General features: G+C 31.2%; 208 protein-coding genes, 2 tRNA genes and 1 other annotated feature (1 of these 211 cut by a window edge). Of the genes, 172 read left to right on the top strand and 38 right to left on the bottom strand.

Annotated features, from left to right (window positions below):
• Window positions 1-68 precede the first annotated feature (68 nt).
• From KQI88_RS00005 to KQI88_RS00140, 28 genes are all read left to right on the top strand, one after another.
• Window positions 69-143 (top strand) — tRNA-Glu (locus KQI88_RS00005).
• Between the two features lie 82 nt (window positions 144-225).
• Window positions 226-314, top strand: a tRNA-Ser gene (locus KQI88_RS00010).
• A gap of 117 nt (window positions 315-431) precedes the next feature.
• The gene (locus KQI88_RS00015) at window positions 432-1,850 is read left to right on the top strand and encodes an aspartate aminotransferase family protein (protein WP_216414321.1); all 1,419 of its coding nucleotides are present in this window, start codon (window positions 432-434) and stop codon (window positions 1,848-1,850) included.
• A 4-nt stretch (window positions 1,851-1,854) separates the two neighbouring features.
• Window positions 1,855-2,937, top strand: a complete 1,083-nt coding sequence (locus tag KQI88_RS00020; protein ID WP_216414322.1) for a polysaccharide biosynthesis protein — start codon at window positions 1,855-1,857, stop codon at window positions 2,935-2,937.
• A 66-nt stretch (window positions 2,938-3,003) separates the two neighbouring features.
• On the top strand, window positions 3,004-3,165 hold the full coding sequence (locus KQI88_RS00025; RefSeq protein WP_216414323.1) for a hypothetical protein: 162 nt from the start codon (window positions 3,004-3,006) through the stop codon (window positions 3,163-3,165).
• Between the two features lie 529 nt (window positions 3,166-3,694).
• Window positions 3,695-3,841 (top strand): hypothetical protein, encoded by a 147-nt coding sequence (locus KQI88_RS00030; RefSeq protein WP_216414324.1) that lies wholly within the window; start codon window positions 3,695-3,697, stop codon window positions 3,839-3,841.
• A gap of 189 nt (window positions 3,842-4,030) precedes the next feature.
• The gene (cdaA, locus tag KQI88_RS00035) at window positions 4,031-4,858 is read left to right on the top strand and encodes a diadenylate cyclase CdaA (RefSeq protein WP_216414325.1); all 828 of its coding nucleotides are present in this window, start codon (window positions 4,031-4,033) and stop codon (window positions 4,856-4,858) included.
• The gene (locus tag KQI88_RS00040) at window positions 4,851-6,074 is read left to right on the top strand and encodes a CdaR family protein (RefSeq protein ID WP_216414326.1); all 1,224 of its coding nucleotides are present in this window, start codon (window positions 4,851-4,853) and stop codon (window positions 6,072-6,074) included. The genes cdaA and KQI88_RS00040 overlap by 8 nt, the downstream gene beginning before the upstream one ends.
• Before the next feature lie 119 nt (window positions 6,075-6,193).
• Window positions 6,194-7,918 (top strand): sigma-54 interaction domain-containing protein, encoded by a 1,725-nt coding sequence (locus KQI88_RS00045; RefSeq protein WP_216414327.1) that lies wholly within the window; start codon window positions 6,194-6,196, stop codon window positions 7,916-7,918.
• A gap of 387 nt (window positions 7,919-8,305) precedes the next feature.
• Window positions 8,306-9,214, top strand: coding sequence for a phosphate butyryltransferase (ptb, locus tag KQI88_RS00050; protein WP_216414328.1), 909 nt, complete (start codon window positions 8,306-8,308; stop codon window positions 9,212-9,214).
• Between the two features lie 21 nt (window positions 9,215-9,235).
• On the top strand, window positions 9,236-10,312 hold the full coding sequence (gene buk, locus KQI88_RS00055; protein ID WP_216414329.1) for a butyrate kinase: 1,077 nt from the start codon (window positions 9,236-9,238) through the stop codon (window positions 10,310-10,312).
• A gap of 11 nt (window positions 10,313-10,323) precedes the next feature.
• Window positions 10,324-10,995, top strand: coding sequence for a nucleotide-binding protein (locus tag KQI88_RS00060; protein WP_216414330.1), 672 nt, complete (start codon window positions 10,324-10,326; stop codon window positions 10,993-10,995).
• Window positions 10,996-11,092: 97 nt separating this feature from the next.
• Window positions 11,093-11,317, top strand: coding sequence for a 4Fe-4S dicluster domain-containing protein (locus KQI88_RS00065; protein ID WP_212380537.1), 225 nt, complete (start codon window positions 11,093-11,095; stop codon window positions 11,315-11,317).
• A 27-nt stretch (window positions 11,318-11,344) separates the two neighbouring features.
• The gene (locus KQI88_RS00070) at window positions 11,345-12,406 is read left to right on the top strand and encodes a 3-methyl-2-oxobutanoate dehydrogenase subunit VorB (protein WP_216414331.1); all 1,062 of its coding nucleotides are present in this window, start codon (window positions 11,345-11,347) and stop codon (window positions 12,404-12,406) included.
• Window positions 12,406-13,152 (top strand): thiamine pyrophosphate-dependent enzyme, encoded by a 747-nt coding sequence (locus tag KQI88_RS00075; RefSeq protein ID WP_216414332.1) that lies wholly within the window; start codon window positions 12,406-12,408, stop codon window positions 13,150-13,152. Before KQI88_RS00070 ends, KQI88_RS00075 begins: the two co-directional genes overlap by 1 nt.
• 1 nt (window position 13,153) lies before the next feature.
• A complete protein-coding gene (locus KQI88_RS00080; protein WP_212380531.1) occupies window positions 13,154-13,696 on the top strand; it encodes a 2-oxoacid:acceptor oxidoreductase family protein in 543 nt (180 codons plus the stop codon).
• Window positions 13,697-14,128: 432 nt separating this feature from the next.
• A complete protein-coding gene (glmM, locus tag KQI88_RS00085) occupies window positions 14,129-15,478 on the top strand; it encodes a phosphoglucosamine mutase (RefSeq protein WP_216414333.1) in 1,350 nt (449 codons plus the stop codon).
• 231 nt (window positions 15,479-15,709) lie between these two features.
• Window positions 15,710-15,928, top strand: coding sequence for a DUF1653 domain-containing protein (locus KQI88_RS00090; RefSeq protein ID WP_216414334.1), 219 nt, complete (start codon window positions 15,710-15,712; stop codon window positions 15,926-15,928).
• Between the two features lie 294 nt (window positions 15,929-16,222).
• Complete coding sequence (locus KQI88_RS00095; RefSeq protein ID WP_216414335.1) at window positions 16,223-16,888, top strand: Crp/Fnr family transcriptional regulator; 666 nt, start codon at window positions 16,223-16,225, stop codon at window positions 16,886-16,888.
• 50 nt (window positions 16,889-16,938) lie between these two features.
• Window positions 16,939-17,982, top strand: coding sequence for a BMP family lipoprotein (locus tag KQI88_RS00100; RefSeq protein ID WP_216414336.1), 1,044 nt, complete (start codon window positions 16,939-16,941; stop codon window positions 17,980-17,982).
• A 69-nt stretch (window positions 17,983-18,051) separates the two neighbouring features.
• A complete protein-coding gene (locus KQI88_RS00105) occupies window positions 18,052-19,587 on the top strand; it encodes an ABC transporter ATP-binding protein (protein ID WP_216414337.1) in 1,536 nt (511 codons plus the stop codon).
• Window positions 19,587-20,639, top strand: a complete 1,053-nt coding sequence (locus tag KQI88_RS00110) for an ABC transporter permease (RefSeq protein WP_216414338.1) — start codon at window positions 19,587-19,589, stop codon at window positions 20,637-20,639. Before KQI88_RS00105 ends, KQI88_RS00110 begins: the two co-directional genes overlap by 1 nt.
• A 5-nt stretch (window positions 20,640-20,644) precedes the next feature.
• Window positions 20,645-21,556 (top strand): ABC transporter permease, encoded by a 912-nt coding sequence (locus KQI88_RS00115; protein ID WP_216414339.1) that lies wholly within the window; start codon window positions 20,645-20,647, stop codon window positions 21,554-21,556.
• Window positions 21,546-22,862, top strand: coding sequence for an FAD-dependent oxidoreductase (locus tag KQI88_RS18395; RefSeq protein WP_216414340.1), 1,317 nt, complete (start codon window positions 21,546-21,548; stop codon window positions 22,860-22,862). The genes KQI88_RS00115 and KQI88_RS18395 overlap by 11 nt, the downstream gene beginning before the upstream one ends.
• A 1-nt stretch (window position 22,863) precedes the next feature.
• Complete coding sequence (locus KQI88_RS00125; RefSeq protein ID WP_216414341.1) at window positions 22,864-23,598, top strand: nucleoside phosphorylase; 735 nt, start codon at window positions 22,864-22,866, stop codon at window positions 23,596-23,598.
• Window positions 23,599-23,695: 97 nt separating this feature from the next.
• Window positions 23,696-23,803: a helix-turn-helix domain-containing protein gene (locus tag KQI88_RS00130; RefSeq protein ID WP_216414342.1), complete on the top strand. Its 108-nt coding sequence runs from the start codon at window positions 23,696-23,698 to the stop codon at window positions 23,801-23,803.
• A 283-nt stretch (window positions 23,804-24,086) separates the two neighbouring features.
• A complete protein-coding gene (gene nagZ, locus KQI88_RS00135) occupies window positions 24,087-25,373 on the top strand; it encodes a beta-N-acetylhexosaminidase (RefSeq protein ID WP_246579063.1) in 1,287 nt (428 codons plus the stop codon).
• A 414-nt stretch (window positions 25,374-25,787) separates the two neighbouring features.
• Entirely contained in the window at window positions 25,788-27,101 is a 1,314-nt protein-coding gene (locus tag KQI88_RS00140) for a Na+/H+ antiporter family protein (protein ID WP_216414343.1), read from the top strand.
• Between the two features lie 169 nt (window positions 27,102-27,270).
• Here KQI88_RS00140 and KQI88_RS00145 read toward each other — a convergent pair whose 3' ends face one another.
• Entirely contained in the window at window positions 27,271-28,908 is a 1,638-nt protein-coding gene (locus KQI88_RS00145) for an MBL fold metallo-hydrolase RNA specificity domain-containing protein (RefSeq protein WP_216414344.1), read from the bottom strand.
• A gap of 196 nt (window positions 28,909-29,104) precedes the next feature.
• Here KQI88_RS00145 and KQI88_RS00150 point away from each other — a divergent pair, with 196 nt between their 5' ends.
• The 7 genes from KQI88_RS00150 to KQI88_RS00180 all read left to right on the top strand — a co-directional run bounded on the left by KQI88_RS00150 (window position 29,105) and on the right by KQI88_RS00180 (window position 37,711).
• Window positions 29,105-31,144, top strand: a complete 2,040-nt coding sequence (locus KQI88_RS00150; protein WP_216414345.1) for a methyl-accepting chemotaxis protein — start codon at window positions 29,105-29,107, stop codon at window positions 31,142-31,144.
• A 184-nt stretch (window positions 31,145-31,328) separates the two neighbouring features.
• A complete protein-coding gene (locus tag KQI88_RS00155; RefSeq protein WP_216414346.1) occupies window positions 31,329-32,492 on the top strand; it encodes a DUF418 domain-containing protein in 1,164 nt (387 codons plus the stop codon).
• A 31-nt stretch (window positions 32,493-32,523) separates the two neighbouring features.
• Window positions 32,524-33,021 (top strand): prolyl-tRNA synthetase associated domain-containing protein, encoded by a 498-nt coding sequence (locus KQI88_RS00160; protein WP_216414347.1) that lies wholly within the window; start codon window positions 32,524-32,526, stop codon window positions 33,019-33,021.
• A gap of 37 nt (window positions 33,022-33,058) precedes the next feature.
• Entirely contained in the window at window positions 33,059-33,754 is a 696-nt protein-coding gene (locus KQI88_RS00165) for a response regulator transcription factor (protein ID WP_216414348.1), read from the top strand.
• Window positions 33,755-33,782: 28 nt separating this feature from the next.
• Window positions 33,783-34,835: a sensor histidine kinase gene (locus tag KQI88_RS00170; RefSeq protein ID WP_216414349.1), complete on the top strand. Its 1,053-nt coding sequence runs from the start codon at window positions 33,783-33,785 to the stop codon at window positions 34,833-34,835.
• A 181-nt stretch (window positions 34,836-35,016) separates the two neighbouring features.
• Window positions 35,017-35,784, top strand: coding sequence for an ABC transporter ATP-binding protein (locus tag KQI88_RS00175; RefSeq protein WP_216414350.1), 768 nt, complete (start codon window positions 35,017-35,019; stop codon window positions 35,782-35,784).
• Window positions 35,771-37,711 carry an ABC transporter permease gene (locus tag KQI88_RS00180; RefSeq protein ID WP_216414351.1) on the top strand — a complete coding sequence of 647 codons (1,941 nt, stop codon included), beginning with the start codon at window positions 35,771-35,773 and terminating at the stop codon, window positions 37,709-37,711. Before KQI88_RS00175 ends, KQI88_RS00180 begins: the two co-directional genes overlap by 14 nt.
• A 192-nt stretch (window positions 37,712-37,903) precedes the next feature.
• Here KQI88_RS00180 and ccsB read toward each other — a convergent pair whose 3' ends face one another.
• The 3 genes from ccsB to KQI88_RS00195 form a co-directional block, all read right to left on the bottom strand.
• Window positions 37,904-38,743, bottom strand: a complete 840-nt coding sequence (ccsB, locus tag KQI88_RS00185) for a c-type cytochrome biogenesis protein CcsB (RefSeq protein ID WP_216414352.1) — start codon at window positions 38,741-38,743, stop codon at window positions 37,904-37,906.
• Between the two features lie 22 nt (window positions 38,744-38,765).
• Complete coding sequence (locus tag KQI88_RS00190) at window positions 38,766-40,049, bottom strand: cytochrome c biogenesis protein ResB (protein ID WP_216414353.1); 1,284 nt, start codon at window positions 40,047-40,049, stop codon at window positions 38,766-38,768.
• A gap of 157 nt (window positions 40,050-40,206) precedes the next feature.
• Window positions 40,207-41,484 carry an ammonia-forming cytochrome c nitrite reductase subunit c552 gene (locus KQI88_RS00195; protein ID WP_216414354.1) on the bottom strand — a complete coding sequence of 426 codons (1,278 nt, stop codon included), beginning with the start codon at window positions 41,482-41,484 and terminating at the stop codon, window positions 40,207-40,209.
• Between the two features lie 146 nt (window positions 41,485-41,630).
• Between KQI88_RS00195 and KQI88_RS00200 the strand changes: the two genes are divergently transcribed.
• The 6 genes from KQI88_RS00200 to KQI88_RS00225 all read left to right on the top strand — a co-directional run bounded on the left by KQI88_RS00200 (window position 41,631) and on the right by KQI88_RS00225 (window position 46,566).
• Window positions 41,631-43,028 carry a sigma-54 interaction domain-containing protein gene (locus tag KQI88_RS00200; RefSeq protein WP_216414355.1) on the top strand — a complete coding sequence of 466 codons (1,398 nt, stop codon included), beginning with the start codon at window positions 41,631-41,633 and terminating at the stop codon, window positions 43,026-43,028.
• Between the two features lie 261 nt (window positions 43,029-43,289).
• Complete coding sequence (locus KQI88_RS00205; protein WP_216414356.1) at window positions 43,290-43,943, top strand: CoA transferase subunit A; 654 nt, start codon at window positions 43,290-43,292, stop codon at window positions 43,941-43,943.
• Window positions 43,943-44,599, top strand: a complete 657-nt coding sequence (locus tag KQI88_RS00210; RefSeq protein WP_216414357.1) for a 3-oxoacid CoA-transferase subunit B — start codon at window positions 43,943-43,945, stop codon at window positions 44,597-44,599. The genes KQI88_RS00205 and KQI88_RS00210 overlap by 1 nt, the downstream gene beginning before the upstream one ends.
• An 80-nt stretch (window positions 44,600-44,679) precedes the next feature.
• Window positions 44,680-44,979: an MTH1187 family thiamine-binding protein gene (locus tag KQI88_RS00215; protein WP_216414358.1), complete on the top strand. Its 300-nt coding sequence runs from the start codon at window positions 44,680-44,682 to the stop codon at window positions 44,977-44,979.
• Window positions 44,980-45,110: 131 nt separating this feature from the next.
• Window positions 45,111-45,635: a sigma-70 family RNA polymerase sigma factor gene (locus tag KQI88_RS00220; protein WP_216414359.1), complete on the top strand. Its 525-nt coding sequence runs from the start codon at window positions 45,111-45,113 to the stop codon at window positions 45,633-45,635.
• Entirely contained in the window at window positions 45,625-46,566 is a 942-nt protein-coding gene (locus KQI88_RS00225; protein WP_216414360.1) for a hypothetical protein, read from the top strand. The genes KQI88_RS00220 and KQI88_RS00225 overlap by 11 nt, the downstream gene beginning before the upstream one ends.
• Window positions 46,567-46,651: 85 nt before the next feature.
• On the opposite strand, the gene KQI88_RS00230 is transcribed toward KQI88_RS00225, so the two are convergent.
• Window positions 46,652-47,449, bottom strand: a complete 798-nt coding sequence (locus tag KQI88_RS00230) for a TPM domain-containing protein (protein ID WP_216414361.1) — start codon at window positions 47,447-47,449, stop codon at window positions 46,652-46,654.
• A 50-nt stretch (window positions 47,450-47,499) separates the two neighbouring features.
• Window positions 47,500-48,066, bottom strand: coding sequence for a LemA family protein (locus KQI88_RS00235; protein ID WP_216414362.1), 567 nt, complete (start codon window positions 48,064-48,066; stop codon window positions 47,500-47,502).
• A gap of 255 nt (window positions 48,067-48,321) precedes the next feature.
• Here KQI88_RS00235 and KQI88_RS00240 point away from each other — a divergent pair, with 255 nt between their 5' ends.
• The 11 genes from KQI88_RS00240 to KQI88_RS00290 all read left to right on the top strand — a co-directional run bounded on the left by KQI88_RS00240 (window position 48,322) and on the right by KQI88_RS00290 (window position 60,285).
• The gene (locus KQI88_RS00240; RefSeq protein ID WP_246579064.1) at window positions 48,322-50,685 is read left to right on the top strand and encodes an ATP-dependent DNA helicase; all 2,364 of its coding nucleotides are present in this window, start codon (window positions 48,322-48,324) and stop codon (window positions 50,683-50,685) included.
• A gap of 3 nt (window positions 50,686-50,688) precedes the next feature.
• The gene (locus tag KQI88_RS00245) at window positions 50,689-51,057 is read left to right on the top strand and encodes a VOC family protein (RefSeq protein WP_216414363.1); all 369 of its coding nucleotides are present in this window, start codon (window positions 50,689-50,691) and stop codon (window positions 51,055-51,057) included.
• Between the two features lie 34 nt (window positions 51,058-51,091).
• On the top strand, window positions 51,092-52,342 hold the full coding sequence (locus KQI88_RS00250) for a MerR family transcriptional regulator (RefSeq protein WP_216414364.1): 1,251 nt from the start codon (window positions 51,092-51,094) through the stop codon (window positions 52,340-52,342).
• A 215-nt stretch (window positions 52,343-52,557) separates the two neighbouring features.
• Window positions 52,558-53,835 (top strand): MFS transporter, encoded by a 1,278-nt coding sequence (locus tag KQI88_RS00255; RefSeq protein ID WP_216414365.1) that lies wholly within the window; start codon window positions 52,558-52,560, stop codon window positions 53,833-53,835.
• A gap of 212 nt (window positions 53,836-54,047) precedes the next feature.
• Complete coding sequence (locus KQI88_RS00260) at window positions 54,048-54,605, top strand: hypothetical protein (RefSeq protein WP_216414366.1); 558 nt, start codon at window positions 54,048-54,050, stop codon at window positions 54,603-54,605.
• Window positions 54,593-54,814 carry a hypothetical protein gene (locus KQI88_RS00265; RefSeq protein ID WP_216414367.1) on the top strand — a complete coding sequence of 74 codons (222 nt, stop codon included), beginning with the start codon at window positions 54,593-54,595 and terminating at the stop codon, window positions 54,812-54,814. Before KQI88_RS00260 ends, KQI88_RS00265 begins: the two co-directional genes overlap by 13 nt.
• Window positions 54,815-55,356: 542 nt before the next feature.
• Window positions 55,357-56,613: a GTPase HflX gene (gene hflX, locus KQI88_RS00270; protein ID WP_216414368.1), complete on the top strand. Its 1,257-nt coding sequence runs from the start codon at window positions 55,357-55,359 to the stop codon at window positions 56,611-56,613.
• A 52-nt stretch (window positions 56,614-56,665) separates the two neighbouring features.
• Window positions 56,666-57,559, top strand: coding sequence for a macrolide 2'-phosphotransferase (locus tag KQI88_RS00275; RefSeq protein WP_216414369.1), 894 nt, complete (start codon window positions 56,666-56,668; stop codon window positions 57,557-57,559).
• A gap of 167 nt (window positions 57,560-57,726) precedes the next feature.
• Window positions 57,727-58,458 (top strand): class I SAM-dependent methyltransferase, encoded by a 732-nt coding sequence (locus KQI88_RS00280; protein ID WP_216414370.1) that lies wholly within the window; start codon window positions 57,727-57,729, stop codon window positions 58,456-58,458.
• Window positions 58,459-58,586: 128 nt separating this feature from the next.
• A complete protein-coding gene (locus KQI88_RS00285) occupies window positions 58,587-58,925 on the top strand; it encodes a PadR family transcriptional regulator (RefSeq protein ID WP_216414371.1) in 339 nt (112 codons plus the stop codon).
• The gene (locus KQI88_RS00290; RefSeq protein WP_216414372.1) at window positions 58,909-60,285 is read left to right on the top strand and encodes an FtsW/RodA/SpoVE family cell cycle protein; all 1,377 of its coding nucleotides are present in this window, start codon (window positions 58,909-58,911) and stop codon (window positions 60,283-60,285) included. Before KQI88_RS00285 ends, KQI88_RS00290 begins: the two co-directional genes overlap by 17 nt.
• A 209-nt stretch (window positions 60,286-60,494) precedes the next feature.
• Here the strand turns inward: KQI88_RS00290 and KQI88_RS00295 are convergent, their stop codons facing one another.
• Complete coding sequence (locus tag KQI88_RS00295) at window positions 60,495-61,895, bottom strand: MATE family efflux transporter (RefSeq protein ID WP_216414373.1); 1,401 nt, start codon at window positions 61,893-61,895, stop codon at window positions 60,495-60,497.
• Between the two features lie 480 nt (window positions 61,896-62,375).
• Between KQI88_RS00295 and KQI88_RS00300 the strand changes: the two genes are divergently transcribed.
• Window positions 62,376-62,720 (top strand): hypothetical protein, encoded by a 345-nt coding sequence (locus tag KQI88_RS00300; protein WP_216414374.1) that lies wholly within the window; start codon window positions 62,376-62,378, stop codon window positions 62,718-62,720.
• 169 nt (window positions 62,721-62,889) lie between these two features.
• Here the strand turns inward: KQI88_RS00300 and KQI88_RS00305 are convergent, their stop codons facing one another.
• A complete protein-coding gene (locus KQI88_RS00305) occupies window positions 62,890-63,759 on the bottom strand; it encodes an alpha/beta hydrolase (protein ID WP_216414375.1) in 870 nt (289 codons plus the stop codon).
• A 189-nt stretch (window positions 63,760-63,948) separates the two neighbouring features.
• Here KQI88_RS00305 and allC point away from each other — a divergent pair, with 189 nt between their 5' ends.
• From allC to KQI88_RS00360, 12 genes are all read left to right on the top strand, one after another.
• Window positions 63,949-65,175 carry an allantoate deiminase gene (allC, locus tag KQI88_RS00310; protein WP_216414376.1) on the top strand — a complete coding sequence of 409 codons (1,227 nt, stop codon included), beginning with the start codon at window positions 63,949-63,951 and terminating at the stop codon, window positions 65,173-65,175.
• A 17-nt stretch (window positions 65,176-65,192) separates the two neighbouring features.
• A complete protein-coding gene (locus KQI88_RS00315; protein WP_216414377.1) occupies window positions 65,193-66,434 on the top strand; it encodes an MFS transporter in 1,242 nt (413 codons plus the stop codon).
• Between the two features lie 34 nt (window positions 66,435-66,468).
• On the top strand, window positions 66,469-67,260 hold the full coding sequence (gene allE, locus KQI88_RS00320; protein ID WP_216414378.1) for a (S)-ureidoglycine aminohydrolase: 792 nt from the start codon (window positions 66,469-66,471) through the stop codon (window positions 67,258-67,260).
• Window positions 67,261-67,293: 33 nt separating this feature from the next.
• Window positions 67,294-68,346 carry an ureidoglycolate dehydrogenase gene (gene allD, locus KQI88_RS00325; RefSeq protein ID WP_216414379.1) on the top strand — a complete coding sequence of 351 codons (1,053 nt, stop codon included), beginning with the start codon at window positions 67,294-67,296 and terminating at the stop codon, window positions 68,344-68,346.
• 14 nt (window positions 68,347-68,360) lie between these two features.
• Entirely contained in the window at window positions 68,361-70,112 is a 1,752-nt protein-coding gene (gene fdrA / locus KQI88_RS17920; RefSeq protein ID WP_246579066.1) for an acyl-CoA synthetase FdrA, read from the top strand.
• A gap of 16 nt (window positions 70,113-70,128) precedes the next feature.
• Window positions 70,129-71,394, top strand: a complete 1,266-nt coding sequence (locus KQI88_RS17925) for a YlbE family protein (RefSeq protein WP_246579067.1) — start codon at window positions 70,129-70,131, stop codon at window positions 71,392-71,394.
• A gap of 21 nt (window positions 71,395-71,415) precedes the next feature.
• The gene (locus KQI88_RS00335) at window positions 71,416-72,258 is read left to right on the top strand and encodes a DUF2877 domain-containing protein (protein WP_216414380.1); all 843 of its coding nucleotides are present in this window, start codon (window positions 71,416-71,418) and stop codon (window positions 72,256-72,258) included.
• Window positions 72,259-72,304: 46 nt separating this feature from the next.
• Complete coding sequence (locus KQI88_RS00340) at window positions 72,305-73,522, top strand: dicarboxylate/amino acid:cation symporter (RefSeq protein WP_216414381.1); 1,218 nt, start codon at window positions 72,305-72,307, stop codon at window positions 73,520-73,522.
• Window positions 73,523-73,539: 17 nt separating this feature from the next.
• Window positions 73,540-74,466: a carbamate kinase gene (arcC, locus tag KQI88_RS00345; RefSeq protein WP_216414382.1), complete on the top strand. Its 927-nt coding sequence runs from the start codon at window positions 73,540-73,542 to the stop codon at window positions 74,464-74,466.
• Window positions 74,467-74,751: 285 nt separating this feature from the next.
• The gene (locus KQI88_RS00350) at window positions 74,752-76,374 is read left to right on the top strand and encodes a PucR family transcriptional regulator (RefSeq protein WP_216414383.1); all 1,623 of its coding nucleotides are present in this window, start codon (window positions 74,752-74,754) and stop codon (window positions 76,372-76,374) included.
• Between the two features lie 128 nt (window positions 76,375-76,502).
• Window positions 76,503-76,703, top strand: coding sequence for a helix-turn-helix transcriptional regulator (locus KQI88_RS00355; protein WP_216414384.1), 201 nt, complete (start codon window positions 76,503-76,505; stop codon window positions 76,701-76,703).
• Complete coding sequence (locus KQI88_RS00360; RefSeq protein WP_216414385.1) at window positions 76,703-77,140, top strand: hypothetical protein; 438 nt, start codon at window positions 76,703-76,705, stop codon at window positions 77,138-77,140. Before KQI88_RS00355 ends, KQI88_RS00360 begins: the two co-directional genes overlap by 1 nt.
• A gap of 112 nt (window positions 77,141-77,252) precedes the next feature.
• Here KQI88_RS00360 and KQI88_RS00365 read toward each other — a convergent pair whose 3' ends face one another.
• A complete protein-coding gene (locus KQI88_RS00365) occupies window positions 77,253-77,903 on the bottom strand; it encodes a polysaccharide deacetylase family protein (protein WP_216414386.1) in 651 nt (216 codons plus the stop codon).
• Window positions 77,903-78,202 (bottom strand): hypothetical protein, encoded by a 300-nt coding sequence (locus tag KQI88_RS00370; protein ID WP_212380423.1) that lies wholly within the window; start codon window positions 78,200-78,202, stop codon window positions 77,903-77,905. The genes KQI88_RS00365 and KQI88_RS00370 overlap by 1 nt, the downstream gene beginning before the upstream one ends.
• Before the next feature lie 215 nt (window positions 78,203-78,417).
• Window positions 78,418-78,663, top strand: a binding site (T-box leader).
• A gap of 212 nt (window positions 78,664-78,875) precedes the next feature.
• Between KQI88_RS00370 and asnS the strand changes: the two genes are divergently transcribed.
• From asnS to nagB, 21 genes are all read left to right on the top strand, one after another.
• Window positions 78,876-80,267: an asparagine--tRNA ligase gene (asnS, locus tag KQI88_RS00375; protein WP_216414387.1), complete on the top strand. Its 1,392-nt coding sequence runs from the start codon at window positions 78,876-78,878 to the stop codon at window positions 80,265-80,267.
• 167 nt (window positions 80,268-80,434) lie between these two features.
• Complete coding sequence (locus tag KQI88_RS00380) at window positions 80,435-82,156, top strand: FAD-binding protein (protein ID WP_216414388.1); 1,722 nt, start codon at window positions 80,435-80,437, stop codon at window positions 82,154-82,156.
• 411 nt (window positions 82,157-82,567) lie between these two features.
• The gene (locus KQI88_RS00385; RefSeq protein ID WP_216414389.1) at window positions 82,568-83,998 is read left to right on the top strand and encodes a DEAD/DEAH box helicase; all 1,431 of its coding nucleotides are present in this window, start codon (window positions 82,568-82,570) and stop codon (window positions 83,996-83,998) included.
• Window positions 83,999-84,028: 30 nt separating this feature from the next.
• The gene (ltaE, locus tag KQI88_RS00390) at window positions 84,029-85,057 is read left to right on the top strand and encodes a low-specificity L-threonine aldolase (protein WP_216414390.1); all 1,029 of its coding nucleotides are present in this window, start codon (window positions 84,029-84,031) and stop codon (window positions 85,055-85,057) included.
• A 28-nt stretch (window positions 85,058-85,085) separates the two neighbouring features.
• Complete coding sequence (locus KQI88_RS00395) at window positions 85,086-86,162, top strand: NAD(P)H-dependent flavin oxidoreductase (protein ID WP_216414391.1); 1,077 nt, start codon at window positions 85,086-85,088, stop codon at window positions 86,160-86,162.
• A 33-nt stretch (window positions 86,163-86,195) separates the two neighbouring features.
• On the top strand, window positions 86,196-86,960 hold the full coding sequence (gene aroD, locus KQI88_RS00400; protein WP_216414392.1) for a type I 3-dehydroquinate dehydratase: 765 nt from the start codon (window positions 86,196-86,198) through the stop codon (window positions 86,958-86,960).
• An 83-nt stretch (window positions 86,961-87,043) separates the two neighbouring features.
• Window positions 87,044-87,892 (top strand): metallophosphoesterase, encoded by an 849-nt coding sequence (locus tag KQI88_RS00405; protein WP_216414393.1) that lies wholly within the window; start codon window positions 87,044-87,046, stop codon window positions 87,890-87,892.
• Window positions 87,893-87,991: 99 nt separating this feature from the next.
• A complete protein-coding gene (locus KQI88_RS00410) occupies window positions 87,992-88,162 on the top strand; it encodes a hypothetical protein (protein ID WP_216414394.1) in 171 nt (56 codons plus the stop codon).
• A gap of 61 nt (window positions 88,163-88,223) precedes the next feature.
• Window positions 88,224-89,513, top strand: a complete 1,290-nt coding sequence (locus KQI88_RS00415; RefSeq protein ID WP_216414395.1) for a dihydroorotase — start codon at window positions 88,224-88,226, stop codon at window positions 89,511-89,513.
• A gap of 45 nt (window positions 89,514-89,558) precedes the next feature.
• A complete protein-coding gene (gene pyrF, locus KQI88_RS00420) occupies window positions 89,559-90,485 on the top strand; it encodes an orotidine-5'-phosphate decarboxylase (RefSeq protein ID WP_216414396.1) in 927 nt (308 codons plus the stop codon).
• Between the two features lie 16 nt (window positions 90,486-90,501).
• Window positions 90,502-91,275: a dihydroorotate dehydrogenase electron transfer subunit gene (locus tag KQI88_RS00425; RefSeq protein ID WP_216414397.1), complete on the top strand. Its 774-nt coding sequence runs from the start codon at window positions 90,502-90,504 to the stop codon at window positions 91,273-91,275.
• Window positions 91,268-92,182 (top strand): dihydroorotate dehydrogenase, encoded by a 915-nt coding sequence (locus KQI88_RS00430; protein ID WP_216414398.1) that lies wholly within the window; start codon window positions 91,268-91,270, stop codon window positions 92,180-92,182. Before KQI88_RS00425 ends, KQI88_RS00430 begins: the two co-directional genes overlap by 8 nt.
• 52 nt (window positions 92,183-92,234) lie before the next feature.
• Window positions 92,235-92,822, top strand: a complete 588-nt coding sequence (gene pyrE / locus KQI88_RS00435) for an orotate phosphoribosyltransferase (RefSeq protein WP_216414399.1) — start codon at window positions 92,235-92,237, stop codon at window positions 92,820-92,822.
• Window positions 92,823-92,923: 101 nt separating this feature from the next.
• The gene (locus KQI88_RS00440) at window positions 92,924-93,367 is read left to right on the top strand and encodes a hypothetical protein (protein ID WP_216414400.1); all 444 of its coding nucleotides are present in this window, start codon (window positions 92,924-92,926) and stop codon (window positions 93,365-93,367) included.
• A 65-nt stretch (window positions 93,368-93,432) separates the two neighbouring features.
• Entirely contained in the window at window positions 93,433-94,332 is a 900-nt protein-coding gene (locus KQI88_RS00445) for a phosphatidylserine decarboxylase (RefSeq protein ID WP_216414401.1), read from the top strand.
• A gap of 196 nt (window positions 94,333-94,528) precedes the next feature.
• Window positions 94,529-95,431: an N-acetylmuramic acid 6-phosphate etherase gene (gene murQ / locus KQI88_RS00450; protein ID WP_216414402.1), complete on the top strand. Its 903-nt coding sequence runs from the start codon at window positions 94,529-94,531 to the stop codon at window positions 95,429-95,431.
• 16 nt (window positions 95,432-95,447) lie between these two features.
• Window positions 95,448-96,806, top strand: a complete 1,359-nt coding sequence (locus KQI88_RS00455; RefSeq protein WP_216414403.1) for a PTS transporter subunit EIIC — start codon at window positions 95,448-95,450, stop codon at window positions 96,804-96,806.
• Between the two features lie 114 nt (window positions 96,807-96,920).
• Window positions 96,921-97,961 (top strand): DUF871 domain-containing protein, encoded by a 1,041-nt coding sequence (locus KQI88_RS00460; RefSeq protein ID WP_216414404.1) that lies wholly within the window; start codon window positions 96,921-96,923, stop codon window positions 97,959-97,961.
• Window positions 97,962-97,982: 21 nt separating this feature from the next.
• The gene (locus KQI88_RS00465) at window positions 97,983-98,834 is read left to right on the top strand and encodes a MurR/RpiR family transcriptional regulator (RefSeq protein WP_216414405.1); all 852 of its coding nucleotides are present in this window, start codon (window positions 97,983-97,985) and stop codon (window positions 98,832-98,834) included.
• Between the two features lie 53 nt (window positions 98,835-98,887).
• Complete coding sequence (gene nagA / locus KQI88_RS00470) at window positions 98,888-100,030, top strand: N-acetylglucosamine-6-phosphate deacetylase (protein ID WP_216414406.1); 1,143 nt, start codon at window positions 98,888-98,890, stop codon at window positions 100,028-100,030.
• 106 nt (window positions 100,031-100,136) lie between these two features.
• A complete protein-coding gene (nagB, locus tag KQI88_RS00475; RefSeq protein WP_216414407.1) occupies window positions 100,137-100,865 on the top strand; it encodes a glucosamine-6-phosphate deaminase in 729 nt (242 codons plus the stop codon).
• Window positions 100,866-100,935: 70 nt separating this feature from the next.
• Here the strand turns inward: nagB and KQI88_RS00480 are convergent, their stop codons facing one another.
• Entirely contained in the window at window positions 100,936-101,508 is a 573-nt protein-coding gene (locus KQI88_RS00480; protein WP_216414408.1) for a rubrerythrin family protein, read from the bottom strand.
• Between the two features lie 215 nt (window positions 101,509-101,723).
• Here KQI88_RS00480 and KQI88_RS00485 point away from each other — a divergent pair, with 215 nt between their 5' ends.
• The 16 genes from KQI88_RS00485 to KQI88_RS00565 all read left to right on the top strand — a co-directional run bounded on the left by KQI88_RS00485 (window position 101,724) and on the right by KQI88_RS00565 (window position 120,071).
• Complete coding sequence (locus tag KQI88_RS00485; protein ID WP_216414409.1) at window positions 101,724-102,095, top strand: hypothetical protein; 372 nt, start codon at window positions 101,724-101,726, stop codon at window positions 102,093-102,095.
• 9 nt (window positions 102,096-102,104) lie between these two features.
• On the top strand, window positions 102,105-103,079 hold the full coding sequence (locus tag KQI88_RS00490) for a 3'-5' exoribonuclease YhaM family protein (RefSeq protein WP_216414410.1): 975 nt from the start codon (window positions 102,105-102,107) through the stop codon (window positions 103,077-103,079).
• 70 nt (window positions 103,080-103,149) lie between these two features.
• Window positions 103,150-103,383 carry a hypothetical protein gene (locus KQI88_RS00495; RefSeq protein WP_216414411.1) on the top strand — a complete coding sequence of 78 codons (234 nt, stop codon included), beginning with the start codon at window positions 103,150-103,152 and terminating at the stop codon, window positions 103,381-103,383.
• A 170-nt stretch (window positions 103,384-103,553) separates the two neighbouring features.
• Complete coding sequence (locus tag KQI88_RS00500) at window positions 103,554-104,426, top strand: helix-turn-helix domain-containing protein (protein WP_216414412.1); 873 nt, start codon at window positions 103,554-103,556, stop codon at window positions 104,424-104,426.
• Between the two features lie 41 nt (window positions 104,427-104,467).
• Window positions 104,468-105,166, top strand: a complete 699-nt coding sequence (locus tag KQI88_RS00505; RefSeq protein ID WP_216414413.1) for a transglutaminase-like domain-containing protein — start codon at window positions 104,468-104,470, stop codon at window positions 105,164-105,166.
• 994 nt (window positions 105,167-106,160) lie between these two features.
• Entirely contained in the window at window positions 106,161-107,327 is a 1,167-nt protein-coding gene (locus tag KQI88_RS00510; RefSeq protein ID WP_216414414.1) for a bis-aminopropyl spermidine synthase family protein, read from the top strand.
• Between the two features lie 190 nt (window positions 107,328-107,517).
• The gene (locus tag KQI88_RS00515; RefSeq protein WP_216414415.1) at window positions 107,518-108,306 is read left to right on the top strand and encodes a hypothetical protein; all 789 of its coding nucleotides are present in this window, start codon (window positions 107,518-107,520) and stop codon (window positions 108,304-108,306) included.
• Between the two features lie 82 nt (window positions 108,307-108,388).
• Window positions 108,389-109,069, top strand: coding sequence for a response regulator transcription factor (locus tag KQI88_RS00520; protein ID WP_216414416.1), 681 nt, complete (start codon window positions 108,389-108,391; stop codon window positions 109,067-109,069).
• The gene (locus tag KQI88_RS00525) at window positions 109,066-111,009 is read left to right on the top strand and encodes a HAMP domain-containing sensor histidine kinase (RefSeq protein ID WP_216414417.1); all 1,944 of its coding nucleotides are present in this window, start codon (window positions 109,066-109,068) and stop codon (window positions 111,007-111,009) included. Before KQI88_RS00520 ends, KQI88_RS00525 begins: the two co-directional genes overlap by 4 nt.
• Window positions 111,010-111,089: 80 nt before the next feature.
• Complete coding sequence (locus tag KQI88_RS00530) at window positions 111,090-112,823, top strand: sigma-54 interaction domain-containing protein (RefSeq protein ID WP_216414418.1); 1,734 nt, start codon at window positions 111,090-111,092, stop codon at window positions 112,821-112,823.
• 246 nt (window positions 112,824-113,069) lie between these two features.
• Window positions 113,070-114,251 carry an amino acid racemase gene (locus tag KQI88_RS18400; protein WP_330655983.1) on the top strand — a complete coding sequence of 394 codons (1,182 nt, stop codon included), beginning with the start codon at window positions 113,070-113,072 and terminating at the stop codon, window positions 114,249-114,251.
• 286 nt (window positions 114,252-114,537) lie between these two features.
• Window positions 114,538-115,155: a hypothetical protein gene (locus KQI88_RS00545; RefSeq protein WP_216414419.1), complete on the top strand. Its 618-nt coding sequence runs from the start codon at window positions 114,538-114,540 to the stop codon at window positions 115,153-115,155.
• 221 nt (window positions 115,156-115,376) lie between these two features.
• Window positions 115,377-116,045 carry a response regulator transcription factor gene (locus KQI88_RS00550; protein WP_216414420.1) on the top strand — a complete coding sequence of 223 codons (669 nt, stop codon included), beginning with the start codon at window positions 115,377-115,379 and terminating at the stop codon, window positions 116,043-116,045.
• A gap of 74 nt (window positions 116,046-116,119) precedes the next feature.
• Window positions 116,120-117,055 (top strand): sensor histidine kinase, encoded by a 936-nt coding sequence (locus tag KQI88_RS00555; RefSeq protein WP_330656067.1) that lies wholly within the window; start codon window positions 116,120-116,122, stop codon window positions 117,053-117,055.
• A 228-nt stretch (window positions 117,056-117,283) separates the two neighbouring features.
• Window positions 117,284-118,051 carry an ABC transporter ATP-binding protein gene (locus KQI88_RS00560; RefSeq protein ID WP_216414422.1) on the top strand — a complete coding sequence of 256 codons (768 nt, stop codon included), beginning with the start codon at window positions 117,284-117,286 and terminating at the stop codon, window positions 118,049-118,051.
• Complete coding sequence (locus KQI88_RS00565) at window positions 118,041-120,071, top strand: FtsX-like permease family protein (protein ID WP_216414423.1); 2,031 nt, start codon at window positions 118,041-118,043, stop codon at window positions 120,069-120,071. Before KQI88_RS00560 ends, KQI88_RS00565 begins: the two co-directional genes overlap by 11 nt.
• Before the next feature lie 106 nt (window positions 120,072-120,177).
• Here the strand turns inward: KQI88_RS00565 and KQI88_RS00570 are convergent, their stop codons facing one another.
• Window positions 120,178-121,179 carry a YhdH/YhfP family quinone oxidoreductase gene (locus tag KQI88_RS00570; protein WP_246579068.1) on the bottom strand — a complete coding sequence of 334 codons (1,002 nt, stop codon included), beginning with the start codon at window positions 121,177-121,179 and terminating at the stop codon, window positions 120,178-120,180.
• 157 nt (window positions 121,180-121,336) lie between these two features.
• On the opposite strand from KQI88_RS00570, the gene KQI88_RS00575 reads away from it, so the two are divergent.
• The gene (locus tag KQI88_RS00575; RefSeq protein ID WP_216414424.1) at window positions 121,337-121,774 is read left to right on the top strand and encodes a MarR family winged helix-turn-helix transcriptional regulator; all 438 of its coding nucleotides are present in this window, start codon (window positions 121,337-121,339) and stop codon (window positions 121,772-121,774) included.
• A 37-nt stretch (window positions 121,775-121,811) separates the two neighbouring features.
• Here KQI88_RS00575 and KQI88_RS00580 read toward each other — a convergent pair whose 3' ends face one another.
• Both KQI88_RS00580 and KQI88_RS00585 read right to left on the bottom strand, forming a co-directional pair.
• On the bottom strand, window positions 121,812-122,852 hold the full coding sequence (locus KQI88_RS00580) for a DUF4179 domain-containing protein (RefSeq protein WP_216414425.1): 1,041 nt from the start codon (window positions 122,850-122,852) through the stop codon (window positions 121,812-121,814).
• A gap of 3 nt (window positions 122,853-122,855) precedes the next feature.
• Window positions 122,856-123,410, bottom strand: a complete 555-nt coding sequence (locus KQI88_RS00585; RefSeq protein WP_216414426.1) for a sigma-70 family RNA polymerase sigma factor — start codon at window positions 123,408-123,410, stop codon at window positions 122,856-122,858.
• Window positions 123,411-123,786: 376 nt separating this feature from the next.
• Between KQI88_RS00585 and KQI88_RS00590 the strand changes: the two genes are divergently transcribed.
• Genes KQI88_RS00590 through KQI88_RS00600 form a run of 3 tightly spaced genes read left to right on the top strand, consistent with a single transcriptional unit; the run spans window position 123,787 to window position 126,702 of the window.
• Window positions 123,787-125,073, top strand: coding sequence for an SPFH domain-containing protein (locus KQI88_RS00590; protein WP_216414427.1), 1,287 nt, complete (start codon window positions 123,787-123,789; stop codon window positions 125,071-125,073).
• A gap of 24 nt (window positions 125,074-125,097) precedes the next feature.
• Window positions 125,098-125,805 carry a hypothetical protein gene (locus KQI88_RS00595; RefSeq protein WP_216414428.1) on the top strand — a complete coding sequence of 236 codons (708 nt, stop codon included), beginning with the start codon at window positions 125,098-125,100 and terminating at the stop codon, window positions 125,803-125,805.
• Window positions 125,806-125,844: 39 nt separating this feature from the next.
• The gene (locus tag KQI88_RS00600; protein ID WP_216414429.1) at window positions 125,845-126,702 is read left to right on the top strand and encodes a hypothetical protein; all 858 of its coding nucleotides are present in this window, start codon (window positions 125,845-125,847) and stop codon (window positions 126,700-126,702) included.
• Window positions 126,703-126,830: 128 nt separating this feature from the next.
• Here KQI88_RS00600 and KQI88_RS00605 read toward each other — a convergent pair whose 3' ends face one another.
• The gene (locus KQI88_RS00605) at window positions 126,831-127,691 is read right to left on the bottom strand and encodes a DMT family transporter (protein ID WP_216414430.1); all 861 of its coding nucleotides are present in this window, start codon (window positions 127,689-127,691) and stop codon (window positions 126,831-126,833) included.
• Window positions 127,692-127,817: 126 nt separating this feature from the next.
• Between KQI88_RS00605 and KQI88_RS00610 the strand changes: the two genes are divergently transcribed.
• Entirely contained in the window at window positions 127,818-128,741 is a 924-nt protein-coding gene (locus tag KQI88_RS00610; RefSeq protein WP_216414431.1) for a LysR family transcriptional regulator, read from the top strand.
• Window positions 128,742-128,817: 76 nt separating this feature from the next.
• Here KQI88_RS00610 and KQI88_RS00615 read toward each other — a convergent pair whose 3' ends face one another.
• A complete protein-coding gene (locus KQI88_RS00615) occupies window positions 128,818-129,573 on the bottom strand; it encodes a class I SAM-dependent methyltransferase (protein ID WP_216414432.1) in 756 nt (251 codons plus the stop codon).
• 98 nt (window positions 129,574-129,671) lie between these two features.
• A complete protein-coding gene (locus KQI88_RS00620) occupies window positions 129,672-130,565 on the bottom strand; it encodes an AraC family transcriptional regulator (RefSeq protein ID WP_216414433.1) in 894 nt (297 codons plus the stop codon).
• A 353-nt stretch (window positions 130,566-130,918) separates the two neighbouring features.
• On the opposite strand from KQI88_RS00620, the gene splB reads away from it, so the two are divergent.
• From splB to KQI88_RS00640, 4 genes are all read left to right on the top strand, one after another.
• Window positions 130,919-131,941, top strand: coding sequence for a spore photoproduct lyase (splB, locus tag KQI88_RS00625; RefSeq protein ID WP_216414434.1), 1,023 nt, complete (start codon window positions 130,919-130,921; stop codon window positions 131,939-131,941).
• A gap of 147 nt (window positions 131,942-132,088) precedes the next feature.
• Complete coding sequence (locus KQI88_RS00630; protein ID WP_216414435.1) at window positions 132,089-132,847, top strand: exodeoxyribonuclease III; 759 nt, start codon at window positions 132,089-132,091, stop codon at window positions 132,845-132,847.
• 678 nt (window positions 132,848-133,525) lie between these two features.
• Window positions 133,526-134,065: a DUF5698 domain-containing protein gene (locus tag KQI88_RS00635; protein WP_216414436.1), complete on the top strand. Its 540-nt coding sequence runs from the start codon at window positions 133,526-133,528 to the stop codon at window positions 134,063-134,065.
• Window positions 134,066-134,333: 268 nt separating this feature from the next.
• Complete coding sequence (locus KQI88_RS00640) at window positions 134,334-135,371, top strand: M42 family metallopeptidase (RefSeq protein ID WP_216414437.1); 1,038 nt, start codon at window positions 134,334-134,336, stop codon at window positions 135,369-135,371.
• A 136-nt stretch (window positions 135,372-135,507) separates the two neighbouring features.
• Here KQI88_RS00640 and KQI88_RS00645 read toward each other — a convergent pair whose 3' ends face one another.
• Window positions 135,508-136,614 (bottom strand): Ger(x)C family spore germination protein, encoded by a 1,107-nt coding sequence (locus KQI88_RS00645; protein ID WP_216414438.1) that lies wholly within the window; start codon window positions 136,612-136,614, stop codon window positions 135,508-135,510.
• Window positions 136,611-138,035 (bottom strand): spore germination protein, encoded by a 1,425-nt coding sequence (locus tag KQI88_RS00650; RefSeq protein ID WP_216414439.1) that lies wholly within the window; start codon window positions 138,033-138,035, stop codon window positions 136,611-136,613. The genes KQI88_RS00645 and KQI88_RS00650 overlap by 4 nt, the downstream gene beginning before the upstream one ends.
• 133 nt (window positions 138,036-138,168) lie before the next feature.
• On the opposite strand from KQI88_RS00650, the gene KQI88_RS17930 reads away from it, so the two are divergent.
• Together KQI88_RS17930 and KQI88_RS00665 are read left to right on the top strand one after the other, a co-directional pair.
• Window positions 138,169-138,387, top strand: coding sequence for an N-acetylmuramoyl-L-alanine amidase family protein (locus tag KQI88_RS17930; protein WP_330655984.1), 219 nt, complete (start codon window positions 138,169-138,171; stop codon window positions 138,385-138,387).
• Window positions 138,388-138,552: 165 nt separating this feature from the next.
• The gene (locus KQI88_RS00665) at window positions 138,553-138,678 is read left to right on the top strand and encodes a phage holin family protein (RefSeq protein ID WP_281417535.1); all 126 of its coding nucleotides are present in this window, start codon (window positions 138,553-138,555) and stop codon (window positions 138,676-138,678) included.
• Between the two features lie 242 nt (window positions 138,679-138,920).
• On the opposite strand, the gene KQI88_RS00670 is transcribed toward KQI88_RS00665, so the two are convergent.
• From KQI88_RS00670 to KQI88_RS00680, 3 genes are all read right to left on the bottom strand, one after another.
• Window positions 138,921-139,376, bottom strand: coding sequence for a DUF1259 domain-containing protein (locus KQI88_RS00670; protein ID WP_216414443.1), 456 nt, complete (start codon window positions 139,374-139,376; stop codon window positions 138,921-138,923).
• Between the two features lie 158 nt (window positions 139,377-139,534).
• Window positions 139,535-139,825, bottom strand: coding sequence for a hypothetical protein (locus KQI88_RS00675; RefSeq protein ID WP_216414444.1), 291 nt, complete (start codon window positions 139,823-139,825; stop codon window positions 139,535-139,537).
• Between the two features lie 24 nt (window positions 139,826-139,849).
• On the bottom strand, window positions 139,850-140,173 hold the full coding sequence (locus KQI88_RS00680; RefSeq protein ID WP_216414445.1) for a hypothetical protein: 324 nt from the start codon (window positions 140,171-140,173) through the stop codon (window positions 139,850-139,852).
• A gap of 384 nt (window positions 140,174-140,557) precedes the next feature.
• Between KQI88_RS00680 and KQI88_RS00685 the strand changes: the two genes are divergently transcribed.
• The 4 genes from KQI88_RS00685 to KQI88_RS00700 all read left to right on the top strand — a co-directional run bounded on the left by KQI88_RS00685 (window position 140,558) and on the right by KQI88_RS00700 (window position 145,944).
• Window positions 140,558-141,712: an amidohydrolase gene (locus tag KQI88_RS00685; RefSeq protein ID WP_216414446.1), complete on the top strand. Its 1,155-nt coding sequence runs from the start codon at window positions 140,558-140,560 to the stop codon at window positions 141,710-141,712.
• A gap of 400 nt (window positions 141,713-142,112) precedes the next feature.
• Window positions 142,113-143,210 carry a GerAB/ArcD/ProY family transporter gene (locus KQI88_RS00690; protein ID WP_216414447.1) on the top strand — a complete coding sequence of 366 codons (1,098 nt, stop codon included), beginning with the start codon at window positions 142,113-142,115 and terminating at the stop codon, window positions 143,208-143,210.
• A gap of 221 nt (window positions 143,211-143,431) precedes the next feature.
• Window positions 143,432-145,303 (top strand): ATP-dependent zinc metalloprotease FtsH, encoded by a 1,872-nt coding sequence (ftsH, locus tag KQI88_RS00695; RefSeq protein ID WP_281417514.1) that lies wholly within the window; start codon window positions 143,432-143,434, stop codon window positions 145,301-145,303.
• Entirely contained in the window at window positions 145,300-145,944 is a 645-nt protein-coding gene (locus KQI88_RS00700; protein WP_216414448.1) for a site-2 protease family protein, read from the top strand. Before ftsH ends, KQI88_RS00700 begins: the two co-directional genes overlap by 4 nt.
• 70 nt (window positions 145,945-146,014) lie before the next feature.
• Here KQI88_RS00700 and KQI88_RS00705 read toward each other — a convergent pair whose 3' ends face one another.
• On the bottom strand, window positions 146,015-147,058 hold the full coding sequence (locus KQI88_RS00705; protein WP_216414449.1) for a YeiH family protein: 1,044 nt from the start codon (window positions 147,056-147,058) through the stop codon (window positions 146,015-146,017).
• A 256-nt stretch (window positions 147,059-147,314) separates the two neighbouring features.
• Between KQI88_RS00705 and KQI88_RS00710 the strand changes: the two genes are divergently transcribed.
• From KQI88_RS00710 to KQI88_RS00735, 6 genes are all read left to right on the top strand, one after another.
• Complete coding sequence (locus KQI88_RS00710; RefSeq protein ID WP_216414450.1) at window positions 147,315-148,823, top strand: DUF1846 domain-containing protein; 1,509 nt, start codon at window positions 147,315-147,317, stop codon at window positions 148,821-148,823.
• Window positions 148,824-148,980: 157 nt separating this feature from the next.
• Window positions 148,981-149,349: a BlaI/MecI/CopY family transcriptional regulator gene (locus KQI88_RS00715; protein ID WP_216414451.1), complete on the top strand. Its 369-nt coding sequence runs from the start codon at window positions 148,981-148,983 to the stop codon at window positions 149,347-149,349.
• The gene (locus tag KQI88_RS00720) at window positions 149,349-151,250 is read left to right on the top strand and encodes a M56 family metallopeptidase (protein ID WP_216414452.1); all 1,902 of its coding nucleotides are present in this window, start codon (window positions 149,349-149,351) and stop codon (window positions 151,248-151,250) included. The genes KQI88_RS00715 and KQI88_RS00720 overlap by 1 nt, the downstream gene beginning before the upstream one ends.
• A gap of 299 nt (window positions 151,251-151,549) precedes the next feature.
• Entirely contained in the window at window positions 151,550-152,872 is a 1,323-nt protein-coding gene (locus KQI88_RS00725; RefSeq protein ID WP_216414453.1) for a hypothetical protein, read from the top strand.
• Between the two features lie 29 nt (window positions 152,873-152,901).
• Window positions 152,902-153,588: a response regulator transcription factor gene (locus KQI88_RS00730; RefSeq protein WP_216414454.1), complete on the top strand. Its 687-nt coding sequence runs from the start codon at window positions 152,902-152,904 to the stop codon at window positions 153,586-153,588.
• Window positions 153,581-155,014 carry a HAMP domain-containing sensor histidine kinase gene (locus KQI88_RS00735; protein ID WP_216414455.1) on the top strand — a complete coding sequence of 478 codons (1,434 nt, stop codon included), beginning with the start codon at window positions 153,581-153,583 and terminating at the stop codon, window positions 155,012-155,014. The genes KQI88_RS00730 and KQI88_RS00735 overlap by 8 nt, the downstream gene beginning before the upstream one ends.
• A gap of 245 nt (window positions 155,015-155,259) precedes the next feature.
• Here the strand turns inward: KQI88_RS00735 and KQI88_RS00740 are convergent, their stop codons facing one another.
• The gene (locus KQI88_RS00740) at window positions 155,260-156,111 is read right to left on the bottom strand and encodes a helix-turn-helix transcriptional regulator (RefSeq protein ID WP_216414456.1); all 852 of its coding nucleotides are present in this window, start codon (window positions 156,109-156,111) and stop codon (window positions 155,260-155,262) included.
• Window positions 156,112-156,572: 461 nt separating this feature from the next.
• On the opposite strand from KQI88_RS00740, the gene KQI88_RS00745 reads away from it, so the two are divergent.
• From KQI88_RS00745 to KQI88_RS00765, 5 genes are all read left to right on the top strand, one after another.
• Window positions 156,573-157,730 (top strand): iron-containing alcohol dehydrogenase, encoded by a 1,158-nt coding sequence (locus tag KQI88_RS00745; RefSeq protein WP_216414457.1) that lies wholly within the window; start codon window positions 156,573-156,575, stop codon window positions 157,728-157,730.
• A 270-nt stretch (window positions 157,731-158,000) separates the two neighbouring features.
• A complete protein-coding gene (addB, locus tag KQI88_RS00750) occupies window positions 158,001-161,399 on the top strand; it encodes a helicase-exonuclease AddAB subunit AddB (protein WP_216414458.1) in 3,399 nt (1,132 codons plus the stop codon).
• On the top strand, window positions 161,383-164,976 hold the full coding sequence (gene addA / locus KQI88_RS00755; protein WP_216414459.1) for a helicase-exonuclease AddAB subunit AddA: 3,594 nt from the start codon (window positions 161,383-161,385) through the stop codon (window positions 164,974-164,976). Before addB ends, addA begins: the two co-directional genes overlap by 17 nt.
• Entirely contained in the window at window positions 164,973-166,193 is a 1,221-nt protein-coding gene (locus tag KQI88_RS00760) for an exonuclease SbcCD subunit D (RefSeq protein WP_216414460.1), read from the top strand. Before addA ends, KQI88_RS00760 begins: the two co-directional genes overlap by 4 nt.
• Entirely contained in the window at window positions 166,183-169,710 is a 3,528-nt protein-coding gene (locus KQI88_RS00765; protein ID WP_216414461.1) for an AAA family ATPase, read from the top strand. The genes KQI88_RS00760 and KQI88_RS00765 overlap by 11 nt, the downstream gene beginning before the upstream one ends.
• A gap of 401 nt (window positions 169,711-170,111) precedes the next feature.
• Here KQI88_RS00765 and KQI88_RS00770 read toward each other — a convergent pair whose 3' ends face one another.
• Window positions 170,112-170,939 (bottom strand): polysaccharide deacetylase family protein, encoded by an 828-nt coding sequence (locus KQI88_RS00770; RefSeq protein WP_216414462.1) that lies wholly within the window; start codon window positions 170,937-170,939, stop codon window positions 170,112-170,114.
• 327 nt (window positions 170,940-171,266) lie between these two features.
• Between KQI88_RS00770 and KQI88_RS00775 the strand changes: the two genes are divergently transcribed.
• Both KQI88_RS00775 and KQI88_RS00780 read left to right on the top strand, forming a co-directional pair.
• Window positions 171,267-171,647, top strand: a complete 381-nt coding sequence (locus KQI88_RS00775; RefSeq protein ID WP_216414463.1) for a BlaI/MecI/CopY family transcriptional regulator — start codon at window positions 171,267-171,269, stop codon at window positions 171,645-171,647.
• Window positions 171,648-171,681: 34 nt separating this feature from the next.
• On the top strand, window positions 171,682-173,916 hold the full coding sequence (locus tag KQI88_RS00780) for a M56 family metallopeptidase (protein WP_216414464.1): 2,235 nt from the start codon (window positions 171,682-171,684) through the stop codon (window positions 173,914-173,916).
• A gap of 50 nt (window positions 173,917-173,966) precedes the next feature.
• Here the strand turns inward: KQI88_RS00780 and KQI88_RS00785 are convergent, their stop codons facing one another.
• Complete coding sequence (locus KQI88_RS00785; RefSeq protein WP_216414465.1) at window positions 173,967-174,740, bottom strand: YfjL-like protein; 774 nt, start codon at window positions 174,738-174,740, stop codon at window positions 173,967-173,969.
• Between the two features lie 225 nt (window positions 174,741-174,965).
• On the opposite strand from KQI88_RS00785, the gene KQI88_RS00790 reads away from it, so the two are divergent.
• The 3 genes from KQI88_RS00790 (at window position 174,966) to KQI88_RS00800 (ending at window position 178,511) form a co-directional block, all read left to right on the top strand.
• A complete protein-coding gene (locus KQI88_RS00790; RefSeq protein ID WP_216414466.1) occupies window positions 174,966-175,856 on the top strand; it encodes a PhzF family phenazine biosynthesis protein in 891 nt (296 codons plus the stop codon).
• A gap of 137 nt (window positions 175,857-175,993) precedes the next feature.
• Window positions 175,994-177,571 carry a glutathione ABC transporter substrate-binding protein gene (locus tag KQI88_RS00795; protein WP_246579069.1) on the top strand — a complete coding sequence of 526 codons (1,578 nt, stop codon included), beginning with the start codon at window positions 175,994-175,996 and terminating at the stop codon, window positions 177,569-177,571.
• Window positions 177,572-178,184: 613 nt separating this feature from the next.
• Window positions 178,185-178,511: a YlbF family regulator gene (locus KQI88_RS00800; protein WP_216414467.1), complete on the top strand. Its 327-nt coding sequence runs from the start codon at window positions 178,185-178,187 to the stop codon at window positions 178,509-178,511.
• Between the two features lie 239 nt (window positions 178,512-178,750).
• Here the strand turns inward: KQI88_RS00800 and KQI88_RS00805 are convergent, their stop codons facing one another.
• The 6 genes from KQI88_RS00805 to KQI88_RS00830 all read right to left on the bottom strand — a co-directional run bounded on the left by KQI88_RS00805 (window position 178,751) and on the right by KQI88_RS00830 (window position 184,558).
• Window positions 178,751-179,011, bottom strand: a complete 261-nt coding sequence (locus KQI88_RS00805) for a hypothetical protein (protein ID WP_216414468.1) — start codon at window positions 179,009-179,011, stop codon at window positions 178,751-178,753.
• A gap of 948 nt (window positions 179,012-179,959) precedes the next feature.
• Window positions 179,960-181,354, bottom strand: coding sequence for a sensor histidine kinase (locus KQI88_RS00810; RefSeq protein WP_216414469.1), 1,395 nt, complete (start codon window positions 181,352-181,354; stop codon window positions 179,960-179,962).
• A gap of 1 nt (window position 181,355) precedes the next feature.
• Complete coding sequence (locus KQI88_RS00815; protein WP_330655987.1) at window positions 181,356-182,090, bottom strand: response regulator transcription factor; 735 nt, start codon at window positions 182,088-182,090, stop codon at window positions 181,356-181,358.
• Between the two features lie 73 nt (window positions 182,091-182,163).
• Window positions 182,164-182,898, bottom strand: coding sequence for an ABC transporter permease (locus KQI88_RS00820; RefSeq protein ID WP_216414470.1), 735 nt, complete (start codon window positions 182,896-182,898; stop codon window positions 182,164-182,166).
• Between the two features lie 11 nt (window positions 182,899-182,909).
• Complete coding sequence (locus KQI88_RS00825) at window positions 182,910-183,653, bottom strand: ABC transporter permease (protein WP_216414471.1); 744 nt, start codon at window positions 183,651-183,653, stop codon at window positions 182,910-182,912.
• The gene (locus tag KQI88_RS00830; protein ID WP_216414472.1) at window positions 183,653-184,558 is read right to left on the bottom strand and encodes an ABC transporter ATP-binding protein; all 906 of its coding nucleotides are present in this window, start codon (window positions 184,556-184,558) and stop codon (window positions 183,653-183,655) included. Before KQI88_RS00830 ends, KQI88_RS00825 begins: the two co-directional genes overlap by 1 nt.
• A 267-nt stretch (window positions 184,559-184,825) precedes the next feature.
• Between KQI88_RS00830 and KQI88_RS00835 the strand changes: the two genes are divergently transcribed.
• Window positions 184,826-185,089 (top strand): YkuS family protein, encoded by a 264-nt coding sequence (locus tag KQI88_RS00835; protein WP_216414473.1) that lies wholly within the window; start codon window positions 184,826-184,828, stop codon window positions 185,087-185,089.
• 258 nt (window positions 185,090-185,347) lie between these two features.
• Here the strand turns inward: KQI88_RS00835 and KQI88_RS00840 are convergent, their stop codons facing one another.
• Window positions 185,348-185,527 (bottom strand): asparagine synthase, encoded by a 180-nt coding sequence (locus tag KQI88_RS00840; RefSeq protein ID WP_216414474.1) that lies wholly within the window; start codon window positions 185,525-185,527, stop codon window positions 185,348-185,350.
• 308 nt (window positions 185,528-185,835) lie between these two features.
• On the opposite strand from KQI88_RS00840, the gene KQI88_RS00845 reads away from it, so the two are divergent.
• From KQI88_RS00845 to KQI88_RS00860, 4 genes are all read left to right on the top strand, one after another.
• The gene (locus tag KQI88_RS00845) at window positions 185,836-186,012 is read left to right on the top strand and encodes a hypothetical protein (RefSeq protein WP_216414475.1); all 177 of its coding nucleotides are present in this window, start codon (window positions 185,836-185,838) and stop codon (window positions 186,010-186,012) included.
• Between the two features lie 2 nt (window positions 186,013-186,014).
• Window positions 186,015-186,377: a hypothetical protein gene (locus KQI88_RS00850; RefSeq protein WP_216414476.1), complete on the top strand. Its 363-nt coding sequence runs from the start codon at window positions 186,015-186,017 to the stop codon at window positions 186,375-186,377.
• A 15-nt stretch (window positions 186,378-186,392) separates the two neighbouring features.
• The gene (locus KQI88_RS00855; RefSeq protein WP_216414477.1) at window positions 186,393-186,779 is read left to right on the top strand and encodes a hypothetical protein; all 387 of its coding nucleotides are present in this window, start codon (window positions 186,393-186,395) and stop codon (window positions 186,777-186,779) included.
• A gap of 96 nt (window positions 186,780-186,875) precedes the next feature.
• A complete protein-coding gene (locus KQI88_RS00860; RefSeq protein WP_246579071.1) occupies window positions 186,876-187,733 on the top strand; it encodes a deoxyribonuclease IV in 858 nt (285 codons plus the stop codon).
• Between the two features lie 135 nt (window positions 187,734-187,868).
• Here KQI88_RS00860 and KQI88_RS00865 read toward each other — a convergent pair whose 3' ends face one another.
• Complete coding sequence (locus tag KQI88_RS00865) at window positions 187,869-188,240, bottom strand: DUF3899 domain-containing protein (RefSeq protein WP_216414478.1); 372 nt, start codon at window positions 188,238-188,240, stop codon at window positions 187,869-187,871.
• Window positions 188,241-188,601: 361 nt separating this feature from the next.
• Between KQI88_RS00865 and KQI88_RS00870 the strand changes: the two genes are divergently transcribed.
• The 5 genes from KQI88_RS00870 (at window position 188,602) to KQI88_RS00890 (ending at window position 194,591) form a co-directional block, all read left to right on the top strand.
• Complete coding sequence (locus KQI88_RS00870; RefSeq protein WP_216414479.1) at window positions 188,602-190,353, top strand: peptide ABC transporter substrate-binding protein; 1,752 nt, start codon at window positions 188,602-188,604, stop codon at window positions 190,351-190,353.
• Window positions 190,354-190,494: 141 nt separating this feature from the next.
• Window positions 190,495-191,442 carry an ABC transporter permease gene (locus KQI88_RS00875; RefSeq protein WP_216414480.1) on the top strand — a complete coding sequence of 316 codons (948 nt, stop codon included), beginning with the start codon at window positions 190,495-190,497 and terminating at the stop codon, window positions 191,440-191,442.
• Window positions 191,442-192,575, top strand: a complete 1,134-nt coding sequence (locus tag KQI88_RS00880; RefSeq protein WP_216414481.1) for an ABC transporter permease — start codon at window positions 191,442-191,444, stop codon at window positions 192,573-192,575. The genes KQI88_RS00875 and KQI88_RS00880 overlap by 1 nt, the downstream gene beginning before the upstream one ends.
• Window positions 192,576-192,592: 17 nt before the next feature.
• Window positions 192,593-193,657, top strand: coding sequence for an ABC transporter ATP-binding protein (locus tag KQI88_RS00885; protein WP_216414482.1), 1,065 nt, complete (start codon window positions 192,593-192,595; stop codon window positions 193,655-193,657).
• A complete protein-coding gene (locus KQI88_RS00890) occupies window positions 193,644-194,591 on the top strand; it encodes an ABC transporter ATP-binding protein (RefSeq protein WP_216414483.1) in 948 nt (315 codons plus the stop codon). Before KQI88_RS00885 ends, KQI88_RS00890 begins: the two co-directional genes overlap by 14 nt.
• Window positions 194,592-194,684: 93 nt before the next feature.
• Here KQI88_RS00890 and KQI88_RS18215 read toward each other — a convergent pair whose 3' ends face one another.
• Window positions 194,685-194,810, bottom strand: coding sequence for a hypothetical protein (locus tag KQI88_RS18215; protein WP_281417515.1), 126 nt, complete (start codon window positions 194,808-194,810; stop codon window positions 194,685-194,687).
• Window positions 194,788-195,798, bottom strand: a complete 1,011-nt coding sequence (locus tag KQI88_RS00895) for a hypothetical protein (RefSeq protein ID WP_216414484.1) — start codon at window positions 195,796-195,798, stop codon at window positions 194,788-194,790. Before KQI88_RS00895 ends, KQI88_RS18215 begins: the two co-directional genes overlap by 23 nt.
• 170 nt (window positions 195,799-195,968) lie before the next feature.
• On the opposite strand from KQI88_RS00895, the gene KQI88_RS00900 reads away from it, so the two are divergent.
• The 23 genes from KQI88_RS00900 to KQI88_RS01010 all read left to right on the top strand — a co-directional run bounded on the left by KQI88_RS00900 (window position 195,969) and on the right by KQI88_RS01010 (window position 221,842).
• A complete protein-coding gene (locus KQI88_RS00900; RefSeq protein ID WP_216414485.1) occupies window positions 195,969-196,583 on the top strand; it encodes a coiled-coil domain-containing protein in 615 nt (204 codons plus the stop codon).
• Between the two features lie 164 nt (window positions 196,584-196,747).
• Window positions 196,748-197,116: a holo-ACP synthase gene (acpS, locus tag KQI88_RS00905; protein ID WP_216414486.1), complete on the top strand. Its 369-nt coding sequence runs from the start codon at window positions 196,748-196,750 to the stop codon at window positions 197,114-197,116.
• Window positions 197,117-197,143: 27 nt separating this feature from the next.
• The gene (locus KQI88_RS00910; protein WP_216414487.1) at window positions 197,144-197,767 is read left to right on the top strand and encodes a LolA family protein; all 624 of its coding nucleotides are present in this window, start codon (window positions 197,144-197,146) and stop codon (window positions 197,765-197,767) included.
• Between the two features lie 36 nt (window positions 197,768-197,803).
• Complete coding sequence (gene alr, locus KQI88_RS00915) at window positions 197,804-198,976, top strand: alanine racemase (protein WP_216414488.1); 1,173 nt, start codon at window positions 197,804-197,806, stop codon at window positions 198,974-198,976.
• Between the two features lie 96 nt (window positions 198,977-199,072).
• A complete protein-coding gene (locus KQI88_RS00920) occupies window positions 199,073-199,348 on the top strand; it encodes a CopG family ribbon-helix-helix protein (protein ID WP_212380206.1) in 276 nt (91 codons plus the stop codon).
• 1 nt (window position 199,349) lies between these two features.
• Entirely contained in the window at window positions 199,350-199,700 is a 351-nt protein-coding gene (locus KQI88_RS00925) for a type II toxin-antitoxin system PemK/MazF family toxin (RefSeq protein WP_216414489.1), read from the top strand.
• A 136-nt stretch (window positions 199,701-199,836) separates the two neighbouring features.
• A complete protein-coding gene (locus KQI88_RS00930; RefSeq protein ID WP_216414490.1) occupies window positions 199,837-200,325 on the top strand; it encodes a hypothetical protein in 489 nt (162 codons plus the stop codon).
• 105 nt (window positions 200,326-200,430) lie between these two features.
• On the top strand, window positions 200,431-202,617 hold the full coding sequence (locus tag KQI88_RS00935) for a DUF5693 family protein (RefSeq protein WP_216414491.1): 2,187 nt from the start codon (window positions 200,431-200,433) through the stop codon (window positions 202,615-202,617).
• Window positions 202,617-203,714 (top strand): polysaccharide pyruvyl transferase CsaB, encoded by a 1,098-nt coding sequence (gene csaB, locus KQI88_RS00940; RefSeq protein WP_216414492.1) that lies wholly within the window; start codon window positions 202,617-202,619, stop codon window positions 203,712-203,714. Before KQI88_RS00935 ends, csaB begins: the two co-directional genes overlap by 1 nt.
• A complete protein-coding gene (locus tag KQI88_RS00945) occupies window positions 203,711-204,436 on the top strand; it encodes a WecB/TagA/CpsF family glycosyltransferase (protein ID WP_216414493.1) in 726 nt (241 codons plus the stop codon). The genes csaB and KQI88_RS00945 overlap by 4 nt, the downstream gene beginning before the upstream one ends.
• An 88-nt stretch (window positions 204,437-204,524) precedes the next feature.
• Window positions 204,525-205,391: a YitT family protein gene (locus KQI88_RS00950; RefSeq protein WP_216414494.1), complete on the top strand. Its 867-nt coding sequence runs from the start codon at window positions 204,525-204,527 to the stop codon at window positions 205,389-205,391.
• 107 nt (window positions 205,392-205,498) lie between these two features.
• Window positions 205,499-206,323, top strand: coding sequence for a transketolase (locus tag KQI88_RS00955; RefSeq protein WP_216414495.1), 825 nt, complete (start codon window positions 205,499-205,501; stop codon window positions 206,321-206,323).
• Window positions 206,323-207,267 (top strand): transketolase family protein, encoded by a 945-nt coding sequence (locus KQI88_RS00960; protein WP_216414496.1) that lies wholly within the window; start codon window positions 206,323-206,325, stop codon window positions 207,265-207,267. Before KQI88_RS00955 ends, KQI88_RS00960 begins: the two co-directional genes overlap by 1 nt.
• A gap of 198 nt (window positions 207,268-207,465) precedes the next feature.
• Window positions 207,466-207,945, top strand: a complete 480-nt coding sequence (locus KQI88_RS00965; RefSeq protein ID WP_330655990.1) for a protease complex subunit PrcB family protein — start codon at window positions 207,466-207,468, stop codon at window positions 207,943-207,945.
• 141 nt (window positions 207,946-208,086) lie between these two features.
• Window positions 208,087-210,909 (top strand): phosphodiester glycosidase family protein, encoded by a 2,823-nt coding sequence (locus KQI88_RS00970; protein ID WP_216414497.1) that lies wholly within the window; start codon window positions 208,087-208,089, stop codon window positions 210,907-210,909.
• A gap of 263 nt (window positions 210,910-211,172) precedes the next feature.
• On the top strand, window positions 211,173-213,893 hold the full coding sequence (locus KQI88_RS00975; RefSeq protein WP_216414498.1) for a sigma 54-interacting transcriptional regulator: 2,721 nt from the start codon (window positions 211,173-211,175) through the stop codon (window positions 213,891-213,893).
• Between the two features lie 395 nt (window positions 213,894-214,288).
• Window positions 214,289-214,603, top strand: coding sequence for a PTS sugar transporter subunit IIB (locus KQI88_RS00980; protein WP_216414499.1), 315 nt, complete (start codon window positions 214,289-214,291; stop codon window positions 214,601-214,603).
• A gap of 65 nt (window positions 214,604-214,668) precedes the next feature.
• The gene (locus tag KQI88_RS00985) at window positions 214,669-215,946 is read left to right on the top strand and encodes a PTS sugar transporter subunit IIC (protein ID WP_216414500.1); all 1,278 of its coding nucleotides are present in this window, start codon (window positions 214,669-214,671) and stop codon (window positions 215,944-215,946) included.
• Window positions 215,947-216,045: 99 nt separating this feature from the next.
• Window positions 216,046-216,351 carry a PTS lactose/cellobiose transporter subunit IIA gene (locus tag KQI88_RS00990; RefSeq protein ID WP_216414501.1) on the top strand — a complete coding sequence of 102 codons (306 nt, stop codon included), beginning with the start codon at window positions 216,046-216,048 and terminating at the stop codon, window positions 216,349-216,351.
• A 100-nt stretch (window positions 216,352-216,451) separates the two neighbouring features.
• The gene (locus KQI88_RS00995) at window positions 216,452-216,889 is read left to right on the top strand and encodes a DUF3284 domain-containing protein (protein ID WP_216414502.1); all 438 of its coding nucleotides are present in this window, start codon (window positions 216,452-216,454) and stop codon (window positions 216,887-216,889) included.
• Window positions 216,890-216,929: 40 nt separating this feature from the next.
• On the top strand, window positions 216,930-218,282 hold the full coding sequence (locus tag KQI88_RS01000; protein ID WP_246579072.1) for a 6-phospho-beta-glucosidase: 1,353 nt from the start codon (window positions 216,930-216,932) through the stop codon (window positions 218,280-218,282).
• Between the two features lie 46 nt (window positions 218,283-218,328).
• The gene (locus tag KQI88_RS01005; RefSeq protein ID WP_216414503.1) at window positions 218,329-219,078 is read left to right on the top strand and encodes a carbohydrate deacetylase; all 750 of its coding nucleotides are present in this window, start codon (window positions 218,329-218,331) and stop codon (window positions 219,076-219,078) included.
• A 364-nt stretch (window positions 219,079-219,442) separates the two neighbouring features.
• Window positions 219,443-221,842: a Lon protease family protein gene (locus KQI88_RS01010; RefSeq protein ID WP_216414504.1), complete on the top strand. Its 2,400-nt coding sequence runs from the start codon at window positions 219,443-219,445 to the stop codon at window positions 221,840-221,842.
• A 36-nt stretch (window positions 221,843-221,878) separates the two neighbouring features.
• Here the strand turns inward: KQI88_RS01010 and KQI88_RS01015 are convergent, their stop codons facing one another.
• Window positions 221,879-222,460 carry a 5-formyltetrahydrofolate cyclo-ligase gene (locus tag KQI88_RS01015; protein WP_216414505.1) on the bottom strand — a complete coding sequence of 194 codons (582 nt, stop codon included), beginning with the start codon at window positions 222,458-222,460 and terminating at the stop codon, window positions 221,879-221,881.
• A gap of 253 nt (window positions 222,461-222,713) precedes the next feature.
• On the opposite strand from KQI88_RS01015, the gene ftsE reads away from it, so the two are divergent.
• The 4 genes from ftsE to KQI88_RS01035 all read left to right on the top strand — a co-directional run bounded on the left by ftsE (window position 222,714) and on the right by KQI88_RS01035 (window position 226,806).
• Window positions 222,714-223,400 carry a cell division ATP-binding protein FtsE gene (gene ftsE, locus KQI88_RS01020; protein ID WP_216414506.1) on the top strand — a complete coding sequence of 229 codons (687 nt, stop codon included), beginning with the start codon at window positions 222,714-222,716 and terminating at the stop codon, window positions 223,398-223,400.
• Complete coding sequence (ftsX, locus tag KQI88_RS01025) at window positions 223,390-224,286, top strand: permease-like cell division protein FtsX (RefSeq protein WP_216414507.1); 897 nt, start codon at window positions 223,390-223,392, stop codon at window positions 224,284-224,286. The genes ftsE and ftsX overlap by 11 nt, the downstream gene beginning before the upstream one ends.
• Before the next feature lie 29 nt (window positions 224,287-224,315).
• Window positions 224,316-225,446: a murein hydrolase activator EnvC family protein gene (locus KQI88_RS01030; protein ID WP_216414508.1), complete on the top strand. Its 1,131-nt coding sequence runs from the start codon at window positions 224,316-224,318 to the stop codon at window positions 225,444-225,446.
• Window positions 225,447-225,606: 160 nt separating this feature from the next.
• Window positions 225,607-226,806, top strand: coding sequence for a S41 family peptidase (locus KQI88_RS01035; protein ID WP_216414509.1), 1,200 nt, complete (start codon window positions 225,607-225,609; stop codon window positions 226,804-226,806).
• A 39-nt stretch (window positions 226,807-226,845) separates the two neighbouring features.
• On the opposite strand, the gene KQI88_RS01040 is transcribed toward KQI88_RS01035, so the two are convergent.
• Entirely contained in the window at window positions 226,846-227,115 is a 270-nt protein-coding gene (locus KQI88_RS01040; protein ID WP_216414510.1) for a hypothetical protein, read from the bottom strand.
• Between the two features lie 265 nt (window positions 227,116-227,380).
• Here KQI88_RS01040 and uvrB point away from each other — a divergent pair, with 265 nt between their 5' ends.
• Window positions 227,381-229,360, top strand: a complete 1,980-nt coding sequence (gene uvrB / locus KQI88_RS01045; protein ID WP_216414511.1) for an excinuclease ABC subunit UvrB — start codon at window positions 227,381-227,383, stop codon at window positions 229,358-229,360.
• Window positions 229,361-229,375: 15 nt separating this feature from the next.
• Window positions 229,376-230,686, top strand: the 5' end (the start) of a protein-coding gene (gene uvrA / locus KQI88_RS01050; RefSeq protein WP_216414512.1) for an excinuclease ABC subunit UvrA. 1,536 nt of this gene lie beyond the right edge of the window; the window shows 1,311 of its 2,847 coding nt (coding positions 1-1,311); it begins with the start codon at window positions 229,376-229,378; the stop codon falls past the right edge of the window.

Below are 230,686 nucleotides of genomic sequence, written 5' to 3' on the forward strand. Positions count from 1 at the left end.
CAGTTGGTAGCTCGTCGGGCTCATAACCCGAAGGTCGCAGGTTCAAGTCCTGCCCCCGCAACCAATTTGGCCCCTTGGTCAAGCGGTCAAGACACCGCCCTTTCACGGCGGTAACAGGGGTTCGATTCCCCTAGGGGTCACCAAAATAATATATAGATAAAGCTGGAGTAGAGTCTACCTTACAATAAGGAAAGTCTTGCTACCAGCTTTATTAAGTTTAATAATGGAAAGGTGTCCGAGTGGTCGAAGGAGCTGATCTCGAAAATCAGTGACTCCAAAAGGGGCCGTGGGTTCGAATCCCACCCTTTCCGCCAAAACTATTAACAAGAGATAATATTATCTCTTGTTTTTTTATTATATGGAATAAAAAAACCATAAGCTGGAAAAACTCATTAGATATACAAATAAATATATTATAAGGGGTGTAGCTTATGGTACAAGAAGTCATGAGTAAAGAAAAGGAGCTTATTTCTTTAGATCAAGCTTTAAATCTGGAACAGAAAGATATTGAAGAAAATTATCGACAACATATTAATTTGCATTTAACTAGACTTTTAAAAATGTTAGGTTTTAATAAAACTTTTGTAAGGGCAAAAGATATGATAGTTTGGGACAAAAATGGAGAAGAGTATTTAGATTTTCTTGGTGCCTACGGTGCTTTAAATATTGGTCATAACAACGATACAGTAATTAATGCTTTGAATAGTATAAGTCATCTACCCAATTTATTACAATCTGGAATGCATAGCTTACCAAGTGTTTTAGCACGAAATCTAGCTAAGATAACACCTGGAGATTTAAAGTATACTTTTTTCTGTAATAGTGGTGCAGAGGCTGTAGAAGGAGCATTAAAATTAGCTAAGATTGCAACTGAAAAATCTAGAATTATTTATTGTAAAGGGGCATTTCATGGTAAATCAATGGGAGCTTTATCTGTTACTGGAAGAAATAAATATAAAAAATACTTTGGTCCGATGGTTCCATTGGCAGTAGAGGTGCCTTATGGCGATATTAATGAACTTAAACTTGTATTAGAAAAATATGATGATATAGCAGCATTTATTGTTGAGCCTATACAAGGAGAGGGTGGAATTATTGTTCCACCAATTGGATACTTAAGAAAGGCAAAAGATATTTGCTCACAATATGGCGTGCTCTTAATTGCAGATGAAATACAAACGGGCTTTGGAAGAACAGGATATTGGTTTGCATGTGAGGCCGAAGGGGTGGTACCAGATATTATGTGTATGGCTAAGTCTTTAGGAGGAGGTATTATCCCAATAGGAGCCTATATTGCAAATGAGGATGTATGGAAAAGAGGATACGGAACTATGGATAGATGTTTGCTTCATACTTCCACATTTGGTGGCAATACATGGGCATCGGCAGCAGGTATTTCTACTATAGAATTTATTGCGGAGAATAACTTAGAAAACGAAGCTTTGGAAAAAGGAAATTATATAATTGGTAAGTTACTAAGATTAAAGGATAAGTATCCTTTACTAAAGGAAGTAAGAGGAAGAGGTCTAATGATTGGATTGGAGTTTGACACTATGAATATACCTCTAATAGATCGAGTAATTACTAACAATACAAGAGAATTAGTTGATGAATATACTGGAGGCATAGTAGCTAGCGAGTTAATTAATAATTATAATATTATCACTGCTTATACTTTGAATAATCCGAATGTAATTAGAATTGAACCACCTTTAACGGTTACATATGAGCAATTAGATAAGTTTGCTAGTTCATTAGAAGAAATATTGATGAAAAACAGAAGTATTGGAACCATAGCACTAAATAATACTAAAAATCTAATTAAATCTGTTTTTAATGGAAGGAGATAATAATATGAACAGATTCGCATTTTTAATCCATCCTATAGAAATAGATGATATTTATAGAAAATATAAATATCTAAAGATACTACCAAAAATGATGGTTGAAAAAATAGTTAGTAATGTATCGCCTTCAGTTACCTCAAAGATCACAGATATAAAAAGTGAATCTCAAGAAGCTGAAGGGTGGTTTATTGGTATACCATTAACTTCTAATATGATGGTGAATATGCAATATCAGTATGTCCTTAAAAAGATAATTGACTCAGGAAGAATAGCTGAAAAATTAGGTGCAAGAATACTAGGGTTAGGAGCATATACATCCGTTGTAGGAGATGCGGGAGTTACAGTTGCTAAAAACTTAAACATTGCTGTAACTACTGGGAATACTTATACAGTGGCCGCTGCTTTTGAAGCTACTAGGAAGGCATGTAATTTATTAGGGAAAAATTTACAAGAGAGTGAAGTTGCTATTGTAGGCGCTACAGGTTCTATAGGAAAGGTTTGTGCTGAACTAGCATGTAGAGAAGCGAAAAAGGTTATTTTAGTAGGTAGAAATATACAGAGACTTATTGAGATTAAGCTGGAACTTAATCAAAAGTATGGCTATAGGGTAGAAGTAGAGTGCTGCACTAATGTAAGTAATGGTATTGAGAATGCAGATGTAGTTATTACTGTAACCAGTAGTGTTGATGATGTTATTAAGGCAGAATATATTAAAAGTGGTGCTGTTGTTTGCGATGTAGCTAGACCAAGAGATGTTTCGAAGTTAGTACAAGAAAAGCGTAAAGATGTGCTAGTTATAGAAGGTGGAGTAATTGAAGTTCCTAAAGAAGTAAATTTTAATTTTAATTTTGGATTTCCTGAAGGACTATGTTATGCATGTATGGCTGAAACAATGATTTTAGCTTTAGAAGGTAAATATGAAAATTTTAGTTTAGGCAGAGAAATGCAAATTGAAAAGGTAGATGAAATAAATAAGTTAGCGAAAAAACATGGTTTTAAGGTTGCTGGGCTTAGAAGTTTTGAAAAAGTAATAGACGAAAAACATATCGAAAGTGTTATTAAGAACATGAAAAAAGCACATAGTATATAGTTAAGAACTTTTCTTCTCCCATTGAATAATATAGATAATAACATAAGTGTTTTGGGAGGAGAAATTATGATTATTAAAAATAAAAAAACTAAAAGTAGCTTATTATTTTTCTTTTTACTCTTGGCTGTAGTATTTATGAAAAGTGGTTTGTTTGACAAAGATGATACTAGCTTATTATTTTTCTATTTATTATTAGTTGTTCTATTTTGTGGATTCTATTCTAGATAAATCAGGTTAGAACACCTGATTTTTTTGTAAAATAACTTGTTTACCATAAATATTTGATATAATAGTAATTGTTAATAGGGAATAACTATAAAACAAAGATAGTTTGATTTTAACATGGGCAATTACATGAATGTATTTGAGAAAAATAGTAATAAAGTTAATTTTAAGGATATAGTCTTAATTTATAAGGGGCACCTGGTAAAATGGCATTCCTGCTATCCTATGATTTAACTGATGGAAGCCATGCACAGTTTGTAAGTATTAAAAACAAAAAAACTAAGTGTTATTTGTTAGGTGAAGGACTAAATGTTTGACTTTATTAGAACTTAACAACAGTTTTAGGAATTTTTATTTGATTTCTAATCATATTTTATGCTGACATATCATATTATATTAAGGCCATGAAATTATAATATTATAGGACTGTAGAATGACTTGCTTACAATACTATATTATTTACTTGCATTTTTTGGTATTTGTTATATTATTTAAGTATGTTTAGATACTGGAAATTAGGAGGAAGTATCATATGAATATGTTAAGAGAAGATATTATAGAGATATGTAAGGATTTTATTGAGATTGTAAACATATTATATAAGAATGGGCAAATAACCTATGAGCAATATGTTGAGATGACTAAACTAAAATTTGATTATATAAATAATGTAGAATAAACTTATAATTTTCTTTAAAATGATTATAACTAGAAAGTAGGATTCTTAAGAATCCTACTTTCTAGTTTGTATTTTATTAATTACCATTTCTTTTTTTATAAAATTAGGATAATATAATATTATGAGTAAAATATAAAAATAAGGATTTATATCTTAATATATAAAATTCAAGACAAGAGGGTGTTTTGAGTGGAACAAGTTATAGAGTTATTTAGAAATATAAGTATAAGAGATGTAGCAGATATGGTTATAGTTGCCTTTGTTTTTTATAAACTGTATATGCTTATTCGAGAAACAAGAGCAGAACAGCTTATAAAAGGAATATTAGTATTATTAATTGCCACGCCATTAAGTGGATGGCTTCAACTACATGTAATTAATTGGATTTTAAAAAACACAATGACTGTAGGATTTATTGCTCTACTTATTGTATTTCAACCGGAATTAAGAAGAGCTCTTGAATATATAGGTAGGACAAAATTTTTAACAAAATCCATAGTTGATATAGAAGAGGAAGAAATAAAAAATACGGTAGGGGAATTGGTAGATGCTGTAGGATCCCTTTCGAGACAAAAAATTGGTGCTCTTATTGTTATTGAAAGAGAAACAGGGCTAAGTGAAGTGGTTGAAACTGGAACACAAATTGGTGGTAGAATTTCCAGTGGATTACTCATAAATATTTTTATTCCAAATACTCCTTTACATGATGGAGCTGTGGTTATTAGAAAGAGTCAAATATTAGCTGCAGGTTGTTTACTTCCCTTAACCGACAATCCGAATATCAGTAAAGCTTTAGGCACAAGACATAGGGCTGCTATAGGTATTACCGAAAGATCGGATTCCATGGTAGTTATTGTTTCAGAAGAAACTGGAGTTATTTCAGTTGCAGAAAACGGGAAGCTTAAAAGATTTCTTGATACTAAAAAATTGTCTGACATATTACTTCAAAGCTATAAGGCGGAAGAAAATCGTCAGTGGCAATTTTTAAAGATGAAATGGAGGCATAAGGATGAATAAAACAGGTATTAGAAATTTGGCACCTAAGATTATTTCTATTCTTTTTGCTCTTGTTTTATGGGTTTATGTAATGAGTGTAATTAATCCAAGGGTTAGTCGTGATTTAGTAAACGTACCGGTAAAACTTGTAAATTTAGAAGAACTTAAAGCACAAGGCCTTGTACTTGTTGGCAGTGAGGATTTTAGAGTGAGGGTAAGATTAACTGGACGGAGAGATGAGGTATTTAAAATATCTCCAGAGCAAATTCAAATAAAAGCAGATTTAAGGGGCTATAAGTTAGGAGTAAACAATGTTCCTTTAGAGATTTCTGCTCCAAATAATATAGGGATAGATGTGAGCCCAAGATTTATTCGTGTAGAATTAGAAGAGATTACAAAGAAACAAAGAGATGTAAAGGTTTTAATTACTGGTAGTCCTAAGAAAAACTATGTTGTAGGAAATCTAGACTATAAACCTACAGCAATATGGATTGAAGGGCCTGAAAGCTACGTTAATTCTGTGGAAAATGTAGTTGCAAAGTTAGATGTTACTGGAGAAACAAAAAATCTTTTATTAAGTTTACCATTAAAGCCGGTTAACAGTAGAGGAGAAGAAGTGCCAGGTGTGGAGGTTAAAACTGCCTATGTAGATGTATCTTTATCCATTGACTTATTAAAATCTGTACCGATTAAACCAGATTTGCAAGTTACTACAGGAGATGGACATGTAATTAGTAATGTAGAAATTAATCCAAAGGAAGTTATACTAAAGGGACAAGAAGAAATTCTTAAAGGAATTACTGAAATTACAACCGATATAGTTCAAGTTGAAAACTTGACTACCGATCAAGTAATAGAAACAAAACTAAAGCTACCTCAAGGAGTAACTTTGCAAGAGGAAGTACCTATTACTGTTAGTATATCTTTACAAAAAGTAGAGGAAGAGACCTATAAGATTCCTAAAGATAAAATAATATTTAATAATTTGAATGAAAAACTTAAAGTTGATAAAAATAATATTCCTGAAAGTGTAGATGTAAAAGTCGTAGCTTTAAGAAGTGTATTAGATAGTATTAAAGAAAGTGATATTAGTATAGAAGTGGACTTAAAGGAATTGACTGCAAATGAATATACAATTGAACCGGTGGTACAACTTCCTTTTACTATTGAAAAGGATGTGAAGGAACTGCAGTTAAACCCAGAAACTATTAATATAAAACTCGTTGAAAAAAAATAATAAAAAAGCTAGTATATGAAGACCGGATAACTAAAGAGTATCCGGTTTCCTCACAGTATAGGAAGGTATAGTCAATAGGGTATTATCAGACGACTTTTAGGAAAGAAGAAGGTGATAGTATGTTAAAGGAGATAGATGTTATTTTAAATAGCACCCACGATGCCACTATTGCTGTAGATATGAATGGTAACATTACATTATTTAATAAAGCAGCAGAGAAAATTCTAGGTTTTAATGAAAAAGATGTATTAGGTAAACATATAGAAGAAATCCTTCCAAGCACAAGACTTCCTTATATATTAGAAACAGGCGAATCAGAGCTTAATCGTAGACAAATTGTTTCAGATATATCAATAATTACTAGCAGAATGCCTGTAAAGGATGAACAAGGCAATACTATTGGAGCTGTGGCAGTATTTAGGGATATTAGTGAAATAATGGATTTAAATGATGAAATTTATAAGTTGAAAGAGATGCAAAGCTTATTAGAGGGAATTTTTCATTCTACTCAAGATGCCATTTCAGTTTGTGATGAGAATGGAATAGGAGTTTTAATTAATCCTGCCTACACTCAACTAATTGGACTTTCAGAAAAGGATATTATAGGAAAGCCTGCAACTACGGATATTGTCAAAGGTGAAAGTGTCCATATGAAGGTCCTTAGAACAAAAAAACCCGTAAAGGATGTTAGGTTAAAGGTAGGTCCACGTAACAAAGAAGTAGTGGCAGGTGCAGCTCCTATTATTGTAGACGGCGTGCTAAAAGGTAGTGTCGGTGTACTCCATGATCTAACTGAAATCAAAAGGTTGAATAGCGAGTTAATGCAGGCAAAACAAATTATACGCAACCTAGAAGCAAAGTATACATTTGATGATATTATTGGTAATGATGAACTTATGATTACTGCTATGCAAAAGGCAAAGCAGGCAGCATTAACGCCAGCTACAGTATTATTAAGAGGTGAGAGTGGAACTGGGAAAGAACTTTTTGCCCATGCAATTCATAATCTATCCTATAGAAAGTACAATCAGTTTGTTAGAGTAAACTGCGCAGCTATTAGTGAGAACCTATTGGAGAGTGAGCTTTTTGGTTATGAGGAGGGGGCATTTACTGGAGCTCTTAAGGGAGGAAAAATTGGACTTTTTGAACAGGCTCATGGTGGAACTATTTTCTTAGATGAAATTGGCGAAATTCCACTGAGTACTCAAGTTAAGCTATTACGAGTATTACAGGAGAAAGAAATAGTTAGGGTAGGTGGCACCAATCATATCAATATAGATGTCCGTGTAATTACCGCTACTAATGCTCCTTTAGAAAGGGCAATAGAGGAAGGTAGATTTAGAGAGGATCTTTATTATAGATTAAATGTATTACCAATTCATATTCCACCTCTAAGAAAACGGAAAAATGATTTTTATCACTTGATATTACATTTAATAAAAAAGTTTAATCAGGAGTATGGTAGAAGTGTAGAAGAAATAGATATAGAAGCTTTAAATAAGCTTAAAACTTATGATTGGCCAGGTAATGTAAGGGAGTTACAAAATATTATTGGACGATCTATGATAAATATGAAATATAGTGAAACTATAATCAAAGAAGAACATCTTCCAAAACTTTTTTATAATGATAGGTTACAATTTAATAAAGATAGTAGAATTAGTAGCCGTATAAAATATGAGAATAATGAAGGACTAAAGGAAATAATGGATCGTTTAGAAAGAGAAGTAATTATAAGTGCGTTAAAGAGGAATAATGGTAATCGTACTGTTACCGCTAGGGAATTACAAGTTTCAGTACGAAATTTATATTATAAAATTGAGAAATATGCTATAGAAATATAAAAGTGAAATATATTGCATGGTATCGTGCAATATATTTCATGCAATTAATTGCATGATTGTATAAAATTTAAAAAAAATTCTAGATTTAAATATATAACACACTATCCTATGCTTCAAATTTCGACAAAGGATAATTATTATTTTTTAACAGTGGATTTGGCATAAGTTTTGCACGTTAAAATATATGGAGAAAATAGTCGTATAATGATACAATTATAATATTGACTTCTATAGTATTTAAAATTTATGCTAACTTTTAAGTGCTTAGAATCTAGCAATGGAAATTTAATTAGATAATATATTAGCCATAATTATGGCTTAATTAATATGCAACTTATTATTTGTATATTAAAATATAAAAACATGTGAATAAGAGGTGAAGCTGTTATGATTAAAAACTTTCAAGAAGTAATGGAAATAGCTAAACAAAGAGGACCTAAAACAATTTCTGTAGCCTGTGCCCAGGATGCTGATGTCTTATCAGCTGTTAATCAAGCTAAACAAGCAGGTATTGCTGATGTTATTTTAGTAGGAGATAAGGAAAAGATTGAAGAAATTGCAGCTGAAAAGAATATTGATTTAGCTCAATTTGAAATTATCGATATTAAAGATTTAACTGAAGCTTCTAGAAAGGCAGTTGAACTAGTTTCTACAGGAAAGGCTCACATGGTAATGAAGGGGCTAGTAGATACTTCTATTATTTTAAAGGCTGTATTAGATGCAGAAATTGGACTTAGAACAGGTAATGTGCTAAGTCACGTAGCTGTATTTGACGTACAAGGATATGATCATTTATTCCTAGTAACTGATGCAGCTATGAATATTGCTCCAGATTTAAATACTAAAAAACAAATTGTTCAAAATGCTGTAGAAGTTGCTCATGCATTAGATATAGACCAGCCAAAGGTTGCTGTAATTTGTGCAAAAGAAAAAGCAAATCCAAAGATGCCTGATACAATGGATGCAGTAGCTTTGGAAGAAATGAATAAAAATGGTGAAATTACAGGATGCATTGTAGGTGGACCATTTGCTTTAGATAATGCAGTTTCTGTTGAAGCTGCAAAGCATAAAGGGATAGACCACCCAGTAGCTGGACAAGCTGACATATTATTGGCACCAGATATTGAAGCTGGTAACATTTTATATAAATCTATGGTATACTTTGCTAATGCTAAAAATGCTGGACTTATTGTGGGAGCAAAAGCCCCAGTTGTTTTAACTTCTAGAGCTGATAGCGATGAGGCAAAATTATATTCAATTGCACTAGGCGTACTATGTGCAGCTAAATTATTCTAGTTTAGAGAGGCGGAAATATTAATGAGTGAAATTTATAGAATATTAACGATTAACCCAGGATCTACATCAACGAAAATTGCTATTTTTGATAATGAGAAGAATGTATTTGAAGAAGTATTAAGACATTCATCTGAAGAAATTGGAAAATATGAAACTATATTTGATCAATATGAATTTAGAAAAAATGTTATTCTTGAAACATTAAATGAAAAGGGAATTAACTTAACTAAGCTAGCTGCTGTAGTAGGTAGAGGTGGATTATTAAAGCCAATTACTGGAGGAACATATTCAGTAGATGAAGCAATGCTTGAAGATTTAAAAGTAGGAGTACTTGGAGAGCATGCTTCTAATCTTGGAGGAATAATCGCCCATGAAATAGCTGGACAATTAAATATTCCATCATTTATTGTTGACCCAGTTGTTGTTGATGAACTAGATGACATTGCTAGGATTTCTGGTATACCACAATTAGATAGAAAAAGTATTTTCCATGCACTAAATCAAAAAGCTGTTGCAAGAAGAGCAGCAAAAGATATGGGTAAAGCATACGAAGATGTAAATGTAATAGTTGCTCACCTTGGTGGTGGAGTTTCAGTAGGTGCTCATGAAGCTGGAAGAGTTGTAGATGTAAATAATGCTTTAGATGGAGACGGACCATTCTCACCAGAAAGATCAGGTGGTCTACCAGTAGGACAATTAGCTAAACTTTGTTTCTCAGGAGAATATAGCCACAACGATATTAAAAAGTTAATCAAAGGTAATGGTGGACTTGTTGCATATCTTGGAACAAACGATGGTAGAGAAGTTGTAAAGATGATCGAGCAAGGTGATAAAAAAGCTGAACTTGTTTACAAGGCAATGGCATATCAAGTGGCTAAGGAAGTTGGTGCTTGTGCAGCTGTCTTAAAAGGTAAGGTAGATGCTATAATTCTAACTGGTGGAATCGCATACGATAAAGAGTTTACAGCATGGATTAAAGAAAATGTTGAATTTATATCTCAAGTTTTAATTTACCCAGGAGAAGATGAAATGATAGCTTTAGCTGAGGGTGGATTAAGAGTATTACGTGGAGAAGAACAAGCAAAAAAATACCAATAAAGGTGATGAAAATGCTTAATGATAATAGAGTCCGTATAATAATAGGACATTATGGAAGTGGTAAAACTGAATTTTCCGTAAACTATGCTATTAATTTAGCAGAGAAAGGTAAAAAAGTGGCATTAGCTGACTTAGATGTTGTTAACCCATATTTTAGAAGTAGAGAAAAATTTAAACTTTTACAAAGCTATGGAATTGAAGTAGAATCAAGTTATGTAGAGGGGTCTGGAACTGACCTGCCTTCTATATCCGCTGGTATTTTAGGACCAATGCAAAATGAAAGCTATGATTTTGTAATGGATGTTGGTGGTGACTCAATGGGTGCAAGGACCTTAGGTAGATACCATGAATATTTAGTAGAAGGTAAATATGATATGTTTTGTGTAGTAAATGCTAATAGACCTGAAACACAAACAGTAGAAGGTGTGATCCATCATATCCAATCTATTGAAAGAACTTCAAGAGCTAAGGTAACAGGACTTATTAATAACACCCACCTGTTAAGACATACTACAGTGGAGGATGTTTTAAAGGGTCAAGAACTTTGTAGACAGGTTTCTAAGGAGTTAAATATACCTATTAAGTATGTGAGTGCTATCGAAAGTGTTGCAAAAGATCTACCAAAGGATTTGGAAGGCCAGATAATGCCTATTAAAATGATTATGCGTGAAGATTGGATGTAAAGAACAAGTTCTTATTGCTGGAGACAGTGGTCGATGAAGGCATTAGATATATTTATTACCTCAAGTTTATTGGATAATTATAAAAGGAGGGTTAAAAATGGCAAAGATAAAAGGTAAAGTTACATTCGATGAAAATCGATGCAAAGGGTGTACTCTATGTACAACTGTTTGTCCAGTTAAAATAATTAAGATGGATACAAGCAGAATTAATATTAAAGGATATCATCCAGCTACAGTGGAAGAAATGGATAAGTGTATTGCATGTGCAAGCTGCGCAACTATTTGTCCAGACGTTGTTATTACTGTAGAAAAAGAAGATTAATATAAAATTGTAAGGAGGGACATACCCATGGCTAAAGTATTAATGAAGGGAAACGAAGCTCTTGGTGCTGCTGCTATTAAGGCAGGATGTAAATATTTCTTCGGTTACCCAATTACACCACAAAGTGAATTACCTGAATTTATGTCTAGAGAATTACCAAAAGTTGGCGGAGCGTTTGTTCAAGCTGAATCAGAAGTAGCTGCTATCAATATGATATATGGTGCTGCTGGTACAGGAACAAGAGTATTAACATCTTCATCTTCTGTAGGAGTTGCTCTAAAGCAAGAAGGAATAAGCTATATCGCTGGTGCTGAACTACCATGTGTTATTATAAATATTTCTAGAGGTGGTCCAGGACTAGGTGGTATTCAACCTTCTCAAGCGGATTACTTTATGTCTACAAGAGGTGGAGGAAACGGAGACTATAGACACCCAGTATATGCTCCAGCTACAGTTCAAGAAGCTGTTGATTTAACAATGGAAGCTTTCAACGTAGCTGATTATTATAGAACTCCAGTAATCGTACTAGGAGACGGTATGATTGGTCAAATGATGGAGCCTGTTGAGTTTAATGAGCCTAAGAAAAGAGAATTACCTGCAAAAGATTGGGCAACAACAGGAACAGAAGGTAAGAGAAAGCCAAATATCATTAACTCTTTATTCTTAGATCCACAAGCACTTGAAGACCATAACTGGAAATTAGATAGAAAATACAAAGAAATAGAAAAAAATGAAACAATGTATGAAATGTACAAAATGGACGATGCAGAAATTGTATTCGTAGCTTATGGTACAACTTCAAGAATTGTTAAAAACTCAGTTGAAGCATTAAGAGCAGAAGGAATTAAAGCAGGACTTATTAGACCAATTACTTTATGGCCATATCCTACAAAAGCATTCGATGAAATTCCAGCAAGTGCAAAAGCTTTAATATCTGTAGAAATGAGTACAGGTCAAATGATCGATGACGTAAAAATTGCAAACGAAGGAAGACTTCCAGTACACTTCTACGGAAGAACAGGTGGTATGGTTCCTACACCAGATGCAATCATCGCAAAAGCTAAGGAAGTCTTAGGGGGTGTAAAATAATGTCTGTAGTATTTAAGAAAACAGAAGGTTTAGCAGAAAAACAAACTCACTATTGTCCAGGATGTACCCATGGTATTATTCATAGATTAGTAGGAGAAGTATTAGAAGAACTAGGAGTACTAGGAAAAACTGTCGGTGTAGCTCCAGTAGGTTGTTCAGTACTTGCTTATGATTATTTTAACTGTGATATGCACGAAGCAGCTCATGGTAGAGCACCAGCCGTAGCAACTGGTATTAAAAGAGTTCTTCCAGAAAATGTTGTATTCACATACCAAGGAGACGGAGACTTAGCTTCCATTGGTACAGCAGAAATTGTTCATGCTGCACATAGAGGAGAAAAGTTTACTACAATCTTTGTTAACAATTGTATCTACGGTATGACTGGTGGACAAATGTCTCCAACAACTTTAGTTGGACAAAAAGCTACAACAGCTCCACAAGGAAGACAAGTAGAATTATCAGGAAGACCTATAAGAATGGCTGAAATGTTAGCTACAATTGATGGAGCAGCTTTTGTAGAAAGAGTATCCGTTCATAACGTTGCAAATATTAGAAAAGCTAAAAAAGCTATTAAAAAAGCTTTTGAAGTACAATTAGAAGGTAAGGGATTTGGTATTGTAGAAGTACTTTCTACATGTCCAACAAACTGGGGATTAACAGCTCCAGAAGCAATGAAATGGTTAGAAGATAATATGATTCCTTACTATCCACTAGGAAATTTCCGTACACCAGAGGAGGGGAAATAATATGGCAACAGAAAGAATAGTATTAGCAGGATTCGGTGGTCAAGGTGTTATGTCCGCAGGCCAATTATTAACCTATGCAGGAATGATCGAAAATAAACAAGTTTCTTGGTTACCTTCCTATGGTCCAGAAATGCGTGGAGGAGCTGCAAACTGTGCAGTTATGGTATCTGATACACCAGTTGGATCTCCAATTATTACAAATGATGCAACATCTGCTATTATAATGAACGCACCTTCTCTTGATAAGTTCGAAAATAGCATAGTAAAAGATGGAATCTTAGTAATTAATAGCTCTTTAATAGAAAGAAAAACATCTAGAGATGATGTTAAGGCTTACTATGTTCCAGCTAACGAAATTGCTAATGAAATGGGAAATAGCAGAGTAGTTAACATGATAATGTTAGGAGCTCACTTAGAGCTTACAAAGGCTGTAGAAGTTGATTCAGTACTTGAAGCTTTCAAAAAAGTATACGGTCCTAGCAAAGAACATTTAGTTCCATTAAACAAAGAAGCTCTTGAAAGAGGAGCAGCTGCAGTTAGATAGTTTTAAAATAATAATAGAAAAACTCTCATCAATTAACGGTGAGAGTTTTTTTATTTACCTAGGAAGTATAAATTTCCTAATTATTGAGAATATCTGAATAAGAAGTAGGTCAGAAATATTTTAAATTCTTAAACCTTTAAAGCAGAATCTTAAAATTTAAGTAGATAGCATCAGACGACTTTTTCTATTATTACTACTATGATATAATATAAAAGTGGGTATACTTTTAGTAATGTATAGGAAAATATAAAATTTCTTAATAGGATTTTACTACAGACGCGTTTCAATAAAGGCTTATTTGGTTAAAAAACTTCAATAAGAACCCTTTATTCTAATATATACTTATCAAATAGTGACATATGTAATTATTTTTGCATAGGTTTAAAGTGTAGTAAAATTGTCTAGAAACTTGGATTGAAGGGAGAGTAAGGAATGGGAAAATTATTTGGAACCGATGGTGTTAGAGGAATCGCAAATAGAGACTTAACTCCAGAATTAGCTTATAGGCTAGGACGTATAGGTGCATATATATTGAGTAAGGATAATAATAAAAGAGCAAAGGTAGTTATCGGAAAGGATACTCGAGTTTCGGGAGATTTACTGGAATCTGCAATGACTGCAGGATTTTTATCAATGGGCGTAGATGTTATTTCTCTAGGAGTTATTCCAACTCCTGCTGTAGCCTACTTAACTAGATATTTGGAAGCGGATTTTGGGGTAGTTATTTCAGCATCTCACAATCCGTCAGAATATAATGGTATTAAATTCTTTAATAGTCAGGGATATAAGTTACCTGATGCAGTTGAAGATGAAATAGAAGAATATATTTTGAATGATCGTGATGTTGATGTTAAAATTGAAGGTAAGGATGTTGGTATAATTATTCATGATAATAATAGTATAGATGAATATACTGATTTTTTAAAAACAACCTTAAACTGTGATTTTAAAGGTTTAAAGATTGCTGTAGATGCTGGTAATGGTGCGGCCTATAAATCAGCACCAAAGTTGTTGAAGGATCTTGGTGCTGAAATTACTGTTATTAATGATAATCCAGACGGTACAAATATTAATAAAGGTTGTGGATCTACAAATCCTGAAGTAATTGCACAACTTGTAAAAGAGACTGGCGCAAATATTGGTATCTCATTTGATGGGGATGCAGATCGATTAATTGCAGTAGATGAAAATGCTGAAATAGTAGATGGGGACCATATAATGGCTATATGTGGTGCTAACTTAAAAAAACATAACAGATTAAAAAAAGATACTATAGTAGGTACAGTTATGAGCAATATTGGACTTGAAATTGCTATGAAGGAGCATGGATGTAGTGTTATAAAGTCACAGGTTGGGGATAGATATGTATTAGAGGAAATGGTAAAGGGTGGTTACTCATTAGGTGGAGAACAGTCTGGACACGTAATTTTTCTTGACCATAATACTACAGGAGATGGACTTTTAACCGCTATTCAGTTAATTGCTACAATGAAGGAGGAAGGAAAAAAACTATCTGAACTAGCTAGTATTATGACCTCTTATCCACAAGTGCTGATTAATGCAAAGGTTAAAAAGGAGAACAAAGGAGCATATAAGGAAGACCCAGTAATAATGAAGGAAATTACATCTATTGAAGAAAAAATGGCTGGACAGGGAAGGGTACTAATTAGACCTTCTGGTACAGAACCACTAGTAAGGGTGATGTTAGAAGGAAAAAATCAAGAAGAATTAAATACATTGGCAACAAATCTTGCTAAGTTGATTGAAGAAAGATTAGGTTGATTTTCATCGAAAAAAGTTGCTAGAAAAGTTGAAGAAATAATAATTATTGTCGGATTATAGATTTCCCGGGTAATAATTGTTGTCGAAATATGATTGCATAGAAACCGTGAAATATTACAGATAGAATTTCTGTCATTATTCACGGTTTTTATTATAATAATAGATTGTCTAATGGTGGATATATATTAATATAGGAATAAATTTTAGATATATAATAAGGATGTGTAAAATATGAAAAGAAATATAAAGATAGGAAAGAAATATAGACATTTTAAAGGGAATGAATATTTAGTATTACATTTAGCAAAGCATTCTGAAACACTAGAAGATATTGTTGTTTACCAGCCACTTTATGGTGAGATGGGAATATGGGTAAGACCTCTAGATATGTTTCTAGAGCAGGTTGAGGTAAATGGAATATTAGTAAATAGATTTGAAGAATGTGAATAGTATTTAATATAAAATATGGAATTATAGATATAGAGTTAAATGTTCTATATTCTGTTATTGAAAAAGTTAGTAGTAAAGTTAATTTCAACAGGAAACGTTGTATTTATAAGGTTAAAAATAGTATAAAGAAAAGTTGATAAAAAAAAGGGAAATTGGATTGAATATAGAAATAATAAAGAGACAAAATTTACATGTATACATTATAATATTACATTAAAAAATTCTTTTAATTAGAGGACATATGTCCTTAATCAAAAGAATTTTTTAATGCAAAATAGAGTTAGGAGAATGATAATGAAAGAAGTCGTGAACGGTAAAGATAAAGAGATTTTAAAATATGTATCTAAATATCCTAATTTACAAGATTGGAAGGTATTACATTACCCTAAAAATGAAGTTATATGTTATCAGGGGGATATATACCCTTATTTTTATGTCATATTAAGTGGACAAACAAATATATATCATACTTCAGAAAAAGGTAAGAGTTACTCTCAAAGTGTCTATAAAGAGGGAAATTATTTTGGTGAATTAGAAATATTTGATTTAAAGCCATATGTATGTCAAATTGAAGCTTTAGAAGATACTACAGTAATGAGGCTAGAAAGGCAATTTTTCTTAAAATGGATAGAAGAGGATAAAGAAATCAATCTATATATTTTACGATCAATCTGCGAAAATTTCTATAATTTATCCGAAAAAGCCATCAATGATACCCTATATTCATTGAAATACAGAGTATGTCTATATTTATTAGAGTCTTGGGAAAAAAACTGCAAATATGAAGTTGAAATTAGCAAGAAATATTTAAGTGAAAAGTTTGTAGTTACACAACGAAGTATTAATAGAGTATTAAAAGAGCTTGCTGAAAAAAAGTTAATAGTTAATAGTGAAAACACTATTCAAATATTAGATGTTAAAGGAATTAAGCTGGAAATAGAACTTGAAAAAATGCTCTAATTTTAATTTGTGTGCTTTAAAAAATTAATATATGAAGGAGGACGTTTTAAATGAAAAATAAGATAGTTAAAGTAATAAGCCTACTTATGGTGGCTATGCTTGTATTTGCAGGATGTTCAAGCAAGCCAGCTAGCAATGAAGGTAATAACAATGAAGGTAATGCTAATGGTGGTAATGTAACTAAAGAATCAAAGGTAAAGGTAGGATTAGTAGTTTCAGGTGGATTAGGGGACAGATCTTTTTACGATTCAAGTAATGAAGGTCTAGAGTTGGCAAAAAAGGATCTAGGTGTTGAAGGCAAAGTATTAGAATGTAAAAATGATCCTGCTTTATTATCAGACCAATTAGTACAAGCTTCAAATTATGGTGATATTATAGTTGTTGTTGGTTTTGAGTTTTATGATGTAATTCAAGAAATTGCGCCACAATTCCCTACAAAAACATATGTGTATGTAGATAATGCGATTACAGGTATAGATAATATTGTATCTATACAATATAAAGAAAATGAAGGTTCTTTCTTAGCTGGAGCTTTAGCTGCAATGTTAAGTGAAACAGGACATATCGGTATGGTTGGTGGTGTAGATATTCCTGTTATTAGAAACTTCCAAGTAGGATATGAAGAAGGTGCGAAATATATTAATCCTGATATGAAGGTAGATGTTATTTTTGCAGGAGATTTTGAAGATCCAACAAAAGGAAAAGAATCTGCTATGGCTATATACAACAAAGGAGCAGATATCATATTCCATGCTGCTGGAAAAACTGGTGAAGGTGTATTTGAAGCTGGAAAAGACCTTGGTAAGTATGCTATTGGTGTTGACTCTGATCAAAGATACATTAATCCAGATGTTATTATGTATAGCATGATTAAAAATGTGGGATTATCTGTTTATGAAACAATCGAGAATATAGGAAATGGATCTGTAAAAGGTGGAGAAATACTAACCTACGGAATGAAAGAAAACGGCATAGGAATTGGATATGGTACAAGTGATATGAAACAATTTGTTACTGATGAAATGAAATCTAAATTAGAAGAAATCACAGAGAAAATAGTTAGTGGAGAAATAAAAGTAACAGAAGCTAGATAGTGTAATTTTAAACGAAGAAGTCTGTAGGCTTCTTCGTTTTTCATACATAGATTGATAAGGAGGGATCATATGGTAGAACCTGTAATAAAACTAAAAAATATTACTAAAAAATTTCCAGGGGTATTAGCAAATGATAATATATCTTTAGAAATTAATAAAGGTGAAGTATTTGCCATAGTAGGAGAAAATGGAGCTGGTAAATCAACCTTGATGAAAATTATGTATGGTCTTTATAAGCCTACTGGAGGAGAAGTATATATTAAAGGAGAAAAAATACAGAACTTTAATCCGAAAACCGCTATAGATAAGGGAGTTGGAATGGTTCATCAGCACTTTATGTTAGTTCCATCCTTTACAATAGCACAAAATGTTGTATTAGGAATGGAATTAAGAAAAAACAATATATTTGTTGATGAAAAAAAAGCTATTGAAAGTACTAAAAAAATTAGTGAAGAATATGGACTAAAAGTAGATCCTAAGCTTCCTGTAGAGATGGTATCCGTTGGTATTCAGCAAAGAGTTGAAATATTAAAAACTCTATACAGAGGTGCAGATGTGCTTATATTAGACGAGCCTACTGCCGTACTTACACCCCAGGAAACTGAAGAATTATTTGTTGTAATTAGACGATTAGTAAAGGAGATGGGTAAAACCGTAATAATAATTACCCATAAGCTAAATGAGGTTCTTGCTATATCTAATAGAGTAGCAGTTATGAGGGCAGGTAAGCTTATAGGAATTAAAAATACTAATGAAGTAGATGAAAAGATTTTATCTGAAATGATGGTAGGTAAAGAAGTTTTATTCGATAAATTACATAAGGAAAATAAACAGGGAGAAGTGCTTATACAAGTTGATAATTTAAAAGCTAAGGATAAAAGAGGGTTTATGGCTTTAAATGGAGTTTCATTTCAGGTGAAAGCTGGTGAAATTCTTGGAGTTGCAGGTATAGAAGGAAATGGACAAACGGAGCTAATAGAAGCTATAAGTGGTATGACTCCTATAGAAGGCGGAAAGATGGAAATATTAAATACAGATACTACTAAATTCAATACTAATCAAATTAGAAATATAGGGGTTTCTCATATAGCTGAAGATAGAATGTCTACTGGTTTAAATGGAAAAGGTTCTATTATGGAAAATATGCTTATGGGTAAACAGCATACTGAGCCCTTTGCAAAGAAAGGTATACATCTTAAATCTGATGTTGTAAGAAATTTTTCAAAGAAACTTATAGATAAGTTTGATGTAAGAACAGCTAGTGAGAATGTAAAAGTAGAAAATCTATCTGGTGGAAATATGCAAAAAGTAGTCATTGCTAGGGAGTTTTCTTTTGATTCTAAAGTATTATTGATATCCCAACCAACTAGGGGAGTAGACATAGGTGCTATAGAATTTATACATGAGGAAATTATAAAAAAACGAAATGAAGGCTGTGCAATACTGCTAGTATCTGCAGAGTTAGATGAAATATTTAGGTTATCAGATAGAATTATAACCATGTATGAAGGAAAGGTTACAGGAGAGTTTAATACAGATGAAATAGATAAAAGTGATATAGGCTATTATATGACTGGAAATAGAGCGAAAGAGGTGAATTTCTAATGAAGAAATTTAAGTTAGATGGTGAATATATTTTGTCCATAACAGCTTCTATATTATTAGCACTAATATTAGGGGGTGCCATTATGATTTTTAATGGTAAAAACCCTATTCAAGGTTATGGTGCACTTATTACTGGAGCCTTTGGTAGTAAATATGCATTAGCGACTACCTTTACAAAAACAGTACCTCTTATTTTAACTGGTCTTGCTACAGCTATAGCCTTCATGACAGGAATATTTAATATAGGAGGAGAAGGTCAGCTATATCTTGGTGCCTTTGCTGCTACGTATATAGGGTTTACATTTAAAGGATTACCTGTAGCCCTAGGTGTTGTTTTAGCCATAGTATGTGCAGCTATAGCTGGTGCAGCTCTAAGTTATATACCAGCTATACTTAAAGTTAAGTTTAAAATTGATGAAGTAATTGTTTGTGTTATGCTTAATAGCATAGCTTTATTGTTTACTGGTTACTTAGTTAATTATCCTTTTAAGGCAACAGATGGCAGCATGGGAGGCTCCAATCTTATTGCGGACCAATATAAATTTTCAAAGCTTATGGATGTATCAAAGCTTAACACTAGTATTATTTATACAGCTATGATTGCTATATTTATTTATTACTTAATTAAGAAAACTTCCTATGGCTATGATTTTAAAATGATTGGAGAAAATAATATATTTACTAAATATATGGGGCTTGCTACAGAAAAGTACATGATAGTAGCAATGCTAATCTCTGGTGCCCTATGTGGTATAGCAGGAGCCTTTGAAGTATATGGACTTCACTATAGATTTTTACCAAACCTTTCAAAAGGGTATGCCTTTGACGGAATGTTAATAGCTTTAATTGTAAAAAACAATCCTTTAGGAATTATTATTATGTCAATATTTTTTGCCGCTTTGAAAACAGGTTCTGTAGTAATGGAATTGGAAACTGGTATATCATCTGAACTTGTGGCAGTTATCCAAGCACTTATTATTTTATTTATGGCAGGTGAAACTGGATTTAAGGAATTTTTCAAAAGAAAAAATCTTAGTAAGAAAGGGGCATAGATTATATGAAGGATATTTTTAACTTATCTTTATTACAAAACATGATAAGAACTGCTACACCACTTATATTAGCTGCATTAGGAGGACTATTAACCATGCAGTCTGGTATTTTAAACATAGGGATGGAAGGAATGATTCTTCTTGGTGCCTTCTTTGCTGTTGTTGGGAGTTACTTCTTTGCCAGTTCTGCAATGGGAGTAGGCTTAGCGGTTATTTCAGGAATTTTGATAGGACTTCTATTTGCAATATTCGTTATAGAGCTAAAATCTGACGAGTTTGTTATAGGGGTTGCTATTAATATATTAGGTGCTGGCCTTACTGTATTTTTACTTAGAACAATTTTTGGTGTAAAGGGAGCATTTTCATCTCCAGATATTATTCCACTACCAGACATAAACATAGGTTTTTTAGCAAAGTTTCCAGTTCTAGATGCAATATTTAATAATCATTCAATTTTTGTTTATATAAGCTGGATATTAGTAATACTAGTGTACATATTTTTATTTAAAACACCTATGGGATATTGGCTTAGAGCATCTGGCGAGAGTCCAGCGGCTTTAGAGACAGCAGGAGTTAGTCCTAAGAAAATGAAATATATTAGTTCTATACTCTGCGGAATACTTTGTGGTTTTGCTGGAGCTCATTTATCTCTTGGATATTTGACCCTATTTACTGAAAATATGAGCGCCAACAAAGGCTTTATAGCACTTTCTGTTATTATATTTGGTTCTTCCCATCCAATAAAAGCTTTTTTTGCAGCCCTATTGTTTGGTTTTTTTGATGCTCTTGGTATTAGACTTCAAAGTGTTGGAATACCTTCACAATTTACTCAAATGATCCCATATATAGCGACAATTGTTGTATTGTTTATAGTATCTCAAAAAACATTCCAAAGGAGAAAAAGCAGTGAAGTATGATGCCATAGTAATAGGATCGGGAATAGCAGGAATAACCTTTGCAAGAGCTTATAACAAATATGGGAAAAAGATCGCTATAGTGGAAAAATCAAAATTAGGAGGTACAGCTATTTCTACAGGTTGTCTGCCTGTAAAGGTGCATAAAGATAATCTATTAGACTTTTTAAAGAGTAAAAAAGTTATAAAATCCTATGGGGTAGATTTAAATGTTAATTTAAATGATGTATATAAAAGAGGTCGTGAGAAAATATTAGGTCTGCAAGCCTGTATAGAGGATGAATTAGAAGGAATAGATTTATATTTTGGAGATGGTGAATTTTTAGATAGAAATACATTTAAAGTAGGAGAAGAACATTTGCTTTCTGAAATTTTTGTACTCGCCACAGGTACATCTCCGGTTGTACTTAAAGATTGTAAAAGAGCGATTAGTCATAAGGAATTGATAGATCTAGAAAATTTACCTGAAGAATTATTAATAGTAGGTGGCGGGGTAGAGGCTGTAGAAATTGCAGATATATATTCCTCCTACGGGGTAAAGATAGATATGGTCCTTCGCGAAGCAGATATTCTACAGGATTCAGATACAGATTTAAAGGATAGCTTGGTAGAAAGACTTAGAACTAAAAATGTTAATTTTTACTGTGAAGATGATATTATAGATGCTTTGGAAGATGGAGATAAGATAAAGGCTATAACTACTAAAGGGAATATTATAAAAGCAGATTATTTATTATACACTTCCATTAGAAAGCTAAATAAGATAAATGGTTTAGAGGATTTAGGGATAATCTACGATGAAAATAAAATTCATGTAGACAATAACTTAAAAACTTCTGTAGAAAACATTTATGCTATTGGTGATGCCAATGGTACGCTTGGTATGGCCCATGTTGCATATAATCAAGGGTTGTCTTTAGCCAAATATCTATGTATAGGAAAAGAAATTAATAAAAACTATAGCTCACTTCCTAGAAGTATATTTAGTCTACAGGAAATATCTGGTATAGGAAAAAGTGAAAATGATTTAAAAACGGAAAATTATAAGGTTTCAAAGGTTAATTTAAGAAATTTATATAGGGGTTATGCCAAAGAGTTAGATGGTTTTGCTAAGCTGATATACCGTGATAATGAATTGTTAGGATATTGGATTGTAAGTGATAATTCTAGTGATTTAATGGCAGATAGTGCATTATGGTTTGATGGAGGATGTACTTTAGAAAAAATATCCCAATCTCTATTTATTAATCCTAGCCTATTGGAAGTATTGCCTGAATTATATTTAAAAAGTATTAAGGGAGATGAGTGATATGTTACAACCTCATATACGATGCAGTAAAGAAGATGTCTCACCTATGGTCATTATGCCAGGAGATCCTAAAAGAGTAGACAAAATAGCCACTTTTCTAGAAGATGTAAGGGAAGTTAGCTACAATAGAGAGTTTAAAACTATAACCGGATATTATAGGGGAGTAAAAGTTACTGCCACATCAACGGGAATAGGTGGAGCTTCTGCAGCTATTGCTATAGAGGAACATTGCGCTATAGGAGCTAAATATATAATTAGAGTTGGAAGTTGTGGAGCTCTTCAAAAGAATATTAATATTGGGGATCTTATTATTCCTATATCTGCTGTTAGGGATGAAGGAGCATCTAAAATGTATGTTGAATCTACTTATCCTGCATCCTGTGACTTAGAATTAATTAGCATTATGGTGAAGAAGGCAAAGGAACTGAATTATAAGTTTCATAGTGGAATAGTTAGAAGTCATGATTCCTTTTACATAGATGATTCTGAGGAACTATCGAAATATTGGAGTAGGAAACAAGTATTAGGGTCAGATATGGAAACGGCAACCCTATTTACTCTAGGAAGTTTAAGAGGCATTAAGGTTGCAAGTATATTGAACAATGTTGTGTTATTTGAGGAAAGTACTAAGGATAGTATTAATAATTTAGTTGATGAAGGTAGTGAGGAAATGAAGGGTGAGGAAAATGAGATTATTTTAGCCCTAGAAACCTTCTATGAAATTTCAAAACTGTAGTTTAATATTTTAAAGCCCTTAGATTTATTGTCGCCCATTTTATGGATAAGGATAAATCTAAGGGCGTTTTTATTCTTAAAAACAATAAGGAAAGAACATGTATCTTTCAACTTTAGAAGCTATTTGCAGAGAGTTAGAATGTCAACCTGGTGATATACTAGAATATATGGAAGATGAAGAATATAAGAATAATAATCAACGGTAAGTACGTTGCTATAAGGTTTCATTGAGAATTAAAGTAAATTTCTTAATGAAATCTTAATTTTTCATTTGAATTTTTGGTGTATTGTAAGTATAATATAGTGTTCTGATATAATCCAATGAAAAAACTTATTTTTAGCATTTATCGTCAATATTATTAACAGCAAATTAGTTAGCTATAAACTAAGAATCAGTTCAGAGGGAGTTTTTACTCCGACAGAACGCAAAGTAATCGGATAAATATTTATGAAAGGTTACAAACGATACTTGAATTAGAGGGGATAAAAATGATTAATAAAAAAGCTGTTCTGACATCTATACTTGCGATGACAATGGTTTTATCAATTGGTTGCACCAGTATAAACACACCAAGAGAAACTGGAAATAACGATAATCCAAAGCAAGTAGAAGAAGATAATAAGGAGGAAGAGAAAATAACAGAAAGCCATAATCAAGAGAAGGAAGAGCCAACAGATGAAATAAAGCTACAATTAGATGAAATGACTCTAGACGAAAAAATTGGACAATTAGTTTTAGTAGGTATGGATGGTTATGATGTAAATGATAATGTAAAGGAACTTATAGAATCTTACCATGTAGGTGGAATAATATTATATAGGAAAAATGTGAAGGATAGCAATCAGCTATTATCTTTAATAAACTCTTTAAAAAGTAGCAATTCTTCCAATAAAGCACCCTTGTTTATTTCAGTAGATGAGGAAGGTGGAGTTGTCAGTAGAAATCCTAATGAGGTTAAAAAACTTCCTACAGCAAGAAGCATAGGTAAAACAGAGAATAGTAGTTTAGCATTTGAAGCTGGTAGATTATTAGGACAGACGGTAAAAAAGTTTGGATATAATATGAATTTTGCGCCTGTATTAGATGTAGATAGTAATCCCCTAAATCCTGTAATAGGAAATAGATCATTTGGAGATACAATAGAAACTGTTTCAACTATGGGACTTGAAATGTTTAAGGGAATTAAGGAAGAAGGGGTAATACCTGTAATTAAACATTTTCCAGGTCATGGAGATACTAGTGTTGATTCACATATTGGACTACCAGTTGTGGATCATGATTTAAAAAGAATAATGGATTTTGAGATCGTGCCATTTAAACACGCTATAGATAATGGGGCAGATGTGGTTATGGTATCTCATATTCTTATGTCACAGATAGATCCCGAGTATCCTGCTTCTATGTCTAGTATAGTTATTAACGACATATTAAGAGATAAGTTGAAATTTGAAGGTGTAGTTATTACAGATGATATGACGATGGGAGCTATAGAAAAAAATTATAACATAGGTGATGCAGCTGTTAGGTCTATTAAAGCAGGGACAGATATAATTCTAGTAGGTCATAATTACGAAAAAGCGGTAACTGTATTTAATGCAATAAAGACTGGAGTCGATACTGGTATTATTTCAATAGATAGAATCGATGAAAGTGTATATAAAATATTAAAACTAAAGGAGAAGTATGGGCTAGAGGATTTAGTAATTGAGGATCTGAATGTTGAAGAAATTAATAGAGATATTGGTAAGCTAGTAGAAAAGGTGAAGCAAAACTGAAAATATAATGTTAGCTTTAAAGCTTAAAATAGAGATCTAAACTATAAGGTGTAGATCTCTATTTTATTTTTTTATAATTTAAGTAGGCATTGTCTCTTATACTACTGCTTTTTAAAAAACAATAAGGTAGTAATTTAAAATGTTAATTGTACATAAATATAAATTATAAAAAAATTGTTTATACTAAGGTAAATCTAAAATTTGACAATTACCTTTTTATTATAGACTATTGTTAATATATATATTATAATAAACTTCAAACTATAACTAATTATGCATTAATAGTAGGGCGTAATGTTTATTTTACCATAGTTAAACATTTTAATTTAGAATATTAATGAAAGGATGTGAATAAATACACTGTAAAACTATATATTAGTAATTATATTAAAAAGTAATAAGGAGGAGGAGAAAATGTTAACGAACCCAGTTATTTTATCTGTTCTTGTCATGACAATTTTATGTTTACTAAAGTTAAACGTAATACTTTCTCTACTAATAGCAGCTTTAGTAGGTGGGTTAGCAGCAGGAATGCCTATTGCTGACACTATGAAAGTTTTAATAGGTGGTATGGGAGGTAATTCGGAAACAGCTCTGAGTTATATTCTGTTAGGAGCTTTGGCTGCTGCTATTCATACTACTGGTGTTGCAGAAATATTAGCAAAGAAAACTTCTGGCTGGGTTAAGGGAAAAGGAATTATTTTAGTAGGAATTATCGCAATAGTAAGTATATTCTCACAAAATCTTATTCCTGTACACATTGCATTTATACCAATATTAATACCTCCACTGATTATGGTAATGAATAAGCTAAAAATAGATAGAAGAGCTGTTGCATGTGCATTGACATTTGGGTTAAAGGCTCCATATGTAGCACTCCCAGTTGGTTTTGGACTTATGTTTCATAACATTATAAGAGACGAGATGATTGCAAATGGAATGCCGGTAGTTACTGGCGATATATGGAGAGTAATGTGGTTACCAGGACTTTCTATGGTAATAGGCTTATTAATAGCGATTCTATTTACCTACAGAAAGCCTAGAGAATATGTAGACATTGAAGGGGAAGTTGATAAGGATACAAGTAAGGAAACAGAAGTTATAATTAAAATGAATAAAGCTCATTGGGTTTCACTAATTGGAGCGGTATCAGCTCTAGTGATTCAAATAAAATTTGAATCGCTACCTCTAGGTGCCATTGTAAGTCTAGCGATTATGGTTATATTTGGAGCTATTAGATGGAAGGATATTGATAGCATAATTAATAGCGGCATAGGTATGATGGGATTTATTGCATTCGTTATGCTTGTTGCTTCTGGGTATGGTGCAGTAATAAGAGAAACTGGAGGAGTTCAAGCTTTAGTAGAAGGTGCCGCAGGTCTTATGGGGGGAAGTAAGCTAATAGCTGCATCCATAATGGTTTTAGTTGGACTTATTATAACAATGGGTATTGGAACCTCATTTGGTACTATTCCAATAATTGCTGCCATTTATGTTCCTTTAGCATCTATAATAGGATTTAGTATACCTGCAACTATTATATTAATTGGTACTGCTGCTGCATTAGGTGATGCAGGATCTCCAGCTTCCGATAGTACTCTAGGACCAACTGCAGGATTAAATGTGGATGGTAAGCACGATCACATTTGGGATACATGTGTGCCGACTTTTATTCACTACAATATACCATTACTAATTGCAGGTATTTTAGGAGCTATGATTTTTTAAATATATTTATTCTTCATGTAGATAGTTAATTGGATATGATGCTTAAAATATCCTTAGGTAATATAATAATCAAAATGCTCTTATACGGCTTGTTATTTATAATTTTCGCCAGATAAGAGCATTTATTTTGTTTAACACAGATTGTTTACATTACTTTAGCATATATTTATTACTTTCTACTACCTAGTATCATACCTAAATCTAAAAGTTCTCTTTGAAGCTCTATAAGCTTATTCTTCAATGTATCATATTCTTTTTCTAATAAGCTATCATCTATAAATTTATTAGTTTGGGAAGATAGATTTTCAAATTGGTCGTAGACTTCTTGTAGTTCCTTTTTAATATTTTCCTTTCTTTTAATCGGTTCTAATATCTCACCAGAGTAAGCTTTTAGCACTTCGTTTTCTATTTGGAACATGTATCCCATATTAGGAATTATAGTAGACATATCTAGCTTTTTTTCAATAAGTTTTGAAAGTGTATTTAATGAATCTTCTTCACCATGGACTAAAAATACTTTTTTAGGTTTTTTCTTAAAACCTTGTAGCCATTCTAAAATTCCAGGCTGATCTATATGACCAGAAAAACCTTCAACACTATATATCTCAGATAGTACAGCTATTGTCTCGCCTAGTAGTTTTACAGACTTAGCACCATCTTTTAAAATACGTCCTAATGTTCCATTTGCCTGATAACCGACAAATACAACACTATTTTTAGCTTTCCATAAATTATGCTTTAGATGATGACGTATTCTACCAGCTGTACACATTCCACTAGCAGATATGATAACTTTAGGAAAATCTGAATTGTTTAAAGCCATGGATTCTTTATAATCCCTAACAAAGTAAAGGTTTTCAAAGTCTAATGGATTATTACCACTTAAAATAATATCTTTAGCTTTTTCATCAAAAGAATAGGAATTCTTTTTAAAAATTTGAGTGGCAGAAATAGCCATAGGACTATCTATATATATGGGAACCTTCATAAATGTATCTAGATCATTGTTGTTTTCATAATATTGTTTTAGTTCATAAATTAATTCTTGAGTTCGTCCAACAGCAAATGAAGGGATTAGTACTGTTCCTCCCCGTAATACGGTTTTATTTATAATATCCGTAAGCTTTTCCATTCGCTTTTCCACATTTTCATGAACCCTATTGCCGTAGGTAGATTCTAAAATAAGGTAGTCTGCATCTTCAATTATTTGTGGATCACGAATAAGAGGCTTATTTTTCATCCCTAAATCTCCTGAGAATACTATTTTTACAGTATCTTTATCTTCTTCAATCCATATTTCAATTATTGAAGATCCTAATATATGCCCTGCATCACGGAAACGTACAGATATTTCTTCATTTAATTTTATTTTTTGATCATATAGTGCAGATTCAAAATAACGAAGGCTTAAAAGAGCATCTTCGATAGTATATAAGGGTTTAACTGGCGGTTTACCAGATCTTTTTCCTTTGCGATTTTCCCATTCTGTATCACTTTCTTGAATATGTGCACTATCCACTAGCATAATTTCACAAAGATCTTTGGTTGCTTTAGTACAGAGGATTTTCCCCTTAAAGCCTTCTTTAACAAGCTTTGGAATTCTCCCACTATGATCTATATGGGAATGACTCAGAAGAAGAAAGTCTATTTCAGATGGATTAAATGAAAAATCATTCTTATTTAAAATTTCTAAATCCTCACTGCCTTGGAATAATCCACAGTCTAATAAAATCTTATACTTATTTGATGTAATTAATATACTAGATCCAGTAACAACCTTTGCAGCTCCTAAAAATTGAATTTTCATAATTACAATCTCTCCTCTCTACCTAATATCATATATATCCAAAAAACGGGTTCTAGAATCACAATACATAATAAAAAGCTTTTTGACCTACTATGCCAATTTAAGGCATAATATCTATTTTTTTGACACTAAAGATGATATAATTAAGAAATATTATTAATATTCTAACATAAATAAAGAGAAGGTGGTTGGGAAAATGACGGATATGAAAATGAGTATTAGGACAAAGATATTTTTAGTTGTTATACTTACTGTTAGCTTAGCCTTTTCAGTTGTTTCTGGAATTATTTATACTAATACAAAAAATATTTTAGTAGATAATATTAAAAATGAGTTAGGGTATGCTAGAGAAAATATTGCCGTTAGAACCGTAGATGTTCTATCTACAGCAGAAAAAAATATTCATCAATTGGATATGAACCATTACATAAAAGATTTCTTGGAACAAGACATGAATAAAGAGACTATTGATACAGTTGATGGGTATAGAAGTCTTGTTAATACATTAAAACTCATAAAGGATAGCAATGAGGATTTATTAAATGTTTATGTTGGAGTTGGAAAGATTAATCATTTAATTACCTATGATGAATTTAAAACAGCATCAGACTATAGTACTAAGGATAGGGATTGGTATAAACAAGCAATTGCAAGTAATAATACTGTTATTACTGATCCATATATCGATGCCATAACTAGAGAATTGGTTCTTACTGTCAGCACTCCTATATATAGTAAGGATGGAAAGATTATTGCTGTTGCAGGGGTAGATATTACTTTAGATAGAATTTCACAAATTTTAAGCAGTTTTACTTATAACGAAAGTGGACATGCCATATTGTTAGATAGTCAGTCAAGATTTGTTTATCATAATAATAAAGATATGATACTAGAGAAAGATATTAATGATTTAGAAAACGGATGGGAGAATGTTTCAGAAGTTGTTTCAGCGGGAAATCCCTATGTGGATAAATTTATTATAGACGGAGAGGAAACTTACATATCTTACACACCAGTAGGCAATAGTAAGTGGGGTGCTATTCTTGTAGTACCAGTTAAAGAAGCAGAGGGAAGTCTAATATCATTCCGTAATATTTTTATTATTTCTATGCTTTCCGCTATTATTATATTATCGATTATGCTTTATGTATTAACAAAAAATATTTTAAAACAAATACCTACTCTTTTAGAATCCTACGAAAAGGCTAAAGCAGGAGATTTAACGGTTCAAGCTAAAACATTTTCAAATGATGAGATTAGCAAATTAGCAAGTGGTTTTAATCAAATGATAGAATCTCAACGAAATGTTATTACAAAAGTAATAGATGAAGCAAACAATATTATAGATGTGTTTAACAATGCAGAAAAAAATATTTACGAATTAAATGGAAGTATCGAAGAAGTATCTGCTACAACAGAGCAAATTTCAGCAGGTATGGAGCAGACAGCTGCATCCATGGAGGAGATGAGCGCAACTTCTATGGAGATTGAAAATGCTATAGAAACTATGACAAAACAGATAGAAGATGGACTTATATCTGCTAAGGAAATAAGTAATAGGGCCAATGAGCTAAAGCAAAATGCTATAACTTCTTCCAAAACAGCAAATGATATGTATGTAGGTACACAGGAAAAACTACTAAAAGCTATTTTGGATTCTAAAGCCATTGATGAAATAAGGGTGCTTTCTGATGCTATTTTAATGATAACATCCCAAACTAATCTTTTAGCATTAAATGCAGCTATTGAAGCAGCTAGAGCTGGAGAGGCTGGAAAAGGATTTGCAGTAGTAGCTGATGAAATTAGAAAACTTGCAGAGGACTCTGAAAAAGCTGTTACAGAGATTCAAGATACTACAGGTGTAGTTTTAACTGCTGTTGATAATCTAGTAGAAAGCTCAAAGCAAATATTAGAGTTTATGGATAAACAGGTTATTAAAGACTATGGAGTTTTAGCAGAAACAGGAGAACAATATAGTAAAGATGCTACCTATATTGAAGAATTATTATATAACTTTGATGTGACAGCAGAACATTTCTTACTATCTATCCAATCTATGTTAACAGCTATTAATGAGGTAACTATGGCTACTAATGAAGGTGCAGAAGGTACCACTAATATTGCCCAAAGAAACTCTGATGTAATGCATAGGTCGAATGAAATTGTTAATCAAATTGGGGATATAAAAAAAGGCGCAGAAGGTTTATTGGAATCTATTTCTAAGTTTCGAGTATAATAGTTAGTAAAGAAAGGCTCATTTTAGATGAGTCTTTCTTTATTTTTATCATAATATAACCGTGATAGTAACTGAGCATTTATAGTTTTTTATTTTGGAGATAAAGGTTTTTTACTAGTTATATAGAACTAAAATAATAGCAGCGCTTTGCTAAATTGTTAGCATTCATAAAGGAGTGGTGGTATTGGTAAAATCAATAACAGAAAAAGAAAGAATAATTGAAATTGATATTATCAGAGGAATTGCAATTCTAGGGATTTTCTTTGTAAACTTTCCAGAAATGATAATAGCACCTTTGCAAATGGTAAAATATTCAGGTTTAGATGCCTTTATTAGATTGCTTTATAATTTACTTATCCAAACAAAGTTCTACACTATTTTCTCATTTTTATTTGGATTAGGATTTTATATTTTTATGAGCAGAGCAGAATCCAGAGGAGATAAAATGTACAAGTTATTTTTTAGAAGGTTATTTTTTCTATTTATCTTTGGATTTGTACACTTCGCTTTTCTATGGCATGGAGATATTTTAAATATGTATGCTTTAGTAGGAGTATGGCTACTTTTATTTTATAGCAGGAAGCCAAAAACTATATTAATTTGGGCAGTAGTACTTTTAGTAATTGCAGTTATTTTCAATGGGTTTATTTATTTAGGTCCTGTCTTAAGTGAATTTTTAGATGAAGCCTTAGTGCAAGAAGGGCTAACACACTATAACCCTTTACAAGGCTGGATGCAAAAAGTAGCTTATAGAATTAGCTTGTTTAGTGATAGGTCTATTACAAGTGCTATTGGTTATACACCAGAGATTTTGTCTATGTTTTTATTCGGATTATATGTAGGAAAGATCAAGTTCTTTAACCGATTAGAAGAGTTTACTCCTAGAATAAAGAAGGCACAGATTGTATCATTGATATTATCATTTGTATTATTTATACCAATGGTTAATCTATATTTAAATTCAACAGACTATCAGCTTCAAAGTGCATACTTCTTTGTTTGGTTAAGTGGTAAGACAATGGCTGTTTTCTATATTTCCACAATATTATTGCTTAATAGAAAAGAGAAATGTCAAAAGATGTTGAAACCATTTAGTTATGTTGGTAAAATGGCATTAACAAACTATATAGGACAAACTATTTTTACTGCTGTTATTTTTTCTATATTATTTAAAAATACGGCAATAATTCCACTATGGTTAAGTGTTTTATACTGTCCACTGTTTTATGTAATACAGGTTAAGTTTAGTAAGTGGTGGCTTTCTAATCATAGTATGGGACCTTTAGAGTGGGTGTGGAGGTATGCGACTTACTTCAAGAAGGATTATAAATTAGGAAAAAGTAATTAATAGAACAGATTTGTTTGGGAGGAAAATAATTATGGATACAAAAGAAAAAAAGGTATATGAAACTTTAGATATGTTAAACATTCCTTATGATAGATATACACATCCAGCTGTAAGTACTATTGCAGAAATAGAAGAATACGATGTAAAGGGTGATAATATTGCCCATTGCAAAAACTTATTTTTACGTAATTCTAAGGGAGATAAACATTATTTAGTTGTAATTGAAAGCCATAAAAAGTCAAGTACTAAAGATTTAGCAAAGCAGATTGAAAGTACAAGATTAAGCTTTGCATCTCCAGAGAGAATGGAAAAATATTTAGGTCTTGAACCAGGTTCAGTTTCACCATTTGGACTAATTAATGATGAAAATAAAGAAGTTGAGCTATTAATTGATAATGATCTAGCCACAAGAGAAAAGATTACATTTCATCCCAATATTAATACTGCCAGTGTAACTATAAGCTATGATGATTTTCAAAAGTATATTAAATGGTGTGGTAATAGGGTTAAATATGTGGAAGTTAAATAGTATAATTATTAGTAAGGTTAAGGTTGTGATATAGATTATGTATCATGTTATGATAGTAGAAGATGATAAAAAGATAGCTAGTTTAATTCAAAGTCATGTAGAAAGATATGGCTACGAGGCATATATAGTTGAAGATTATTCTAATATTAAGAGCGAGTTTATAAAACATAATCCCCATATTGTTTTAATGGATATTAACCTTCCATTTTATGATGGTTTTTATTGGTGTAGGGATATTAGAACTATTTCTAAGGCACCTATTATATTTATATCTGCAAGAAGTTCTGACATGGATCAAGTTATGGCAATTGAAAATGGCGGAGATGACTATATTACAAAGCCATTTTCCTATGATGTCTTAATTGCAAAAATTAAAAGTGCATTAAGACGAGTTTATGGAGAGTATTCGGAGAACAATAATAGTGAGGTATATGAAGTAAAAGGCTTGTATTTAAATATTAATCAAAACACCTTAGAGTTTAATGGAATCAAAATAGAGTTAAGTAAAAAAGAGTTTCTTTTAATACATTCTTTGCTTAAGAAGCCTAATACTATTATTTCAAGGGATGAACTTTTAGAAATATTATGGGATGATGTAGATTTTGTTGATGATAATACTTTATCTGTTAACATTACTAGAGTTAGAAAAAGATTAGAGGAACTTGGAATTAGGAATGCTATAGAGACAAAGAGAGGGCAGGGTTATTCCATTACAATTAATTGGGATATTTAATAGAAAGTTCTCGAAAGCAGGTGTGTAAGTGAACTTTAAAAAATATTTAATGGATAAACTATTATATATTTTCTTCTTTTATATAAACATTATTGTTGTTATTTTAGTTATGCATTTAAGTTTAACAATTTCCCTTGGCCTTTATCCAATGGAGAATATTAGTTATGCATTTATTTTATCTACCGTATTTTTAATACTTTTTCTTATAATTGATTATAGTAGAAAGCGACCATTCTATAAGAGCTTAAATAACATTAAAAGTTCTAGTAATGGAATAGAAAATATGCTAGGAGTAGGCGAAATACGTAGTAGAGAACATTTGATATATAGGGATATTTTGTTTAATAATTATAAATACTATAAAGACTATTTAGATAAATACGAGGAGAATCAAAGACAGTATATATATTTTACGAATCAGTGGGTACATCAAATGAAAACTCCAGTATCCGTTATTAATTTACTTCTACAGGATAAAAATACTAAGAATTTTAATGAAGTTTTACAAAGCATAGAGGAAGAAAATGAAAAGCTCTCTCAGGGTCTTGAAATGATGCTGTATAATACTAGATTAAGCCAGTTTAATTTAGATTTTAAAGTAGAACAAATTGATGTTTTAAGTATAGTTCGAGAGGTTATTAATGATCATAAAAAACTATTAATTAAGTATTCTATTTTTCCTAAGTTAGAAGGTGAAAAGGAATTAATAGTTGAGACCGATAGGAAATGGCTTCGATTTGTTATTAATCAGATTTTAAATAATGCTATGAAATATTCAAAGGGTATAAATAAGGATAATAAGTCAATTATAATTAAAGCAAAGAAAGAGCATAACCGTTATATTATTTCCATTATGGATGAGGGTGTAGGTATTCCACAGCAGGATTTAAGAAGGGTTTTTGACCCGTTTTTTACAGGAGAAAATGGCAGGAAATTCTCAGAATCTACAGGTATGGGAATGTATTTAGCTAAAAAAATATGTTCTAATTTAGGTCATCGCATTACTGTAGAATCTGAGGAAGGAAAATGGACACAGTTTTCTATAGTATTTTATAGCGGAGGAAGTATATTTAAGATGTAGTCTTTCAACTATTAAAAAGTTTCTTTCAAAATTGTAAGAATAGTAATTAGTTGTGAAAGGGAAATCGATACTAGGATTTCTCTTATTTTTTTATAATATAAGAAGAAAGTAAGAGAGGGTAAGTTCCTTATAATCTAAAAATATATTTTATTATATTATAGAAAAAACGGAGGTAGAAACTATGTCAATCTTAAAGGTAGCAAACTTAACTAAAGTTTATGGAAATAAAAAGAGTGGTTTAACTGTTAAAGCATTAGACAAATTTAATATGTCTGTAGAGGATGGAGAGTTTGTAGGTGTAATGGGACCTTCAGGTAGTGGAAAAACTACACTTTTAAATATTCTTGCAACTATTGATACTCCTTCATCTGGAGAATTGTTTATTAATGGAACTAATCCTAGTAAGTTAAGAGAAAAGGAATCAGCCCTATTTAGAAGAAGAGAGTTAGGCTTTATATTTCAAGACTTTAACCTATTAGACACATTATCTATTAAGGAGAATATAATACTTCCTTTAGTGTTGGACAAGTTAAAGATTAAGGAAATTAATCAAAGAGTAATGGATATAGCTTCAATTTTAAATATTGTAGATATATTAGAAAAAAGACCCTATGAGGTATCAGGAGGACAGCAGCAAAGAGCTGCTTGTGCAAGGGCATTAGTTCATAATCCTTCTATTATTTTAGCTGACGAGCCTACAGGAAATTTAGACTCAAAGGCTTCTAATGATGTTATGGAATCCCTAAGAAAATTAAATGAAACTAAAAAAGCTACTATTGCAATGGTAACCCACGATCCATTTGCTGCAAGCTTTTGCGACAGAATTATTATGATTAAAGATGGAAAGTTCTTTCTAGAGATAGTTAAGGGTTCAAATAGACAGGCATTTTTTAAGCAAATATTAGATTCCCTTTCAGTGTTAGGGGGTAACTATAATGACATTGCGTAGTATTGCCTACAAAAATCTGAAAGGTAACTTTCATAAATATGTAATGTATTATTTAAGTAATACATTAGTAGTTATGGTATTTTTCATTTTTGCCAACTTTATATTTAATCCTGCCGTAAGTGACATAAAGTATATGGGGACAAAGGGGGCATTAGCTACTAATGCTCTAATAGTATGTGAATTTGTAATAATTGTATTTTCGATTTTCTTCACATCTTATTCAAACTCTAGTTTCTTAAAGTCTAGGGAAAAGGAGTTTGGGCTTTTATCTATGTTCGGTATGACAAAGTCTCAAGTTCGAAGATACGTTATATATGAAAATATGATAGTGTCATTAATATCTGTTGCTACAGGTTTAGGTTTTGGTATTTTGTTTTCGAAGCTATTTTTTATGGCAATAAGTGCTATTATAGCATTAAATGTAGAAATTCCTTTTATTGTATCAATTAAAGCTCTAATTATTACTATATTTAGTTTTCTTTTATTATTTCAGGGAGTTAACTATATTAGTAGCTTTAGAATTAAAAATAACAATATCATAGAGTTATTAAAAGGTGCAAGAGTGCCAAAGCCAATTCCTAAGTTTTCTATTTTAAAAGCTATATTATCAATTTTATTAATAGGTTCAGGCTATGGAATGGCAGTATTTTCAGGAATGGCAATTATAGTAACTATGATTCCTATTGTTATTGTAACAGTGGCTGGAACCTACTTTTTATTTACGCAGTTTAGTATATTAATAACTGAAAAGCTAAAGAAAAACAACAGACTCTTTTACAATGGGGTAAATATGATAACTTTATCTCAGATAATATATAAGTTAAAGGATAATGCTAAGGTTTTATTTATTGTAGCCGTATCGGGAGCTGTAGCATTGACAGCTTCGGGAACTGTTTACTCTGTACAGCAAGGCTTTGCTTCAGGCTTCTTAAGTGAGAATCCTCACGATATAAGTATATTGGAAAGAGGACTCACATCTCATAATGTAATTGAGTCAGGTAAAGTAGAGGAGATTGCTAAAAAGAATAATGAAGAAGTTAAATATAAAAATGAAATTGTGTTATTTGACGCAAAAAATAATGACATAAATCATCCTGCACATTCCTTTTATGTTATGTCTAATTCTGATTTTAATATTTTAGCCAAACAGCAAAGGAAAAAGAATATTGACTTAGATGGCAAAGAAGCCTTAATTTATAAATATAAAGATAAGACTATAGGATCAAATGTAAAAGATAGCTTTATTGATGATAGCACATTAAGCTTAAATGTTAATGATAATGTAGAATCTTATGATATAGTTAAAGCGATAAATGAGGGTGTTATTAATTTGAATTATAAAACACCTAATGTTATAGTTGTTAGTGATGGAGAATATAGTCAATTAAATAAATCTATTCCTGAAAATGAAAAAGTAGTATATTACAGTTATAATTTTAAAAACTGGAAGCAATCAATAAATACAGTAAATGAAATTGCTGAATTTATAGATGAAAAAGATATTGAGGCAAGACACTTTAAGGAAAGAGTTACAAATTACAATGCCGTAATGGAACAAACAACATTAATGCTATTTATTGGAGCTTTTATAGCTATACTGTTCTTTATTGCAACGGGAAGTATTATATACTTTAAATTATTTAATGAAATTCAAAAAGATAAGCAGGAGTTTATTTCCTTAAAGAAAATAGGTATGACAGATGGAGAAATGAAAAAAATTATAAATATCCAGACATTACTTGTATTTTTTCTACCATTTATTGTAGCAGTTATCCATGCCTTGTTTGCAATTAAAGCATTAAGTAATCTTTTGATGCAAAGTCTATATCTGTATTTATTAGTTATTGTAGCTATTTATTTTGTATTACAATTTGCATATTATATATTTGCTAAAGCAATGTATGCAAGACAGGTTAAAACATTTTAACTAATAATATGGATTATATAAAATATAAAGTATATAAAAACAACCTAGCGGATTAATCCAATAGGTTGTTTTTATAACAATAGAATAAATTATTTACTTATTAAAATGGTGGATAAGCTGTAATTTTCATTCTATGCTTCAATAAAGTCGACCTATAAATCTTCAAAGGAAAGACTTTCTTATATTTGATTTTTAATTAAAATAAAAAGGAAATAACATAAAAGAATATGAGTGGTATCCAACTAAAATAGTATTAACACCTATATATGTGAATAATATAGAAGCAAAACCTATTATTGAAAACCAAGCTGCTTTTTTGCCCTTCCAATCTTTAGTTAATCTTACATGCAAATAAATAGAATAAATCACCCATGTTATAAATGACCAAGTCTCCTTAGGGTCCCATTGCCAATATCTGCCCCAAGCTTTTTCAGCCCAAATTGCTCCAGTAATAATTACTATAGTAAGGGTTATAAAGCCTACAGCTATGGCTCTATAGCTCATAGTATCAAGAAGGTCTAAATTTGGCATATGTTTTCTTGTAAAACTATCTTCCTTTAAATGATCCCTAAGAACATATATAATAGAAATTGCACAGGCCACCGCAAAGGCACCATAGCTAAATATGGCAGTTAGAACATGAATTACAATCCAATTACTTTGAAGTGCTGGCATTAATGGTCTTATATCTTTAGATTGCATAGCTGCATAGTAAATAAGTATAAGTATAATTGGAGTAGCAAAGGCTCCTAAGATCTTATATCTATATTTTTTTTCAAATATTAGATAAAACAAACTAATTCCCCATGCAAAGCTTGTAGCAAATTCGTACTGATTACTAATAGGCAATCTACTGGCTTGTACAGTTCTAGTTGCTAAAGAAACAGTATGAAAGGTTAATCCTAATTTAACGAGTATGCTTCCATAGTTGCCTAATTTTTCCTTCCTAAAAATAAAAAAAATAAAATATGCTATTGTAGATAGGCTATATAGTATTAGTGCAATAATAAAACTTTGATTTTCTCCAAACATAGTAACTCTCCTTTTTTATTGTCTAAATAGAAATATCTTTTTTGGTTTGATAATTTCCTTTAAGGCTATTTTTCTTATCGGATGAATAATCTCCATATATATAAATAGCTTCAGCTTTTCTTTCAACTATAAGCTGTTTTGGTTTCATATAAAATGCTAAAAATAATCCTAGCATTATCACTATAGAACCAATCAATGCTCCAATTTTCCCATTCATTTTATTTACTGATAAATACGTGTAACGCTCTGGGTTAGTAAAATTAAAGGTAAAATCCTGCCAATGCACATCCTGACCTGGAGAAACTAGGTTCATATCTACTCTTTGGCCTCCATAAAGTAGAGAGTATAGTATTTTTGGATTATTTAGATCATTGGATTTGGAAGCAAAGCCTGTTTCAGTTGCTACAAAATCTGGATATAAGTGGTGCATTTGGATAACTATAAATTCCTTATTATTTATATAAGCGGTTCCATCGTATACTATTTCACTCCCGAGATTTTGTCCATCTTTAAAGACATTAACTTCTGAAGCCCATCCGGTGCTATGTTGATAGAAAGTATAACCATCATATCTCATTGGGTTGTTCACATATATTTCGCCAGATACAAGACTAGTTCCATCTTTATCAGTTAAGGTGCCTTGTGTAATATATTGCTGAACAGATCCATCATCTCTATAGATTATTTCAAAGTCTTCGATGTTCATTATATAATTAGTACCCTCTAATTGTTGCATTGATCCTGGAGTACCAAATACAGCTGTATCAAAAAATGTATACTGTCCATAGCTATAAAATACAATTATTGCAAGTATACCAATGTGAATAAGCCATGATCCTAAGTAGCCTATTTTATTTTTATTACTATAGTATATTTCTGTGGAATCATATGTTGTACACTTTATATTTTTGAAACCCTCACTTTTAAAAACATCCTTAATACTATCGGTACTAAAGTAATTCATAGACTTAACAGGATTTTTAAGTTGCGTTTCACTAGGAGCTAATGATAATTTTTTAATTTTATTAATAACATTTTTAAATCTAATAGTGCTACATAAAAATAAGTTAAGGGCTAGAGCAAGAAAAAGCGCAATAAATCCACTGGAATGATAAATATCGTAGGCTTTAAAGGTAATAATTAACTGTGACCATAATGGTGAGTAGTTATTTAGATAAAAAGCCTCTTCTCTACCTTGTGGGACAACAGATCCTACTACAGATACTAAACATAACATTCCTAGTAAGATTAATCCAAATTTCATAGTTCTTAAAAAAGCAAATATTTTTTTAAACCATACTTTCATTTATTCACTTCCTTACATAATTTTAATTATAACTACCACTACTAGATTATGTATAGTGGTAGTTACTTAAGAAAATATAAATTTTCTAACAAGTTAAGTTTTTTTAAGAAGTAGCAGCTTGATAAAAGTCATTAGTAGAATAGTAATATAGGATTTTTTATTGAAATTCTGCTAGTTTATCTAAGGCTTGTTGAGCATAGTTTCTTGCTTCACTTAAAGCTTTTTTTGCCTTTGGTGTATTGTGGAAGCCTGTACTATTTTCTACAAACACAAAATCCCATCTATACTGAGCTTTTCTATGTAGATCCCATAACTCATTAACTACTGTATCATCTAACTGACTGTCCTCCATAACTGTTCCAAAATTTTCAATTAGTTGCACAAGCATTTTACCAATCTCTAGCAGCTCATCATCTATTTCCTTTTGTATTCCTTGAACCTTTGCTGTTAATCCATCTAATTCAGAGCTATGGCAAGTACCGCAGGATTCATTAAGAGTTTTTAGTGGACTTTTTGCCCAATGAGATTTATATTTTTGTCCATTTTCTTCTACCGTTGGCATATGACAATCTGCACATGTAACACCCATCTTATCGTGGACACTTCCACTATAGGTTTCAAACTCAGGATGCTGTACTTTAATTAAAGGAGTTCCTGTTCTTGGATGTTTCCAATCAAAATAATCAATTTTATCGTAATATGCTTCGATATTTGCTATTTCTAACCCATTATCCCAAGGTAAAATTACTTCCTTTGTATCTGGATCCATATAATATTCGACATGACATTGTGCACAGGCCATAGTGCCAGGTTTAGGCTCTTTATTAAGCTTGTCTACTGCTACTCTAAATTGAGGCGTTGTTGCTTGAACTTGTTTTCCGGGTTCATTTCTATGGCAGGTATAGCAAGTGATTCCATTCTCAGCTTCCTGGGATACCTTATGAAAGTCCATAGCATATAAATCATCTTTATATTCAGCTAGTAGTTTTTCGTAATCAGCCGTTTTACATGCTAAACATGATGCACCTGGTTTAGGTCTTGCTGTATTAATAACATCATGAAGGGCATAGTAATGGCCTCTAGCAGCATAATATTCCTTTCCGAATCCTATCCCATCATATAATACCTTTATATCGGGATACTTCTCTAAATAACTAATAGGGTGAGATCCCCCTAATTCTGGATCTTCTGTTACCCCATCTTTAAATCTTGATGTCATTTGTAAGGATTCGTAGATTAGGGGAAATTGATCCTTCCACTTCTCAGCAGATAAAATCATTTGATCTGGAGAGGGTATTTCAACTGTTTGCTCTGGCTTTTTTCCTTCTTCCTTATTCTGACCCTGTTTATTCTCTTGTGGTTTACAACCAATAGAAGTTATAAGTATAGAGAGTACTATTATTATCGAAACTATCAGCCTTTTATATTGTTTCACTAAAATTCTCCTTTCTATATTATTGTCATTTATATTATTCCAATAATTGCAAAAGCTATAAGCTACTTTATTATTTAAATATTAGATTTTTTCACTCAGTTCGTGATAATATATAGTAAAGAGTATTGTCATTAGGGGGTGTTTTTATGAAGAAGAATGTTGCAGAAGAACTAAAAAGGCTAAAAGAAAGCATGGAAATGCTAGAGGATCTGCTGGACACTGCTTACTATGGAATGGCAATAGTAGATATAGATGGAAAGATTGTTAAGTGGAACTATGAAAAACTAATGGGGATTAAAGAAGAAGATGTGCTGGATAAGAATGTTGAAGATATAATAGAAAATACTAGACTACATATTGTAGCTAAAACAGGCGAAAAAGAATTATTCGAGGTCCAAAAAATACAAGGCAGAGATATGATAACTAGCAGAGTGCCCATAATACAGAACGGTAAAATTATTGGTGCAGCAGGAACAGTACTTTTTAAAGATGTTAAGGAGTTAAAATCTTTAGTACAAAAACTAGAAATGTTAGAAGATACAGTACATAAATATAAGGGAGAGATTAAAAGATTTCATAAAACAAAATACTCCTTTGATAATATTATTACACAAAATAAAAAGATGATATATTTAAAAGAAATTGCTAAGAGGGCAGCGGAAAGTAATGCAACTTTGCTTATCCAAGGTGAGAGTGGTACAGGAAAGGAATTATTTGCTCATGGAGTACATAGAGCAAGTTTAAGAAAGCATGGACCATTTGTTACAATCAACTGTGCTGCTATTCCCAAAGAGTTATTGGAGTCAGAGTTATTTGGATACGATGGTGGAGCTTTTACAGGGGCAAGAAGAGAAGGAAAGATCGGAAAATTTGAACTTGCTAATGGTGGAACAATACTATTAGATGAAATAGGTTCTATGCCAATGGAGATGCAGGCAAAACTTCTAAGAGTACTGGAAACTAGAGAGTTTGAACGGGTAGGTGGAAATACAAGAATTGAAATAGATATAAGGTTAATCGCCTGTACTAACGAGAACCTGGAAAAGGCTGTGGAGGAAGGAAAGTTTAGGCAAGATTTATACTATAGACTGAATGTAATACAAATAGAAATACCACCTTTAAGAGATAGAATAGAGGATATTCCTATATTGGCTGAAAGTCTTTTAAATAGTCTATCCAAGGATTTATCTGTACCTAAAAAAATACTTGAATTTGAGACTAAAGAAGCCCTTAAAAATCATGTATGGCCTGGTAATGTAAGGGAACTTCGTAATGTACTTGAGAGAGCATCTACACTATGCAAGGATGACGTCATTAAAATAGAACATCTACCTGAATATTTAAATAAAAAGGTTTTTAAAGAAGATGGATATAGTGAGGAAGATTCTTTACTTTTAAAAAACATAGTTGCTAGAGTGGAAAAGAAAGCTATTAAAAAGGCGATTGAGGAAAGTAGGGGCAATAAAACCTTGGCTGCCAGAACATTGGGTATCCATAGAACCGCATTATATAAAAAAATAGAGCTATACGGATTAGATTGGTAAAACTGTACAAGAAATCTACAACTAATATAAAGTTGTAGATTTTTTTATACATATATTAAGTTATTATAATTTTATGAATTGAAAAATTCAGTTTATTATAAGGAACCAATCTATATAGTATTGAAATTTAAAGATTTATTTTAATTTAATCATAAACTATAATTTTGGCATAACAATTGCTCTTAATTAAATATAGTTGCTATAGATAATTAAATAATTAATTCTAAAATTATATTATTATAAAAATTTGGAGGTGGCGTTATGTCTAAAATTGTAAGTATAGAAGAAGCTATAAGTCATATTAAAGATGGTATGACTATTATGGTGGGCGGATTTTTAGGATCAGGTAGTCCCCATAAGATTATCGATGCCTTGGTAAAAAAAGAGGTAAAAGATTTAACTTTAATTTGTAATGATACTGCATTTCCAAATTTGGGCGTAGGGAAAATGGTAGTAGGCAAGCAGTTTAAAAAGGTTATTGTATCTCATATTGGAACAAATCAAGAAACAGGCAGGCAGATGAATGCAGGTGAAACTGAGGTTGTATTAGTTCCACAAGGAACATTAGTAGAACAAATAAGAGCGGCTGGTGCAGGTCTAGGTGGGTTTTTAACACCTACAGGGGTAGGAACTCTAGTTGAAGAAGGCAAACAGAAAATGGAGATAGACGGAAAAACATATTTGTTGGAACTACCGCTAAAAGCAGATATAGCGATAATTTTTGGTAACAAGGTAGATAAAAAAGGAAATGTATACTATGAAGGAGCTGCTGGAAACTTTAATATAGTAATGTCCATGGCGGCGGATACAGTTATTATTGAAGGAGAAACAATTGTAGATGTTGGACAAATAGCACCACAGGAAGTAGTTATACCTAGCATATTTATAGATTATATAGTTAGGGGTGAAAAATAATGGATCGAAATAAAATAAAAGAATTTATTGCAAAGAGAGTAGCAAAGGAGCTTAAAGATGGTGATGTAGTTAACTTAGGAATAGGACTTCCTACAATGGTAGCTAACTATATAGATAATGATGTAGATATTATACTACAATCCGAAAATGGATTTGTAGGTTTAGGTCCTGCACCAGAAGTAGGTAAAGAAAACCCATATATAGTTAATGCCGGTTGTCAACCTGTAACAATTAAAGAAGGTGGAGCATTTTTTGATAGTACAATGTCTTTTTCTATTATTAGAGGTGGACATGTGGATGCTACAGTATTAGGAGCACTTCAAGTAGACCAGGAAGGTAATCTTGCTAACTGGATGATACCAGGTAAAATGGTTCCAGGTATGGGGGGAGCTATGGATCTAGTAGTTGGAGCTAAAAAGGTAATAGTAGCTATGGAACATACGGCTAAGGGTAGTCCTAAAATATTGAAAAAATGTAATCTTCCATTAACTGCAATGGCTCAGGTAGATTTAATTATTACTGAAATGGGTGTAATGGAAGTTACTAAAGAAGGATTAGTTTTAAAGGAATTAAATCCTGATTTTACCGTAGATGAAGTTAAGGCAGCTACAGAAGCTGAACTAATTATACCTGAAAATTTAAAGGATATGAAATAAGTAAGTGTCTAATTCTGTTATAATATTATTGATATAAGCTAATTATACTTATATTAAATAATATATTTTGGAGGGATATTATGGCACTTTTAGAAATTACAGTAGCACCTTTAGGTACAGGAGATACTAGCGTTAGCAAATATGTAGCTGCATGTCATAAATTGTTGGAATTAGAGGAAGGTATAAAGTATCAACTAACTCCTATGTCTACAGTTATAGAAGGTGACATAGATAGGCTATTTGAAGTTGCTAAAAAGCTTCACAATGTTCCGTTTCAAGAAGGCGCTATGAGAGTTTCTACTAGTATGAAAATCGACGATAGACGGGATAAGGAATCTACTATACATGGAAAGATTTTATCGGTTAAAAGTAAATTATAGTTGCAAAAAACTCCTAATAATTTAGGAGTTTTTTGCATACAATGCAACTTTTTGATATGGATTTATGTCTAATTGTTAGAAAGAAAGTTAACATGGCCATGCAAACTAAAGTTTTTTATAAGGAGGTTACTATGTTAAATGAACTTGTACAAAAAGCAATTAAGGGGGATGGAGATAGTTTTTATGAGCTTATTCAAATAAAGAAGGAGCATATTTATAAAATTGCTTATAGTTATGTACACAACCAAGAGGACGCTCTAGATGTTGTTCATGATGCGGTATATAAGGCATTTACTGCTATTGGAAGTTTGAAAAATCCACAATATTTTAGTACATGGTTAACCAAAATTACAATTAACTGTGCTATCGACCATTTGAATAAAACTAAAAAAGTAATTTCTATAGAAAAAAGTGAACTAGAAAATTTTCCTGTAGAAGAAAATGATAAGGAAGCGATCTTGGATTTGAGGCAGAACTTAGAAAAATTAGATATAAAATATAAAACAGTAATAATTCTTCGTTATTTTGAGGATTTAACACTGAATGAGATTGCTGCCACATTAAATTTACCTATAAATACAATAAAGGCTCAGCTTTATCGTGGATTACAAAGGCTAAAAATTCAGTTGGAGGAGGGCGATGCAATTGAAAAATAAAACATCTGATTTGAAAAAGATATATGATGAGATAGAAGTTCCTAATGAATTAGATAAAGTAATTGATGAGGCATTTAGAAAGGGGAGAAATGAAATAATGTATGGACAAAATATAAAAAATAAAAAGCGAAACAATGGATTGAAAAAGGCAATGGTAGGAATTACAGCTGGTTTTATAATCTTCACTACAGGTGTTAATACGGTTCCTAGTTTTGCAGATAGTATGGGGAATATACCAATACTAGGTAACTTAGTTCAAATTCTACAAATTAATAAGGGGATAGGCCAAGGTGGCCAAATTACTGATGGTGCTGATGTTAAATTTATTACATTAAAAGAAATAAAAAATGGAGAACAGATAATTATTGATTTTTCAACTGGGGAGGAAAAGATAGAAAATGCTCCACACTTTGAAGTTTCCTATAATGAAAATCCTTATACAATGACCTTTACCATTAGCGGGGCTAGAAGTTTAACGGCAGAAAAAGATTTTAAAGAAATAATTAACAGTAAATATGTTGAGGATGTATATAAATTAATTACATTAGACGATTCAGCCGTTAGGTTTAATATAGTATTTAATCAACCAGTAGACTTCACAGTAGAAGAATATGAAGAGCCTGGTCAAGTAGTAATCAATTTATCAGAAGATGGCACAAAGGGTAATGTATCTCCAATATATTCAGTACGAACAAACTCCTATTCATTTGGTGAAGAATTTGGACAGTTAGAAGAAATGTTTTATGGACTTAAGGATGTAAGAGTATTAAAGGATAAAGAAGGAAGCTTTTTAATTGAAATAGGACAATTTAGCTCTAAAGAAGAAGCAGAGGTAGAATTAAAAGAAGTAATAGACAAGGTGGGAGATGGCATAAAATTACATGTAGAAGAAAGGGAAGCTGTAGCTATACCAAGGGCTATTACTGAATAATAGGTCATCATGAAATAAAACCTAAGTTCTCAAAATTGAGGACTTAGGTTTGTATTTTTATAAGAATAGGTAGCATCAGAGAATTTTACCATTTCCGAGATGCACCTCCACCACCAGATGAACCGCCACCAAAACCTCCACCGCCAAAACCACCAGGGGGTCTTCGGCCGCCACGGTGTTTATGGTTATTCCTTCCTAAGATACTTAAAAGCATAAATAAAGCCTGAAAAAATCCCATGCCCATTATCCGAGAAAATATAAATATGAAAAACAAAAAAATAAGTGGCAATATTAATATTGGAATAGGGTTGTTAGTACCTTCTAGATCAAAATAGGGAATATCATTTTTTATAAAAACATCCGACATATCTATATTATATTCTTTTGCTATCTCTTCTAATATTAATCCATGGGCTACAGTAATTCCAACATTATAGTTACCATCTTTAAAATAGGGTATCATTTTATCTAAAATAGCACCGGCCTTGCCATCATTTATAGCGCCTTCTAAACCATAGCCTACTTCAATTCTAGTTTCACGTTCCTCGTATGCAACTAAAAGTAAAACACCATTATTTTCTACTCTACTACCTATATTCCATTTTCTAAAAAGGTTCAAGGCATAATCTTCTACTGTATGGCCTTCTAAAGATGAAATAGTTACAACAACCAATTCTGCTGAAGTTCTATCTTTTAAAATACTACTTAATTTAAGTAAATTATTTTCAACTTCTTTTGAAAGAATTTCAGCATAATCTTGAACAAATATATCTTTTGTAGGTACTTTAGGGATAGATATTCCGTAGGATGGAACAATTGATATAATAAAAATTAATATAAACAGTGATATTAACTTACTTCGCTTTATACATATACTTTGCATAAAAATCCCCCTCTAAAAATTATTAATTAGATGGTTTTAGCTTTAGTTAATTAATTAAATTTCACCTTAGGAGCTTCCTTTGCATTTTGATCCATTTCAAAGTAAGGGTGACGTTCAAAATCAAAAGCTTTAGCTATAATACTTGTGGGAAATCTTCTGATTTTTTTGTTATATGTTTCTACAGTCCTGTTATAATCCTGCCTAGATACTGCTAGACGATTTTCTGTACCAGCCAACTCGTCTTGGAGTCGTATAAATTGTTCATTAGCCTTAAGATCTGGATAATTTTCTACGACGAGAAGTAATCTGCTAAGGGCACCAGAAAGCTCATTATTAGCACCAATCAAATCTTCTCTACTTCCTCCGTCTTGGATTCTGGCCCTAGCGGCTGCTATTTGTGTAAAGATTTCCTCTTCGTGTTTTGCATAACCTTTAGTAACCTCAACTAAGTTAGGAATTAAGTCATATCTACGCTGTAGTAAATTTTCTACCTGCTTCCAGCTAGAAGTTACCTGCTCATCCATAGTAACTAATTTGTTGTAGCTACTAATAATAGAAAATAAGGATACGAGTATAATGATAAAAACAATTACAGAAGCCGTTAATGATTTTTTCATAGCAATCCCCCTAACAAAATTAATATTTAGCATACAAGCTAGTATTTTAAAGCCTTCTATATAATATTTAGTTTATATAGAAATATACACATGATAATGCTATAAGCTGATAAAAAATATAAAATTCGAGGAGTACATAAAGTTTGGATTTAATTGAAAAATATATTATTAAATATTAGAACTGTTAGCTGTGGAATAAATAAGCTAAAATAGAATTAGGCAAATATGTGTGTATAATGAAAAGGATTGATAATATTGGATAAGCGCAAGGAAGTAGTAATATCTATCCGTAGCTTAGTAGAATTTGTATTGATGTCGGGGGATTTAGATAGTAGATTTACTGGAAGTAGTAGGGCATTAGAGGGTACAAGGGCCCATCAGAAGATACAAAAATCCTACGGTGAGGAATATACCCCAGAGGTTACATTAAAGTACAGTTTTGGGTATGAAAACTATAATATGACTGTGCAGGGAAGGGCAGATGGAATTTTAATTGAGAAAAATAATGTTGTAGTAGATGAGATAAAATCAACTACCATACCCTTAGACCTGTTAGATGAAAATAGAAATCTAACCCATTGGGGACAGGCTAAATGTTACGGATATATTTATGCTAAGGAGAAAAACTTAAAAGTAATAGATATTCAATTAACCTATTATAATTTAGATACAGATGAGACAAAAAAATTTCGGAAATCCTTTAACTTTGAGGAACTAGAAGTCTTTTTCTACCAATTAATTAAAGATTACTATAACTGGGTTGATACATTAGAAAATTGGAAATTTACAAGAGATATAAGTATTAAAGAGTTACAATTTCCATTTCTAGACTACCGTAAAGGACAGAGAGAATTAGCTGTAGCAGTTTATAAAACGATTAAGGAAGAAAAAAGGCTTTTTGCTCAAGCCCCAACTGGAATAGGTAAAACCATATCTACTTTATTTCCTACGGTTAAGGCAATTGGTGAAGGCATTACATCGAAAATATTTTATCTAACTGCTAAAACCATTACTAGACAGGTGGCAGAGGAAGCTTTTAGTAAAATGAGAGATGGGGGTTTAAGGTTTAAAACCGTTACACTAACTGCTAAGGATAAAATATGTTTTGAGAAGGGGAAGAAGTGTACTCCAGAGGAATGTAGCTTTGCTAAAGGTCATTTTGATAGGTTACGGGATGGACTGAAGGATTTATTTAATAACGAAGATGCCTTTACAAGGGAAGTAATTGAAAAATATGCCCTGAAACATAATATATGTCCCTTTGAATTTTCTTTAGATATTGCCCTATGGGCTGATGGGGTTATTTGCGATTATAACTATGCTTTTGATCCTAGAGTATACTTGAAACGATTTTTTATGGATGAAAAGGGAGATTATACTTTTTTAATTGATGAAGCTCATAATCTAGTGGATCGTTCAAGAACAATGTTTTCGGCTGAATTGAATAAAAAAGCATTTTTAGATCAAAAGCGCATTATGAAGGATAAGAATCCTAAAATATCTAAAGCCCTACATCATTTAAATACATTTATGATTAGTATGAATAAACAGTGTGGAGAAGCTTCCTTCTATATGCAAAAGGAGGAACCGAAAGAAATTTATCCACTGTTAGGCAATTTTATTAGAGAAGCAGAGGAATGGCTTAAAGAAGGAAATAAGGAAGAAGGTTATGAGGATTTACTAGAGTTATATTTTAATGCTCTTACATTTTTGAAGATTGCAGAGTTTTATGACGAAAGATACATTACATATGTGGAAAAAAGGAATAGAGATGTTATTTTAAAAATATTTTGTTTAGATCCTTCTTACCTATTAGGTGAGGCTATTAAAAGAGGAAAGTCAGCAATTTTCTTTTCTGCTACATTAACTCCGTTACAATATTTTAAAGAAATTTTTGGTGGCAATGAAGAAGATTATTGTGTTAGATTAGGTTCGCCCTTTGATTCTAACAATCTATGTCTTATTGTAGCAGATTATATATCCACTAAATATCGAGATCGGGATAATAGTTATATGCCTATAGTGGATACTATTGCCAATGTAGTGAAAGGTAGAAAAGGAAATTATTTTGTTTTTTTTCCATCTTACCAATATTTAAGAAGGGTTTTTGATCTATTTATAGAAAAATATCCTCATATTTCTGTAATTGCGCAGGAGTCTACTATGACAGAGGAAGAAAGAGAAGAATTTTTAAGTAGATTTGAAATAGAATTAGATAATACCTTAGTTGCCTTTGGGGTTTTAGGTGGAATATTTTCAGAGGGAATAGACCTAGTAGGAGATAGATTGATTGGTGCAATAATTATAGGTGTTGGACTTCCTCAACTTTCTCTAGAGGTAAATCTCATAATGGATTATTTTAATGATAAAAACAATAAGGGATACGAATATGCCTATTTATTTCCAGGTATGAATAAGGTATTGCAGGGAGCAGGTAGAGTAATACGTACAGAAAAAGATAAAGGTATAGTTTGCCTTATTGATGATAGATTTACGTCTCATAGTTATCAGAGGTTATTTCCACCAGAATGGAAACATTTTAAAAGGGCAAATAATGGCAAGAAATTATCATATCATATAGATGAATTTTGGGGTAAAAAAGATAGATTGGAGGAATAAAAAATGTATAAAATGGATCATGTTGGTGTTAGGATTAAGGATAGTAAAATATCAACTGAATTTTACTGTAATATTCTTGGTTGCGAAGTAGTAGGCACACTTAAAAATGAAGAAAGAGAGCTAATATTTTTACGAGCTGGCGATGGTGTTATTGAGTTGATTAATAAATTTAACCATTACGAAGAAAGAAGTGCTGGTGTAGTAGATCATATTGCTTTTACTGTAGATAACTTAGACGAGGCAATTAAAAAACTCAAAGAATCTGGTGTAAATATTTTAGGAGATAAACCTATTCAAGTAACAGAAAGTATGAGAGTTATATTTTTTGAAGGTCCCGATAGAGAAAGACTAGAGTTTGTGGAGAAGAGATAGTACAGTTTCAAATACTATTTAGGGGGAGACTGGAATGAGAATAGGTGAATTTGCCAAAAAATATAACCTTACTATTGATACTATTAGGCACTACATGGATATAGAACTTCTTCTTCCGGAAAAAAGTGGAGGACATTATTTCTTTGGAGAGAAAGAAGAAAAGGATTTAAAAGAAATTCTACAACTAAAAGAATTGAAATTTACATTATCTGAAATTCAGAGAATCATTGGATATTCAAGACTATCTCAATTAAGATATAAGGAAGATAAAATTTATATTAGAGGTATTTTACTAGATAAAAAAAATATTTTAGATGAAGAGAAACGCGGAATTCAAAAGGCATTAGAGATATTAAAAAACAGAATTAATGAAATCGATAATATTGATGAAATCGTAGAGAGTAGTGGAATTAAAACAGGAATTCATATATCATTTATCCAATACCTTAGCTGTCCTATATGTGATATGCCACTAGAATTAGAGGATGGAAAAGTTACAAGTAATATGATAATGGAAGGATATTTTAGGTGCAAATGTGGTTATAGCGGTAATGTAGAAGATGGAATTTATGTATCTTTAGATGATGAAGATAGAAAAAAGATTCACAAAGAGAATTTAGATAGTACAGTAAAACCAGCTGCTACATTAGGGGAATATGTGGAGGGAACAGATGCTTCTCTGATAAATCACATATATAAGTCTATAGATTCAATTATTAATTTTATGGATATAGATGCTTTGGACAATAAAATAATACTGGAGCTTGGAACTGGGTCAGGTTTTTTTATGAGACAATTTTTGTCCTATATAAAACCAAATAATATTTATATAGTAACAGATCATGATATTGATAGAATTAGGTTTATAAAGGCGTATTTAGAGGAGCATTTTTTAGATTGTAAATTTGTTTTTATTTGTTCTGATCTTAGTAAATTACCTATTAAGAATGAAAGTGCCGACTACATTGTAAACTATTTGACTTCTTTAAACTATAGCTTAAAAAATGACCAATTTTTAGATAATATATTAATTCCTAAAATAAGAAAGGGAGGCAAATTAATAGGATGCTCTTATTATGTAAAATCTGGCTCTAAGATATTAAGATCTGTACCACCTACTTCTAGAAAGTTTTTTGAAGAAAGAGCATATAAAACCGAGATAAAAAACTTAGCATTGAATAACATTGAAGTAAAGGAAATAGGAGACATTATTGTAGAATCTAAGTACGAAGTTATGATGGAAGGACACGAATTTTACACCCTTGTCTACTGTGGAGAAAAGTAGAACATTTTAAAATAATATACTCTTATGGAAATATGGTGTTAACACTATATTTCTATTTTTTATGGTGAAAAAAATAGAGTAATTAGTATTGTGCTTGTGTATGCACCTCAAATTAAAATATAAGTAAGAAAGAAATTGTAGTATTAAGAATAAATCTATGGAATATTTTAAGATACAATTTAAAAAATTATAAATTTTAATTTGGAGGTAATATTATGGAAGCTAGGCAAGATATAGGACTAGAAAAGTCAACTACTTCAGATAAAGCTAATTTAATTTTATTTGTTGCAGGAAAGTTTGTTTCACTTTTTGGAACCTTTATATATAGTTTTGCTATTGGCCTATACGTATTAGAAAAGACAAGCTCAGGATTGTCCTTCGCTAGTAGTATTATTTTTAGTATGCTACCTAGAGTTATCTTAGGCCCTATTGCAGGGGTAGTGGCAGATAGATTAGATCGTAAAAAGATTGCGGTCGGGATGGATTTTATATGTGGTATATTGATGTTATCATTTTTTATATTGAGTAAATTTGATGGAATAAAAATTCACTATGTTTATCTATTTTCCTTCTTATTGTCAACAGCTAATGTATTTTTTGATGTGGCTATGGAAGCTAGTAAGCCAAACTTAGTTGATAATAAAAACTTAACTAGACTTAACTCCTTATCTCAAAGTATAACATCTATAGCGTCTATTAGTGGACCATTTTTAGGTGGTATAGTATACGGGTTTTTTAATATACAGGGTTTTCTATTTTTTAATGGTATTTGTTTTATTTTATCTGCAATATCTGAGGCCTTTATAGATTTTGAATATAATAGACCAAAGGAGCAAAATAAGGAGAGAGAGACCAGACCTATGTTACAAGAGTTAAAGGAAGGGGTTCAATTTTTTAGAAATAACAAAGTGTTATTTAGCATTATGTCTTTTTCTTTGCTTATTAACTTTGCAATGCAGCTTTCGATTACAGTACCACTACCCTATATACTAACAAATACTTTAGAGCTATCTTCTAGTCAGTATGGTACTGTTAAGGGGTTTTGGCCTGCGGGAATGTTAGTAGGTTCAATACTATTATCTTTTTTACCCCAACGGGATAAGATATTTAAACAAACAGCTGTACTGTTTACTATATTTATATGTATACTAATGGCTGTAGCACTGCCTGTAATACCAATATTTAGTGGATATTCTAAGGGTGTATACTTTGTTTATTATATAATAGTTATGGGACTAGGGGGTATGGTTGTAGCATTTATTGATATTCCTATTATGGTGGTTTTTCAAAGACTTATACCAGATGAAGTTAGGGGTAGAGTACTCAGCTTAATAGGTACTATGGCTGTAGGTATAGCTCCTATAGGGCTATTACTAGCAGGTATTTTAATAGATCATATTCCTACATGGATTTTACCCATATGTGCAGGAGTATTATTAATAGTAAAATTGATTTCTTTTATAAAGGATGAGGAATTAAAAAAATTACTGTAGTTAGCCGATGAGAGAGTTAATTATTTTAGAAAATCTAAAAAAGTATGGAATAAACAAACCTAAGTTCTAAAATTTTTAAGAACTTAGGTTTTTACCATTTAGTATATACCTTGAACTTTGATAATAGTCTAAGTATGTAGGATATAGATAATTGGAACAAATTTAATAATACTTCGTCTAATTATGTAAATTTAAAGTGAGGTGTGAATATTATGAAAAAGATAATTAGCATGAAAAAATTATCAATACTATTTATTTTATCTATCATAGTACTTATGGTAGCTTGTACTGGAAACCAAGATGCTGATATAGCTGAACAAGAGAAGCCTAAAGGGGATAATCATTCTGTAAGTACTGAAAATCAAGATATTCATACAGTTGAGGCATATGTGACAGTTATTGAAAAATTATATAAAGAAGATATTGGTCTTAATAGCAATATAAAATATATTGCTGTTGATACATCACTAATAGTAAATTTAACAGATGAAGGAAAAGCAGAATTACTAAAGAAACTTGAAAGTTATGGTTTTACTGTTTTGAATATGACCTTTGAGGAACTTAAAAAACAAGGATACATTAAAGATCTATATTTTGAAGAAGGGATATTATTTAAAATTAAAGATAAACCTATAAAAAATAATTCTATAACTATGAATATATCTAAGTGGCGTTCAGGTCTTGGTGCAATTGGCTATGACGGTTTAGTTATAGAGTATAGAAATGATAAATGGGAAATAACGAAATTAGGGGATGCATGGATAAGCTAAGGTATAAATATATTTCTGATTTTTTAAATAAGGTATGTGGCGAAATAAAATATAAAGACGCACATGTAATTATAAGTATAATAGTTATAGAATTAGCTGTTACTCGTATGTTTTTGACAAGACCAAAAATTAATCATCTGTACTGTAGATATTTAGTAAGTTCAATAGTACCAGTATTTTCACTACAAGCACTGGCAAGATTAAGTTAGATGATATAATAATTTTTAGACGGATTTATATTGCAAAGGTTAAATATATATGGTAATATGGCATTAACTTTAATGAATGGAGGGTTGCTTAAAAATGTGTGGAATATTTAGATCTCGATTTTATACTTTATGTAACTAATTTAATAGTGCTTAAAGGCTCTACCTATGTGTAGAGTAAACGGGATTGGTCTGCCTATTTTTAAGAAAACCTTACTAATGATATAGATGCATGAAAATTGTTAAGAGGGAGGGAGAAATCTACCCTCTTTTTGTGTATCTAAAAATAGAATATGAATAAAAGAAGAATAAGTTAAACTTTTATAAAATAAAGATGTGACTATATTATATTTATTCTTGCTCGTTTTTCATAGGTATCAATAGGAAGTTTTCCATTTTTTGCAACATATCTTCCGTTTACTCAATACACAGGTAGAAGCCTGTGTTTTTTTATTGTGAATACAACAAGGTTCCCGGGACCCATCAGCAATCTTTGATTGCGTTGATGGGTGGGGTTCTTATTATATTTGAATGGAGGAAGATATATGGAGCAAAAACAAAAGGCAATAATAGCAGGTATTAATGTTAATAATCAGAAAAACTTTATAGATTCAATGAAAGAATTGTCTAATCTAGCAGATGCATGTGGCATCGATATAGTTGGCGAAGTTACTCAGAACTTGAATCGAGTTAATAAATTACATTATTTAGGTAAGGGGAAGATTCAAGAGGTATTAACATTACTGGAAGATAAAAATATAGACCTGGTAATTTTTAATGATGAATTAACACCTTCACAAATTCGTAATCTAGAGGAAGTTTTAGAATGCAGAGTAATAGACCGAACTGTTTTAATTTTAGATATTTTTGCTAAGAGGGCTAGAACGAAAGAGGCACAGCTTCAGGTAGAAATAGCAAAATTACAATATAGGCTGCCCCGGTTAATTGGTATTAGGGAATCCTTGGGTCGCCAAGGAGGAGGTAGTGGTCTTAAAAATAGAGGTGCTGGGGAAACAAAACTAGAGCTTGATCGCAGAAAGCTTGAAGATAGAATAAGCGGATTGCATAAAGAACTTGAAACACTAGTGGATCAACGTCAAAATCAGCGAAAAAAACGTAAAAAAGTAGAAATACCTGTTATTGCCTTAGTAGGATATACAAATGCAGGTAAGTCAACCATTATGAATGTTATGATAGATTTATATAATTCTTCAAAGGATAAACAAGTATTTGAAAAAGATATGTTGTTTGCCACATTAGAAACATCTGTTAGAAATATTAAATTACATGATAACAAATCATTCTTGCTAACTGATACGGTAGGATTTATAAATAAATTACCTCACCAACTTGTAAAAGCATTTCGCTCAACTTTAGAAGAGGTTGCAGAAGCTGATATATTAATTCATGTAGTTGATTATTCTAACTCTAATTATAAACAACAAATTGAAGTAACAAATGAGACGTTAAAAGAGTTAGGTGTGGAAAATATTCCAGTTATATACGTCTATAACAAAATAGATTTAGTAGATGATGAAATATTAAGAGAAAAGGATTGTGTATATATTTCTGCTAAAAATAAAATAGGAATAAATGAGTTAGTAAATGCAATTTGTGAAAAAGCTTTCACAGAGTATATACACTGTGAGATGTTAATTCCTTATAACAAAGGGAATACACTATCATATCTTAGAGATAATGCCAGTATCATTTCAACCCAATATAAGGATAATGGAATATTAATATCTCTGGAATGCAAGGAAGCTGATTATGAAAGATATAAAGAATATTTAACTAGGTAAAAAACAAATGAAGTGTAAAAGATAAATAAAAATATGATAGGATGTGGTTTGAATGAGTAGAACAAAAAAAGAAGTAATTGAAATAGCAGAACAACATGGTATACAGCTAAAAGAAGATACTTTAGTATTCAATGAATCTGGTCTTGATTTTCAGGTTGTGTTTGCTGCTGATTGTGAAGGAAACCATTGGGTATTGCGTTTTCCTAGGCGTGAAGATGTTATGCCAAGAACGAAAGTCGAGAAAACTGCATTGGATATTGTGAATCAATATGTTACTTTTGAAGCTCCAAATTGGTCAGTTTATACAGATAAGCTTATTGCTTACAAGATGTTAAATGGTGTACCAGCAGGAACAATAGATCCTGAAGCAAAAGCTTATGTTTGGGAAATCGATGAAAAAAATGTACCAGAGTGTTTTTACCAGACACTCGGGAAAGTACTGGCAGAGCTTCATAGCATTCCACATGAAAAGGCAATTGAAGCAGGATTAGTTGTCCATACGCCGGAGGAGGCAAGAAGGTCAATGAAAGAGCGTATGGACGCGGTGAAGGCAAAGTTTGGAGTTGGGGAGTCTCTATGGAACCGCTGGCAGACATGGTTAAATGATGATGAAATGTGGCCGAAGAAAACAGGATTGATTCATGGGGATATGCATCCAGGGCATACTTTGATTGATAAGGATGGAAATGTAACTGGTTTAATAGATTGGACGGAAGCAAAGGTGACGGATGTATCGAATGATTTTACAGTTTATTACAAGATATTTGGTGAAGAAGGACTATGTTCTCTTATTAATGCATATAAGGAAGCTGATGGATATTGTTGGCCGAAGATGAAGGAACATATTATTGAGTTAACTGCTGCTTATCCAGTTGCAATCGCTGAATTTGCTATTATATCAGGGCTTTCTGAATATGAGCAGATGGCTAAAGAAGTGTTGAAATAAGAGTAAATTAAGGAGAAATAATTATGACTGTTGAAAGAATTATAGATAAAGTAGTTAAAGAACTAAAATTTCAATTGATTATCCAGTATGGTTTAATAGATGGTACTTACTAGGGAAAATAAGGGTCCTTAGTAGCAGGAGAAATGCTAGAGAAAGAAGGGCAGAACATGAAAGAAAATAAATATGATGACATTCAATTTTTCAATCAATATAAGCAAATGGCACGTTCTGTTGGAGGTTTGCAGGCGGCAGGTGAGTGGCATGAACTTCAAAAAATGTTGCCAAATTTTCAAAACAAACGAATTTTAGACTTAGGATGTGGCTTTGGCTGGCATTGCCGCTATGCAGTTGAGCAGGGAGCTAAGTCGGTTATTGGAATCGATCTTTCAGAAAAAATGTTGAAAGAGGCGCGTAAAAAAACGACTTCCCCACTGATTGAATACGTGCATATGCCCATTGAGGATATTGATTATCCGAAAGATAGTTTTGATGTAATAATTAGTTCACTTGTATTTCACTATATTGAATCTTTTGAAGACATCTGTAAGAGAGTAAGCAGTTGCATTGTCAGCGGTGGGGATTTTATTTTTTCAGTCGAACATCCTATTTTCACTGCACAGGGAAATCAACAGTGGTATTATGATGCAAACGGAAAACCTTTGCACTGGCCAGTTGATTATTACTTTGAAGAGGGAGTTCGTAAAGCAGTATTTTTGAGTGAGGAAGTTATGAAATATCATAAAACACTAACAACCTATATAAATACACTTATTCAATATGACTTTGAGATTGTTAAGCTACTAGAACCTAAGCCAGCTGATTACCTAATGAATGAACCTGGAATGAAAGATGAACTGCGCCGTCCGATGATGCTGCTAATAGCAGCACGTAAAAAATGACAAGTTTGAAAAGATTAAAAAAATCCTACTGATTAGTAGGATTTTTTTATATTAATACCTTGACAGAACAATAAATTAAATATAATCTATACATAGATATCCGATGTATAGATTAAGGAGGTATACTAGTGAAGATTGATAAGGATCTTATGAAAGGTAGTACAACAATGCTAATACTTAATTTACTTAGTACTAGCGATATGTATGGTTATCAGATGGTAAAGGAATTAGAGAAGCGCTCTGACAATACCTTTACATTAAAAGAGGGAACTATGTATCCAATTTTACATTCCTTAGAGAGTGAAGGTATGGTCGAATCCTATTGGGATGATGGTACTTCTGCCCGCAAACGAAAATATTATCATATTACAAATAAAGGGCAAAAACTGCTAAATGAGAAGAAAAAGGAGTGGGAGGTTTACAGTAGTACTGTAAATAAGGTGATAGGTGGTGCTTGCTTTGAGTAAATATATTTCTGACTTTTTAAATAAGGTATGTGGAGAAATAAAATATAAAGGGGTACATGGAAATATTTCTACAGAACTGCAAGGACACATCTATGAAATAATGGAAAATTACATTGAAAGTGGAATGGATGAAGATATGGCAATACAAAAAGCAGTGGATCAAATGGGGGACCCTATTGGAATAGGTAAGGAGTTAAATAAAACTCATAGGCCTAAAACAGAATGGTCAATAATATTATTAATTGGCGCTATGGTTCTAATTGGTGGTATTACCTTATTTTCAGTTGCAAGTGACACAGCTTCATCAATTAATTTTGATCAATTTTTTAAATCTTACTTAGTTTATACATTAATAGGAATTGGAGCATTTATATCTTGTTACTTTTTCGATTATACTAAGCTTGAAAAGTATTCAATTTATATCTTTATATCAATTATTGCCTTTTTATTTGCAAGTGCAATATTTGGACGTGAATTAAGCGGGACACAATTTATAGGAATTGTAAAAATTAGATTTGCATATTCTACTATAGCACTGCCATTTTTTCTTACATCATTTTCAGGACTTGCAAATAAGTGGTCTACTGGAAGTATAAAAGATATGTTAAAACTATTAACATTAGCGACCTTAGCTGTCATATGTACGCTTTATATATCCTTCACAACTGCTATATTTCTTAGTGCAGGATTTTTAATTATTATTACAAAAGCAATTTTAAATAAAGGATTTAAAGGAAACAGAAAAAGATTTCTATTTTCAATTTATGGTGGAATAATTACATTAATAAGTATGTTATTATGGGTAAATAATGCAGTAGGATCAAATTATAAGGCTACCCGATTATTTATATTTTTAAATCCTGATTTAGATCCTTATGAAATAGGCTTTATTAGTATCCTTTTAAAATATATGATGCTTCCAAATGCTAAACTATTTGGAAAAAGTGACAATTTATATTTTAATCACCAAGGAGTTGATAGAATAGCATTACCTGAAGCAAATACAGATTTAGTTTTTGCCTATATTGTTTCCGCATTTGGTTGGATAGTAGGAATTATAACTATAATAGTTATAGTATTAGCTGTTACTCGTATGTTTTTAGCAGTACGAAAAATTAATCATCAGTACGGTAGGTATTTAGCAAATGCAATAGTATCAGTATTTTCACTACAAGCACTGGCAAGTGTTTTAATTAATACAGGTAGGTTACCTATTTCAAGTTTTTCTCTCCCATTCATTTCTTATGGTGGAATTAATTTTGTTATAAATATGGCTTTAATGGGGTTATTACTGAGTGTGTATCGTAGGAAGGACCTAGTTACAATAGAGAAAGGATATTGTCAGAGGTTAGGCAGTTAAATATACTACTATTTACAAGATTAGTGAAATAGAATTAATAAATAATGTCTAAGATTAAATTAATCTTAGACATTATTTAAGTTACTTGCAAAATATGACATAGCCTCTAAAATGAAATTAAATGGATTTAAGATATAGATTCAAATTTTTTAAACTTATTCTGTTACTAATTTACTAAAGTCATAATAATTATCAGTTTCCCTTTTAGTTTATGCATTTTCATATGATTCACTAGTAAGGCCCTTTTCACGCCACTTACCTTTTTTATAGAAAAATGTAGTTATAATTGCTCCCATTGTCCAAGAAACCAGTAAAGAGACAAAGGTGGATTCAGGTCTTCCTGTGGGATAGGCCTCACTTCTTGTTAAATAGGCAATACTGTAGGCTACAGGTACACGAATAACAATAGTATTAATAAGTGAAATCCACATAGGTGTCATTGTATCGCCTGCACCTCGCATAACTCCGAATAAACTCTGGGTTACAGCCATAGCAATATAACCTACTGCGAGGATTCTCATCATATGCATACTTAAATTAACTAGCTCTGAGGTATCGGTAAAAACCCTTACAAGATATTCACCAAAAATTAAAATCAAGATCGTTATTACCGTAGAAACTCCAACAGCAATCATAAGACCATGCCTAGTTCCCTTTTCTACTCTATCCATTTTTTTAGCTCCGATGTTTTGTCCAGTATATGTAGTCATTGCAGTTCCAAAAGAAAAATTTGGCATCATAGCAAATCCATCTACACGCATAACAATTACATTACAGGCTATAACCATTTCTCCAAAACTATTAGTTAGTGATTGCACAACAATCATTGCAAGAGAGAATATTGCCTGTGTAATACCTGATGGTAATCCAAGTTTTATTAATCTATAAGAATATTCCTTATTTAATTTTAGCATTTTACGATTTAAATCAAAGTTACTCTTCATTCTTATTAATTTAAAAATACAAAGTATTGCTGATATACCCTGTGCTATTACAGTTGCCAGCGCAACACCTGGAACTCCCATGTTAAATCCTGCAACGAACCAAATATCAAGTATTACATTTAAGACTGTAGAAATAAGCAAAAATACGAGGGCTGATATGGAATCCCCAAGACCACGTAGGACACCAGCCAAAATATTATAATAAGCAAAACCTGAAATACCTATGAAATAAATAATAAGATAGTCGGTGCACCAATCAATAATACTATCTGGTGTATTAAGGAAAGAAAGCATAGGACGGGTGACAATAGGACCAATAACCATAATTATTATTGATGCAATAGCCGTAAGGGTTATACATGTACCAATGGTATGGGAAAGCCTTTCTCGATCCTTAGCCCCAAAATACTGTGATACCATAATACCAGCACCTACTGATATTCCTACAAAGAGCACAAGTAAAAGATTTAATATGGGGGATGCACTACCAACAGCAGCAAGTGCGTTGTCACCCACATATTTACCAACAATAATAGAATCAGCAGTGTTATAGAATTGTTGAGCAATATTACCAATTAACATGGGTATTGCAAACTCTGTTATCCGTTTCCAAGGCGTGCCCTCGGTTAAATCTTTGGGAGAAAATAATTTGTTAAATTTCGCCATATCCCTACCTCCTAACTGAACTTAACAATCTGTAAAAATATATGATAAACTACCCCTAACATAAATAATGTTTAGGCTATACTAATTATCATATCTTGTAAATTTGAATACATCAAGATTAAGTTAACTCGTTGTGCTAGTTAATTTTATAGTTAAAAGTTACAAGTGAAAAACTCAGTATGTTATGTTAACCTAATATTTCTTATAGTGGAACTAATTTTGTTAGAAATATGGCTTTAATGGGGCTATTGCTGAGTGTGTATCGTAGGAAAGACTTGGTTATGATTAGATAAGGATATTCAGAAGGTACAAATATCTAAATAGACTATTTTTAACAATATTATTAGAATAGAATTAATAAATATGGTATCATTAATATAAGCTAATCGGAAAAGCAGGATGCGCATATCACTTTTAGTAGATTTTACTTAAGCGTAAATATCAATTTAGATGATATAATAATTTCGAGGTGGAGATACCATGGATAAAGAGATATTAGAGTTACTAAGAGCTATGCAATCGGACATGCAAGGGGTAAAAACAGAACTACAAGAAATGAAATCAGAGATTCAAGAAATGAAGCTGGATATACAAGAAATGAAAGTAACTCAACAGAATCATACTAAAATGCTAGGAAGCATAACTGACGAAGTAGTAAGATTAAGGGAAGATGTTACAGTTTTAAAAGAAGATGCTTTAGTTTTAAAAAGAGATACTGCGATTATAAAAGGAGATACAAAAGAATTAAAAACTGATTTAAGTCTTGTTAAGGTTGCAACAATAAAACACTCTTACGAAATAGAGGATCTAAAGGCTATTCGATAAAAGAAAATATGTATATAGTGAAGGAAGATATGAAGCATATAGCAAATATACCGGAAATGATATTATTGTTTTAACTAAAATAATAAAGAAAAAATAGCTTATACTTACATATAAGCTATTTTTTCTTTATAGTTTAGGCAGTTTCATAAATTTTAAATATCCAAGGGCTCTAATCCAATAGTTTATCTAGAAAATTTATACTTTTTTCTAATAATTCATTTGTACTAGAGCTTTTTTCTATTCTATCAAAGTCATGTATATCAGAAGATACAAGAAATAACTCTGAATTAGGAATTAACCTATTCAAGGATTTAGATTCATCAACTGGTACATCAGAGTCGTAGAAGCCATGGGTCAGAAATAAAGGCGGGTATTTATTTGGATCATCAAGTCCCCTTAGGGAGTATTTTAATAATAAATATTTTATCGGTTCATCATAGATTAGTGATAACCAATTACCACTTTGTCGAGCATACACATAAAGAGAATAACGGGTATCTGCAGACTTATCCTTTTCAGATAACATATTACTTACTGAATTATGGTCTAATTTAGGAAGTTTGTTGTAATAGGGATTAGGTTCAGTTGCCCAGAAATTTTCTAAAAGACCATATCCATAATAGGATAAGATCCCAAAGGGATTTTCCACGTATTTCTCCTTTCCAGCTAATAAGCAAAGATAGGCACCAGCGGATCTACCCCATAGACAATAGGGGATATCAGAATTAAAAATATCATGCCTATTGTCAAGATACCAGTTAATGCTGGATATAACGTCTGATAGTATATCGGGTATTTTAAACTCAGGTGCTAATCTATAATCGAAAGAAATAATTGCATAGTTATTCTCACAAAGTTTCTTAATATGAGTTTGTGGTAAATCATTTCTATTTCCAAATAATAAACCTCCACCATGGAAATATAAAATTACAGCCTTAGGCTTTTTTTGTTTTTGCCTATAAAGGGAGGCATATAAATTTTCCCTATATAGATAATTGTTTATTTCAATATCAATTTCATTAAAAATACAATTTATCATTAATCTACCACCCTATTATATATTTTGTATATTTCAAGTATATAAAAAAAATTTATTTTATCATTGTACAATATTGACAAAAATCAGAATAATTATTATTCAATATAGACATAGCTAATGTTAGCTGAATTATATACTATGAAAACAAGCCTTATATAGAGTTTTATTTAAACTGAAAGGATGGAGAATATGAATATAAGTACAAATGAAATCAGTGAGATTATGAATTGGATATCTTCCTATGGCTTACTTGAAACAGGAGGAATAACTAGACTTTTATATTCCCAGGAATGGATGGATGTGCAAAATGGACTAAAAGAGAAATTTGAAAGTATCGGTATGAAAGCAAATTTTGATGAGATTGGAAACCTTATTGGACATTTATCAGGTTCAGAAAATTCAGAGGAAACCATTGCTACAGGTTCCCATATCGATACTGTTGTTAATGGTGGTAAATTAGACGGACAGCTAGGTATATTCGGAGGATTTTTAGCAGTGAAACATCTTCTTGAAACATATGGACAACCTAAAAAAAATATTGAAATCATTTCTATGGCAGAAGAGGAAGGAAGTAGATTCCCATATGTATTTTGGGGAAGTAAAAACCTATTAGGCTTAGCTAATAAAGAAGATGTCCTTAATATAACTGATCAAGATGGTATTAAATTTGTTGATGCTATGCATAAACACGGATTTGACTTTAAGTCTGATAACAAATCATCTTTATCTCATGTAAAGGCTTTTGTAGAGCTTCATATTGAACAAGGGAATGCTTTAGAGATGGAAGAAAAGTCTGTAGGTATCATTACAGATATCGTTGGGCAAAGAAGATACAATATTACATTAAAAGGTGAAGCAAATCATGCAGGTACTACTCTTATGGAATACCGTAAGGATGTAATTCAAGTATTTGCAAATATTGTAACAGAATCAATTAATAAAGCTAAAGAAAAAGGAAATCCACTTGTATTAACCTTCGGAAAAATTAATGTTAAACCGAACACTGTAAACGTAGTGCCAGGTTTTGCAGAGTTTACTATGGATTGTAGACATACAGACGGTAGCTTCTTAAAAGAATTTACTACAGAAATTGAAGAAGATATGAAACGTATAGCTAAGGATGCAAACGTTGAAATTGAAATTGATAGGTGGATGGATGAGGAACCTGTTCCAATGGATAAAAACGTTATTAGTATGATTGAAGAAGCATGCAAGGCGAAAGGTTTAAATTATAAATTAATGCATAGTGGTGCTGGACATGACTCACAGATTATTGCACCACATATTAAGACAGGTATGATATTTGTTCCAAGTGTTAAGGGAATCAGTCATAATCCAAAAGAGTTCACAGAACTTGAAGACTTAAAGCAAGGCATAGAAGCATTGGCAGCAGCAATTTACAAATTAGCATACTAAATAAGGGGGATATTATCATGCAAGATAATAAAGATGTTAATGTATTGCCAAAGAATTATTGGAAGACTATTGTTTTTACATTCTGTTTGGGTTGGGTTGTTATTTGGATCTATAGGGCTATGTTATCACCAATTTATTCAGAAATTCAAGGTACTATAGGAACTCAGACGAATGCAGCCATGGGTCTAATCGCAAGCTGTTATTTCTTCGGATATACATCTATGCAGATTCCTTCAGGTTTCCTAGTCGATCGATTTGGTCAAAAAAAGGTGTTGATTCCAGGATTTATTCTATTTGCATTAGGTGCATTTTCTATTTCTCAAGCGACAAATCTAATGATGATTTATGTTGGTAGTGTATTTGCAGGGGTAGGTTGTGGTACTTATTATGGAGCAGCATTTTCTCTAACTGCACAACACGTTCCAGCAGAGAAAAAAGGTTTATCAACAGCGATCGTAAATAGTGGATCAGCATTGGGTATGATTATTGGTATGACAGGTTCAAGTTATGTAGTAAAAACTTTACAACTACCTTGGCAAACCATGGTTATAATCTCAGCTTCTTTGATAGTTTTACTAATCATATGGTTCGCTGTAGCTATTAAAAATACATCTGTAGTTAGAAAAGCTAAGGTTGACGAAGTGGAATTAGTAAATGAAGATATTAAAAAAGGTTCACTATTCAGTTTAAGGATGATTTCTTGCTATCTTTTATACTTTACAACTTGTTACACATATTACCTAATAGTAACATGGTTACCAAAATTCCTAGAATCCGAAAGAGGGATTTCAGGTGGAATGATAGGTCTAATAGTATCTATGATTTCAGTAACAGCAGTTCCAGGAGCACTGTACTTTGCACATATGTCAGATAAAAAAAGAGATAAAAAGTCTATAATAATCAGTGGGTTAGAAATAGCTGCCTTTGTCCTAATCGCATTGTCTATGAAGGCACCAAATGCAACATTTCTAGCTATTATCCTACTATTATATGGATTTTTAGGAAAAATGGCAGTTGATCCAGTTTTAATTTCTTTTATATCTGATAATGCAAGTAAGAAAGATCTTGCTACAAAATTAGGTATGTTCAATTTCTTCGGAATGTCATCATCTATAATAGCACCTGCTTTTACAGGTTATATAATAGATAAAACAGGCTCAGGTGAGTTAGGTTTTTATATTGGAGCAGGATTATTGCTTATAGGTACAACTGTATTTATATTTGTAAATGCTAAAAAACATAAGGAACAAGTAGCTTAGTTCATTAAAAATATTGTCTGAGGAGGATGTTAAATTGAGTTATAAAAATGGAGTAGTAGGATATAGAGAAGGTATATTAGCAAATCGATCAATTGTAAAAAAGGATAATTATGCATTAATTGAACCTGATGGAATTGTTAAAAATGCAATTGTAGGATTTGAAAATTGTGATGTTACAATTCTATCTTCACCTAAAATTGGTGCAAGTTTTGTAGATTATTTATTGACTATTAAAGAAGATGGAAAAAATCATTTAGGCTTTGGAGGAGAAGGCATAGAGGTTTTCTTCTATATATTTGAAGGAAATGTAAAAGTATGGAATGATGATAAGTCTGAAAAATTAACTGATGGTGGATATATCTTCAGTCCTGCTGGAAAGAAATTATATTTTGAAAATATAGGTGATACCCCAGCAAAAGGATTTTTATATAAGAGACTTTATGATAGGATCGAAGGTTATGAAGCTCATACAGTAATTGGAAATAGTAATGATCTAGAAGAAATACCATATGAAGGTATGACAGATGTAATAATAAAAGACTTTTTGCCTGCTGCAAATAACTTTGGATTTGATATGAACTTCCACATTTTATCATTTAAACCTGGAGCAAGTCATGGATATATAGAAACCCACTTCCAAGAGCACGGCGCTTATATTTTCTCTGGACAAGGAATGTATAACCTTGACAATGATTGGGTACCAGTGGAAAAAGGAGATTATATATTTATGAGTGCATACTGTCTACAGGCAGCATATGGCATAGGAAGAGATGAAAACTTTGCCTATATTTATTCCAAAGACTGTAATAGGGATGCTAAACTGTAGACGCCCTTAGGAGGCTAAAAGGAGGCCAAAATAATGAAAGTTAATGAAAATAAATTAAAGGATTTAATGAAAAATAAATTTATAAAGGCAGGGCTATCTGAAGAACATTCAGAAAAAGCAGCTGAAATTTTAACATGGGCAGACGCCAGGGGAATTCATTCCCATGGTGCTGTTCGTGTAGAATATTATTCCGAAAGAATTGCAAAGGGTGGAATTAATACAAATCCAAACTTTAGATTTGAAAAGACTGGACCATCAAGTGGCGTTTACTATGGAGACAATGGAAATGGTTTCGTGGCAGCTTCTAATGCTATGGATGAAGCTATTAAGATGGCTAAGGAATCAGGTATTGCCGTTGTAGGAATTAAAAATATCTCCCATAGCGGAAGCCTAGGCTACTATGTAGAAAAGGCAGCTATGAATGACCTGGTAGCAATATCAGTATGTCAATCAGATCCAATGGTTGTACCATATGGCGGCAGTGAGCCCTATTATGGAACAAATCCAATCGCCTTTTCTGTACCAACTTCAGATGAAAGAAGAGTTGTATTTGATATGGCAACTACTGTGCAAGCTTGGGGTAAAGTCCTACATGCTCGTTCTAAAAAAGAACCGATTCCAGATACATGGGCAGTTGACGAAAAAGGAAATCCAACTACAGATCCAAGTAAGGTAAATGCATTGGTTCCAATTTCAGGTCCAAAAGGATATGGATTAATGATGATGGTGGATATTTTATCCGGTGTAATGCTAGGATTGCCATTTGGTAAACATGTATCCTCAATGTATGAGGATTTATCAAAAGGAAGAGATCTTGGACAGCTGCATATTGTAATTGATCCATCAAGATTTGTAGATATAGATATATTCAAACGAAATATGTCTACAGTTTTAAATGAACTTAGTGAAAGCAAACCTGCCCCAGGAGTTGATAAGGTTTATTATCCTGGTGAACTTGGCTTATTAAGAAAGAAAAAATATGAAGATGCAGGTGGAATAGAAATAGTAGATGATATCTATGAGTATTTAATTAGTGATGATATTCACTATGACAGATACGACCATAAAAATAAATTTGCTGAATAGGAAGTGGTTTAGACATGTTAAGAACCTTTATAAAAAAAGGAAGTTATCAGGATTCAGTAGTTTTAATGCTACTTACAAGTAAAATATCTTCCATAGAGGGAGTAAATAAGGTATCTATAATGATGGGTACACCTGCCAATAAAGATATTTTTAAGGCAGGGGGAATGGAAACTGCTGAATTAATGGAAGCAAGCTCTAATGATATGGTAGTAGTCGTAGATTCTGATTTAGAAAATATTGAGGAAATATTACAAAAAGAAACAGATGAATTTTTAAATAAACAGTCTTCAAAATCTGGGGGAGCAGAAGATAAATCAGCAAAGTCTTGGGAACAAGCGTTAGATATATTACCTCAAGCAAATCTAGCTGTCATATCTATTCCAGGAGCTTATGCTGCAATGGAGGCTGATAGAGCTTTAGATGAAAACTTAAATGTATTTATGTTTAGTGATAATGTGTCATTAGAAGATGAAGTTCGTTTAAAGAAAAAGGCACATGAAAAAGGACTAATGGTGATGGGACCAGATTGCGGTACAGGTATAATCCAAGGTATTCCAATTGCATTTGCCAATTATGTTGAGAAGGGAAAGATTGGAATAGTTGGTGCATCAGGTACAGGTATTCAAGAATTAACTACAATTATAGATCGACTTGGTGAAGGAGTAACAAATGCAATTGGAACTGGAGGAAGAGATTTATCTACTACAGTCGGTGGGATTACAATGCTTGATGCTATCAATGTACTGGAGCAGGATCCAAATGTGGAGGTTATGATAATAGTATCAAAACCACCAGCGAAACAAGTCAGAGATAAAATAGTAAAAAGACTAGAAAGTGTTGAAAAACCTGTAATTACACTATTTTTAGGAGAGAAACCTGAAACTCATGAAAAAGGCTTCTATCATGCATATACCCTAGATGAGGCAGCAAGAATAGCTGTAAAACTTCTAAGAAATGAAGCAATAGAGCTAGAAGATTATGTAGTTAATCAAGACGGTGGATTTAACAAGACTGAAGAAATGACTATTAAGGCATTTTATTCAGGAGGAACCCTTGCAAATGAGGCAGCTGTATTGATTAAAGATACATTGAAATTATCCTCAAGTTTTGAAAAGAGAGAAGGCTATATTTTAGATATTGCCGGACATGAAGTAATCGACCTAGGGGATGATATTTATACCCAAGGTAAGCCTCACCCTATGATTGATGCTACTACAAGAGTTGAATACATGAAAAAGGCTGCAAATGATAAATCCACAGGTGTTATTTTATTTGATATAGTTCTAGGATATGGCTCACATATTGATATGGCTAATGAACTATCTGATGGTATTAAATTATTACAGAAAAAAGCTGAAGAAGAAAACCGAAAACTTTATTTTGTAACTACTATATGCGGTACGAAGAAAGATATTCAAAACTATGATTATCAGAAGAAACAAATGGAAGATTTAGGTGTTATAGTATGTGATAGCAACAAAGCTGCTGTAGAAATGGCAATGCATCTTATTGGATATAAGTACCAAGAATTAAGTAAGGAAATACTGCCAAGGAAAGTTAAAAAAGACAATAATCCAGAGGTATCTGAGAAATTGAAGGAATTGATTGCGCATAAGCCTAGAGTTATAAATATCGGATTAAAGAGTTTTTCTGAAATCTTAGAGGACTTTAAGTGCGAAGTTGTTCAATACAATTGGGCACCACCTGCTGGTGGCGATGTTAAATTAATTAAGGTATTACAATTTCTTAGAAGCTATGGATTATAAGAAAGGGAGAATTACTATGAACTATAAAACAATAGATGAAGCAAACCAGGCGGTTATCCAAAAAATTGTAGCTGCTGTACCCGTAATCTTAGACGTTGTACCAGCACATACTGTAATTAAGGAACTGGAAAATAAGAAGGTTTTATTACATGCAGGACCCCCTATTCTGTGGGAGAATATGACAAGCCCTATGCAGGGTTCTTGTATAGGTGCAGTCCTATTTGAAGGATGGGCTAAGGATGAGGATGAGGCTCGTGAATTATTATCATCTGGAGGAGTGGACTTTATTCCATGCCATCATGTAAATGCAGTAGGACCAATGGGTGGTATAACTTCTGCACATATGCCTGTGTTTGTAGTAAAAAATACAACGGACGGGAATTATGCATATTGCTCACTAAACGAGGGAATCGGTAAGGTGCTAAGATTTGGAGCATATTCTGAAGAGGTAGTAAATCGATTAAACTGGATGCGTGATGTACTTGGACCTGTGCTTGGAAAAGCACTACGTACCTTTGAAGGTGGATTAAGTGCAAATCCAATTATTGCAAAATCAATAGCTATGGGAGATGAATTCCATCAAAGAAATATAGCTGCATCACTAGTATTTTTAAAAGAAATAAGCCCAGTAATTACAAGGCTGGATATTAATGACACAGAAAAACAAGAGGTAATTCAATTTTTAGCTGATACAGACCAATTTTTCTTAAATATTATGATGACTTGTTCAAAGGCAATTATGGATGGGGCAAGAATGATAGAAGAAGGTACTGTAGTTACAGCAATGTGTAGGAATGGAGAAAACTTTGGAATACGAATAAGTGGTATGGGTGATGAGTGGTTTATTGCGCCAGTAAATACTCCACAAGGATTATACTTTACAGGATATGATAGTGAAGATGCAAGTCCTGATATGGGGGACAGCGCCATAACAGAGACATTTGGAGTAGGTGGAATGGCAATGATAGCAGCACCAGCTGTTACTAGGTTTGTGGGAACTGGTGGCTTTGATGATGCTAATAGAATAAGCAACGAAATGTCAGAGATATGTATTGGTTACAATCCAAACTTTATAATTCCTACATGGAACTTTAAAGGAATTTGTCTTGGAATAGATGCTAGAAAAGTAGTTGAAAAGGGTATCACTCCTGTAATAAATACAGGTATTGCACATAAAATAGCAGGTTTTGGTCAGATAGGGGCAGGTACAGTAAATCCACCAATCGCTTGCTTTGAAAAGGCTATTGTAGCCTATGCAAAAAAATTAGGATTTAAAGAATAAAATAGGAAAGAGGAGATTGTAATGAAGGTATTGGAAGGAAAAAAGGCATCAAAACAAATACTTGAATTACTATCTCCTGGTTTCTATAGGATTCATAGCAAATTTAAAAATGGAATAAATATAGAGATATGTGGTAAACTTGGCTTTATTGGTATGGGAAATACTAATATTCCACCTATTGGAGTGTCGCTAAAAAGTGATGGGGATAATGATTTCACTGATATTGGCATTGATCACTTATATTGGAATGAAAAACTTAATAGATTTGAATCAAGTGAAATTATTATTGATTTAAGCAATATTGATGTGATAGACAATAGACTTTCTGGCAATTTAAATATGATTACTCTTAATAATTTGGAAAAAATTATAGAGATTGTGGATAGTGACATAGTTACAGGATTTGGGAAGACAATTGGATATTTATCAAGTATAGAGGATGACTTTGTAAAAGATTTGTGTTTGAAATTTAGGTGCTTAAATCCCATTGAGATTGAGAATATATTGAAGAAATGGATTGGAAGAGGAATTGGATTGACCCCTTCTGGAGATGACTTCTTACAAGGAATATTATATATAAATGAGATGGTTCCCATCCTAGGAATTGAATTTATAGAAATATTAAAAAATTTAATTAATATTGGTGAATATACAACTGATATTAGTAACAACTACTTTCAATGTGCTCTTTGTAAAATGTATTCAAGTACATTAATATATCTTCAGGACGCTATTAGTATAGGTGATTCTAAAGCAATTAAAAAATTTATAGATGAATTATTGGAATTTGGGAATACCTCAGGATCAGATATTTTAGCAGGAATTTTAACAGGAATAAATTATGCACTAAGATATCATATATAAATATTCATATAAAAAATATAAGTCGGAATTTAAGATGGAGATTCTAATGAAAAGAAAAAAACTTTCAACAATAAAACAAATTCTAATTTCAATGGTTATTGGGATAATAGCTGGAATGTTACTTGGAGAGAATGCAAGAAGTCTTAAAATCATAGGGGATATTTTCTTAAGATTGATTCAAATGTCAGTGGTCATTCTAATAATGGGTGCAGTTATAGAAGCAGTAGGAAATTTAGATACAAAGGACCTAGGAAAACTTGGAATAAAGATGATATTTTGGTTCATGTTTTTCACTATTATAGCAGCTACTATAGGAATAGGATTAGGTTTACTTTTAAAACCTGGGGCTGGCGTACTGTTTGAGGCCAGTGAATCAGTAGTAGAGCAGCCTATACAAGAACTTAGTCAAATAATAGTGGACTTTTTTCCCACAAATATAATTGATTCCATGGCAAGTGGAAATATGATTCAAGTAATAGTATTTGCTATATTATTTGGTGCAACTCTAAGCACCCTTAGAGAGAAGAAGATGTCAAATATGATTCTTGATTGGGTAAAAGATTTAAATGTAGTTATCATAAATATGATCAGTAAAATTATGGTGATTGCACCTATAGGGATTGGTGCACTTTTAGCATATACAACAGGAACAATGGGTATTGGTGTAATACTCCCATTGATGAAATTCTTAATTATATTCGGAATTGGTACCATTATCCACCTTTTTATAAGTGTTATATTAACTGCAATATATTGTAAGGCAAGTCCTATACGTATAGCAAGAAAGCTTACAAATATGACAGTTATGGCATTTACCACCACCTCTTCAGCTGTAACATTACCAATAAAAATGAAGGACAGTGAAACAAAACTAGGTGTAAGTAGTAGGATTTCAAATCTTGTAAATCCTTTGGCCATGACACTAAATAGTAATGGACTATCTATGTTTTTAGCATTAGCATGCATTACGGTAGCACAAATATATAAAATAGAAATAGACATCCTATCCATTATTAAAATCATAACATTATCTACATTAGCTTGTTTAGGAACAGTGGTGGTTCCTGGCGGAGGATTAGTGGCATTAGCTATTGTAATGCCAAGTATAGGATTACCACTAGAGGGTATTGTTCTTATGTCTGGTATAGATTGGTTTTCAGGAATGTTTAGGACAGTATTAAATGTTGACACTGATGCTTTGATTTCAATGCTTATTGCAAAGGATACGAAAGAATTAAATTATGATATACTAAATAGCGATTAGGCAAACCTGGAGGAGATATGATGAATAAGAAAAAGAGAATAGTAATAGCCTTAGGTGGCAATGCCTTAGGAAATAATCTGGAGGAGCAAAAAATAGCTGTTAAAACAACAGCAATTGCCATAGTTGATTTAATAGAAGAAGGTTGTGATGTGGTAATTGCCCATGGAAATGGTCCACAAGTGGGAATGATACACAGTGCTATGTCTAGTATCTCATCAATACCATTATATGTTAGTGGAGCAATGAGTCAGACTTATATAGGTCTTGATTTGGAAAATGCTCTTAGGGATGAATTATTAAATAGAGGAATAAAAGATATGCCAGTAGCTACAGTAATGACACAGGTTGTAGTTGACAAAGAGGATAAATCCTTTGAAAATCCAACAAAACCAATTGGAAGATTTATGTCCCTTGAAGAGGCAAATCTAGCAAAAAAAGAACATGGATATGATATAGTAGAGGACTCTGGCAGAGGATATAGAAGAGTTGTTCCATCACCATCACCTAAAAAAATAGTTGAAATCGATTCAATTAATGCTCTAGTTGAAAGAGGACAATTGGTGATTTGTTGTGGCGGAGGTGGTATACCAGTTATACAAGAAGGAAATAGCTTAATTGGTGTTGATGCAGTAATTGATAAGGATTTTGTAAGTTGTTTATTGGCAAAAGAATTAGATGCAGACTTTTTAATAATTCTAACTGCTGTAGAGAAAGTAGCAATAAATTTTGGCAAAGAAAATGAAAAATGGTTATCTTACTTAAGCATTGAGGAAGCTAAAGGATATATAGAAGAAGGTCATTTTGCACCAGGGTCTATGCTACCTAAGATTGAAGCTGCTCTAGATTTTGCAGGCTCTAAAGAGGGAAGAGCCGCACTTATTACCCAATTAGAGAAGGCTAAGGAAGGCATAAACGGAGAAACTGGAACTAGAATTCATATGTAGTTTTAAAATATAACAATTTAAAAGTATATTATTTAAAAGGTAGATTTTCAATAGATGATAATCTACCTTTTTATGTGACTAATTATTGCTAATAATTGGATGTGATGACATAAGGCACGATAATATAGAGGTTTATGAAACAGTTGAATTACTTTTTTATTGATTATTATTATAGATTATACTAAAATAAAAACAAGTATGATATTGCTCAAGAAAGTTTGTATGGCTAATAAAATGTGTCGTTAAAGATTACTTGTACCAAATTAGGATTTGGAGGTTAATTAAATGACAGTTGAAGAATTATTTGAAATAGAAAGTTTTAAAAAGTTTAAAGTAATAAATAATAATGCGGATTTAACTAGAAGGATTATAACTGTTGAATCCACTGAAACACCAGATGTGGTAAATTATCTTACACCCAATTCGTTGCTTATAACTACTGCTATGTCCTACCAAAATAACCAAGAAGGTTTAATAGATTTAATATACACATTAAATAATCTTCCTTGCGCAGGGCTTGCTATTAAGCTTGGAAGATTTATTGACAAATTAGATGAAAGGGTAATCCAGGTTTCTGATGAATTGGGATTTCCACTATTACAAATTCCATTAGAAATGACATTAGGAGAAGTTTATCATAATCTACTATCCCACCTTTGGAACAATCAAAATGAAGAATTGTTATCAGCTCTAAATACTCAAAAAAAGTTTTCAAATCTTGTAATTCAAGGTACTTCCATAAAAACTATGCTCAACAACCTTGGTCATGCCTTAAAAAAGCCTGTTGCATTAATGAACCCCTTTGGCCAAATTATCAGCTATAATTCTACTTGTACAAAGGAAAAGGTAGCATTAGCAGAAAAAACCTTCCATAAATATGAATTATATAATCGAAAGAGCGGCGAGTTCGCATCGATCAAGGATAATCAAGTGGAAAAGACTTCAATATTTACCATTAAGAATGTGGGGCAAAATTATTATTATCTTTTTGTTTTTGATAGCAAAAATAAGGTTGCTGCCTTATCTGAAATGGTAATTGAACAGGTACTTCTAATCTTCAGAGTGTCAATGTATAAGAATCTGTATATGTTGGGTAATGCTCTTAAAAATAAGGAAGAATTTCTGAATATTTTGTTAAATAGATATAAAGATGAGTCTTGGACATCTCATCAGCTGATGGTCATTGGTGAGAAGTATGGATTGTTAGATTCTGAGGATTATACTGTTATCTTGGGGACATTAGAAACATTTGAAGGCGAAAAATTTAACTATACCAATTTTTCCAGTAAGGAAGAACAATATGTAGCAATATATGATTGGATGGATAAAGAAATAAATAGAATTTTTAATGGTAAGATAATTATGTTTCCTGAAGCTTCAAATTTTAGATTTCTAATTCTATTGCAAGGGAATTGTCCAGATATGCTTGATAGATTGTCAGATTTTCATGATATGGTACAGAAGATATTCAAGATTAATATCATCTTTTCATATGGAAATAGTATGGTAGATATCAATTCTATTAAGTTTTCCTATAAAGAAGCAATAGAAGGCTATAGATACGGTGAATGTAAAGGAAACATTTCATATATCAAATACTATAGACCCAAGAACGCTTCTGAATTATTAAAATCCGTATCCAATGAGCAAGTTCAAGGTTTCTGCTTACACATATTAAAGGAATTGGCATATAGCACAGATGAAATGATGTTAGAATTGCGTAGGACATTGCAAGTATATCTAGAATGCAGATGCAGTATAACTGCTACAGCAAGAAGGATGTTTTTGCATAGGAATACCATAAAGTATAGGATAAAAAGATGTGAAGATATCTTGGGTAATGATTTATCAGATTTTGATTACTGTTTCCAATTACAATTGGGGCTAATACTATTGGAAAATCAATAGCAGACTTAAAAATAGTCTGCTTTTATTATAAAAGGCATGTAAAGCATGCTTGACATAAGAAAGTAATAATGGTATATTTAAAATGTAAAGCAAACTTTCCAAGCAAGTTGAAAGGAGAGTAGTAAAAGGTGAAAAATCGATTAGAAGAAATTAGAAAGCAACGGGGAATTAATCAAGAAGAACTCGCTTTAGCGCTAGAAGTTTCAAGGCAAACAATAAGCTCACTAGAAAATGGGCGATATAACCCATCTATTACATTGGCCTTTAAAGTTGCGAGATATTTTGGTATGTCAATTGAGGAAATTTTTATTTATGAGGAGGGAAAATAATGTTGTGCAAATCAGTTAAAAACAATAGATTTTGGCAAGTTTTGATTGTTGTTGGTATTGTAACCTTAGTATTTGGGATTGTATATTATAGTAATCTTCCAAAAGATGCACACAATATGAGTATGCTTATGGGCATGTTTTCGGGTACGGGTGGTGCATTTGTAGCTATTGGAGTTATCAAGTTAATTCAGCACAAGAGAACTGCACCTGAAAAATTAAGACAAAAGGAAATTGAATTAAAAGATGAAAGAAATATTCAGATATTGAGAATTGCATATACCATTGCAAATTTAACAGCAACTATTCTTTTTATAATAATGGCTTTTGTATTTGTTTGGCTGGATTATAAAACTCCAGCATTTATATCCTTAGGAGCAATGTATATTCAATTGTTAGCATTTTTTATAGCATATAAATATTTTAATAGTAAAATGTAACATGATTTAATGCTCAGGAAATTTGTTAAGACATAAATTTATATATTAGCATATAACATAAAGGAGTGGACATATGTACTTAGAATATTTACATTACGTCCACTCTTTATTTTTATTTTTTAAACTGCACATAAAAAGAATCTTTATGAAGTACATCAAAAGTATAATCTTCTTTTAATAGCTCTTCAATTATAATTGGCAGAGCTTCTACTGTAGTTGTCTTCGGAAGACTATCGTGGAATAAAACTATAGCAGGATTATTATGCTTTGCTCCATCAAGTACAGTGTTTATAATTACATCTTTGCTTTGTTTCACTACTTTAGCATCTTTTGAGTCTACATTCCAGTCGAAATATTGATAACCATCATAAAGCATCTTCGTGGTAATGCGCTTCATAAATTTTTCATCCGAGTATTTATGAGGAATTCTTGTATTTGACCCTCCGGGGAAACGCATAATATCCATTTTTACTCCTGTTATATCATATATGTGATCTTCTAGTTTTTTAAAATCCTGTATAAAGTTTTCTTCTGAGGCATATATGGTTTTGTAATTATGAGAATATGTATGGTTTCCTAAAGTGTGCCCTTCATCTACAATTCTTTTATATAGGTTTTTAGAGTGCTCATTTGCTGTACCAACTACAAAAAAAGTAGCTTTAATATTATATTCCTTTAATATATCAAGTATTTTAGCTGTATTTATACTAGGGCCATCATCAAAGGTTAAATATACATTTTTCTTAGTTGATGGAGTTGTCATTAGTACATTTGGTCGAAAAAAAGTTCATTCAGCCTTTCTGTTTTCTCCATTAGCTCTTTGTTTTGTTTTTCTAGGTTTTCGGCGGTTATTCTCATATAATGGACATCTTCACTATATTTTAAATGATTATCTATCAATTCCTTATAGCTTGAAAGCACTTCTTTATTTATATTTATTAACTCTTGGTTCTGGCTAGTTAGACTACCAAAGTACCAGTTTTGAAAGGAAAGTATTACAAATATAAATAACACTAATAGTATATAGTTTTTATCCTTTAAAATAAAATTTTCTCTTAGCACATCTATTCCCCCTGATATATGATTAGTTGTATACATCTAATAAGAAGTTTATTCATAACAATGCTGAACTATGACAAGCTATTATAATTTAGATATACTATGATTAGTTTATAAATGGTAGGATATATAATCGAATTTTGGGATATAATATATTTTAAATCCTTTGACATTTTACTTCTTTATGATTATAATATTTGTAACACAAAACATAATATAAAAAAACTATGAAGAGAAGAGTAAGTATAGGAAACAATTTTAGCGAGTCGGTGGTGGTGGAAGACCGATATTAAGCCCTATATGGAAGAACATCTCTGAGTTTCTAACCGAAAGCTTATTGCAAGTAGACTTAGACGGAACCACACCGTTATTTGGTGGACAGTATAATTTTTGTACTGATATGGAGCCGGTCATGTATATGACAATTAGGGTGGTACCGCGAAGATATAGCCTTCGTCCCTTTATTACTAGAGGGATGAGGGCTTTTTTTATGACCTAACCCAATTTGCAAGGCAAATTGCTGGTAGGTCAAACGCAATGAGCACCAAATTTATGCGACCACAGGGAGCAAATAAATTTGAGATGCGAAACTGCGTATTATATGAGCTTAGAGAAGTATTTTATCTTAAAAAATAAGTTTACAATAATAAATATAATTTAAAGAGGAGGAAGAATTATGAAATCTATACTTATTAAAGATATTTATCGCAACACAGATAAATATGCAGGTCAAACAGTAACAATTGAAGGCTGGATTAGAACATTAAGAGCATCAAAGGCATTTGGATTTATTGAAGTAAATGACGGGAGTTTTCTAAAGAATATTCAAATTGTATTTGAAGAAGGTCTAGAAAATTTTGTTGAAATATCAAAGCTTTCTATTAGCACATCTATAAGAGTAGAAGGAAAACTAGAGGTAACACCTAATGCTAAACAACCTTTTGAGATTAAGGCAACAAATATTGTTGTAGAAGGTAGTTCTGATAACGATTATCCTCTACAGAAAAAGAGACATTCCTTCGAGTTCTTAAGAGAGATTGCCCACTTAAGACCTAGAAGTAATACTTTTTCAGCAGTATTTAGAATTCGTTCTTTAACTGCTTTTGCAATTCATAAGTTTTTCCAAGAAAAAGGCTTTGTTTACACACATACTCCTGTTATTACAGCTAGCGATGCGGAAGGTGCAGGAGAGATGTTTAGACTTACAACATTAGATGCTAAAAACCCTCCAGTGGATGAACACGGTAATGTTGACTTTACAAAGGATTTCTTTGGAAAAGAAGCTCATTTAACAGTTAGTGGACAGCTACAAGGAGAAGCTTATGCCTTAGCCTTTAGAAATATATATACATTCGGACCAACATTTAGAGCAGAAAACTCTAATACAGCTAGACATGCTTCAGAATTTTGGATGATAGAACCAGAAATGGCATTTGCAGATTTAAATGATAACATGGAAATGGCAGAGGAAATGCTAAAATATATTATTAACTACGTATTGGAAAATGCACCAGAAGAAATGGAATTTTTCAATAGCTTTGTTGATAAGGGCCTATTAGATAGATTAAATAATGTAGTAGCTTCCGATTTCGGTAGAGTTACTTATACAGAAGCAATTGAACTTCTTAAAAAATCTGGAGAAAACTTTGAGTATCCTGTAGAGTGGGGTAGTGACCTACAAACAGAGCATGAAAGGTATTTGACAGAAAAAGTATTTAAAAAGCCTTTATTTGTAACAGATTATCCAAAGGATATTAAAGCGTTTTACATGAAATTAAATGAAGATGGTAAAACAGTTGCAGCAATGGATTTATTAGTACCAGGAATTGGAGAGATTATTGGTGGAAGCCAGAGGGAAGACAAATTAGATCTACTTGAAGAAAGAATGGATGCTACGGGTCTTGATAAGGAAGAATACTGGTGGTATTTAGAACTTAGAAAATATGGTAGTACAAGACATGCTGGATATGGTCTAGGTTTTGAAAGAGCTATTATGTATTTAACAGGAATGACTAACATTAGAGACGTTATTTCTTTCCCTAGAACACCTAAATCAGCTGAATTTTAATTTTTTATTAGAAGACACTCTGAAAAATCAGGGTGTTTTTTATTTTTAATATTACGAAATAGAGAAAGGGTAATTTTGGAGTTTTTGGTAAGTGATGTTGAAATTTACAGTTAACCATGTTACAATGATATTGATATAAATTTAACAAAATGACTAGGAGGATAGACATGAAAAAATTTATTCTATGGTTACTTACAATTTCTTTAATTTTTACAGTTGGATGTACGTCAAATAAGGTTAGTACAAATGAAAGCAATACAGAATCAAATCCTAGAAGTTCAAACAATTCATATGAAGGTAAGGGTATGGGATATGGCGGTGAAATTAAGCTTGAGTTAATTACAGAAGGAAATAAGATGGTTGATATAAAAATAATATCAGATGCAGAAACTAGCCCTGTAATGACTAGAGCATTCCCTGTTATAAAAGAAAGGATTTTAGAAGCTCAAAGTCCTATAGTAGATAGTGTAAGTGGAGCTACTTATACTTCTTTTGGAATTAAAACTGCTGTTGCTGAAGCTGCTAAAGGATATGGACAAGATTTTGGCAAAATTACTTTTGATACCCAAGGACCAGAAACTGAACGCAGGGAACTAGAACCAGTAAATACTAAACTACTTGTTGTAGGAGGAGGTCCTGCTGGACTTGCAGCTGCAATAAGTGCAAAAGAATCAGGAGTAGATGATATCATATTGATTGAAAAATTAGATATTTTAAGTGGTAATGGTAAATTTGATATGAACTTCTTTGATATGATTAATTCAAAAGCACAAAAAGAAAATGGAATTAATATTACAGCAGAGGATTTTATAAAAGGAAAAGGATCAGTTGCCGACTCTAAAGAACGTGTGACAGTATGGGCACAAGGTGCAAGTGAGGTAGATGAATGGTTAAGAAGCTTTGGCGTTAATTTAAACTATAGTTATGGCGAAACTAACCATATGGCAGAGAGTGATGCTTATGCTGGAGAACATATCCAAGACGGCATGGAAAAAAGAGTTAAAGAACTTGGTATAGATGTTCGTACTGGCACAAAAGGTCTAGATTTAATTTTTGATGGCAATAAGATTGTTGGTGTTAAGGTTCAACATAAAAATGATTACTATGACATCTTAGCTGATGCTGTAATTCTTGCAACTGGTGGATTTTCAGCTAATAAAGAACTATTAGCAAAGTATGCACCTGGTGCTGAATTAGTTGAAACTTCAAATCAAATGGGAGCTACAGGAGACTTTATCCCAGTATTTGAAAAAAATAATCTTCAATTAGAAAATATGGATGTACTTTCTGTATTTAAGATGATTATTAAAGGAAGAAGAGATCTTACTGGAGCAGGAGATGGGTTTATTTTTGTAAATGAAAATGGCGAGAGATTTGTAGACGAAACATCTAGTGGTCTTGAATTAGCTCATACAATATTAGAGCAACCTAATGGAAAGGTTTACTACATTTATGACCAAAGACTTTATGAATCTTTTTATAGACTAAAGAAACATAATGATTTAGGTTATCATGAAAAAGCTGATACTTTAGAAGAATTAGCAGAGAAACTTGGAGTTAATGGAGAAAACCTTGTTAAATCAGTAGATACATACAATAAAGCTGTTGACGGTGAAATAAAAGATCCTTTTAGAAAAGAATCTTTTGCTGAAAAGTTTGGAGAAAAAGGACCTTACTATGGTGTACAAGTAGAGTCTGCTATACATATGACAAAAGGTGGAGTTTTAGCTAATGAAAAAACTGAAGTTCTGAATACTAACAAAGAAGTAGTAGAAGGATTATATGCTGCAGGTGAAGTTACAGCTACAAGTGCTGCATACAGTGGTGCTGTAGTATTTGGTAGAATATCAGGTAAGGAAGCTGCTGAATTTATAAAGAATAAAAATTAATATAAATATATTTAAATATATCAACATATAAGGTCTATAGAATTTAAAGACTGACAAATAGGCTTTTAATACTAAAGGCAAATGGTCGATTTTAGACTGTAAAATAATTTATAAATAAAACCTCTGAGTTAAGGTAAAATAAAATTAACTTGGAGGTTTTTAATTTAGCTTATTATTCCAAAGTTTAGTTTTATCGCAAAAGATAAGCTGATAAATTTATAAATAAGTAATATAATACTTTATTTATTTTCAAAAAAAGATTATTTTACGTATTATTTTACATAAAGATAGATTATTATATAATTAAACGAGTAAGCTATGTTTAAATATCAAAAGTTATTTTACATAGTTAATTAAAAGTTATATTGTACACAAGAAATATAATATGAAAATTATAAAGGAGATTACATAATGAAATTAGATTTTTCAAGCTTAGGAATAAGAGAAGAAATATTAAAGCAATTAAATACAGAGGGAATAGTTGAGCCAACACCGATACAAGAGAAGACTATTCCTATTGCGCTAGATGGAAAGGATATAATTGCTCAGGCACAGACTGGTACAGGAAAAACCTTTGCATTTATACTTCCAATATTAGAGAAGATTAATCCGAATCAAAAAGATGTACAAGCATTAATACTTGCACCTACAAGAGAGCTAGCACTACAAATTACAACAGAAGCTAAAAAAGTAGCAGCTGGAGTAGGGGCAAATGTTATTGCTATTTATGGTGGGCAAGATGTAGAAAAACAAATACATAAATTAAAGGGTGGGATGCATATTGTAGTTGCCACACCTGGTCGATTATTAGATCATTTAAGAAGAGGAACTATACATTTGAAAGGTGTAAGTAAGCTAGTTTTAGATGAGGCAGATCAAATGTTGACTATGGGATTTTTGGAAGAAGTAGAGTTTATTATTAAAAAGACTCCACCTACAAGACAATTAATGTTATATTCCGCTACTATTCCAAAGGGAATTCGAGCTTTGACCAATAGATATATGAACAGTCCAATTGAAATACGTATTCAAAGTAATAAGGTAACATTAGAAGAAATTAGACAGCTGGTAGTAGAGACTACTGATAGACATAAGCAGCAAGCTCTAATTGAAATGATAAAGCAACAAAATCCTTTTTTAGCTATAGTCTTTTGTCGTACAAAGCGTAGAGCGAAAGCGTTAAATGAAGCTTTAATAGAAAAAGGGTTTTTATCAGATGAGCTACATGGTGATATGACTCAAGCTAAAAGAGAAAAAGTTATGAAAACCTTTAGAGACGCCAAGTTACAGATTTTAGTAGCTACTGATGTGGCAGCAAGAGGATTAGATGTAGAAGGTATAACTCATATTTTTAACTATGATATACCAAATGATGTAGAAAGCTATATCCATCGTATAGGCAGAACAGGTCGTGCAGGAGAAAAGGGAGTGGCTATTACTTTTGTAGCTCCAAAGGATAGAGACTTTTTAAATATGATAGAAAAAGGAACTAATCAAAGAATCGAAAAAACTATATATAAACCAGAGGGTAGAGCGGAATCTATAGAGGCTACCTTTGAGAGAGAAGCTAAGAAAAAGGAATTTAAGAATAGTAGAGAAAAGGATACGCATAGAGATGCAAACAGAGGTAGAAGTTCGGACAAAGGTAAGTCATGGGGTAAGAGCAAGGGTAAGAAGGATTTTGGGGATTCTAATAGAAAAAATAATAATAAAAATTATAGCAAGGATATAAAGGATGCTAGATTTAATGAGGATAATGAAAATAGTAGACATGGTAAAGATAGTAGAGATAACAGATATAGCAAAAATATAAATAAGTCAAGCAGGAGAGGACGAAGATAGTTTAAAAATATACAAGGGGGCAGATTTAAAATGAAATTTATTGATTTAAGAAGTGATACAGTAACTATGCCAACTGATAAAATGCGTGAAGAAATGTTTAAGGCAGTCGTTGGAGATGATGTTTATGGAGATGATCCGACAATTGTAGAGTTAGAAGAATATGCAGCAAAGCTAGTTGGTAAAGAAGCAGCTCTATTTGTACCAAGTGGTACTTTTGGCAATCAGTTAGCATTACTTACTCACTGCAAGAGGGGTGATGAGGTTATCTTAGGAGATGATTGTCATATTGTTGCTCACGAAGTAGGGGGAGCTTCTGTTATTGCAGGAGTTCAATTACGAACCTTACAAAGTAATAAAGGGATTTTGAATCCAGAAGAAATAAAAAGTAAGATTAGGGAAGAGGATATTCATTATCCAGAAACTGGTCTAATATGTATTGAAAATGCCCATTCAAATGGAAGGGTAATTCCACTAGAAAATATGAAAAAAATTTATAAGATAGGGCAAAAATATAACATTCCAGTACATTTAGATGGGGCTAGGATATTTAATGCTGCTACCCATTTAGGAGTAGATGTTAAGGAAGTAACTAAAAATTGTGATTCTGTAATGTTTTGTCTTTCAAAGGGACTTTGCGCTCCGGTAGGTTCTATATTGGCAGGAACAAAGGAATTTATAGATAAGGCAAGAAAAGGCAGGAAGTTAATGGGAGGAGGATTAAGGCAAGCTGGATTTTTAGGTGCTGCTGGACTTATTTCTCTTAAGGAAATGACCAAAAGATTAGAAGAAGACCACGAAAATGCTCTTTTATTAGGAGAAAAGTTAAGTAAAATACCAGGAATTGAAGTAAACTTTGAAGACATTCATATTAATATGGTATTCTTTAACATTAAGAATACTGGTTATAATATAGAAAATCTTGTAGATATATTATATAGTAAAGGAATAAAGATAAATCCACCAGAGAATGGAGTAATGCGTTTTGTAACCCACTACTGGATAACAAAAGAAAAAATTTCTTATGTTGTAAATACTTTAGAAGAATTATTATCCAAGTAAGCAGAATAATTAATAAGGAGTAGATAAAATGAGATTACCCAATTTAAAACTGGGAGAATTGGTGGCTTCAGTTCCAATAATTCAAGGAGCTATGGGGGTTGGAGTGTCTCTTTCTAGGCTAGCATCCGCTGTTGCAAATGAAGGTGGCATTGGAGTAATATCTGGAGTTCAAATTGGATTTAGAGAACCGGATTTTGAAACTAATAATGGAGAAGCTAACATAAGAGCTTTAAAAAAAGAAATACAAAAAGCAAGAGAGATTAGTCCAAAGGGTATACTAGGTGTTAATCTACTGGCTGCTATTAATAACTATAAAGATATGGTTAAAGCAGCAGTTGAGGAAAAAATAGACTTAATTATTTCTGGTGCAGGTCTGCCTACAGATTTACCAGAGTTAATTAAAGGAACTAAAACTAAAATAGCACCTGTTGTTTCTTCTGGTAAGGCTGCGGCTTTAATATCAAAACTATGGGATAGAAGATTTTCCTATATACCAGATTTAATAATTGTAGAGGGTCCAGATGCTGGAGGACATTTAGGGTTTTCACTGGACCAGCTAAATGCTGAAACTAAGCCAGATTTAAAGATTATAGTAAAAGAAGTTATAGAAGCTATTAAGCCTTTTGAGGAAAAGTACGAGAAAAAAATACCTGTAGTAGCAGCAGGTGGAATATTTAGTGGTGAAGATATAGCTAAATACATCAAAATTGGGGCTTCTGGTGTCCAAATAGGAACTAGATTTGTAGCTACCGAAGAGTGCGATGCTCATATAAATTTTAAAGAAGCATATTTAAACGCAGAAGAAGGCGATGTTCAGCTTGTACAAAGTCCTGTTGGTATGCCAGGTAGAGCTATTAAAAACAAACTAATAGAAAGAGTAGAATTAGAAAGAATTCCAGTAACTAAGTGCTATAATTGCCTACAACCATGTAATCCTAAAGAAACACCCTATTGTATATCGACAGCTCTTATTAAGGCTGTAAAAGGAGAGTTAGAAGAAGGTCTTATATTTGCGGGAAGCAATGCCCATAGATTAAGTAAGATTGTAACTGTAAAAGAATTGATAAGTGAGCTACTTAGTGATGCAGAGGCTGCTTTAGTGTAGAAGTTATAATATATAACACGGGGATGCATATAGATGAAAAAAGTGGTTACAGTTAAAGGCGTTACAATAGGGGAAGGTTTACCTAAAATTTGTGTACCTATGGTAGGTAGAACTTTAGATGAACTTTTAGAGGAAGCTAACTTTTTACAAAGTCTTGACTTAGATGTTGTAGAATGGCGAGTAGATTTTTTTGAAGATGCTGAAAATATAGATAAAATAAAAACAGCTCTACAAGCAATTAGAGAAGTTTTAGTCTATGAGCCTATTATATTTACATTCCGTAATGCCAAGGAAGGCGGAGAAAGAGAAGTTAGTAAAGAATTTTATTTTGAACTTAACAAAACAATTGCTAGTACAAAGCTTATTGATATTGTAGATATTGAACTATTTAATGAGGAAGAAGAAATACAGACATTAATTGATGTGGCTCGTAAAAACGATGTAGCAGTAATTATTTCTAATCATGATTTCGATAAAACACCTCCAAAAGAGGAAATCATATCACGTTTATGTAGGGCGGCTGAATTAGGTGGAGATATTCCTAAAATAGCAGTAATGCCTAATTCTGCTAAGGACGTAATTACATTATTAGATGCAACGTGTATAATGAAAGAGAAATATGCTGATAGACCTATTATTACTGTGTCGATGGATGGAAAAGGTGCTATTAGTAGATTAACAGGTGAATTATTTGGTTCTGATTTAACTTTTGGTGCAGCTAAAAAGACTTCAGCACCAGGGCAAATTTCAGTAGCAGATTTGCGTAAAATAATTCAATTATTGCATAATAACCTGTAGAATTGTAAACTGCTAATAGATTTAGTTTATTAGCAGTGAATTTTTATATATTTTAGAATAGATATTTGAAATGGATGTGTAAAATGAAAAAGATTCTTTGGATTGCATCATTGTTGCTTGCTGCAATACTTTTCTTATTTGATCAGAATAATAGAATAGGAATCTCTTCTATAGAAGTTAAGGATAGTCAACTACCATCTGAATTTCAAAACTATAAAATACTTCATATATCTGATCTGCATAATAAGCGTTTTGGAAAAAATCAAGAAAAGCTTATGAAAGAAATTGTTGAGATAAGCCCAGATTTAATAGTTATTACTGGAGATTTAATTGATCGAAGAAGATACAATGAGGAAATAAGTTTACAGTTTATTAAACAAATTGTAAAACTAGCACCAGTATATTTTGTTACTGGAAATCATGAGTGGTGGTCCGGTAAATGGAATAGCCTTCATCCAAAGCTAGAACAGTATGGAGTAAAAGTATTAAGCAACTCTGCTGAGGTTATTGAAAAAGAAGGAGAATCTATTTTATTATTTGGAATTGATGATCCAGCAAAATATAGTGGAGGTTATTATGAAAAGGACGTTTATTTAGAAGGAGATTTAAAGTCAGTAATAGAAGAGAAGTATAGAGATAAGTTTTCTATTTTATTAGCTCATAGACCTGAAAAGTTTAAAACTTATTCTAAATATGGGGTTAATTTGATTTTTTCAGGCCATGCACACGGAGGACAATTTCGAATTCCTGGTATAGGTGGGATATGGGTACCAGGTCAGGGGTTTTTACCAAAATATACATCGGGTGTATATCAATCAGAAAACTCAAAAATGATTGTTAGTAGGGGATTAGGCAACAGTATTTTTCCCCAAAGACTGTTTAATAGGCCTGAATTAATTGTAGTTACTTTAAATATTGACAATACACTTTAACTATGGTAGACTTCTTTTAACATAATTTAAATAACAATAATCTATTATAGCCTAGTGCCTTTAATTTGGTCCAGTGAGACCAGCAAGGGAGGAATTTAGATGATTACACTTAAAGTATATCCAAATACTTTTTTAAGCTATACAGAAAAATATAACATACAAGTAACTAATACTGATAATAGCAAAGGAAATTTCTTAGTATTATTTCCTTTTATTTGTAATTTGTTAAGTAATTTAATGTTTAATTTATTAGAGACGATAAGATGGTAAAATGCCTTCTTGTTGTCTCTTTTTATTTTGTTAAAAACAGAGATAAGAGGGGGAGATAAATATGAAACTACTGATTAAAAGTGGAAGGGTAATAAATCCGAGTACAGGCCTAGATGAAATAAAGGATATTCTTTTGATAGATGGACTGGTAGCAAAAATTGAGGATGAAATATTGGATGAGGCAGATAAAATAATCGATGCAATGGATTTTTGGGTGACGCCAGGATTAATAGATCTTCATGTCCACTTGAGAGAGCCTGGGTTTGAACATAAGGAAACTATAGAAACAGGAAGCAGAAGTGCTGCCAAAGGTGGATTTACTACTATATGCTGTATGCCAAATACAAATCCTGCAATAGACTGTAAAGATGTTGTAGATTTTGTTAAAAGTAGAGCTAGAGAAAAAGCTATAGTTAATGTTCTGCCAATTGGAAGTATTACGAAAGGCCTAAAGGGTGAAGAATTGGCTAACATAGATGAAATGGTGAAGATAGGTATTTGCGCCATAAGCGATGATGGCAGAACAGTTCAGAATTCTGATTCTATGCGCCAAGGTATGAAGATAGCGAAAGATTTAAATATACCTGTTTTTTCACACTGCGAGGATGAAACATTGCTATGCGGGGGAGTTATGAATAGTGGGGCAGTATCTAAAGAATTAGGAATGGATGGAATTTTATCTGAAGTCGAGAATGTAATAATTGCAAGAGACATTGTATTAACCAAAGGTACAGGTGCAAAGCTTCACATATGCCATATTAGTACAAGCCTTGGTGTAGACCTTCTTAGATTTGGAAAGTCTATAGGAGCCAATGTAACAGGAGAGGTGTGTCCTCACCACTTTACCTTAACGGATAAAGATGTATCATCCTTAGATACTAACATGAAGATGAACCCACCTCTCAGAGGACAAGATGATGTAGAAGCTATAAAAATGGGGCTAAAAGATGGAACTATAGATGTAATAGCAACGGATCATGCACCACATCATAAGGATGAAAAAAGTCTTTCATTTAGTAATGCTCCCTTTGGAATAGTAGGTCTAGAAACAGCTATACCCCTTGGTATTACAGAATTAGTTAAGGAAGGTTGGCTTACACCGATGGAGTTAATAGAAAAATTTACAATTAATCCAGCAAAAATATTAGATATAGATAAGGGGGATATAGGGGTAGGAAAGATAGCAGATATAACTATTATAAACCCTTCAGTTGAATACAAAATAGATGTAAAGGGATTTGCTTCAAAGAGTAAAAACAGTCCTTTTCATAATAGATTAGTAAATGGAAGGGTGGAATATACCATAGTTAATGGAGAAGTTGTGTACGATAGGATAAAAGATAACAAGTAAATTAAGTTTTGGATTAAAAATAAACTTTATATGGAGGGTAAAAAAATGATAGATAGATTAATAAAGGAAATTAATAAAAAACAAAATCCTACGGTTATAGGCTTGGACCCTAGATTAGAAATAATACCTACTTTTATAAAAGAAGAGTATTTTGAGAAGTATGGCAAAACCCCTAAGGCGGTTGGAAAAATATTTTATAGATTTAATAAGGAAATTATAGATAGCATTTATGATATAGTGCCTGCAGTTAAACCTCAAATAGCTATGTACGAACAATATGGTCCTGAAGGAGTAGAATCATATATTAGGACAACAGAATATGCAAAAGAAAAAGGAATAATGGTAATTGGAGATATTAAGCGTGGGGACATAACTTCAACAGCAGAGGCTTATGCTGAGGGGCATATAGGAAAAGTAGAAATCGAAGAAAAATCCCAGGATATTTATAATCAGGATGCTATAACCTTAAATCCATATTTAGGCTTTGACTCTATAGAGCCATATGTTAAGTATTGTAAAAAATATGATAAAGGCTTGTTTATACTTGTAAAAACATCAAATCCAAATAGTGGTGAGATACAGGATTTAGAAACAAATGAAGGTAAGCTTTATGAAAAGGTTGGTAGACTTGTGACTAAGTGGGGAGAAGAACTAATTGGAGAAAGTGGATATAGCCAAATAGGAGCAGTTGTAGGTGCTACCCATCCAGAACAGGCAAAGGAGCTTAGAAAAATAATGCCTAACACATATTTTTTAGTACCAGGCTACGGAGCACAAGGAGGAAAAGCAGAGGACTTAAAGGCATATTTTAATAAGGATGGCTTAGGTGCAATAATTAACTCATCGAGAGGAATTATAGCAGCCTATTTAAAAGAAGAAAACAGATCAAGGTTTTCAGAGCATGAATTTTCTTTAGCAGCTAGAGAAGCCGCTCTTTGTATGAAGGAAGATTTACAAAAAAACTTATTCTAAAATGGGAGAGAGATATATGAAAAAAGTATATTATCCAACTATAATCAATCAAGAAGAAATAGCAGAAAATATATTTCGTATGGAATTAGAATTAGATGAAATTGCAAAAGTAGCCTTACCTGGACAATTTATAAATCTATATTGCAAAGAAGGCGAAAATCTTCTACCAAGACCCATAAGTATTTGTGAAGTTAATAAGGAAAAAGGAATTGTAGCTCTAGTATATGCAGTAGTTGGAAAGGGCACTAATAGTTTTTCACTTTTAAAAAAAGGTGAAACAGTAAAGGTATTAGGTCCCCTTGGAAATGGATTTCAAATAGATAAAAGTATAAAAAAACATATTTTAATAGGTGGTGGAATAGGAGTGCCGCCTTTAATAGAGTTAGCAAAGCATTTAACAGGAGTGATATATGCCTTCTTAGGTTTTGCAGAGAGTCCAATTTTAGTTAAAGAGTTAGAAAATTATGGAGTAAAGGTCTTTGTAGCTACAGATAAAGGGAAAGTAGGTTTTAAGGGTAATGTGATTGACCTTCTTAAAAACGAAAATACCAGTGGAGATATGATATATAGTTGTGGACCAAAACCAATGTTAAATGCTGTTAGTATTTGGGCAGAGGAGATGGGTATAAAAGCTCAAGTATCTATAGAAGAGAGAATAGCATGTGGAATAGGCGTCTGTGTAGGTTGTACTTGTAAATACAAGAAAAAAGAGGAAGAGGATTGGGAAAATAAAAAGGTTTGTACCGATGGACCAGTGTTTTGGAGTGAGGAGGTAGTCTGGAATGAATAATCCAAACATGAAGATAAATATTGCAGGTGTAGAGCTAAAAAACCCTGTAATGACCGCCTCAGGCACCTTTGGAAGTGGCAAAGAGTATAGCGAATATATAAATCTTAATAGATTAGGTGCAGTAGTAGTAAAGGGAGTATCTATGAAACCTTGGAAAGGAAACCCAAGTCCACGTATTGCAGAAACCTATGGTGGAATGTTAAATAGCGTAGGATTACAAAATCCAGGAGTAGAAGTATTAATTAAGGAAGACATTCCTTTCCTAAGACAATACGACACCAAAATAATAGTTAATATAGCAGGTAAAACTGTAGAGGAATATTGCCAGGTAGCTGAAAGATTAGGAGAAACGGATATAGATATGATAGAACTTAATATTTCCTGTCCTAATGTAAAGGAGGGTGGGGTATGTTTTGGTACAGATCCTTTTATGGCAGAGCATGTAACAAAGGCAGTTAAAAAGGTAGCCAAGCAACCTTTAATAGTAAAGCTTACTCCTAATGTAACTGATATAGTATCAATTGCAAAAGCTGCAGTAGCTGGCGGAGCTGATGCTCTATCAATGATAAATACGCTACTAGGAATGGCAATAGATATAAATAAAAAAAGGCCTATTTTGGCTAATATAGTAGGCGGATTATCAGGTCCTGCTATTAAGCCAGTGGCAGTTAGAATGGTGCATGAAGTAGCAAAGGCAGTAGATGTACCTATTATAGGTATGGGTGGAATTATGAATGGAGATGATGCCATAGAGTTTATGTTGGCAGGAGCTACTGGAGTGGCTGTTGGTATGACTAATTTTACAAATCCTACTGCTACAATTGAGGTTTTAGATGGTATTGAAAAGTATATGAAGAAGCATGAGTTTAGTAATATTGATGAAATAAGGAAAAGCTTGCAATATTAATAAGTAATTTATTCAATCCAATTCAAAATAATTATAAATGGAGGAAATTAATATGATAAAAAGAGAAAGAGTTATAGAAATTCTAGAAGATACAAGTGCCTTAAAGAAGGGACACTTTTTATTAACATCAGGAAGACATAGTGATCAATATATGCAATGTGCACAAGTATTGCAGTATCCAGAATACACAGGTGAAATATGTAAAGGATTAGCTAAAGAATTTAAGGATGATAAGATAGATATTGTAGTAGGACCTGCTACTGGAGGAATTATTATGGCCTATGAAATAGCTAGACAGCTGGAAACCCCAACTATGTTTACAGAAAGAGAAAATGGAAAGATGGTTTTACGAAGGGATTTTGCTATACCTAAGGGAGCGAAGGTTTTAGTTGCGGAAGATGTAATTACAACAGGTGGCTCTGTAAAGGAAGTTATAGAGCTAGTAAAAGAGGCAGGAGGAGAACTAGTAGGGGTTGCAGTTTTGGTAGATAGGAGTAATGGTAAAATTGATTTTGGAACTAAGCTAAGGGCAGGTTTAAATTTGGAGGTTTTATCATACGGTGCTGAAGAATGCCCTATCTGTAAAGAAGGAAATATCCCTCTTGTAAAACCAGGTAGTAGGGGAATTAAAAAGGATTAATTATAATGGGGATGGTTAAATAATCCCCATTATAATTTTTTGTTGTTAAGTAAGTATTAATAGTATAAAATTGTATTAAATTGTAAGGGGAGGAAAAGGGGATGAATAGGCTGTTAGAAAAAATAGAAAATCTATTTGTTATTAATAGAAAAGAAACAACCTATACAAGGGGATTTATATCCTTTATTATAGTATTAGCTGGCGTAGCAGTTTTACCTACTTATTTTAAATATGAAGATTATGTTTATGCAAAATATAAAAAAGAATATGATTCTGTAGTAGAAATAGTTGAACAATACAATAAGGAATATGGTAGATATCCTTTAGGAGAGTCAATTAATTGGACTAAGGAGAAAAATTTAAATTTATTTTTTACAGAAAATAAATTTAGTAGAAACCGTGAATTGTATTATATAGATATAAAATTATTAGATGAATTAAAAAACAATAAATATACTTATATTATTGATGGGCAAGGGGGTAAGCTATATACAAGGGAATTTGTAGTTTATAAAAATCGTCGATGGCATTTTGCATTTTACTAAATTAATAAAGATCTTATACTTTCAAGGCTAGATTAAATATAAGACATAAAAAGGGTGATTGGAGTATGGATATATATTATATTGATAGGAAAACAGGAGAAAGAAAAAAGGAAGTTGTAGCAGGTGATAGATTTTTAAGATGGATGTATAATACCTATTCTGGAAATTCTATACTACAGTTAATTGTAAAAAAGAAGTTATTTTCATCTTTATATGGTAAAATTCAGGATATAGCTTTTAGCAAAAATAAAATTTCATCTTTTGTTAACCAATTAAATATTCAAATGGATGAGGCTGAAATAGAAGATATATTAAAATATAAAAACTTTAATGATTTTTTCGCTCGTAGACTTAAAAAAGATGCAAGGCCTATTTGCAATGAAGCAGGTAGTTTAGTCTCTCCCGCCGATGGCAGGGTTTTAGCCTATGAAAATATTAAGATGGATGAAATAATTCAGGTTAAGGGTTCTATATATAGATTAGAAGAGCTTTTTCAAGATACTAAGTTAGCTCAGCAGTATGATGGAGGTACATGTGTTGTTGTAAGACTATGTCCTTCAGATTATCATAGGTTTCATTTTCCAGACAGTGGAGTATCTTATTACAGTAAAAAGATAGATGGTAATTATTATTCTGTTAATCCTATAGCCTTAAGTAAGATAGCTAAAATTTATTGTGAAAACAAAAGAGAGATTACCTTATTTAACTCAGATAATTTTGGACAAATGGTACTTATTGAAGTAGGTGCTACATGTGTAGGGTCTATCATTCAAACCTATGAAGAAGGCAAGAAGGTTGAAAAAGGAGAAGAGAAGGGCTACTTTAAGTTTGGAGGTTCCACAGTCATTATGTTTTTACAGAAAGATAGTGTAAAAATTGATGATGATATTATTAAAAATACAAATGATGAAATAGAGACTAAGGTGGATATGGGAGATAGGATAGGAAAGATTTATTTGACATAAATTATAATGGCTGACTTAGCCATTATTTTTTTGTTGAAAATTAGAGTCAGATGAATAGTTTTTGTCGAAAAATGAAGGTTAGTATGCGATTATGAAAAAAATTATCAATTTTACAAATAAAGTTTGAAATATATTTTCAAGGGTATTATAATATTAATATGCAAAGAAACTAAATTTTTAGAATAGAGGATGAAATATGGAACTCAATTTATCAAAATTAATAACTGAGGGTAGAAACCCTAATACTATGAATATTGATTGTGTGTCCACAGATGAAATGATTAAGATGATTAATGAGGAAGACAAAAAGGTAGCATTAGCTGTAGAAAATGAAATTTCGAATATTGCAAGGGCAGTAGATGCAATTGCAGAAAAGCTAAGGGAAGGCGGAAGACTGATTTATATGGGGGCAGGCACCAGTGGAAGAATTGGAATTTTAGATGCATCTGAGTGTCCGCCAACCTATGGAACAGATCCTTCTATGGTGCAAGGATTAATTGCTGGAGGACAAAGCGCTATACTAAAGGCAGTAGAAGGAGCAGAGGATGATGGGCCAAGGGGAGTACAAGATTTAAAAGATATTAATTTTAATATTAAAGATGTGGTTGTCGGTATTGCTGCTAGTGGAAGAACTCCTTACGTTGTATCTGCTTTAGAATATGCTAATGATATGGGCGCAATTACAATTGGAGTAAGCTGTAATCCGAATTCAGACTTAGCAGAGGCTTCACAAATTTCTATAGCACCAATTGTTGGTCCAGAGGTAGTAACAGGTTCCACACGAATGAAAGCAGCTACAGCGCAAAAAATGGTATTAAATATGTTATCTACAGGTGTCATGATTAAATTAGGTAAAGTATATCAAAACCTGATGGTAGATATGCAGGCATCAAATTTAAAATTAGTTGAACGAGCTATTCGAATTGTAATACAAGCAACTGATATATCTAGAAAAGAAGCAGAAGAAGTATTAAAAGAGACTGAGTATGATGTGAAGTTGGCAATACTTATGATTGAATCTAAACTTTCAAAGGAAGATGCAAGAAAGCTTTTAGATGTAAATCATGGATATATTAGAAAGGCTTTAACAAATATATAAAGAGGGGAGAATTTATATGAGTAGTAAAGCTCCAAACAAAATCGATAATCTTTCTAGAAGTATTATCAATGAAGTAGGTGGAAGTAGTAACATTAAAACCGCAGTAAATTGTATGACAAGATTGAGATTAACCTTAAAGGATGAAAGTAAGGTTAATCTGGATGCTCTAAAAGCTGTGGAAGGTGTTATGGGGGTAGTAAAATCTGATGGACAACTACAAGTAATTGTAGGTCCAGGAACAGCAACTAAAGTTGCTGAAGAAGTAAGAAAAATTGCTGGTGTATCAGAAAACATCAAGTTTGGCGAAGCTGACAAAGTAAAGAGTGAAATGAAATCTAAATATGGAAGTTCATTAAGTGGACCATTAAAGAAGATTTCTAATATTTTTATTCCTCTTATTCCTGCTTTTATAGGCTCTGGTTTAATTATGGGTATTAATAACCTAATTACAAAGTGGGAATGGGTACAACCAGGAACATTAACTGCTTTATTAGGCATATTTGGTAATGCAGTATTTGCTTATATGGCTATAATGGTTGGTATGAATGCTGCAAAAGAATTTGGTGGTTCTTCAGCTCTAGGTGGAGTTATGGCTGGTATTCTTCTTGCACCAGGCTTAGCAGATGTTGAACTTTTTGGTAAGGCCCTAGTACCAGGTAGAGGTGGAATAATTGCAGTTTTATTAGTAGTGGCATTTTCATCTTTTATAGAAAAGAAATTAAGAAAATCTATACCGGAATCATTAGAATTAATATTTACACCTCTTTTAACTATACTAATTTCTGGTTTTGTTGCAATGATAGTACTCCAACCTTTAGGAGGAATGATTTCAGATGGTATAGGTAATATTGTTACAAGTGCCATAGAAACAGGTGGACCTGTTGTTGGAGCTCTTTTAGCTGGTACTTTCTTACCACTTGTAATGACAGGACTACACCAAGGATTAACACCAATACATGCAGATTTGATTACTAAGCTTGGTGTAAACACACTTCTTCCTATATTAGCTATGGCAGGGGCAGGTCAAGTAGGAGCAGCTTTTGCAGTATATATGAAAACTAAAAATGAGAGATTAAAGAGAACAGTAAAAAGTGCTTTACCTGTTGGTATTTTAGGAATAGGAGAACCTTTAATATATGGTGTTACTTTACCTTTAGGAAGACCCTTCCTTGGAGCTTGTATAGGAGCCGCATTTGGTGGAGCATTTAATGCAATGTTTAAAGTTGGATCTATTAGTATGGGATTATCAGGTCTTCCTTTAGCAACTTTAATAACTCCGAATAAAATTGTATTCTATCTTCTAGGTGTTGTAATAGCTTATGTAGCAGGATTTATTGCAACTTCTTTATTAGGCTTTGAAGATCCAGTTGAATAAATTTTAAAATATAAATTTAAATAATTATTAAAAATAATACAGAATGAGAAATCAAATCTCTTCTGTATTATTTTATAATATAATAAAATCAAATTTCAAGGAGGTTTACTAATTATGATAGGAATTTCACTTTATAATGGAATGAACTCTACATTGGAAGAAAACTTAAAATATATGGAATTGGCTAGTAGCTATGGAATTAAAAAAGTATTTACATCCTTTCATATTCCAGAATCTAATAATAATGTATATGAAGAATTTAATGAGATACTAAATAAGTCCAAAGAACTAGGAATGGAGCTAATAATTGATATATCTAAGAGTTATATGGATAAAATAGATATAGAAAAATACTCTATACATGCTCTAAGACTAGATTTCGGATTTAATATTGAAGAAGTAGCTAATCTTTCAAATACACTTCCATTTAAAGTACAGCTTAATGCTAGCACTGTTTCAGAAGATTATTTAAATCAATTAATAAAGCTTAAGGCTAATCTTAAAAATATGGAGGTTTGCCACAATTATTACCCTAGAAGAGATACTGGTATTTCTTATGAACTAATGCTTGATCGTAATAGAGTATTTAAATCTCATGGCATGAATGTAATGGCCTTTATTCCATCTCAAGTAGGAAAAAGAGGCCCTATCTATGAAGGACTACCGACTATAGAATCCCATAGAGATATTGATCCTATCATATCGGCTCAACATTTATTGAAAGGATATGTAGATGAGGTTTTAATAGGTGATCCATTTGCATCTAAAGAAGAGTTAGAGAGATTATCTAAAATTAAAAGTGATATAATAACTCTACCAATAAGACTATTTGGAAAATTATCATCATCAGAAGAAGAAATATTAACAGGTATTCATACTAATAGAATGGACCCTGGCGAATTTGTTATCCGTTCTCAAGAAGCTAGAATTAAGAAAAAGTCTGCAATTGATCCAAGAAATACAATGGAGAGAGAGAAATATTGTGTTACTATAGATAATAAAGATTATTTAAGATATGAAGGAGAATTGCAAATTTTGAAGAAAGATATGAAAAGAGATGAAAGAATAAATGTTGTAGGTGATTGTAAGAATGCAGGACTACTCATTGATTTAATTAAGCCAGGGGATAGCTTTGAATTCACAATCATAGAGTAACAGTAGAACGGAGTTGATAGATTGAGCTCTATATTAAAAATGAGGGAAATATTTAATGAATTAACACCATCAGAGAAAAAAATTGCTGATTATATATTCAACAATAGTGAAAATGTTTCAAAATTATCTACTGGAGAATTAGCGGAGGTATCAAACACTAGTGCTGCTAGTATTACTAGGTTTGCTCGAAAGCTAGGGTTTGATGGTTTTCAAGAGCTAAAAATAGATATAGCAAAGTCTGTAGCCATAAATGAAAATGCTGGAGATGATAGTGTATACGAGGCAGTAAGGGTTCATGATAATACTAGAGAAATAATACAAAAAATTGCACTAGGTAATATAAAGGCAATAGAAGAAACTGTAAGTGTAATAGATGAGGAAGCAATTTTCCAATCTATTAAAGCTATAAATATGGCTAAAAAAATAAATATATATGGAGTAGGTGCATCAGGACTAGTAGGTTTAGATTTACAATACAAACTTATGAGAATTAATAAACAGGCAAATATGTTTTTAGACAGTCATACACAATTGGCATCAGCTATTCATATAAAAAAAGGTGATGTTGCTATTGGTATTTCTCATAGCGGAAGAACATTAGAAGTATATAAGGCATTAGAGGCAGCAAAAAAACAAGGTGCAATAACTATTTCTATTACTAAATACGGTAAACATCCTATTAGTGACTTGGCAGATATTAATATATATACTGCCAGTGTAGAAAAACATTTACGAACTGGTGCAATTGCTTCTAGAATTGCCCAGCTAACAGTAGTAGATATATTATTTATAGGTGTTGCTAAGGATAATTTTGGGGAAATTACAAAATATCTACAACATACCCGTGAAATTGTGGATGATCTTAAATTATAGAAGAAAATTATGTGGATAAATTATTTGTAATATAAAATAAGTAGGTGATTTATATGAAAGCATTGCACAATGGAAAGCTAATATTAGGTGATAGTATTGATGAAGGAAAGATTTTATTATTTAATAATAAAATAGTAGAAATAATAGATGAAAGTCAACTAGTTAATCACACTAACTTAGAATTGATTGATGCAAAGGGAAATTACATCTCACCGGGGTTTATTGATATTCATATACATGGCTCTGGTGGATGCGATACTATGGATGGAAATATAGATGCCCTTAATATAATAAGTAAAACTATTATTAAGAATGGAACAACCGCTTTTTTACCTACAACCATGACTATGGATATAGAAGATATTCATAATGCTTTGGATGTAATTAGACAAGGAATGAATATAGATATGGAAGGAGCACAGGTTTTAGGTGCTCATATGGAAGGACCATTTATTAATGCAAAGTTTAAAGGAGCACAAAATGAAACCTATGTATTGTTACCCCATATTAAGTATTTAGAAGACTATTTAGATGTTATAAAAATTATTACAATGGCTCCTGAGGTTGAAGGTGGAATAGATTTCATAGATAGAGTACTAGAGATGAAAGAAATTGTTTTATCCATTGGGCATACTAATGCTAGTTATGAAGAAGCAATGGAAGCCATAAAGAGAGGAATACGCCATGCTACTCATACCTTTAATGCAATGACTCCATTGCATCACAGAAATCCAGGAGTTGTTGGAGCAATATTCAATAGCAATATTACTTGTGAATTGATTGCTGATAAAATTCATATTCATCCCGAATTGTTTAAGCTTCTAATGAATATAAAGGGTAAGGATAAACTGATTTTAATTACAGATGCTATGAGGGCAGGTTGTATGAAGGATGGAGAGTATGATTTGGGTGGACAAAAAGTTGTTGTTAATGGTGGCAGTGCAAGGCTTGAAAATGGCAGTTTAGCAGGGAGTATTTTAACAATAAATAAGGCTATTAAAAACTTTAAAGAGGCTACTGGATTACCTTTAAATGAAGTTATACAGTTATCAACCCTAAATCCAGCTAAACTATTAAGTGTAGATAATGTTAAAGGAAGCTTAGATATAGGAAAAGATGCTGATATTATTGTATTTGATGAAAATATAGAAATACAAAAAGCATATGTACAAGGAGAAGAAAAATATAATAGTTAATATTTAAAATGTTTTTGTCCACTTTTAATTTCATGTTATAATTAAAGTGATTTAAATAAAATTTGCAAGAAGAATAAAGTTTAATAAGAAAGAAGGGAGTATTTCAGTGAAGATTTATATAGAAGAAAACTATGAAAAGGTCAGTAAGAGAGCGGCCTTAATTATGGCTAGTCAAGTTGTTTTGAAACCAGACAGTGTTCTAGGTTTAGCCACAGGTAGTACTCCAATAGGAATGTATGAAGAATTAATAGCTATGTATAAAAGAGGAGAAATAGATTTTTCTAATGTGACTACATTTAATTTAGATGAATATTACAAACTTCCAATAGAAAATGAAAATAGCTACTATTCATTTATGATGAATACACTATTTAATCATATTAATGTAAAGAAGGAAAATATCCATCTGCCTAATGGAATGACTGAAAGTGTAGAAGAAGAATGTAAAAATTATGAGGAAAAGATTAAAAAAGCAGGCGGTATTGATATGCAGCTACTAGGTATAGGTGGAAATGCACATATAGGCTTTAATGAGCCTGCAGATAAGTTAAGTGTAGATACTAATATAGTTGATTTAACACAAAAAACTATTAAAGATAATAGTAGATTTTTTGATAATGAAGAAGATGTACCTAAAAAAGCTATTTCTATGGGGATTGGTTCAATAATGAAAGCTAAAAAGATAATACTATTAGCCAGTGGAGAAGGCAAAGCTGAAGCCATTAGAGATATGACTAATGGATACATTAATACTCAAGTACCAGCTTCTATTTTACAGGCTCATCCAGATTTTACTTTAATTATTGACAAGGATGCGGCAAAGTTAATTAAATGAGAAAAAACCTTCCTATCAACTTTAAACTAATAGGAAGGTTTTTTATGTATTAATATGTTAGTAATTTATATTAAGCTTCTGCACAGACAGCTTCAGTTACGAATGTTTTAAACATATTAACTCCTACTTTACATACAGGACATGAATCAGTTAAGTCACCTGCTAATGTATGACCACAAACATTACATACATGAACTGTATCTTGATCATAATCTACTCCACTATCTACAGCAGCTTTAGCAGCTGAGAATAATGTAATATGAGTTTTTTCAGCTTCAATAGCATATTTAAATGAACGTAAGCTTCCTTTTTCACCTTGTAGTTCTGCAACAGCCATAAAAGCTGGATACATTTGTTCTACTTCATGTTTTTCACCATTAATAGCACCTTGAAGGTTTTCGGATGTAGTTGTTAATCCAAAACCTGCACCAGCAGTAACATCTGCATCTCCTACTTGATCTTTAAGTTCTCTAAAGTGGTTATGAGCATGTACTTGCTCAGCATAGGCAGTAGCTATAAATAAGTTTCCTACATTTGGAAAGCCTTCTTTTTTAGCAAATTCTCCCCATACTAAATAGCGCATATGCGCCATGCTTTCTCCCCCGAAAGCAGATTTTAAGTTTGATGATGTCATTGCGTTCATATAATCTCCTCCTAAAATAAATTTACATATATTTTTCTTATATGTCCATAAACATATCTACCCTAATTAATATTTATTAATCAAATAAATTATTACTATTAACATCGTTTACTTAAACTTCCAAATATCAAAGTACTTAGGGCAGGAGTTAGGCATATTATATAGAATAAATATAGTATTAATACTGAATAATTTGTTTTGGGGAGGATAGAAGTATGGATAGCCAAAAAAATAATTTAAAGGAAGCAATCGTATTTCTATTTCAAGAAATTTTAGTAGCTGTAAAACAGGGTATTATAGGTGTATTAGTAGGTACTGGAATTGGAATCATCATTAGCTTAACAAAACATACAGAAATTATTTCAAGTATTAATCGATGGCTATATATTACAGGTGTAGCTCTAATGGTTTTGGCAATTTTTCCAAGTAGTAATTTAGACTATGCATATTATTCGTATGAACAGTCAAAAGCGGCTGCTAATAGAAGATCGGAAAGATATGATAGTATATTAAAGAATTTTATTAGAGCTGCTACAGTATTAATATTAGCAGTGATTTTAGAAAAGATAAGACGTAATTTATTATAGGAGGTAAATATGAGTATAAAACAATTAAAGGATATTAATAAAAATTATATAAGTCAAACCTTTGAAGCTACAGTTCTAATGAGTGACATAAAGGTTAAAGCATCAAAAAATGGAAAGCGGTATGCTGACGTTATAATACAGGATTCTTCTAAAGCTATGGAAGTAAAATATTGGGATTATGAAGAAAATGAAGAGTTTATAAATTCACTATCTCCAGAAAATGCTATCAACATAAAAGCTGTTGTAGGAGAGTATCAAGGTCAAATTCAAATTACTATTAAACAGATTGAAAAGGCTAATATGGATAATGTAAATATAGGGGACCTTATTCCAACTAGTAATTGGGGAATAGATAGTATGAAAAATGGACTGGACTTTTTTTATGAAAAAGTAAAGAGTTCTCATATGAAGAAGTTAATTGACAGAATGATTTTCTCTAATGACTATTTTAAAAAGTTTTCCACCCATCCTGCCGCGAGGCAAGTTCATCATAATTTTTATCATGGACTACTTCAACATACTCTAGAAGTATTAAAGTTTGGTTATACAGTGGCTACTACTAAAAAACTTTCTGAAAGACAAATAGAACGCTTAATTGTTATGACTATGCTTCATGACTGGGCAAAGATTATAGAGTATAAAGCACTTCCAAGTGTTGGCTTTACAGAAGAAGGCACTATGCTAGGTCATATATTTTTAGGTGCTCATACTACTCTAAATGTTATAAATGAAATAGAAGATTTCGATCAAGATGATAAGCTTATTATTTTAAATGGTATTTTATCACATCATGGACACTTGGAGTTTGGGTCACCAGTACTGCCTAAAACAGTAGAGGCTCAAATTCTACACCAAGCAGATAAAATGTCAGGAGATATTGAAAGTATAATGTCATTTATGGCAGATCAAGAAAACGAAGAGGATACATTTACAACTAAGCTATGGAATATGGGAACGGATTATTATAAAAAAGGTATAAATTAGTTTCTATAATAATGAATTATTAGGGGTATAGAGTTATAGAGGATATAGAATTGTTGTAGGGGGGATAGCATTGGATATAGCTAGCTTTTTCATATTAATAGTATTTTCAATACCTATATATGGACTATTAATATGGCAATATATAGAACCTGAAGAAATTTTTTTATGGGGTAGAAGATGGATGTATGAAGAAGAACCTGAACCAAGTGAAGAGCTTATAGAATACTATAAAAAAACAGCTATTATAGGAATTGTATTTATGACAATTGTAATAATAATAAGTTTTATAAAGTTGTTATTATAGGTTTGCCTTTTTCAGATCGCCCATAATACTGATTTATTGTATATAAAATAGGGGTAAGTAGGTGAATCAAAATCAGAACATTATGATGAAATAGATGAAAAAGGTATCCAACCAGAAATAATACTTCCAGAAAATATAAGAGATAGTATTTTGAAAGGGGATAATTCACCTTGATTAATAATTCTAATGAAAAATTAGTTTTATTTGATGCCGAAGATCATATTACATTTCTTACAAATAAAGTGGATACTGATTATCATAGTCACAACTATATTCAGATTACAGTTGGACTAGATAAGCTAAGGCTGAGTTCGGAGGAAACTTTTGCTCCCAACTCAAAGTTGTGTAAGTGCCCTGTGGGTATATCTAGGAATTGTAAGTCGTCGGATAAAAATTTTAAAATTTGTACAGAAAAAAATGAGTTTAATACAAAAGGAGTTATTCTGGATTCCAATACTAGTCATAAGTTATATGGTTATAATGAGTGGCAATTATATTTACTAATTAACCCAGAATCTGTTTTTGGAGAAACATTAAGAATAAAATTTTTACAAGAAAAAGAAATCTATGTTTTAGAAGAAGAAGATATAGATAAAATTATTCAACTAGATATTCAGTCAGTACCAAGAATTATTAGTTCGGAAGAATATAGTAAATTTATAAAAGGACTAAAAGAAGTTTTAAACATACCAATTTATAATTCAGATTGCAAGATAGATAATCGTATACAAGAGATTTTAAGTTATATAGAAGCCTACCCTTTAGATAAGTTATCTGTTAAAGACCTAAGCAATGCGATTTTTTTATCAGAGAGTAGGTTGTCTCATTTATTTAAGGAAGAAATCGGTATATCTTTATCTAGCTATATACTTCATGAAAAATTAAGGAAAGCTTTTCATTTGATATTTAAGGGGTTAAGTATTACTGATGCAGCTATTGAAGCCGGATTTAGCAGTTCTTCTCATTTTACGAATAGTGTTCGTGATAAGCTGGGGATGACCCCTAGCGCAATTATAAAAAATAGCAGATATTTGCAAGTATGATAATGAAAAACCCTTTATAATTAAATAAAAAGGGTGATTAGATGGAAACATATTTAAAATCAACAAAACTATTAGACTTTAACACTTCAGATATTGAACATTTAATAAAAAAAAGAAAATGGAATTATTTAAACCAGGAAGAAAAGATTGCGGCAGCATATGATTTTGTAAGAAATGAAATTAAATTTGGCTATAATAGTGGAGATGATATATCTGCTTCTGAAGTCTTAAGAGATGGATATGGGCAATGTAATACAAAGAGTACTTTATTAATGGCATTGCTGAGGGCCTTAGGTATACCATGTAGAATTCATGGTTTCTTTATTGATAAAAAGATGCAGAAAGGTGCATTAACAGGAATTACTTATTTATTTGCTCCTAAAAAGATTGTTCATGCTTGGACTGAAGTATATTTTAATAATCAGTGGATAGCTTTAGAAGGTGTTATTATTGATGATAAATATCTCAATCAAGTAAGAAATAAGCTTTGTAATTTTAATAATGGATATATGGGATATGGTATTTCTGTAAAGGATAAAGAGAAGATAAGTCTTTGTTGGAAAGGAGAAAGCACATATATTCAAAGCTTTTCTATTGTAGAAGATTTAGGCTTATTCAATAGTCCTGATGATTTTTTTATCCAATATAACAATACTAATAATAGAATTAAAAGTCTCTTATTTAACTTTTTACGAAAAAGGATAAATAGGAAGTTAGACTTAATTAGAAGTGACAGATAATATGTAAGGATAATGGGATTAGGCTCAAAGATTATCAAAGATTATTAATATAAATTAAAAAATATTAAATACAGAATAATAGGTATGGTAATAATAAGCTAATATTTGCAATATTTATTTCCATATGTTATAATCCAAGTTAGAAATAAACAAAAATAAAGGGAGAGAATTTGATGTCCGAGGTTGTTCTTAACTAATCAACTAAATAGTTGTTTCTTAAAAAACTTTTAAACTTGATTTACATCGAGTCTGTTTCTTGATGAGTTTTTTAAGAAGAAGTTAGGAACACGGATAGAGTTCAACCTTATAATATATTAATAAACCGTGCTTTTGTACGGTATTTTTATGTCAAAAAATAAATTTTATATACTATATTATCCTTTCTGATAATTTACTATTCAAAAATTTGAGTGGCTTATTTTTAATCATCAATATAGCTACTAAAAATTTTGATAAAGGATTTAATAACTCAGATTAAGGTTAAAATAGAATATTGTTTTGACATATATTATAAAATATAAAAGGCTGTAGTGACTTTGTGTTGCTATGGCCTTTTTTATTGTCTAATAAAGTATAAGTTTCTTAACTACTAAGCGATTTTTAAAGAGGTATAAGGTTAGCAATATTTTAAGCACTCAATTTAAAAGCTTAAGCTTTTGGATCGAGCGCATCATGAGTCGATGTAATAGCATCAGACAAATTTTTTTATTTTGTTATCCATGTTTCTAACGTACTTTCAGTTATTAGTATAACCATAGCTATCATTCTTGACCTTTAAGAAAGGAGAGAGTAATTTGCTAATTGCAAATAAAGAACATGTACTATGAAAATGATAAAAATTAGGATTTGTAGTAAATGGTTGTTTAAAGCATCTTTTATTTAGATAATAAAGTATTTTCTATAGGTTTAAATGTAGTAATAAAAGCATTAAGCAACTGAAATTTCTAGAATATACGTGAAAAAACTAAAATCAATATAATATGGAGTGATATTAATGATTAATTATATACAAGAGGTAAATAAAAATGTAAATATACAAGAAGGAAAGCAGGCAATAGAAAATATATTGTTAAATATATATTTCAAAGAGGGTATTTCTAATAAAGAATTGTCAAGAAATAATCTTTTACCTATACCTGTTATTGTAGCCATAAAAAAAGAATTTATTAAATATGGTTTGCTAGTTCAAGACAGTGGAGTAAGGTTAACTAAAGAAGGGTTAAGTTTCATAGAAAATAGGCTAGGCTTTCGTGGAATAAGAAAGGACCTATATATGAAATTATTAAAGGAAACATGGGAAGAAGAACAAGAGATTATTGAAGTTAAAAGGACATTAAGTGAAGTATTTATAAATCGACCATTGGCGGATGTTACTATAGATCAGTCAAAATGTACTTTAGATACAGCTGTAAAAAGAGCAGTGTTATGTCTACAAAATTACGCACTAGTAGGTAAAAATATTTTATGTATAGGGGACGACGATTTAGTAAGTATAGCTCTAGGTTTTTTACTTAAGAAGTTATTTGCTGATATAGAATACTGCAATACAACTATTTCTGTAATGGATATTGATAATAGAGTCCTTACCTATATAAAAGATATTGCTGAGAAGGAAAGGCTCCCTATTAAATGTGTATGTTCAGATTTTAGAAAGCCATTATCAAAGGATTTTACAGAACAATTTGATTGTTTTTTTACTGATCCTCCTTATACTTTGGAGGGAATGAATTTATTTCTTTCAAGAGGGATTGAAGCTTTAAAAAAACAAAATGGTCTTCCTGTTTTTCTTTCTTATGCCCACAAGTCACCAGATTTTGAATTTGCTATGCAGCAATGCTTCCTAGATATGGGACTTATAGTTTCTAATGTGATGACTAGGTTCAATACCTATGAGGGGGCAGGAATAATTGGTAATACAGGGCAAATGATAGTTCTTAAAACTACTAGTAAGAGCAAGACATTAATGCAAACTTTTTATCAAGGTCCACTTTATACTGGAGAACTAAAAAAAACAGTTCGCTTTTATAGGTGTAAGAGTTGTGGCCAAACTAATAAAGTAGGTCTTTCAGAGAAGATTAAAACTATAGAAGAACTAAAATCAAAAGGTTGTAATAAATGTAGTAATCAAATATTCAATCTAATTGATAAAAATAAGCTTTAATTTATAAAAATTAAGAGCATAAACGGCTTAGCGTTCAGTGGGAGTAAAAGTTGGCTCTAAATTGAGTCTTAGTTTGTCTGTAACTTTATAATATTTCATTAAAAGTTCTATATTAGTACACAGAAAAGACACAACAAAGTATTAAACTAAAAAGTGTAGAACAATAAAATAAATATTAGGAGGAATAAACATGAAAAGAATTTTATCAACGGCGTTACTATTAACTTTATCAAGTTCATTAATTGCTACACCTGTATTTGCGAATGAGGCAAATCAAAATGTAAAGCCAACCAATGTTTTATATGCAAATCAAGAAATGGATCTACATGTTCTAGAAGGTACGATTAAAGATATTAGGGAATTTGATTTAGTAGTAGAGGATTCTGAGGGAAAAGAATATGTTGTACCAATATTAGGCTTTAAAAATCTAGAGGAGTACCAAGCTGCTAATGTTCAAGTAGGACAAAAAGTCTTGTTAAAAGGAATAGATCTTTCTGAATCAAAACCTGGTATATTAGTAAAAGCAATCCATGCTGATGATACTATAAATCTTGATACTAATGATTTAGAAGTTATTGAAACAGAGGAATTTAGAGATAAGGTTATATCGAATTTAAAAATAACAAAACAACTAGATACAGAAGCTGTAACAGCAATAGATGAAGCTGATTTAGATGATATGAAAACTAAGAACAGTGGACCTATACGCATAAAATTAAAGTCAGATTTTGATGAAAATAAAGTACAAGAATTAAGGAACATAGATATACTTGAAAAGGGTAAAAACATATCTAGCGAGGATCAAGTGCAATTTGGCAAAGCTGTAATGATAGATTCAGAAGGTACAGAAGGCATGGCTGTAAAAGTTACTCCATTTAGTGATAATATGTTTATACCTCAAGAAATTACTATTAATGAAGTAACTATAAAATTACCTATGATGACAAAAAGTATAGAAACTGCTAAAACCATAAATTAGTATAATATAAAATGAAGTTTATACCTACTTATACGATATAATTATAAGTAGGTATTTTTTTCGAAATTTAGGAGGAGCTTTTATGTATAGAAATTTATTATTGATAGAAGATGAAAAAAGAATGAGAGAAATATTAGTGGATTATTTCAAACGTGAAGATTTTACAATATTTGAAGCAGCTAATGGAAGAGAGGCATTAGAGATATTTGATACTAATAATATTCATTTGGTGATTCTAGATATAATGATACCAGAAATAGATGGATGGTCTGTATGTAAAAGGATTCGAAAGGAATCAGGAGTACCTATTATTATGCTAACTGCTAGATCTGATGAAGATGACAAGCTTATGGGATACGAGTTAGGGGCAGATGACTATATGACTAAGCCGTTTAGTCCAAGAGTATTAGTTGCAAAATCAAAAATGCTTCTTAAAAGAGCTGAAGGAAATGTAGTTAATGATAATGGTCTAATTTTATGTACAGATATTGAAGTTAATAAATTATCCCGTACGGTTAAAGTAGATAATGAGCTAATAGAACTTGCTCCAAAGGAATTTGATTTACTAGTGTATATGATTCAAAATAAAGAAATGGTATTAACAAGGGAGAATATCTTAAATCATGTTTGGGGATATGACTACTTCGGAGATTTGCGTACTATTGATACTCATATAAAAAAGCTAAGATACAAACTAAAGGATAAGGCGAAATATATTAATACCGTTAATAGAGTAGGCTATAAATTTGAGGTGAACGAATGAAAAGAAATAGTATTACCTTTAAGCTTTTTATAATAACAACTATCTTTTTTATATTATTTTTAATGATTGTAGTAATTAGCCAGTCCATGTTTTTTGAAAAATTTTATATAAATCATAAAATTAGTAAATTGGAAAAAAATTTGGAGGGGTTTGCTAAAAAATATTATAAAGAGGGTTGGGACCAAATAACAATAACGAAAAATATTAGTAATTTTATAAATAATAATAATGCTCAAATTGCAATATTAGATGATAAAGCTATAACTAGGCATATTCCACTATTTAATTTAATTATTGAAACAGAAGATAAAAATGAAGTAATGGTGCCTTTAAACAATATGATTTTAATGGAGACAATACAAAAATTAAACCTTTCAATAGGAGATCCAATCGTAATTAAAGGAGTTTATTCAAATAATGAGCACAATATTATATATCCATCTAGTATTCAAGGTAAGGGAAATAGTCTGGAAGTATTGGACTCAGTAGGATTAAACATAAAAGAAAACTTAGTGATTGACACTCCTGGAGTTACTGGAATCAGCGAGAGAGAAATACTCTCAGAAAACAATTCTATCCAAGTATTAAAAAAAACACCAACTAGTTTTGCCGTTAATATCAGTAACCTTAGGCAAGAAATGATCCGGATAGATATGCGAGAAATTAAAGGGAACATAGTAGAATTAAATTTTCCAACACAGAAGGATTTTATTATGTCATATAGAGAAGATATGTTTTGGTCTGCAATGGATAACTGGTTTTGGATTTCAAAGAGTGATGATTTTGCCATAGAAAATGAAGAAATAATTAGCTATAAATATAAAAGTCCTATGAATGGAATAGATAATATTGTTATGATAAAACCTATTTTCGATAAGGGCGAATTAAAGGAAATGGTATTTGCTATGTCTTCCCTACAGCCTGTAGGAGAGGCTATAGGAGTAATGAAGGACTATTATATTTATGGATTTTTAGTGGCAATATTAATAATTATTATTTTGTCTTATATTTATTCTAAGCTTATAGCTAATCCCCTAATAAAAATAAATAATACAGCCATAAAAATGGCAGAATTAGATTTTTCAGTAGAATGCAATGTTAAATCTAATGACGAAATTGGAAATCTAGCTAATAGTATAAATATATTGGCTTCAAATCTAAATAAAAATATGAAAACCCTGCAGGATACAAACGAGAAGCTTAGAGTTGAAATAGAAAAAGAACGGACCTTAGAGAGAATGAGAAAAGAATTTGTATCTAGTGCTTCACATGAATTAAAAACTCCATTAGGAATTATGAGAGGTTTTACGGAAGGACTTAAAGATGAGGTTGCAATTGAGAAAAAGGATTACTATATAGATGTTATATTAGAAGAGATAGAAAAAATGGATACCCTTGTATTAGATATGTTAGATTTGTCTAAGCTTGAGTCTAAAGCATATCTATTGGCAGAGGAAAACTTTTATATAGATTCACTGATGCAATTGGTGAAAAATAGATTTATCCAACAGTTAAAGGAAAAAGATATTAAAGTTAATTACATGTATAGTGCCGAAGAAATTATGGTTAGGGCAGATAAAAAAAGAATAGAGCAGGTTATAACCAATATTATTAGTAACGCCATAAGACATACGAAATTAGAAGGTTTTATTAACATTGGCATAAGGAAATATAATGAAGATAAAATTTATATAACTGTTGAAAATGAAGGAGATAGGATTCAAGAAGACAAGTTAAATCATATTTGGGATAGATTTTATCGTGTGGAGGAATCAAGAGATCGTGAATTTGGAGGAACAGGACTTGGATTATCAATTGTAAAGAATATTTTAGAACTTCATAATAGTGATTATGGTGTGAAGAATACAGAGAATGGTGTGATGCTGTATTTTACACTAAGATTAGCTGTTGAAAAAAATTATATGAAAGCCGATTTATAGGTATAGGAATTAGAGTCACTCTATTAGAGTAGGTTTTTTAGCAAAAATCCAAACTATAGAAGAATTACGAGGTGATAGGAATGGAACAATTATTTTCATTTATTCAAAATGAATTGATTTATTTTGTTCAAGCAATATCTGAAGTGTTAAAAGTGGACGTACAAATTATAGATTATCAATATAATCGTGTTGCAGGAACAGGATATTGGAAAAACAAAATAAATGAAAATATAAAGGACTATGCTTATATTACTAAGAGAGTCTTTAGGACAGGAAAAAATGCAGTTATTGAGAATCCTAGAGAAAATTTAATTTGTAATAATTGCAATAAGAAAGAGTTTTGTAAAGAAACAATGGAAATTTCAATTCCTATAAGATTTGACAAAAGAATTATTGGTACTATAGAATGTGTATGTATTAATAAAGAACAGAAAGAACATATAGTAAATAATAAAGCCACATATATAGTATTTATTGAACAGATGGCTAAATTATTGGAATCAAGGGTAATTGAAGAACTGGAGAAAAGAAAGAAACTAAAGGTTTTGGATTTATTAGATAATGTTTTAAATAAACTTAACGAAGGTGTTATAACAATAGATAGTAATCATAATATTGTAAATGCTAATAATTATGCAAAACGGATATTAAAGATTGACAATCATTCAAGTAATAAGATAAGTATTAAGGAAACTGGAAATATGGTATTGAAACTACAGGAATATAAAATTGAATATAATAGTAGTACATTTATAGTAGTTGGAGAAAGATATGATGTTAATTATGGCGGTCAAGAAATTAATGAAGTAATTGTGTTTACATCTAAACAGACCCTTAAAGAACAATTTTTAGAATTATCAGGTTCTAAGCATAATATTGAATTAGATAAAATTGTTGGAAATTCAAGTATAGTAAAGGAGTTAAAAAGAAAAATTAATACTGTTGCCTCATCAGAATCAACAGTATTAATAACAGGTGAGAGTGGAACAGGAAAAGAATTAATAGCAAGAGCTCTTCATAATGAAAGCAATCGTTCTAACAAGCCATTTGTTGCTGTCAATTGTGCTGCTATACCGGATACATTATTGGAAAGCGAACTTTTTGGATATAGTAAGGGAGCATTTACAGGGGCAAATCCAAAGGGTAAAATTGGGAAAATTGAGTTGGCAGATGGAGGAACATTGTTTTTAGATGAAATTGGTGATATGCCTTTATATATGCAAGCTAAAATCTTGAGAGTAATTGAAGATAAAAGTATAGTTAAACTTGGAGATATTCAAGAGAAGTTACTTGATATTAGAATTGTAGCGGCTACAAATAAAAACTTAGAAGAAATGATTAGAGAAAATGTATTTAGAGGAGATTTGTATTACAGGTTAAATGTTATTCCAATAAATATTAAACCATTAAGAGAACGAAAAGAAGATATTAAAACTTTATTCCTTCATTTTCTAAAAAAATATGGGATTATTTTTGATAAGAAAGTTACAGTAATTTCTGAGGAAATTTGGAAATATTTATATACATATGAGTGGCCAGGTAATATACGTGAGTTAGAAAATGTTGCAGAGTATAGTGTAAATATGTTAAATAGCAATGAAATTATTTCTGTTGAACATCTACCTAATAAGATATTAATTAATAAAAAATCTGACATAGAAATAAATACTAATTTGGATGACGTAGAGCGACAATTGATTAACGAATATTTAAATATCTATGGTTTGAGCGTAGAAGGAAAGAAAAGAGTAGCCGAAAAATTAGGTGTAAGTATAGCTACTTTATATAGAAAAATTAAAAAGTATAATATATAGAATAGATAAATTATCAAAAATGATAAATTTATCAAAAATGATAAATTGTTAATTACAACAGAAATCATGTATATATGGTATTTTAATAAATAATAATTCTCAATAATGATAAAATCTTAAAAATTAGAATGTGCTAATATGGTTTTAAATTAGCATAGAATAAGACTCCATATGAAATTTTATATTTGGCATAATATTTGCTTATTAATATTGCGTAACCAATTTTATAAGTGAAGGAGAGATAATATGCCAGTAAAGCAAGTATTATTATTAGGTAACGAAGATTTATACAAAATATCTAAAGAAGTTAGATATGAAGAGATTAGAGATGTTAAACACATTATTAAAGATTTACACGATACCTTAATGGATTTTAGAGAAAAATATGGATATGGAAGAGCAATAGCTGCTCCTCAACTGGGGTATTTTAAAAGAATCATCTACATGAACATTAATGATTGTGAAACCATCTTTATTAATCCTAAATTAGAGTTTTTAGATAATGAAATGATAGAAGTATGGGATGATTGTATGTCTTTTCCAAATTTGCTCGTGAAAGTAAAGAGGTACAATCATTGCAAAATATACTATAAAGATTTGGATTGGAATGATAATGTAATAGAAGTAGAAGGAGATATTGCTGAATTATTACAGCATGAATACGATCATTTAAAAGGAGTATTAGCTATTTCAAAGGCAATAGACGATCATTCTTTTAGACTTAAAACCGTAGAAACTAAACTGTCAAAAAAAATTGGGATATTAGGTGGAATAAGTCATGAGTCAACTATTAAGTATTATGAGCTTATATTAAAGAAATATTATGAGCTTAAAGGGGATTATTATTATCCAGAAATAATTATATACAGCTTAGACTTTCAGAAATTTACTGACTTTGAGGATAATGGGGATAAAGAGGGCTATATTAAGTATATAATGGAAGGCATGTATTCACTAGAAAATAGTGGGGCAGATTTTATAATTATGTCTGCAAATTCACCACATTCAGTATATGATGAAGTAAAGAATCTTACTAAACTACCTATGATCAGCATTGTAGAGGCTGTTGGAGAAAAGGCAAAGGAAAAAGGATTGAAAAAGATTTTGCTGTTAGGTATAAAATATACAATGGAAAGTGGTTTTTATGAAAATTACTTAAATCAGTTCGGAATAGATGTAATTGTTCCATCTGAAGATGAAAGAGTATTAATCAATGATATTATTTTTGATGAGTTGGCTATAGGTATATTTCATAAGAATAGCAAAGAAAGGCTTATTAATATTATTAAGAAGTATGATGTAGAAGGTGTAATATTAGGATGCACAGAATTACCACTAATTATTTCTGAAGCTGATCTTGAAATAGAAGTTTTAAACACTGTAGAACTTCATGTAAATAAAATATTAAGGTATTCTCTTGGAATGTAATTAAAGTAGACGCTCGTAATCAGTGCGTGGTAACGACGAATCCCGACTAGTGCAGTATAGAAAGCCCTATTTTTCCTTGATTTATAAGGTGAGGTAGGGCTTTTATATGTACAATGCGGCTTCTTGTCGTAGTTTTAAAGAAGTATATTTACACTTCTTTATTAAATTTGTTTACGATTTATATTCTTGATTTTTCCATTATAACTTAGTATCATTGTACTTGTGGATATTTTAACTATCTAAATATCCAAGCTTATAATATTATTTCAGCGAAGGGGATAGTCATATGTTAAAAGCAAAAAAAAGATTAATGATTTTATTAAGTATGTTTTTAGTATTTTCAATTGTAGGCTGTAGCGAGAAAGGACCTACCTTTGAACCACTGAATATAAATGTGAATGGTACCGAAATTCTACTTGGACAGTCAACATTACAGACATTTATTGATGCAGGCTATAGAGTAACCTTAGACAAAAGCTTAGAAGAAGATATTGCGGGAGAAGAAATGCCAACTATGACCTATGATGTAGCTGCTTATGTGAGCAAGGACAATAGCATAGTAGGTATGGTAAGTTTTTTAAATAATACTAAGGATACTATTCCTTTGGAAGAATGTATTGTTAATGAATATGAAATAGTATATAAAGATCCTTCCTGGAGTGGAAGCTATGATACAGACAATATTTTAGTAGATAATGTTAACCTTAAAGGAATGAAGCTAGAAGATGTAAAAAAAGCATTTGAAGAAAAAATGGAAGACTATAAGGAATTTACAAATCCAGATGGAAGTGTTGCTATTATATCATTTGATATAAATAAGGTTTATATGAGTGTAAGTTTTGATTATGAAACGAAAGAAGTAAGAACTGTTAAAATGAAAGTTTTCTTATCACATTTTGAATAAATCCTAAAACTAATAAATCAATTCATATAACGATATAAATTTTATAAATAGGCTATGTATAGAGTTATTTTTATAATAAATCTATACATAGTCTTTTATAATTTAAAGTATTATGCCTGTGTATATTCAAAAGACCTAGATTTCATAAAATGATCATTTTTCTGATATAATATGTAATAAGTAACTAAATAGCTTTAAGCAAGTTGTATTGGAGGATAGATATGCAAAAAATTATTATAATAGAGGATACTGAAACCATAAGAGAAGAACTTAAAATATTTTTATCTAAATATGGTTACGAGGTTGATGCTCCAGATGATTTTAGCAATATAGTTGAGTATATATATAGATCCAATGCTGATCTAATTTTATTAGATATAAATTTACCTGTTTTTGATGGATATCATATATGTAGAGAAGTTAGAAAAAATTCGGATGTACCAATAATAGTAGTTACAAGTAGAGATAGTGAAACAGATGAACTTATGAGTATGAATTTAGGTGCAGATGATTTTATCACGAAACCTTATAACACACAAATACTTTTAGCTCGTATTTCAGCAGTTTTAAAGAGAACTTCCAAAAGCAATCCTAGTGATGTATTAGAGTACAATGATATAAAGTTAAATCTATTAAATGGTAGTATTATCTATAAAGGAAATACAGAACAATTAACTAAGAATGAAATAAAAATACTTTCTTATCTCATAAAGTATAAGGGAACTATAGTATCAAGAGAAGCATTAATGGAACACTTATGGAATTCAGATGTTTTTATTGATGATAATACATTGTCTGTAAATGTAACAAGATTAAGAAAAACACTTGAAGATATAGGTGTAAAAGATGTAATAGAGACGAGGAGAGGTTTGGGATATATAATGCCATGAGTATAAAAGAGTATTTAAAAGAAAGATTTTTGTTCATGTTTATAAATTTCATAGGATTTTTTATTTTGGCTTTTGTGCTGGCTATACTAGACATAAAAACTATTGTCATATTTTTAATTTTTATTATATGGTTTTTACCTCTAATAATCTATATTAGTATAGAGTTTTTTAAGCATAAAAAATATTATAATAATATGGAAGAAACATTACAAAGTCTTGATAAAAAGTATTTATTGCCAGAAATCATGGAAAAACCAGACTTTTTAGAAGGAAAACTTTTTTACGATATACTAAAAGTATGTAATAAAGAAATGCATGAGCATGTAAATTATTATAAAAATCTTCAGTCCGAATATAGAGAATATATTGAGACCTGGGTTCATGAAATTAAAACACCTATTTCATCAAGTATGTTGATTATAGAGAATAATAAAAGCCCTATTATGGATAATATAGGTCAAGAAATAAAGAAAGTAGAAGGGTTTGTAGAACAGGCATTATACTATTCAAGAAGCAATGATGTTAGTAAAGATTATATAATAAAGAAGTTTGATTTATCAACAGCTGTAAATAATGCTATTAGAAGAAATTCTAAGGATTTTATAGGTAAAAGGATAAATTTACAATTAGACGAAATAGATGCTGTTGTATATAGTGATATAAAGTGGGTACAATTTATACTCAATCAAATCATAAGTAATTCAATCAAGTATATTAAGCCTAAAGAAGGTAATATAAGAATATATTCAACCAGCAATAAAAATAATGTAGTACTTACAATTCAAGATAATGGAATAGGAATTTCAGAGAAGGATATTAATAGAGTTTTTGAAAAAGGCTTTACAGGAGAGCATGGAAGAAAATACAATGCATCTACAGGTATGGGATTATATCTTTGCAGAAAACTTTGTGACAAGCTAGGTTTAGAAATAAATATTGCATCTGAATTAGGAGTAGGAACAAAGGTTAATATAATATTTCCGTTAAGTAAGTTTAATTTAGGGATTTGAAAAGTGTGAGTTGAAATACTTACACTTTTTTATTTAAGTTTTTTGATGAATGTGTAATAGGATTTGTATCAATGGGAAATGTATAGCAAAAGATTATCTTACGAAAATGCAACTTTAATGAAAGCTAATTCGATATGTGATCTCTTAATAATTCAATATAATAACATCATAAGACATATTCAAAAAATAATTAGCAAATTTCAATAAAGTTGAATGGAGGATATAGATATGAAAAATATATTAAGTGTAGAGAACATTGAAAAGTATTATGGCAAAAAAGAAATCATAACTAAGGCATTAGATGGTATAAGCTTTAAGGTAGATAAAGCAGAATTTGTTGGAATAATGGGACCATCAGGAAGTGGTAAAACTACATTGCTTAACTGTATTGCAACAATTGACAACGTAACAACTGGTCAGATTATTGTAAATGACCAAAATATTACAAAGATAAAATCTAAAAAATTAGATAAATTTAGAAGAGATGAGTTAGGGTTTATATTTCAAGATTTCAATTTGCTTGACACATTAACTGGTTATGAAAATATAGCTTTAGCTTTAACAATACAAGAAAGAAACCCAAAAGAAATAGATAGTTTAATAAGGAAGGTTGCAGAAACGCTTAATATTTTAGACATTTTAAATAAATACCCATACCAAATGTCGGGTGGACAGCAGCAAAGGGTAGCTTGTGCTAGAGCAATAGTTACTAATCCATCATTAATATTAGCAGATGAACCTACAGGTGCTTTAGATTCTAAATCTTCAAGATTACTACTAGAATCTTTTGAGAGGCTAAATAAAGAGTTGGAGGCTACTATATTACTTGTAACCCATGATGCTTTTACTGCAAGCTATGCTAATAGGATATTATTTATAAAAGACGGTAAAATATTTAATGAGTTAGTTAGGGGAAATGATTCTAGAAAAGAATTTTTTAATAGAATTATCGAAGTAATGACGCTTTTGGGGGGTGACGTTAATAATGTATTTTAATATAGCTATTAATAATATAAAAAAGAGTTTTAAAGATTATGCAATATATTTCATAACTCTTACATTAGCAGTATGTATATTTTACAATTTTAACTCAATGAATTCTCAAACAGTAATGCAAGATATGAATAAAATAGAAGTATTAGTTAAGTTAATATCCTATATATCTATATTTATTTCAGTTGTTTTTGGTGGATTAGTTATATACGCTAATAATGCTCTATTAAAGAAACGTAAAAAAGAGTTTGGAATATATACAACTTTAGGTATGTCAAAAACAAAAGTATCTAAAATATTAATTTATGAAACCTTTGTAGTAGGGATGATATCACTTGTTACAGGATTATTACTAGGAATAGTATTATCACAAGGAATTTCAGTAATTACAGGGAAATTGTTTGAATTTAATATGGAGGAATATAAATTTATTATATCTACCAACGCAATTGGCAAAACTTTTATATATTTTGGCGCAATGTTTATTTTAGTTATGATATTTAATACAGTAGTTGTGTCCAAGCATAAATTAATTGATATGATAAATGCCTCAAAGAAAAATGAAGAAATAAAAACTAGAAATCCCATAGTTTCAGTTATAATATTCATTTTATCTTTGGCTGTTTTATCAAGAGCTTACTATTTAGGGTGGAAGTTTGCACCTACTCCTAAAAATATTAATTTCCCCTTATCTATAATATGGGGAAGTGCTGGTACTCTATTGTTTTTCTTTGGATTAGCTGGATTTATATTAGTTATACTGAAAAAAAATCCACAAATATATTTAAAAAGGTTAAATATATTTGTTATAAAACAGTTTAATAATAAAATAAATACAAACTTTATATCCATGGCAATAATATGTCTTATGCTATTTGTAACTATAGTAATGTCATCATCAAGCTTAAGTATTAAGACTAAATTAGAAGAAAGATTAGAAAATTTAACACCTTTTGATGCTAATATTGAACTAAATATTAGAAGTGACCAACAAGAAGTACGAGATATAGAAAAGGCTTTGAAAACAGTAGATTTCCAATTGAGAGAATCTTATAAGTATGCTGTATTAGATGTTTATGGCACAGACATTAAAGTATCTAATTTATTAAATGAGTATGCAAATAAGGATTTAAAAGCTAGATTAAAAAATTATGTTGGAAATTTAAAAACTATAGGAATATCACAATACAATGAAATGAAAAAGTTAAAAGGTGAGTCAACAATAGAATTAAAAGCAAATGAAGCTTTATTGCTAACAAGGGATAATGATGAAAAACAAGCAATAAACAATCTAATAAAGGATAAAAATGGGATAGATATTAATGGGAAGAAATATACTCTCATTAATGGCAAGAAATACACTCTCAAAACAGATATAGACTTAAAAGAGATTGAGTATAATTTAATTGCAATAGTACCTGATTATGCTGTAGAAAATATGACTAAATATTATTCAACAATGTATATGAAAAATATAGATGAAATGGCTAAAGAAGACCTTGAAGAACAGGTTAAAGAACTAAAACAAAAATTTTCGAATTTAGATTATGATTACGATAAAATTTTAAATAAATATGGCTTTATTTTACGTGCAGAAACTAGAACTCAAGTATATAATGAGACTAAAAATGCTATAGGAACAAATTTATATATAGGAATATACTTGGGGTTTGTATTTTTAATAGCAAGTGCAGCAGTATTAGCAATTCAACAATTAACAGAAGCAAGTGATAGTGTAAATAGATATAAGACACTCAAAAAAATTGGGGCATCAGATCATATGATTAATAAAACTATATTTACTCAAATTCTAATACACTTTATGGCACCTCTAATGTTAGCACTAGTGCATTCTATAGTAGCATTAGTAATTATAGGTAGATTGTCAAAATATGCAGGCTTATTGGCCATTTTCAAACTTGGACCGACTATATTTATAACTGGCATTGTAGTTATTGTAATATATGGTTCCTATCTATATGCTGCTTATACTGGATATAAAAATATAGTTAAAAGTAGTTAAAAGCAAAATAAAAACAATGATCCACCAACTTATCTGGTGGATCATTGTTTTTTTAGAGACTCATCAATTTAAATATACATTGGTATATGGTAGGTATTAATTCAATTTATAAATTAAGATTAACTATAGTTCTACCTTTGTGTGTACCTTCTAAGATCATATCTATTTTTTTACTTAATCCTTCTAAGGAAACTTCATCTACATTATCATTTAAATTATTAAGCTTCCAATCTGAGGATAATTTATCCCAAATCTTAAGTCTAATATCCATAGGACATTGAACAGAATCGATTCCAAATAATGTTACTCCTCGTAGAATAAAGGGATAGACTGATGTTGACAATTCATGAGATGCAACATTCCCACAACATGTTACAATACCCCCATAATTAGTTGATTTAATTGCTGTGGCTAACATATTTCCGCCTACTGTATCTATTACTCCTGCCCATCTACCCTTTAAAAGTGCTCTCTGAGAATCGTCATCTATTTCTTTTCTATCGATTATATCCTTTGCACCAATTCCTAATAGCATTTCTTTTTCAGAAGCTTTTCCTGTAGCAGCAATTACATTATATCCAATCTTACTTAAGATTGAAATAGCGATACTACCTACTCCTCCTGTTGCTCCTGTTACTAATATAGGTCCATCATTAGGTTTTACACCTGAGTTAACTAGTTTATAAACTGATAAGGCAGCAGTAAATCCAGCAGTTCCATATATCATACTTTCTCTTAAAGAAAGATTTTCAGGAAGTTTTACAATCCATTCAGCAGGAACTCTAATATACTCTCCATATCCTCCTGACGTATTCATTCCTAAATTATATCCTGTTACAATCACCTTGTCTCCAATCTTAAAGTTATCATTATTGCTTTCAGCTACGATACCTGCCGCATCAATTCCTGGAGTATGAGGATAGTTTTTGGTCACTCCACGATTACCTGTAGCAGAAAGAGCGTCTTTATAGTTTAATGAAGAATATTTTACATTTATTATTACGTCTCCTTCTGGTAGGTCTTCAATTTGTTTAGCTACAATTTCTCTTTTAAATTTTTTTTCTTCCGTTTCTGATACTAACAGTGCACTATATGTATTATTGATCATTTTAAAAATCCTCCTATAAAATATAGTTTTATATAAAACTAATTATAACAAAAATATAGTTGGATATCAAACTATATCCAGTAAATTGCTTTATAGTTTATACAATATTATAATTAAATATATAATTTAAATTATACATTAGAATGGGAGTCTAGTTATGAATGATAAATATATAGTATATTTCATAAGTAAAACTAAGAAAAAAATGACTGAATTTATTGAAAGAGAACTTAAAGAAGAAGAGCTAGATGATTTAGTACCTTCCTATGGAAATATACTTACAGTACTGTATGACAATGATGGAAAATTAAGCATGAAGGAAATAGGAGAATTAATAGGAAAAGACAAGTCTACTATTACCGTATTAATCAATAAGTTATCAAAATTAGGATATGTACAAAAGGAAAAATGTCAAGAAGATAGAAGAGTAACTTACATAGTACTTACCGAAAAAGGTAAGTCAATAGAAGGTAAATTCAATGATATTTCTAAAAAAGTATATTTAACAGCATATAAAAATTTCTCTAAAGAAGAAAAAGATATATTTCTTAACCTGTTAAAGAAAATGAACAATAATTTTGATTTAAATAAGTAGGGCAATATTATAATATTGCCCTACTATTATTTATTAACTATTTTAATAAATTTATTGTAAACTCTTCTCCAACTTTTTTGAAATCATTACTCATTCTGCCGCTTTTATCAGGAAATTTAACAGCATAAGGAGTAAGATATAGTTTTTTTGCATTTTTATCAAGATTTCCATTAATAGTTTCTAACTTAAACATTCCATTATAGGCATTTGCACTGGACATAGAAAATTCAACTTGATTTCCTAAATCATCATGTCCTTTTAATAGCATATCGTAATAAATACCTTCTGATTCTTTTGAGAAATAGATTTTTTGTCCTAAATTATTACTAGTATATTTTTCTAATATAATCTCTTGGTCATTATCAAGCTTAAAACTATAATCAAGTAAAATGTCTTTAGTATTTAAAGCTAACTCATCTCCATTAGTTTTAAATTCAAATGCCCATTGTCCTGAAACTGTTTTTCCATTAATAATTGGATCTGAGAACACAACTTTAACATTTAAGTCACCATTTAAATAATCTAAGTCACCATCGATATCATTTTTTATGTTATGAAACATCACTTCTTCTACTGTATAATCATCTAGTTGCTTTGAGCTTCCGCTACCTCCATTATTTACTCTTTCTCCGTTTATATAAATACTAGAGCTTAACGAAATTGAATCGTTTTCTAATTTCTCATTATATTTGGAAGTAGCTGAAACCACTAACTGATCATTGTCTAAAACAACTTCGTTTAATTGAATAGTTAGACCATTTTTAGATATTGACTGATTTACAACTGTTTTATATTCATCTAAGCTTTTCTCTATTCCTAAGTAACTTACTATGTCGTAAGCAAGGGTGTTTGCATATGATAAAACATTATCACCTAAATTAGTTGTAAATAATGTTACTACTAATAGACCTATGGAAGCAGTTGATACATATTTTTTGTATAGAGTAGTATTCTTTCTTATAGATTTTTTAAAGATATTCTTTATTTTTCTTTTTTCAATATCAGTAAATTCCTCTTTATTGTATTCATTTAAATCCATTTCAACTTCATTTAACAGATCATATATATTTTTTTTCATTTTTTATCTCCTCTCTATAACATTAAACATACTTCTAAGTTTTCTTTTTCCTCTAGATACTCTGTTATAAATTACATCTTTTTTCAATCCTGTTACCTTGCTTATATGGGAAACATCTTGTTCTTCAACATATAATCTAAGAAATAAATTTTTATCTTCATTTTTTAAGCAATTTAATAATTCATCTAAATCTTTGTCTAAATCTTTTTTAGTAATTTCCTTAAAAATGTCATCCTCTGATATTATTTTTATATTATCTATATTTTCATTTTTTAAATCTCTTAAATACTTCCGTCTATAATCAATAGTTTTATATTTTGATATTGCCGCCACCCAACTTTTAAAAGTACTTTTATCTTTATTAAAACTATATATATTGTTCCAAATTCCTAAAAGTATATCATTTATACATTCTTCTTGATGACTTTCTAAGTTATATAAATGCTTCCTAACAATGGATTTAATAATCCATCCATAAGTATCTATAACATATTCTAGAGCTTTTTCGTCCCTGCTTTTTAGCCGATCAATAAAATTTTCTTCTGTAATCCTCCCCATTCAGTTCCCTCCTTTCATAGGTTTACTGTTTAATTTGTCCGGACACTTAATACTTCGTACTCTATAATATATTATCTATCAAGAAATTGTAAAAATTTTTAGTAATAATATATCTACCAAATAGGCAGGTACATTTTGTCGAATTTTGCGGTTTAAAATTCATGGTGAATTTTAGGTTTATGAAGGAATAAAATGAAAATATGTCGAAAAGTATAGATTGCAATATAAAACGGTAGTACATATAATAATGAGATTAACAATAAAAACTACATAGATTCAAAGGTATTTGAATAAAGATTATAAAGTAAAAATAAACTAATGTTTATTTAAGTTAAAGATTTTAAACTAAATCAATTAATATAGAGAGGTGTTCATAATGGGAATAGTAGAGGTTGTAAAATATAATGGAAATCCAGATGTATTTGCTTGGAAATATCCGAATGAAGAGCTGGGAACTTGGACACAGCTTATTGTTAATGAATCTCAGGAGGCTATCTTATTTAAAGGCGGGCAAGCTCTAGATTCATTTTCAGCTGGAAGACATACTTTGGAAACTGCAAATATTCCACTTTTAAATAAAATAGTAAATCTTCCCTTTGGTGGACGTTCACCTTTTATTGCGGAAATTTGGTATATAAACAAGATAGTGTCCCTTGATGTAAAGTGGGGCACACCTACACCAATTCAGCTTCAGGATCCTAAATATGGAATATTTATTTCACTGAGATCTTTTGGTCAATTTGGGATTCAAATTGAAGATTCAAGAAAGTTTTTAATGAAGTTAGTTGGTACCCTTCCTGTATTTGATAAAGATAATTTGATAAGGTTTTTTAGAGGGATATACCTTACAAAGGCAAGAGATGCTATATCTTCCTATTTAGTACATAAAAAAGTAAGTGTTTTGGAGATAAATGCATATGTTGATGAATTATCCGAGCATATAAAGGAGAAAATGGCACCTATAATGTCGGAATATGGAATAAAGCTAGTTAATTTCTACGTAAATGACATAAATATTCCAGAAGATGATTCTGGGGTGGCCAAACTAAAAGACGCTTTAGCAAAGCGAGCTGAAATGGACATTGTAGGATATAACTATATACAAGAACGCTCCTTTGATACTTTGGACGGAGCTGCTACTAATCCTGGTTCAGCTCAATCTGGACTAATAGGAGCTGGAATTGGTTTAGGAATGGGGGCTGGTATGGGAGGTGCTATTGGTTCTCAATTTGGTGGGATAGTGGAAAATATAAATATAACAGCTAAAACAAAAAGCTGTCCTAACTGCGATGCTACTCTTAAAATAGAAAAGCGGTTTTGTGGTCGATGTGGATATAATTTTGATGATTCAATAGATAAAGAACAAATTATGTGCAGTAATTGTAATTATAAATATGATAAAAATGTAAAATTCTGTCCTGAATGTGGTGATCCATACAATCCTTGTCCAGAGTGTAAAGCAGATGTGAATATGGGTGCGGATAATTGTCATAAATGTGGGACTTCAATGCCAAGGCCATGTTCTAACTGTGGTACATCAATAAAAGGGAAAAATAAATTTTGCCCTGAGTGTGGAATAAGCTTAGTAAAAAGATGTTCAAGCTGCAATTTTGAAATAGAAGGTAGTCCTAAGTTTTGTCCGGAATGTGGTAATAAAATGTAGTTTTTGACTATGAGGAGGGATCAGATGAAAAATAATAAAAGATTAGTTGCAAATATTATAATATGTTTAATAATAGCAACTGTTACATTAGTGACTTTTTTCGTAGGCTTCTCAAAAGGTGAAAGAACAAGCTTTGACTATGCGAGCTTGATTTTTGTGATGATTTCAGAATTTGCCTTGTTTGCTGGATTGATTTTACTATCTGTAAATAGTGCTTATATGAAGACGGCACTTATTAGGTCAGGAATAATTACAGCATTGAGTGGTTATTGGATATTAACTACATTGGTGTCTTTGTTTTTTAGAGTAATATTCAATGATAACCTAGGCGGTTTTATTACAGTACAAATTATAATAATGGGTATTACAGCTATTATTTGTATAACCTTGTTTATAGTCTCCTCTAATGTCCAAAGCTCTAACAATAATATAAGCCAGCAAAATTATTTGCATGATGGGGAAAACATTGCGTTCTCTCTTAAAAGCAATGTAGAGTTTCAATCTTATAGAAATCACCTTGATGAATTATATGAAATTTTAAAATACAGTGATAAGATTTCTACAAATGCGGCTTTAGATAGAGAAATCAATAATAAAATAACATTATTATCTAGCTATTTAAATGATAAAGAAATGAAAGAAGTTGAAGTAAATCAATATATAGATAATATTATTTCCATGATTAAAGAAAGAAATATGATAACTCTTCAGGCAAAACGAGGAGGTTATTAAAATAATTTTAGTAGAGTTGAAAGCAAGGAGGAAAATAAAATGGGAATAAACTATAGCAGCTATAATACTAACGACCAAGAAAGTCTTACAAATCCTAAAATACCGTGGTGGCTGTCTTTTCCAGCACTTACTATTATAACAATGTTATCTTTTCCAGTTGGAATATTTTTAATTTGGAAGAGAACTAAAGTTGATACTAATTCTAAAGGAATTATAATTACTGTATTTGGTGGAATATTGGTTTTCATTGGAACCTTGGCTTTTGTAATACTAGTAATCCCACCACAAGATATTGACAATAGTGATATTAATGTGATTGTATTCTTTTTAATTCTAGGTTTTTCACTGATCTTCCTTGGTAGGAAAAAGAGAAAGGATGCAGAGAAGCTTAAAAAATATATATCGATTATCTTAACTAACAAAGAAACATCTATTAATAATATAGCGGCAGCCATACCAACATCATATAAAACTGCAAAAAAGGATATACAAAACTTGATTAAGAAAGGTTATTTAACTGGTATATATATTAACGAAGCAACAGGAGAAATTATTTTTCCTAGAGAGCAAAGATTAAATTATGGAAATGTGCATAGTAATCAAGAAACGCGTAGTAATCAAGCACCACGTAGTAATGTATATACAAGTGTACATTCTACCACTACTACTAGTGGTAATGTTGATCCTGATACTGCAAGGAGGGTATTTGAAAACTTACAGCCTTTAATGGATATGGCATTTAATACTGATTCTAATATTAATACCAATACTAATAATAACAGGAATACTAATACATCAGAGACTGTTGTTGCTTGTAAAGGCTGTGGTGCCAATAATAGGATTATTAGAGGTAATTTAGCTGAATGCCAATACTGTGGTTCGCCAATTGATAATTAAGAAAGTGAGAAAATAGTCAAATAAATAAAAACATCTTTTCTTTTTCTATTAGAAAAGATGTTTTTTATTTGTTAAAAATGTTTGTTTAATGGATTTAGATTTGCTAATATGTCAAAATCTAACATTCCTTATGCTAGTGATAGCATAATTAGCCCAATTATCATTACACATATACCAATTAGCTTTGTTTTACTCAAATCTTCTGACAGCAATTTAACGCCAAGAAATGTTCCAATTAAAATACTGAGTTCTCTCATTGGTGCAACATAGTATACAGGGGTAAAAACCATAGCAGTTAAAACTAAAATATATGATAGTGGAGATAATATTGCTACTGTAAATACTTCTTTTTTATGATTAAGCATTAAATGTTTTATTTGATCCTTTCTACGTAATGAGTAAGGAGTGAGAAGCAGAATTCGCCCAAAATTTACTGACCAATCTAGCAGAATTGGCGGTAACATAAGTGTGCTTACTGCTATTTTATCAAAGATAGTATAAGAAGCAATTGTAAGACCACATAGGAAAGCGTAAATAAGAGAACTATCTTTATTTGATTTTAGGATTGACACAGGGTTTCCTGTAATTGTAACAATTCCTAATATCATTAGAAAGATACCAACCATTGCGGTTAAAGAAGCACTCTCATTTAAGAAAACAATAGCTATAATAGTTGAAAATAGTGGGCCTGTTCCTCTGGCTAAAGGGTATATAACAGAAAGATTTCCTATTCTATAACCTTTACTCAGCAATATAGTGTAAATAGAATGTAATGCTGCACTTCCTATAATAAAGAAAATAAAGTAGAATTTAAAATTAACCTCATAAATAAATAATGATGCCAAAGCAAAAGGTAAATAAACGATTGAAGAAATACATGAAAACAACCAAATAAAAGTTGTATTGCTTTCAATCTTTTTAGTAGCATAATTCCATGTTGCGTGAAAAATTGCAGAAAGAATAATTAGTATAAAGCCTATGCCTGTCATTTTAATTCCTCCAATAATATTGATGTTTTTTTCTTGGTATGTTAATTTTATATATAGAAATAATAGATGTAAAGCTCAAAAAATAGATAATAAATATCTAAAAATTAGATAAATGGGGAGATATAAATGCTAAATTATTTGGGGATAGAAGCTTTTTTAACTATTGTTAAAACTAAGACTTTAACGAATGCTGCTGAAGAATTACATCTTTCACAGTCAACCATAAGTTATAGATTAAAAGTTTTAGAGCAAGAGGTGGGTAAAAAGCTTTTAATTAGAAAAAAAGGTGTGCAAGAAATAATACTGACACCTTTTGGAGAAGAATTTATTAATATCTGCGAAAGATGGATGAGTCTTCAACAAGAGATGGAAATTTTAAAAAAGAGAGGAACAAAGCTGAGTATAATTATAGGAGGTGCTGACAGCTTTAACAGCTATATTTTGTCACCACTATATCAGAAATTGTGCCAACATAACCCAATTATAAATATAGAAATTCGTTCTCAACATACTGACGAATCGTATGAAAGTGTTGAACGGAGAGATATTGATATTGCTTTTGTAAAAAAAGAAAGAATTATACCTAATGTATTGGTTGAACCTTTCTATGAGGATGAGATGGTTGTTGTCCGTTTGGCTACGGATTACCGAGTTCACAATGAACTAATTTCACCTGAAGAATTAAATAGTAATCATGAAATTTTTATGAATTGGGGACCATCTTATCAAATTTGGCATGAAAAATGGTGGGATCCAATATCTAGCTCGAGAATAATAGTTGATACAGCTGCATTGGTTTTTTCACTAATGTATGATGAAAATCAGTGGGCAATCGTGCCCAGATCAATAGCAAATCATTTTATTATATATAAAAAGTTTATTATTCAAAAGCTTAAATATCCAGCCCCACCAAGAATATGTTATAAGATTAGGAATAAGCATATGAACAAAATGAAGCAGGAATGTCTTGAAATTTTAGAACACTATGCTAAAATTGTATACTCAACAGATGGTGAGGGCTTAAGTTTTCCAGTGGATAGCAGTTATTAAAAAATCATAATAACCTTGGGCCGAGCTGGAATTTAAATTCTAGCTCGGCCCATTCTTGGTTTATTAGATATCAGCTCTATTTTCGATATGCTTCAAAGGTAATAATTTGATCTTGTTTTGTTGGATATTGTCCTAACTTATAATCTGAGGAGATAATAATATCTGAGAAACCGATACTTTCGAGAATCAATTTAAACTCCTCAACTCCATACCACCTAAGGGGGAAACGCTCTAATTCAGTTTGTATTAATTTTTTATTACGCCATTTTTCATATCGCATATGAGATACAGTATATTGATTTATAAAGTTAACCTCTACAAGTGTTTCATTTAATGTGATTAAATCTCCTGTAGGAGTGGTCCAGGTTCTTGTTGAAGTAACTCCAGTTTTAAAATTCGTTTGCATAAAAATATCAATGATAAGTCGACCACCTATGGAAAGATGTTCGTAAAAGCATTTCAGTGCATTGATAGAATCATTTCTATTCTCTAGTAGTAAAAAAGAACCAGTAGGAACAATAACAGCTTCATATCTATGTGGCAGAGAAAAAGACTGCATATTTTCCTGATAAAGCTCAGGTTTAAGTCCTCTTTCTTTACAATAAGATTTGCATAAATCTAGCATTTCACAAGAAACATCTATACCGTCTACATTAAGTCCTGCATCCAATAGAGGAATTAATATACGACCTGTTCCAACTGCTGGCTCAAGAATTCTTCCATTCAAATTTTCAAGTCTTTCCCTATAAAATTCAACATCTCCAAAAGAGTGACCAATAGGTTTATCTATATCATATACTTCTGTAGAAAGCTTACTATAAAAGCTGAACATAGTATTTCACCTCCAATCTAAGTTAATATTAATAATATAATAATTAAATTTTCACCTTAATTCAAATAGAGAATCAACTTTAAAATCTATTAATTAGTTTAGATTTTTTTAATAGGCACATAGATTTCCATAGAAACTTTGCTATACTCCCAAGGATGACAACGTTCGTCGTAAAACTCAAAATCTAGTTTTGTATCATCAATTTCATATCCAGAGTTTGGAAACCATTCTTCTAGTATATATTTCCAAGTACCTTGAATAGAATCTACAAAATCAGGGTCCTCAACAGAAGGGGTAGTAAATACAGCATAGGTTGCCGATGGAACCTCAAGTTTATACATATCTACCATAGCATTTTCAAAGCTGGTCACTTCTACTCCTAAAATATAGGAAAACTCGTCGGTTTCCATATTGGTATTCACGCAAATACCATACTCGCCATGTCTAGGGGGTGACTGTGTTTCATATAGTTTAGCTTCCTTACCTTCAAGATTACAGTTATCCCAAAAAGCTGGTATATCTCGAGAATGGGCATTATTTCTTAGAGTTGTTTTAAATTCATATCCAACTATTTTAAAGGAATCTCTGTTAATTATTTTAGGCTGCATTATAATACCTCCAGTTTTATTTTCTCTTAATTTTTTTAGATCAATCCTTTTAAGTAGACCAATTGGTGCGTGTATTCTATAAAAGCTTGGAGGATATCCAAAGGATTTTTTGAAAGCCTTTGTGAAACCAGCATGGGTTTCAAAACCATAGGTTAAGGCGATGTCCAGTACTTTTTGTCCATTACTAAGATCATAGAGAGCATATTGAAGTTTACGCCTAGTTATATACTCCATTACAGGCATGCCAACAAAACTGTTAAAGACTTTATAATAATGATATGTTGAAAATCCTGATATTTTAGCTAGTTCATCCACGGTTATTTTTTCTAGTATATGATCATCAATATAGTCTAAAGTTTTCTGTATTAAATTTAAGTAGTGCATTAGAGGCCTCCCTTCAAATAAAAACCTACCTAGGTTAATTATATAATATCAATATGAAGTAAAATTTTCTTATCCTATTTTGTTACTTTTTAAAACTACATTACGATACATCCCATTTTAGCACAGAGTTAAAATAGAATTAAAAATTTTTACTGTTGAATCTATTTGTTATTCACTTTATAAACAATGCTTGTAAAACTTTAAGGTGAATCTCAACATAAGTAAGTGACATTTATTTTGCCAAACAATTTTACTCGATCCTTATAGTATAGTGCTAAAACATTCTAAATTTAAATTAATAATAACCCTCTATATAGGCAAAAATATATTTAAACTAGGAGGGAGTTGTTTTTATGTTTATACCAAATCGAGTATTACTTGAAAAAGAATCCTTAGATTATCCATTAGGTAAAGAATTATATGATAGATTTAGAAATGATTCAGAGGTCGAAATTATAAAACTTACATCAAATAAAATTAATCAATATATACCAGGGGAAGATATGTATAAAAAATATAGAGAGGGTAAAAAAACCCTAGTAGTTGGTACAAAAAAGAGTCTAAAGTTTCAAAGCTGTAAGCCATCGGCCCATTATCAGCTTCCATTGGTTAGCGGCTGTATGGGACAATGTGAATACTGTTATTTAAATACTCAATTAGGTGATAAACCTTTTGTAAGGGTACATGTAAATGTGGATGATATATTAAATCAGGCTAAAAAATATATAGATGCAAGAAAACCAGAAATAACTATATTTGAAGGAGCTGCTACTTCAGATCCTATTCCAGTAGAGCCATATACTAATTCACTTAAAAAAGCTATAGAGTACTTTGGTAAAGAAGAATTTGCTAGATTTAGATTCGTTACTAAATATAATGACGTAGATAGCTTAATAGATGCAAAACATAATGGACACACAGAGGTTAGATTTAGCATAAATACGGATAAAATAATAAAAGAGTATGAACATTATACAGCGGGAGTAAAAAGGAGAATAGAAGCTGCCGCAAAACTTGCAGATAGTGGATATCCTATAGGATTTATAATAGCTCCAGTATTTATATATGATAATTGGAAAGAAGATTATAGAGAGCTTATAGATATGCTATATACAATTTTACCAAAGGACATAGATAAACCTATTGGCTTCGAGGTTATTTCCCATAGATATACTACTAAAGCTAAAAATACTATATTGCAAGTTTTCCCAGAGACCACGTTGCCTATGAATGATGAGGAAAGAAAATATAAATATGGTCAATTTGGATATGGTAAATTTGTATATACAAAAGAAGAGCTGCAGGATATGAAGGATTTTTTTCAATTAGAGATAGATAGTAAATTTAAAAACAAGAATATAAAGTATATAATATAGATAGACATTAGAATAAGCCACGATTTAACCTTACTCTCAGTTTCTTAAGGAGTTAGCTTATTATAAGCAGATGATAATCCCTAGGTTAATATAAAAAATAATGGTACAATATATCTACATATATTAATTAAAGGGAGGAGCAGCAGAATGAAGAAACTAATTTCGTGGAATGTTAATGGAATAAGAGCTTGTGTTCAAAAAGGATTTTTGGACTACTTTAATGAAGTAGATGCAGATATATTTTGTATTCAAGAAAGTAAACTTCAAGAAGGGCAGATAGATTTAGAACTTGAAGGATACTACCAGTATTGGAACTATGCAGAAAAGAAAGGTTATTCTGGTACTGCTATTTTTACTAAGGAAGAACCAATTTCTGTGACCTATGGACTAGGTATAGAAGGGCATGACAATGAAGGAAGAGTTATTACATTAGAATTTGAGGAATATTACGTTATAACGGTATATACTCCAAATTCTCAGAGAGAACTGGCAAGACTAGATTACAGAATGCAGTGGGAAGATTGCTTTAGGGAGTATATAAATAACCTTGATAAAAAGAAACCTGTAATAGTATGTGGAGATTTAAATGTTGCGCACAATGAAATAGATCTTAAAAATCCAAATAGCAATAGGAAAAATGCTGGTTTTAGTGATGAAGAAAGAGGAAAATTCACTGAACTTTTACAAAGTGGTTTCATTGATACATATAGATATTTCTATCCAGAGAAAGAAGGAGCTTACACTTGGTGGTCCTATATGTTTAATGCTAGAAAAAATAATGCGGGGTGGAGAATAGATTATTTTTGTGTTTCGGAAAGACTAAAGGATAAACTAGTAAGTGCAGATATACATAATGAGATATTAGGCTCAGACCATTGTCCAGTGAAACTTGTACTAGACATTTAAAAACAACAAACCATGCTATACCTGATCAGGTATAGCATGGTTTAAATTTAGGAGATTGAATTACCTTTATATTCTTCTTGCTACGGATTTCTTGTAGATTACCGTCTTTTTTAACTACAACACTTTCTGTAATTTCAACACATTTTGCATTTGTAATTGTGTTTATGCCAGAGTGGTGTAAGCTTTCTATTACAACATTTCCAGATGCAGTTGTATTTCCAACAAGTATATCATGGGAGTTAGTTACATGAGGTAAATTGCTACCAGAAATAAGATGAATGTTTTTATTTTACATTAATTATATATATTGACATACATCGGAGTAATGTGATATAATGAACAAATTGGCAAAATAATCGGCTGGAGCTGAACAGAAGTATAGAAAATAATTTTTCGAAATAACCTTATCTCTAATTCCAAAATTATTATTAAGATACTTTTCATTCTATTTCAAAGTGCTACAAGAATATAACTCTTATCTTGTTTTACACTAGAAACCCTAAAATTCCGATATAAACTATTTAAATGATAAAATTTTTAAAGTGATTTGATTTACAAAGTATATCTGTTTATTTTTATACATGAAATCGAGATAAATAGCTGATTATGGACTAATATAATATATTAGTTTTTTGTTGTGCCATATTTTATTACAATAAAAAAGAAGGAGGTGTGTAGGTGACAAAAGAAATTATATTTTCGCTTGTAGGTTTATTTTTAATAACTTCTCTAACCAATGTACTAGCAACATTAAAAACTATGCTAATGTCAAAAAATATCATGAATCCAGTATATGTTCTAGTATTTATAGATTCTATGATTTTTGCAACAATTGTAAGTAAAGTAACTAGTTCTAATGGGATACATTTTACTATTTCTTATGCTTTAGGAAAAACAGCAGGAGTAATTATTGGTGGTATAATCGAAGATAGGTTAGCTTTAGGTATTTTGGAAGTTGACTTATTTTTAAGCAATAAAAACAAAATGATGAAAATTGCAGAAAAGCTTAGAATAGAAGGTTATACAGTTAATAACTTTCGTGCCCAAGGTAATAATGAAGATACAAGATACAAAGTTGAAGTTGTTATTAAGAGAAAAGAGTTTCATGTATTTCAAGATATTTTAAATGAATGTGGTGTAAGTAACCCAACTCTTAAAATTAAAAACCTAAGTAAAGTAAATGGAAAAATTACTACAACAAGAGTTCAAACGACATAAAAACTTAAGTATAATCTAATGCAAAGGAATGATAAAAATGAATTCTATGCAGTTAGGGAAAAAAACAATATTTTAAAAAATACTACACCTTTAGAGATGTAGTATTTTTTATTCAATATAAATAGTACTAAGGCATAAATGTAAAATATAAAGAATAAATGTTATAATTAAAATATATTAATTATAATAGTCTGAATTATTTTTCACAACAAAATGATCTGACGGTAACAAATTTGGGTTAAAAATAAAATATAATGGGGGAGCAAAGATGGAAATTACAATTAATAAGGAATATGTACTACAAAAAGCAAAGGAATTATTAGAGTTTAATAGTCCGAGTGGATTTTGCTTTGAGATTATGGACAAGATTAGTGCATGGGTAAAGGAGTTTGGATATGCATTTGAGACAATGAATAAAGGCTGTGGAATAATTACTATACCTGGTAAAAGTAATAATAAGGTAATTGGTTTATCTGCCCATGTAGATACATTGGGAGCTATGGTTAGATCTATTACTGATAATGGTACATTGAAATTCACTCTAATTGGAGGACCTATTGTACCTACATTAGATAGTGAGTATTGTAGAATTAGAACAAGAGATGGTAAGATTTATACTGGAACCTTCTTAAGCACAAGTCCAGCTGCCCATGTGTTTGAAGATAGTTCTTCTAAAAAACGAGATACTCAAAACATGGAAATAAGGATAGATGAAGTAGTAAAATCTAAAAAAGATGTAGAAGATATAGGCATTGCCGTTGGGGACTTTGTATTTATAGATCCTAAAACAACAATAACTGAAAGTGGTTTTGTAAAGTCTAGATTTATAGATGATAAAGGCAGTGTTGCTTGCTTAATATCCTTGTTAGAGATTATGAGCAGACAAAATATAGTTCCTGAGTATACCACTAAAATATTGATTTCTACATACGAGGAAGTTGGACATGGAGCTTCCTATATACCAGAAGATATAACAGAAATGATAGCTGTGGATATGGGCTGTATAGGTGATGACCTTAGCTGCACGGAGTATGATGTTTCTATATGTGCTAAGGATTCTGGCGGACCATATGATTATAATATGACTACTCGGTTAATTAATCTTGCTAAAGAAAATAATATTAACTTTGCAGTTGATATTTATCCTATGTATGGCTCTGATGTTGTAGCAGCTCTAAGGGGAGGAAATAATATTAGAGGAGCTTTAATTGGACCAGGAGTGCATGCATCCCACGGTATGGAAAGAACACACTATAATGCCCTTGAAAATACTATTAAGCTACTATATTTATACTTAACTAAGTAGTTAAGTATAAGGCTGTTTTATACAAAACAAACAAGCAAACTATAACTATATAGAAGTTTAAGTAGTCACTTTATATTAGATGATTAATATAAAAAATAAGCAAGGTATATTAGCAATAGTATACCTTGCTTTAAATTTAATAAAAATTAGTTATATCCGAACTTCCTTCTATACGAATATTAGGTTCTATAATTAGATTTACAGAATTAAGTGTTTCATCTATATCAGCATGAGGATATTTTGCATCAATATGTCTTTTTAAATTAAATATATCTACGTCTATATCTTTATACTTGTTATATAAATCTAAACATCCTTTTTTTATGTCCTCTGCCGCATATTTTGATAATTTCTCTCTATCTTTTTTATTATTTAAATGAATGGTAATTTGAGCATAAGCAACAGTAATTTCCATATTTATTTCTTTTTTTACGTCTATATTTTCACCATCATAATTTATATGGGTTTTTGTTTTAGTTTTTAAAATTTCAAAATCCATTAATTTACCTTTTTCATCTGGATTTGGTACTTGGATAAAGCCAGTTTTTAGCTCATCAACAGCAATATTATAATAAAAGGTCTCATCATAGTTTAATTCATTAATCATTTTATCTTCCTTAAAAACAGCTAACTTTTTAATAAATATCCTTTCTGTAATAGCAGTATGATCTTTTTCTATAATACTGATTGCATTAATTTTACTACCTAGTTTTCTGCAAATAAGAAATTCATCAATTCTCATTTGAGGTCTTTTGGTTATTGATGGCCTATTCTCAGATAGATCAGCTAAAAAAATTCCTAGGTATTTTTCTTCTTGTAGTTTAATTTTCATTAGCTCTTCTAAATCTACCTTAGAAATATATAGATACTGTCTAACTAAAAATTCTTGATCTCTAATTAATGTATCTAAAAAATTATCTAAACCATACTTAGCAGCTCTTTCACTGAATATTATTGCCTTATTTTGAGTAAAATTTAATCTTAGACTGGAACTTGCGAATAAATTCCTTATTGCTTCATAAATTGTGTTGCCAATACCTCTAAATACTACTCTACCCTCTTCCTCAGATGTTTCACCAACACCTCTTAAACTTGAAAAGGCTTCCGCATAAATTATAGTATTATTATCTTCATCAATGTCTATTCCTAGGGAGGTTACAAAAACAACTCTATTTACATCTTTATAACTAAAGCAGCCAGTTAGAAATAAGGTTAGAATTAATATAACTATGATTTTTTTCATTCTTTATCATCATCCTTGATAAAAATATATTGATTTATCTTATCAAGCTCTCCTGTAAGGAATATATCTTTATATTTAAAATTACCTAAGGTTCCAAGTGGATATAAGTAAGGATATCCGCAGCTGGTAAGTCCTGCAAGATGAGAACAAAATAAAACAAAGCCTGTATAGAACCCTGGTAAACCTAAAAACGTGGAAAAAAGTAAAATTATAATACTCCAAGTAAATATTCCTGCAGACACTTTAGGAACTAAAAATGCGGCTATAGAAGTTATAGCTACTATTAATACTGTAACATGAGAAGTTAATCCAGATCGCACTGCTGCATCTCCAAGTATTAGAGCCCCTACTATACTTAAAGTAGGACCAATAGGTTGAGGCAGTCTAACCCCTGCCTCTCTTAAAATTTGAAAAAATACAATCATCACTATCACTTCAATTATCATAGGAAATGGTACACCAGCTCTAGAAGAAGCTACACGAAATATAAAAACATAAGGTATTAAATTAAAATGGTGGGTAAATAGGGCTACGTACAGTCCAGGTACTAAAGTTGATAATATAAAAGATCCCCATCTTAAAATCACCCCGAAATTTGACATGAATTTATTTGTTGTGTAGTCATCTGTAGTATGGAAGTTTTCTATAAAGAAAAAAGGAGCAGAAATCACAAAAGGAGTACCATCTACTAAAATTAAAATTTTTCCTTCAGCAAGATCTACTGCAGCTGTATCTGGCTTTTCTGTAAAACCTATAGTATCGAAAGGAGTAAGTTTACATTTTAATTCTTCCTCTATGTAATTTCCATATATTAGATAATCTGTTGTTACATTGTTCAACTTTTGTTTAACATATTCTATAAGATGTGGGGGAATGCTACCTTTTATATAGGCTATTGCCACTTTAGTTTTGGATTTTTCTCCTATTACAATACTTTCAAATTTTAGATTTGGGTCTTTTATTATCTTTTTAAGAGCGGATACATTATCATCTATAGACTCATTAAATCCTACTCTAGGCCCTTTTATAACTGTTTCTGCAGAGGGAACTTCGACTTGTCTTTTAGCGAAATTCTCAGCATGACAAGCTATAACTTTATTAAGAAAGCCAAATATTAGAATTACCTCTCCGGAAAGAATATGCTCTATGGCCTTTTCTTTATTTTCTACATCAATAACAGAAGAAGTTTCTATTATTTCCCTTTTTATTGTTTCTATATTATTAAAGGATTTAGTAGTAGTAATAATTGGTGAGATTATAAATTGACTAATAATCTGTCGATCACAAGCATCATTATCATAAACTATGTTTATTATTCCTCTATCAACCTTTAATTCTCTATAAATTATAGAGTTATTATTATATAAATTTTCTTTAATATAGTCCAGCCAGGTTTTAGCCATTTTAGTTATTCCCTTCATATTGCATCACCTCAGTATATTTTGTGTGTTTTATGAAAAAATATACAATGGTTATTGACCTCGGCCATGGTGGAAGTGATCTAGGAGCAGTTTCAAGCGAATTAAAAGAAAATCATGTAGTATGGAGAATAGCATGTATGGTAACGGATATTCTTATATGCCAGCTGTATTAGTTGAAGTAGCCTTTATTAATAATCCTGTAGAGGAACAGTTATTAAAGAGTGATGAGTTTTTAGAGAAGGCTGCTGTAGGAATTGCAAAAGGAATACTTGAGCATGTGGATATTGACTACATGTTGAAGAAGGATAAATCTATGGAAAAAGGAAGGAATAGAATATCTAGCAAAAAATAATTTGATGTCTGATCCTGCAGGATGGCTTGAAAAAATAGATGAACCTATGCCAGTATGGGCGGTAATAACTTTACTTATGAATATACATAAGGATTTGAAATGAGATAAATAATGAACTATAAAACAGTTTGAAATAGTTTGGTTGCTTTTTTAGGTACATGGACAATGTATCTTCTTGGAGAGTGGGATAGCACATTGAAAATACTAGCTATTTTAATGGCAATAGACTATATAATAGGATTAATGGAAGGATTCAAGAATAAGAATTTAGCCAGTGATATAGGTTTTTAATGGACTAATGAAAAAAGGTGCTATATTCTTAGTTATCATTTTCTTTAACTGTGTTATTTTATGGAATTAGGAGATGGTTTACTTTTCTTTTTCTTATTCCTTGTTGTATTATTTGGTGGACGTGAATTTTTCGGATGCTAAAAATATAGATGAAACAGGAAAGGGGCTTATCGCCCCTATTTTTTATAAAACAAAGTTCCTACTAAGATAGAAGATATCTTAAGCTCCTGATAACAATTAATTTAAAGATTATTTTCTAACAGTCTAAAAGCTATAGCAACTTTTATAGCAAAAATAATCGGGTCTTCTATTGAGAGGAAGTGAATATAAAATAATCTTGGTTCATCGAATAGCCAATGGTTGTGTAAAGCTGTAACTTCAATTCCTAGTGCTCTAAGAGCACTTATAAATGGATTAATTTCTTCTTGTAATATAACTGTTTCACCTAAATTAAGAGTGTTACCTTGTGCGTCAGGTGATTCAAATGAAAAAAGCGCATTAATAACAAGTGGACTTCTAGTAGGTCTTCCAGCAATTTCTGGTCTAAGATTTCTTGCACGGGTTACTGCACATAAATCCCCCTGTGATACAAGAATTTGACTCTCAAGAATATCAGCAAATTGTTGACATAAATTACAATTAAGGCTTTGTTCACTTTTCACTGTATTTTGTTCATTGGATTGAGAATTTTTAATCATCTATTTTTCACCACCTTTCACTAGATATATATGCAGTTTATATTTAGTGGTGATTATTTTTTTAAAATAAGAAAGCATGGGTTAATGTAGCATCGCAATTTTTTTGCGAAAATTCGCAACTTATTTTGCAAAAACGAAGTTTGAAAAAGAAAATCCCCTTAACTATATAAATTGCTAAGGGAATTTTCTTTATTTAATCTCTCAATATTTTTTGCCTCTACAATTTGAGCAATAAACTTTATAGCTTTTTCGTTGGACTCAGTATACTGCTTAGCCTTTTCCATTCCTATTTGATTAATCATCTTATCGTATATTAAATCATGTTCAGAAGTTATTTTAGCTGTTGTGTGGCCTGTAATACCATTAAGAATACGATCTGCATCAACAATAGCAACATTTAAACCTTCTTTTAAAAAGTATTTTGAAACAAAGTAAAAAACCCTGAACATTTTACATTCAGGGTTTTCGTATTGCTAAAATAATCCTTTACTATTACCACTTTCTTGTACCTTGTTTTTTGCATTCTGTAATTCCTGATCTCCTACAGATGTAGAACTATTTAAATTAGGAACAGCACTTGCTGTATTTACTTGACTTGTAGTTGAGTTCATATTCTGTTTAACATTTTGAATTTCTTTTTGACCCACTGAATTTGAAGAACTTAGGTTTGGTACTGAACCTGCAACCATTCCTTGTCCTGTTGTTGCATTAATGCTTTGCTTAACGTTTTGGATTTCTTCTTGTCCAACAGCTGTTGAATTTTTAAGGCTAGGGTTATTTTTATTTATATGTGACATATCATTACCTCCGAAAATAGTTATTTTTAGTTTTGTAAGTTTACTTACATAAATTATTATCTCCAGAAAAAGAATAAGTATTCTAGTACTTTGTTTTGTAAAGGTTATTAAGTTTAGCATCATAAACATGTAACTTCTGGTTAAACTAATGTTAAACTTTAATCCACAATATTTAACAATTAATTAGTAAAGGTGAATAGATTATTTATTACATAGAGTGTATAGCTTTTAGTAGCAAAAAATTTAAAAAGTATGATTTTGAAAGCGAAGGTAAAGAATTATCTTAACTAAAGAGTTTAGATGAGATCAATAAATAATAAAATAATAAATATGAATTCACTTTATTGTTTAGAAAAATACTAGAAAATTAGAGCAGGAGATATTATGAGCGGAAAACTACTAAAAAATGCACTTACTATCAATATAAATGATGGTAAAGTTTATAAAAAAGATATTTTGGTGATAAATGGAAAAATTAAGAGGGTTGAGAAGGATATTCTGTTGGATGAGGATGATATAGAAATAATTGATGTAAAAGAGAATTATGTTTTACCCGGAATGATTGATTGTCATACGCATCTAGGGATTATAGAAGAAGCTACCGGAAAAATTGGTATTGATAACAATGAAATTTCTGAGCCAGTAACACCCCAACTGAGGGGAATAGATGCTATTAATCCTATGGATATAGCCTTCTGGGATGCAGTGAAATCTGGAGTAACTAGTGTCATGAGTGGCCCTGGTAGTAATAATGCTGTAGGTGGATTAAGTGCAGCTATCAAAACCCACGGAACAATTATTGATAGAATGATTCTTAGAAATCCTGTAGGTCTTAAAATCGCTTTAGGAGAAAATCCAATTAGTACCTATGGTATAGATAAAAAAAGCCCTGTGACAAGAATGGGCACCGCTTACCTTATTCGTGACTTATTTATGAGAGCACAAGATTATATGGATCTAAAAGAAAGAAATAAAATAATTCAAAGAGACATTAAGTTAGAGGCTATTATTCCCGTATTAACGGGACAAATATCACTCCGGGCCCATGCTCATAGAGCTGATGATATTGTAACAGCTATAAGAATAGCGGAGGAATTTGGAATTAATAAATTAGTTATTGAGCACGGAACAGAAGCAAATATTATAAAGGATTATCTCAAAGAGAAAAAAGTAGCTGTTGCTTTGGGGCCTATGTTGACGCCTCGAATAAAAATGGAACTCAAAAAACGGAATTATTACTCAGCTATAGAATTAGTAGAAGCAGGGATTAAGGTTGCACTTATAACAGATCATCCCTATAATTCTATTGACCAGCTAAGAACCATAACAATTCTTGCTATGGCTGAGGGATTAAGTGTTCAAGACGCTCTAAAGTGTATTACTATACATCCAGCAGAAATATTGGAATGTGACAATAAAATAGGAAAGATTGAAAAAGGATATGATGCAGATCTTGCAATCTATTCAGGCCATCCATTTAATATAAACACCAGAGTAAATATGACAATGATAAATGGTGATATTGTATTTAAGGCATAAATTAACTTCATGCGCTAGTAAATCCAGCATACCTAAAACAGCATTATCTATATTCCATATTAAAAGAGATTTTTAAAATATAGCCTTGTAATATTATTAAGAAAAATATAGCTAAAATAAAAGCGATAATCTAATTAAAGATTATTGCTTTTATATTTGCCGTCAAAAAAACGTCAAAAATTAATTTATATTTATTTATTTATATTTATTTATATTTATTTATTTATATTTATTTATATTTATTTACTTTATTAAAACAGTCAACTCTTTTAAAGTATTGATTTTACCATTTAACTTATTATTTGGTAGATATTTGGAAACAATATTATATTATATGTAATAATATACAGAAAACATGACTTAAACTTACACTATTAATTTTTAAGGGGTAGAGAATAAAATGGATAAATTTACATCAAGGCATTATGCTTTTTTAATTTTAGCTACAGGAATCGTTTCTATTAAAACATATCCGGGAATTCTTATTAAAGACGGAGGAAGAGAAAGTTGGATAGGAATTATTATTGCATCAATGTTAATGCTAGGTTTTTATATGTATATTGTTGGAATATGTAAAAAATATAACTGCTATAGCTTTTGCAAAATATATGAAAGAGCCCTGGGAGAAAAATTAAGTAAGGTTTTTATAGGGTTATTTATGATAACACTGTTTATAACACTAGTTGAAAGTGCTTCTGCAGAGGCAAATTCTATGCATACAAATATGTTATTAGACACCCCCGAGTGGTATTTGTTATTATTTTTTATAGTTCCAATTATATATACTATTAGGAAGGATATTGTAGCAGTTATTACTATTACTATGATAGGAATAGTGCTTATAATGCTTGCAGGAATTAATCTTTCCATACTTACTGCAAGGTATAAAAGCTTCGAACGACTTTTTCCTATTTTTAGCTATGGGCTGCATAAAGGTTTTTTTATATCTATAATAAAAATGCTAGGGTTATATGGATGCATATCTATAACATTACCCTACCTTGCAAAAATAGGAGATACTAAAAAAATAACTAAACATACTGTAATTGGTTTACTAATTGTAGCACAAATGCAAATAGTGGCAATAGCTGGAGTTATAATGACATTTGGCGTTGACTATGTTAAGCCAATGCCCTATCCAAAGCTTATACAAACTCAACAGGTAAGTTATATGAGGTTTTTAGAGTTTGGGGAGCTTTATGTAATGCTTCAAATTGTAGGTGGGTGGATTTTAAAGTATGTAATCTCATTTTATGCAATATTACTTTTAAGTAAGGAGTTTAATTTAAAGAGGAAGCATCTTATATATATGACTTATATAATAAGTGTACTTGTATATATCGCAGCTTACTTTATTTCTAATAATCTATTTGTACTTTTTTCATTTTTTAATATATATTCATACATTTGCTTTATAAACTTTGTTATAATTCCATTTATAGTTTTTACTGTATTTGCTGTAAAAATGAGTAAGGAAAAGTTCGAGGCTAATGTATAATATTTATAATCTTACATAAAGTCTTACCTTAATAATATATTAAGGTAGACTTTATTTGTGTTATAGGGATGGAAGATGGGGTATCCTTTCTATAGGGTATTTTGTTATTTGTAAATTAATATATTGACATTATTAATTATGTTATATAGTATATATGTATTTACTATGTAATTAATTAAGATAATTTAAATTTATTTATAAAATTTAAAGGGGGTAAAATATTGAAGAAACAAAAAAATTCTAAAAAACCTTTGATTTACTATTATGGAATGGTCATTTTAATAATGATGCTACTCAACGCACTGGTATTTCCAGAGTTCCTGGATCAACATATAAAAGAAGTTGACTATGGAACTTTTTTAAAACGTGTTGAAGATGGAGATGTAAGTCAGGTTCAAATAGAAGGTAATAGGATTGCTTTTCTTGTCAAAAATGAGGATGAAAAAAACAATATTTATGTTACTGGACTTATGGAAGACCCAGATTTAGTAAATCGTCTATATAAGGCAGATGTGAAATTTACCAAGGATATTCCAAGAGAAAAGTCACCTTTGCAGAATTTCATTATTACATGGATATTGCCTATGGCTTTATTTATTGGAATCGGGCAGATTTTAACAAGACAAATGCGGAAGCGCATGGGTGGCCCAAGTGCTATGACCTTCGGCAAGAGTAATGCCAAAATTTATGTTCAGGCGAAGACAGGTAAAACCTTTGCAGATGTAGCAGGACAGGATGAAGCTAAAGAGGCATTGAACGAAATTGTAGACTTTCTTCATAATCCTAAAAAATATGCAGAAATTGGAGCTGCATTACCTAAGGGTGCGTTACTGGTTGGACCTCCTGGTACTGGTAAAACATTGTTAGCTCGTGCAGTTGCTGGTGAAGCTAATGTACCATTCTTTTCAATATCTGGCTCTGAATTTGTTGAAATGTTTGTAGGTATGGGTGCAGCGAAGGTTCGTGACTTGTTTAAACAAGCCAATGAGAAAGCTCCTTGTATCGTATTTATAGATGAGATTGACACTATCGGTAAAAAACGTGATAGTGGTGGTATTGGTGGCAATGATGAACGGGAACAGACCTTGAATCAGCTTCTTACAGAAATGGATGGATTTGATGGTAAAAAGGGAGTCGTTATCCTTGCTGCAACTAACCGTCCAGAAACACTAGATAAAGCCTTATTGCGTCCAGGACGTTTCGATAGACGTATTCCAGTCGAACTTCCAGACCTTGCAGGGAGAGAAGCAATCCTAAAGGTTCATGCTGAAAAAATAAAAATGGAGTCTAAAATTGATTTTAATGTCATTGCAAGAGCTACTGCTGGAGCTTCTGGTGCAGAGCTTGCTAATATTGTGAATGAAGCGGCCCTACGTGCAGTAAGATCGGGGCGTAGCTTAGTTGCTCAAGAAGATTTAGAAGAATCTGTTGAGGTTATTATAGCAGGTTATCAACGGAAAGGTGCAGTAATATCTCCAAAAGAAAAAAATATTATTGCATATCACGAAATAGGCCATGCCTTGGTAGCTGCAAAGCAAACAGATTCTGCCCCTGTTCACAAAATTACTATTATCCCAAGAACCTCTGGTGCTTTAGGCTACACTATGCAGGTGGAAGAGGATGAACGTACATTAATGAGTAAAGAACAAGCCTTTAATAAGATAGTTACCTTCACAGGGGGACGTGCTGCAGAAGAATTGATATTTAATACTGTTACATCTGGAGCATCTAATGATATAGAGCAAGCGACAAGGATTGCTCGTGCCATGGTTACACGCTTTGGAATGAGTGAGAACTTTGATATGATGGCTTTAGAAACAGTAAGTAATCAGTATCTTGGAGGAGATGCATCTCTAATATGTTCTCCAGAAACAGCCGCAAGGATTGACGAAGAGGTTCTATCTATTATTAAGAACGCCCATGAAAAAGCCATAAGAATTTTAAAAGAAAACCAAGATAAACTACACGAATTGACAAGCTATTTACTAGAAAAAGAGACTATTACTGGCGAAGAATTTATGGATATTCTATCTAAAGATAGTAATATTATTTCTAAGGACGGTGATATTGTTTCCAAGGATGGTGTGGAATGAATAATATTATAAGTCAATTGCTTTACACTTTACCCGCAATACTTATTGCAATATCTATGCATGAGTTTGCACATGGTTATGTTTCATATAGACTGGGTGACCCTACCCCTAAGCATATGGGTAGACTTTCAGTTAATCCCTTGGCCCATCTTGATCCTGTAGGTACTATTTGTCTATTAATTTTTCATTTTGGATGGGCAAAACCTGTAGGTGTTAATCCCTATTATTATAAAGATAGAAAAAAAGGTATGGTAATGGTGGCCCTTGCTGGGCCTATTATGAACTTTTTTATTGCATTTATAAGTATTTTTGCTATGGGATTAATTTTAAAGGTTACGGGAGGATATGCTGGAGAATTTATTATATATATATTTAATTTTTTAAACTATTTATTTATTATAAATATTGGGCTTGGTGCATTTAATCTTATACCAGTTCCGCCTTTAGATGGTTCTAAAGTTCTAGGGGCAGTTCTACCTTCTGATAAATACTTTAAATATATGCAGTACGAAAGATATGGAACCCTTATCTTAATGGGACTTCTATATTTAGGAATTTTAGATGTACCCCTTACTATTGTCCGTAGTTCATTAAGTAAGGTTATGTGGACAGTTGTAAGCTTTATCTTTAGATTAGGTTAAACAAGATTTACAAAAATCCTCTCACAGGAAATTGGGTGAGAGGATTTTTGTAAACTACTCAATATGACTTTTATATTTGTCCTATGGCCATTTGCACTAAAAATGCAACTATAACTACTAGTGCAGAAATAATAAATCCATGAAACATTGGAGCAAATCCAGATTTCGAAAGTTTTTTAAAGTTAGTTTTAAGTCCTATAGCACCTAAAGACATAACCATAAAGAATTTACTTATCCTAGATATGGAAGAACTTAGCCCTTCAGGAAGAATTCCAATACTTTTAATAGCAACCATACCAAGAAACATTAGAATAAACCAAGGAAAAATCTTTTTAATATCAACCTTTTTCTTTTCATGGATGGCTACAGTACCATCTCCAGCCACAGATATTTCTTCCGCCTTTCTAATAAGTCTCTCATTGATATAAGAGAATATAAGCACAACAGGAACAATTGATAAAGTCCGTGTAAGCTTAACTATTACAGAAAAATTTCCTGCAATATCTGAAAAAGCATAGCCCGCAGCAACTACTGAAGAAGTGTCATTTACAGCTGTTCCAGTCCAAAGACCATATCCTAAATCAGACATACCAAAGTACTTACCCATAATAGGGAATAAAATTACCATAACAATGTCAAATATAAATGTAGCAGATATGGCATATGCAATATCACTATCTTCAGCATCAATAGCTTGTGCAATAGCAGCCACGGCAGAACCACCACATATACCTGTTCCCGCTGATATAAGTCCCGACAATTTCCAATTCATTTTAAAAAGCTTACCAAATAAATATCCACCACCAAAGGCAGTTATAAGTGTAAATATCATAACAAACAAGGAAAATTTTCCAACCTCTACTACCTGAGAGAAACTTAGGGTAGCCCCCATTAGAATAATGGCAAGGCGTAATATTTGCTTAGATGTAAAGTTAAAGCCTTTTTCAAGGATTTCATATTTCGCTGTTAAAGGATTTAATAACATACCTATAATTAGGGCAAAGACTCCTGCACCTATAAGATTATATGGTATAAGTCCACTTAAAAAAACTGAGGCAATTGCAAGTGTAACGGTAACCAATATTCCTGAGGAATATTTTTTAATAAATTCCATAAAATCAACTCCTTATTTAAATGTCTTCTTGATTTTATCATCTATAAACTATAATTTCTACTTATAAATATTTATATATCTATAATATAAATTTATAGAAGTAAGAGCAAAATATTGAATAACATTAAAGCTATTTTGTTTATTTTAAACTAAAATAATGTTATAATAGAGAGTCAAAGTTTTTTTACGTCTAGTATTTATTAAAGCAGTTTAATTATAAATATTTAAATAATAATTCATAAGGGGAGGAAGACAAATGAAAATAGGATTCGATCATGAAAAATACTTAGAAGAGCAATCGAAGTATATTTTAGAAAGAGTTAATAATTATGATAAGCTATATTTAGAATTTGGAGGAAAGCTCCTGTTTGATCTTCATGCAAAAAGGGTTTTACCTGGATTTGACGAAAATGCAAAGGTGAAACTATTACAGAAATTAAAAGAAAAAATTGAAGTTGTTATTTGTGTATATGCAGGTGATATTGAAAGAAATAAAATAAGGGGAGACTTTGGCATCACCTATGATATGGATACCTTAAGATTGATTGATGATTTAAGGGCTTATGAGCTTGATGTAAATAGTGTTGTTATAACAAGATATGATGGACAACCAGCGACCACTGTTTTTATTAATAAACTTGAACGCAGGGGAATAAAGGTTTATACTCATCGAACTACTAAAGGATACCCTACAGACGTAGATACAATTGTAAGTGATGAAGGATATGGTAAAAATCCATATATTGAGACAACAAAGCCTATTGTTGTTGTAACTGCTCCAGGGCCAGGAAGTGGTAAGCTAGCAACTTGTCTTAGTCAGTTATATCATGAATATAAAAGAGGTAAAGCAGCAGGTTATTCAAAATTTGAAACCTTCCCTGTATGGAATGTTCCTTTAAAGCACCCTTTAAATATAGCTTATGAAGCAGCAACAGTAGATCTAAAAGATGCAAATATGATAGATCCCTTTCATCTTGATGCCTATAATGAGGTAGCAGTTAACTACAATCGTGATGTAGAAACCTTCCCCGTACTTAAAAGAATTATAGAAAAAATAACAGGAACAGAATCAGTATACAAATCTCCAACGGATATGGGAGTTAACAGAGTAGGTTTTGGTATAATTGACGATGAGGCAGTAAAAGAAGCATCTAAGCAAGAAATTATTAGAAGGTATTTTAAAACAGGGTGTGAGTATAAAAAAGGTTATGTAGAAAAAGAAACCTTTGAAAGATCGAAACTAATTATGGAGGAGCTAAAACTAAGACCGGAAGATAGAACAGTGGTTGGCCCTGCAAGAGAGCGATCTGCTAAACTAAAAGAAGTATCCAATAAAAATGAAGTCCGTCCAGCAGTAGCAATAGAGCTTAATAATGGAACAATCTTAACAGGTAAAAGTTCCGAGCTAATGGACGCAACAGCGGCTGTGATTTTAAATGCTGTTAAATATCTAGCAAGTATATCTGATGAAATTTATCTAATTTCTCCAGTTATACTTGAACCGATTAGAAGCCTAAAGTCTAAAACATTAGGAAATAGAAATGGAGTTTTAGACTGCGAGGAAATACTTATTGCCCTTAGTATATGCGCAGCTACTAATCCAACAGCACAGGTAGCTATGGAAAAGTTATCTATGCTAAAGGGGTGTCAGGCTCATTCAACTACTATTTTAAGCTCAAATGATGAGCAGATATTCAATAAGCTGGGAATAGACATAACGAGCGACCCTGAATATGCTACGGAAAGTCTTTATTATAATGCATAGGAAATTATGCACTTAATGAAATTGCATATAAATCAAAAATCCCTAGAAGTCAAGAAATGATTTCTAGGGATTTTTTATAAAATAACTTGACACTAGAGGTTTAACGCATTAAACTGAAACTGAGGTCTAATACATTAAACCAAGGAGGTGTTTTTTTATGGAAAGTACAAAAATATTCGATGCAGAATTTAAGTTTATGAATTTAGTGTGGGACAGAGCGCCAATAAGAAGTTCGGAGCTTGTAAAGCTTGCTGAAGATGAGCTGGGATGGAAAAAATCAACAACTTATACTGTTATCCGCAGACTCAGCGATAGAGGAATTATCAAGAATGAAAACTCTATAGTCATAGTACTTAAAGAGAGAGATAAAATTCAAAAAGCTGAAGCATATGAATTTATAGATAAAGTCTTTGATGGATCATTAAAGATGTTCTTTACATCATTTCTTAAGAAAGAAAAATTATCTAAAGAGGAACTTGAAGAGCTTAAAAAGATAGTCGAAATGAATTCTAAAAGAGGTGAGTAATGATGTTGGAAAATATATTTTTATCTATATTTAACATGAGCATAACTGCAACCATAGTAGCTTTATTTGTAATAGTGATAAGGCTTATTTTAAATAAAAAGCTCTCAAAAACATTTAGTTATATACTATGGGTAGTTGTTCTAATAAGACTCATTATACCTTTTTCCTATTATTCCAAGTTTAGCATTTTCAATATATCCTCAGTACCTTCACAGATAATTAAAATCAATAAAGACAGTGGAGGAATACAATATATTTCAAATGGTATAGAGGTTTTAGAAAATCCAACTATCAACTCACTTCTTCCAGCACCTAATCCGACGGCATCTATAGACCCCGTACAGGTAGTAACCTTTGTTGGTTCTCGAATATGGTTTATAATAGCTATCTCCATGCTTTTATTATTAGTTATAGCATATATTAGAACATCATCAAAACTTAAAACTGCAATAATTAATAAAGACAAAACTATTATAGATATTACCGAGAAATGTAGTAAAAGACTTAATTTTAAAAGGAAAATAAAAATATATACATCTGAAATTGTACAAAGTCCTGTAGTGTTTGGTTTAGTAAGACCTAAAATTATTATGCCAAAATTAATGTTGGATACTTATGATAAGGAAACCCTTTCTTATATAATTACCCATGAAATAGTTCATATTAAAAGATTTGACTACATTATAAAACCAATTATGATAATTGTTCTAAGTATCCACTGGTTTAATCCAATAATATGGATATCATTTATACTGGCAAGCATGGATATGGAATTTGCATGTGATGAAAAGGTAATAAAGACATGGGAAGATGATATAAGATCAGAATATGCCACTTCCTTAATAAATACAGCTGCAATTCAAAATGGTATATTTGGTGGAGGAATTTTAGCTTTTGGTCAAAGTAATATTAATAAAAGGGTGAGCGGTATTATGAAATATAAAAAACCAACATTGTTTTTGTCAGGTTTAGCAATAACAATATTGTTGATAACAATGATATTTACTTTAACAAATAGGCCTCCAGATATACTATATGAAAATGATGAATACGGATTTTCATTAACCATACCAAAGAGTATATCGGATGATATAAATATAATAGAGAATAGCGACGTTATATATTTTACAAGCAAAGATGTTGAAGAGATGTTTCCTGAAGAAGTTTTGGGGGTAATTGGTAGAATTGAAATCTATTATAAAAAAAATTCTACAAAAGAAGATTTAAAGGAGCTAGAAGAAATCTATAACTTAAAATATTTAGGAGAAAATGATAAATATTACTTTGGATGGGCTATTGCCACAGATGTTCAGGTTCCACCTGAAGCACCTAACCAGTTAAAGGATAAATACAGGAATTTGGAAGAAAAATTTAGAGACGTTATTAAGACTTTTAAGATAAATAAGGTTAATGGACTAAATAATTCTAAAAAGCTGTCAGGCAAACACCCTATTGAACCACCACCTATTATAATAATAGATGAAACAAATCCTCATACAATTGGTAACTATGCAATACTTAAAACAAGTTGGAATGGCACTATGTATGATAGACTCTCTTTTTATCAAGCAGCTTGGAATAGTGAACCGACTCTTTTAACAGGACTACATAGACCTAAACCAGGAGAAAAATTTAAAATTGATTTTGGGGATTATTTGCCTGATGAAGTATCAGTAAAAATGGCTTATCTAACAGATAGTTTTAATGAATCATTGCTACCTATAGTAGATATCCCTGTTAGTAATGTGGAGGGTATTTATGAATTTATTAACCCGTCTGCATCGAAAGATAGTACAGTACCTACATCAGGTAGAGTATTTAGCATTACTGCCACATGGGATGAAAATATATGTGAGTATGTTTTTGCAACGGATGGGAAATTTGATAATTGGAATGAATAAGATTTAAAAAGTTAGATAATTTAAAGTAAAAAAATCTCTAGATGTATTATCTAGAGATTTCAGTCTTTATTTAGCCTTTTAACCTTTAGGTATTTAGTATATAAAGTGACATTATGTTTAAGGAGTTAGATTTTTTAAATTTTATTCACCGAGTTATGTTTTACTTTCAATATTAAATAAAAATTAAGTTACAGTCCTAAGCTTTTCTATAAAAGGATAAAAATTTAACATTTTGGCAACAAGTAGGTCTTACTTGGCAACAAGAATGTGATAAAATTAAGCCAAAGGAGGAATGGTCAATGAAAAAACGAATAATGGTCATAATTCTGCTTAGTCTTATAACATTAAATACTAGCTGCAATTATAGAAAAGAAGGAGATATAAAGAAAGTCGTACTACAAAAAGATATATCCAAGGACTCAATAAAAGAAGATGAAATTAAAATAGTAATGGAAGAAATAGATTTAGAACTAGAGGAAGGAGAGTATTTTGAACCTTCATTTTATCATAATGGAGACGTATACGGTTATATACATAGTGGATTTGGTATAGTACATAGCGAGAGGTCAACTGAGCAGTTTCCTATAGGAGGACAATTAAAAGAACATTTATATAGATTACAACAAGATAATACATTAAAAGAGACTACAAAAAAGGTATTTATGTTTAATATACATGATCCTAAAACCATTGGTTATGAATTATATAAAGATGAACCAAAACTTCTAGCTATAGATTATCTAAAACAGGATGAACCATTGGAGATGAAGGATTTAGATAATGCATTAAGTACATTAGAGAAAGATACTAATACGCCTATGTTTAAGAAGAATACTAATACATACATAAGGGAAACAGTTATTGATGAAGATACAACTTATTTGACTATTATGGCTCATGTACCATATGAAGGACACGATTTATATTTTTATGATATACAGAAGAAACAACTCTACAGAAGAAGGGGAAATATATCTAATGGTGAACATGTTGAATATATACAAGCTTTAAAATCTTTTATATGTTTAGATGACGACTTAAAAAGCTATAAAGTTGTTTTTAAAGATAATGAATATGACTTCATAGAATATATTGATTTAAATAAGTATACAAATAATCTGAAAGAAATAGATTCTAAAGCGAGAGTGGGCTTCTTTCCTATAAATGATGAGGAAGTTTTAATTTGGATCTCAGAACCATTTAGGTTAGGAGGATATTTTGATTATCATCCTAGCTATCAGACAAAAGCTATTAGCAGCTTTAATTTTAAAACAAATCAATTTGAGGAATTATTTGCTGCAAAAGAGGGGCAGTATGTCGATTTTAATTATGTTGGTACTGTAGAATCAATAGGAAGAGATTTATTTATTATCGATGAATTCCAAGAAAGTGATGGTAATATAGTCCCTAAAAAAAGAACTTTTAAAATTATAGCAGATGGACAATTAAATACAATATATGAAGAGAATATAGAGGATGAAGGAATTACATTAAACTCATATCTATATACTTTATTAAGTGAAGATGGAAAAGAAATATTTTTGAATAAAGTTATTTCTACAATGGAAAATAAAGTGGAAACTAGTAAGGATGCTATTTACAAGAAATATACTTTCGAATGATTTAATATAAATAATTTGGAGGATATAAAATGAACAAAAAACTATTAGTAGTAGAGGATGAATACTCTATTAATGACATACTTACTTTGACTTTTAAAAAAGAGGGATATGAAGTAAGAAGTATATTTGATGGAAAAAGAGCCTTGGATGAAATAAAAGAATTCAATCCGGATATGATTTTGTTAGATGCTATGTTTCCAGATTGTGATGGATTTGAAATTTGCAAGCAAATTTCAGATAAACATTTAGTTATAATGATTACAGCTAAGGATACGATTTTTGATAGAGTACTGGGCTTAGAGTTAGGGGCAGATGATTATATTACAAAGCCCTTTGAGATTAAAGAAGTAGTGGTTAGAGTAAAAGCCCTATTTAGAAGTCTAAAAAAAGAAATTGGAGGGCCTGAAGAATCTATAATTAAATTAGGTCAAGGTATCTCCGTAGATGTAAAAGGTGAGAGGGTCTTCAAGGATTCAGTAGCAGTATTACTTAAAAGAAAAGAGTGGGAGCTATTATTCTATCTACTAATGAATAGAAATCAAGTATTTTCTAGGGAGGAATTATTGAATAAGGTATGGGATTATGAATACTGTGGAGATACAAGAACTGTAGACGTACATATTAGAAGACTTAGAGCAAAACTAGGTTTAGAGAAGGATTCCCTTATAGAAACTGTGTTTGGAAGAGGCTATGTAATGAGGTACAATGATGATTAAAACAATCAAAGGTAAAATTATTGGAGGCTTAGTATTAACAAGCTTAGTAGTTCATGTAATCACCAACGCTATAATATGGAAGGTGTTCGAAGACAATTTAGAAAAATACATTATTAATGATACGGATAAAATAAAAAGTATGGTATTTAAAGAGATTTATGAACAGTATACATCAGATTTTATTGAGGACAGTGAGGATATTGAGGGATCACTACTACCTATATTAAATACAATGAATAGGGAGTATGATAGCTATATATCTATTGATTGGGATGAAAAGAATAACATAGCCTTTACCGGTAGGGAGTTAAATAATAATTATAAAAATAGTATTCTAATAGAAAGTAGAAAAAAGGATGTAATACTTTATACGGTTTTAGACAATCAAGTTTTCTTTGCTACCTATGCATATCCTATGTATATAGAAAATAATTATAAAGGAACTTTAGTACTCCAAAAAAATTATACGAAGGATTATATGGAGTATAGGAAAATAATGAATCAAATAATGGTAGTAGAAAGTATTTTGTATATAATAATGATGCTAATCCTTTTAGTTTGGCTTACAAAGACAACTAAATCATTAAAATATTTAGCTAAGGGTATGGAGCTTGTTGGAGAGGGAAATTATACTAGGGAATTAGAAATAAAGGGTAATGATGAAGTTGCTAATTTGACTAAACATTTTAATAGAATGCAGCATAAGATAACAAATCAAATGGAGCAGCTTAGTGTAGAAAAAAATAGAATAGAATTATTGGAAAAAAACAGAAAAAACTTTTTTAACTATGCAACCCATGAAATGAAGACCCCAGTTACAGCCCTTAAAGGCTATGGGGCATTGTTAGAAGAAGGAGAATTAGAGGAAGAAACACAAAAAAAGATATATCAGAGAATTAGGCTAGAAGCAGATCGAATTCATAAGCTTGTTCAAAATATGCTAATTGTAGCAAGTGGTAAAGAAAAAACTAATCAAAAATATGAAAGCTTTAATATAAAAACCTTAATATTGGAAATGATAGAAGAACTTGAATTTATTCTAAATAGAGAGCAAGTAAAAATTGAAGTAGATATTAAGGATGCATATATATACGCTATTAAAGAAGAAATTAGAATCGCTTTTAAAAATCTTATAGAAAATGCTATTAAATATAGTAGTGACAAAAAGATATATATTAAATCATACAATGAAAATCCCTTTAAAATAGCAGTATGTAATAAGTGTAGACCTATGCCAGAAAAGTTAAAGAACCATTTGTTAGAACCCTTTATCAAATACAATTATGAAGACTTAGAACTGGTAAGTTCAGGTCTGGGGCTATTTATTTGTAAAGAACTACTATCTAAAAATAAGGCTGAAATAACTTATAGTATAGTAGAAGATAATATTTGTTTTAGTATAGAATTTATGAATTACCAATGTTAATTGGATTTTTCATTGAAGAAAGAAAAAAGATAAGGGTCTATTAAGTTATTTTTTCTTAGCTGTTTTTTAGGAATATTGTATTTTACAATAAAATTGGTTATAGGATGAATATATAGATAAAATTATTAGAACTACAAGCAATAGTCAATATCTAAATTAAAACTATATAAATCATTAAACAAATCGTCCCTTTATTTATTTTGAGGGGCGATTTTTTGTGTTTACTATATTAATTTTCCTTCGTATTACTCAAAGTTTGTTAGTTTATATTGTTTGGGGGTGACGAGATACTTATCTTTAAACAATCTGATGAAGTAAGAGATATTGTCGTATCCTAGTCGAAATGCCACTTCCGTTACGTTTTCATTTCTTAAATACTTTAAAGATAATGTCAGTTTTTTATTATTAATATAGGTAATAGGCGTGACTCCCACAGTTTTTTTAAACAGATGAGAAAAATTTGAGACAGACATATTTAATTCTTTTGCCAAATGATTGACGTTGATTTTGGTTTCTATATTCTCCTCAATATACCGTAAGGCGATACTGATGGGAGAAGAGCGGTTGCTTTTAAATATATTTAAAGGCATCTTTTGCTTTGCTAATTCAAATACTAATTTTTGTGCATATAAGTCAACGAGAAACGCATTATTCTTTTCTCCACTTTGATAGGCGGTAAACATATTGTTCATATCTTCATAGATATTAAAGCGATTAGCACCTAAGAAGAAAGAATTTGTCAAATTCAAGCCTTCTTTCATGTCTTCATTTAAATTGATGCTATCCAGAACTTTACATACAAGATCGTTACTTAACTCAAAAACCAGAGCTTTTGTATTTTGGCTGATCTCCATATGTACCTTTGTATTTGGGGCTAACAGGAGATAATTGTCTTTTGAATAAGTAATCTTTTTAGTATCATTTATCTTGATATTTTTTTCACCATCTAAAATCGTACAAAATCGTACATGTTGATAGGATCGATAATCATCACAATAGTTTTGGGGTAAATCATAATATAAGATTTTCACATGGTCTGTTTCAAAACCATCTATAGTTTCTAGCTTTTTATCGAAACTACTCAACATACCTTTCATATTTTCGCCTCCCATGGATTCAAAAAACAATTAAATTATAAAAATATCGGTTAGTTTTTTTGTGTTGAGCCCATTATACTTTAAATAACAACTGCCACTCATAATATAACACATTGTTATATTTTTAACCATACATTATTATAATATAATTTTAAGGTATATAATATATCAAATCGTGTACAATATATCAAATTATGTATAAAGAAAAATTAAATGATATGGTTAAGTAAAAAACATGATATTAAAATCAATGTTTTTATTGGTAATTCATCAGCCACAGAGAATATAAAAGAATAAGATCTCACTATACACATATTTATATAATTGAATACACATATTTATATAATTGATCATGTTGCTGTGATAGGTTGTGGCAGTGTGCTCATGGGCACAAGAAAGTAACAACTGCTATCGATGCAAGATTATAAAATAGTTCTTAAAAAATAGGAGGATGAAAAATTATGTTATTAAAATGGTTTAGAGTACCAAAGGATATTGTGTTTGGAGAGGGAGCATTAGAATATTTATCTACTTTAAAGGGAAGGAAAGCAACTCTTGTGACGGGTGGAAGTTCTATGAAAAGGTTTGGATTTTTAGATGAGGCTAAAAAACAATTAGAAAAAGCAGGAATGGAAGTCTCTGTCGTGGATGGTGTTGAACCGAATCCATCTATAGAAACAGTCATTCGTGGTGGTCAAGAGATGGCAGCATTTAACCCAGATTGGATCATTGCCATCGGCGGAGGTTCAGCCTTAGATGCAGCCAAAATCATGTGGATTTATTACGAATATCCAGAAACCAAATTTGAAGATTTAGTAAATGGAAAATTCCCTAAACTAAGAACAAAAGCAAAATTTATCGCTATTCCTTCTACTAGTGGTACAGCTTCAGAGATCACTGCATTTTCTGTAATAACAGATACGCAAAATCATATTAAATATCCACTGGTTTCTTACGAAATCACCCCAGATATTGCTTTATTAGATCCAAACTTACCAGCAAAAATGCCTCCTCACATTACAGCTCATACTGGAATGGACGTAATGGCACATGCTTTAGAAGCATATGTATCAACTAACGCTTCAAGCTATACTGACCCATTAGCATTAGAGGCCATCAAGCTGGTTTTCAAACAGCTTCCAACCGCTTATACCGATGGAAACAATATCCAAGCAAGAGAAGATATGCATAATGCTTCTTGTATTGCAGGAATGGCATTTACCAATTCTTCCTTGGGGATTATACACAGCTTAGCTCATAAGATCGGTGGAGAATTTGGAATCACTCATGGTCTAGCCAACGCAATATTAATGCCTTATATTGTGGAGTACAATCAAAAATCCACAGATAAATTTACTAAAATTGAAAATAGCCTTGGAATAAAAAATATCGTAGAAGAGTTGAAGGCTCTTAACTTGAAAGTAGGTATTCCATTAACTTTAAAAGAAGTGACAGAAGTTGAAATCACTGAAGAAAAATTCTTAGAGGTATTAGATAGAATGAGTGAAAATGCCTTTAATGATCCATGTACATTAACCAACCCAAGACAATCCTCTCCAGAAGATGTAAAAGAAATCTATAAAGCAGCATTTTATGGCACAACAGCTAAAAATATTTAAGACAAAAATATGAGGTTTTTTATATCGCAAAAAAGCATGGAAACGATTATAAATGCATTAATATAAAGACAAGAAGTTGAGTAGGTATCTATTTTGGAGATTTATAGAAGAAGCTATTAACAATGCAATAAATGATGGCATTATCTACAGTAAGATTCGATCCCTAGAAACTAAAACACTAGTTTCTAGGGATTATTTTCTATTTAAAACATCTGTTCTACATATGATATAATCATATTAATACACAGTACTGAAATGAGGTGTAATATAATGGCGATTAGATACATATTTGGTAGGGCAGGCAGAGGAAAAAGCTACTTAGCTCTTGAGGAAATAAAAGAGAGATTACAAGAAGAAGGGGATAATAAGTTATTTCTTTTTGTTCCAGAACAGTTTACCCTACAAGCAGAACGGGACTTAATAGGCAAGCAGGAGCTAAAGGGCATTATGAGGGCAGAGGTATTAAGCTTTACTAGACTTGCTCATCGTGTGTTTAGCGAAGTTGGTGGAATTACTAGGGTGCTAATTAATGATCTAGGTAAAAATATGATTTTAAGAAAGATTGCCGATGAATCTTCTAAGGATCTTTCTATTTATAAATCCATTGCCAAGCAAGATGGATTTATTGAAAAATTAAGCGAGCTTATATGTGAAATGAAACAGCACGATATAACTCCTATTGAGCTGACTATGGAGCTTAACGAAATGGAAGAGGATACAATATTAAGACGAAAGCTAGAGGATATTACCCTTCTATATCAAAGGTTTAATAATTATTTAAAGGGCAGATATGTAGATAATGAAGACCACGTGGACTTACTTATTGAAAATATTGAGAGAGTTCAATTTTTAGAAGGTGCGGAAATTTGGATAGATGGATTTCAGACTTTTACTCCCCAAATATTTAGGGTTATTGAAAAATTAGCAGAGAAGGTAAAAAACATTACCATTACATTTACTATGGAGTTAAATTCTAAGGAAAAAGATAAGGATTTATTCCACATTAACCAAAAAACATATTTAAAAATAAAGACAATAGCCCAGAAATTAAGATTAGAGGAAGAGATAATCAATTTAGATATAACTGAAAGGCAGGTATTGCCAAAGGTTAAAGAGATTGAGCATATAGAAAGAGAATTGTATAGCTATCCATATAAGCAATATACCGATGAAATTGTTAATTTAGAGGTTTTTGCTGGTTCTAACCTTTATTCAGAAATGGAAAACGTGGCTGCTCAAATAATTCATTTAGTACGTAATAGAGGCTATAGATGGAAGGACATAGCCCTCGTTTCTGGTGGACTGGATCAATATAGCATGATATTGAAAAGGGTATTTGAAGAGTACAATATACCTTATTTTATGGACGAAAAAAGGTCTATCATGAACAATCCTATGATAGAGCTTATTTTATCTAGCATAGAGATTCTAGCTAGAGGATATCAGTATGAGGACGTATTTAGATTTCTAAAAACCGGCTTTAGTGATTTAACAAAGGATGAGGTAGAGGAGCTGGAAAACTATGTTCTTCAATATGGTATTAAAGGAAGGGCTTATTCTGAAGCATTTACAAAGGGTGATGAAGAGAAGCTTGAAAAATACAACGAGTTAAGAGAAAGATTTATTTCCAACTTCACTAAATTTGAAAAAAAGATTTATCGTAAAAAGAAGGTTGGAGATATTACAAAGGCATTATTCGAGTTTATGAAGGACCTTAACATAGAAGAAAAACTAGATAGCTGGATTGAAGAGCTTAGAGAGCAAAAATATTTTGAGTATGTAAATGAAAACACCCAAATATGGAATAAAATTATGGAGATATTTGATCAGCTAACAGAAATATTAGCTGAGGAAAGCACCACATTAAAAGAATATGGGAGGATTTTGGAGGCTGGTTTTTCAGCTTGTGAAGTAGGGGTTATTCCTTCCACTATAGATCAGGTACTAGTTGGTAGTATAGAAAGGTCAAAGAGTCATGATATTAAAGCTTTATTTGTAGTAGGAGTAAACGATGGAATACTTCCTTCTGGCAAAGAGGACGGTGGAATACTGTTGGATCATGAGCGGGAATCCTTGGAGAAAAAGGGCCTTCCCATAGGCACTACTTTAGAAACTTCACTACTAGAAGAACAGTTTATGATATACTCTGCCTTCTCAAAGCCTACAGAATATTTGTGGATAAGCTATGCCTTGGCAGATCAGGAAGGTAGAGCCATGAGACCTTCTATTTTAACAGACCGTTTTAAAAAGCTATTTAAAAATTTAAATATAAAAAGTGATGTTGTAAATACTTTGGATAGACAGCTTCATCTTATAACAACACCGGTTAGTACATTTAAATATATGACAGAAAACATAAGACTAAAAATGGACGATAAACCAATGGAAGATGTTTGGTGGGATGTATACGGTTGGTACACTGACAATCCTAAATGGGAAGAAAGACGTAAGCTTATGGTTAAGGGGCTATTCCATCAAAATCAAATCACCTACATAGGAGAGAAAAAAGCAAGAAGCCTTTATGATAATCCTATTAAATCCAGCGTTTCTAGGCTTGAAAGATTTGCAAACTGTCCATTCTCTCATTTTGTGACCTATGGCTTAAGACCAAAGGAGAGGAAAGAATATGAGCTCTCTAATCCTGATATAGGGAGATTATTCCACGATTCTATGGAGCAATTTACCAAGGAAATGATGGCAGAACAAATCCAGTGGAAGGAGTTAACTAGAGAGCAAAGCGATTATTTAGTTGAAAAGGTTATAGACGAAATGGCACCAGAGTTTGAACATGGTATTATGCTCAGCACCCATAGGTATAAATACTTGGTTACTAGGCTAAAAAGAATTAGCAAAAGGGCTATATGGACCTTAACAGAGCATGTAAAGAAAGGTGAATTTGTTCCTATGGGCCATGAAATTAATTTTGGCCTTGATGGAGATATACCTCCTATTGTGATTGAACTTGAAACTGGGGAGAAAATTTATTTAGAAGGTAGAATAGATAGAGTTGATATATTAAATGATGAAGAAGGAAATTACGTTAAAATAATTGATTATAAATCTGGGAGTAAGGATTTTAGTCTTTCTGATGTTTATTATGGCTTCCAAATTCAGTTAATGGTTTATTTAGATGCAATATTGTCTAGTCAATCTCAAAAACATAAGGTAGAGGTTCACCCTGGAGGTATATTTTACTTTAAAATAGATGATCCAATGATTAAAACTACAGAAAAAGCAGTTGAGGAAGTAGAAAAGGAAATAAATAAAAAGCTAAAGATGAGAGGCTTAGTACTAAAGGATGTAAATATTATTAAAAAGATAGATGAAGAGATAGGTAGATCCTCTGATGTTATTCCGGCAGGATTAACAAAGGATGGAGAAATATCTAAGACATCCTCTGCCCTTCCAGAAGAGGATTTTAAAGCTCTACTTAAGCATGTAAGGGGACTTATTAAGGAAATTGGAGAGGAAATGCTAAAGGGAAATGTTAAGATAGAGCCTTTTAAAAAAGGTGAAGATACTTCCTGTAAATATTGTACCTATATTTCCATATGTCAATTTGATAATAGCTTCCATGAAAATCAATATAAGAATGTTAAGGAATTAAAGCCCGATGAAGTCCTTGAAAAGATAAAAAAGGAGGGAAAGGCTGATGAGAAACTGGACTAAAGAGCAACAATCTGCCATAGATGCTAGGGGAAGTAATCTTTTAGTAGCTGCTGCGGCTGGTTCTGGTAAAACTGCTGTACTTGTTGAACGGATTATTCAAATTATTTTAAAGGATAAAATTGATATAGATAAGCTTTTAATAGTAACCTTTACCAATGCTGCTGCTGGAGAAATGAGGGAAAGAATAGCAGGGGCTATAATGGAGGAAATGGAGAAGAAAACCAACCAAGAAGAACATTTAAGAAGGCAAATTAACCTTCTTAACAGAGCATCTATAACCACTATCCACTCCTTTTGTATAGATGTGGTAAGAAAGCACTTTCATATTATTGATGTGGACCCTGGCTTTAGAATTGGAGATGTTACAGAAACCAGCATTATGAGATTAGAAGCCTTAGAAGAGTTGTTTGAAGAGGAGTATGAAGGGGCAAATGATGTATTTTTTCAATTAGTTGAAGCCTTTGGAGGAACAAGGGAAGATAGACCATTACAGGATTTAGTGTTAAAAATATATGGCTTTATTCAAAGTCAGCCCTATCCAGAAGCATGGCTAAAGGAAAAGGTAGAGGAATTTTCCCTATCTATTGAAGGATTTAATGATAGTTCTTGGATTAAAACTATTAAAGGTAGAATCGAAATTCAGTTAAAAGGTGCTATAGATCTTTTAAACGATGCACTTACTATTGCCCAACAACCTACTGGACCAGAGGTCTACGAAGAAGCCATACTTTCAGATTTAGGCCAAATAAGGGAGCTTTATGATAATTTACATATACCTATTACCTCATTTTATGATAGGTTAAACAGCATAAAGCACGATAGATTAAAAACCTCAAAGGAAAGTGATCCAGTTTTAAGAGAAGAGGCTAAGGGGCTAAGGGATAAGGCTAAGGATATTATTAAGGATATAAAAGACAATATCTTTACTGTTAGTCCAGAGGAATATGTGGAGGATTTAAATAGACTATCACCTTTAATGGATTATTTATATAAACTTGTTACAAGGTTTACAAATATATATGCTGAAAAGAAGGCGGACAGAGGTATTGTTGATTTTAACGACCTAGAGCATTATGCCCTTAAAATTTTAGCTAATGATCTGGTGGCTAAAGAGTATAAGGAAAGATTTGAATATATTTTTGTAGACGAATATCAGGATAGTAACATTGTGCAGGAAACTCTTATCCAATCAATTAAGCGAGATAACAATCTTTTTATGGTAGGAGACGTTAAACAAAGTATTTACCGCTTCCGTCTAGCAGATCCTACACTATTTATTGAAAAGTACGAGACCTTTGGAGAAAAAGAAGGAGATATTAATAGAAGAATAGACCTTGCTAAAAACTTTAGAAGTAGGGGGGAGGTTTTAAGAGGTGTTAACTATATATTTAGGCATATTATGTCTAAGGAACTAGGGGAAATAGACTATGATGATAGAGCTGCTCTATATCAAGGAGCTAGCTTTGAGTCTATAGAAGATCCCTCTATAGAAGTTAATTTAATAGAAAAAAATGTGGAAATAGATGAGGATATAGAAGAGGAATTGCAGGAGTTGGCAGATATCGAGGTAGAGGCTCGTATTGTAGCTAAAAGAATTAAGGAGTTGCTAAGTGAAGAAATTTATGACGGACGAATTGAAGCATATAGAAAACTAGAATATAAAGATATTGTAGTGCTTTTAAGAACAACACAAAACTGGGCCCAAAACTTTTTAGAGGTATTTGTTCGGGAAGGAATACCTGCCTATGCCGATGCCAACACAGGATATTTTGAAGCTATAGAAGTAAATATGTTTCTTAATTTACTAAGGGTAATCGATAATAAAAGGCAAGATATTCCATTACTAAGTGTTATGCGTTCTCCTGTTGGTGACTTTACTACAGAGGAACTAATTAACATTAGAATAAACGACAAAAGTGGTACCTATTACGATGCAATAGAGAAGTATATTGAAGAAAATGATGATAATTTGAAGAATAAACTTACTTCCTTTATTGAAAAGCTAAATAAATGGAGCAATGAGGCTAGATATATAAAAATAGACCAATTTATTTGGAAGCTTTTTATGGATACTGGCTACTACTATTATGTAGGGGCTATGCCTGGCGGACTTCAACGCCAAGCTAATCTTAGAATTTTATTTGATCGTGCTAGTCAGTTTGAAAAGACTTCTATTAAGGGTTTGTTTAACTTTATAAAGTTTATTGAAAAGCTCCAAAGCAGTAAGGGAGACATGGGTGCGGCAAAAATACTTGGTGAAAATGATAATGTGGTTAGAATAATGAGTATCCATAAAAGTAAGGGCTTAGAGTTTCCTGTAGTAATTACTGCGGGTATGGGTAAAAACTTTAACCTTAGGGATACCAGTGCAGATGTTTTACTTCATAAGGACCTAGGCCTAGGGCCAAAGTTTGTAGACCCTGAGTTAAGAACCTATAGAGATACAATTGCAAAGCTTGCTATGAAGGATCAGATCAAGATAGAAAGCTTATCGGAGGAAATGAGGATTTTATACGTTGCATTTACTAGACCAAAGGATAAGCTTATTGTAGTAGGTTCTTTACGAAACATATATAAATTAGTTAAAAATTGGAATAAGGCAGATAATACCTATTCCTTAATGAATGCAAGGAATTATTTAGATTGGATAGGTGCTGCCCTTATAAAACATCCTGATGGTGAGGTTTTAAGACAGCTTGGAGATTTCGACTTTGATGATTTTAAATATAAAGATGAGGATTCTAAATGGACAGTAAATATTTTAGGAAGACAAGCCATAATACTGGAAGAGCAAGAAAAGCTATTAAAGGAAGAGGAATATAAGGAAAAACTTATTAATTTTAACAGGGAAGACTTTTCTCCAAATAGCTATACTGGATATAAAGATGAAATTGACAGTAGATTAAACTGGCAGTATGGATATCCTCAGGCAATATTTATACCATCTAAGCTATCCGTATCGGATATTAAAAGAGCCAATTTTCATGAGATGGATTCCATTGTCCATCAAATACCGACTTTGGTTAAGTCCCCTAAGTTTATGGAGGGTAAAAAAGCCTTTACAGCGGCGGAAAGAGGTACTATTATCCACTTTGTTCTTCAGCATTTAGATTTGAATAATGTTGATAGTGAAGATAATATTCATCAACAGGTGGATTTTATGGTGGCTAGGGAGCTTATTACAGAAGAGGAAGCTAAGGTAGTAAATGTAGAGAAAATACTTAACTACTTTAACAGTGGGATAGGTAAAAGAATGCTTATGGCAAAGAAAGTATATAGGGAGTCCCCTTTTATTATTGAAAAATCTGCTGTTGATGTAATTAAGGGATCGTCGGAAGAACTAGATGAAAAGCTTCTTGTTCAAGGGATTATTGACTGCTATTTTGAAGAAGAGGATGGTCTAGTTCTAGTGGATTATAAAAATGATATTGTACTTAATGGAGATATCCATAGTGTAGTGGCAAAATATGAAGTACAGCTATCCCTTTATAGGGAAGCCTTGGAGAGAGTTACAGAAAGAAAGGTAAAGGAAACCTATTTATATTTATTTGATGTGGATCAAGGGGTGAGAATATGAGGATACTACACACCTCCGACTGGCATTTAGGTAAAAATCTAGAGGGCCACAGTCGGCTTGCAGAACAGGAAAGATTTTTAGAGGAATTAATTAATATAGTTGAGGAAAGAGGAGTAGATCTTATTTTAATTGCTGGAGATATTTATGATACCAGCAATCCCCCTGCACAAGCAGAAAGGCTTTTTTATAACAGTGTAAAAAGACTTTCCAGAAACGGGGAAAGGCCAGTAATTATAGTTGCAGGAAACCACGATAACCCAGATAGATTAGTGGCCGCCAGTCCTTTAGCCTATGATCATGGAGTTGTATTACTTGGCAAGCCAAAAAGCACTATTGAAATAGGGAAATATGGTTCATTTCAAATTGTAGATGCCGGAGAGGGATTTTTAGAGATGGAAGTTAAGGGAGAAAGGGTAGTTGTACTTACCCTTCCCTACCCTAGTGAACAAAGGCTTAATGAACTACTTTCAGAGGAAATAGAAGAAGAAGCTAGAAGAAAATCCTATTCAGAACGTATTGGGGAGATTTTCGGTAGCCTATCAGAAAAATATAGGGAGGATACTATTAATTTAGCTGTTTCTCATCTCTTTGTTATGGGTGGAGAGGAGATTGGCTCCGAAAGACCAATCCAACTAGGAGGCTCCTTAACAGTCGATGCTAATCATCTTCCACAAAATGCCCATTACGTGGCTCTAGGCCATTTACATAAGCCACAAAAAGTTGTAGGCAGTGGAAAACTAAAGGCCTATTATTCGGGTTCTCCCATTGAATATAGTAAAAAGGAAATCCATTATAGTAAATGTGTATATATGGTGGATGTTAATGTGGGGGAAGAGGTAAAAGTAGAAGAGGTTTATTTGAAAAACTACAAGCCTATAGAAGTGTGGAAATGTAAAAGTATAGAAGATGCCCTAAAAAGATGTCAAGATGATGGGGAAAGGGATATTTGGGTTTATTTAGAGATTGAAACGGATAGGGTAATGACCCAGTCAGAAATTAAGGAAATGAAAAAACTACGTCCTCACATAGTAGAGATTAAACCTGTATTTAAAGAAATGGAAAAGGAAGAAGAGGAAATAGCGGATATTACATCCATGAGGATTGAAGATTTATTTAAGGACTACTACATATATAGAAATGGTGTTAATCCTACAGAGGAGCTAATGGACCTATTTAGTACAATTGTACAGGGGGAGATGGAAGAAGATGAGGCCTAGTCTATTAAAAATAAAGGGAATAAATAGCTTTAATGATGAGCAGATAATTGAGTTTAATAGGTTAGTAGAAAAGGGGCTATTTGGAATCTTCGGCCCTACTGGTAGTGGTAAGTCCTCCATATTAGATGCTATAACCTTAGCTCTATATGGAAATATTGCAAGAGACTCTAAAGAGTTCATTAATACAGAAGCTGACAGAGGAGAGGTAAGCTTCGAGTTTCAAATTTTAGATGGGACAGCTCGAAAAATCTATCGTTTAGAAAGAGGAATTAGACGGAAAAAAGGTGGCGGTATAGAGACCTCACTAGCTAGAATAATGGAAATAGACGGAGAGGAAATAAACATACTTGCCGAAGGGGTTACCAGTGTTAACAATGAAGTAATAAGGGTTATAGGCCTTAATTCCGATGACTTTACCCGATCTGTAGTTCTTCCCCAAGGAAAGTTTAGTGAATTTTTAAAGCTAACTGGCAGGGAAAGACGAAATATGCTGGAGCGTATTTTTGGACTAGAGCAGTATGGTAAAGACATAATGGACAAAATTAATGGTGAAAGAAAAAAATATGATGTAAAACGAATAGATTTAGAAGGTCAGCTTAAGGGCTACGAAGGTATTACTGAGGATTACCATAAAGAGGTATCAGACAAGCTGGGTTTGTTATTAGAGGAAGAGAAGAAGCTTAAGGCGGAAATACAAAGGCTAGATAAGGAATATGAAGATAGTAAAAGAATTTGGAATTTACAAGAAGAACTAAAGATATATGAAGCTACTAAAAAGATATTAGAAGAAAAGAAGCTAGAAATAGAAGAAAGTCGCAGAAGGCTTATAATGGGTGAAAAGGCTAACCTACTAAAGCCCTACATTACAAATTTAAGATCTATAGAGGAAAAAATAAGTATTAATAATCTCGCTTTAGAAAAACTAGAAAAAGACCTACCAAGGGTTAATGAAAAACTAAGAGAGGTAGAAGAAAATCATCAAAAAGCCTTAGCATATAAAGAAGAACAGTTTCCAAATTTAATAGCTAAAATAGAAAACTGTAAACAGGCTCAGGAGATGGAGGAACAAAATCATCTACTGATAAAAGAAATTAAATCCCTTGAAGAAGTCTATATAAGTAACACTAAACATAATGAAGATAAATCCAAATTATTGGAAAAATTAAAGGATAGAAGGTTGGAGCTTCAGCTAAAAACAAAGGAAATAGAAAAATATTTAGAGGAAATATACATAAAGCCCCATATTAGAGAAGGGTTAGAAGAAGCCTATAGGCTGGAAAAGGATATGGAAAAAATATCATTAGAGAAAAAGGAAAATGATAAACTTCTTTTGGACTTATCTAAGATTATAGAAAATAATAAAATAAAACTAAAGGAAGAATTAGATAAAAAAGAAAAGCTAGAAGTAGTATTACATAAATTTATTGAAGATGGAAAGTCATTGGAGAATAGTCCTTTAAAGGATGAAAGTCTTATTTTTACAAATAAGATAGAGCTGGAGAAGAAAAAAGGAGAATTAACTTCCTTGGAAGAACATTTGATTCAAAAATCAGCTTTAGCTAAAGATATAGAAGAATTATTAATGGTAAAATCCTCCTTGAAAAAAAAGCAAGGACAGTATATTTCACAAATTAATGAAGCAGAAAGAAATCTAGAAGTATTAAAGACAGAAGTTAAAAATTTAGAGATGCAATCCTTTGCAGCACAACTAGCTAAACATTTACATAAAGATCAGTCATGTCCCGTATGTGGCTCAAAAGAGCATCCACATCCTGCACAGGACAAAGAAGAAGAGTTCCTAATAGATAAAACCGATGAGTTAAATGGAATTGAGACAATGTTAATTGCTTTAAAGGAAGAGAAAACAAAGCTAGATATTTCCATAGCCCAGATAGTTAAAGAGGAAGATATAAAGAAGACTAATTTAGAAGATATAGAAAAGCTAATTAAAGATCAGTCTATAGAGGATCTTATAAAAGAAGTTGTAGAATTAGAAGAAGAATTAGAAAAATTAGTTAAGAAAAGAGAAGACTATATTAGTAGTGAAACTAAAGTAGAAGAGGAAATAGAAAAAAACAAAGAAAATATAAATACCACTAATACATTAATTGCAGGATTAAATATAGAACTGCAAAAAGATGGTGAAAGCTATAATACACTAGGCAATAAGATTGATAAGCTATCGCAAAGTATCAAGGATATGTCCTTATTATATGAAAAATTAAAAAATGAAGTCAAAATTGAAAATATTGCTGTCGAATATAATCAAATGAAGAACTGGGATAGAGAAAGATCGGAAAAAGAAAAAGAACTAAAAAAATTGAGAGAAATTGTAGAAGTGGAAAATCGACAAAGAGAGAGCCTAGAAGAGAAGCTACATTCCTTAAACTTAGAAATTGCAAAAAATAAACAGCAGTTAGATGAAAATAAAAAACAGCTAGCTTTATCTATTGAAAGAATAAAGAAACTTGCTGAAAACAAGAATCCTAAAGAATATAAAGTAGCCTTAGAAAACAAAATAAAAGAAGTAGAAGAGGCGGAAAAGATCCTTAAAGAAAGGGTTGAAAAGGGAAGAGCCTTGCAGCAAAAGATGGTGCAAGAAAAAGCTATTGCAGAAAATAGCAGAGTTAATTTAGCAAATGATTACAGTCTAAAAAAACTAGAACTAGAAGAAAATACTAAGGAACAGGGCTTTGGTTCCATAGAGGAAATAAAAGAATACTTATTTGAAGAAGAACAATTAAAGAAATTAGAAAAACAAATTATAGCTTATGACGATGAGGTTAAAAATATTGATCATAGCCTAGGTAGAATTAATAAGGCTTTAGATGGTAGGTTCTTAACAGAGGAGGCTTGGATTCAAATACAGGAGTTATTGGCTAACAAAAAGCAAACTCAAGAGGAAAAATCCAAGGAAATTGGAGAAGTTCAGCAAGTTGTTAAGGATGTTAAAGAAAAGCTGGAAACCATAAAAGAGCTTAAAAAAGAGGAAAAGAAAATAACCCATAAGCTGGACCTTCTTTTAGAATTAAGCAAAATGCTGGAGGGTAATAGATTTGTAGAGTATGTAGCTATTAACCAATTAAAGTATATTGCAAAAGAAGCTTCAAAATGGCTAAAAGAAATTACAAGAAGTAGATATGCCCTAGAGTTAGATAGTAGCGGTAACTTTATAATGAGAGATGATTTTAATGGTGGAATTAGAAGGGCAACAAATACACTTTCTGGTGGAGAAACCTTTTTAACCTCTTTATCACTTGCATTAGCCCTATCCTCCCATATCCAACTAAAGGGAAGTGCACCCCTAGAATTTTTCTTCCTTGACGAGGGATTTGGTACATTGGATAGTGACCTACTTGAAATTGTTATGAATGCCCTAGAAAGACTACACTCAGAAAAGTTAAGTGTTGGAATTATAAGCCATGTGGAAGAACTTAAAAGTAGAGTTCCTATTAAGCTAATTGTTTCACCTCCAGAGTTTGGTGGAGAGGGGACGGCTGTTAGGATAGTATTATGATTCCTTATATTAATGAAAAGATAGGAGTAGATTTATCATAAGTATTTTAAATTAAGTAGTAAGTAAACTGATAATTAACTTTTAAATTAATAAGTTTATAATACTAAAAAATTGTTACATATTGATTAATAAGATAAAGGTCAACTTAAACAGCGGTTGACCTTTATCTATTATTTTATCTAACATATTTTAAATTATATAGAAAATTTTCTACATTTTTTTGTTTAGATTTATTTTTAGCCATAAAATCACTCATTTATAGCTAGTATATTCATATATAATGAAACCTATTAGAAATAATATGTAGGAAGTATTTAGTATAAATTACATAGCCTGATCTAATAAAAATGCAAATGGATAATATTGTAAAAGGTTTGAAACAAAAAAATCTTAGCTATTCTTTACATCTTTACAGCATTTATTGCATTCATTATATTATTATAAACATCTTCAGGTGATTGATCTCCTCTAACATTTATACGTTCTAATGCTAAAGGATCACTGTTTTTTGTTACAACTCCATAGTCAACACTTAATTGAATATCAAAGCCTAATGAAAGAGCAGCAGATTGTGAAAATTCATTATAGCTTCCATAAGGAAAGCAAAAAATAAAGGGCTCCTTTTCTAGGTTCTGGACCATTAATTTTCTAGATAATTGAAAATCATCATAAACTCTCTTATAATATTCATCTGTATCATCAGTTTCTTTAAGCTTTATATCTTCATTATGTAGATTATATGTATGACTTCCTATTTCAATTAATCCGCTATCTAGCATGTCTTTAGCCTGTTCCCAGGAAAAATGTTGATAATTTCCTGGTTTTTTTCCTCTAGAGCTTACAACTATATTAATATTTGCTGGTATATTATTTTTCTTTAATATAGGATAAGCAATGGTATAGTTACTCTCATAACCATCATCAATAGTAATTACTAGAGGATTATCTGGTAGTTTTTCATCATGAAACAAATAATCCCTTAATTGTGATATTGAAATAGTATTGAATCCCTTTTGTTTTAAATAATTAAGCTGATTTTCAAAGAGTTCGGCAGATATAATCTCACTAACTCCTGTTTCGACTACAGTTTCTTCCACAAAGTGGTGATACATTAGTATTGGGATTACTACCTCTTGCTCCTTATCTTTAACTATTGACTTAGAAGTTAAAGCTGATAGTGGGTTTATAAGTAGAAGACAAATAACAACCAGTAGAATTTTGAATTTCATTTTGACATACTCCTTTGAAATAATATTTAATTTTTTTAAACTATATAGTATCTATTATATTTAAAACTATGTAATACCTAGATTCTACGTCAAATTTAAATTACCTTCATTTGCAGTTAACTTAGGTAGAATCTAGAAAAAGTCTTCTATATTATACCATTTTAATCGCAGAAAGCAAATTGAATGTTATCACAAGGATTTCCTAAGGAGAATCTTTGTATTGCAATATTTGAAAAATATCTTGACAAGCATTGTTTACAGATGTAAACTATATGCATACCTTAGGGTTTACATTTGTAATCAATATATTATAAGGAGGTGGAATGGATGAAGAATATTCCTAACATATCTGGATCAGAACTAGAGATTATGAAACTCTTATGGAAAGATAATCCTTTATCTGCTAATGAAATCAGATCCTTATTATCAGATGAAATAAGCTGGTCTAATCAAACGATCAAAACCTTTATTAACAGACTTCTTAACAAACAAGCTATAAGATTTGAAAAATCAGGGAGGAGCTATCTTTACTATCCTTTGATTTCCTATGATGAATATGTAAAAGAAGAAAACAAATTTTTTCTTGAAAAAGTATATGATGGAGCTATAAGTATGCTTTTTTCAAAATTTTTGGAAGAAGAAAAGTTGTCTGATAAGGAGATCGAAAATCTTCAAAGAATTCTAGAACAGAAAAAATATGATAAATAATAAGCTTTAAAGTTCTGAAAAGGGAGTAGGTTATATGAATATCTTGAATAAAGCTTTTCTATTGATTTTATATTCTTCATTTACATCTACTATTATTGTATTAATTGTTCTTTTGATAAAGACAATTTTTAAGAATCAACTTAGCTCTAGAGTTCGTCATGCTTTATGGTTTCTGGTATTAATAAGACTTTTGTTACCTTTTATCCCAGAAAGTGATTTAAGTTTATTTAACTTTTTTCCTAAAAAAAACATAGATACAGTGGTATATAATTCATTTCAGCCTAACAATCTAATCCAAGAACAAATGATTGGAAATCACAATGAATTTAATCTACACTTAAAAGATAGGGAACAAGATGAGATAGGCACAAACATATTCTTAAAAGAAAATCTGTCAAAAGCTAATAAGCAAAGATTATTTTCGAATGAAAAAAGCAATCTACTCCAAGGGGTTATAAATATATGTTCATATATATGGCTCATAGGACTTTTATCTATATGTATAGTTATTTTTCTATCTACTTTAAAATTCAAGAAAAAAGCAAGCTTTTTCGATGAAGTTAATGATTTAGAAGTTATTAAGATTTTGGATGTGTGCAAGGAAAGGCTAAATATAAATAAAAATATTCCGATTTACTCAGGGAGTACATTTAAAACACCTTTTATTTATGGATTTCTAAGCCCGACAATTTATCTTCCGAAACATATTCTAAATGAGGTTAATGATAGTCAACTATTACATATATGTTTACATGAGATAGCTCACTATAAGAGAAAAGATTTATTTTGTAATTTGCTCGGAATGATAGCTATAATCATTCATTGGTTTAATCCATTAGTATGGTTTGTAATGAAAGAAATGAGAGCTGATAGAGAACTAGCATGTGATAATTATGTGCTTGAAATTCTTGGAGAGAATGAATGCATTCCATATGGTATGACTATTATAAAACTTTCTCAGATTGTTTCAAATCAGCACTATAATAAGATGTTTTGTGCACATTTTTATGAAAATAAAAATCAAATTGAAAGGAGAATTACAATGATAAAGATGTTTAAAAATGGTTCCTATAAAGTGTCTACCATAACAGTTGTACTTTTTATGATACTTGGAACCACGGTTCTAACAAATGCCACAGGTATTCAAGGAGGAAACAAAGAATTTGTACTCGATAGTCCTACTAAGCACTTTAATAGTCTAGATAGAGCAATAGATTTTGTAGATTTTGAATTTAAAGTACCAGAGAATATACCTACAGGATGTAGATTTTGGCGTATAAATCTTGATAAGGAAAATATAATGGATATAAATTCCGAAAAATATGAAGACAATGATACATACAATTTTTCCCTACTAGTTTCCGAAAAAGATATTATAAAATATCTAAAAGAACAAAGTAATACAATATATGGAGATATGAAGCCTGATATAAAATTTGATACAAAGCCAATGAACCTTTCTAATGTAAAAGGTACTATTGTAATTATTGAACAGAACTTCAATTGGACAAAAGATAATCTTAAGAAGTTAGAAAAAAGCAACACAAAGAGTATTAAACATGTCCCTATTAGTGAAACAGTCAATAAATATTTTGTATGGGAAGATGATGGGATATGGTATGGTCTTCATTACTACTTTAAAACTACTACTTTAGAAGGAGAAGAACATGTAGATAGAATTTCTACAAAAGATGATTTGATAAACATTATAGCATCACTTAAATATTCTCAAAATATACAAGGTGCTGATTATGTGGAAAGTGTAGAAAAATTTATTAAAGAACATTTGAATATATACGATGAAAAAGACTTAAAGGAAGCAGAAAAAATTATTGGATTTGTCCCTAAATTTCCATTAACTTTACCAGGAGGTTTTGTTCCTACTTCTTCTAACACGTACCATTCTATCTATGAAGGAGAAGAAAATTCAAGTACTTCATTAACTACTATCTTTGACTTAGAGGATAGAAATAACCATATACCAATACCAAGGATAGAGTTTACACAAACGAAAAATACATTTCTCTATGACAACTTAATGGAAAAAGAATACTCTAAAATAGACTCGAAAATAATAGAAGGAATAGACTCAAAAGTAATAGAAGGGACCAAAGTTTTTATATGTGAAGAAAGATTTGAAGACAAATTAAGAGAAGCAATTAAAGAGCAATGTTATGTTTGGAAACAAGAAGATATTGTATATACAGCTAAATTTATTGGAGATATAGACAAAGAGCATGAAATAGTTAAAACACTTATAAACTACTAAAATTAAAAGTAGAGAGGTATTGCACTTCTCTACTTTTTTTAGGTAGTAAACTACTTTTCATGTTCAATTTCCCATTGAGCTTGATGGTCTTTAATGACAGTAATCAAGTCTTCAGATTCCACCTTCTCTACAGGGAAATCAAATAGATGAAGACTCTCATCCCGAGGAGAATCTTTCATATCGGATCTAGGTTGTCGTATTACAACAGAGTAGTTTTTAAACTGAAGGGAATTATTTTTCATTAATTCATCAACCTCAATTAATCTGTCACGCAAAACCTCGTAATTAATTTTGTCGGAAAATATATAAACAGAAAGATTAGACTCCAGAGGTAAATTATCTAAATCTAATTTCATATCAAGGGTTAGCTTATCTCTATCATTCTCGTCAAAAGAAAAGCCTGCAATTAAAATATCTGTCTCATAAGGAAAACTTTTCTTAAAAACCTTTTCTACAACTGAATCAAACTCTTTTTCAAGTCGAGTATAGGTGTTAAACTTGCCTACAACGTAATCATCATAAGTATCATTAATTCCACCGTTTCTGTTATAAGTTACATAAAAAGCAGTGTCCTGACTGGATTTTGACTGAACATATTTGCCATAATTACCGAATTTGAAATTATAAAATGTTTTTTGCTCTTTATAGTCAAGATCATTTACAAAAGAATAGTTATCTTCCAAATATCTATTTATATTTTTGTTTGCAATAGCGGCAGAAATAGGATTACCGGTAAAGGAATTAGTTATAAATAGAATTAGTACAATTAAAGCAACTGAAACAAGACCAGCAATGATTTTTAGTATTAACTTTTTTTTAGTCATTAATATCCCCCTCTCAACTAATTAGTCACAAAAATTCATGTTTTGTTACAAATAATATAAAAATATTTTAAAATATATATATGATACACTATTTATGATGGTTAAATATTTTATATAAAATAAACTAACAAAAACAAATATACAGAACAAAGGCACGGTTGAGAGGATATTGTAGTTGATCCTACTAGGCTTTTCTTTTAATTATAAATCTTAGGAGTGATTTAATTGGAAAAAGAAATATATATTGTAGATGCTTTTTCAGAAGTGGATTTTGGTGGTAACCCAGCTGGTGTTGTACTTGATGCTACAGGATTAGATGAAAAACAAATGCTAAAAATTGCAAAAGAGATGAATTTATCAGAAACAGCATTTATTTTTCCATCAAATGATGACACAACAGATTATACTATAAGATTTTTTACTCCAACTCAGGAAGTAGATTTATGTGGACATGCTACCATTGCATCATTTTTCCTATTAGGTACGAAAGGACTAATAAAAGGTGATAATGGCGTAAAAATCGTTAGACAAAAAACAAATGCAGGTATACTTCCTGTAGAATTGTATTTTAATGATAATAAAGTTGAAAAAGTATTAATGACCCAGACTAAACCTAAGTTTATTTCAAAAATCAAAATTATAGATGATTTGGCCAAAATTATGGGATTAAATATAGACCATATTGGTATTGAAAATTTTGATCTTGTTCCAGAAATAGTATCTACAGGGTTAAAAGATATTATAGTACCTGTTAAAAGTTTAAAGGTGTTAAAATCAATATCTCCAAATTATGAGATGATAAAAAAATACTGTAAAGAACTATGTGTAGTAGGTATACATGCTTTTACACTAGAAACAGAGGAAAAATATTCAACAGTATCTTGTAGAAATTTTGCTCCTCTAGTTGGAATTGATGAGGAAGCAGCTACTGGAACTTCAAATGGAGCATTGGGAGCATATCTTGTTAATAATAATGTTGCTAAATATGAAAACAGTATAACAATAGTATCAGAGCAAGGATATTATATGGGAAGACCAAGTAAAATATTAGTAAAAATAGAAGGACCTAAAAATGATTATACAGTTAAAGTTGGTGGAAGGGCAGTAATAAAGTAGAAATTACTAGGACAGTTTTACTATTCTGTGAGGAATTTACTCCTGTTTTGGAAAATATTCTCTAAAAAGAAGGATATTGTAACCAATGTGTCGTAATTAATTATATGGTAGTTAAATTATATAAGGAGGAAAAATAAATGAAAACGATTGTAAAAAGAATTGCTAAAATGTTAATTTTCACCATGGTATTCATAGGATTTGCAGTACCATTTGCTTATGCAGATGCTCCAAGTACATGGGCTAAAGATACGATTTCAGAAGCTGAAAGTATTTTAGGACAAACAGATGTACTTCATGTAGGGCAAGGATTCGATCCACGTACCCTAGATCCACATAATACAAATGATACACCCTCTCCAAGGGTTATGGAACAAATTTACGAAACACTTGTTAACCAAAATGAGGATATGGAAATAGAACCAGGTCTTGCCGAAAGCTGGAAATATATTGATGATGTAACTATTGAATTTAAATTGAAGAAAGGTGTTAAGTTCCATAATGGTGAAACCTTTACTTCTAAGGATGTAAAGTTTACCCTATTAAGAGCATTAGAGTCTCCATATGTTGGACATGTTTTAGGGGAAATTGATCCAAATGGAATTAAAATTATTGATGATTATACAATTCAAATTGTAACAACGGAACCTTATGCTCCAATATTAATGCATTTATCCCATACAGCTGGCTCTATGTTAAATGAAAAGGCTGTTATAGAAGCTGGTGATGATTATGGTTTTATCCCAGTGGGAACAGGTCCATTTAAGTTTGACCTATGGATTACAGGGGATAGTATTGAGCTAACCAAGTTTAACGACTATCATGGTGAAGGGGCGATGGTAGAGCGAGTCGTGTTTAAAAATATTGCTGAAGCTCAAAGAAGATTTAATGAATTGAAAAATGGTCAAATTCATATTGCATATGATATTTTGGCATCAGATATTAAGAGGATTGAAGAAAATAAAGAGCTTACACTTTATAGAGATACTAACTTAACAACATCATATATTGGATTTAATGTACAAAATAAACCTTTCGATGATGTAAGGGTACGCCAAGCAATCAATTATGCTGTTGATGTAGACTTAATTATAGAAGCTGCAATGGAAGGTGTAGGACAACAATCCAACGGACCATTAGGACCAAACGTTTGGGGATCAAACCAAGAATTACAGACATATGAATACAATGTAGAAAAGGCTAAGGAGCTAATGAAAGAAGCAGGTCTTGAAAATGGATTTAAAACATCTATTTGGACAAACGATAACAAATCAAGAATGGACATAGCTGAAATTGTTCAAAACCAATTAAAACAAATCAATATTGAAGCTGAAGTAAAAGTAGTTGAATGGGGTGCTTATCTAGATGGTACAGCTAATGGTGAACATGACATGTTTATCCTTGGATGGTCAACAGTAATAGCAGATCCAGACTACGGTCTATATCCTCTGTTCCACTCTTCACAATTTGGAGATGCTGGTAACAGAACATTTTATGCTAATGCTAAAGTTGATGAATTGTTAGATAAAGGAAGAGTCGAAATTGATCCAGAAATAAGAAAAGCATATTATTTAGAAGCACAAAAAATTATTAGAGATGATGCTCCATGGATATTCTTAAACATTGGTGAAAACTTAACTGGTACAAGAAGTAACGTGAAAGGATTCAGTCAACATCCTACAGGACACCATCAATTATCAGGGGTTTATTTAGAGTAGAATATATAGTAATTTAATATGGTAAGGTAAGTTTTATAAAAATATAAAAGGTTAGAGAGTATAATGGAAAATTATACTCTCTAACCTTTTAGTGATTATGAGGAATAAATGGTGGCAGCTACAGAAAATAATCTATTAGCTAATTCCTTATCAACCGTCATCAGATCGGAGTCAAGTTCAAATTAGTATTACCGAGGAATGAGTTTCTGCTTATTTTCTTTTTACACAATTATGTAGGCTTAATCTAAAGGGAGCGTTGCTGATTGCAACACTCCCTAATATATTCAAAGCATCAGACAATTTAAATTATCCTAGAAGAACGGTCTCCTTCCAAAAAAACCCCCTCCAAATCCAGGGAATCCAAAAAACGGTCTACGCCATATAGCTGCTAAAATGAGGAACCATTACAATCGCATTTATTATCATAGTGTTCCATACAGATAAACCCTCCTATTATGATGTATTGGCTTTTACCTAATACATAATATGTAGCCCGCAGGAAAGGTGATGTAATATTATTTTGTTTATAAAATATGAATAAGAATTTTTAGTATTTATATGAATATTATGTATTGAATCTATAAAGGTAAAGAAACTATAGGAGGTGTGCAAAGTGGGTATTGGAAGACAATTAGTACAGCAGGTTGTCAATACAAGGGAATTTATAGAACTTAAAGAGGCCAGGAGTAATATAGACAGATATCCTCAATTAAAGCAAGAGGTTGAAGCCTTTCAAAAAAAGCAAATGGAAATCATGTCAAGAGCCAGTTCTCCACAAGAGGCAGAGCAAATGTTAATGCGGCTCAACAACGAATTTACAAACCTAGCTCAGTATCCTGAGGTTAATAGAATGATAAAAGCAGGTGAAAGGTTTAACGAGATGATGCTTAGCATTTATAAAGAAATTAATGAAATATTAGCATCATATCTTCAATATTAAGAAGCAATTAACTTTAGAAGTGCTTCTTAATAGTAGGGCGGAATGGATATCAAAACAATTTGCAAATTCAAATACTGAAATTGAAAAAAACAATTATTAGAAAAGTGGAAAAGGTATCATACGAAGAAATCAATAAAATACTTAACTTCTTTGAAAAAAATAACTAGCTGCAATCTATATCTTGAGCTAGTTATTTTTTAAAATTTTCTAATGGAAATTATTTTGTATACTCAACATATTTAGAAGAAAGGGAATCCTCTGAATCCGAAACCAAAGAAAGGAAATCTTCCAAATCCAAAGAAGGGAAAGCCAAAAAAACCTGGGAATCCAAATCCAAATCCAAAACCTACACCAATCTGTTGAGTATTAATCGGATTGTTATCATATTGATAATTGTACATATGGGTATTCATTGGATAATTATCATATTGATAATTGTACATATGAGTGTTAATTGGATAGTTGTCATATAGATAATTATACATATTATATGGGTTCATTTTTTCACCCCCCCTCTTTTTTGTTCTCGGTGTCCAATAAAACTGAAGACTAGGCTAATTAATATTTTTGGTAAATAGTTATATACTCGTTATATAATATTTTTCATATGCAGATAGTGTGATTAGAAAATTTAAGATCAAAGTTACAGTTTTCGACTTTAGAATTACTATCCTTGTGTAGTGATTTTACATTTTTTTCAAGTTACTTTGTGTCTGGTGACACGGATGCTGGTACTACCCCTTGATGAGATGATCACTGAATTAAAAAATAATTATGTCGATGAGAATAATATTTATAATAATCTTCCTGCAGAGAATATAAAAGAATAATAATAAACAGCCTTGATAATGACTTAATTATCAAGGCTGTTTATCTATTTTACATATTATGTTATTATAAATTTAAAGGAGTCCTATTTATTTTTAAAAAATATTATATATTATATAAAGGAGAGGTTAATTTTGAAAATAAATAGATTTATTTTTTAGGTATAGGAGCAATTCTATCAATATTGTGTTCGTATTGCTTTTTTAGAAAAAATGAAATTAATATACACGAGTTGTTTTTAAAAAGAGAAGATCATATCATTAAATATTATTAGAGTTCTAGGATATTCTTTTATAGTTTATTTAATAAAAGATTATATCGCAAATTACTCAATATTTTACATTTGGGAATTCATATTTTATGTATCTATAATAACTTTAGCATGTCTTTATATAATATGGTTCTCAAGTTTTTATAATTCAAGAATATATGGAAAAAAGTAAAGACTAGTAAGTATATAGGTATTACTTTTAAATTTTATTTAGAAGATCTCGAGAATATTTAAGAACAATTTATAAAGTATACAAATAAAAGTAGATAAAAGGCTTCTGAAGAATCAGAAGCCCTCTATTATGGAAGAAAACTTCTAGTATTTTTTATCTCATTCTATTAATGTTTAATTACAATATAACTATTATCTTTGTTCCTACTCCTATTGTACTTTTTACATCAATAGTGCCACCATGAATTTCAATAATTTGTTTAGCAATAGCCATGCCAAGTCCCGATCCCTTGTGGCTTTCTCCCGTATTAGTACCTCTATAATATCTTTCAAATAGATTATCTAAATCCTCTTTAGAAATACCCTTTCCATTATCCTCTATTTCTACATAAACTTTGTCCTTTTTATATACACTAATGATAATTTCTGTACTTTCATTGTTATGGACAATAGCGTTATATATAAGATTAGTAAAGGCTCTTTGTATCAAGGATTTATCAAAGGTAAAGACAATTCTCTCCTCAGTAGCATTAAATTGTATTTTTCTATTTTCATAATTAGGATTGTTTAATATATCAATAGTAATATCCCTAAGAACTTCTATAATATCTTCCTTATTACGAACTATAGGAATTAGACCATTTTTCAAAATCTGTGTGAGCTTTAGATCCTCCAGTAGCTCTTCCATATAATAAGCCTTTTCTTTTATTATATTAGAATATTTTTTTATCTCTTCCTCAGTTAAAACATATTCTTCATCAGTTATAAGCTCTCCATAACCTTTAATAGAAGCTAGGGGAGTTTTTAAGTCGTGGGACAGATTATGAATCCATTCCTCTCTCATTTTTTCTGTAGTCTGTCGTTCAATCTCATTAATTTTTAATGTATCAGACAAGTCGTTGAGAGTAGCATAGACTTCTTTATATAAGCCCTTTTCAATATAATTTTTATCGTATTCACCCTTTGATAATTGACGTATACCTTGGATTATATGGATAACAGGATTAGTAAGATTCCTACCAAAAATATATCCCATTACTATAAGAACCACTATAGGAATAAGAAATAGACCTATAGCTGCTGCAAATATATTTGACTTTAATTTCTCAATTGAATAATGATATACATATTTAGCTATCTTATCCATTGGAAAACCTATAATATAACTCCATTTATAGTCGTTTATCTCGGCGGTACCAGCAAAGGTCGTATAATTATCTATAACACCAGTATAAATATTATAATAAACCATTTGACTAGGAGCATAATGCGTTAAGGCATCTTTTGGTTTATTCCAATGATAAACTTCATATCCTTCCTCATCTAAAATCTGAATCCAAGCATTCCGATGATTAAGTTCTTCAAGTCCATCCTTTGTTACTGTGGGTTTGCCATCCTCTTCAATAATGTATTGATAGAAGTCTAAGGAAAAGTTGGGCAACTGAGTCCATTTTTCATCCCAATGATCATCTGAAATAAAAAGTTCATAGATTACAAAAATATTAATATGAAAAACAATAATAACAGATAATACAAGAATTAATAAAAAACGCAATAAAATTTTCCACTTCATTTTATTTATCCTCTATAACTAGCTTATAGCCTAATCCCTTTATAGTAACGATGTACTTAGGATTAGCTGGGTCATCTTCTATCTTTTGACGAAGATGTCTAATATGAACCATCAATGTATTATCATAACCTTCGAAATCGCAGCCCCATACTTTTTCAAATATTTTATTTTTGCTTAAAATCTGATTAGGATTTTGGGCTAGATATAAAAGAAGATTATACTCCTTAGCCGTTAAATCTACAGGGGTACCTCTTCTTTTTACTTCACCCTTATCTCTATTAATTTCAATATCTCCAAAGGTTATTATATTTTTTTCCTTAACATGATCCTTTAGAGCCATATATTCACTTCTTCTAAAATGTGCTTTAATTCTAAAGGCTACTTCCTTAGGGCTAAAGGGCTTAGTAATATAGTCATCCCCTCCAATACCTAATCCTAAAAGTTTATCCACATCTTCATCTCTAGCCGATAAAAAGATAATTGGTACAAAAGTGATTTCTCTCAGTCGTCTGCAAACCTCAAAACCGTCTATATAGGGCATCATAATATCTAAAACTATAATATCCGGCTTCATCTCTTTAGATATTTCAATGGCTTCATACCCACTAGTAGCCTTATAGATATTTTGAAAGCCTTCCTTTAAGAGAACGGCCTCCAATAAATCTAAAATATCAATTTCATCATCTACTAACAATATTTTTTTATCACTTATACTAGTCATATCTACATCTAGCAAGATTTACACCTCCTATTACATTACAGCCCATTATATAATAATTCATTATACTTTACTTTTTAAAATACTTTATTTAGGCAATATCCCTATTTTTAAATCTCCTATATCCAAAGCCAAATATAGTAATTAATAATATGAAACTAATGATATACACACTACTTCCCTTACTAAAAGTATCAAAATCTCCCTCTAAAGCTGCCATAATAGGATAGGTCCAAGGATAGAATATCCAATACTTTGAATTAGCCACCAGCATAGCTGGTAAAGTTAATCCAATACCTATACCTAAAGGAATAGCCATATGAGAAAATCTAATGCTTAAAACATAAAGTATAGCCATAATAGGTAATGCGGCTATATAGGTAACCATAGGTTTTATAAAAATCATTTTATAGGGAATAGTACCTGGAGCATTAATAATTTTTCCTGCTACTAACACACTTACAATCAATACTAGTATATTGATAAAAATAAGTCCACATCCAATAATAAATTTTATTCCATATATTTTTTCACGATCTATCGGTAAGCTAAGATAATGTTTCCAACTATTATTTGCATTTTCAATTCTTGCTATTAAAGTCATAATGATGCTTATTAAAACAGGAAAAAGAATCATTACATAAAAAATCATACTTTGAGTATAAAGTTGCTCCCAAACATTTTGTCCCTTTCCTGTAAATATATCATAATAACGAATTAAGTTGAAAGCCCCTTGGGCTACCATAAATATAGGTGCTAAAATAACAATCCACAATATTTTAGAACCTCTTAATTTTAAAAGTTCTACATCAAATATGTCCTTCATTTAATTCCCTCCTAACATATTTCTTTTCTATTAAAAAAATAAATTCCTATTACTAAAAAAACTATACCGAAGATAAGACCATATTGTAGTGCAATATTATTATTCATAGTAGTGTCTGGTAAGGAATAAATTGTATGGGCATAGGGAATTAATTTAGATAGCTTTTCTGACTGAGCAAAGAATAAAGAAGATGCTATCCCTACAAATCCGATGGCTAAGGCAATATTAGTATTACGCATCTCGGCGCTTATAAAACATTGAATACTGATTACACTGGTAATGGCAGCTATCTGATAAAATGTATATTTTGAAATTAATATAAAGTCTATAGCTTCAGGAAATCCTAATATTTTGCCCACAATCACTAGAGCTACTGCATTAATAAGTATCATGATAATACTTAATATAAATACTGTAGACCACTTAGCTAGATATACTTTGCTTCTTGAAACTGGAAGGGCTAAGGTGTTTTTCCAACTATTAGACTTATATTCTATATAATGTACCATGGAGGCAAAGATTGTAACAACTAAAGGTAAAAATAAGAACCACATAAAATGATGTTGTAATAGCAATACATTCCAAGAATTTAATCCTTCCTTGGCCCCTAATCCAATAAGATAATCATAGCGAATAAAAAGGTTTAAAAAACTAAGGCCCCCTGCTAATATAGGTGTTAACAATGCTATAGGCCATGTAAAGCTATGTTTTTGTTTAAGAAATTCTCCATTTAGTAATTGGTAAAACTCCTTCATTACTCTACACCCCCAGTTAACTCCAAGAAGATTTGCTCTAAATTTTTCTCACTTTCGCTTAAATGGCACACCCCATAACCTTCTAATACCAATGTTTTATTTAACTCTTCTATATTTATATCCCCTCTAGGTATATAAATCTTGCCTTCCCTATTTTCCACAACATAGCCCTTGTTTTTTAAGAAATTTCCTGCTTCTATAAATGGTTTTGCTTTAATAGTAATTTCTCGGTTGCCCTTTGCTTTTAATTCCTCTAAAGTTCCTTGAAATAATAGATTTCCTCTTTGAATAATACCTACATGATTGGCCATTAATTCAATTTCACTCAAAATATGACTGCTTATTAATACAGTAACACCCATTATCTGTGGAAGACTGATTATTAAATTTCTAATTTCCCTTACCCCTGCTGGATCAAGACCATTGGTTGGTTCATCCAATATTAAAAGTTCTCTATTTCCCATTAACGCCTGGGCAATCCCCAGTCTTTGCTTCATACCTAGAGAAAAACTTTTCACCTTTTTATTTTTCCATTTAGATAAATTGACGATGTCTAAAGCTTTATTTATTTCATTTTTATCTATTTGTAGGATCTTCCTTGTTATTTCTAAATTTTCATAGGCTGTTAAATTTTCATAATAGGAAGGAGATTCTACCATTGCCCCTACTTTCCTCAATATTTCCATTCGATGATTCCTTATATCCTTATTAAATAAATAGACTTCACCCTTTGTAGGTTTCATTAAATCTAAAAGCATACGGATAGTGGTGGATTTTCCAGCACCATTAGGGCCTAAAAAACCATATAAAGCACCTTTAGGTACTTTAAGACTTATATCCTTTACGGCTGTAAATCTATCAAACTTCTTAGTTAGTCCCTTTGTTTCAATAATTAATTCACTCATGTTATACCCTCCTAAAGTCAATTACTTCTAATTGCCTACAAGTATATAGGGGCTAACTTAAATTTAGATTGAGATAGCCTTAATTCTACCTTAATTTTTAATAAGACAAGATAAGTCTAGGAGCTATAAAAAATTGTAGATAGAATAATAGTTTTAGATAATGGAACAATAGTTGAAGAAGGAACACATGATCAACTATTAGAAAAAAATAAACTATACTCAAAATTATGGGAATATCAAACGCTTGGTATGATAGGAGGAAAAATAGTGAGAAGCAAAGTGATAGCAGTTCAAGAAGGGCTACATGATGTAGCTAAGCTTCTAAGAGAAAAAGGATATAATATAACAACCATAGATATGGCTAATGAAGCAATTGATGTAATAATATATTCTAATGAAAATAATGATTATTTAGCCCATAATACTACTGGGGTAATTGACTTAGTTTCTTATAACCAATTTACAAATATGATAAATTTAGATGAAGTAGGTTTAGATAATATAATCACTGCAATAGAACAATTAGAATAAAAAATTATTAATATCATGACTGTATTAGAATAATCAATGAATAAAATAAAAATAGTTAAAGTCTTATATATCATTTAACATCTAATAACATAAAAAACCCATTAGTATCAGGTGCAAAATTATAAAAAACAAGGACGATTCACGAATCGCCGGAACCGTTCTAGGATAGGGATAATAATAAAAAAGAGGCTGTGTTAAAATTACTTTTAATACAGCCTCTTTTTTTACTGTTTAATCGATTAAAATTCTTAATAAAGATTACCACATATCATTTCTGTTATCCATCATATCAATGGCACCTAGAACGACATGGGCTAATCCAAAACCAATCATACCTGCTGCCATCATAGGCTTAATATCTTTTTTCTTTAAAACTGTACCAGTTGCAGTAACAGCTGTACCTAATACTGTTGGAATTAAACCTTCTTGTATCTTCATAGAAATACCCTCCTTTTATTTTGGAGTTCATAATTATTATGCTAAATATATATCCTTTTTATCCTTCAATTAGTGTATAATTAAGGAGTATATAATGGCTTATTTAGTAATTATTATATTGGGATAAAAGTCTATAAAAAACAAAAATATGGGTACCTATAAAATAAGACTAGTTTTATTTGAAAATTTTTAATTTTATAAAAATAATATAACTATATCGACATAAAGAAGTTGACAAATTATTAACAAATTAATAAAATAATCTCGGGTGAACTTTAAATAAATACTATGGTTTAGGAGGTAAAAAAATGCTAACAAAAATGCTATGGTTTTTAGCCTTTGCTTCAACAGGAACTGGTCTGTTAGTGCTTTCGCTTCTTAATATTAATAATACAATTGATCAGATAATTTTACTATTAATAGGATTCCTCTTTTTTATTGGATTAACTGGACATTTTAGAGAACTTCATGGGAGGAGGAAGTAAATATGAAAATCAAAGAAAATAAGATTAATATAATATTTTTAGCCTTTATTAGCGCTGTTATTACATGGACTTTAAATCATAAAATGGGTTATGGAGCTATAGTATCCAATGGAATTGTGGGTGTTTTAGCAGGACTATTTCTTCCAAATACATTGGCTGGAACTACCTATGCGGCTTCATTTATAGGAATGTCTGGAATCAATGTAATTTCTTCTATATTTGGGGCGTCTTTGGGAGGCATAGTAATAGGAATAGTTTTAGCAAATACTCAAGAAATATATGCTGGACTTGGTGGAAAGGGTGGAACTACTGCTGCTTTATCTACCTTAATTACCAGAACAATAATGAGTTTATTTGGTCGATAGGGGAGATGATTATATATGGAAAATATATGGATATTATTATCAGCGATATTTGGAGCTGTTGGAGCTTATTGGATTAGCATTTCTTTAAATAAAGGTGCAGTATTAGGCTCTGCTATAATAACATTATTATCTGGAATAGTATTTCCGCGGTTTGTTCCAGAGTTAGGAGCAACATTAGCTAGTGTGGCTACTTCAGCTTCTTATGCAGGAATGATATCAAAGAAAAATGTACCTAAACTTTGGGAAATGATTTTTGTTGGTTGTTTTGTAGGAATAATATTTATTTTATCTTCTTCTGTTTATGTAGGATTAGGTGGAAAGTTAGGAACAATTGGAGCTATTTCATGTTTTGCGTGGCTAGGATTAAAGAAAGTATATAAAATAGGATTATCACTATTTTAAATAGATCTTAAAAATAGAATATTAAGTCAATGTTAACTTACTTAATATTGTGGTATATACTAATAGACAAACATATTAAGAAAGGAATATTTATATATGACTATTAAATTAGGATCTCATGTTTCTATGGCAGGAAAGGGTTTATTAACAGCTGCCAAGGAAGCAGCTAGCTATAATTCAGATACTTTTATGATTTACACTGGAGCACCACAAAATACAGTGAGAAAAAAAATTGAAGATCTTTATATAGAAGAAGGTCAACAATTTATGAAGGATAATGGATTGTCAAATGTTATTGTCCATGCTCCTTACATCATTAATATGGCATCGGCTAAAACAGATACTTTTGGTCTAGCAGTAGAGTTTTTACGTAAAGAAATTGATAGAACAGAGGCTATAGGGTCGAAATATATTATACTTCATCCAGGTTCTCATGTTGGTTCTGGAGAAGATGTAGGTCTTAATAGAATTATAGAAGGTTTAAATGAAGTTATAACAAAAGATCAAAATGTATTTATTACGTTAGAGCTTATGGCTGGTAAGGGAAGTGAACTTAATTATAAATTTGAACATACAGCTTATTTATTAGATAAGGTAAAGCATAATGATAAGCTGGCAGTATGCTTTGATACTTGTCATGTTCATGATGCAGGATATGATATAGTTAATAATTTTGATGAAGTAATAAATGAGTTCGACAGAATTGTTGGTTTGGACTGGTTAAAGGTATTTCATATTAATGGATCTTTAAATCCTAGAGGTGCGAGGAAAGATAGGCATGCTAATATTGGAGCTGGCGATGATAATCCAAAAGGAAGAGATCATATTGGGTTCGATGCTATTCACTATATTGTTCATCATGAAACAGTAAAAGGAAAGCCTTGTATTTTAGAGACTCCTTGGCTTGATAAAACCACTAATCTATATAAAGAAGAAATTCGAAAATTAAGATAAACAATTCATTGAAGTTTGTCTACTCATATTAAGACCTTGAGGGCTTATAGTCAACTTAATTGTTAATTAATGTATCTAAAATAAACTAAGACTCAGTTCAGAAGGAATAAAACTCATTCTGAACTGAGTCTTAGTTTATATAAAGCTTAAAATAAATGAAACCAATATTAATGGTATAGCAAACTTGTAGAATAAAGCATTGGAAATTTGTCTTTTATATTTTTCTACAAAAAAATCATAGAATTTCTTTGGTCCATTATTATTATTATTTAACTCCTCATCAGTAAGATTTAACTCTGTAAGTTTTTTATAATTTCTACGATATTTATTATAACTTAAGGTTTTAAAAAATCCTATATTACGAACATGAATAGAAAGGGCAATAAAAAGATATATAAAGCCTATAATAAAAAAAGCATTAGAAAGTTTAAAAATAAAAGATTGATTACTACTAAAACAAATTATAAAAATTGTAGATATGGTTGTTATGATAGTTAATAGTATCATAGAAATTTCTCCTTAAAATTATAATTATTAAGTAATTAAATATTAAGTACTTTAATAAGTATATAACAAACTAATAGAGCAGTAAACAACAAAGACAAATATTGTAAATATCTATTTAAATTAATATATTTATTAAATAAATTTAATTCGTAAAATAAAAATACTACAATACTTTATAGAATATTCTAAATAACATAATTTGACAAAAAAACGTCAAAACCAGACGAAATTTAGAATAATTAGAAAATTTATAATAAATTGACCTTTGTGACAAAAACAATACCATTAATAATGGCATTATTGGAAATATATTATATTAATATCATATATTTCTTATAAATAAAAAGGGGAGAGTGTTACTATGAAAAAATTTAAAAATGTATTGGTAATTACACTTATAATGACAATGGTAATGTCATTATTTATTGGTTGTGGTAAACCGGCTGACGTTGGAACAACTGATCCAGCAAATGAGGAAGTTACCCAACCTACAGGACCAAAGATATTAAGACTTGCAGGAATGTCTGCTGAAAGTTTCAACCCGCAAGTAGGTAATAGTAGTGAAACAACCGTATTAATGGGCTATATATACAGTACATTGTTAGATTTGATTGTAGATGAAACCGGAGAGAGCGTAGAGTTTGTTCCAGATCATGCTAAGGAGCTGCCAACAACAGAGGATAATATAGTATGGACATTTAAATTAAAAGAAAATATTAAATGGACAGACGGTACTCCAATTAACGCACATGATTATGAATATTCATGGAAAATGCTATTAGATCCAAAGCTAGCTAACTATGCATCCTTTTTATTATTTGATAATATTCCTATTGTAAATGCTAGAAATTATTTTACAGGTGAGGCAAATTGGGAAGATGTTGGAATTAAAGTAATTGATGATTATACATTGGAAATAACATTAGAAACTGCAATGCCTGAAGTTGATGTTTATCTTACATTTACAAGCCGTGCTACAGCACCAGTACACAAGGAATTATATGAGGCTGGTATGAATGCAGATAGAACTGAGACTACATATGGTACTACTTTAGCTAGTACACCTTCAAACGGAACATACAGATTAACTGAATGGGTAAGGGATCAATTTAGAGCCTTCGATAAAAATGAAGACAGTATTATGGCAGATATTTTTGTACCAGATAGAATAGAGAGTAGAGTTGTTACAGAAAGTTCAACTAGATTACAACTATTTGAAAATGGAGAAATAGATGCGGTATCAGTAAGTGGAGAAGACTATGATAGATATGCTGAAGATCCTAGATTAGTATATAACGAAAGAAATAGTGTTTGGGGATTCTATGTAAATGCTGGTTCTAAAACCAATCCGATTTTGGGCAATAATGACTTTAGAAAAGCTTTATACTATGCTACTAATAGAGATGCAATGTCAAAGGGTATCTTTAGAACATTTGCATCTGCACCTTATTTTATTTCTACTATTTGCCTAGTTGGAGATCCTGATAGTGGCCAAAAATACCGTGATACATCAGAGGCGAAGGGGATTATGCCACAAAACTATGGATATGATATTGAATTAGCTAAAGAATACTTTGATAAGGCATATGAATCAAACGGTAATAAAAAGATTACAGTTGAGATCACATATTTTGATGGACAAGAAACAATGAAACGATTAGCAGAAGTAGCAGAAGAAGAATATGAAAAAGTATTTGGTACAGATAAGTTAGATATTGTATTAAGAGCAATGCCGCCAAATGCTGCTTACGAGACTTACTATGAAGGCAACTTTGATTTAGGAATAGGTGCAAGAAGTCAAAATCCATTTAATCCTTGGTCAAGTATGAAAGTATGGACCTCGGATTTCCCAGAAAAAGCTGAAAGCTTCTATAACAAAGACTTTGATAAACTATATGAAAGAACAACAGTAGGAGATCTACTATTAGATCCTGCAGGCAGAACAAAAGCATTAGCAGAGATGGAAAATATGTTAATAGATGAAATTCCTATGATTCCAATTTTTCAAAATAATAATGCTATTCTATATCAAGAGAGAATTCATTTGAAAACTAAGGGTAAATTCCTCCCAGTAGTAGAATTTGGAATATTACAGTCTGAGATTGTAGATTAATACTTAGTATATTAATTTTAACAAATTAATAAGGATGGAATGCTTACTGTTATAGGTGAGCATTCCATTATAAATAACAGTGACCGGCAATCTATCTAAAATCACAATCGTAAGGCTAATTACTGAAAGGGGGACTACATCATGTTAAGATATATAGGGCAAAGGTTAGTTGCTATGGCAATTACTTTATTTTTGCTCGTTAGTTTATTGTTTTTTACAATTAGGTTAATGCCTGGAAGTATTGTTAGTGATCCTATGTTACCACCAGAGACCAAAGCTGCAATAGAGGCAAAATATCATTTAGATAAGCCCTTGGTGGTTCAATATGGATACTTTGTAAAAGATGCAATGAAGCTAGACTTTGGAAGATCGCTTAAGGTTCAACCAAAGGTTCCTGTATTTGATATTATAAAGGATAAGCTTCCTATAACTATACAACTTAATATTTTTTCACTTCTTATCACTGTACCGCTTGGAATTATTTTTGGAATAGCGGCAGCATTGAAGAAAAACACAACAATAGATCATTCACTATCAATTATGGTAGTTGCATTTATATCGATTCCATCCTTTGTTTTTGCGGCTTTACTACAGTATTTTGTCGCTTTTAAATGGGGGTTAGTACCAATACTTCTAACAACGGAGCCAGGATTTAATTGGTCTAAGTTTGTATCCATGATTTTGCCAATACTAGCAATATCCTTCTCAGGAATTGCTGTAATAACAAGATATATGCGTGCTGAGCTCTGTGAAGTTTTGAACTCAGATTATATGCTGTTAGCTAAAACAAAAGGGCTAACTCAAGTACAGGCAACTGTAAGGCATGCTATTCGAAATTCATTTATACCTTTGGCCAACATTATTATACCCATGTTCTTTAGTGTATTAGCTGGGTCTATGGTTATAGAAAATATATTTGGCATACCAGGAATAGGACAGCTATCAGTAAGATCTATCAATGCCTTAGACCATCCACTTACAATTGCTGTTATGTTTTTCTATGGTGTGATTGGTTTAGTATCTATTCTAGTAGTAGATCTTTCATATGGAATTATAGATCCTCGTATCCGTATAGGGGGTGGAAAGTAATGGGAACAACTGAAGAAGTTAAAGTACAAAAATCTGATTTTGAATTTGTACAATTAAATGACCAAATATTAGATACAAAGTTTGAAGGAGAACCTATCGGCTTTTTTAAGGATGCAATGCTTCGTTTCAAAAGAAATAAAAGTGCCATAATAGCGAGTATATTCATTACGATTATTATTTTTATGGCTATTTTTGGACCTATGATAAACCCATATACATACAGACAACAAAATTTAGATTGGGATTTACTGCCACCTAGAATACCTGTAGTTGAAAAAATAGGAATATTTGACGGAACTAAGGTAATGGATATAAGAAAAACAAGTCTAGAGGAACGTTATAAGGATTCTTTGGTGAGAATTGAGGAAGAATATATATTCCACTATCGAGGTGAAGAAATTCCGATGGTGAAAGCTAGAATAGATGTATATGAGCTTAAAAATGCAGAGGATCAATATTTTTGGTTTGGAACCGATTCTCTAGGTCGTGACCAATGGACACGTTTGTGGCGAGGATCTAGAGTTTCTCTAATGATTGCATTTCTGGCAGTTATAATCAATGTATGTATCGGCGTTGTTTACGGATCTATCTCAGGTTATTATGGAGGAATGACCGATATGCTCATGCAGAGATTCATAGAAATTATTAGTGCTATTCCAACTATTGTATTGGTAATGTTGCTTATGATGTTTTTAGGGTCGGGGATATTTTCCTTTGTTCTAGCCTTTGTTTTTACAGGTTGGATAGGAATGAGTCGCATGATTAGAGCTCAATTTTATAAATATAAGGGGCAGGAGTACGTATTGGCATCTAGAACAATGGGAGCTAAGGATAGTAAGTTAATATTTAGACATATCCTACCAAACGCAATAGGTCCACTTATTACTCAAGCTACATTGGCAATTCCATCAGCCATTTTTCTTGAATCTACTTTATCTTACCTAGGCTTAGGTATTGGGGCACCAGAACCGTCTATTGGTAATTTATTAGCTGAAGGTCAAAAAGTGTTATTAAACAATCCGCATTTAACTATATTTCCTGCCATCGTAATTTCAATTTTAATGCTCTCTTTCAACTTATTTGGTAATGGGCTAAGAGATGCTTTTGATCCAACGCTAAGAGGACATGAATAGAAGTGGGGGGTATAATTATGGAAAACCAAGACAAAGTATTACAGGTAAAAAATTTAAATATAAGCTTTAATACTTATTCAGGAAAAGTTCGTGCAGTACGTGGAGTTAGCCTTGATTTACATAAAGGAGAAACATTGGCTATTGTTGGAGAATCAGGTTCAGGAAAATCCGTTACAAACAAGGCTATAGTAGGTATTTTATCTAAAAATGCAACTATAAATACTGGAGAAATTATTTATGAAGGAAAAGATTTAACTAAATACTCCGATAATGAGTTCAATAAAATTAGGGGTTCAAAAATTTCTATGATATTTCAGGACCCAATGTCATCATTAGATCCTGTTATGAAGATAGGCAATCAAATTACAGAAGCCTTAATTGTTAAGCAAAGAATTAGTAAAGATCAGGCTAAGAAAAAAGCTATGGATCTAATGGTGGCCGTAGGGATTCCAGAACCTGAAAAACGATATAATCAGTATCCTTTCCAATTTTCTGGGGGAATGAGACAGAGAATAGTCATTGCCACAGCCCTTGCGTGTGATCCTGAAGTGTTAATTTGTGATGAACCTACAACAGCATTAGATGTAACGATCCAAGCACAGACTTTAGAATTAATCAAGAAGATACAGCAAGAGAGAGATTTGTCTGTAATATTTATTACTCATGATCTAGGGGTTGTTGCTAATGTAGCTGATCGTGTGGCAGTTATGTATGCAGGTAAAATAGTTGAATATGGAACTGTAGATGAAATATTTTATAGCCCACAGCATCCATATACATGGAGCTTACTAGCATCAATGCCAGATTTAGATACAGATTCATCAGATGAGTTACTAATGATACCAGGAACACCACCTAATATGCTATACCCACCAAAGGGAGATGCGTTTGCTGCTAGAAACAAATATGCTATGAAGATTGATTTTGAAAAGGAACCACCAATGTTTCAAGTTAGTGATACCCATTATGCAGCTACATGGCTTCTGCATCCTGATGCTCCCAAAGTAGAGATTCCAAAGGTATTGCAGAAGCGAATTGAGAAGCAGAAGGAAAGGTTGGTGGTAAGTAATGAAGCACGCTAATACACAGCCTGTTTTGGAAGTTAAAAATTTAAAGCAGTATTTTACAAGTGGTTTTGGAAAAAATAAGGTAGTGGTAAAGGCGGTAGACGATGTAAGTTTTAATATTTATAAAGGGGAAACCTTTGGTTTAGTTGGAGAATCTGGTTGTGGAAAAACTACAACAGGTCGATCTATTATTAAACTGTATGAGCCAACAGGTGGTGAAGTATTATTTAAGGGCAAATCAATTACAGGTAAGCTTTCTAAGGAGCAAATGAAGGAGGTAACTCGAGGTATTCAAATGATATTCCAAGACCCAATTGCATCTTTAAACCCTAGAATGACAGTTAAGGAGATTATAGGAGAAGGCTTGAAAATTAATAAGATATGTAAAAATGAAACAGAAATGATGGAAATGATATATAATATACTTGAAACTGTAGGATTGACTAGAGAACATGCTACACGTTATCCACACGAATTTTCAGGAGGACAAAGGCAACGTATTGGTATTGCAAGGGCATTAATTACTAATCCTGACCTAGTTATTGCAGATGAGCCTATTTCTGCATTAGATGTATCTATTCAAGCACAGGTATTGAATCTATTGAATAATTTAAGAAAGAAGTTAGGCTTAACAGTATTATTTATTGCCCATGATTTATCTGTTGTTAAATATTTTTCAGATCGGATTGGAGTAATGTATTATGGAAAATTAGTCGAACTAGCAGATTCTGAAGAATTATATAAGAATCCAATCCATCCTTATACTAAGTCATTACTTTCTGCAGTTCCATCACCGGACCCTAATCTTGAAAGGACTAGAAAGCGAATTTATTATAATCCTGATATGCATGATTATAGTGAAGAAAGTCCTAAATTAGTTGAAATAAAACCTAGACACTTTGTTTATGGTTCTAAATCAGAAATAGAGGAATATAGAAAAGCTTTTTAGATAAAATGAATTAGGATAACCGTACATATGATGTAAAAAGTAGAGAAGTAATATACTCCTCTACTTTTTTAAATCTAAAAATTTATTAAAGATTTACCACATATCATTTCTGTTTTCTGTCATATCAATGGCACCTATAACGACATGAGCTAAACCAAAACCAATTGTAGCTTCATTTGCAGGAATGTAAGGAGTTTTATTTGTTCTTTTGTGTTTCAAACACATCTTGCATAAGTTTAATGTTTTTAATAACTATAGGAGCTTTTATTTGGCTCAAATAAAAATTTTCATCCTCTAATTGTTTTCTTAAGTCTTCTATTGATAATTCAAATTTTTGAAGTATATCTTGAGAGTCTTGTTTAATCAAGTCCTGTCTTAAAGAACTACCTATTTTATTCGCTTCATCTAAATGTTGTAAGGCGCCCACATAGTTATCAGATGCAGCAAATAAAATTGCACCTCTAATGTGATAATACATACCATATAGTCCATGATCAACTACGCCATTGAAGTAGCTTCTAAAATCTGTTGTAATTCTTGTAAGCTCATTAGCTAGTTTTAAACTATTAAGTTTTTCATTATTCATAACAGATAGTGTTAAATCATCTAATACTTTTTCAAATTCTTCAGCCTTTGTAGAGGGAACACTTACTGGTATTAATTGGGATTCTAAAACATTCCATTTCTTGTGTACCTCTGTAACACTATCATTTATTTTAGTCCATACCTTAGTAATATCTGCTGGTGGAGTAGGACTTTCTGCAAAGCTACCCTTTACATCAGTTGCATCTAAAAGAGGAATGATTATTTTATTTTCTTTTATTAATTTTTGCATATCTACCTTTTCTTCTGGCTTCTTATTACCTCCATCTTTTTTATTATTCTCTTCCTTAGAAGATTTAGAGTCTTTTTGCTTATTATCTTGGTTTGACTGTGTAGCAGATTCTGCACTACTACCCATTTCTTCTTTGCCAGTAAGCTTCTCTTTTTCTATAGCTTTTTCTATACCAGTTACTGAATCGAGGTCATACATTATTTTTAGTACTTCATCCTCTAGCTCTTTTAAAATTTTTGGTAATTTGGGTGAGTTATCTTTTTGTTTTTCGAGATTAGGTTTTTGAGGATTCCTACCACAACCTGTTAAAACAAATATAATAAGTAAAAGGGACACGAATTTATAATTTTTCCGTATATATTTTTTTATCATGCTATCACCTCTATTATAGGTTTACCAATATTTTAAAAAACATTACACTAAACAGTGTGACTAAAATAGTAAAATTATACTAGAAGGATTTACAGCTTATATTGCCGAAATTAATATTAGAGGGTAAAATATTTAAAAAACAGAAGTTTAATGCAGAAATGAGGTGCAGTATGTTTTTGAAAAAAAATGAATCTATAGAATTTGCTAACACGATTATGAAAAAAAGTAGAATTCCGATTTTAATTTACGATGAACAGTGGAAAAAGTTATTTACCAATAGTATGAATAAATCTATGGAAACTTTAAGTAAGGACCTTCAACAGCTATTAACAGAAGAAAAGGAATTAGAGCATAGGCTAAAATCAAGCCAAGGAAGAAAACGTATACTAATGAATAAGATAATACATCTATCAGATCGTTTGAATAGTAAAGGTGAAGAAGTCGAAATCTCAGATATAGAAGATGCTAAGGATGAAATTGCTAAAATAAACGAAGAAATTGATGAAATACGCGAAAACTTAGAATTATATCCAAAAAAAATAGAAAGTACAAATATGGAGTTATTAAAAGAGACTGCTAAGGTCGCATATTCTGAAATTAATAATACACAAACTAGACTTTCGGATATAGAGGAAGAAATTAACATATTGCGTGAAAAGTTAGGCCAATATCGGGATGAGAAAGAAGCATTAGAGGAAAAAGCACAAGTTTTATATTCATTACTACACTCTATTATAGGACCAGAGGAAATAGAGAAACTAGATGTAAAGTTTTTTCAAAAATAGTTAAAGTATATTCAAATATAAAAAGCTATAATTACATAACTCAGTGAGCTATTACTAATAGCTCTTTTTGTATTTCTATTTTAAAATATTTATATATTGAAATTATTTAAATATTTCAAAAAACTACAAAAAGTGATATTATATTATTATAAGAGGTGACAAAAATGATTAAAGGTATAGGAATTGACATTATAGAAATCGATAGAATAAGACAAGCAGTGGCAAAAAACAACAGATTTATAGACCGAATATTCACAGTAAATGAAAAGGAAATATTTGAAGAGAAAAACTATCTTCCTCACACTATAGCTGGCTTCTTTGCTGCTAAAGAGGCAGTGGCTAAGGCATTGGGTACAGGAATAAGAAACATGGAGTGGAAAGATATCGAAATATTAAAAGACCCTTTAGGGAAACCCTATGTAAAATTGCATAATAATGCTAGAGATTTAGCATATAGTATGAATATAGATAAAGTATTGATATCAATATCCCATAGCAAGGAAAATGCTGTTGCCCAAGCTATGGCCATCTAATTCTTTTAAAGGAAAGGGTTGAATTGAATGAGACTCTTGAAGGTTATACTTGTACTACTTGTGGTTGTTATTTCTATAACTGCATGTAAAAAACCTTCGGATAAAGAGAAATATTACGATGCACATAAGAAGATGATGGAAATAAAGAGTTACCAAACTATTGCTAAAATATCAAGCTATACAGGGGATAGTAAGAGAGAATATGAATTCAATCAGATGTTTCAGTATCCAGATAAATATCGATTAGAAGTAATATCGCCAAATAGTATTAAGGGTAATTTAACTATATTTAATGGTAAGGTGGCTTGGATTCAACATGCTACTATTAATCAGACTTGGAAGATGGATAATTTTGAGCAGTCAAAGGAACAATTGATGTTTATAGGTTATTTTTTAAAAAACTTTATAAACTCAGAAAATAGTACCTATCATAGTGAAAGTTTTAAGGGACAAGATAGCATTGTAGTTACTACAGAATTACCTGGAGGGAATCCTCATTTTTATAGTCAGAGACTTTGGATTGATGGTAAGGATTTTACTCCTTTGCGACTTAACATTATAGATAATCAGGATAGAGTTAGATTTGAAGTTTACTATGAAGATTTTAAAATGAATCCTGAATTGAGTGAAGATTTATTTTATTTAGATTAATATATTTAAATTTAAAATAAACTAGGGGGATGAAAAATGGCTTTAGGGGAAAACTTAAGACCAGTATGGGCAGAAATTAACTTGGATAATGTAAAGCACAATATTAAAGAAGTAAAAAATATAGTTAAGAAAGATACTATAGTATGTGCTGTTGTAAAGGCTGACGGTTATGGTCATGGAGCAGTAGAACTTACTAAGGTTTTACTTAACAATGGAGCGGACCGTCTTGCTGTAGCTACACTAGGTGAAGCAGTACAGTTAAGAAAAGCAGGATATACAGTACCTATTATGGTTCTAGGATATACACCAGAGGTGCAGGGGCAAATAGTAATAGATAATAATATTATTCAAACTGTATATACTTACGAACAGGCAATATATTTTTCAAACACTGCTAAAGAAACTAATCAGCAATTAATAATACATTTAAAACTAGATACTGGAATGTCTAGATTAGGATTCCAACCAAATGATGAATCTATAAATGATATAAAAGAAATATTTAAGCTACCAAATTTAACAGTAGAGGGTATTTTTACTCATTTTGCTACAGCCGACGATAAAAACAAGGAATACACATACAAACAATTTAATATATTTATGGATTTTGTTAATAAACTTGAAGAAGAAGACTGTATCATTCCTATTAAGCATGTATCTAATAGTGCAGCAATTATTGATCTTCCTGAAATGAATTTAGATATGGTAAGACCAGGAATAATACTCTATGGATTATATCCATCAGATGATGTAAATAAAGAGAAAATTAGATTAAAGCAGGTAATGGAACTAAAGGCCAAAATTTCTCATATTAAAGTCCTTCCAAAAGACAATGGAATTAGCTATGGTCTAAAGTATACTACACAAGATAATGAAAAAATAATTACAATTCCCATTGGATATGCAGATGGATATACCAGAATGATGTCTGGCAAGGCGCAAGTAATGGTAAAGGGCAAAGTAATACCACTAGTTGGTCGAATTTGTATGGATCAATGTATGGCAAATGCTACAGGGGTGGATGTTAAAGCTGGAGATGAGGTTATACTATATAGTAACGACAGAGAAAGTGGGATTACTATCAATGATATTGCAAACAAACTTGGAACTATTAATTATGAGATTGTATGTATGTTGGGAAAACGTGTTCCAAGAGTCTATTTGGAAAATAATAACCTTTTACACATCAAGGATAGTTTGTTAATATAGTAGTATAGATTTTTGTGGACTGGTATAATTTTGCTACAATAATGAAACACTTATACTACCATAGGATTTTCCTTCAATACATTTAGGAGGTGCGCAATGGCTGACTCAAAACGAATTATGATAAGCCTTCCTGACAGTCTTTTACAAGAGGTAGACAATATTGTTTCCATAGAAAAGACAAATCGAAGTGAATTTATTCGTGAGGCGATGAAATTATATATACGGGAGAGAAATAAAATGGAATTACGGGAGCAGATGAAAAAAGGCTATCAAGAAATGGGACTAATTAATCTAGCATTGGCTGAATTGGGATTAAGCTTAGATATGTCATTGTTGGAAACCTACGAAGCGCAGATGGCGGAGTGTGAGTAGCGTGATTATTAAAAGAGGAGATATCTTTTATGCTGATCTAAGTCCTGTAATAGGATCTGAGCAAGGGGGAGTAAGGCCTGTATTAGTAGTACAAAATGATATAGGAAATCGATATAGTCCTACAGTTATAATTGTAGCTATTACTTCACAGATTAATAAAGCTAAGCTTCCAACCCATGTTGAAATTAAATGCTCTGATTATGGATTACCAAAAGATTCAGTTTTGTTACTGGAGCAAATTCGAACAATTGATAAAAGACGTTTGGAGGAAAAAATCGGCCATGTAACAGAAGATATAATGGAAAAAGTAAACGAGGCTTTGTTAGTTAGTCTCGGTTTAATTGAATTTTAAAGACTTAGGGAGACTTAGGTCTTTTTTTATTGTATTCTTCCATTTCAAGTTTTAATGTAGTATAATATGAACAGAATTATTTAAGGAATTGTCAGATTAAAATACAAGTAACCTGTAAGAAAAGGGGATGAAGAACTTGAATAAAAAATTAAAATCATCAATATTTTCAGTTGGCATTATAGCACTTTCTTTAATCACCGTTGGTCAAATGGTATATGCATCTACAAAGGATCCAGGATCCAAAGATGATCCTATTGTTACACTATCCTATATAGAATTAAAATTAGAGCAACTAAAAGATTATATAGATCAAAAAAGTTTTTCATCTAACCAACCAGAACCAAATAAACCTACAGAAAATTCAACATTTCAGGTTGTAGAAATTCAAAGAGGACAAAGTTTAATCGCAGGAGCTGGAACAGAAATTATTTTAAGATCAGGTGAGGCAGTTGCAGTTATTAGTCCACTAGGTGGATTATCTGATGTAACTGGTGCTGAAGATTTAAAAAAGGATGAAAAGATTCCTGCTAATCATTTGCTTATTATACCTAGAGATGATGGTAGAGGGGTTCGCGCCTTAGCAGATTCATTCTTATTAGTAAAAGGTGGGTATACAATCAACTAAAGTTTTTAAAATAGACTTCCTACAGTTGAAAATGGAAGTCCATTTTATTTAATGAAATTGCATAATGTATCATTTTGTTAAAACATTAGAAAGAAGGTGTGGATAATGATAAAAAAGAATAAAATCTTTTTAATTATTGTACTAAGTATAGCAATATTAGCTACAACAATATTTCAGAGAATGACTATAGAATCCAACAACAAGGTAGTAGATGTAGTGCTCGATTATGCAGAGATGAATGAATTGGCATTGCAGTCAGATAATGAATTAAAGTGGTGGTTTAGCAACTTTAAAGATTTCGGAATTAAATATGTAGGGCTACACGAGGAAACTCTTAGTTCGCTGGTTCATGATAATAAAGATGTAAATATTATCATGGGTTGGGAATTATTACAAAATAATACAACAAAGGAAACATATTTAAGTAATTTGGAAAATGATTCTAAAGAGTATGAAATTAGTAAATATGATGTTTTAATAACTACTGAGTCTGAAGAAACCTTTAATTTTATAAATGATGGCTTAACTAGTCGATACGATAAAGAATTATTTGAAGTTTTATCTAATGAAGATAAATACACTATACTGCTTAAAGGCACTATTTATGATATGGTTTATCTTCAAAATCAATCTCTATCAGATGTCAATGGTAAGGGAGTTCCTATAGATCCTATAAAGCAAAATCCGTATACTTCAAAGCTAGTGAATTTAGGTTTAGGATTTGATGCTGAAAAGATAGAACTTATTAAAGCAAGCGGATTAGAAGTACTGCCAAGACCTTCAAACTACAGTCAATGGACAACGGACAAATATATCGATGCATTATTTAAGGATTATGAAGATTTTAATATGATTCCACCTGTATTTATATTTACAGGAGATGCAATGCTAGGATATCCTGATTACAATCATATAGTATCAGAGTATATGCAGAATAATAATATAAAAGTAGGCTTAATAGAATCATCAGTACAAAGAGGGCATATGGACCAAAAAGTAGTAGAAGATTTAGCCAAAGGTTTGGAATATAATGCAGTAAGGATTTTTTCTATACCTAATTATATCCAAGAAAGATTTAAGTTCTACAATTATGAAGGTGCGGAGGAAATAGAAAACACTTTATATAGAGCAGTAACAGAGAGAAATATAAGATTAATTTATTTTAAACCATTTAAAGAAAGTACAAGATCATATGTAACTGATTTTGAAGAATATGAAAAAATGTTTAACAGGTTTGAAGAAAGAATAGCTGCCCATGATATGACTATTGGAAGAAGCAGTGTTATGAAGCCAAATCGTGTTCGTATAGCTAAGCAGACTTTAATAGGCTGGGGAGTCGTTGCTGCTGGAATTTTACTGTTATCTACTTTGTTTAATATGTCTAAAAAAATAAAATATGCTTTATTAGCAATTGGTATGTTATTAGTGCCTGCTGCATACATCGTAAAACCATTATTAATGGAGAAGATGATGGCTCTTGCAGCTTCTATTATATTTCCTTCATTAGCAATGGCTTGGGTATGTAAGGAGTGCAAAAAACACTTTAATAGTAATGAGAAAAAGTATTCATTATTAAATACTATTATAATTGCGTCAAAGGATTTAATAATAGCAACAGCTATTTCATTACTTGGAGGATTTTTTGTTGGGGGAATTTTATCTAATACTGATTTTCTATTGGAAATGGATATATTTAGAGGTGTAAAGATTAGCCAAATGCTTCCAATAGTCATATATGGAGCTACTTATATAGCCTATTTTGGATATAAAAACAAGAAACAAGTTAAAAATAGACCTTCATTAAAACTAGAAGATATAAAAACTCTTTTATTTGAAGATGTAAAAATAATTTATGTTCTATTATCGGCAATACTATTAGTAGTAGGATATATATACATTGCCAGAACTGGACATGAAACAAATATCCAGCCGTCTACCTTCGAGATGATAGCAAGAAATATATTGGAGGAAAACTTATTAGCAAGACCTAGAACAAAAGAATTTTTAATGGGCTTTCCAGCTTTAATGGTAGCTATATATTTTGCGCGCAATAAATACAATTTCTTTGCCTTTTCTGCAGGCTTAGTGGCTGTTATAGGACAATCCTCAATTACCAATACATTTAGTCATTTAAGAACTCCAGTATATTTATCACTTGCACGTACAGCCTATGCACTAGGATTAGGTATAGTTTTGGGAGCTATATATATTATAATTATAGAAATATGTTTAAAAGGACTAAATAAAGGACTAAATTTATTAATGACCGGAGCTGAGAAAGGAAGAAATTAATGAAGAACATATTCATATTTGGATATTATGGATTTCAAAACACAGGAGACGAAGCAATACTACAAGTTATGATCGATCAAATAAAAGAAAATATACCATATGCTAAATTAACGGTTTTAACTTATAAGGCACAAGAAACAATAGACAAATATAATATAAATGTTGTAAGTAGAAATAAATATATTGATTTAATAAAAGCTATTAAAGAATCGGATATAGTTATTAGTGGTGGAGGCTCAATCCTACAAGATACTACTAGTGCGAGGTCCTTGATTTATTATTTAAGCATTATATATATTGCTAAGAAAATGGGCAAAAAAGTAATGTTTTATGGCAATGGTTTTGGACCTATAACCAAAGCTATTAATAAAAAGCTAGTTAAGCATATTATTAATAAGGTAGATATTATTACAGTAAGAGATTATCAGTCTAAGGAAGAAATGATATCTCTCGGAATAAAGAAGGAAATTATTGTAACGGCTGATGTAACCTTTGCCTATAAAGCATTACCTGAAATAGAAATAGAAGAAATGTTAATTGATGATGAAATAGATACGGATAAGAAAATGATTGGTATATCGGTTAGAGAATGGAAAAATGAAGAAAAATATAAAAGTGTTATTGCAAAGGCTGGAGACTATTTAATAGATAAAGGGTATGAGGTTATTTTTATACCTATGCAGCATCCAAGGGATTATATAATTTCTGAAGAAATTGCATCTATGATGGAAAGAACACCTAAAATATTACAGAAAATATATTCCCCTAAAGAACTAATAAGCTTAATGGGTAAACTATATATTATGATAGGTATGAGGCTACACTCACTCATATTTGCAACTATTGCAGGAACTCCAATTTTAGGTATAGAATATGATACTAAAATTTATAACTTTCTGCAAATAGTTGAGCAAGATAATGCAGGTAAAGTTGAAGATTTGGATATAGACAATGTTATAAAAAATATAGATAATGTTTTAGAACGTCGTCAGGAATATAAACATAGGATAGATTGTGTAAGAGATATGCTTAGAAAAAAGTCAGAGCAAAATATATTACTTTTGAAAAGCTTTATGGAAAAGGGTGAGAAAAAATGAGAAAGCAGGAAAGTATATTAGGTGTAAAATTTGATATAGTTAATGAAGATGAAGCACTAGAAAAATTAGTGGAATTTGTGGAAGAAGGCTCATCTTTAAAAAAAGTCTATACGCCTAATCCTGAAATTGTAATGTTAGCCCAAGACGATAAGGAATTGTTTAGAATATTAAGTGAAGCAGATTTAGTTTTAGCAGATGGAATTGGAGTAATTATAGCTTCAAAAATAAGGGGATTAGAGCTTAAAAATAGGGTTACTGGTGTAGACACTATGGATAGATTATTAAAATATTGTGGACAAACTGGAAAATCTATCTTTATCTTTGGGGGTAAACCAGGTATAGCTGAAATAGCTTGTAAAAATATAGAAAGTCAATATAAAGGTGTAAAAATTGCAGGATATCATCATGGTTATATTACCGATAATGATCAAGATGAAATAATAAATAAAATTAATGGAGTAAAGCCTGATGTTTTATTTGTCTGTCTTGGTGCACCTAAACAGGAAAAGTGGATAGATAAGAATAAGGATAGATTAAATTGTTCTTTAGCTATGGGTGTAGGTGGAAGTGTGGATGTATATGCTGGTGTTGCTAAAAGAGCTCCTATAGCCTTTCAAAAGCTTGGTCTAGAATGGTTCTATAGACTATTAAAAGAGCCTTGGAGATTTAAGAGAATGCTAATTTTACCTAAATTTTTAATAAAGTTTATTGTTACAAAATAATTGTGATAAGTATATATTAAAATAATAGCAATTAATATGGCCTTTATGAATTATTAGATTAGGGTATATATTAGAGGAGATATGGTTTATGAAAAATAAAAAATATAGTACCTTTATTGAATATGTAGGTATAACCGTTGGTTGTGCTTTAATGGCAGTAGGAATAGTTTTTTTCCTTCAACCAAATACAATAGCACCTGGAGGAGTAACGGGAATTGGAGTTGTCGTACAAAAGCTAATAGGGGTGCCGATTGATGTAACTAACCTGGTTATTAACATTCCCCTATTTATTTCAGGAGTAATTTTACTCGGTGGTGCATTTGGTATGAAAACTGCATACGCGACAGTTATGCTTTCTGGATTTATAAGGTTTTTTATTATTATGTCGGGGGATAGTCATGTAGTAACTAATGATCTATTACTATCTGCTATATATGGTGGAGTAATTATGGGAGCAGGAATTGGCTTGGTATTTAGGTCTGGTGGAACAACAGGAGGTACTGACTTAGCAGGTGCAATATTAAATAAATATTTCCCTAACCTTAGCATAGCAAAGTTAATGATGATTTTGGACCTAATGGTCGTTGTAGCAGCAGGACTTGTTGTAAAAAATGTAGAAATATCTTTATACTCTATTATAGCTTTATATATACTGGTGCAAATGGCAGATTTTATAGTAGAAGGATTAAGTTACTCAAAGGCATTTTACATTATTTCGAACCATTCTGATAAAATTGGTAAAAAAATAAATTCTGAGTTAGATAGAGGAGTTACTGCACTACAGGGAAGAGGTTTTTACACTGGAGCAGAAAAAGATGTTCTTTTATGTGTAGTCAATCGTGCTCAAGTAGCAAAGTTAAAAAAGCTTGTTTATGAAATAGATGAAAAAGCCTTTATAATGGTAACTACAATTCATGAAGTGCTAGGCGAAGGCTTTAAAGAAGTAAAAAAATAAAATTTGTTCGTTAGCACTTCACAAATTTTATATCGCACTCAATTCTAAGCTTTACTTAGAATTTCAAGTGCTCAAAATAAAGAATAAAAAAGTAGGAGGAGAGTAATTTGGGCAAAAGTATACAAGAACTGAAACAAATAGCTAATGATATTAGAAAAGATATCATTGAAATGCTTGCAGAGTCAGGCTCAGGGCATCCAGGAGGATCTCTTTCAGCAACAGATATTTTAACTGTATTATATTTTAATGAGATGAACGTTGATCCTAATAACTCAAAATGGGAAGATAGAGACCGTTTTGTACTATCTAAGGGACACGCCGCACCAGTGCTTTATGCTACATTAGCAAAGAAAGGATTTTTTCCTAAGGAAGAGCTAATGAAGCTTAGAAAAATAGATGCTATGCTTCAAGGTCACCCTGATATGAAGGGAACACCAGGAGTTGATATGTCTACAGGCTCCTTAGGCCAAGGCTTCTCAGCATCATGTGGTATGGCAATGGCTGCGAAAATAGATAAAAAAGATTATAGAGTATATACGCTTCTAGGAGATGGAGAGCTTCAAGAAGGACTTGTTTGGGAGGCAGCTATGCTAGCGGCTCACTATAAGCTAGATAATTTAACTGCAATTATAGACTATAATGGTCTTCAAATAGATGGAAAAACTGATGAAGTTCTTTCAGTCAATCCTGTTACTGATAAGTTTAAGGCTTTTGGATGGAATGTCATGGAGATGGATGGACATTCCATTGAAGAGATAATTGAATCTATTGCAAAGGCTAAGGAAATAAAGGATGCTCCAACGGTTATTGTAGCTAAAACAATAAAAGGTAAGGGAGTTTCATTTATGGAAGATAAGGCAGAATGGCATGGAAATGCTCCTAAAGAAGATCAGAAAGTACAGGCTTTAAAGGAACTTGGAGGTGAAATATAATGACTAAAATGATTGCTACTCGTGATGCTTACGGTGAAGCTTTAATAGAGATCGGAAAAGACAATGAAAATGTTGTTGTATTGGACGCAGACCTTTCTAAATCAACTAAAACCCATGGTTTTGGACAAGAGTTTCCTAATAGATTTATTAATGTTGGAATTGCAGAACAAAATCTTATAGGAACTGCTGCTGGATTGGCTGCAGCAGGTAAAATTCCTTTTGCTAGTACCTTTGCAATGTTTGCCACTGGCCGTGCATTTGAAGTTATTAGAAACTCTGTAGGTTATCCAAAGTTAAATGTAAAAATTTGTGCAACTCATTCAGGTATAACAGTGGGAGAGGATGGAGCTTCTCATCAGGCATTAGAGGATATTTCTTGTATGAGAACCATCCCAAATATGACTGTAATTGTACCAGCAGATGGAGTAGAAACAAAGGCTGCTATTCATGCAATTTCTAAGATGGAAGGACCAGTATATGTTAGATTAGGGAGACTAGCTGTACCTACTATCAATGATGAAGCATCTTATGAGTTTAAAATAGGTAAGGGTGTAACACTAAAAGAAGGTACTGATGTAACTATAATAGCAACGGGGTTAATGGTTAGTGAGGCTCTAGAGGCCGCTAAAGAGTTGGAAACAAAAGGAATTAATGCAAGGGTAATTAATATTCATACAATTAAGCCTTTAGATAATGAAATTGTTATTAAAGCTGCTAAGGAAACTGGAGCTATAGTAACAGCTGAAGAGCATAATATCATTGGTGGATTAGGATCTGCTGTGGCTGAAGTAATTAGTGAAAGCTATCCAGTACTATTAAAACGTGTTGGTACAAAGGATACATTTGGTGAGTCTGGAAAGCCAGCTGATCTTATGAAAAAATATGAACTAACAAAAGATAATATAATAGATGCTGTAGTTGATGTAGTGAAGAAAAAACAATAAAAAATTAAAGCACAAAGAGAGATTAGATATATCTAATCTCTCTTTGTGCTTTAAAGAATTAAATTAATTTTAATTATAAACTTGTACAATTGAATATTTCTGTCCTACCTTGAATACAAATAGTTATAAAGCGATACTTAATTTAATGGAGTTTTTATTCCATAGGAATTATGTAATAGTAAAAAAGGGGGGAGAAATGTGGGTTATAAAGGAAAGATGCCAAAGCTACCGAAAGTAAACTGGAAATTATTAATTACTATGATTTTAATTATTGTAGTGGCTACAGCTCTAGTTAAGTTTATTCCTAAATTAATATCTAAGGGAGATAATGGGGTGGGTTATATGGTATTAGATAAAGAGCAAATTCCTGAGAAGATTCATGAAATATTACCAAGGTACAAGATGTTAGAAAGGGCTTTGGCAGCTAAAGTAGATGATCAAATCTATGTAATAGTAACTAGGGGGGAGAAGTTAACAGCTGGGTATGATGTAGACATCGAGAGGATAGAATTGGTTAAAGAAGAGAATGATACAAGATTAGTTGTTCATGCTGTATTTAAAGATCCTAATCCTGATGATCTTGTTACACAATCTATGACACATCCTTATGTAGTAGCAAAGACAGAGCTTGAGGAATTGCCAACAAAAATTGATTTAGAAATAAAGCAAAAAGAGTAGAAGGTAAATCTTCTACTCTTTTGTTGTAGAGTTCTTTTCTAAGAAACAACATCCTAATTTTGTAATGTAACTGTAATCTATTTGCAGGTAAGTTATTATATAATAGAAATAGAGCAATAAATTGTACTAGGAGGATTAGAGATGATTAAATTTAGAAAAGCTGCTATAGCAATAGGTTTGTCAGCAATGATGGTAACAAGCTTTGCTACTACAAGTTTTGCGAATCAAATTGTATATCAAAAGGTAGAAGACGAGATTATTTCTAGTGGAGTTACATATAAAAATATTCTTCGTTTCACTAAAAATGGGTGGTTAAATTTAAATGCAGTATATATTGATTTAAACAATAATAATACAGAATTAGATGTATTAACAAGTTCTAAGGGGCTATCCACTAAAGAGACACTATCTACTATGGTAAAAAACAAAGAAGATGTTGTGGCAGCAATTAATGGAGACTTTTTTTACATGTTAAATCCAGATTCTCCATTAGGTGCAATAGTTAAAGATGGTGAAATGATAAGTAGTCCCATTACAGTGCACGACTATGCTACTTTTTTTATTAATAATAACGGACAAGCCTTCGCGGATTATTGGAAACATCAAATATATGCGACTACAAGCAGTGGTGCAAATATACCAATTTCAACGATTAATAAATATACAGATGAGTACCAGTATATTATGTTAATTGATAAAAACTGGGGAACTCACTCGCCAGGATATAATACTAATTTACAAGATATGGTAGAGGTAGTTGTAATAGATGATGTTGTTACAGAGATACGACAAAAACAACCAGCAGTACAAATACCTGAAAATGGATATATATTATTAGCTGCTAAAGGAAAATCTCCTTGGGCTCAATCAGATAAATTACTTGGAAGTGTAAAAGTTGGAGATAAACTAACAATACATAAAGATATAAATCCTGGCATAGAAAATATTAAACTTGCTATGGGTGGAGGTACAGTTTTAGTTAAAAATGGACAAGTTGCAACTTTTACTCAAACTATTTCTGGAGCTGCCCAAAGAACAGCTATAGGTATTACAAAGGATCGTAGTCAAATTATTTTTGTAACAATAGATGGTCGTCATTCATCATATAAAGGCGTAGATGGTAAAGAGTTGGCTAATTATTTAATAGAACTAGGAAGCTATGAAGCAATTTTAATGGATGGTGGTGGATCAACTACCATGGTAACAAGAGGTCAAGGTGAATTTGATTCAAAGGTTGTTAACCATCTTTCAGAGGGTTCTGAAAGAAGGATTACTAACGGAATTGCAGTAATCTCTACTGCGCCGGTTGAAAGTTTACGAGGAATAAAGGCAGAACTTGATGACAATAAAAGCTTTGTAGGTGCTTCTCGTAAAATAAATGTAAAGGCTTTTGATAAAAACTATAATCCATTAAATGTAGATTATTCTAATGTTAATCTTTCTGTAAAGTCTGGAGAAGGAACATTTGATGGTATGTATTTTACTCCAAGTAAGCAAGGAAAAACAGTAATAGGAGTTGAATATTTAGGTGGCACTTCTGAAGTGACTTTAGATGTTTTAGGTGAGTTATCACATATGGAAATTAGTCCTGAAACAGTACGTTTAAACTATGGACATAGTACAGGCTTTGAAGTGGTTGGCGTAGATACAGAAGGATATAGGACTAAAATAAATTCTAAGGACATTAATTGGAAAGATGTTCAAGGTCTTGGAACATTTAGTAATGGAATTTATGTGGCAGGCAGTAAGAGTGGTACCACAAAATTAGAAGCTAGTTTTGGTAATAAGGTAGCTACTGTAAATGTGGTAGTAGGTTCAAATACTTCAATGATAAATAACTTTGAAACTTTAAATACAGGTTTTGTTGGTTATCCACAATCTGTAGTAGGATCTGTAGCCTTAGATTCTAATGCTAAGGAAGGAAAATCATCATTAAAGCTACAGTATGATTTTACTCAAACTGATGAAACAAGAGCAGCCTATATTACCTTTGATAGTAATAAAACGGTAATTTCTACTCCAGCCAATAGTATAGGGGTATGGGCACATGCAACTAATCCTGCTACTCATTGGATAAGAGGAAAGGTTAAAGATGCAAGTGGTGCAGAATATGTAATCGACTTTAAAAAGAATATAGATTGGACAGGATGGAAGTATCTTACAGCTCCTCTACCGGCAAATATGGTTTACCCAATTAAATTTGAAAGACTTTATGTTATTGAAACTGATGCAACCCAAAAGATAGCGGGTCAAATTTTATTTGATGGTTTAGAGGCTTCGTATAGTATTGCGTCACCTTCAAAGGAATCCTCAGAAGCTACTGTTATTAAAGATAAACTTAACAAACCTTATGAGATGGAAGGTAGGAAGTTATTTGCATATAGTGGAATCCAGTTCAAGGACTATACATTATTAGATAGGATTGTTGGAAATAAAATTAGTAGTCTAATCAATAATAAACATGAGCTATCACTATTTACTGGAAATGTAGATTCAAGATTAAGTAGTAATATTAAAAAACAAATAGTTTCTGCAAAATCAGGGTATGGATCTACAGAGCAAGGAGATAGTTTAATTATTCAATTAGATAATCTAAAAGACGGTTTAAGACAAACTAATTTTGATCAGTGGCCTTGGTTACAAAATCTAGTAAATAACACTACTAAGAAGAATGTTTTTATAGTAATGTCTAAACCTATATTTGGTAACGGCGGTTTTACTGACAAATTGGAAGCAGATTTATTAATGGATACGTTAACGGACCTATCTAAAAAGGGAAAACAAGTATTTGTTCTTTATGAAGGACAAAGCCTTTCTGTGGATGTAATTAATGGTGTAAGATATATTTCAACTGGTGTTTACAATAGTAATGCTTCAAAAGACCAACAGGAAACCTTTAAATATATAGAATTTAATATTAATGATAAGGAAGTAACGTATCAAATTAAATCCTTATTTGAATAAACAACATAAATAGAGCTGAATATTCAGCTCTATTTTATTGTCTAAGAAATTATAAATTTCTTGGCTATTGAGGGATTTTAAAAAGAAGTAGAAGGATGGTAATGTTTTAAGCACTTGAAAATTTGAGATAGATTTTGAGTATACCATGAGTAGATGCGATAGTATTAGACGAATTTTTTATTTATGGGGTAAAGCAGGAAGTAATGATATGGATACAGAATATTACAATAAAAGAATAAAATACCGGAGGGCGAGGTGATTTTATGAAGCAGATAGAAAAAGTCTACCAAACTCTAATAACTATGGAAGAAAAATTTAATAGAGGAATAGCGGCTCAAGAGATTAGTAATAGCCTAAATATGAATAGAGCTAATATTAGTCGATATTTAAATACTTTGTATCGGGAAAATCTGATTGAAAAAATAGACGGAAGACCTGTATTATATTGTAAAAAGATACAGACAGATAATGAGAATAAATTAGTTAAGGGAAGAATGAAATTTGACAAAATGATTGGCTCTAATATGAGCTTGCAAATTCCTATCCAACAGGCTAAGGCAGCAATTTTATACCCTCCTTGTGGTTTGCATACACTGTTATTAGGTGAAACTGGTGTTGGTAAATCTATGTTTGCAGAATCAATGTATAGATTTGCTTTAGAATGTAAAGCAATCTCAAAAGACGCTCCTTTTATACAGTTTAACTGTGCTGATTATGCAGAGAATCCCCAGTTATTGAGTGCACAAATTTTTGGTGTAAAAAAAGGTGCTTATACAGGTGCAGAACAAAATCGTGAAGGATTACTTAAAAAGGCAGACTGTGGGATTTTATTTTTAGATGAGGTACATCGGCTTTCTCCACAGGGGCAGGAGATGTTATTTACCTATATAGATAAGGGCTGGTTTAGACCATTAGGAGAAACAGATAAATTAGTCAAGGTAAAAGTACGGATTATAGCAGCTACTACAGAAATGCCACAGTCCTATCTGTTAAAAACTTTTATGAGAAGAATACCTATGACTATAACCTTACCTAGTTTAAACAATAGAAATCGAAAAGAGAGATATCAACTAATAGAAACTTTTATCAAGGAAGAATCTCATCGGTTAGATAAAAATATATACGTTAATAAAAGTGCATTAATGTCATTTTTGCTATACGATTGTCCTAATAATATAGGCCAGCTAAAAAGTGATATTCAATTGACTTGTGCAAAGGCATTTTTAACTTATAAAACTTATGATAGAGACTATATAATGATTACACAATCAGATTTGCCTCAATATGTTAAGCAAGGACTATTGAGTCTACATGATTTTCGGAAAGAAATTAATGATATTTTAAATGATAAGGAAGATATATTAAAGTTTTATTATAAAGAAAACGGAAAATATGATGACTTAATATTAGTAGATGAAAATGACGGGTTCTATGATCTAATAGAAAAAAAATTAAATAATCTAAAGGAAATAGGTATAGAAGAAAATGAGATTAATCAAATATTAAATATAGATATAGAGACACGCTTCGAAAAATATATTGGGAATTTACCTAGAAAATTTAAAAAGGAAGAATTATCTAAACTTGTAAATATTGATATTATTGAGGTGGTAGAAGAAATATTTGATATAGCCGAAAAACGTTTAAATAGAAAATATGATGAAAAAGTTTATTTTGGACTTGCACTACACCTACAGGGAAGTATTGAACGTATAAAAAGAGGAAGTAAAATATACAATCCTAAACTAAATTTTATTAGAGTCAACTATGATAAGGAATTTTTAGTGGCTATGGAAATTGCAAAACTAATAGATATTAGCTTTAAAATTGAAACGCCTCTTGATGAAATTGGATACTTAGCCATGTTTTTAACATCTAACTCTAATAAATTTGATGAAAAAGAAGAAACAAAAGTAGCTATTATAGTGATTATGCATGGAGATACTACTGCTAGTAGTATGGCTAATGTTGCTAATAGTTTAGTTGGCGCAAAGCATGTTAAGGGTATAGATATGCCTCTACATATTAAGCCTACAGCCATGTATGATATAGTTAAAAAAGAGATTCTTGAATTAGATTGTGGAAGAGGAACATTATTATTAGTTGATATGGGCTCACTTACAAGTTTTGGAGATATGCTTTGTGAAGAATTAAGAATTAATGTTAAAACTATAGATATGGTAAGTACTCCTATAGTTATCGAAGCCTGTAGAAAATCAATATTAGACAGAGATTTAGAAGAAATTTATCAATCTTGTATTAAAATGAAAATTTATTCTAAAGAAGATAAACAGATATTTAATGAGGAGAAGAAAAGTATTATTATAACAGCATGCTTTACAGGGGAAGGGGCAGCTATAAAACTAAAGAGCATAATAAAACAACAAATAGAATTAGACTCAGATATTGATATTGTTCCTTTAAATATATTAAATAAAAATGAATTTTGGAGTCGAATTAAATATTATCAAGAAAAAAATCATATTATAGCTATAATAGGGGCTGTCGATATTAAGGTAAAGTATATTCCATTTATATCAGTTCAAGACATCTTTAGTGATAATGGTATGCATAGGCTGGAAAATATTATAGAACAGCATAAGAAATATAAACAAATAGGAAAATCATTAAAAGAGCATTTAGTAAAAATTGATGGGGAAGAGATTGTTAAAGATGTAATTCAGCTAATTAGCATGTTAGAAGAAGCAGTTTGTGTTGAACTTATAGATGATGTAAAGATAGGATTAGTATTACATATAAGCTTTTTGGTAGATAATCTGTTGCAGGGTAGAGATGGCACTAAGTTTGAACAATTAGATAGTTATATTAATAAATATAGCAGAGAATTCGAAAATACTAAAATAAGTCTTAAAAGTTTTGAACAAAAATATGATATTCAATTTAATGAAGATGAAATTGCCTATATTTGTAGGATGCTTTTAGAAAATAATACATTGAAAAATCATAAGGAAGAAGGCATTTAAACAGTGTGTAAAAGTGTGTAAAGACATAGCAGGTAAGTGTGTAGCTATCTTTACACACTTTTATTATGCTTACTACGTGATTTTAAAGGAAAATATAATTAAAGATTTGATTTTTAAAATAGTCTAAATACTAGTAATCTACAGAAGAGACAACTAACATTACCAGTAAAACAAATTTTAAAATATTAAGTTTATATAAGATGGCACGATATTTGCTCATATATAAGTGTAGAAATATTTAAATAATATATAAATTAATCTAATTATTTTAATTAAGAAAAGGGGATGATACATAAAAAAATATATGCAGTCGGCATAGAAACTTTCAATAGAAACAAATGTATTTATTAGTCACAGTAAAGAATTATACTATTAATTTATTATTGTTCAGGGGGATGATTGTAGTGAAGCGTATAATGCTAATTTGTTCTGGAGGGATGTCAACAAGCTTACTTTGTACAAAGATACAAAAAAGCGCTAAGGAAAAAAATATAGAGGTTGAAGTATTTGCAGTTTCGGAGGCAGAAATGAAGAGACGTCTGGATAATGTTGACGTAATTCTTCTAGGACCTCAAGTAAGATATCTTCTAAGCAAAATAAAGAATGATGTAGAGGGAAAGGGAATTGCTGTAGATGTAATTGAAAGTATAAGTTATGGCACAATGAATGGTGAAGCAGTATTAAAGCAAGCAATGAGTTTAATGGAATAAGGGATAATAGGATTGTATTAGAGCAAAACGTTTATCAAAATTAGTATTGATAAAGGGGGATTCACATGAAAGCATTTATGAAAGCAATGGAAAAGTATTTTATACCGGTTGCATCGAAAATAGGAGCTCAAAGACATTTAGTAGCAATTCGAGATGGATTTATTGGTATTATGCCATTAATTTTAGCAGGTTCATTCGCAGTATTATTAAATAGTACTTTAGTAACATGGATACCTGGATTAGCTTTTTTAGGATCAATCAATGGTAATGTATGGTGGGGTACATTAGCTATTATGACATTGCTAGTAGTATTCTCTATAGGATATAACTTGGCAAAAAGTTATGATGTTGATCCTCTAGCTGCAGGACTTATCTCTATAGCTTCTTTTATAGTAATTACACCTCAGGCTCATGGTAATGCAGGTTGGGGATATATATTTCAAGGATATTTAAATGCTACAGGATTATTTACTGGAATTATTGTTGCACTACTAGCTACAGAAATTTTTGTTAAGGTAATAAAGAAAGATATAGTTATTAAGATGCCAGATACTGTTCCACCAGCAGTTGGAAGAGCATTTGTTTCTGTAATTCCTGGAATAATTACAGTGTATATATTTGGAGTAATTCCACTTATAATTACAAAACTAGGTGGAACAAGTTTATACGACTTTATTTTAAATACAATTCAAAGACCTTTGGAAGGTTTTAGTCAAGGTATATTATCTGCAATACTTTTTTCTATGCTAATCAGTATATTCTGGTTCTTTGGTCTACACGGCGGCAATATTATGGATCCAGTTATAAATGCACTTTATTTACCAGCACTTGAAGCTAATGCTAGTGCAGTTCAACAGGGACTGGAAGCTACTAATATTGTTACAAAAGCATTCTTTGATGCTTATGTTCATTTAGGTGGAGCAGGGGCTACTTTAGCTTTAATTGTAGCAATATATATTGGTTCTAAAAAACGTAAAGAGTATAGAGAAGTAGCAAAGCTTTGTACTGGACCAGGACTATTTCAAATTAATGAGCCTATTATGTTTGGAATACCTATTGTATTAAATCCGCTACTATTTATTCCATATATTATTATACCAGGAGTTTTAACATTAATAGCTTATTTAGCTACTGTATCAGGCTTAGTACCTATTACCTACGTTGCAATTCCGTGGACTACACCTCCAATTTTAGGCGGAGTTTTAGCTACAGGAGGAAGTCTTATGGGTGGATTATTAGCTCTTATTAACTTTGCTGTAGCTGTTATAATATATCTTCCATTTGTCTTATTAGCTGATAGGTATACAGATAATGATAAAGACCTTGTAGAGAGTCAGGGATAATATAATAGGTTAGAAAGGGGTAACTCTTTACCCCTTTCTAACCTATACAATATAGATAATAAATTATAAATGAAACTTTGACTTAAGGAGCGATAAGACATGAACTATGAAGAACTAATCTTTAAATTAATCACTCAAAGTGGTGATGCTAAAAGTTTTGCTATGGAAGCTATTCAATTAGCTAAAAATAGGGATTTTGACAAGGCTAGAGATTGCTTAAATAATGCTTCAAAACAATTAGAATTAGCACATAGACAACAAACTGAATTAATTCATATGGAGGCACAAGGTAATAAAATAGAGGTGACTTTATTATTAATACATGCTCAAGATCATTTAATGAATGCTATTACAACTAAGGACTTGGCAAGTGAGATTGTAGATTTATATTTAGACCGTAAATAAGATTATAGAATCAATAGCCAATAAAGAAAAAACTATTATCTTATATAGGTAGTATTTATATAATATTAGATGGAATAAACTTTAGTATTGGAGTGTTTGTATGGCCACATTTCAAAATGAAATTACAATGGAATACTCAACTGAAGAGGTTTTTAAAGTTTTTAAGGAAACAGCTAAAAAAGATTTTCAAAGCTTTGATGAGGAAAATCCAATAGGAACCTTTGTAGAGCGTAAAGTGGGAGCCTATTCAGAGCGAAAAGGTAAAATGAAGGTACGGATCACAGATTATAAGATTAATAGTGTATACGAAATTACAAGTACAAAAGGTAGTGTAGTATATAAATCTAGATATGAATTTTACCCCTTATCTGAAAATACAACAAAGCTTTTATTAATAGAAAGTCAGTATACCACAGGTTTATTCAATAGGGCGAATGCGCTGGTTGCATCAATTGTATTTAAAGGAAGAATCAAAAAAAGATTTAAGTTTTTTATTAAGTGTTTAGAAGATCAGATTGAAAAAAATTGTATGCAATAAATAACTATTAGCGCCAGATATAATTTTAGGAGGTGATAATTTGGAACAAATAAAAAAAATAGGATTAAAGCTTGTAATAATCGGTGGAGGCTCTTCCTATACTCCCGAATTTATAGAAGGATTAATTAAACGTCATAAAGAGTTGCCTGTTAAAGAATTATGGTTAGTAGATATTGCAGATGGACAAGAAAAATTAAATATAGTAGGAAATCTTTCTAAAAGGATGGTTAAAGAAGCAGGAGTTCCTATAAACATTAATATTACATTGGATAGACAGAAAGCCCTAAAAGACGCAGACTTTGTTGCAACTCAAATTAGGGTAGGACTTTTACAAGCTAGAGCTAAGGATGAAGCAATGCCACTTTCTTATGAATTTATCGGTCAAGAAACTAATGGTGCTGGAGGGTTATTGAAAGGCTTAAGAACAGTTCCTGTAATATTAAATATTGCTAATGAAATGAGCGAATTATGTCCTAATGCATGGCTTATAAACTTTACAAATCCAACTGGAATGCTTACAGAAGCTTTGGCTAGATACTCGAAGCATAGAAAATTTATTGGTTTATGTAATGTGCCAATTGGAATGGAAAGAGGATTAGCTGATATTTTACAAATTGATTCTAGTAGAATACGAATTGATTTTGCAGGCTTAAATCATATGGTTTATGGATTTAATATATTTGTTGATGGGATTGATAAAACCAAAGAGGTTATTGATCAGTATATAAAAAAATCTGATAGTATTAATATGAAAAATATTACAGCAATGGAGTGGGATGCAGACTTTATTAAAGCACTTCAACTTATACCTTGCCCTTATCACAAATATTATTACAAGACAAGGGATATGTTAAATGATGAGCTTGAAAACTACAAGCTTGGCAAAACAAGGGCAGAAAAAGTTATGGAAACTGAAAAGGAATTATTTAACCTATATAAAGATGAAAGTTTAAAAGAAAAGCCAAAACAATTGGAAACAAGAGGAGGAGCTTACTATTCTGATGCAGCCTGTAACTTAATTTCATCTATTTATAATGATAAAGGAGATTTGCAAGTTGTAAATACCTTTAATCAAGGAACTCTTCAAGATTTCTCCTGGGATGAAATAGTAGAAATTACTTGTAAGATTACGAAGGATGGGCCTATCCCTCATAAATTTATAGATAAATTGCCTGTTTATGTATCTGGGCTAGTAAAGCAGATTAAACAATTTGAAATTTTAGGTGCAGAAGCAGCAGTAGAAGGCAATTATAATAAAGCATTACTTGCAATGATTACAAATCCTCTTATTTCTGATGATAATAAGGGACATAAGTTGTTAGATGAAATGCTAAGAGTTAATAAAAGATTTTTACCTAAATTTTTTGACGAATTTGATAATATTAAAAAGTAATTTTATTAATATAGCTAATCATAAAGTAGACAAGGGTGTGTTAAGGGTGAAATTAATAGTAAATGGGGACGACTTTGGTGTAACTAAAGGAGTAACCTTAGGCATACTAGATTGTATGGAGAATGGGATTGTAACAGAGACTACAGCTATGGTAAATGGCTTATACTTTGAAGAAGGTATTAAGGAAGCAGAAAATCGTGGCATAGATAAAATTGGTATACATCTTACTTTAACCTGGGGCAAACCTATTTTGCCTGCTAGAGAAGTATCTACTTTAGTTGATAATATTGGAAACTTCCATAGAAGTATAACTGAAAAAATAGAATATAACTATGAAGAAGTTAGAAATGAATTAAGGGCTCAAATTATAAAATTTAAAGAGTTTTTCAAAGAGCCTACCCATATAGACGGACATCATCATTTTTACGCATTTGATGAAGGGTTACTTGAAATAGTACTGGATTTAAGTAAAGAATTTAATATTCCGGCCAGATGCCCAGAGGATAAAATGAGAAGAAGCTACAATATTAAGGGAGTTAAGACTACAGAAGGTTTTACAGCAGAATTTTATAAGAATAATGCTACACTTAGTAAGCTTATGAATATAATTTCTCAGTATAAGCATTGTGAAACTTTAGAGTTAATGTGTCATCCAGCTTATATAGATGAAGATCTTTTTAAGGTAAGCACATATGTAGACTATAGAAAAAAAGAATATGAAATTTTAGTATCAGATACAATAAAAAACTTTATTAATCAGGCTAATATTCAACTTATTAGCTTTAATGATATATGAGCAAGGTTTAGGTTATTATGAATTATAAAATTAATATATAAATATAATTTTATAATTCAGCTTATACTACGAATAAGCTTACTATTTTCTTTTTAAGAAGGTAGTAAGCTTTATTTTGCCATTAATTCGATGCCTCATAATATTAAATACATTACTAATAACAATTTTAATGGGCATTCTGATATTCACTTTTATAATAGTACTCGTCATAAGAATGGATTAAAGGATATGGCCCATCGAAACAATGTATTGATTTCTGTTGGTAAAAAGTAAATATGTCAATTCTATTAATTATCTAATTATTACTTTTAATTTCTTTATAGTGTGGTATATAACCTAAAAAGACATTTAGGGGGGAAATTCTATGTACAATAACTATCGATTACCAATCGAGAAGCTTACTAGTCCATGTAATGTTGAAGACTTACAATTTGAAACTACAGCGAATTTAGACCCATTAAAGGGTATAATAGGACAAAAACGAGGTGCAGAGGCCCTAAGTTTTGGTCTTAAAATTAGGAAAAGAGGATATAACATTTATGTTGCAGGCATAAGTGGAACTGGCAGGAGTAGTTACACGAAATCTATTACAGAGGAGTTCGCAAGCCAGCTACCAATTCCATATGATTGGGTCTATGTTTATAATTTTAAAAATAGAAACTGTCCTAGTGCATTAAGTCTAGAGCCAGGCATAGGCATACAATTTAAAAATGATATCGAGGAAATGATTGAAAAGTTAAAGAAGATTATTCCAGAAACCTTTAAAGGGGTAGAATACGAAGTAAGAAAAAATGAAATTATGAAAGTTTTTCAGCAAAAAAATCAGGAAGTAATGCAAGAATTAAATGAAAAGGCGAAAGAATATGGATTTTATTTTACAGCTACAGAAAATGGACTAATGACTACACCTCTTAAGGACGGTATACCGATGAAACAAGAGGAGTATGAAGGTTTGTCTCCGGCTGAAATAGAGGACATTATGGAAATGTCTAATCAGTTAAATATAAATACAATTGAAATAATAGATAAATTTAGGATGTTAGAAGAGGAAGTTAGAAAAAAGATAAAACAATTAGATCAATATATATGCTATGACATTGTAAATTTTGACATTAATAAAATTTATAAAAAGTATGCTCAAAGAAAATCTACAGTTGAGTATATAAATAATCTTGAAAAAGATATTATAGAAAATATCGACAAGTTTAAAAGCTCTAATGAAGAAACTAAATCTTTAGGTCCTCTAGAAATTCCTATAAATCAGGAAGAAAATTTCTTTAATAGATATAAGATTAATCTATTTATAGACAATAGTGGGTTAAGTCATGCACCTATTATCGATGAATCTAACCCTACATTTAACAATTTGTTAGGAAGTATAGAATATAAAAATGAATTAGGAGTGCTTAAAACTGACTTTATGCAAATAAAGCCAGGAGCATTACATTTAGCTAATGGTGGGTTTTTAGTAATACACATAAAAGAGCTACTAAGTAATTCATTTTCTTGGGATATATTAAAAAGAGCTTTAAAGGCAGAAGAAGTCAATATAGAAAATTTAAATAAGCAGATGGGACATGTAGTTGCATCAACATTAAAGCCAGAACCGGTTCCACTCAATATAAAAATAATATTAATAGGCGATTATTATACCTATAGCGCTTTATATAGCTACGATGATGATTTTAGAAAGTTGTTTAAGGTTATGGCAGAATTTGATGTGGAAATGATTAAAAGTCAAGAAAATATTTATAAAATGGCAGAGTTTATAGCTGATCATTGCGAAAAGGAAGGACTAAAGCATTTTGACAAATGGGCAGTAGGAAGAGTAGTTGAATACAGCTCACGATTAGCTGACCATCAAGATAAGCTTACATCTAGGTTTAATCAAATAGTAGAAATACTATATGAATCAGACTTATGGGCTGAGGAGGATGGAGCTAGTATTATTAGCAAAAAACATATTGAAAAAGCTATAAGAGAAAAGATAAATCGTAGCAGTAAATATGAAGAAAAGCTTAGTGAAATGTTTGTGGATGGCAGTTTGTTAATTGACGTAGATGGTGAAAAAATTGGACAAATTAATGGTTTAGCTGTTATGGGTACAGGAGAATATAGTTTTGGAAAGCCTAGCAGAATAACAGTTGCAACATATAGTGGTGAAGAAGGAATTATAAATATAGAAAGAGAAGCCAAGCAGAGTGGAAATATACACGATAAAGGTGTATTTATACTAAGTGGCTATTTAGGAGAGAAATACGCAAAATTTGAGCCTATGGGGTTAACGGTAAGTATTGGCTTCGAACAAAATTATTCGATTATAGATGGTGATAGCGCATCGAGCACAGAATTATATGCTATTTTATCTAGCATATCCGAAGTTCCTATTAAACAATATATAGCAGTAACAGGTTCTGTTAATCAAAAAGGCGAAATACAGCCTATTGGTGGCGTCAATGAAAAGATAGAGGGCTTTTTTGAAATTTGCAAATTAAAGGGTTTAACTGGAGAACAAGGGGTTATGATCCCGAGTCAAAATATTAAAAATTTAATGCTTAAGGAAGAGGTTATAAATGCAGTAAAAAATAATGAATTCCATATTTATGCTATTAATACTATAGAACAAGGTATTGAAATTTTAACTGGCAAAAAGGCTGGAGTTTTAGGTGAATGTGGAGAGTATCCAGAGAATACTATAAATAATTTAATTATGAAAAAACTAAGAAAAATGACTAATATAGAAACAAGGGAAAGAAAGAACTAAAACAATAAAATTAAATTAAATGTAAAAAGGATAACCTTAGTCGTTATCCTTTTTACATTTAATAAACTGTTCTTCCGTAATTATGTACTGTACAGGTAAGTCGTATTGTGAGGTAGGTATTTTATCTATTAGTTGCATTTCAAAGGCTAGCGATATTATTGTTGTTTTTTCTGGTAATCTAGGAAGAAACCTATCATAATAGCCTCCACCATATCCTATACGGTACCCATTTTTGTCGAAGGCAACACCGGGGACAATAACTAAATCTAATATACTAGGCTCTACTGGTCTTAGAGCTTCTTCTTTAGGCTCCATAATTCCAAAATGCCCTACTACTAGATCATCTTCATAGCTTTTTAATTCTGACACAATTAAAGCCTTAGTTGCAGGCACTGTTACGGGAATAAAGACTCTTTTTCCACGATTTTGTAGGTCATCAATAATAGGCTTCATAGTAACTTCTTTTCCAAATGAAATATAAAGCATTACATTATTAGCATTCTTATAAAAATCTATCTTACTCAGTGTGTCCAGCATAGCAAGGCTTTTTTCTCTTACTATTTCATTAGAAAATGTATTTTTCCTTTGCAAAATATTTTTTCTAATTTCTTTTTTCAACTGTGTACCTCCTTTATTATAGTATTTATCTATATTATACCACTATTGTACCAAATTATTGGAAATGAATACAATTGAATTTAGTGATGAACTATTGTTATAATAATAAAAGGGAAGAAAATGTTGATTATTGTATGAAATTTGTTATAGGACTAAAGTCATTGTTTAATTTTATAAATTAAATTTGTTTTTTTTAGAAGGAAATTAGAGTTAAGTGTCGAAACACTAATTAGTTAGGCGGGAGTTGATATAATTGATCGAATTACAAAATGTAACTAAAACCTATTTAAAAGGAGTACAAGCTTTAACAAATATAAACTTAAAAATAGAAAAGGAAGATTTTATATTCCTTGTTGGTCCAAGTGGTGCTGGAAAATCGACCTTTATTAAACTACTTTTAAAGGAAGAGGATCCTACAGAAGGAAATATCATTATTAATGGTCAAGATGTAACTAAAATATCAAGACGTAAAATTCCATATCATAGACGTAGTATCGGAGTTGTATTCCAAGATTTTAGATTACTTCCAAATAAAACTGTTTATGAAAATGTCGCTTTTGCTATGCAAATTATAGAGGCTTCATCTAAGGAAATTAGAAGACAGGTACCGATGGTATTAGGAATGGTTGGATTAAGTGACAAGGCTTCATCTTATCCACATCAGTTATCTGGTGGAGAAAGACAGAGAGTTTCAATTGCTAGAGCTATTGTAAATAACCCCTCCATATTAATTGCAGATGAGCCGACAGGAAACTTAGACCCAGAAACAGCTTGGGAGATTATGAAGGTACTAAAACAAATAAATAGACGTGGTACAACTGTAGTTATGGCAACCCATGCAAGAGATATTGTAGATGTAATGCAACAACGTGTAATTGCCTTAGAAAAGGGCAGAGTTGTTCGTGATCAGCAAAGGGGGGCATACGACTATGAAGGGTAGAACTGTTAAATATATGTTTCGTCAAGGCTTTACAGGGCTTTGGCGTAATAGAGGAATGACTGTAGCATCTATCGGATCTGTGGCTGCATCATTAATAATATTAGGACTAGTCATTACTTTGGTATTAAATATTAGTAATGCTGCATACTTAGCTCAGATGCAATTCGACGAAATACAAGTGTACTTACAAAAAGATTTATCTGTTGAAGAGATAGATAGTGTAGGCAAACAAATAGAAAAAATACAAGGAATAGCAGAAATTACTTATGAGTCCAAAGAAATGGCTCTAGAAAAGTTTAAAGAAAGTTGGGGAGAACAGGGGTATTTATTAGAAAACTTAGAATCAAACCCTCTACCCAATTCTTATATAATCCAAGTTGAAAACCTTGAAACAGCAGATAATATTGTAAAAGAGTTAAAACCATTAGAGGGAATAGATGAAATTAAATATTATAAGGAAATAGTAGACCAACTACTAAAGGTAGCAAAGTTTATTAGAACAGTTGGATTAGTTATTATTTTAATTTTAATTTTAGTTGCAGTATTTATTATTTCAAATACAATAAAACTTACATTAAATGCTAGAAGACAGGAAATTGGAATAATGAAGTATGTTGGGGCAACTAACTGGTTTATCAGATGGCCATTCCTTATTGAAGGAATGCTATTAGGTTTTATTGGAGCAGCTTTATCCATAGTAGTTGTTTATTTTGGATACCAATATGCCTTTGAGGTTATTACTAGGTATTTTTATGTAATGTTTAGTACTTATATGATATCAGTTCGCGATATGATGGACAAAATAATGCTTATGTTTGGAGTATTGGGTACTGGGGTAGGTGCTTTAGGAAGTATATTTTCACTAAGAAGACATTTAAAAGTTTAAGTAAAGTATAATGGGGGGGCTATACAAATATGAAGAAAAAACATGGACTTGCTTTGGTGATTCTGTTTTCAATGACAACTACATCGCTATTCTCATTTGCAAATAATGCAACACAATATAAGAATCAATTAAAGCAAAATGAATCAAAACAAAAAAATATTACTACTGAACTAAAGAAAACGGTGAAAAAAGAAGGCGAAGTTGTAACCAAAATACAGTCACTAGAAGAAGAAATCAATAAGTCTGAATCAGAAATAGAATCGCTATATGGTAAAATATCAACAACTGAAGGTGAAATTAATAAAACAGTAAATAAGCTTACATCAGCAGAAGAAAAGATAGATGATAAACAAGATGTAATGGGTTCAAGATTGAATGTTATGTATAAAAATGGAACCATAGGTTATGCTGAGGTGCTGTTAAGCTCTAAAAGTATAACTGAGCTTTTGACAAATCTTGATATGGTAAAAAAGATAGTTAATCATGATGTTGAACTGCTAAAGGATATGAAAGAGCAAAGAGATATTATTGAAGAGCAAAAGATTAGTTTAGAAAATCAAAAGCGTCAATTAGTTAATTTAAAATCTAGCGTAGAGCAAAAAAAGAAAACACTTGTAGTTTCTAGAGGAGAGCAGGAGCGTCTTAGAGCTGATTTGGCTCAGGATAAGGTTGCTTTAGAAAAAATGTTAGATCAAACAAAAAAAGAAGCAGATGAAATTACTAATAAAATTAGAAGTCTTCAATCAAATGGAGCTTATGTGGGAGGACAATTACAGTGGCCTGTTCCAGGATATTCAACAGTATCGTCTCCTTTTGGAAATAGAATTCATCCTGTTTTAAAGACTAAGAAATTTCACTCTGGTATTGATATACCAGCGCCATCAGGCAGAGATGTAGTTGCAGCCGGTGATGGTAAGGTAGTGAGCTCTGGTGGTTTAGGTAGCTATGGAAAGGCTGTAATTATTGACCATGGTGGAGGAATTATGACTTTATATGCACATAATTCAAAACTATTGGTTCAAAATGGACAAACTGTAACAAAAGGTCAAAAGATTGCTCTTATAGGAAGTACAGGGTTATCTACAGGACCGCATTTGCATTTTGAAGTCCGTAAAGATGGACAATATACAAATCCAATTCCATATGTAAGAGGAAAATAAATGATAATAAAAATATCAAAGAAAGATTTATTTCTTTGATATTTTTTCCTTTATAGGTAACTATACTTTTGAAATTTCTTATAAGTTAAGGTATAATGTTGTATAATATACCATAAAATAAAAAGACAACGGCGGATTAATTCAAAGGGGAGAAGATAATATGATCAGTAAACGAAAAGCTATAATTGGAGCCCTATTAATTTTTATTTTAACCACTATTTTAAACTTTACGGTGGGAAGTTGGATAACATCGCCATTAGGATTTGGATATGCAATTCCAAAGGGTGAGTATAAACAATATGAAAAGTTTTTGGTGCTTAAGGATTATTTACAAAAAAACTATTATAAAGAGATTGATGAGGAAAAACTAGTTGAAGGTGCTATAAAAGGAATGTTTGAGAGTATAGGTGATCCATATACACAATATATGGATAGTAAGGAATTTGGAGACTTAATGACTAGAACTCAAGGAACCTATGGTGGTATTGGAGTAATTGTAACCCCAGGAGATGATGGATATGTAACTGTAGTATCTCCAATAGAAGATACACCAGGTGAAAAAGCAGGTCTTATTCCAGGAGATAGGATAGTAGCTGTTAATGGGGAGGCTATATCTGGAGATAAGCTTGATTATGCAGTAGAACTTATGAAGGGTAAGGCTGGAACTGAAGTAAAGCTTACAATTTTAAGAGATGGTAAAGATAAAACTTTTGATGTAAATATTGAAAGAGAAGAGATTCGTTTAAAAACAGTTCGTTCTGAAGTGATTGAGAATGATATTGGATATATTAGAATAACTATGTTTGATGAACAAACTGCACAAGATTTTAAAACACATTTAGATGGACTGAAAAAGAAAAATGTTAAAGGTATTGTACTTGACTTGAGAAATAATCCAGGAGGATTATTAGATCAATGTGTAGAAATCGCTGATATTATATTAGGAGAACAGGTAATTGTATACACAGAAGATCGTAACGGTAGTAGAAATGTGGAAAAATCTGATAAAAAACAATTAGAATTACCACTTACAGTTTTAGTAAACAAAGGTAGTGCTAGTGCTTCTGAAATTCTATCAGGAGCAATTAAGGATGGTAATAAGGGTAAGATTATAGGTACTACTACTTTTGGTAAAGGATTGGTACAACAGGTTAAACCTCTTTCTGATGGAACTGGATTTAAATTTACTATTTCTGAATACTTTACTCCAAATGGAACTAATATTCATGGTACTGGAATAGAGCCAGATATTGTTGTTGAGTTACCAGGTCAAGATGAAACTGAAACTACAGTAGAGGTCCAAGAGGACACACAATTAAAGAAAGCTATAGAAGTGCTTAAATCTGAAATTAAAAAATAAATAAAGAATAAAAAAATCCTCAAAATTTTGGGGATTTTTTTATTCTTCTATATCGTCCTCATCATTATCCTCATCCTGCTGTATAAATTCAATGTCAAGTTGTTCGTTTATAGGCGTAAGATTAAAAAATAAATAATAATCTTTGTAGGAGAATCTGCATGTATGACAAGTAAATAATTTGTAATTGTCCAGATTTTCTATAGTGACTTTATTAGAACCACATCTAGGACATAGAGATATATGATGATATTTTAAGAAAAATATATATAAAAATAGTGTAACTACCATAAAAATTAAAATTCTAGTCATAATGTACCTCCCTATTTAATTGGAGAGTTTGAAAAGTATATACTTTGGTATATTATATGAGGGAGTTATTTAAAATGACCGTATATTTTAAGTTTAATTGTATAACAGAGAAATAATATTGACATAGTTGTGGGGGAATAATATAATTGATATATCGAACAAACGTTTGTTAAGTATAAGTAAAATATTGCTAATACAGTGAAGATATTATGTTAACTTCTTATGATATAATAGTGATAATGAAAAATAGTGAGGAGATATATGTATGGAAGGGTTTCAAATTGTATCTGATTATCGTCCTACTGGAGATCAGCCTAAGGCTATAGAATCCTTATCTAATGGGATTATAGCAGGATCTAAACATCAAGTATTATTAGGGGTTACAGGATCAGGAAAAACCTTCACTATGGCAAATGTAATAGAGAAGGTTCAAAAACCAACCCTAGTAATTGCACACAATAAGACTTTGGCTGCTCAGCTTTGTAGTGAGTTTAAGGAATTTTTTCCAAACAATGCAGTAGAATATTTTGTGAGTTACTATGACTATTATCAACCAGAGGCCTATGTAGTTAACAGTGATACCTATATAGAAAAGGATGCCTCTATTAATGACGAAATTGACAAGTTGAGACATTCAGCCACTTCAGCCCTATTAGAAAGACGAGATGTTATTATAGTCGCTAGTGTATCATGTATTTATGGTTTAGGGGATCCAGAAGAATATAAGAAATTAGTAGTTTCTCTTAGGACAGGTATGGAAAAAAGTAGGGAAGAAGTTCTAAGACAACTAGTAGATATACAATATGAAAGAAACGATATTAACTTTATTCGTGGAACTTTTAGAGTAAGGGGAGATGTTGTAGAAATTTTTCCTGCTTCATCTTCAGAGAATGCCCTTCGGGTTGAATTTTTTGGTGATGAAATAGATCGAATTATTGAAGTAAATGCTTTGACTGGAGAAATAATTGGAGTAAGGCAACATGTCTCTATTTTTCCTGCGTCCCACTATGCTACAGGGGCAGATAAGGTAGAAATAGCTATAAAAGCAATTGAAAAAGAGCTAGAAGAAAGAGTTAAGGAGTTTAAAGCCGAGGAGAAGCTTATAGAGGCTCAAAGAATACAACAACGTACTATGTATGATATTGAAATGCTTAGGGAAGTAGGCTTTTGTCAAGGAATAGAAAACTATTCACGACACTTAACTGGTAGGCCTCCAGGAAGTAGGCCATATACTCTCATGGATTATTTTCCCGATGACTACTTAATTATTATAGATGAATCTCATGTTACAACTCCCCAGATTAGAGCAATGTATGGAGGAGACCGTTCAAGAAAGGATTCTTTAGTTAACTATGGCTTTAGACTACCATCAGCCTACGACAATAGACCCCTTAATTTTGAAGAATTTGAAGGACTAGTAAACCAAATTTTATATGTAAGTGCCACTCCAGGACCCTATGAAATGGAGAAAAATGATAATGTTATAGAGCAGGTAATAAGGCCTACAGGATTATTAGACCCAATAATTGAAGTTCGTCCTATTAAAGGACAAATTGATGATTTAGTTGGAGAGATAAAGAAAAGAATTAAAAAGGAACAAAGGGTACTTATTACTACATTGACGAAGAAGATGTCCGAGGATTTAACTGATTATTTAAAGGAAATTGATATTAAAGTAAACTATTTACATTCAGATGTGAAGACTATGGAGAGAATGGAGATAATTAGAGATCTTCGCTTAGGAAAATTTGATGTGTTAGTAGGAATTAACTTGTTAAGGGAAGGCCTAGATATACCTGAGGTATCTTTAGTAGCTATACTCGATGCGGATAAGGAAGGGTTTTTACGTTCTGAAACATCATTAATCCAAACTATCGGTAGAGCTGCTAGAAATGTAGAAGGTAGAGTTATTATGTATGCAGATAGAATAACTAGATCTATGAAAACAGCCATTGATGAGACGGAAAGAAGAAGAAAAATACAACAAGAGTATAATGAAGAACATAATATTGAGCCTAAGTCTATACAAAAAAGAGTTAGGGATGTTATTGAAGCAACTAAGGTTGCTGAGGAAGAGGTTAAATATGGTAAGGCATCAACAAATAAGACTCTATCACCGGAAGAATTAGAAGAACTAATTAAAGATCTTGAAGTTGAAATGATGCAGGCAGCTACAGATCTACAGTTTGAAAGAGCTGCTGAACTAAGAGATAAAATTCAAGTTTTAAAAGAACAGCAAGTATAGGAAGAAGGGATACAAATGGCAAGAGATAAGATTATTATAAGAGGAGCAAAGGAACATAATTTAAAAAATATTAATGTTGAAATACCTAGAGATAAATTCGTAGTTATAACAGGTCTTTCTGGTTCTGGAAAATCATCCTTGGCCTTTGATACAATCTATGCTGAAGGACAAAGAAGATATATGGAAAGTTTATCATCCTATGCAAGGCAATTTTTAGGACAAATGGAAAAGCCAGATGTGGAATATATAGAGGGGCTTTCGCCAGCTATTTCAATAGATCAAAAAACTACTAATAAAAACCCCCGTTCTACCGTTGGAACAGTTACAGAAATATATGATTATTTAAGACTATTATTTGCTAGAATAGGTACACCTCACTGTCCTGTATGTAATGTTGAAATTAGCCAGATGACAGTAGAACAAATAGTGGATAAGATTATGGAATTAGAGCCTGGTACAAAACTTCAGTTCTTAGCTCCTATTATTAGGGGAAAAAAGGGAGAGCATCAAAAAGTATTAGAGGAAATTAAAAAGGAAGGTTTTGTTAGGGTTCGTGTTGATGGAGAAGTAAAGGACATATACGAAGATATTAAGCTTACTAAAACAAAGAAGCACAATATTGAAGTAGTAGTAGATAGAATTGTTGTTAAAGAAGGGATAGAATCTAGGCTTGGAGATTCTATAGAAACTGTATTAAAGCTTAGTGAAGGATTAGTAGTTGTAGATATAATAGGTGGAGAGGAAATATTATTTTCTACAAAATTTGCATGTCCAGACCACGGCATAGGAGTAGAAGAACTGTCTCCAAGAATGTTTTCATTTAATAGTCCTTTTGGAGCATGTCCAGAATGTAATGGAATTGGATATATGAAAAAGGTAGATCCAGAGCTAATTATTCCAAATAAAAGCTTAAGTATTAGACAAGGTGCTATAGTACCTTGGAGTGGGTCAAGTAGCTCTGGCGATAATACCTATTATTTTAAAATGCTAGAAAGTATAGTTACTCAGTATGGTTATGACGTAGATACGCCAATAAGCGATTTTCCTAATGATCTTATAGAAGAAATACTTTATGGTACAGGTAAGAAAAAAGTAGAGTTTAGATACGAATCTAAATTTGGTGGAATTAGAGATTATTCTTCTGTATTTGAAGGGGTTATTCCTAATTTAACAAGACGATATAATGAAACTAATTCTGATTATATAAGGGATAAAATTGATGAATGTATGGCTGAAATTAAGTGTGGTACCTGTAAGGGAGCCAGACTTAAGGATGTAATTTTAGGAGTTACAGTGGCAAATAAAAATATTTCTGAGGTAACAGAC

This window comes from Alkaliphilus flagellatus, from assembly GCF_018919215.1.
In the GTDB taxonomy this organism is placed as follows: domain Bacteria; phylum Bacillota; class Clostridia; order Peptostreptococcales; family Natronincolaceae; genus Alkaliphilus_B; species Alkaliphilus_B flagellatus.

Excerpts from the sequence above, each read along its gene's own strand:
- KQI88_RS00015 (WP_216414321.1), top strand. The coding sequence starts at position 432 with ATGGTACAAGAAGTCATGAGTAAAGAAAAGGAGCTTATTTCTTTAGAT.
- KQI88_RS00020 (WP_216414322.1), top strand. The coding sequence starts at position 1,855 with ATGAACAGATTCGCATTTTTAATCCATCCTATAGAAATAGATGATATT.
- KQI88_RS00025 (WP_216414323.1), top strand. The coding sequence starts at position 3,004 with ATGATTATTAAAAATAAAAAAACTAAAAGTAGCTTATTATTTTTCTTT.
- KQI88_RS00030 (WP_216414324.1), top strand. The coding sequence starts at position 3,695 with ATGAATATGTTAAGAGAAGATATTATAGAGATATGTAAGGATTTTATT.
- KQI88_RS00040 (WP_216414326.1), top strand. The coding sequence starts at position 4,851 with ATGAATAAAACAGGTATTAGAAATTTGGCACCTAAGATTATTTCTATT.
- KQI88_RS00045 (WP_216414327.1), top strand. The coding sequence starts at position 6,194 with ATGTTAAAGGAGATAGATGTTATTTTAAATAGCACCCACGATGCCACT.
- ptb (WP_216414328.1), top strand. The coding sequence starts at position 8,306 with ATGATTAAAAACTTTCAAGAAGTAATGGAAATAGCTAAACAAAGAGGA.
- buk (WP_216414329.1), top strand. The coding sequence starts at position 9,236 with ATGAGTGAAATTTATAGAATATTAACGATTAACCCAGGATCTACATCA.
- KQI88_RS00060 (WP_216414330.1), top strand. The coding sequence starts at position 10,324 with ATGCTTAATGATAATAGAGTCCGTATAATAATAGGACATTATGGAAGT.
- KQI88_RS00065 (WP_212380537.1), top strand. The coding sequence starts at position 11,093 with ATGGCAAAGATAAAAGGTAAAGTTACATTCGATGAAAATCGATGCAAA.
- KQI88_RS00070 (WP_216414331.1), top strand. The coding sequence starts at position 11,345 with ATGGCTAAAGTATTAATGAAGGGAAACGAAGCTCTTGGTGCTGCTGCT.
- KQI88_RS00075 (WP_216414332.1), top strand. The coding sequence starts at position 12,406 with ATGTCTGTAGTATTTAAGAAAACAGAAGGTTTAGCAGAAAAACAAACT.
- KQI88_RS00080 (WP_212380531.1), top strand. The coding sequence starts at position 13,154 with ATGGCAACAGAAAGAATAGTATTAGCAGGATTCGGTGGTCAAGGTGTT.
- glmM (WP_216414333.1), top strand. The coding sequence starts at position 14,129 with ATGGGAAAATTATTTGGAACCGATGGTGTTAGAGGAATCGCAAATAGA.
- KQI88_RS00090 (WP_216414334.1), top strand. The coding sequence starts at position 15,710 with ATGAAAAGAAATATAAAGATAGGAAAGAAATATAGACATTTTAAAGGG.
- KQI88_RS00095 (WP_216414335.1), top strand. The coding sequence starts at position 16,223 with ATGAAAGAAGTCGTGAACGGTAAAGATAAAGAGATTTTAAAATATGTA.
- KQI88_RS00100 (WP_216414336.1), top strand. The coding sequence starts at position 16,939 with ATGAAAAATAAGATAGTTAAAGTAATAAGCCTACTTATGGTGGCTATG.
- KQI88_RS00105 (WP_216414337.1), top strand. The coding sequence starts at position 18,052 with ATGGTAGAACCTGTAATAAAACTAAAAAATATTACTAAAAAATTTCCA.
- KQI88_RS00110 (WP_216414338.1), top strand. The coding sequence starts at position 19,587 with ATGAAGAAATTTAAGTTAGATGGTGAATATATTTTGTCCATAACAGCT.
- KQI88_RS00115 (WP_216414339.1), top strand. The coding sequence starts at position 20,645 with ATGAAGGATATTTTTAACTTATCTTTATTACAAAACATGATAAGAACT.
- KQI88_RS00125 (WP_216414341.1), top strand. The coding sequence starts at position 22,864 with ATGTTACAACCTCATATACGATGCAGTAAAGAAGATGTCTCACCTATG.
- KQI88_RS00130 (WP_216414342.1), top strand. The coding sequence starts at position 23,696 with ATGTATCTTTCAACTTTAGAAGCTATTTGCAGAGAGTTAGAATGTCAA.
- nagZ (WP_246579063.1), top strand. The coding sequence starts at position 24,087 with ATGATTAATAAAAAAGCTGTTCTGACATCTATACTTGCGATGACAATG.
- KQI88_RS00140 (WP_216414343.1), top strand. The coding sequence starts at position 25,788 with ATGTTAACGAACCCAGTTATTTTATCTGTTCTTGTCATGACAATTTTA.
- KQI88_RS00145 (WP_216414344.1), bottom strand. The coding sequence starts at position 28,908 with ATGAAAATTCAATTTTTAGGAGCTGCAAAGGTTGTTACTGGATCTAGT.
- KQI88_RS00150 (WP_216414345.1), top strand. The coding sequence starts at position 29,105 with ATGACGGATATGAAAATGAGTATTAGGACAAAGATATTTTTAGTTGTT.
- KQI88_RS00160 (WP_216414347.1), top strand. The coding sequence starts at position 32,524 with ATGGATACAAAAGAAAAAAAGGTATATGAAACTTTAGATATGTTAAAC.
- KQI88_RS00165 (WP_216414348.1), top strand. The coding sequence starts at position 33,059 with ATGTATCATGTTATGATAGTAGAAGATGATAAAAAGATAGCTAGTTTA.
- KQI88_RS00175 (WP_216414350.1), top strand. The coding sequence starts at position 35,017 with ATGTCAATCTTAAAGGTAGCAAACTTAACTAAAGTTTATGGAAATAAA.
- KQI88_RS00180 (WP_216414351.1), top strand. The coding sequence starts at position 35,771 with ATGACATTGCGTAGTATTGCCTACAAAAATCTGAAAGGTAACTTTCAT.
- ccsB (WP_216414352.1), bottom strand. The coding sequence starts at position 38,743 with ATGTTTGGAGAAAATCAAAGTTTTATTATTGCACTAATACTATATAGC.
- KQI88_RS00190 (WP_216414353.1), bottom strand. The coding sequence starts at position 40,049 with ATGAAAGTATGGTTTAAAAAAATATTTGCTTTTTTAAGAACTATGAAA.
- KQI88_RS00200 (WP_216414355.1), top strand. The coding sequence starts at position 41,631 with ATGAAGAAGAATGTTGCAGAAGAACTAAAAAGGCTAAAAGAAAGCATG.
- KQI88_RS00205 (WP_216414356.1), top strand. The coding sequence starts at position 43,290 with ATGTCTAAAATTGTAAGTATAGAAGAAGCTATAAGTCATATTAAAGAT.
- KQI88_RS00210 (WP_216414357.1), top strand. The coding sequence starts at position 43,943 with ATGGATCGAAATAAAATAAAAGAATTTATTGCAAAGAGAGTAGCAAAG.
- KQI88_RS00215 (WP_216414358.1), top strand. The coding sequence starts at position 44,680 with ATGGCACTTTTAGAAATTACAGTAGCACCTTTAGGTACAGGAGATACT.
- KQI88_RS00220 (WP_216414359.1), top strand. The coding sequence starts at position 45,111 with ATGTTAAATGAACTTGTACAAAAAGCAATTAAGGGGGATGGAGATAGT.
- KQI88_RS00230 (WP_216414361.1), bottom strand. The coding sequence starts at position 47,449 with ATGCAAAGTATATGTATAAAGCGAAGTAAGTTAATATCACTGTTTATA.
- KQI88_RS00235 (WP_216414362.1), bottom strand. The coding sequence starts at position 48,066 with ATGAAAAAATCATTAACGGCTTCTGTAATTGTTTTTATCATTATACTC.
- KQI88_RS00245 (WP_216414363.1), top strand. The coding sequence starts at position 50,689 with ATGTATAAAATGGATCATGTTGGTGTTAGGATTAAGGATAGTAAAATA.
- KQI88_RS00250 (WP_216414364.1), top strand. The coding sequence starts at position 51,092 with ATGAGAATAGGTGAATTTGCCAAAAAATATAACCTTACTATTGATACT.
- KQI88_RS00255 (WP_216414365.1), top strand. The coding sequence starts at position 52,558 with ATGGAAGCTAGGCAAGATATAGGACTAGAAAAGTCAACTACTTCAGAT.
- KQI88_RS00260 (WP_216414366.1), top strand. The coding sequence starts at position 54,048 with ATGAAAAAGATAATTAGCATGAAAAAATTATCAATACTATTTATTTTA.
- KQI88_RS00265 (WP_216414367.1), top strand. The coding sequence starts at position 54,593 with ATGGATAAGCTAAGGTATAAATATATTTCTGATTTTTTAAATAAGGTA.
- hflX (WP_216414368.1), top strand. The coding sequence starts at position 55,357 with ATGGAGCAAAAACAAAAGGCAATAATAGCAGGTATTAATGTTAATAAT.
- KQI88_RS00275 (WP_216414369.1), top strand. The coding sequence starts at position 56,666 with ATGAGTAGAACAAAAAAAGAAGTAATTGAAATAGCAGAACAACATGGT.
- KQI88_RS00280 (WP_216414370.1), top strand. The coding sequence starts at position 57,727 with ATGAAAGAAAATAAATATGATGACATTCAATTTTTCAATCAATATAAG.
- KQI88_RS00295 (WP_216414373.1), bottom strand. The coding sequence starts at position 61,895 with ATGGCGAAATTTAACAAATTATTTTCTCCCAAAGATTTAACCGAGGGC.
- KQI88_RS00300 (WP_216414374.1), top strand. The coding sequence starts at position 62,376 with ATGGATAAAGAGATATTAGAGTTACTAAGAGCTATGCAATCGGACATG.
- KQI88_RS00305 (WP_216414375.1), bottom strand. The coding sequence starts at position 63,759 with ATGATAAATTGTATTTTTAATGAAATTGATATTGAAATAAACAATTAT.
- allC (WP_216414376.1), top strand. The coding sequence starts at position 63,949 with ATGAATATAAGTACAAATGAAATCAGTGAGATTATGAATTGGATATCT.
- KQI88_RS00315 (WP_216414377.1), top strand. The coding sequence starts at position 65,193 with ATGCAAGATAATAAAGATGTTAATGTATTGCCAAAGAATTATTGGAAG.
- allD (WP_216414379.1), top strand. The coding sequence starts at position 67,294 with ATGAAAGTTAATGAAAATAAATTAAAGGATTTAATGAAAAATAAATTT.
- fdrA (WP_246579066.1), top strand. The coding sequence starts at position 68,361 with ATGTTAAGAACCTTTATAAAAAAAGGAAGTTATCAGGATTCAGTAGTT.
- KQI88_RS17925 (WP_246579067.1), top strand. The coding sequence starts at position 70,129 with ATGAACTATAAAACAATAGATGAAGCAAACCAGGCGGTTATCCAAAAA.
- KQI88_RS00335 (WP_216414380.1), top strand. The coding sequence starts at position 71,416 with ATGAAGGTATTGGAAGGAAAAAAGGCATCAAAACAAATACTTGAATTA.
- KQI88_RS00340 (WP_216414381.1), top strand. The coding sequence starts at position 72,305 with ATGAAAAGAAAAAAACTTTCAACAATAAAACAAATTCTAATTTCAATG.
- arcC (WP_216414382.1), top strand. The coding sequence starts at position 73,540 with ATGATGAATAAGAAAAAGAGAATAGTAATAGCCTTAGGTGGCAATGCC.
- KQI88_RS00350 (WP_216414383.1), top strand. The coding sequence starts at position 74,752 with ATGACAGTTGAAGAATTATTTGAAATAGAAAGTTTTAAAAAGTTTAAA.
- KQI88_RS00360 (WP_216414385.1), top strand. The coding sequence starts at position 76,703 with ATGTTGTGCAAATCAGTTAAAAACAATAGATTTTGGCAAGTTTTGATT.
- KQI88_RS00365 (WP_216414386.1), bottom strand. The coding sequence starts at position 77,903 with ATGACAACTCCATCAACTAAGAAAAATGTATATTTAACCTTTGATGAT.
- asnS (WP_216414387.1), top strand. The coding sequence starts at position 78,876 with ATGAAATCTATACTTATTAAAGATATTTATCGCAACACAGATAAATAT.
- KQI88_RS00380 (WP_216414388.1), top strand. The coding sequence starts at position 80,435 with ATGAAAAAATTTATTCTATGGTTACTTACAATTTCTTTAATTTTTACA.
- KQI88_RS00385 (WP_216414389.1), top strand. The coding sequence starts at position 82,568 with ATGAAATTAGATTTTTCAAGCTTAGGAATAAGAGAAGAAATATTAAAG.
- ltaE (WP_216414390.1), top strand. The coding sequence starts at position 84,029 with ATGAAATTTATTGATTTAAGAAGTGATACAGTAACTATGCCAACTGAT.
- KQI88_RS00395 (WP_216414391.1), top strand. The coding sequence starts at position 85,086 with ATGAGATTACCCAATTTAAAACTGGGAGAATTGGTGGCTTCAGTTCCA.
- aroD (WP_216414392.1), top strand. The coding sequence starts at position 86,196 with ATGAAAAAAGTGGTTACAGTTAAAGGCGTTACAATAGGGGAAGGTTTA.
- KQI88_RS00405 (WP_216414393.1), top strand. The coding sequence starts at position 87,044 with ATGAAAAAGATTCTTTGGATTGCATCATTGTTGCTTGCTGCAATACTT.
- KQI88_RS00410 (WP_216414394.1), top strand. The coding sequence starts at position 87,992 with ATGATTACACTTAAAGTATATCCAAATACTTTTTTAAGCTATACAGAA.
- KQI88_RS00415 (WP_216414395.1), top strand. The coding sequence starts at position 88,224 with ATGAAACTACTGATTAAAAGTGGAAGGGTAATAAATCCGAGTACAGGC.
- pyrF (WP_216414396.1), top strand. The coding sequence starts at position 89,559 with ATGATAGATAGATTAATAAAGGAAATTAATAAAAAACAAAATCCTACG.
- KQI88_RS00425 (WP_216414397.1), top strand. The coding sequence starts at position 90,502 with ATGAAAAAAGTATATTATCCAACTATAATCAATCAAGAAGAAATAGCA.
- KQI88_RS00430 (WP_216414398.1), top strand. The coding sequence starts at position 91,268 with ATGAATAATCCAAACATGAAGATAAATATTGCAGGTGTAGAGCTAAAA.
- pyrE (WP_216414399.1), top strand. The coding sequence starts at position 92,235 with ATGATAAAAAGAGAAAGAGTTATAGAAATTCTAGAAGATACAAGTGCC.
- KQI88_RS00440 (WP_216414400.1), top strand. The coding sequence starts at position 92,924 with ATGAATAGGCTGTTAGAAAAAATAGAAAATCTATTTGTTATTAATAGA.
- KQI88_RS00445 (WP_216414401.1), top strand. The coding sequence starts at position 93,433 with ATGGATATATATTATATTGATAGGAAAACAGGAGAAAGAAAAAAGGAA.
- murQ (WP_216414402.1), top strand. The coding sequence starts at position 94,529 with ATGGAACTCAATTTATCAAAATTAATAACTGAGGGTAGAAACCCTAAT.
- KQI88_RS00455 (WP_216414403.1), top strand. The coding sequence starts at position 95,448 with ATGAGTAGTAAAGCTCCAAACAAAATCGATAATCTTTCTAGAAGTATT.
- KQI88_RS00460 (WP_216414404.1), top strand. The coding sequence starts at position 96,921 with ATGATAGGAATTTCACTTTATAATGGAATGAACTCTACATTGGAAGAA.
- nagA (WP_216414406.1), top strand. The coding sequence starts at position 98,888 with ATGAAAGCATTGCACAATGGAAAGCTAATATTAGGTGATAGTATTGAT.
- KQI88_RS00480 (WP_216414408.1), bottom strand. The coding sequence starts at position 101,508 with ATGAACGCAATGACATCATCAAACTTAAAATCTGCTTTCGGGGGAGAA.
- KQI88_RS00485 (WP_216414409.1), top strand. The coding sequence starts at position 101,724 with ATGGATAGCCAAAAAAATAATTTAAAGGAAGCAATCGTATTTCTATTT.
- KQI88_RS00490 (WP_216414410.1), top strand. The coding sequence starts at position 102,105 with ATGAGTATAAAACAATTAAAGGATATTAATAAAAATTATATAAGTCAA.
- KQI88_RS00505 (WP_216414413.1), top strand. The coding sequence starts at position 104,468 with ATGGAAACATATTTAAAATCAACAAAACTATTAGACTTTAACACTTCA.
- KQI88_RS00510 (WP_216414414.1), top strand. The coding sequence starts at position 106,161 with ATGATTAATTATATACAAGAGGTAAATAAAAATGTAAATATACAAGAA.
- KQI88_RS00515 (WP_216414415.1), top strand. The coding sequence starts at position 107,518 with ATGAAAAGAATTTTATCAACGGCGTTACTATTAACTTTATCAAGTTCA.
- KQI88_RS00520 (WP_216414416.1), top strand. The coding sequence starts at position 108,389 with ATGTATAGAAATTTATTATTGATAGAAGATGAAAAAAGAATGAGAGAA.
- KQI88_RS00525 (WP_216414417.1), top strand. The coding sequence starts at position 109,066 with ATGAAAAGAAATAGTATTACCTTTAAGCTTTTTATAATAACAACTATC.
- KQI88_RS00530 (WP_216414418.1), top strand. The coding sequence starts at position 111,090 with ATGGAACAATTATTTTCATTTATTCAAAATGAATTGATTTATTTTGTT.
- KQI88_RS18400 (WP_330655983.1), top strand. The coding sequence starts at position 113,070 with ATGCCAGTAAAGCAAGTATTATTATTAGGTAACGAAGATTTATACAAA.
- KQI88_RS00545 (WP_216414419.1), top strand. The coding sequence starts at position 114,538 with ATGTTAAAAGCAAAAAAAAGATTAATGATTTTATTAAGTATGTTTTTA.
- KQI88_RS00550 (WP_216414420.1), top strand. The coding sequence starts at position 115,377 with ATGCAAAAAATTATTATAATAGAGGATACTGAAACCATAAGAGAAGAA.
- KQI88_RS00560 (WP_216414422.1), top strand. The coding sequence starts at position 117,284 with ATGAAAAATATATTAAGTGTAGAGAACATTGAAAAGTATTATGGCAAA.
- KQI88_RS00565 (WP_216414423.1), top strand. The coding sequence starts at position 118,041 with ATGTATTTTAATATAGCTATTAATAATATAAAAAAGAGTTTTAAAGAT.
- KQI88_RS00570 (WP_246579068.1), bottom strand. The coding sequence starts at position 121,179 with ATGATCAATAATACATATAGTGCACTGTTAGTATCAGAAACGGAAGAA.
- KQI88_RS00575 (WP_216414424.1), top strand. The coding sequence starts at position 121,337 with ATGAATGATAAATATATAGTATATTTCATAAGTAAAACTAAGAAAAAA.
- KQI88_RS00580 (WP_216414425.1), bottom strand. The coding sequence starts at position 122,852 with ATGAAAAAAAATATATATGATCTGTTAAATGAAGTTGAAATGGATTTA.
- KQI88_RS00585 (WP_216414426.1), bottom strand. The coding sequence starts at position 123,410 with ATGGGGAGGATTACAGAAGAAAATTTTATTGATCGGCTAAAAAGCAGG.
- KQI88_RS00590 (WP_216414427.1), top strand. The coding sequence starts at position 123,787 with ATGGGAATAGTAGAGGTTGTAAAATATAATGGAAATCCAGATGTATTT.
- KQI88_RS00595 (WP_216414428.1), top strand. The coding sequence starts at position 125,098 with ATGAAAAATAATAAAAGATTAGTTGCAAATATTATAATATGTTTAATA.
- KQI88_RS00600 (WP_216414429.1), top strand. The coding sequence starts at position 125,845 with ATGGGAATAAACTATAGCAGCTATAATACTAACGACCAAGAAAGTCTT.
- KQI88_RS00605 (WP_216414430.1), bottom strand. The coding sequence starts at position 127,691 with ATGACAGGCATAGGCTTTATACTAATTATTCTTTCTGCAATTTTTCAC.
- KQI88_RS00610 (WP_216414431.1), top strand. The coding sequence starts at position 127,818 with ATGCTAAATTATTTGGGGATAGAAGCTTTTTTAACTATTGTTAAAACT.
- KQI88_RS00615 (WP_216414432.1), bottom strand. The coding sequence starts at position 129,573 with ATGTTCAGCTTTTATAGTAAGCTTTCTACAGAAGTATATGATATAGAT.
- KQI88_RS00620 (WP_216414433.1), bottom strand. The coding sequence starts at position 130,565 with ATGCACTACTTAAATTTAATACAGAAAACTTTAGACTATATTGATGAT.
- splB (WP_216414434.1), top strand. The coding sequence starts at position 130,919 with ATGTTTATACCAAATCGAGTATTACTTGAAAAAGAATCCTTAGATTAT.
- KQI88_RS00630 (WP_216414435.1), top strand. The coding sequence starts at position 132,089 with ATGAAGAAACTAATTTCGTGGAATGTTAATGGAATAAGAGCTTGTGTT.
- KQI88_RS00640 (WP_216414437.1), top strand. The coding sequence starts at position 134,334 with ATGGAAATTACAATTAATAAGGAATATGTACTACAAAAAGCAAAGGAA.
- KQI88_RS00645 (WP_216414438.1), bottom strand. The coding sequence starts at position 136,614 with ATGAAAAAAATCATAGTTATATTAATTCTAACCTTATTTCTAACTGGC.
- KQI88_RS00650 (WP_216414439.1), bottom strand. The coding sequence starts at position 138,035 with ATGAAGGGAATAACTAAAATGGCTAAAACCTGGCTGGACTATATTAAA.
- KQI88_RS17930 (WP_330655984.1), top strand. The coding sequence starts at position 138,169 with ATGTATGGTAACGGATATTCTTATATGCCAGCTGTATTAGTTGAAGTA.
- KQI88_RS00665 (WP_281417535.1), top strand. The coding sequence starts at position 138,553 with ATGTATCTTCTTGGAGAGTGGGATAGCACATTGAAAATACTAGCTATT.
- KQI88_RS00670 (WP_216414443.1), bottom strand. The coding sequence starts at position 139,376 with ATGATTAAAAATTCTCAATCCAATGAACAAAATACAGTGAAAAGTGAA.
- KQI88_RS00675 (WP_216414444.1), bottom strand. The coding sequence starts at position 139,825 with ATGTTCAGGGTTTTTTACTTTGTTTCAAAATACTTTTTAAAAGAAGGT.
- KQI88_RS00680 (WP_216414445.1), bottom strand. The coding sequence starts at position 140,173 with ATGTCACATATAAATAAAAATAACCCTAGCCTTAAAAATTCAACAGCT.
- KQI88_RS00685 (WP_216414446.1), top strand. The coding sequence starts at position 140,558 with ATGAGCGGAAAACTACTAAAAAATGCACTTACTATCAATATAAATGAT.
- KQI88_RS00690 (WP_216414447.1), top strand. The coding sequence starts at position 142,113 with ATGGATAAATTTACATCAAGGCATTATGCTTTTTTAATTTTAGCTACA.
- KQI88_RS00700 (WP_216414448.1), top strand. The coding sequence starts at position 145,300 with ATGAATAATATTATAAGTCAATTGCTTTACACTTTACCCGCAATACTT.
- KQI88_RS00705 (WP_216414449.1), bottom strand. The coding sequence starts at position 147,058 with ATGGAATTTATTAAAAAATATTCCTCAGGAATATTGGTTACCGTTACA.
- KQI88_RS00710 (WP_216414450.1), top strand. The coding sequence starts at position 147,315 with ATGAAAATAGGATTCGATCATGAAAAATACTTAGAAGAGCAATCGAAG.
- KQI88_RS00715 (WP_216414451.1), top strand. The coding sequence starts at position 148,981 with ATGGAAAGTACAAAAATATTCGATGCAGAATTTAAGTTTATGAATTTA.
- KQI88_RS00720 (WP_216414452.1), top strand. The coding sequence starts at position 149,349 with ATGATGTTGGAAAATATATTTTTATCTATATTTAACATGAGCATAACT.
- KQI88_RS00725 (WP_216414453.1), top strand. The coding sequence starts at position 151,550 with ATGAAAAAACGAATAATGGTCATAATTCTGCTTAGTCTTATAACATTA.
- KQI88_RS00730 (WP_216414454.1), top strand. The coding sequence starts at position 152,902 with ATGAACAAAAAACTATTAGTAGTAGAGGATGAATACTCTATTAATGAC.
- KQI88_RS00735 (WP_216414455.1), top strand. The coding sequence starts at position 153,581 with ATGATTAAAACAATCAAAGGTAAAATTATTGGAGGCTTAGTATTAACA.
- KQI88_RS00740 (WP_216414456.1), bottom strand. The coding sequence starts at position 156,111 with ATGAAAGGTATGTTGAGTAGTTTCGATAAAAAGCTAGAAACTATAGAT.
- KQI88_RS00745 (WP_216414457.1), top strand. The coding sequence starts at position 156,573 with ATGTTATTAAAATGGTTTAGAGTACCAAAGGATATTGTGTTTGGAGAG.
- addB (WP_216414458.1), top strand. The coding sequence starts at position 158,001 with ATGGCGATTAGATACATATTTGGTAGGGCAGGCAGAGGAAAAAGCTAC.
- addA (WP_216414459.1), top strand. The coding sequence starts at position 161,383 with ATGAGAAACTGGACTAAAGAGCAACAATCTGCCATAGATGCTAGGGGA.
- KQI88_RS00760 (WP_216414460.1), top strand. The coding sequence starts at position 164,973 with ATGAGGATACTACACACCTCCGACTGGCATTTAGGTAAAAATCTAGAG.
- KQI88_RS00765 (WP_216414461.1), top strand. The coding sequence starts at position 166,183 with ATGAGGCCTAGTCTATTAAAAATAAAGGGAATAAATAGCTTTAATGAT.
- KQI88_RS00770 (WP_216414462.1), bottom strand. The coding sequence starts at position 170,939 with ATGAAATTCAAAATTCTACTGGTTGTTATTTGTCTTCTACTTATAAAC.
- KQI88_RS00775 (WP_216414463.1), top strand. The coding sequence starts at position 171,267 with ATGAAGAATATTCCTAACATATCTGGATCAGAACTAGAGATTATGAAA.
- KQI88_RS00780 (WP_216414464.1), top strand. The coding sequence starts at position 171,682 with ATGAATATCTTGAATAAAGCTTTTCTATTGATTTTATATTCTTCATTT.
- KQI88_RS00785 (WP_216414465.1), bottom strand. The coding sequence starts at position 174,740 with ATGACTAAAAAAAAGTTAATACTAAAAATCATTGCTGGTCTTGTTTCA.
- KQI88_RS00795 (WP_246579069.1), top strand. The coding sequence starts at position 175,994 with ATGAAAACGATTGTAAAAAGAATTGCTAAAATGTTAATTTTCACCATG.
- KQI88_RS00805 (WP_216414468.1), bottom strand. The coding sequence starts at position 179,011 with ATGAACCCATATAATATGTATAATTATCTATATGACAACTATCCAATT.
- KQI88_RS00810 (WP_216414469.1), bottom strand. The coding sequence starts at position 181,354 with ATGAAGTGGAAAATTTTATTGCGTTTTTTATTAATTCTTGTATTATCT.
- KQI88_RS00820 (WP_216414470.1), bottom strand. The coding sequence starts at position 182,898 with ATGAAGGACATATTTGATGTAGAACTTTTAAAATTAAGAGGTTCTAAA.
- KQI88_RS00825 (WP_216414471.1), bottom strand. The coding sequence starts at position 183,653 with ATGAAGGAGTTTTACCAATTACTAAATGGAGAATTTCTTAAACAAAAA.
- KQI88_RS00830 (WP_216414472.1), bottom strand. The coding sequence starts at position 184,558 with ATGAGTGAATTAATTATTGAAACAAAGGGACTAACTAAGAAGTTTGAT.
- KQI88_RS00840 (WP_216414474.1), bottom strand. The coding sequence starts at position 185,527 with ATGAAGATACAAGAAGGTTTAATTCCAACAGTATTAGGTACAGCTGTT.
- KQI88_RS00845 (WP_216414475.1), top strand. The coding sequence starts at position 185,836 with ATGCTAACAAAAATGCTATGGTTTTTAGCCTTTGCTTCAACAGGAACT.
- KQI88_RS00850 (WP_216414476.1), top strand. The coding sequence starts at position 186,015 with ATGAAAATCAAAGAAAATAAGATTAATATAATATTTTTAGCCTTTATT.
- KQI88_RS00855 (WP_216414477.1), top strand. The coding sequence starts at position 186,393 with ATGGAAAATATATGGATATTATTATCAGCGATATTTGGAGCTGTTGGA.
- KQI88_RS00860 (WP_246579071.1), top strand. The coding sequence starts at position 186,876 with ATGACTATTAAATTAGGATCTCATGTTTCTATGGCAGGAAAGGGTTTA.
- KQI88_RS00865 (WP_216414478.1), bottom strand. The coding sequence starts at position 188,240 with ATGATACTATTAACTATCATAACAACCATATCTACAATTTTTATAATT.
- KQI88_RS00870 (WP_216414479.1), top strand. The coding sequence starts at position 188,602 with ATGAAAAAATTTAAAAATGTATTGGTAATTACACTTATAATGACAATG.
- KQI88_RS00875 (WP_216414480.1), top strand. The coding sequence starts at position 190,495 with ATGTTAAGATATATAGGGCAAAGGTTAGTTGCTATGGCAATTACTTTA.
- KQI88_RS00880 (WP_216414481.1), top strand. The coding sequence starts at position 191,442 with ATGGGAACAACTGAAGAAGTTAAAGTACAAAAATCTGATTTTGAATTT.
- KQI88_RS00885 (WP_216414482.1), top strand. The coding sequence starts at position 192,593 with ATGGAAAACCAAGACAAAGTATTACAGGTAAAAAATTTAAATATAAGC.
- KQI88_RS00890 (WP_216414483.1), top strand. The coding sequence starts at position 193,644 with ATGAAGCACGCTAATACACAGCCTGTTTTGGAAGTTAAAAATTTAAAG.
- KQI88_RS00895 (WP_216414484.1), bottom strand. The coding sequence starts at position 195,798 with ATGATAAAAAAATATATACGGAAAAATTATAAATTCGTGTCCCTTTTA.
- KQI88_RS00900 (WP_216414485.1), top strand. The coding sequence starts at position 195,969 with ATGTTTTTGAAAAAAAATGAATCTATAGAATTTGCTAACACGATTATG.
- acpS (WP_216414486.1), top strand. The coding sequence starts at position 196,748 with ATGATTAAAGGTATAGGAATTGACATTATAGAAATCGATAGAATAAGA.
- KQI88_RS00910 (WP_216414487.1), top strand. The coding sequence starts at position 197,144 with ATGAGACTCTTGAAGGTTATACTTGTACTACTTGTGGTTGTTATTTCT.
- alr (WP_216414488.1), top strand. The coding sequence starts at position 197,804 with ATGGCTTTAGGGGAAAACTTAAGACCAGTATGGGCAGAAATTAACTTG.
- KQI88_RS00920 (WP_212380206.1), top strand. The coding sequence starts at position 199,073 with ATGGCTGACTCAAAACGAATTATGATAAGCCTTCCTGACAGTCTTTTA.
- KQI88_RS00935 (WP_216414491.1), top strand. The coding sequence starts at position 200,431 with ATGATAAAAAAGAATAAAATCTTTTTAATTATTGTACTAAGTATAGCA.
- csaB (WP_216414492.1), top strand. The coding sequence starts at position 202,617 with ATGAAGAACATATTCATATTTGGATATTATGGATTTCAAAACACAGGA.
- KQI88_RS00945 (WP_216414493.1), top strand. The coding sequence starts at position 203,711 with ATGAGAAAGCAGGAAAGTATATTAGGTGTAAAATTTGATATAGTTAAT.
- KQI88_RS00950 (WP_216414494.1), top strand. The coding sequence starts at position 204,525 with ATGAAAAATAAAAAATATAGTACCTTTATTGAATATGTAGGTATAACC.
- KQI88_RS00960 (WP_216414496.1), top strand. The coding sequence starts at position 206,323 with ATGACTAAAATGATTGCTACTCGTGATGCTTACGGTGAAGCTTTAATA.
- KQI88_RS00970 (WP_216414497.1), top strand. The coding sequence starts at position 208,087 with ATGATTAAATTTAGAAAAGCTGCTATAGCAATAGGTTTGTCAGCAATG.
- KQI88_RS00975 (WP_216414498.1), top strand. The coding sequence starts at position 211,173 with ATGAAGCAGATAGAAAAAGTCTACCAAACTCTAATAACTATGGAAGAA.
- KQI88_RS00980 (WP_216414499.1), top strand. The coding sequence starts at position 214,289 with ATGATTGTAGTGAAGCGTATAATGCTAATTTGTTCTGGAGGGATGTCA.
- KQI88_RS00985 (WP_216414500.1), top strand. The coding sequence starts at position 214,669 with ATGAAAGCATTTATGAAAGCAATGGAAAAGTATTTTATACCGGTTGCA.
- KQI88_RS00990 (WP_216414501.1), top strand. The coding sequence starts at position 216,046 with ATGAACTATGAAGAACTAATCTTTAAATTAATCACTCAAAGTGGTGAT.
- KQI88_RS00995 (WP_216414502.1), top strand. The coding sequence starts at position 216,452 with ATGGCCACATTTCAAAATGAAATTACAATGGAATACTCAACTGAAGAG.
- KQI88_RS01010 (WP_216414504.1), top strand. The coding sequence starts at position 219,443 with ATGTACAATAACTATCGATTACCAATCGAGAAGCTTACTAGTCCATGT.
- ftsX (WP_216414507.1), top strand. The coding sequence starts at position 223,390 with ATGAAGGGTAGAACTGTTAAATATATGTTTCGTCAAGGCTTTACAGGG.
- KQI88_RS01030 (WP_216414508.1), top strand. The coding sequence starts at position 224,316 with ATGAAGAAAAAACATGGACTTGCTTTGGTGATTCTGTTTTCAATGACA.
- KQI88_RS01035 (WP_216414509.1), top strand. The coding sequence starts at position 225,607 with ATGATCAGTAAACGAAAAGCTATAATTGGAGCCCTATTAATTTTTATT.
- KQI88_RS01040 (WP_216414510.1), bottom strand. The coding sequence starts at position 227,115 with ATGACTAGAATTTTAATTTTTATGGTAGTTACACTATTTTTATATATA.
- uvrB (WP_216414511.1), top strand. The coding sequence starts at position 227,381 with ATGGAAGGGTTTCAAATTGTATCTGATTATCGTCCTACTGGAGATCAG.